Origin of the sequence: Pseudoalteromonas carrageenovora IAM 12662 (genome assembly GCF_900239935.1) — a bacterium.
Taxonomy (GTDB): Bacteria; Pseudomonadota; Gammaproteobacteria; order Enterobacterales; family Alteromonadaceae; genus Pseudoalteromonas; species Pseudoalteromonas carrageenovora.
Window position 1 is genome coordinate 3,275,219 of record NZ_LT965928.1, and the last position, 230,686, is coordinate 3,505,904.

Below are 230,686 nucleotides of genomic sequence, written 5' to 3' on the forward strand. Positions count from 1 at the left end.
TATTCAATTTACAGGTAATAAAGCGCTTATAGTTGATGATAACCCTCTCAATATTGAGGTAACAACTAGAATGTTAGAGAAGTTAGATATAGAAGTGATTAGTGCACTCAACGGGCAACAAGCAATTGAAGAAGTGGCAAAACACGTCTTTGATATTATTTTTATGGATATACAAATGCCTGTCATGGATGGCATAACAGCAACACAAATCCTTAGGAAAAATCAGGAGCTGTTTCCTATTGTGGCATTAACAGCTGCAGTACTTCCGGAAGATAAAAAAGCAGCGATAAATGCAGGGATGAATGATTTTTTAACTAAACCTCTTGTTTTTGATTCGCTATATGAGTGTATAAAAAAGCATTTAACCACCGATAAAAATAGAATGTTATTGAACATCCCCATAGCTTTAGACAATCTTGAACAAAATAGACGACTCGTTAATAAGCTCTTAGAGCAATTTTCAATTGATTACGAAAACTTTAGTCTCAAATTCAGAAAGCTCCTAGATACTAACAGTAGTGCCGAACTTGCTAGAAACACACACGCACTTAAAGGATTAGCAGGCACTTTAGGGCTTGAAAAATTAGAGCTAATTAGTAAAGAAGTTGAGGCGCAAATAAATAATAAAGAACCAATTTTATTTATACAGTTAAATGAACAACTTACACTTACATTTCGTGCAATTAAACAATATTTACTTACTCAACAGTTTAGCGAAAGTGAGCACGTAACCGATGTGGATAATATTGATGAATCTATAGATACCATTTATGAATTAGCAATAAATGCCAAGCCAATTCCGAATGATTTACTAAAGAGCTTGAATACTTCAGCTTTTAAAGCACCGCATCCATTATTGCAACTTAAAGCGGCTATAAATCAATTTAACTATCAACTTGTTATCGAACTTATAACTCAATACCGTAATGATAATTAAATTAGCCAATTTAAAAAAACTAAGCTAAGTTATATTAGTCAATATCACCAAAAGGATTGAATGTGCATTCGATGTACCCGGCTGAAAAAAATAGCGATTATCTAAATAAAAAACATAAACCATTGGTTTTAATTGTTGATGATGAGCCTAATAATTTGCATGTTTTAGTTGAAGGATTACTTACCGATTATGATGTAAGGATTTCGACTAGCGGTGAACAAGCCCTCGTATTTATAGAGTCAACAAGACCCGATTTAATACTACTAGATATTATGATGCCTGGTATGGACGGTTACGAGGTGTGTAAAACATTAAAGTCACGACAAAATACTAAAGGTATTCCGATTGTTTTTGTTACTGCAATGACTAATGAAGACTCAGAGGAGCATGGTTTTACATTAGGGGCTATTGACTACATTCACAAACCTTACAAGCTTGCGCTTGTAAGGGCACGAATCCGCACACACATTACCTCCCAAGGTATGCTCGATAGACTAATTGAAAAAAACTTTGACCTGCACGACAAGCTCTTAGAAATAGAAGCACTAGCTCAAGAGCTAAGTGAAAGAGAAGAAGAGTTAAAACAGCTATCGTCTAAACAAAAGCTCTTTTATCAAGCGCTAACGAGCACAGCAGATGGCGTTGTTATAACAGACTCTAAAGGTGAAATAATTGCTGTTAACCCATCGTTTTGCCGAATTACAGGATTTAGTGAATCAGAGGCGCTTGGCACTCAACTTCATAAATTAAAGCAAAATAATCAACCAGGTATTAGTTTTAATAACGTATGGCAGCATGCAAATAAGGCCGGATATTGGAGTGGAGAGCTTGTTACAAGGCGTAAAAACGGTGAACTATACCCCGAGCTTTTAACGTTAAGCATGGTCAAAGGCGAACAAGACACTAATATACATTTTATTGGTGTATTTAGTGATATTTCGAGCCTTAAGGTTACCCAAGAAAGAATTGACTATTTAACATGGCACGATGAACTTACGGCCCTGCCTAACAGAAATGGTTTTTTAAAGCAGCTAGAACAACAGTTACAAAGCTGCTCTCAAGAAAACAATTACGCCTATATTTTCATTATTGATATTGACAGTTTTCACTCTATAAATGATGGCCTAGGTTTATTAGCCGGAGATAAAGTATTAAAAGAGCTGACCAACCGCATCCATGCAAAACTTGATAAGAAAGATGTTATAGCTCGCCTAGGTAGTGATGAATTTGCAGCGTTAAGTAGTGTTGATAAAGGAATAGGAAGACTTAGAACACAAGAAATAGCAGAGCGAAAAGCCCAAGAGCTATTAAGGGTTATTAATGCCCCTTTTATAATTGATGGGCAAGAAATTAGCATTACTATTAGCATAGGAACTTATATATTCCCGCGTGAAGATCAGTGGGAAAATGCAATCGAAACAATAAGAAACTGCGAAGCAGCCTGTTATAAAGCAAAAGAAAAAGGTGGTAACAGAGTTACTTTTTTTGATAATTCATTTGGAGAACAAGCAAGGCGACGCTTTGAAATAGAGCAGGACTTACGCAAAGCTATTTCTCAAAATGAGCTAACTCTTTATGTGCAATCTCAGTTTAATAGCAAACAACAAATAAAAGGCGCCGAAATCCTGTTAAGGTGGATACATCCGCAAAAAGGCTTTATTAGCCCTGCTGAATTTATTCCGATAGCTGAAGAATCTGACATCATTTATGAGCTAGATTGTTGGGTACTCTCTAATGGACTTAAACTTATTGAGAGCTTAGATGAGCGTCACCGTGACTTAAGCCTTTCTATAAATATAAGTGGCAGACACTTCCACGAGCCACGCTTTTTATCTCAAATAAAAACCGAAATTGAGAAACATAATATACAGCCAAATCAGCTAACAATAGAAATTATTGAAGGCACATTACTTAATCATATGGAATCAGCTGTTGAGGCGGTACATTTGCTTAAAAATTTAGGTGTGCGCGTATCAATTGATGATTTTGGTACTGGGTATTCAAGCTTAACCTACTTAAAGCAGTTACCGATCCAGGAGCTAAAAATTGATCGCTCGTTCGTTTTTGATGCACCGACAGATAATAACGATAAATTAATAATTGATATGATAGTAAACTTAGGTCGAGTATTTGAGTTAGAAGTGGTGGCTGAGGGGGTAGAAAACCAATCTCATTTTGATTTATTAAAAGAGTACCCTGAAGTAATTTTACAAGGCTATTATTTACATAAGCCAGAGCCTGCAAGTGACTGGTTAGAAAAACTAGAGTAAAACTAAAAAGCCGAGCAGTTAAACTGCTCGGCTTTTTTTGACTAATCCGCAGCTATTATTCGCGAACTTGCCCTACACCATTAACTAAGTATTTTTCAGTTGTTAGTGATTCTAAGCCCATAGGACCATATGCATGCAGCTTGGTCGTAGCAATACCAATTTCTGCGCCTAGGCCAAGTTGAGAGCCATCTGAGAAGCGAGATGATGCATTTACCATAACTACCGAGGCATCAACACTACGTTGAAACAGCTCTGCAGTCGTGTCGTTTTTAGTACATATTACTTCGGTATGGTTAGAACCAAACTGAGCGATGTGATCAACCGCAGCGCTGAAAGTTGGCACTACGCGAATAGCAATTTCAAGGTCTAAGTATTCTTCACCAAATTCGTTATCTGCTAGCACGGTTGCATCATCAAAATATTTTGCTGCAGTGCTGTCGGCATTAATCTTTACACCTTCTTGGCGTAATACTACAGCACATAAATTTAAAAACTCATCAGCAACATCTTGATGAACAACTAAACCCTCAAGTGCATTACATACACCTGTACGCTGTGTTTTACCATTAAGTAGTAAGTTAAGCGCAATCTCTAGATCAGCATCTTTATCTACGTATAAATGACACACACCTTTGAAGTGCTGAATAACAGGGATTGTGCTGTTTTCGGTTACAAAATTAATTAAGCCTTCACCACCGCGAGGAATAATTAAATCAATGCTTTCGCGTTGCTGCATTAATTCCATCAATAAAGCACGGTCAGGATCAGGAATAACAGAAATAAGCGAAGTAGGTAAATTGTGTTTTTCAAGCACACTGTGCATTACGCTTGCAATAGCTTGTGAGCTTTTAAGTGCTTCTTTACCACCACGTAAAATAACGCCATTGCCTGATTTAAAGCAAAGAGCACCCGCATCCGCTGTTACATTTGGGCGTGCTTCATAAATCATACACACAACGCCTAGAGGTACGCGCATTTTACGAATTTTAATGCCATTTGGACGCTCAGTAATATCACGTAGCTGACCAACAGGATCATCTAAACTTACAATTACCTCAATACCTTCAGCCATGGCTTCGATACGTTCGTCATTTAAAGTTAAGCGATCGATCATAGACGCTGCTAAGTTATTATCGCGAGCAGCACTTAAATCACTTTCGTTTTCTTTAATAATAAACGCTTTTTGTGCGCGTAACGCTTGAGCCATTTCTGTTAACACTTGGTTTTTGGTCTCGGTGTCGAGTAAAGCAAGTGTTGTCGCAGCTTTTGCTGCTTGGCGTGATATATCCGTAATTAAACTCATGACTTCTCCAATAATGCGATATCTTTTTCAGAAATTACAGGACCAATTGAATCCTGCATTTTTTCACTAAATTCACTCTGCTCGTTATCTGCAATAAAGTTTAACAAGCAGCTACTATAATTTGCGGTCGCTTTGGCTAAACGCGTACCATCTTCACTTCGTACTAAAATGGTGTCGCCAACGGCAAACTCACCATGTACTTCCATAATCTCATCACCGCGAATACAGCCGCTTTCACCTTCTAGAGACTCATCAAATGAGCCATCTACTACTACTTCACCTTGCTCATTTGCAGTATGCGTCATCCAATGCACAGAATCTTGCATTGGTTTTTCATATGGTGAGAATACTGTACCAGGGTTATCACCGGCCAATAAGCGAGTAAATGTCTCTTCTTTAAAACCGTTAATGATATAAGTAGCAATACCGTGTGACGTTGCTTTTTCCGCGGCTTCAATTTTTGTTTTCATGCCACCAGTGCCTACAGAGCTTGTTGCACATCCTGCCATAGCATAAATAGACTCATCAATTGATTTAATTTCAGGTAATAAAATAGCATCATCATGCAAATTAGGGTTTTTATCATACAACCCATCCACGTCTGAAAATATCAATAATGCATCTGCATCTGCGGCGGCTGCCACCATTGCTGATAAGTTATCGTTATCACCCACTTTTAGATCATCAGTTGTTACTGCATCATTTTCGTTAATAATTGGCAGTACACCGTGTTCAAGCAAAGTAAATACGGTTTCTCGAATACTTTGATAGCGTTCGCGATCGCGCAAATCACCATGTGTTAATAATAATTGTGCTGAAGGAAAATCGAAAAAACGGTCCCACATAGCAATCATTTCCGTTTGACCTGCTGCTGCCATTGCCTTTTTCATAACGACTGTACGAGGCTTATCTGAAGGAAATAAGTGCGACCCAGCAGCAACTGAGCCCGATGAAACTAAAATAACTTCAATGCCACGGGCACGACAACGAACAATAAACTGTGCGATGGTTAATATGTAGCGCGAACGACAGCCATCTTGATCTGGTGCTATTAATGCACTACCTACTTTAAGTACGATACGTCGCCAATTTAACTTTTGCATAAATGTTCAACTTTCCATTTTATTTGTGCTCAGCTTGCGCGAGCTAAAACTTAGTAGCCACGTTTAAAAACATAGCTGCGAATTTATTTAATCATTTAAAACACTTTTTTACGCACACACAAAAACCATATCTAAAGCCATGGCTTTAAATTTAAGGTCATATAAAAAATAGCAACAACTCAGGTTTTGAGTAGCACTAATTAAAAAATTTAAAAGTGTTGTTTATGCATCGCTGTAAAAAGCTGTGTGTGGCTTTTTTATTAACAACATGCATAGAGCCTCTAAAGTCTGATACACCAACAGATAGGGTGAAGACCAAAGGACCGAGATTTAACCGCCACGATGGGGGTAAAATATTGAAAGTAATAGTTCAACTCAAACCTTTATTTATTTAAAAAGTTAAATAAACTTGTTCAGTAAAACCATACCAATAGTTCAGTAAATGATATTTTTTAGTGCTCTAATGTCTATTTAGTCACTAACACCTGATTATAAAGATTAAAAATGACGTTAGTATTAACAACGCCGCTTTTTCTTAAATAAACATAATTAGATAACTAATTATTAGAACACGAAGTATAATACGCTACTTTATGCTTTAAAATCAAGGTTAAAATTCGTGCTAAATAAATATGTGGCGATTAGTAGCTATGATTTTTTATTAAAATTCAATAAATTAAACTAATAACTCTCTCGCAAAAACCTTAATGCCTACTAATATTTCCTAAGTAGCTAAAATTAAATTAGTAAAACTAAACTTTCACGTGTATACCCCTGTATTAATAATTAACAAAAGTTATACTTTTAAATATCGTCATCAATAAGGAATTTTTATTCTATGTCAGCAATTTATATAGCCGGTATCGCACTTTGCTCTGTGCTTGCCCAGTGGGTAGCATGGGCTTTTAAAGTGCCCGCTATTCTGTTTTTATTGCTTACTGGTCTTTTACTCGGACCATTTAGTGGTGTTTTAGACCCTGATGCGCTTTTAGGCGACTTGCTTTTTCCTGTTGTATCACTAAGTGTGGCAGTTATTTTATTTGAGGGGTCACTTACCTTACATTTCAGGGAACTTAAGGGCATTAGCAAGGTGGTGCGCAACTTATGCTCCATAGGAATGCTCACAACCTGTATTATTATTAGCCTAAGTGCTTATTGGTTATTAGAACTTAATTGGCGAGTTGCCGCGGTGCTTGGCGCAGTACTCGTTGTAACAGGCCCTACAGTAATAGCCCCTTTATTAAACTCCATGCGCCCTACTCAAGACATAGACCGTATTTTACGCTGGGAAGGGATTGTTATTGACCCTATCGGTGCATTATTTGCGGTACTGGTTTTTGAAGCCGTAATGCTTGTAGGCCAGGGCGAAGTGCTTAGTCACACCATTATTGCTTTAGTTAAAACGCTCGGTGTTGGTTTAAGTATAGGCGTAGTAGCAGGCTGGGTTACAACACAGCTTATGCGCCGTGAATGGCTGCCATTTGAACTTCATAAGTTTGGCATTTTAGCGCTCGTACTAATTAGTTTTTCTGTTTCAAATTACTTAAGTCATGAGTCTGGCTTATTAGCCGTTACCGTATTTGGAATTTGGTTAGCAAATCAAGACGATTTAGAAATAGACTCTGTATTAGAATTTAAAGAAGACTTGTCGATGATTTTAATATCGACACTGTTTATTTTACTTGCTGCACGATTACAACTCTCTGATTTAATGATGCTCGATAGCGACGTATTTATATTTTTAGCTGTTGTTTTATTTATTGCTCGCCCAATGTGTATTGCAATATCAACTTTTGGTACCGACTTACCAATGAAGTCTCGCCTTGTACTTTCTTGGATAGCACCTAGGGGGATTGTTGCAGCGGCTGTAGGCTCTGTATTTGCGCTAAGTATGATGGAAGCTGGTGTTGCAGATGCTGAAAAAATGGTGCCACTGATATTTACTGTGATTATTATCACCGTTGTATTACAAAGCTTAACAGCAATACCTGTGGCTAAGTTGTTAGGTGTGCGCCAACCGTCGCCTAATACTATTTTAATTATTGGGGCTAACCATGTTTCACGTGCTATTGGTCGGGGCTTAAAAGAGCAAAATATACCTGTTTACCTGTCAGATCCGGCATGGGAAAACTGTAAAATGGCGCGTATGGACGGATTGCCTTGTTATTATGGTAACCCACAGTCTGAGCATGCAGAACGTTATTTACCATTAACCACTATTCGCAGTGTATTAGCGTTGTCGCCAAACAGACATCATAATGCGCTGGGTGTGCAGTATTTCTCTCATTTATTAAATGAGAAAAATGTATTTTCTTTGCGCTCATCAACTTCTCACGCCAAGGCGAACAAAGACAGTGCCACATTTTTATCAAGACAAATACTATTTGGTGATGATGGCTCTTACGCACGCTTAAGTAGCATTATAGCTAAAGGCGGTAAAGTAAGCGCAACGCGCATTTCAGAAGAATTTGATTGGGAGAAATACCAAGAAATGAACCCTGAAGCTATACCGCTATTCATATTGAAAGGCGACAAGGACAGCGATGAAGATACACCTGTTAAACTAAGACCATTTACAATAAATATGGAAAAGCCGCCTCAAGAGGGCGAGCGTATTGTTGCATTACAGCCTCCTAAAATGTCGGTTTTAAAAGATCCACAAAATAAGGCTAAAGAAGAAAGTTAAACCTTTTCACTCACTGTAAAAACACAAAAACCCTAACTTATTAAGTTAGGGTTTTGTTTTTTAGAGCCCATTAAATTGGAAGACGGGCTCGAGCAACGACGCTATCTGGCATTTTTTGCGCTAACTTGCTCAGTGCTCGCTCAATTTTTTTATGTGTCGCTTTATCAGCCACCATTGAATTAAACAGCCACCTATAGGCATCCTCAAAGTCACGCGGGCTGCCATAACCATTGTTAAACAACTTCACTAAACGTAGCTGCGCCTTTAAATTTCCTTGCGATGATGCCTCTCGTAAATACGTAATGGCCATCGCTTTATCTTGCTGAACTAATCGGCCAGTGTCGTAGTAGCGCCCTAATTGCTCTAAGGCTGCCGCTAAGCCTTGCTCAGCCGCTTTTCGCATGTAATACACGCCTAACTCTACATTTCGTTCAACACATACGTTATAAGCTAGCATATCGCCATATAAAAATTGATAAGAGGGCAATGCCATTTTATTGGCTCGCGCTTCAATATCTTGTACTAACTGGCAATCATCTGCCTTTACTCGCTGCAAATGTGTATTTTTATTTATAAGCGCAATAAGTTCTGACTCAGTATATAAAGGTACCGCCGCAGGAGATTCATCTGCTAACGCATTGGTATTTATAAATAAAGATAACGACACTAACGGTACAGCCAATACTGAGCTTTTTAAAAATAGGCGCATGTTCACCACGTACAAAAATAGACTTACCAAATAATATACAAAGATCGTTCCAAGGTGAATTTTAGATACAAAAAAAGCTGCATAAAGCAGCTTTTTTTCATCTTTGGTAATTATGCAAACGGGTTGCGAAGTACCATTGTTTCTACACGGTCAGGGCCTGTAGAAATAATATCAACAGGAACACCTGTGATTTCTTCAATACGCTTGATGTAGTCAATCGCAGCTTTTGGTAAGCCTTCAAGGCTAGTTACACCCACTGTGTTTTCAGACCAACCTGGCATTTCTTCGTATACCGGTGTTACTTTCTCGTAACCTTCAGCAGCTAATGGCGTTACGTTTGTAACTGTGCCATCTTCAAGTTGGTAGCCAGTACAGATTTTAAGTGTTTCTAAGCCATCTAAAACGTCAAGCTTAGTTAAACAAAAACCTGAAATACTGTTGATTTGAACTGCACGGCGCATTGCCACTGCATCTAACCAACCAGTACGACGAAGACGACCTGTAGTAGCACCAAACTCATGGCCTTTGTCACCTAAGTGCTTGCCCACTGGATCTTGCTTATCAAGACCATCGTAAAGCTCTGTAGGGAAAGGACCAGAACCAACACGAGTTGTGTACGCTTTAATAATACCTAAAACGTAGTCAAGGTTTAATGGACCAAAACCTGCACCTGTAGCAACGCCACCAGCAGTTGTATTTGAAGACGTTACATAAGGGTAAGTACCGTGATCGATATCAAGTAATGTACCTTGTGCACCTTCAAATAAAATGTGCTCGCCTGCTAAACGTGTTTGATCTAAAAGCTCAGTTACATCAACAACCATTGCTTTTAAGATATCAGCAACAGCCATTGCATCATCAAACGTTTTTTGAAAATCTACAGCGTCTACTTTGTAGTAATTAACTAATGTGAAGTTATGGTACTCAAGAACTTCTTTTAGTTTAGCTGCAAATAACTCAGGATTAAATAAATCGCCTACACGTAAACCACGACGTGCCACTTTATCTTCGTACGCTGGACCAATACCACGGCCTGTAGTACCAATTGGCTTATCGCCACGTGCAGTTTCACGGGCTACATCTAATGCAACATGGAAAGGCAGGATTAATGGACATGCTTCGCTTATTAAAAGACGGTCGCGTACTGGTACGCCACGTTCTTCAAGCATGCCAATCTCTCTCATTAGCGCTTCTGGTGATAAAACAACACCATTACCAATCACACATTTAACATTGTCACGTAATACACCCGATGGAATAAGGTGTAGAACTGTCTTTTCACCGTCGATAACTAAAGTATGACCAGCATTGTGGCCACCTTGATAACGAACTACTAAAGATGCTTTGTCTGTAAGGAGATCAACAACCTTACCCTTACCTTCGTCACCCCATTGAGTGCCTAATACAACAACGTTTTTACCCATCGTAAATTCACTTAGAGAAAATTAGGACGAGATTTTATCAGAAAACTAAAGTAAAGATCACCCCTGTTCAGCTTATTTTTTCTGCGGGTAATATTTTGAAGTGAAACTATTGCTAATAACCACATAAATAACAGTGGTTTAAACTACTAAAATTCATTAAACAAAAAGCCCCGCAATTGCGAGGCTTTATAACTTTTTAAATAATCGGGGCTAAGCTTATTGCGCTTTAGCACCTTTCATATATTTAAAGAAGTCACTATCTGGTGAAAGTACCATAACATCTTGCTTATCTTTAAAGGTCTTTTTATAAGCCTCTAAAGAACGAACAAAGCCAAAGAACTCAGGATCTTTGTTGTACGCTTTTGCATATATTGCAGCAGCGTCAGCATCACCTTGACCACGAACAGAACGCGCATTACGTTCTGCATCAGCAAGCATTACCGTTACACGACGATCAACACCCGCACGAATAGTCTCGGCTTTTTCTTGGCCCTCAGAACGATGCTCTTTTGCAACTGCAGTACGCTCAGCGCGCATACGTTGATAAATAGAGCTACTAACTTCTTGCGGTAAGTTAATTTGCTTAACACGTACATCAAGTACTTCAATACCAAGCTCACGCGCACTTTCAGAAGCTTGCACTAATGCTTCTTCCATTAACTCGCTACGCTCACCCGATACAATTTCGCGAATTGTACGTGTACCAAAGTTTGTACGAAGACCATTGTTTACTTTTTGCTTAAGTAACGTTTCAGCATATTGCTTGTCGCCACGAGCACGTAAGTAAAAAGCGCTAAAGTCGTTAACACGCCATTTAACAAACGAATCAACAATTAAGTCTTTTTTCTCGCTTGTAACAAAACGATCTGGCGTACCATCTAGCGTTTGAATACGTGCATCAATACGGCGTACTTGGCTAAAAAACGGCACTTTAAATTGTAGGCCTGGGCCATATACAATCGCTTTATCTTCACTGTCTTTTTGCACTTTGCTGAACAACATTACAATCGCTTTTTGTCCTTCAGGTACTACAAATACCGATGAAAAAGACATAACAATGGCAGCTAATAGTATAACTAAACTAAAGTTTTTCATTATGATTATCTCCCATCATTAAAGCGGTCGTTGTTAAAGCGGTCGTTACCACTGTTAACAGAGCTATTGCGTGACGTATTTACTTTGTTGCGTAAATCTTGAATATCACTTGAGCTTGGAAGCGCAACGCGTGTTGCAGTACCCTGCTTGTCCATGATTTTATCAAGAGGTAAATACATCATGTTGTTGCCGCCTTTAACATCAACTAGCACTTTAGAGCTACTACCTAGCACCTCTTCCATCGCGTCAATGTATAAACGTTCACGAGTAACTTCCTTAGCTGCTTGATATTCAGGTAATAGCTTTTCAAAGCGAGCCACTTCACCTTGCGCTTCTAACGTAATTCGTTCTTGGTAACCTTCAGCTTCTTGCGTCATACGTGTTACTTGACCGCGAGCACGCGGCTCAATTTCACGGGCATACGCTTCGGCTTCACGGATGAAACGCTCTTCATCTTCTTGTGCTGCAATTGCATCATCAAAAGCATCTTTAACTTCGGTTGGCGGACGAGAATCTTTAAAGTTAACGTCTGTCACTATTAAACCTAAGTTATATGGTTCGATAATTTTATTAAGCTCATCCCACGTATTTTGGCGAACAACTTCACGGCCATTCGTTAATACTTGATCCATTTTTGCATGGCCCACAACATAACGTAATGCACTATCAAGTGCTTCTTCTAAGCTACTATCAGCATTAGTCACGCTAAATTCGTAAAGGTACGGGTCAATAACACGGTATTGCACCTGAAACTCAACGCTTACCACGTTTTCGTCTTCAGTTAGCATAAAGCCCGAGGCCGATAATGAGCGCACAGCTTCAATATCAACAGGAATAACGGTTTCAATAAACGTCATTTTCCAACGCAAACCTGGATCTGCAATTCGGTCGTATTTACCAAATTGAAGTACCACACCGCGCTCAGCTTCTTTTACCGTATAAATACCACTTAACGCCCATACAATAACGGCGATAATAAGGATAAATGAAATACCGGCTCCGCCAAGTCCACCGCCGCTACCATTGCCGGATTTTTTTCCGCCAAATAAGCCGCCTAACTTGTTACTAAACTTACGGAACACCTCGTCTAAATCAGGTGGGCCTTGATCACGTCCGCCTTTATTATTCCACGGATCTTTGTCATTGCCATTATTACCCGGTTCATTCCAGGCCATAGCTATACTCCATTGTTATCTAAATAAATTAGGAAATTGTGTTAAATCTAACAAATCTACCGCGTTTCTCATACTAAAACCGACGTTTATACGTCAATTTTTAATTACGGTTGATAAAACCAGCAATTTCAGGACCAAATTCTTTGATTAAACGATTCCACTCAACCATTGGCATTCTGACATCTAAAAGCCAATTACCCTGCTCATCAAAACGCTCTTCATGCACCGCATTTAGCGTAAATAATGAAGCTCTTAAGCGTCCGTACATAGGGGCTAGCAATAACGTTTCACTAAACATTTGCTTAGCTAATAAGTCGCTAATCGCCTCACTTAGTAACTCACATCCTTCACCTGTTTGTGCAGACAACCATACTCTTATAGGCTGCCCTTCGTCATCCCGATCAATTCTCGGACTAACATCATCAAGTGCGTCAATTTTATTGTAAATAAGTAATTGAGGAACTTCATCGGCTTCAATTTCTTTAAGCACCGACTGAACTTGTTCAATATTTTCTTTACGACGGGGGTCTGCCACATCAATAACATGTAACTGTAAGTCGGCCTCTCGCGTTTCGGTAAGTGTTGCTTTAAAGGCAGCGACTAAATCATGTGGTAAATGGCGTATAAATCCCACTGTATCAGCTAAAATTACTGAGCCTACATCGCCTATATCCAGCTTACGTAGTGTTGGGTCCAGTGTTGCAAACAATTGATCGGCTGCATACACGTCAGAATCGGTGATTCGATTAAATAGCGTTGATTTACCCGCATTAGTGTAACCAACCAACGACACAGTCGGAATTTCATTGCGCGTACGCGCACGTCTGCCCTGCTCACGTTGTACAGCTACTTTTGCCAATCGAGCGCGAATGTTTTTAATTCTCGCACGTAATAAGCGTCTATCTGTTTCTAACTGAGTTTCACCTGGTCCGCGTAAACCTATACCACCTTTTTGTCTTTCAAGGTGAGTCCAACCACGAATAAGTCGGGTTGACATATGGCGTAATTGAGCAAGCTCAACTTGAAGCTTACCTTCGTGAGTACGGGCTCTTTGGGCAAAAATATCAAGAATAAGTGTCGTTCTATCAAGTACACGGCATTGGCAAACGCGCTCTAAATTGCGTTCCTGAGACGGACTTAATTGATGATTAAATATGACGACATCTGCATTGTGGATTTTGACAATTTCAGCTATTTCTTCTGCTTTACCGGTACCGACGAATAGTTTCGGATGTGGTGCTTGACGGCTGCCTTGCACAACCGCCAAACTACTAACACCAGCAGAAGATACCAACATTTCCAATTCATGAAGATCTTCACGATCGCCATCTTTAGGTAAGTCGATATGTACTAAAATTGCCTGTTCGCCGGATTCATAGCGGTCAAACAAGCATTACGCTCCTAATTAAAAGTTTCCAGCTTCTGGTTCTTCAGTGCTCTCATCCCCTTGAACACCTTGGAAGTTGACTGCGCGAGCAGGTACAACTGTTGAAATTGCATGCTTATACACCATTTGGTTTACGGTGTTTTCAAGTAAAATAACAAATTGGTCAAATGACTGAATTTTACCTTGTAATTTTATGCCATTTACCAAAAAGATTGATACTGGAATGCGCTCACGACGTAGTGCATTCAAAAATGGGTCTTGTAACGATTGGCCTTTTGCCATGTTATTGTTCCTTCGTTCTAGGTGTTATTATAATTAAGTGGCTGAACTTATTTGATTAAACTAAATAATCTTCAACTACTACTAGCTTAGCGAACTTACTACACGATGCAAGTTTTCTTCATCACCTGTTGTTAACCAAGTAACATCAGGCCAACTGCGTAGCCACGTTAACTGACGCTTTGCCAATTGACGCGTTGCTGCGATGCCGCGAAAAACCATTTCATCATGGTTTGTTTCACCCGCAAGGTAATCCCACATTTGTCTATAACCTACACAACGAATAGAAGGCATATTGGGGTGTAAATCCTTACGTAGATATAGGGTCGAAACTTCATTTTCAAACCCCTGATCAATCATTATTTTAAACCTTTCTTCAATTCTGCTATGTAATTCGCAGCGCTGCTGTGGCGCAATAGCAAATTGATGAAAAGTATAAGGTAAAGCTGGCTGCTTTTGCTTTTGCAACTCAGTCATTGTTTTACCTGTTATACGGTAAACCTCTAGAGCCCGATTAATTCTTTGTGAATCATTCTCACTTATTTTTTCGGCTGCTTGCGGGTCAACTTTAACTAATTCTTTATATAAATGAGGCCAGCCATGTTCATTAGCTTGCGCTTCAAGTTCTGCTCGAATAGTTGCATCAGCTTCTGGTAATGGCGATAAACCATCAATTAGCGCCTTAAAGTACATCATTGTACCGCCTACAAGTACAGGTACTTTACCTTGTTGATGAAATTCATCAATTTTTTGTACTGCATCTCGTCTAAAATCAGCCACCGAGTAGGTTTCGCTCGGATCAAGCAAATCAATTAAATGATGCGGAGCACGAGCGAGTTCTTCAGCGTCCGGTTTTGCGGTGCCAATATCCATACCTTTATACACTAACGCTGAATCGACGCTGATAATTTCAGTATTTAAATGCTCACACAACGAAATTGCCAATGCTGTTTTTCCAGCAGCGGTTGGGCCCATTAAAAATATGACCGGTAAATTACTCAACACGAACACCTTAGTCTAATTGCGTTAAATAGCTATTTAGCTCTATTTTAACTGCTTTTTCTTGTAAACGTTCAATTGTTTGCGGATTATTTTGTAAGCGAATTTGTTGTTCTAAAAATACATTGCTTGAATAAAAGCGAGCAGGTACGCTCTTTAATTGCCATGCAAGCCAGCTTTCAATATTTTCAAACTGTGACTTACATGCACTCAGTAAGTGCTCAATTGCATTTGATACATCAAGCAAATACAAACAAGCAGGCAATTTTTTTACCATAACAAATTGTTTTTCTATAACAAGTTCAAAGCCAAGTAAGGTAAACCACGATTGTTGCGCTGCTATTATCACACAATCTTCTTTTGATAAATTAACCCTTACAGGTAATAAAAGAGCTTTACCTTCAAGGCTACCAAGCTCTCTTATTTGATTATGCCAATCATCAGGTAGTGCATATTTAAAATGCGAGCAATAAAGTTGCTGCTGTAAACTAAACACGCATACACCTTCGGTTACACTTATTATTGCAACTTCGTTTAGCTTTGCCGCTTGTTCACTATTTAAAGCATGGCTTGAGGAACTTGTCACATTATCAAAATGTGCAGCATGTTGCTCACTTACACCTTGGTAAAACGCATTTACGTCGTGATGATTAGCAGTCTCATTGCTACGATAAGCATTACCACTCCCACCGCTTGAAGAACGTGAAGCAGAAACGCCACCAAAGCCGGAGTTAGATGGCTGTAATTGCGATTTTGGGTAATCAAAAGCACCTGTAAATTGCGCTGCTTCATTACCCTTATACAAAGGCTCAGCACCAGCTGTCATAGCTTGCTGCGAATTGTCTATTGCTTCACTAACAAACTCACCTTGTAGAGGCACTACAACTTGTTTAATTGCTTGTAAAATAAAGTCGTGTACTAAGCACCCCTGATGAAAACGCACTTCGTGCTTTGCAGGATGTACATTTACATCGACTTGCCTAGGGTCTATATCAATATAAATAACAAAACCAGGTAGCTCTTGTGCACCGCTCACTTCTTCAAATGCTTGGCGTATAGCATGCAATATAAGCTTATCGCGCATCATTCGATTATTTACATATGTGTACTGCGTTGTATTAGCTGACCCGACAGGTAATACCCAGCCATGCAATTGCAAGCCGCCCTCACCCGATTGAATATGCAAACCATGCTCTGCAAATGCTTTGCCAGCTACTTGCGCAACACGAGTAATAGCCTGAGCTGGGTCTGTTTTAGCACGATATTGCCTCACTACTTTTTGATTATGAGTTAGCGTTATAGATACATCAAAGCGACTCAGCGCAATACGTTTTATAAGCTCATCAATGTGGCTAAATTCGGTTTTTTCAGTGCGCAAAAATTTACGACGAGCAGGAGTATTAAAAAATAAATCTTTAACCTCAATTGTTGTTCCATCGGGGTGGGCAACAGGCTTAACTTGCACCGCCATATCGCGGCCTTCTGCAAACGCTTGCCACGCTGCTTCTTGCTCTTTAGGTTTGGAGCTAAGAGTTAATCGCGATACAGAGCTAATTGATGCAAGCGCTTCGCCTCTAAATCCCAATGAGCATATGTTTTCTAAATCATCGAGTGACTTTAATTTACTGGTTGCGTGGCGAGAAAGCGCAAGTGTTAATTCATCTTTACCTATACCCGAGCCGTTATCACGAATACGAATAAGCTTGTGGCCGCCGCGATCAATATCTATTTGAATACGCGTTGCACCAGCATCTAAGCTGTTTTCTACTAATTCTTTTACTACCGACGCAGGGCGCTCTACCACTTCGCCAGCGGCAATCTGGTTCGCTAAACGCGCGGGTAATATTTCAATACTCATGAACGTCCTAACAAAATTTTTCTAAAGGTTTAACTTTGAGGTATATCAAGCTCTTGACCAATAAACAGCGTATTTGAGCTAAGTTTATTAGCTTGCTTTAATTTACTTACAGTTACGCCATACCGACTTGCAAGCACACTTAAAGATTCACCTGGGCGTACTTTGTGCTTAGTAGGGTATTGCGATTTAAGCTTTGCAAATAACGAATCATCAGGCGGGTTTTTTAAATAATAATTTTTAATAGACGTAAATATCGCCTTTGCTAAACGCTCTTGATGATTAGCGCTTTTAAGCATACGTTCTTCTCTTGGATTAGATATAAACCCGGTCTCAACTAAAATAGAAGGAATGTCAGGCGACTTTAAAACAGCGAGACTGGCATGTTGAGGGTCTTTTTTATGTAGTTTAGCTACCTTTTTAAGCTCTTTAACTACTTCATCGGCAACGCTTAAACCGGTCTTCATTGAGTGATCCATCGACATATCAAGCAATGCTTGCGCTAAGTACTTTTCGTTGGCAGCATCTTTAATTACATCTGCAGCCCCCCCTAAAAGTTCAGAGTGCTTTTCTTTATCTTCTATCCATTTACCTATTTCAGAATTAGCTCTACGTAACGATAAAACCCATACAGAAGCGCCATTAGGCCCGGGGCTGGTAAATGCATCAGCATGAATAGAAACAAAAAAGTCAGCCTTTTTTTCGCGCGCACGATTAGTACGTGTATTTAGTTTTACAAAGTAGTCACCACTTCGCACCATGCGCGAAATCATTCCCCGCTCGCCATCTATCATGCGCTCTAAACGCTTGGCAATTTGCAAAGTAACTGTTTTTTCATATGTACCCGAAGGACCAATAGATCCTGGGTCTTCACCGCCATGGCCTGCATCAATAGCAATAACGATATCGCGTTCTTGGCTTAGCTGACGATTTTTAGCCGCTGTTTGCGCAGGTGACGCAACGGCTTGCTTTTGAGCCTTATTATATAAATCTACAACTAACCTATTTTTATAAGGGCCAGCGGGGGCTAGTGCAAAAATAACCGGTTTGACCGCAGAGCTTAGCTCGAACACTAACCGAACGCTTTTTTTGTTTTTAGGTTTGGAATAGCGCAGCTTACTAACAATTTGATGCTTTGGCGGAACGCCTGGCAGTATTTTTAGCTCTTTTGTATTTTCTAAGTCAACGACTAAACGGCTCGGATTTTTAAGCATAAAGTAGCTAAAATCTGGCTTTTCATCTAGATCAAATACAACGCGAGTGCTATCTGGTGATGGCCACACTCGCGCACTATTAATAGTATTTTGCGCCCACAGCGGCAAACTCACAACTAATACCATGAGAGTAAGAAATAATTTAGTTATACCTCGAGTCATTTTAATAACCACTGCCTTAACTATTTTTATTATAAGAGCTAGCTTTTGTATGTTAGCTATTTAGTTTTTCGACAATTGCTACACCGCGCTCACTTGCACTATTAATAACAATTTTTCGCTCATCGCCTACATAGCTTAGAGTAATATCTAAATCAGGCACAGGAATAAATTCTCCACCTTTTTCAGGCCATTCAACTACACATATTGCATCAGCTGAAAAGTAATCTCGTATTCCCATATATTCAAGTTCTTCAGGGTCACCTAAACGATATAAATCAAAGTGATAAACATTGGCTCGCTCAAGCTCGTATGGTTCTACTAGTGTATATGTTGGGCTTTTAACCTTACCTGTATGGCCAAAACCTTGTACCACACCTCGCGTAAATGTTGTTTTACCAGCACCTAAATCACCATGTAAATATATAACCGCACCTTGCTCTATAATAGCAGCAAGCTGATTACCCATTGCTACTGTGGCTATTTCATCATTTAAGTGAGATTGGAAACTACGCGTCATTACTACCTCAAAAATTTACTTAAAAGCGCATGTTTGCTAATCATACCAGAATATTTATTTAAGGCGATAAATTGCAGTTTTAGACATAAAAAAACCGGCCTAAGCCGGTTTTTTAAAAACAGAGGAATTATAATCCTAATTTCTTCTCAAGGTAGTGGATATTAGTTCCACCATTTTGGAAGTTCTCATCTGCAAGAATGCGTTTATGCAAAGGAGTATTAGTTTTAATTCCGTCAATCACTAGCTCGTTAAGTGCATTACGTGCACGTGCTATAGCAACATCACGGTTTTCGCCGTAAGTGATTAACTTACCAACCATTGAATCGTAATGTGGTGGTACTGTGTAGTCAGCGTAAATATGGCTGTCCCAACGAATACCTAAACCACCCGCCGGGTGAAAACGTGTAATTTTACCCGGTGAAGGAATAAACGTTTCAGGATCCTCAGCATTAATACGACACTCAACAGCATGTCCGCGAATAACCACGTCATCTTGAGTGAAAGATAATGGCTGACCCGCAGCAATTTTTAACTGCTCTTTAACCAAGTCGATACCAGTAACCATCTCAGTTACAGGGTGCTCTACTTGAATACGAGTATTCATTTCGATGAAGTAAAACTCGCCGTTTTCGTATAAAAACTCAAACGTACCTGCACCACGGTATCCAATTTCGATACATGCTCGAGTACAGCGTTCACCAATAAATTTACGCGTTTCAGCAGTAATGCCTGGCGCAGGAGCTTCTTCAACTACTTTTTGGTGACGACGTTGCATAGAGCAATCGCGCTCACCCAAATGCACGGCATTACCTTGACCATCTGCAAGTACTTGAACTTCGATATGACGTGGATTTTCAAGGAATTTTTCCATGTAAACCATACCATTACCAAAGAACTGCTTAGCTTCTTGTTGAGTCAATGAAATTGAATCAATTAGTTCAGCTTCGCTGCGTACTACACGCATACCACGGCCACCACCGCCACCAGCGGCTTTAATAATTACCGGGTAACCGATACGCTTAGCAATTTGCATGTTGCGTTCTTTATCATCCGATACAGGGCCATCAGAGCCTGGTACACACGGAACACCCGCTTTTCGCATTGCAGCAATAGCAGAAACTTTATCGCCCATTAAGCGAATCGTATCGCCTTTAGGACCAATAAATACAAAGCCACTTTGCTCAACTTGGTCGGCAAAATCAGCATTTTCAGCAAGGAAACCATAACCTGGGTGAATCGCTACTGCGTCTGTTATTTCTGCCGCAGCAATAATGCGCGGAATATCTAAATAACTTTCAGTTGCTGATGGTTTACCAATACAGATGGTTTCATCTGCAAGCAATACATGCTTAAGATCGCGATCTGCCGTTGAATGCACAGCAACCGTTTTGATCCCAAGCTCTTTGCAGGCGCGCAATATACGAAGTGCAATTTCACCTCGGTTTGCTATGACTACTTTATCTAACATTAGAGTTGGCCTTTTAGGTTGCGCTATTATTCAATGATGAATAGAGGTTGATCAAATTCTATTGGCTCGCCATTTTCAGCTAGGATAGCTTTAACAGTACCTGCTTTATCTGCTTCAATTTGGTTCATCATTTTCATAGCTTCAATAATACAAAGCGTGTCACCCACTTTAACTTGTGAGCCCACTTCTACATATGCTGGCGCTTCTGGAGATGCAGCAGAGTAAAAAGAACCAACCATAGGTGATTTAACTTGGTGACCCGTAGGGGCTGCTGGAGCTGCATCAGCCTCAACTGCTACAGGAGCCGCTGCGGCAACAGGTGCTGCTGGCGCTGGTGCATATTGCTGTGGAGCAAATTGTGCGTAACCTGGGCCTGCGCTCATGTTATTGCGATTAATACGTACTGATTCTTCACCTTCAGTGATTTCTAGCTCAGCAATACCTGATTCTTCTACTAATTCGATAAGTTTTTTTATCTTGCGAATATCCATTATACGACCCGCCTGTTACTTTGTGTGTTAATTTAAATTAAATCGAGTTTTGCAACCGGCTCACTGCACAATTTAATGCTGCGTGGTAACCCATTGCGCCTAATCCACATATCACGCCTTGCGCCACATCAGAAAAATAAGAATGATGACGAAATGCTTCACGTGCGTGCACATTACTTAAGTGCACTTCAAAAAACGGAATATCCACACTTAGCAATGCATCACGTAATGCGACGCTTGTATGCGTAAATGCAGCTGGGTTAATTATTATGTAATCAACCGCTTGCCAAGCACCGTGTATTCGTTCAATGAGCGCTTGCTCACTATTACTTTGAATATGCGTTAACTCAACATCTAGACTATCAGCGGCACTTGATAGTTCGCTCATAATTTCACTTAGCGTTTGAAAACCGTATTTATCCGGTTCACGTTTGCCCAGCATGTTTAAATTTGGACCATTTATAACCAAAAGGTTAAATTTTGCAGCCATAATACGCGATATATCCTATAAGTAATGAGTTAAGCGGTTACTAACGATTTTTCACTATAACATCTGTGTAAAAAACCAAGATAGCAACAATTTCTCACGTTAACCAACTATTATAGTGAGTTCGATGTAAATAGCAGCAAAATACTGGTCTAATCTCTATGATGGGAACAAACATTCAGAAAGGATATCGTAAGCCGCTTAGATTATATAAGCGGCTTAATTGCACTATTATTGTGCGCTGGCGCGCACTGCAGCTAAGTGAGTGGCAAAAACATCAGCATTTAAAAAGCCAGTTACACGTTGTGTACTTAGCTCTTCGCCTTGGGTATTAAAAAACAAAATACTGGGTAAACCAAACACAGTGTACTCTTCCATCAACTCAATTGTGCTGTTATCGCTGCTTGTTAGATCAACCTGAATGAGCTGAAAGTGATTAAACTCACTTTGTACTTTTGCGTCGGGAAAAGTGTAATGCTCAAACTCTTTACATGCCACGCACCAGTCTGCATATAAGTCGACCATAACCATTCGGCCTTCATCACTAGCTTGCGCTACAGCTTCTTTTAGCTCAGCTAAATCAGCTACCTTTTTAAACTCATTAGTTTGAGTGTTGAAATGAGTAGTTTGATTTTGCTGCGGCCAGATATAGTTTTTAGTAAGTGTAAACCCGGTTAAAGCAAGCAAAATGGCACTAAACCATAATACTGTTTTTAACTTACTTTGTGCCTGAGCGCTTTGCCAATAATGTAAATACAACGCAGTTGCTAAAGCAAGTAGCCCTGCCATGAGTAAAATAATATCAGCATCTACTATGCGCTCTAATAAAATAAGTGGCACTACAAGCATTATAAAACCAAACAAAGTTTTAACTTGCTCCATCCAACCGCCGGCTTTTGGAAGTAACTTGCCACCAGATGTACCTAATAATAATAACGGTAAACCCATTCCAAGGCTTAATACATAAAGCGTTAAACCACCAACTAGGTAATCACCGCTTTGCGCTACAAATAATAGAGCTGCCGACAATGGTGCTGTAGTACATGGAGATGCTATTAATCCCGACAAAACCCCCATTAAAAATACGCCAACGTAATTGCCGCCTTTTTGGTTGTTACTTACTTGGGTTAACTTGCTCATCATGCTGCTTGGTAGTTTTATTTCGTACCAGCCAAACATCGACATCGCTAATAATACAAACAATAAACTAAAGCTAATAAGTACAAACGGATGTTGTAAGTAACCTTGAACTTGCCCACCTAAAGCCGCAACAACAAGCCCAAGCGCCGCATAAGTTACTGCCATACCTTGTATATACACAAACGATAAAGCAAACGCTTTTTTAGTGGAAAGATTTTGTTGCCCTGCAATTAAACTCGACAAAATAGGAAACATAGGGAAAACGCACGGTGTAAATGCTAGCCCCACACCCACTACAAAAAATATCAATAAATTAGTAATTAGGCTCTGACTTGCTAATTGATCAGTAAACGAAAGCTCTTTTTCTGGCTCATTAGAATTTACTTTTACAAGCTCAGTAGGCTTTTCATTAAGTGCTGCAAATGTACTTTGTGCTGTAGCTACATCATTCGAATTAGTTTGATTAATATTTTTAGGCTCTTCTGTATTAATCACACTAAGCGGAATACTTATTACTTCTGGCGGGTAACAAAGCCCTGCTTTAGCACAGCCTTGGTAACGTACCTTAACTATAGCCCCTTCAGTAATATCACTCAGTTTGCTTACAACACTTACAGCATTAAAAAATACTTCAGTTTTACCAAAAAACTCATCTTCAATAATTTCGCCACTGCCAGAGTCGCCTACTTGAATGTTGGCTCCCTTGGCGATAATTTCTATTTTCTTTTTATATAGGTAGTAGTCTGGCGCAATATCCCAACCAACAAACAATGTGCTTCCTTGCTGGTCAAAGTCAAATACAAATGCTTGTTCTACAGGTAAAAATGTTTGCTGAGGCGGCCCAAGTAAATCACCGAGTAGATTATTATTTTCCGCTTTTACAGGAAGCGTTAATAACGTTACCAGCAATAAAAAGAAAAAACGCATTAATTCAGTACCTCATCCATCCAATTAAAATACGCCAAATTACCTGTTGAGACTTCTACAACCTGAATCTCTGGCACTTCATAGCTATGAAGTTCTTTTATAGTTAAAAAAACATCGTTCATTTTATCTAACTTGGTTTTGATCAGTAACTTTGTTTCTGTCGCTTCGGCGATTTCGCCTTCCCACATGTATATTGAACCTATATTTGGTAAAACATTTACACATGCAGCTAGCTTTTTCTCTACCAACGCTCTTGCCAGTGCGCGAGCTTCTGGCTCATCTTTGCAGGTTGTAAAAATCAGTTTAAATTGCGTATTCATAATGAACCTTTACTTATTTGACGTTGTTTAGCCTCATAGTATCCGATAGCAAGTTCAATGTGTAGGCGCTAAAACAACTACAAAGTTACGATACATAACCAATAACCTTGAAAATAGACCTCCTCACCCTCACTTATATTTCATCAACTCTTTTGAGTGTCATTATTTAGAGAGCCTTATGTTTAGATTTTTATTTGTGTTGTTTATCATCATCCCTATTATTGAAATTGCTTTGCTTATTCAAGTAAGCGATGTAATAGGTGGGTTTGCAACCATCGCACTGGTTGTTATAACCGCGATTTTAGGTGCTAAAATGGTGAAACAACAAGGTATGGGCGCACTACAAAATGTGCAAACACAAATGGCGCAAGGCCAAATGCCAGCCAAAGAATTATTTACAGGAATTTGCGTGGTTATTGCAGGTGTATTGCTATTAACGCCTGGCATTATGACAGACGTATTTGGCTTACTATTATTAACCCCTGCGATTCGTAATAAATTAGCTGCAGGCCTTGCTAGCCAAGCAACGGTTAGAATGAGTGCGGGTATGCAGCAAGGTTCCTCACCATTTGCAGGACAGCAACATACAAAGCAAGAGCAACCTCAAATGGAACAACCAACAACTATTGATGGGGAATATGAAAGAAAAGATTAAAAATTTATCGTTTTTTCTCTTGGAATTTTTCACTCCACCCCCATTATTGAATGCAAATTAGAAAAGCTTTTTTCTGTACTGTTCAGAAACTGTTAGGAGAACTAAAAACATGAACATTCGTCCTTTACAAGATCGCGTAATCGTTAAACGTCTAGAAGAAGAAACAAAATCTGCTGGCGGTATTGTATTAACTGGCTCTGCAGCTGAAAAATCAACTCGCGGAGAAGTTGTTGCCGTTGGTAATGGTCGCGTTTTAGAAAACGGTGACGTGCGCGCTTTAGAAGTTAAAGCCGGTGACACTGTGTTATTTGGCTCATATGTTGAAAAAGTAGAAAAGATCGAAGGTCAAGAGTACCTGATCATGCGTGAAGATAATATTTTAGGCATTGTAGGCTAAACCTACTTTTCGTTTAACAAACATTTAAGAATTTAGAGGAATTTAAAACATGGCAGCAAAAGAAGTACTTTTTGCAGGTGACGCACGCGCTAAAATGCTAACTGGCGTAAACATCCTGGCAAATGCAGTAAAAGTTACATTAGGTCCTAAAGGCCGTAACGTTGTACTAGACAAATCATTTGGCTCTCCAGTGATCACTAAAGATGGTGTATCTGTAGCAAAAGAAATCGAACTTGAAGACAAGTTTGAAAACATGGGCGCACAAATGGTTAAAGAAGTTGCATCTAAAGCAAATGATGCAGCCGGCGATGGTACAACTACCGCTACAGTACTTGCACAGTCTATTGTTAATGAAGGCCTTAAAGCTGTTGCAGCAGGCATGAATCCAATGGATCTTAAGCGCGGTATCGACAAAGCAGTTATTGCTGCTGTTGCAGAGCTTAAAGAACTTTCAGTTCCTTGTGCTGACGCTAAAGCTATCGCACAGGTAGGTACTATTTCAGCTAACTCTGATAAAGAAATTGGCGACATCATTGCAGAAGCAATGGAAAAAGTAGGCCGTAACAGTGGTGTTATTACTGTTGAAGAAGGTCAATCACTTGAAAACGAACTAGATGTTGTTGAAGGCATGCAGTTTGATCGTGGTTACTTATCTCCTTACTTTATCAACAACGCTGAAAAAGGCGCAGTTGAATTAGATAACCCATTTATTCTACTTGTAGATAAAAAAATATCGAATATCCGCGAGCTATTACCAACGCTTGAAGCCGTTGCTAAAGCAAGTAAGCCACTACTTATTATTGCAGAAGACCTTGAAGGTGAAGCTCTTGCTACTTTAGTAGTTAACAACATGCGCGGTATTGTTAAAGTATCAGCTGTTAAAGCACCTGGCTTTGGCGATCGTCGTAAAGCAATGCTACAAGATATCGCAGTGTTAACTGGCGGTACTGTTATTTCTGAAGAAATCGGCTTAGAGCTTGAAAAAGCAACAGTTGAAGACTTAGGTACAGCTAAGCGTGTTGTTATCACTAAAGATGATACAACAATCATCGATGGTGCTGGCGAAGAAGAAGGCATTAGCGGTCGTGTTTCTCAAATTAAAGCACAAATTGAAGAAGCAACGTCAGACTACGACAAAGAGAAACTACAAGAGCGTATGGCTAAACTTGCCGGCGGTGTTGCAGTAATCAAAGTAGGCGCAGCAACTGAAATTGAAATGAAAGAGAAAAAAGACCGTGTGGAAGATGCATTGCATGCAACTCGCGCAGCGGTTGAAGAAGGCGTAGTACCTGGCGGCGGTGTTGCACTTGTACGCGCAGCAAGCAAGTTACTTGCTCTTGTTGGCGACAACGAAGATCAAAACCACGGTATTAAAGTTGCACTTCGTGCGATGGAAGCACCTCTTCGTCAAATCGTAACTAACGCAGGTGATGAAGCTTCTGTTGTTATTAACGCAGTTAAAGGCGGCGAAGGTAACTACGGTTACAACGCAGCAACTGGCGAATACAACGACATGATTGAAATGGGTATCCTAGATCCAACTAAAGTAACACGTTCTGCACTACAATTTGCAGGGTCTATTGCGGGTCTAATGATCACTACTGAAGCAATGGTAGCTGAAATCCCTAAAGATGAATCTGCTGGTGCACCTGATATGGGTGGCATGGGCGGAATGGGTGGCATGGGCGGCATGATGTAAATAAGCATCACCGTTTAAGCACCTTGCTTATATAAAAAACCAGCTTCGGCTGGTTTTTTGCTTTTTAGTACACTTGTTATTGATATTGTCTAATTTACAACCATGTAGTAATAACGTGTAAGCAAAAAAAACATCACCATGGACATACTTAATAGTAATGGAATTACTTTCTTTGCGGTGCTTGTAACCATAGTATCGGCATTGCTGCTTTTAATTATTTGGCTTTTGTTAAAAATGATAGTGTGGGGAAAAAGCATGCCTAAAGGCGCTTATTTATTCTTAGCGTTTTTCCCGCTTATTTCACTGATGCCTATTCCGCCACCTACCTACGAAAATGTACAAAAGGCGAAGCAAGAGCAAAGAAAACGTAAAGAAGACTCAGGCGATGCACCGGATGAAGAAATATAATCTCCAAATACATTACAGCCCTACACAAAGCACACAATGATATGTAAAAATGCGCAGCAACACAGTCAGGGAGTTATTTATGTCAGGTATAAAACAGCATATTGGTAGTATTGCTTTAGTCGTAAAAGATTATGATGAAGCTATTGAATTTTACACTAAGAAATTAAGCTTTGAATTAGTCGAAGACACTGATTTAGGTGAAGGTAAACGTTGGGTGCTAATTACACCGCCGCAGTCAAATGGTACGCATATACTACTTGCTCAAGCCACTGAACAAGATCAAGTAAGTGCCATTGGCAACCAAGCTGGTGGTCGTGTTTGGCTATTTTTACATACTAACGATTTTTGGCGTGATTATGAAAACATGTTAGCAAACGGGGTTGTCTTTAATGAACAACCCCGTAATGAACCTTACGGGACGGTTGCTGTTTTTGAAGATTTATACGGTAATAAGTGGGATTTAATTCAACAGAAATAGAAAGCTTAATTTATTAACGCTCTAACTATTTTAAATAAATCGGAGGGTAGCATACCTCGCTGCCCTTCTCGCTCACTGGCGATATCACCGGCTTTAGCGTGCAGTGTTACGCCATAGCGCGCTGCTTCATCAACATTTAAACCTTGAGCCAGTAAGGCACCAATAATACCAGTTAGTACATCGCCACTACCACCCACGGCCAGTGCCGGATTGCCGTCCTCACACACCCATGCGTGCTCAGCATTATCAATTAAGGTACCTGCGCCTTTTAATACGCACGTAGCGTTATAGCGCTTTGCACATAGGCGAGCATTTTCAAACCTATTAGACTCAATTTCTTGTGTCGTTGTACTTAATAGCCTTGATGCTTCTCCAGGGTGTGGCGTAAGTATACATCGCTCTAACATGTATGATGAAGCTTGCTTAGCCAGTAAGTTAAGGGCATCTGCATCTATAACTAATGGCATTTTATTATTTTGGCAATATTGCATTACTTCATCGAACGTTTGTTGTGCCCATTCGTCCTGCCCAAGCCCTGGCCCTATTACCACACTGCTAGCCCATTCAAGCGCTTCTTGTAAATAGGCACTGCTTACCATTAATTCTGGCCTACCAATGCTTACAGGCGCTATAGAGCTTGAATGTGTATATACTCTTACCATACCAGCACCTGCTCTAAGTGCAGCTTCGCTGGTTAATCTAATTGCTCCGGCAGTACCTTCATTTCCGCCTACACAGAGTAGTTTGCCATGAGTTCCTTTATGACTATTTTGGCTTCGCGCACCAAGCTTTTTAAAACTATTAATATTTATAAGTGTACCGCTTGAAGCTGCGAGCTCAAAAAATGCAGTTCCAATATTTAGATCGTCAAATATTAACTGCCCGCAATGTTGTTTACCTATAGCCGTTGTCAGCCCCTGCTTAATACCAACAAAGGTCATTGTTTTACTTGCTTGTATAGCAATATCTAAAGGTTGGCCAGTATCAGCGCTGATACCTGAAGGCACATCTATACTCAATACAGGTTTATTACAGGCATTAATTTCATTAATAATTTTAGCAAAATTATCGCGTACTGAGCTTGTAATCCCAGTACCTAACATTGCATCTATAATTAAATCACTACGGTTTAATAACTCACTCGTATAAGCATTAACTTCACCGCCTTCATCACGCCACAAGTTAGACGCTTTTGCTGCATCTCCTGTTAGTGCTTGCTCAGGGTTAACGGCACACAAAGTCACCAGCTTACCCGCTTGCTTAATTAGGCTCGCGGTAATATAACCATCTCCAGCGTTATTACCTTGTCCCACAATCACCAAGGTATGCTCAGCATTAAACTCTTTCCAGACATTGAATACAGCCTCCCCTGCGCGCTGCATGAGAGTAAATAACTCACAATGACTATTTTTAGCAGCAAGAGCCTCGTTATCCCTAACTTCTTTTGCGGTAAATATTCGTTTATTTAGCATGAGGACACCGGACTCCTTTAATAAGTGACACTTTACCTTATCAAATACACATATCTAGGGGCTAGCTTTGTGAGCTTTTTTAATCGGGATTAATTCGTTTATTAAAGTGCACTACAGGTAGAGTAATTATCGGGGTCAGATCATTTTACTAATAACTGATAGTTGAAAACTAAACGCTTTTCTTCAGACATTAAAAAACCCGAGGCTAAGCTCGGGTTTTTTTAGTATTAATTAACTTAAAAGTTAACTATTACTCTACGATAGTTGCTACAAAGCACCTACATCTAAGGTAAGAGCGCCACCTTCATGTAAGCTAAATTTCAGGCATTAAAAAACCCGAGACTAAGCTCAGTTTTTTTTTTAGTATTAATTAACTTAAAAGTTAACTATTACTCGTTGAGCGTTGCTAAAAAGCACCTACATCTAAGGTAAGAGCGCCACCTTCATGTAAGCTAAATTTTAGGCATTAAAAAACCCGAGACTAAGCTCGGGTTTTTTTAGTATTAATTAACTTAAAAGTTAACTATTACTCTACGATAGTTGCTACAACACCAGCACCTACAGTACGGCCACCTTCACGGATAGCGAAACGAAGACCTTCATCCATCGCGATTGGCGCGATTAGAGTTACTGTCATCTTAACGTTATCACCAGGCATTACCATTTCTACGCCATCTGGTAACTGTACGTCACCTGTTACGTCAGTTGTACGGAAGTAGAACTGTGGACGGTAACCTTTGAAGAATGGAGTATGACGACCACCTTCATCTTTAGAAAGTACGTATACTTCTGAAGTGAATGTAGTGTGTGGCTTGATTGAACCAGGCTTAGCTAGTACTTGACCACGTTCAACGTCTTCACGCTTAGTACCACGTAGAAGTGCACCAATGTTCTCACCAGCACGACCTTCGTCAAGAAGCTTACGGAACATTTCAACACCAGTACAAGTAGACTTAGTAGTCTCTTTGATACCAACGATTTCAACTTCGTCATTCACGTTGATGATACCCGCTTCAACACGGCCAGTTACAACTGTACCACGACCTTGAATTGAGAAAACATCTTCGATAGGCATGATGAATGGCTTATCGATGTCACGCTCTGGCTCTGGAATGTAAGAATCTAGTGCTTCTGCAAGCTCTACGATTTTAGCTTCCCATTGCTCTTCGCCTTCAAGTGCTTTAAGTGCAGAACCTTGAATTAGTGGTAAATCATCACCTGGGAAGTCGTACTCAGAAAGAAGTTCACGAACTTCCATTTCTACTAGCTCAAGTAGCTCTTCGTCATCAACCATGTCACATTTGTTCATGAATACGATGATGTAAGGTACGCCAACTTGGCGAGAAAGTAGGATGTGCTCACGAGTTTGTGGCATAGGGCCGTCAGTCGCAGCTACTACTAAGATAGCGCCGTCCATTTGAGCAGCACCAGTGATCATGTTTTTAACATAATCGGCGTGACCAGGACAATCTACGTGTGCGTAGTGACGAGTTGGCGTATCGTACTCAACGTGAGAAGTTGAGATTGTGATACCACGCTCGCGCTCTTCTGGAGCGTTATCGATTGATGCGAAATCTTTAGCAACACCGCCGTATACTTTTGCAAGTACGTTAGTGATTGCTGCAGTTAGTGTAGTTTTACCGTGGTCAACGTGGCCGATTGTACCAACGTTTACGTGCGGTTTTACGCGTTCAAACTTTTCTTTTGCCATCTTAAAAAATTCCTAATTAAGAAATTAAAGCCTGACTCACTATTGAGCCAGACAAGCTAAAATCATATTACAGCGCGAGCTGAAATTATTGTATCTGCAACATTTTTAGAGGCTTCAGCGTACTTCAAAAACTCCATAGAGTATGAGGCACGGCCCTGTGTTGCAGATCGTAAAGCAGTTGCATAACCAAACATTTCAGAAAGAGGAACTTGTGCATTAATTTGCTTAAGTCCACCTATAGCATCTTCCATGCCTTCGATCATGCCGCGACGACGATTAAGGTCGCCAACTACATCACCCATGTTTGAGTCAGGAGTGATTACTTCAACCTTCATCATTGGCTCTAATAATACAGGGTCAGCTTCTAGCGCCCCATTTCTCATTGCCATTGAACCTGCTACTTTAAATGCCATTTCATTCGAGTCTACATCATGGAATGAACCATCATATAAAGTCGCTTTAACGCCAAGTAATGGGTAGCCTGCCAGTACACCTTGAGACATTTGCTCTTGGAGACCTTTGTCTACCGCAGGGATAAATTCTTTAGGAACAGAACCACCTACCGTTTCGTTAACGAACTCGTAAATTGGTGCTTCATCATCCGAAATATCCATCGGCTCAAGTTTAACCCAGACGTGACCATATTGACCACGACCACCTGATTGACGTATAAACTTACCTTCAACTTTAACAGTTGAACGAATAGCTTCTCGGTATGCAACCTGCGGCTTACCAACGTTACATTCAACACTGAATTCACGTTTCATACGGTCGACAATGATATCTAGGTGAAGTTCACCCATGCCAGAGATTATAGTCTGGCCTGATTCTTCGTCAGTTTGTACGCGAAAAGAAGGATCTTCTGCCGCTAGTTTACCTAGCGCGATACCCATCTTATCTTGGTCAGCGATTGTGCGAGGCTCAACCGCAACAGAGATAACTGGTTCAGGGAATTCCATACGCTCAAGCGTAATAATAGAATTCGGATCACACAGTGTTTCACCTGTTGTTACGTCTTTAAGACCAATAGCTGCCGCGATGTCGCCTGCGTAAACTTCTTTGATCTCTTCACGTGAGTTTGAATGCATCTGTACGATACGGCCAAGTCGCTCACGCTTACTTTTAACTGGGTTATAAACCGCGTCACCCTGTTTAACAGTACCAGAGTAAACACGGAAAAAGGTTAAAGTGCCAACAAACGGGTCTGTTGCAATCTTAAATGCGAGTGCAGCAAACGGCGCTTTATCATCAGCTGGACGTTCTTCCTCAGTACCATTTTCTAAGATACCTTGGATTTGTTTCACTTGTGTTGGTGCTGGCATGTACTCAACAACGCCATCAAGCACAGCTTGAACGCCTTTGTTTTTAAATGCGCTACCACACGTTATTGGAACAATCTCGTTCGCTAATGTGCGTTGACGTAAAGCAGATTTTATCTCTGCTTCACTTAACTCTTCACCTTCTAAGTACTTATCCATTAGTTCTTCAGAGGCTTCAGCTGCACTTTCAACTAAATGAGAGTGCCATTCTTCAGCTAACTCTTGAAGTTCTGCCGGTATTGCCTCATAAGAGAAGGTCATACCCTGGTCCGCTTCGTTCCAGTTAATGGCTTTCATTTTTATAAGGTCAATTACACCTTTAAAGTCGTCTTCAGCGCCAATTGGCAACTGGATTGGAACAGGCGTTGCTCCAAGACGAGATTTCACCTGGCTAACAACCGTTAAGAAGTCAGCGCCCGTGCGATCCATTTTATTTACGAAGATCATTCTCGGAACTTCGTATTTGTTCGCTTGACGCCAAACTGTCTCAGTTTGCGGCTGTACACCTGATGAAGCACAAAGAACAACTACCGCACCATCTAATACGCGTAAAGAACGCTCTACTTCGATAGTGAAATCTACGTGTCCTGGAGTATCAATAATATTGATACGATGGTCGTCAAATTGAGCGTCCATCCCTTTCCAGAAACACGTTGTTGCAGCAGAAGTGATTGTGATACCACGCTCTTGTTCCTGCTCCATCCAATCCATAGTTGCGGCGCCATCATGTACTTCACCGATCTTATGAGAAAGACCCGTGTAGAACAGAACACGTTCTGTTGTGGTGGTTTTGCCTGCATCTACGTGAGCTACTATGCCGATATTACGGTAGCGCTCAAGTGGAGTTGTACGTGCCATATGATCCTCTTAAAGGTTAAGGACAGATTACCAACGGTAATGTGCGAATGCTTTATTCGCTTCAGCCATACGGTGAACGTCTTCACGTTTCTTAACCGCAGTGCCTTTGTTGTCAGCAGCGTCAACGATTTCTTGAGCTAAACGTAAGCCCATAGATTTTTCGCCACGCTTACGTGCAGCGTCTACTAACCAACGCATACCTAATGCGTTACGACGTACTGGACGTACTTCAACTGGTACTTGATAAGTTGAACCACCAACACGGCGAGATTTAACCTCTACCTGTGGACGGATGTTATCAAGTGCAGTTTCAAAGATTTCTAGGTGCGACTTGCCTGATTTCTCAGCAGCCACGTCTAGCGCACCATAAACAATTTTTTCAGCAGTAGATTTCTTGCCGTCTAACATTACGATGTTAACGAATTTAGCAAGAAGTTCCGATCCGAACTTAGGATCTGGAAGAATTTTACGTTGACCTATTACGCGTCTTCTAGGCATTTTGTATCTCCGGTTTATTCAGGTTTGTCCTTTTGGAACAATCACCCAAAACAATAATTAATAATATTTAGTGCTTGGCCTTACTAACGGAAAACAATTAGCCTTTAGGGCGTTTTGCACCGTATTTAGAACGAGCTTGACGACGGTCGCTAACGCCTGCACAGTCAAGTGCACCACGTACAGTGTGAAAACGCACACCTGGTAAATCTTTAACACGACCACCACGGATTAGGATTACACTATGCTCTTGAAGGTTATGACCTTCACCACCAATGTATGAAGTTACTTCGAAACCGTTAGTTAAACGTACACGAGCTACTTTACGTAACGCCGAGTTTGGTTTCTTAGGTGTAGTTGTATATACGCGAGTACATACACCACGCTTTTGCGGACACGCTTTAAGCGCAGCTGAGTTACTTTTAGTAACCTTGCTACGACGTGGCTTACGCACTAGCTGGTTAATAGTTGCCATTTAAATAGCTCCTGAAATTAAAATTACTACTGAAAAAAATAAAAAAATCCGCCCTTTTTACAAGCTTGTAACATACATGCAAGTAAATGGGTGGCGGAATTTTAATGAGCAAAGTTTAACCTGTCAACCTAAACTGATAGCAAGACAGAATATATCTGCCTTACTATCACTTAATCTATTGATTAAGAACAGTTTATTGATTTCCAGACAAATCAGCGTTTAAAGCATCAGTTAGTGCTTGAGTTGCCTCTTCTGCACTTACTGTTTGCTCTTCAACAACTAAACTTTGCTTACGACGTGCCATACGATCCTGGTGATACGCAAAACCGGTACCGGCTGGGATCAAACGACCCACTATTACGTTTTCTTTCAGACCGCGAAGCTCATCGCTCTTACCATTCACTGCCGCATCTGTAAGAACACGTGTTGTTTCTTGGAAAGACGCTGCTGAGATGAAAGATTCTGTTGCAAGTGATGCTTTCGTGATACCCATAAGTTGTATTTCAAACTTCGCTGGGATTTTACCTTGTTTTTCAAGGTCACGATTAGCGATATTAACGCGAGCTACTTCAATTTGCTCACCCGCTAAGAACTCAGTATCACCACCGTGTATAATTGTACATTTACGAATCATCTGACGGATAATTGTTTCAATGTACTTGTCATTGATCTTAACGCCTTGCAAACGGTAAACCTCTTGCACTTCGTTAACGATGTAGTTAGCAACATGAGTCACACCACGTAGGCGTAAGATGTCATGTGGTGATTCAGGACCATCGGCGATAACTTCACCTTTAGACACTTGCTCACCTTCAAACACGTTAAGTTGACGCCACTTAGGAATCATTTCTTCGTAATGATCGCCTTCTGATGGAGTAATAACTAAACGCTTCTTACCCTTAGTTTCTTTACCGAAGCTAATAGTACCTGTGATCTCAGCTAAGATAGCTGGCTCTTTAGGTTTACGCGCTTCAAATAAGTCGGCTACGCGTGGTAGACCACCCGTGATATCACGAGTTTTCGAACCTTCTTGTGGAATACGTGCTAGCACGTCACCAGGGTTTGCAGTCGCACCATCTGTCACTTCAATAGTAGTGAATGAAGGTAAACGTGTTTCTTGCAGACCGCGCTCTTCACTTTCGATGATAAGCTTAGGTTCTTTCGCATTGGCTTTAGCAAGGTCTTTAACAACAATACGAGTTAAACCGGTTAGTTCATCGGTTTGTGTCTCTGTATTTGAGTCATCGATATCGCTGAACGATACTTTTGACTTATGCTCAAGAACAATTGGGTGACTATGCGGGTCCCAAGTAGCAACAATGTCGTTACCTTGAACTTCAGCATTGTCTTGCACTGTTAATACCGCACCGTAAGGTACTTTATAACGCTCTTTTTCACGACCATAGCTATCAATGATAGTGATCTCAGTAGAACGTGAGGTAATAACAATCTTACCGTCTGTGTTTAATACATATTTAGCGTTGTGCAGTTTTAATGTACCGTTAGTTTTAACTTGTACATTATTTTCAGCTGACGCTCTTGATGCCGCACCACCGATGTGGAATGTACGCATCGTAAGCTGTGTACCCGGCTCACCGATTGACTGCGCCGCGATAACACCTACAGATTCACCCGCGTTGATGATATGACCACGTGCAAGGTCACGACCATAACACTTAGCACATACACCAAAGTCGTTATCACATGTGATAACTGAGCGTACGCGAACTTCATCTACTGAGTGCTCTTCTAAAAGGTCACACAGTTTTTCATCGAGCATGATATTACGTTCAACAAGTACTGTGTTAGTACCTGGAATAACGATATCTTCAGCAACAACACGACCAAGAACACGTTCACGAAGTGCTTCTACAACATCACCACCTTCAATAAGCGGTTTCATTGTTAAGCCATCTTCTGTGCCACAGTCGTCTTCGTTGATTACCAAATCTTGTGCAACGTCTACTAAACGACGCGTTAAGTAACCCGAGTTCGCTGTTTTCAGTGCTGTATCGGCAAGACCTTTACGCGCACCGTGCGTTGAGATGAAGTACTGAAGTACGTTTAGACCTTCACGGAAGTTAGCCGTGATTGGCGTCTCGATGATTGAACCATCTGGACGTGCCATTAGACCACGCATACCTGCTAGCTGACGGATCTGAGCGGCACTACCACGAGCACCAGAGTCGGCCATCATAAACACTGAGTTAAATGACGGTTGCTCTTCTTCTTCACCTTTAGCATTAATAACCATGTCTTTTGACAAGTTGGCCATCATTTCACGTGATAAGTTTTCGTTTACACGTGACCAGATATCGATAACTTTATTGTACTTTTCACCAGCCGTTACAAGACCTGATTGGAATTGTTGGTTGATTTCAGTTACTTCAGCCTCAGCTGATTCAATGATCTGTGCTTTAACAGGTGGGATAGCTAAGTCATCGATACCAATTGAAACACCTGACTTCATTGCGTAGTGGAAACCGGTGTACATAACTTGGTCAGCAAACACAACAGTGTCTTTTAGACCTAGACGACGGTAACACTCGTTTAATAAGCTAGAAATCTGCTTTTTACCTAATGCTTGGTTGATTGACTCAAACGGCATACCTTTAGGTAAAATTAGAGACAGAATCGCACGACCAACAGTAGTGTCGATGATAGTAATAGTATCTTCTACTACACCGTCTTCGTTCTTAACTGATTGGCTGATACGCACTTTCACGCGAGCGTGAAGTTCTGCATTACCGCTACGGTATGCTTTTTCTGCTTCTTTAGGATCTTTAAATACAATGCCTTCGCCTTTCGCATTAATGCGATCGCGCGTCATGTAGTAAAGACCTAATACAACATCCTGTGAAGGAACGATGATTGGCTCACCATTCGCAGGAGATAAGATGTTGTTTGTAGACATCATTAGTGCACGTGCTTCAAGCTGCGCTTCGATTGTTAACGGTACGTGTACCGCCATTTGGTCACCATCGAAATCGGCGTTGTAAGCCGCACATACTAATGGGTGTAAATGAATCGCTTTACCTTCGATAAGCACAGGTTCAAACGCTTGGATACCCAAACGGTGAAGTGTTGGTGCACGGTTAAGTAATACTGGATGTTCACGAATTACTTCGTCTAATACATCCCATACTTCCGCTACTTCACGTTCAACCATCTTCTTAGCTGCTTTGATTGTCGTAGCCATGCCGCGACGCTCTAGTTTGCCATAGATAAATGGTTTGAATAACTCAAGTGCCATCTTCTTAGGAAGACCACATTGATGAAGCTTAAGTGTAGGACCAACCGTGATTACAGAACGGCCAGAGTAATCTACACGCTTACCAAGTAAGTTCTGACGGAAACGACCTTGCTTACCCTTGATCATATCAGCAAGAGATTTAAGAGGACGTTTGTTAGAACCTGTTATAGCACGGCCACGACGACCGTTATCAAGTAGCGCATCTACCGCTTCTTGTAACATACGTTTTTCGTTGCGTACGATAATATCTGGTGCAGCTAGATCTAATAGACGCTTAAGACGGTTATTACGGTTAATAACACGACGGTAAAGGTCATTTAGATCAGAAGTCGCAAAACGACCACCGTCTAATGGTACTAATGGACGTAGATCAGGTGGCAATACTGGAAGTACTGTCATGATCATCCACTCAGGGTTATTACCTGATTGGTGGAACGATTCCATTAACTTAAGACGTTTAGTGATCTTCTTACGCTTAGTTTCAGAGTTAATTGTTGGTAACTCTTCACGCATTTCTGCAATTAGTTGAGCAAGATCAAGTTCACGAAGCAAGTCTAATACTGCTTCAGCACCCATCTTAGCTTCAAACTCATCACCGTGCTCTTCAAGTGAATCTAGGTATTCTTCTTCACCTAAAAGCTGACCACGCTCAAGCGTTGTCATACCAGGCTCAGTTACTACGAATGATTCGAAGTATAGAACACGTTCAATATCACGAAGCGTCATATCAAGCATTAAGCCAATACGTGACGGTAATGATTTTAAAAACCATATATGCGCTACTGGGCTCGCAAGATCGATATGACCCATACGATCACGACGCACTTTAGTAAGTGTAACTTCAACGCCACACTTCTCACAGATCACACCACGGTGTTTAAGGCGTTTATATTTACCACATAAACACTCATAATCTTTCACTGGGCCGAAAATACGGGCACAGAATAAGCCATCGCGCTCAGGCTTGAAAGTACGGTAGTTAATAGTCTCAGGTTTCTTTACTTCACCGTATGACCATGAACGAACCATGTCTGGTGAAGCAAGACCAATGCGAATTGCATCGAATTCTTCGGTCTTATTTTGTTGCTTCAGAAACTTAAGTAAGTCTTTCACCTTAGCTCTCCTGTCGGAGTTAATCTTGAGGACGGATAATCTCGTCCCTACATTCTATTCAGCCGTAACAGATGCTGCAGCGTTAACTGCAGCATCTAATTGGCTTAATTTTCTTCCAACTCGATGTTGATACCCAGTGAGCGGATTTCTTTCAACAATACGTTGAACGATTCTGGCATACCTGGTTCCATTTTATGGTTACCATCAACGATGTTTTTATACATCTTAGTACGACCGTTCACGTCATCCGATTTCACTGTTAGCATTTCTTGTAGAGTGTAAGCAGCACCGTAAGCTTCAAGTGCCCATACTTCCATCTCACCAAAACGCTGGCCACCGAACTGTGCTTTACCACCCAGCGGCTGCTGAGTAACAAGGCTGTAAGAACCAGTAGAACGTGCGTGCATCTTGTCATCAACCAAGTGGTTAAGTTTAAGCATGTACATGTAACCAACAGTTACTTGACGTTCAAACTGATCGCCAGTACGGCCATCATAGAGTGTAACCTGACCACTTCTTGGGTATCCACCAAGCTCAAGCATGTCTTTGATTTCGTCTTCTTTCGCGCCATCAAATGCAGGAGTAGCTATTGGTAAACCACCTTTTAAGTTTTCAGCTAAACGACGAATTTCATCATCAGAGAAGCTTGCAATATCTACTTCTTGACGAGACTCACCGATTTCGTAAGCTTGCTTGATGAATTCACGTAGCTCATGAAGCTCACGTTGTTCTTTCATCATTTCCTCTAAGCACTCACCAATACCACGTGCAGCTAGACCCATATGTGTTTCAAGGATCTGACCGATGTTCATTCGTGATGGTACACCTAGTGGATTTAGTACGATATCTACCGTACGACCTTTATCATCGTATGGCATATCTTCTACTGGTACGATAGTCGAGATAACACCTTTGTTACCGTGACGACCCGCCATTTTATCACCCGGTTGGATACGACGTTTAACAGCTAGGTATACTTTAACAATCTTAAGTACGCCTGGTGCTAAGTCATCACCTTGGGTAATTTTACGACGTTTGTTTTCAAACTTCTTATCGTATTCAGCTTTAAGCTCATCGTACTGTGCAGCTAGTTGCTCAAGTTCAGCTTGCTTGTCTTCTTCAGCAAGGCTTTGAGTAAGTAGCTTTTCAGCATTTAGTGACGTTAAGTTGCTTTCTTCGAAACCTGAATCCACAAGTAACTTGCGAGCACGTCCTAAAACGCCAGCTTCTAAAATGCGGAACTCTTCGTTGAAGTCTTTCTTCGCTTCGCGAAGCTGCATGTCTTCAACTTCTAACGCACGTTTATCTTTTTCAACACCATCACGGGTGAAAACTTGTACGTCAATTACAGTACCAGTTACAGAGTTTGGTACACGTAAAGAGCTGTCTTTAACGTCAGACGCTTTTTCACCGAAGATAGCACGCAGTAGCTTCTCTTCAGGTGTTAATTGCGTCTCGCCTTTAGGAGTCACTTTACCTACTAAGATATCGCCGCCTTTAACTTCAGCACCGATATAAACAACGCCTGACTCATCAAGCTTGCCTAGTGCAGACTCACCCACATTCGGGATATCTGCAGTGATCTCTTCAGGACCTAATTTAGTATCACGGGCAACACACTGTAGTTCTTGAATGTGGATAGTCGTTAGACGATCTTCTTCAACTACGCGCTCTGATAGTAAGATTGAATCCTCGAAGTTGTAACCATTCCATGGCATGAATGCCACGCGAAGGTTTTGACCAAGGGCTAAATCACCTAAGTCAGTCGAAGGACCATCTGCTAACACGTCACCACGAGTAACCGGTTCGCCAACCATACAAGTTGGTTTTTGGTTAATACATGTATTTTGGTTAGAACGTGTGTATTTGGTTAAGTTGTAGATGTCGATGCCCGCTTCACCAGGAATGCGTTCTTCTTCATGTACGTTTACAACGATGCGACTTGCGTCAGCATACATTACTTCACCACCACGTTTAGCAACAATCGTTACACCAGAATCTTTCGCTAGTGTTAACTCAATACCAGTACCTACTAACGGCTTATCCGCTTTCAATGTTGGTACTGCTTGACGTTGCATGTTTGAACCCATCAATGCACGGTTAGCATCATCGTGTTCTAAGAACGGGATAAGTGCTGCCGCTACAGAGATCACCTGTTGTGGTGATACATCCATATATTGCTGGTCCATGCGACCCATAAAGGTAGATTCACCTTTGTGACGACATGGAATAAGTTCATCAACAAACTCATTGGTTTCAGTTAAGTTTGAGTTCGCCTGTGCGATAACAAACTGACCTTCTTCAATGGCTGATAAGTAATCAACTTCATCAGTTACAACACCGTCTACCACTTTACGGTAAGGTGTTTCTAAGAAACCATAGTCATTTGTACGTGCGTACGTAGACAATGAGTTAATTAGACCGATGTTTGGACCCTCAGGAGTCTCGATTGGACATACGCGACCGTAGTGAGTTACGTGAACGTCACGTACTTCAAAGCCAGCGCGTTCACGAGTTAGACCGCCCGGACCTAATGCAGAAATACGACGCTTATGCGTTACTTCTGATAGCGGGTTATTTTGGTCCATAAACTGTGATAACTGAGACGAGCCGAAGAACTCTTTAACCGCTGCCGAAATAGGCTTAGCGTTAATAAGATCTTGTGGCATTATCGCGTCAAGGTCACCTAAGCTTAAACGCTCACGTACAGCACGTTCTACACGTACTAGACCAACACGGAATTGGTTCTCAGCCATTTCGCCAACACTACGTATACGACGGTTGCCTAAGTGGTCAATATCATCAACATCGCCTTGACCGTTACGAATAGCAATTAATACTTTCATAACAGACACGATGTCTTCTTTATTTAATGTGCCAGGGCCTGTATCGGTATCGTAACCAACACGGCTGTTGAACTTCATACGACCTACAGTAGATAAGTCATAACGTTCTTCAGAGAAGAACAAGTTCTCGAATAAGGCTTCAGCCGCGTCTTTCGTCGGTGGCTCGCCTGGGCGCATCATACGGTAAATTTCTACTAGCGCTTCTAAACGGTTGCTTGAAGAGTCAATGTTCAATGTATTTGACATGTAAGCACCGCTGTCCACTTCATTGATATATAACGTATCAATTTTAGTGTGACCAGCTTTAACCAATTCAGCCATCAATTCTAGAGATAGCTCGTCATTAGCGTTTGCAATAACTTCACCTGTTGACTCATCAACATAGTTTTTAGCTACAATACGGCCAATGATGTACTCATGTGGTACTTCTAATTGATTAATGCCTTTCTTCTCGATGCTCTTGATGTGGCGAGCCGTAATACGACGACCGCTTTCAACAAGTACTTCACCGTCTTCGCCTTTGATATCAAAAGCGGCAGTTTCACCACGTAAACGTGAAGGCACAAGTTCCATAAGAACTTTACCGTCAGTTACTTCAAACGCAGTGTTATCGAAGAACATATCTAGGATTTGTTCGCTAGAATACTCTAGTGCACGTAGGATGATAGACGCCGGTAATTTACGACGACGGTCAATACGTACATATAGGTTATCTTTTGCATCAAATTCGAAGTCTAACCATGAACCACGGTAAGGTATAACGCGAGCGTTATATAATACTTTACCCGATGAATGGGTTTTACCGCGGTCGTTATCAAAGAATACACCAGGGCTACGGTGTAGCTGAGAAACGATAACACGCTCTGTACCATTGATTACAAAAGTACCGGTATCGGTCATGAGCGGAATTTCGCCCATGTAAACTTCTTGCTCTTTAATGTCTTTAACTGTGCCTGGAGCTTCTTTGTCCATAACTACAAGACGCAGTTTCACGCGAAGTGGAGCAGAATAAGTCACACCGCGAATTTGACATTCTTTTACATCGAATACTGGCTCACCAATACGATAACTTACGTATTGAAGCTCAGAATTTCCCGAGTAGCTTTTAATTGGGAACACAGAACGGAAGGCAGCTTCCAAACCATGATCGCCATCAGCGTCCGGGACTAAGAATTTTTTAAACGATTCTAACTGCGTCGACAGTAAGAAAGGTATATCCAAAACTTGTGGACGTTTACCAAAATCCTTACGGATACGTTTCTTTTCAGAATAAGAGTAAGCCATGGGGTTCCTCAGCTTGCTGATCTTTGACCCGACCTGTTCTTGTAAGAACAGACTTAACTGGCATCTAAGCCAAGATTTACAACATTTAATTGTTGTTCTAATAAACTCCCCTCACAACACTAGCAAACTATAAAGCGTTGAAAGTAAAGAGAAAATCAGATTTTATTTGAGCTATAGGAATACATCGCTCTATAGCGCAAAAAGGCCGGTGATTAAATAATCACCAGCCCTTGCCTGATTTCTCAGGCAGCGAACTTAGCAAAAGCTAAATTACTTAACCTCAACTTCAGCACCAGCTTCAGTAAGATCTTTTGCAAGTGCTTCAGCTTCTTCTTTAGATACACCTTCTTTAACAGGTGTAGGAGCAGCTTCAACAAGAGCTTTCGCTTCTTTAAGGCCAAGGCCAGTTGCGCTACGAACAGCTTTGATTGCAGCAACCTTGTTAGCGCCAGCGCCAGTAAGGATTACGTCAAATTCTGTTTTCTCTTCAGCAGCTTCAGCAGCTGGACCAGCTACCATTGCAGCTGCAGCAGTTACGCCGAATTTTTCTTCCATTGCTTCGATAAGAGCAACAACGTCCATTACTGACATTTCAGCAATTGCGTCAAGGATTTGGTCTTTAGTTACAGACATTACAAATTTCCTAATAATTAACGGACTCTAGGTCCAAATAAATTTTACACCGAAAGGGAGGTTAAACAGCTTAAAATTAAGCAGCTTGCTCTTCTTTCTGTACACGTACTGCTTCAATTGTTTTACACAATTTGCCAGCAGACGCTTCTTTCATAGCGCTCATTAAGCGTGCAACAGCTTCGTCGTATGTAGGTAATGTAGCAAGCATTGCTGCGTCTACGATGTTACCTTCAAAAGCGGCCGTTTTAAGCTCAAATTTCTCATTCTTTTTCGCGAAATCTGAAAAGATACGCGCAGCAGCACCTGGGTGCTCTGATGAGAAAGCGATTAAGCTTGGACCAACTAACGAGTCAGATAGACATTCAAATTCAGTACCTTCAACAGCACGTTTTGCTAGAGTGTTACGAACAACTTTCATCCATACACCAGCTTCACGAGCTTCTTTACGAAGGGCTGTAATTGCGCCTACTGCTACACCACGAGAATCTGCAACAACTGCAGAAAGAGCACCATTGGCTGCTTCGTTGACTTCAGCAACAATTGCTTTTTTGCCTTGAAGATTTAAAGCCATGGGTGTTACTCCTGGTTTAATGGGGTCACCGACACTCGGCTTCCCTGTTTTTACTCTTCCCCACCAAAATAACTGATGGAGATGCTTTTTACGGCGAGAGCCAGAAGGATTAGGAAAAATCTATCTGGGGATTCACACCGTCTACGTAGGTAAACATTAAGGCCGAAACCGCCTACGGTCTTGGACGGAAGCCCAATTTATCGCTTTGCCAAAGGCGCACCGAAATTATGGACTTCAACCCGAATTCTTTACTTTGCCAATTAATAAATTAATCAACAAAATGGCGCGAAATTATAGTACAAATTTCACGCCATGTAAACACCAATTAAGCTACAACTGTGCTTAAAGTGTTTTGGTCAACAGAAACACCTGCGCCCATTGTTGTAGAGATAGTTACTTTTTTCAAGTAAACACCTTTAGCTTGAGAAGGTTTAGCCTTCTTAAGTGCAACAATTAGTGACTCAAGGTTTTGTTGAAGTTGCTCAGCAGTGAAATCAACCTTACCGATAGTAGTATGGATGATGCCATTTTTGTCATTACGGTAACGTACTTGACCTGCTTTAGCATTTTTAACTGCTTCTGCAACGTTAGGCGTTACAGTACCAGTTTTAGGGTTTGGCATTAGACCACGTGGGCCTAAGATTTGACCTAGTTGACCAACAACACGCATAGCGTCTGGTGATGCAACAACAACGTCAAAGTTCATCTCGCCTTTTTTAACTAGCTCAGCAAGATCTTCCATGCCTACTAACTCAGCACCGGCTTCTTTTGCAGCTTCTGCATTAGCGCCTTGTGTGAATACAGCAACACGAACGTCACGGCCAGTACCGTTAGGTAGTACAGTTGCACCACGAACGTTTTGGTCAGATTTACGAGCATCGATACCAAGGTTAACGGCAACGTCAACACTTTCTACGAATTTAGCTGTCGCTAACTCTTTTAAAAGAGCAACTGCTTCATTGATTTCGTAATCTTTAGTTACTTCCACTTTTTCGCGGATAGTACGCATACGTTTAGTTAATTTAGCCATTTCTTAGTCCTCTACGTTCAAGCCCATCGCACGCGCAGAACCTGCGATAGTGCGAACCGCTGCGTCCATATCGGCAGCTGTAAGGTCAGTTCGTTTTGTCTCAACAATCTCTTCAAGTTGAGCACGAGTTACTGTGCCTACTTTATCAGTGTTAGGACGGCCTGAGCCTGACTTGATACCAGCAGCTTTCTTAAGTAAGTAAGCAGCAGGTGGCGTTTTCATGTCGAACGTAAATGAACGGTCACCGTAAACAGAGATCACTACAGGAACTGGAGCGCCTTTTTCGATAGACTCTGTACGTGCGTTAAACGCTTTACAGAATTCCATGATGTTTACACCGTGTTGACCTAGTGCAGGACCTACTGGAGGACTAGGATTAGCCATACCAGCGGCAACTTGTAGCTTGATTAGAGCTTCAACTTTTTTAGCCATTATAAATACCTCATTTGGTGGGTCTTAGCCTTGTGCGCGCGAGGACGCGTACTCTAACGGCTTCCCAGTTTAAAAATTGGTTTCGTACTTTTTGTATAGTAAAAATAAATTTTTACCTTAATACAAAAAGGCCGCTGATTATAAGTTAATCAGCGGCCTTTTTCAAGCTTCGTGCCAAAATTTATAAAAACTCTAGCGAAGCTTTTTTAATCAATTACTTATCTTGTTCAACTTGACCAAATTCAAGCTCAACCGGCGTAGAACGACCGAAAATAAGTACAGATACTTTTACGCGGCTCTTTTCGTAGTCAACTTCTTCAACCACACCACTAAAGTCAGCAAATGGGCCATCAGTAACACGAACCACTTCGCCTGGTTCAAATAATGTAGCAGGTTTAGGTGCTTCAGCATTTTCTTGTAGACGGTTAAGAATGCGTTCTGCTTCTTTAGAGCTAATAGGCGCTGGACGGTCAGAAGTACCACCAATAAAGCCCATTACGCGTTCTGTGCTGTTCACTAAGTGCCAGCTAGCATCGTTCATATCCATTTGTACTAATACGTAACCTGGAAAGAATTTACGCTCAGATTTACGCTTTTGACCAGCGCGCATCTCAACAACTTCTTCAGTTGGTACTAATATCTCACCAAAGCTCTCTTCAAGGCCTTCGATTTTAATATGTTCAGTTAACGTTTGTGCCACACGCTTTTCGTAACCCGAAAAAGCTTGTACTACATACCAACGTAACTTAATTTCTTTGTTCTCATCCGACATGGGATCAGATCTCCAATCCAGTTAAAAAGCCTACAGCGCGGAATAAAATGCCGTCTAATCCCCAAAGGATAAGCGCCATAATCACTGTTGCAACCATTACAATTAATGTCGTGTGGGTAGTTTCTTGACGCGTTGGCCAAATTACTTTGCGTACTTCAATGCGTGCTTCTTTAGCAAAAGCAAGGAAAGTACGTCCCTTAAATGTTTGCGAGGCAATACCTAAACCAGCTGCTATTGCAATTACAACGCCAATAGCACGTAGTAATACAGACTGATCTGCAAACATGTGATTACCAACAACTGCGCCTGCAAGTAGCGCGATAGCTACTAACCACTTTACTGACTCCATCGCACTTGATGGTGTTTCTACATTCGTGCTCATAATATTATTACCCTAACTACAGACACAACAACCCTACGCAATGGCAGGGTTAATCCATTAAAATCTAAACTTAAAAACAGACTTATTTAAACCGATTTTTAACCCCAGACTTACTCAACTTACAAGTAAAAATGGCAGGGGCGGAGAGATTCGAACTCCCAACCGTCGGTTTTGGAGACCGCTGTTCTACCAATTGGAACTACGCCCCTGCAAAGTGGATGCCTATTATACTTACGCAAATCATTTACACAAGCCTAAAAGATACCCACATAGGAAAATCTAATTAATTAATTAATTCTATTATTGTTTCACATGCCAATCATTTACTCTCTTATATAGAGGCATAGTACTTAATTTAATGATTATTTTTCTAATACTTTATACACATCACTAAGTAAGCTAGATGCACCAAACCTAAATGTATCAGCCTGTAAGTAGTCATCGCCCATTATTGAACGTGTTAGTGCTAAATAGTCCTTTGCATCGGCTACTGTTTTAACGCCGCCGGCAGCTTTAAAACCAACTACTTCACCCGATTGTTTAATAGCACTAAGCATCACTTTTGTTGCTTCAAGCGTTGCATTGACAGGCACCTTCCCTGTGCTTGTTTTTACAAAATCAGCCCCGCCCTGAATAGCTAAGTTAGTTGCTTTAGTGATTAACTTATCAATTTTTAGCTCGCCGCTTTCTATAATTACTTTTAATTGAGCCCTTGCAGCGCAGGCTTTTTTGCTTTGCTGTATATATTCAAGCACGGTACTTTCATCGCCGGCAATAAGTGCTTTATAAGGTATAACTAAATCGATTTCATCGGCGCCGCGCTCAATAGCAATAAGCGTTTCGTTTATTACGTCGCTAAGCGGTGCATCGCCCGCTGGGAAGTTAGTAACCGTGGCTACTTTAACGTGGTTAAGCTCTCGTGCGGCTAACGCAATTTTTGCATCGTCCACAAAATCGCTGTAAACACATACCGCAGCAGGCGTACCTAACGTGGGATTTATGCTATTTATAAGCAGCTGAATATCGCTCGTAGTATCTGAGCTATTTAAGCTCGTTAAATCCATAAGTGATACAGCTAATTGAGCGTTATCATATTGTTCAGTCATAAGTAATCCATTTATTAAGCAATAAATTAGTGTTACTGCCATAGTAACAAATTAACGTAATCTCGCTATAGCTCATAACCAAACACTATAAGCTTGTTATTTTACTTGTAACTCCCCGCAATCCCTTGTTAACTAAGTCTTAGGACTAAAAAGGCCACCAATTATAACTTTTAGTTATATCAACTTGGTTTTAATTATTTTTTACTTATTGATAGCCGCTATATTCTGCCCATCAGAATAAAGCGTTTTCTTATATTTGAATTTGTTTAGGGGTGTTATAAACGTGCAGTATTTACCTATCTTTACCAAACTCGACAACAAGCCAGTTTTGGTTGTTGGCGGTGGAGAGGTCGCATTACGCAAATGTCGCGCGTTCTTAAAAGCTCGCGCAAACGTAACCTTAGTAGCACCTTGGTTTTGCGACGAACTAAAAGAGCATGCTCATAATAACGAAGTAACGCTTATTGATGCATATTTTGACGAGTCGCACCTTGAAGGCAAAATGCTGGTTATAGCAGCCACTGACCGTGATGACGTAAACAACAATGTATTTGAACTGGCAAACGCACGAAATGTATTTGTGAATGTGGTTGATGACCAACCTAAGTGTACGTTTATATTCCCGTCTATTGTAGACCGCGACCCAATAACTATTGCTATATCAAGCGCAGGTACTGCCCCTGTACTCGCTCGCAGATTACGCGAAAAGTTAGAGACGCTTATCCCACAGCATATTGGCCCATTAGCAACCTTAGTTGGCAGCTTTAGAGATAAAGTAAAACAACGCTTTAAACACTTTGCTGACCGCCGCCAATTTTGGGAAGGCGTGTTCGATTCATCAGTAGTAAGTAAAGTGCAAACTGGCAATACCGAAGCAGCACAAGCCCAGCTAAATCAAATGCTCGATGCAAAAGCAGAGCCAGAAGGCGAAGTATATGTAGTAGGTGCAGGCCCTGGCGACCCTGAGCTTTTAACACTTAAAGCACTGCAACTAATGCAGCAAGCTGACGTTGTTGTATACGACTACTTAGTGTCTGATGAAATTATGGAATTAGTTCGCCGTGATGCCGACCTAGTATGCGTAGGCAAACGTTTAGGCGATCACAGTGTAGCCCAAGAAGATACCAACCAAATGCTGGTTGATTTTGCCAAGCAAGGCAAAAAAGTGTGCCGTATTAAAGGCGGTGACCCATTTATTTACGGCCGTGGCGGTGAAGAAGTACAAGTACTGGCTGCCAACAACGTAAATTATCAAATAGTACCGGGTATTACGGCAGCAGCAGGTTGTAGCGCGTATGCAGGTATTCCACTTACGCATCGTGATCACGCCCAGGCCATTCAATTTGTAACAGGGCATTGTAAAAAAGATGGCCAAGAGCTTGATTGGCAATCGCTTGCTAAAGCGCATCAAACTTTAGCTATTTATATGGGCGTTATTAAATCGCCACATATTCAAGCTGAGCTGTTAAAGCATGGCCGCAGTGCAACTACACCGGTTGCCATTATTGAAAACGGCACACGTAAAAATCAGCGTGTGGTTACGGGGCAATTAGGTGAACTTGCTGATTTAATTGAGCGCAACAGCGTTATTTCACCAGCGTTACTTATTATTGGCGAAGTAGCCGCCCTGCACTCGCAGCTAGCTTGGTTTGGCCAAAACGAGCAAACAAGTAGTTTTGCACAGCCGCTAACCGATGTATCAAATACCTAAATATATTTAAATTTGTAACTTTTAATCATTTTAGTAGGACGACTAACAATGGCTTTAACTCACCTTCAGCAACTTGAAGCTGAAAGTATCAAAATCATGCGCGAAGTCGCCGCTGAGTTTGAGAACCCAGTAATGCTTTACTCTATTGGTAAAGATTCGTCGGTACTTTTGCACTTAGCGCGTAAAGCATTTTACCCTGCAAAAATTCCGTTTCCGTTATTACACGTAGACACCAACTGGAAGTTTCGTGAAATGATTGAGTTTCGTGACCGTATTGCAAAAGAATACGGCTTTGACCTACTGGTACACAAAAACCCAGAAGGCATGGCAATGGGCATAAGCCCATTTGAACACGGCTCAGGTAAACATACCGACATAATGAAAACCCAAGGTTTAAAACAAGCACTTGATAAATACGGCTTTGATGCTGCATTTGGTGGCGCACGTCGCGATGAAGAAAAGTCTCGCGCAAAAGAACGTGTTTACTCGTTCCGCGACAAACACCACCGTTGGGACCCTAAAAACCAGCGCCCGGAGCTTTGGAATACCTACAACAGCCAAGTTAACCCTGGTGAGAGCATTCGTGTATTCCCACTATCTAACTGGACTGAGCTTGATATTTGGCAATACATTTACCAAGAAAACATCGAAATGGTTCCGCTTTATTTAGCTAAAGAGCGCCCAGTAGTAGAGCGCGACGGCACCTTAATTATGGTGGACGACGAGCGCATGCCACTTGCTGATGGTGAAGTACCGCAAATGAAGTCGGTACGTTTTCGTACTTTAGGCTGTTACCCACTTACGGGTGCAGTTGAATCTACTGCTAGCAACCTAACTGAAATTATTGAAGAAATGCTGTTATCTACGTCATCTGAACGTGAAGGCCGTGTAATAGATCACGACTCAGCAGGCTCAATGGAGAAGAAAAAACGTGAGGGGTATTTCTAATGTCTACCAATACTAACGACACAATTAACGAAGTAAAAGAAATTGGCATAGACGCCTACCTAGCACGCCAACAAGATAAAAGCTTATTACGCATGCTTACCTGTGGCAGCGTAGATGACGGTAAATCAACACTGATTGGCCGCCTTTTGCACGACAGCCACCAAATTTATGAAGATCAGCTTGCAGCCCTTCATAAAGATAACGAAAAAGTAGGTAACGCAGGCGAAGAGCTCGACTTAGCCCTACTGGTAGATGGCTTACAAGCTGAGCGCGAGCAAGGCATTACCATTGACGTAGCGTATCGTTATTTTTCAACTGCTAAGCGTAAATTTATTATTGCCGATACCCCAGGGCACGAGCAATACACCCGCAACATGGTAACAGGCGCATCAACAAGTGATGTAGCTATTATTTTGGTTGATGCTCGCTACGGTGTGCAAGTGCAAACTAAACGCCATAGCTTTATTTGTGACTCGCTAGGCATTAAGCAGTTTGTTGTAGCAGTAAATAAAATGGATATCGTTGATTTTGACGAAACCGTTTATGAAAAAATTAAGGCCGACTACCTTAAATTTGCTGAGCAACTTAACGTATCAAACATTAAGTTTGTACCTATGTCGGCGCTTAAAGGCGACAACGTAGTAACGCGCTCTGCACATACGCCTTATTACACAGATAAGCCATTACTTGAGCTTTTAGAAGACTCACCAGCAGCAGAAACCGATACCGGTTTTGAAGCACGCTTACCAGTGCAGTACGTGGTACGCCCTAACTTAAACTTCCGTGGTTTTCAGGGCACGTTGGCATCAGGTAAGTTACATGTTGGCGATGCAGTAAAAGTATTACCGTCGGGTAAAACATCAAGTATTAAAGAAATTGTTACTTTTAATGGCAACTTAGATCACGCAGAGGCTGGCCAAGCAATTACCGTTACCCTTAATAGCGAAATAGATATTAGCCGCGGGGACGTAATAGTACCTGCAAGCTCAACGGCTACGGTAACTAACCTTATTCAAGCAAAACTTGTGTGGATGCACGAAGCGCCGCTTGTACTAGGTAAAAGCTACAACATTAAACTAGGTAGTAAAAATACATCAGCCGTGGTTAAAAAGATTGATCACACCATTGATGTAAATACCCTAGAACACGGCACAGCCGACTCACTTCAGCTAAACGAAATCGCCATTGTAACGCTCGAACTAAGCGAAACAATTTTAGCTGACGAGTATCACAACAACCACGAAACCGGCTCGTTTATCCTGATTGATCGTTTATCTAACTTAACGGTTGCAGCAGGTATGATTGAGCAAGTACTAAAAAGCGAAAAACAACAAAGCGATTTTAGCGACTTTGAAGTTGAATTTAATAGCTTAGTACGCAAGCACTTTCCACACTGGCAAGCGCTTGATATTTCAAAACTGTAAGTAAAAAAATGTCTGTTAGGAATTTAAAAGCATGGTAGAACAGCTCGTTTTAACAGGCATTATGCTTACCTTAGTCGGGTGCCTTTTTGGCACCCGCATTAATCCAGCATGGTTATTTGTAAGTGCCATTGGTACAAGCTATTTAACTGGGTTAATTGATCTTGAAAACATGTTAGTAAATTATGCTAACCCGTCACTTATTACTCTGGTATTACTGGTATTAGTGTCGACCGCTATCGAAAAAACCACCCTAATTCAAAAACTATCGCAATCACTTTCTAAAGGTAGTTTAGTAAAATCGGTAACAAAGCTTGGGCTATCAACCGCTTTTTTATCGTCGTTTACTAATAACACTGCGGTGGTTGCATCGCTTATTACCGCCATAAAAGACAATCCTAATCACTCTCCATCAAAGCTATTATTACCACTGTCGTACACCGCTATTTTAGGCGGCACCATTACACTTATTGGTACATCTACTAACTTGATAGTTAATGGCTTTGCAGTAGATGCAGGCATGGCACCACTTGGCTTTTTTGATTTTACACTTGTAGGCATTGGCGCATTAAGTGTGGGCCTAATTACTATTTTGGTGATGCTTAAATACCTGCCTGACAACGGTAAAAGCGATCAGGAAGTGATTCCTTTTTACCTCGAAGGTAAAGTACAGTCAGGCTCTAAATTAATTGGCCGTACCGTAGAAGAAAACGGCCTACGAGATTTAAAAGACTTATTCCTTGCGGAAATTATCCGTGGTGATGAGCGCATATACGCAGTAACACCTCAACAAATTATTAGGCAAAACGACGTACTGCTATTTGTGGGTGATATAAAATCGGTGCCGCTTTTAACCCGTTTCGACGGCTTAAAAGTAGTTCACGACAATCATCAAAAAGACATAGAGCACTTAGTAGAAGTTGTTGTAAGCCAGTCGTCTAAATTTATAGGTAAAACTGTAAAAGAGGCGCGCTTTAGAGAGCAGTTTCATGCTGCAGTTATTGCTATCCGCCGCGGGCATGACCGCTTACAAGGTGGCCTTGGGCAAGTGCAATTACAAGCAGGCGACTCGCTAATACTCGCACCAGGTAAAAACTTTTACAGCCTACCTAATTTAAAACGCGAATTTGTGTATATATCAGGGCTCGACTTACAAACGCATTTAGCCCCTAAACAATCAAACATTGTATTACTAAGCTTTGCTGCAGTACTGGGTTTAAGTATTTTTTCGGTAGTGCCACTTGTTAAAGGTTTATTAGTCCTTTTAATTGGCCTAATGCTTAGCGGCACAATAAAGCTTAACGAAGTAAAGCGCCGTTTTCCGCTTGAGTTACTGGTTGTAGTAGGCAGCGCTATAGGACTTGCAAAATTAATGATAGGCACCGGGCTTGCCGGTCAAATATCAAGCGCTTTGTTTATGGTATTAGGGGATTTTGGCCCGTATGGCGCGTTTATAGCCATATTTTTAATGACCGTATTATTTACTGAGCTTATAACTAATAACGCCGCAGCTGCCTTGTCGTTCCCAGTGGCTTACTCGCTCGCAGTTGGTTTTAATGTAGACCCGCTACCGTTTATTATGGCAGTTGCCTTTGGCGCATCAGCTAGTTTTATATCGCCATTTGGGTATCAAACTAACTTAATGGTTTATAGTGCAGGTAACTATCGCTTAAAAGATTACATAGTGATGGGCTTGCCCCTTTCTATTATTTATTCAATCACGGTATTAACCCTGATCCCGCTGGTATTTCCTTTTTAATACCTAGGGCATTTAAAAGAGATTACACAATGGACGAAAATATTGTTTGGCATAACTACGCAACCACTAAAGCGCAGCGTAGCGAGCAAAAAAAGCATAAGCCTGCCATTTTATGGTTTACTGGCTTTTCAGGTTCTGGCAAAAGCACAGTAGCAAATGCATTAGAAGCGGCGCTTAACCAGCAAGGTGCGCACACCTACCTGCTCGATGGCGACAACGTACGCCACGGCTTATGTAAAGACCTAGGCTTTAGCGACGAAGACCGCATTGAAAACATACGTCGCGTTGGCGAAACAGCCAAACTAATGACCGATGCAGGCTTATTAGTGCTTACCGCGTTTATCTCACCATTTAGAGCAGAGCGCGACATGGTCCGTAACTTAGTAGACGACGGCGAATTTATTGAGGTATTTATAGATACTCCTCTGGATGTATGTGAAAGCCGCGACCCTAAAGGCTTATACAAAAAAGCCCGCACAGGAGAGATAAAACACTTCACCGGAATCGACTCAAGCTACGAAATACCTAGCAACCCAGAAATAATTTTAGATACCAGTAAAAACACCCTAGACCAATCGGTTACTCAACTGATAACGTATCTAAAACAAAAGCATATTATAGGTTAACCCCAATGAACCAAACCGAGCTACTAGAAGAAACCCTTATCCTTGCCCGCAAAGCAGGCAACGCCATAATGGGGATTTACGAAAAGGACTTTAACGTTGAATACAAAGCCGATGAAAGCCCAGTAACCGACGCCGACTTAGCAGCTCATAAAGTCATTGTGGCAGGACTTAAACAGCTCACTCCCGACACACCTATACTCAGTGAAGAAAGCGCCGATATAACATGGGATATTCGCCAAACCTGGAAAAGCTACTGGTTAGTAGACCCCATCGACGGCACTAAAGAGTTTATTAAAAAGAACGGCGAGTTTACCGTAAACATTGCTCTAATCGAAAACGGTAAACCTGTACTAGCAGTAGTTGATGCCCCAGCACTTGGCGTATCGTACCTTGCCGCAGAGGCCATTGGCGCCTTTAAAGACAAAGGCGATGAGCGCATAGAGCTTAAAGTAACTACCAAGCCTAATAAAGGCCTAATACGTGTTGTAGGTAGCCGCTCGCACCCATCACCCGATTTAGCCGAATTTGTAAAACGCTTTGATGACGTTGAAATGGTCTCAAAAGGCAGCTCACTAAAACTGTGTTTAGTGGCTGAGGGCAGCGCCGATATTTACCCGCGCTTAGGCCCAACCTGTGAATGGGATACAGGTGCAGGCCACGCCATCGCTGAAATAGCCGGTGCTAAAGTGACCCAACTTGATGGCAGCCCGCTTATTTATAACACCAAAAATGAATACTTAAATCCGTATTTTATTGTTTCGGCTTTAGAGGGATAAGAGCAGTTTTGAGTGGTTAGCTATCAGTTGTCAGCAAGATAAGTGATAGCTTAACTACAGTAGTAATTTATATTAACTATTAAATTTGAAGCTTTCTAGCATTTCTATCCTCTGCTTTAAACTCTCTAGATCAATCGAATTTCGAAACCCGTCAAAACTTTTTGTTAATTGTACTACATCATATGAATAGCTCTGTTCTTCTGTACTAGCACTTTCATCAGAACTTATATCTTCATGGTACTTTAGCGCTTCTCCAATATTACCGTGGTATCTATCGTTTTTTGCTCCAATTAAAGAGCTTTCAATTACTGCGCATGCTCTAGAATCTATTGATTTCATATTAGGGGTTATTGTATGAAGAACTTTAATCAGCTTTTCTGGTGTATCTTCACCATTAATATATCCACTATAACTTCCATAATAGTACTCTTTAGCAACAATCAAGAATGCTAGTAGGTCAGGGTATAGATACACATTTTCAGCTGTAGATTTAACTACTAAATTTACTTTCGCAAATAACTGCCCCACTTCCCTCAAAGACAGCTTTTTTGCTTTTGCCAATAGTTTAAAGGTATTCTTTAAGTGATCTTTTTCATACCTAAATGCTTGGTATTGAGTTCTTTTCTGAAAGAAAATATCAAACTCAAATATTTTATAAAGCTGTTCTATAAATGCGTCTAAATCACTCTCAGGTAAAATATACTCAATATCAATAAACCGCCTAAGATAACCCATTGCTTCAAACCCTGCACCATAAACCCCTTTTACGCTATGAGACAGCTGAAGTTTGTCCATTGCAATTACAAAAACAAGACCTTCAATATCTAAAAGATGTTTTATTCTCTCTAGTAACTCAATTGCGTAAGTAGGTCTGCATCGATCCAATTCATCAATAATAATAAATAATTGGCTTGTAGCTCCATCTTCATTTTTTAAAGCTTTTGATACATTCTCTTTAAAAGAAGTAATAGCCTCTTTACTCTTTGTATAATCATCCAGAAAATCTTTAGATAATCCCTCCGTGAATTTGGCTGCTTCAGCTTCAATTATTTTTTCAGCATCAATTATTCCAGCAGTAGCAAGCTTTACTAACACAGGTAAACCTTTTTTTAAAATTTGCGCACCTGCACTTTTAGCTTTAACCCATGCCTTACTTTTCTCTTTATCCCCTTCAACAAGAGACTCTATTTTTTTATTAACCTCGCCAAGGAATGCTTGCAGTGGATCATTAACGAAATCAGTTTCCCAAGCACTAAAGTAAATTGCCGAACAATCATTTATTTGTAGGTTAGCTTCTAACATCTCTAAGAATGTAGTTTTACCTTGTCCCCAAGGAGCATTCACAGATAAAACTATCGGTGAGCTAATGTTTTTAAGGAGTGTAGTAAAGTTTTCGACATGAGGTTTTCGTCCAAGCTTATCATTTTTAAAAGGATCGTTTGGATCAATAATTATTTTATGTGATTTAAATTCCATTTATGTATTCTTCTCCGGTTCCAATATTAAAAGGGCAACTCAAAAAACTAATCTTATATTCACATCAGAAAGCTCTAATGTAAACATTGCTTCTCAATAGGGATGTGCAAGCAAGAAAACATGCGTTTTTATAACCTTCTCGATTACTACATACCACGCTCAGAATAGTCCCTTTAGATCAGGTCTTATTTTTAGTTTAGGGGGAAAGTCAAAAAGAAGGAGCAGGCTATTACTTCTAAAACCTTAACGATTTTGCTGGGCGATAAATGCAAGCGAGTGCTGATTGAATAAGTCAGGGCGTTCTACATTACAAACATGGCCGCAATGGTGAATAGTTTGCAGTACGCTATTTTTATGGCGCTTTACCATTTCTTTAACAGGGCCAAGGAACATATGATCTTCTTTACCCATAATGTAAAGGATGGGTATATCGATATCTTTTTCTTTGAAGTACTGCATTAAGGGGTTTACGTCCATGGCTAATTTAAACCATTTTATAAACTCTTTTTGGCACAAGCGCTTTGCTTCGCGAACAAACAAAAGTCGAGATTCTTTATGGCGCTTTTTTGGCATCATAATAAAAGCAAATAAGCGATACAGCCACATATAAGGCAAGAAGTGTTTAAACGTATTACCTAAATAAACCAGTGTATTACTGCGAGTATTAAAGCGAGTCACTGCACCACCTAGCACCATGCTAGAAACATATTGCGGCGCAATTTCAGCAATATTGCGAATAAGAATAGTACCCAATGAAATACCAACAAAGTGTGCGCTAGGGATATTGTTATGATCTAACACATCGATAATGTCTTTAGAGACCTTATTAAACGAGTAATTATTATCTACAAAGTTTTACACTAAGTTATTCGATTTACCGTGACCACGAAGATCGAGCAACAACACATTATATTCTTTTTTATAGGCTTTAAGCTGACGAAACCAGATTGCCGAACTACCACCTGCACCATGGACAAATACGACCCATGTTTTACTGGTTTCGTGTGGGAAAATAGTATGAAAAAGAATGTCTTTGCTCATTGCAGTTAGCAGCCTGTTTACTTCGTTTGGCATATCAAATTACAGGAAGTATAACGGAGTTTAGAATAAATCTCTTATGAAGTTCTAAGCAATGGCTTCTACTTAACAGATTTTGTGAACAAACTTTGATTTTTAGTTGGAACCAATAAAAATGGCCTCCCCTATTTTACCGTTATTACAACCGCCTATTTTGGCTTTGCTGCAGTATGACGCTATGGCGTGCTGGGTTTCGCTACGCTCTAGCCAGTCTATTTAAATTGTAATGGGGTACAGCTACTGATGGAGGTTGCTCACTTTTACAGCGCTGTTTCGTATTCATGACACTTTTGCTGCAACGGTGTCTAATTAATTAGTCTACAAACACCCTCAAAACATGAAAGTTTTAGCTAAAAACTATATTCTTGCGCGCGATTATTATTTAAATAATGGATGAGCACACACATGACACCATCACAAGATGCAACGCTTTCAAATGCATCAACAGCAGGTGCACACACACCTTCAAACACACACTCTTCTAAATGGAATCTGCACGATACGCAGTGGACATTAAGCCTTTTTGGTACCGCAGTAGGCGCGGGTATTTTATTTTTACCTATTAACATTGGTATTGGCGGTTTTTGGCCGTTGATTATATTGGCGTGTTTAGCGTTTCCAATGACCTTTTTAGCACACCGTGGGTTAGCGCGCTTCGTACTTTCGTCAAAAAATAAAGATGCCGATTTTACCGATGTAGTTGAGGAGCACTTTGGTGTGACTGCTGGCAGGTTAATCTCTTTATTATACTTTTTATCTATATTTCCTATTTTGCTTATTTACGGCGTAGGCTTAACCAATACCGTTGATAGCTTTATGGTTAACCAAATGGGGCTTGAGTCACCATCTCGCGTGCTGCTTTCGGGCGTATTGGTTGCAGGCATGATAAGCCTAATGATGGGCGGTGAGCGAATAATGCTTCGCGCATTTGCAATTTTGGTGTATCCGCTTGTGGGTATATTATTCTTTTTATCGCTTTATTTAATACCTAGCTGGCAAATGCCTGATATGAGCTTACCTGAAGCGGGCAACTTTACTAAAACGCTGTGGCTGTCGGTGCCTATTATTGTATTTTCGTTTAGCCATGCGGCGGCTATTTCAAGCTTTGTTAATGTGCAGCGTGGTCATTATGGCAATCAAGCAACTAACAAAGCAGAGGCTATTTTAAAGCGTACTAGCTTACTGCTTATTACCTTTGTACTGTTATTTGTGTTCTCTTGTGTGCTGTCGCTTACAGGCGAGCAAATGGCTGCTGCTAAAGCCGCTAACGTATCTATTTTATCGTACCTAGCTAACATCACGAGTAATTCGTTTATTGCCACTCTTGGGCCGCTTGTTGCGTTTATTGCTATTACCTCGTCATTTTTAGGTCACTTTTTAGGTGCACGCGAAAGCTTTACCGGTTTAGTAACTAAACAAACAAGCTTGAGTGCAAAAGTAGCCGATAAAATTGGCGTACTCATTATGTTTTTTGCTATTTGGTTTTGTGCGGTTAAAAACCCGAGCATTTTAGACATGATGGATCAGCTATCTGGCCCAATCATTGCGATGATTTTATTTATTATGCCTATGATTGCCGTGTACAAAGTACCTGCGCTGAGCAAGTATCGAAATCGCTTAAGCACACTGTTTATATTAGCGGTTGGGTCGCTTGCTGTATTTGCACTTATTTACAGTATGCTTAATTAATAGCAAAACATTACCCCATAAAAAATGGCGCTCACTGAGCGCCATTTTTAATTTAAATCGTTGTGCTTATTCTGTGTCTGGCAGGTTACGGCCATAGAATATTTCTTGCATCTCGCGAGTCAGTTTAGAGCGAATCTCTTCTTCTTCTTCATCCGATAACTCATCAGTAGAAAGGCCGAATAAATAGGTATTTAAGTCGGTTTCTTTTAACATCATTTTGGTATGGAACAGGTTTTCTTGATACACGTTCACGTCCATCATTTGGTACGCTTCTTTGGTATCTTCTGTCATGAAGTTTTGAATTGAGTTAATAGCGTGGTCTATGTAGTGTTTAACACCGTTAATGTCGCGGGTAAAACCACGTACACGGTAGTCAATTGTTACTACGTCTGACTCAAGACTATGAATTAAGAAGTTTAACGCCTTAAGTGGCGAAATAATGCCACACGTAGATACTTCAATATCAGCGCGGAATGTACAAATACCATCATCAGGGTGAGCTTCTGGGTATGTGTGTACACAAATGTGGCTTTTATCTAGGTGCGCAACAACTGAATCAGGTAATGGGCCTGGTGCTTCGTCAGCATCGTAATTTTGCTGCTCTTCTACTGGTTCTTCCGAAACCAAAATAGTTACACTTGCGCCTTGCGGTTCATAATCTTGGCGAGCTACATTTAAAATGTTGGCACCAATAATATCAACAACTTCACCTAAAATGTCGGTTAGTCTATCTGCACTGTACTGCTCATCGATATATTCAATATATTCTTTACGTTGCTGCTCGGTCTTTGCGTAGCAAATGTCGTAAATACTAAAGCTCAAACTTTTAGTTAAATTATTAAAACCATGAAGTTTAAGTTTATCGAAGGGTTTGTTCATAATAAACCAACCTATAAATTAGTGAAATCTGCACCTGCAGAATGAAAAGTTCGCGGATTTTATACGAATTTTCCTCATGGAAAAAGCGTTATTTTACCTGATCTTGCACAACTTCGTGGCTATGGGTAATTTCTACTGTTTTATCAAGCATTAAAGCCACCGAACAATACTTTTCCGCAGAGAGCGAAACTGCACGAGCAAGGTGTTTTTCCGACACATTATTGCCTTTAACAACAAAGTGTAAGTTGATTTTAGTAAATACGCGTGGGGCTGTTTCTGCGCGCTCAGCACTTAATTGTACTTGAACGTCTGAAAAGTCTTGTTTTGATTTTTTTAAAATGCTAACCACGTCAACTGATGAACAACACCCAACTGACATTAAAACCATTTCCATTGGGCTTGGTGCTGCGCTATCGCTACCACCATCAAAAACAACATTGTGGTTAGAATTAGAACGACCAATAAATGTATCGCCTTCAACCCATTTTACATTTGCTTGCATGTGTATATCTCAAAAAATATTTTCTTGATTGTATACCAATCTGCATTAATAGGTATATAACAGGCGCGCAGTTAGTAAAAGGCACTAACTAAAAATTAAGACTCTTGAGTTACAGCGCTATCGAACAAGTTTTTAATTAAGCTTGCAAACTCGTCTATAAAGGCATGCTGTTCAACCGTAACAGGCTGTGAGGTAATGCTACTAAGGACTTCTTGTAAATCGTAAACTATCCCGTCAACTTCACGCACAATTTGACTGCGTTGTTCGGTATTAAGGTTTGTGTGTTGCTCACAAATAAGCATAACGTTATGGGCTATTACGTCTTCAATTAGTTCCATAACCGTAGGTGCACCTGGTTTAATTTCGCCTGGCTTCTCAAATAAAGCTAAATTTTGAGTTAGATACATGATCAAATCATCGTACCCTTGCCTGTCTAAAACCATTACTGTCACCTTAAAAACGTTAATTGATTAGATTTAAGCAGAAAGTGCTGCTAATTACTAGCTTTGCGCGATAGCAATACAAAAAAAGCAGCCGAAGCTGCTTTTGTAGTAATTAAGTAGTAATTAATCTATTTTTAAGCCTGGGCTTAATGTTGCCGGCATCGCTACTTTTTCAAGCTCTACAGAAGCAACTGGGTATGCACAGTAATCGGCTGCGTAATACGCACTTGCTCTGTGATTACCCGACGCGCCAATACCACCAAATGGTGCTGCGCTTGATGCGCCAGTAATTGGGCGGTTCCAGTTAACAATACCCGCGCGAATACGACGTAAAAAGTGGTCATAGTCGGCTTCGCTGTCACTTAGTAAGCCAGCTGATAAACCAAACGTTGTGTCGTTTGCTTTATCAATTGCTTGGTCAAAGCTCTCAAAACGGAATACTTTTAAAAGTGGTCCAAAATGTTCTTCATCTGGGAAATCACTAATAGCTGAACACTCAATAATACCCGGCGTTACAAAGCCCGTATTTGCTGTGTGCTCAAGCTCTACTAATACTTGAGCGCCAAGTTCAACAAGCTCGCTTTGTGCTTTAACCATGCCTGCTGCTGCCGCTGATGAGATCATAGAGCCCATAAACGGCTGATCTGCATCATCGTAGTTACCTACTTTAATGGCTTTAGTTGCAGTGATAAGGCGCTCTAAAATTGCATCGCCTTTGCTACCTTTAGGTAAAAACAATTTACGTGCACACGTACAACGCTGGCCGCTTGATATAAACGCCGATTGAATAATATCGTGTACAACTGCTTTAGTATCTTCAACGTCGGTAATAATAAGTGGGTTATTGCCACCCATTTCAAGCGCTAAAATTTTACCCGGCTGACCTGCAAACTGCTCATGTAAAATATGACCCGTGCGTGAAGAACCGGTAAAGAACAAGCCATCAATACCTTTGTGAGCAGCAAGGGCTTTACCCGTTTCTACTTCACCTTGAACAAGGTTAATGACGCCTGCTGGCAAACCTGCTTTTTCCCATAGTTTAAGCGTAAGCTCGGCAACTTTTGGTGTTAGCTCTGATGGTTTAAACACAACCGTGTTACCCGCTAAAAGCGCAGGAACAATGTGCCCGTTAGGTAAATGCCCTGGGAAGTTATACGGGCCAAATACCGCTACCACGCCATGTGGCTTATGACGGATCATGGCACGCCCTAATGGCATTGCGTTTTCTACGTCGCCAGTGCGCTCTAAAAATGCTTTTTCAGAAATGGCAATTTTACCAACCATAGCGCCCGCTTCAGTACGCGTTTCCCACAGTGGCTTACCAGTTTCTTGAGCAATAGTAATTGCAAGCTCTTCGCTGTTTTCTTTTAATTGTGCTGCGAATGCTTTAACTATTTCTAAACGCTCAGCAAAGCTTTTATCAGCCCATGCGTAAAATGCTTCACGCGCTGAATTTACAGCGGCATCAACTTGATCAGCAGTTGCTGATGATGCTTGCCAAATAACGTCGTTATTTGCAGGGTTTACTGAGTTAAATTCTGTGCCTTGGCCTTGTGACCATTGACCATTAATAAATTGTGCAGGATGAGTCATATACTTTCTCCTAAATTAAACTGGGGTTGCGCTAACAATATCGCCAGATTGTAGTTGCAATGCATCGGCTAACTCTTGCGATAAAACAAGGCTGTCTGCTCTGTTGTCATACGACATTGGCGCTACAGTTGCTCTAAAACTTTCAAGCTTTTCGTTGGCTAAAAGCACCATGGTGTCGCCTGATGCTTCGCCTATTTCAACTTTAAAGTTATGTGCATTACGAATAGTGGCAATGTTATCTACTTTTGCTTCAACCGTTGGGCCGGCGTCAAAAATGTCTACGTAGCCGTTAAACGTAAAACCTTCGCTTTTTAAAAGCTCAATAGCTGGGCGTGTGTTGTCGTGCACTTTACCAATGACCGCTTGCGCATCTTTGCTTAGCAAGTTTACGTAAATTGGGTACTTTGGCATTAGCTCTGCAATAAATACCTTTTGGCCAATACCTGTTAGGTAGTCGGCTGTAGGAAAGTCCATTGAGAAAAAGTGCTCTTCTAACCACTGCCAAAAAGGGCTACTGCCGCTTTCGTCAGACACACCGCGCATTTCTGCGATTACGGTTTGTGCAAAACGCGCCTGATGTTGCTTAATAAACATAAAGCGCGCTTTTGAAAGAAGTTTACCGTTACAGTTTTTACGATATCCATCTTTTAAAAATAGCGTACATAATTCTGTTGCACCGGTGTAGTCGTTACATAGCGTTAAAATATCAACCGCTTTGTATACGTCTAATGTGCGTGATGAATGAATCACTTTACTTAAGTGGTAATGATAAAATGCATCATCAAGGCCAACAGCTGCTTCTATTGCAGATGTGCCAACTACTTCACCGGTTTCGCTATCTTCAAGAACAAACAAGTAGCCTTCGTCACCGGGTTGTGACGTTTGTTTAGCAAATGAGCTTACTGAATGGTCAATCTTCTTTTGTAATAGCTCTTCATTTAAAGGCAAAGACGTAAAACCATGCCCTGATTCGTGGGCAATTTTCAGTAATGCTGAGTAATCATTTTGCTGGATTGGGCGAAGGATCATCATGAGTCCGCTTGCTCCCTTATAAATAACGGTAAATAGGATTTACAGGGCAAACAGGGTTTGCCCTTAATTACTTGGCTAGAGTAGTTTATGCGTTTACTACGCTTGCTACTGCTTTTTCAAAGCGTGCCATACCTTCGCGAATGTCTGCTTCGGTAATGACTAGTGAAGGAGTAAAACGAACTACGTCAGCGCCTGCCACTAATGACATTAAGCCTTGCTCAGTACCCGCTACTAAAAACTCTTTAGCACGGCCTTTATATTGCTCGTTTACTACTGCACCAATTAATAAACCTTGGCCACGAATTTCGCTAAATACGTTGTATTTTTCGTTTACCGCTGCAAGTAGCTCGTTAAATAACGCTGCTTTTTCTTTTACGCCAGCAAGTACTTCAGGTGTATTTACGGTATCGAATGCAGCTTCTGCAACAGCGCACGCTAGTGGGTTACCACCGTATGTAGAACCGTGAGTACCTACTTTAAGATGCTGTGCAATCTCAGTAGTTGTGATCATAGCGCCAATAGGAAAACCGCCGCCAAGTGCTTTAGCTGAAGTTAAAATATCAGGTACTACGTTTAAGCCTTGGTATGCGTATAAATCGCCAGTACGGCCAACACCTGTTTGTACCTCATCAAAAATAAGCAGTGCGTTGTGTTTAGTACATAAATCGCGAACACCTTGAGCAAACTCATCAGTTGGCGAAACAATACCGCCCTCACCTTGAAGTGGCTCCATCATTACGGCACATGTTTTGTCGCTAATTAGTTTTTCAAAAGCAGCTAGGTCGTTGTAATCACAATGAACAATGTCGCCAGGCTTAGGGCCAAAACCATCTGAGTATGCCGCTTGGCCGCCAACAGTTACGGTAAAGAATGTACGACCGTGGAAACCTTTGTTGAATGCGATGATTTGTGATTTTTCTGCGCCAAATTTATCAAGTGCAAAACGACGCGCTAGCTTAAGTGCGGCTTCGTTTGCTTCTGCACCAGAGTTGGCAAAATAAACTTTGTCGGCAAAGGTAGCATCAACCATTTTTTTAGCTAGGCGAAGTGCTGGCTCGTTGGTCATTACATTTGAAAGATGCCAAATTTTTTCGCCTTGCTCTTTTAATGCGCCTACTAATGCAGGGTGGCAATGGCCTAGACAGTTAACTGCAATACCACCAGCAAAATCGATAAATTCTCGACCTTGTTGATCCCATACGCGAGAGCCTTCGCCTCGAACAGGAATTACGCTTGAAGGTGCGTAGTTAGGAACCATTACTTGATCAAATAATTCGCGATTGACTGTCATTTTATTTCCTCTTAATTGTGAGCAACACAAAACATCAAAATAGGTGTTTGGTTAATATTTGTAACCAACTTTATAGGCAAAATCAGACTCTGATAATTGCGCGAAATTGCTTTGTGGTTCAATTTTCAGACGCACATTATTTCAGAATTAATGAGTACTGTCTCGTTAAAAACTTTCATCTACCCCTTGAAAATAAAGGGCTTGGGATATTATTTCATAGATAGTGAATAACTATTAGCAAAGTGAATAAACATCTTTTTTTAGGCTCTTTGCGGCTGCGCATTGAACTGCGGCTAGCTTTGAGCGCTAATAAGTTACTATAGGAAAGCGTGTAGGATGAATGATTAGTCGCAAAAAAATTAACAAAAAATTCAGATTTTTAGTCAATTTGGATAGCTAAATTGGTAAAATTACTTGTTTGAAGGGTTTTTAGTTCCGTTTTAGTGAACTTAAAATACGAAAACCACGACAGTGTTTCGTCGGGCTCAATAAGTTGGTGCTCTTTTAAATTGAGATATTGAGAGTAACAACGTGCTTTTAGCATAATGTTGGTTAAAGGTAGCATTTCGTCATTTTTATCTACACCATGAACAAGCTGCTGCATTACTCCTTTAAACGGTAAATACTTAAACGCCATTTGCTCAATAACTTGAGCGCTTATCGCTAAAGACTTATTACTAAGTAACGTAGTTAAAAATAGCGGGTCGGGTTTTAGCTCTAATAAAGCAGTGTGTAAGTCTTTTTGTTGCTCTTGTCGTGCAATTTGTACTTTGCGCTGCCATACCTGCTCAAACGTTTTTAAATATAAACGTACTAATGCAATTCGCCCTACATCTAATAACATACCCAAAGTAAAAGCATGTATAGGGTTTACCTCGTTAAGCTCTGCTATTTTTTGTGCTGCAATAGCATTGGCCATCGCGCTGTCGCGTAGCCTGCGCTTTAAAAGTGAAAATGGATCAGTACTGTGTGGCATCCAATGACGTACTGCAAATGTAGGAATGACTAGCTGTAAGTTATCAAGCCCAATATAACGAAGCGCCAATGAGGGGCTGTCTACTTTAACTGAAGTGTTTTTACTGCGTTGATTACGGTAATAAGGCAAATTAACCAAGGTTACAAGCTCGCGACCTAGCCAGCTTAAATCGTTAACTAAGGGCTCAAGGCGCCCAACAGATGCCGATTTTACTGCAAGTATGTCGAGTATACTGGCAATGCCGTCTTCAATACCTATGGTGCTGTGTATAACACCGTCCATATCTTCGAGCTGTTTAAAAATTGCGGTTTCGATTACTTTATGCAGCTGTTCACTCGCTTGTGCACGATATTTATGATGTGCTGTACTGCTTTGCTGGCGCTTTTGTTGCGCGGCCACTTCAACCTGCAACAAGGTGCGCTGCTTCATCGGTTCGCCGTAATCTATATCAAGGGTATGAATGAAACCAATTTGCTGATGTGCAAAGCTGTGCCCAAGCAATAAATCATGTGCTCGTTGGTCTAATACTTTGGCAATACGCTGCTGGGTTACAAGTTCAGTCATGGCATCCATTCAATTAATATAAAATGCGTTTTGTATTATAACATTAGAAGCGAGTTAAAAAGTTATCAAGCAATTGCAGACCATGCTCAGTTAAAATTGCTTCAGGGTGAAACTGCACACCTTCTATTGCAAGCTCGGTATGAAGTAAGCCCATAATCTCGTCAAACTCACCTTGCTCGGTTTGGCTCCATGCTGTTATTTCTAATTCACTCGGTAGGCTTTGATGCTTAACCACCAGCGAATGATAACGACATACCGTTAATGGATTTACCAAACCTTTAAATACACCTTTATTAGTATGCACTATGGGCGATGTTTTCCCGTGCATTACTTTTTTGGCTCTAATTACGTCACCGCCTAATGCTTGCGCAATAGTTTGATGCCCTAGGCAAATGCCTAAAATAGGAAACTGCCCTTTTAGCTGCTCAACAACACTCAGTGATACGCCCGCCTCATTAGGCGTACATGGCCCAGGTGAAATAACAATATGCTGCGGGTTTAGTTGCTTTATTTGTGCAACAGATATTTCGTCATTACGCTTTACCAAAACGTCTTGGTCTAAGCGCTGAAAATATTGTACTAGGTTATACGTAAACGAATCGTAGTTATCGATCATTAACAGCATTACACAACAAACCTTATTAAATTATCGACCACTCATGTTACGTAGGTGGCGCCAAGCGTTGCATTCTATCACTATTAATTCGTCAATATAAATGAGGTTTGTTTTTCTTGCGTTAGGGCTAAATTTTGAAGGGCTATGAGGATTATAAAGAAGCCGGCTAAAAAGCCGGCCTTAATACATTATTGTACATTTATAACCACTTTACCTATTGCTTGGCCGCTAGCTAAACGGTCGTGTGCTTTAGCAGTATCGGCAAGTGTAAAGTCTTGCTCATCAAGTACTGGGCGCATGCCGCCTGCTTCAACAATTTGTGCAAGCTTTGCTAGTTTGTCGCCATGATCTTGACGGTTAAAGTCGTGGATCATGGGTATAAGCATAAAGATTACATTTAACGATAAGCCTTTAAAGTGCACAGGGCTTAAATCAAGCTCTAATAAAGAAAGCGTTGTAGATACCTGAGCATTTAATTTTGCCGCTGCAAAAGAGTTAGTCAGGTTACCGCCACCTACAGTGTCAAACACCATATCAAAACCAACGTTGCTTGTGTGTTTTTCAACGTATTGCTCTACAGTTTCGTCTTTAAAGTTAATGCCTGTTGCGCCAAAGCTTTCAATAAGGGCTAATTGCTCAGCGTTACCGCCTGTTGAGTAAACATCTGCGCCAAAATGCTTAGCAAGTTGTACCGCTAAATGGCCTACACCACCCGCTCCGCCGTGCACTAATACTTTTTCGCCTGCGCTTACATTTGCACGTGTTAAACCTTCAAGTGCTGTAATACCTACAAGTGGAATAGCTGCTGCTTCTTTCATTGTTAGGTTTTTAGGTTTGTGAGCAATTAAACGCTTATCTGCAAGCATAAACTCTGCAAGCGCACCTGGTAAGTCGCCTAGTCCACCCGCACAACCGTAAATTTCGTCGCCTACTGCAAATTCTGTTACGCCTTCACCAACTGCTTCAATGGTACCCGCAAAGTCCATCCCTAAAATACCAGGTAACTTTGGAGCAAATGGTAAGTCAGCACCCATTTGACGAATCATCATATCAATTGTATTTACGCTTGTTGCGGCAATACGAACTAACACATTACCTGCTGTTACTTGTGGTTTTGCAACCTCAGCTGCTACAAACTCTTCAGTGCCACCAAAATTATTAATTGTCATTGCTTTCATGGGTATTGCCTCTGTTATTTGTTGATGTGTAATCTTGTAATGAGGCTTCATTGTAGTTTTACTTGATATAAATGATAATAAAGCTAAATGTACAATCTGTTTCAAAATAATATTTATAATAGAGTATGAAAATTCTCGCACCACTTTTTTAAAAGTGTAGGCATTAAACAAAATTCTACCCAATTTTTGCGCTATATCAATTTAAGCGCGTTATGGTTGATTTATGATTGTGTAAACCCCAGAGTAATAGATGAAAAGGTAGTAATTCACTTAAGTAACTCATTTTTCCTACTAAGGAGCGAATATGTTAGGCGAAGACCACTCACTCACCAATGACTTCCCGCAATATCTAAATACCATTGCAGAGCTAAATAAAAGCGATACCGAGTTTGCAAAAAAAGCAGATAAGTACGACAAGCTAGACAAAGAAATAAGAGTATTAGAACTTAAAGATGCCCCGATCAGCGATGAACAAATGCACCAGCTAAAGCATGACCGTTCTGAGTTAAAAGATTGGCTCTACGAACGTTTACAACAAGAATAGTATTGTATAAACGAAAAAAGAGCTCACTGATGAGGTGAGCTCTTTAGATCAACAAAGGGTAAAACGTTTATTACTTTCTAATTTACAAACCCACCTATAGGCTTCATAAATACAGTGCTTGGACCTGCAAAGGCTTTGGCAAATTCTTCACTAAGCTGGCTATAAACAGTCACTCGCTGCATATCAACCACACTTAAAAATAACGGGCCGCTTTCGCCCCACCCTTGCAGGTGTAACTTTGCTGCGGCTTCATTTTAGTAACGCTCATAAATATGTACGCTGCGGCTATTCTCGCTAATCGTCCACTCATACATCACCGTACCTGCTTCACTTTTAGCTGAGGTAATAAGTTGCTGCATTACCTCTAAAAATTGATCGTACTTGCCATCTTTAATTTGGCCCTCTACGGTCCAGGTAATTTGCTCACTCACTATGCATTACCTAATTTAAGCTGCGCTAATACAGAATCTAAGGTATCTACAAGCTGCTGGTTTTTAGCGTTGTTAAGTGCATCAGGGTGTGGAGGAGCAAAGCGCTCTGCATCGTTATCAAAGTAAAGGCCTGTAGCCTCTTTAAATTCATCACTTAAAGCCGCACGACAAAAAATATCAGCGCCTAATTTTAGGTCGCCGCCATCAAGTCCGTATGCATCTTTTACCATTTTACTACCTAGTAACGATTTAGGGTTTACCGATACAACTAGTGGCCCTGTGCTTTTGAGCGCAAGCCCTAAATGACGTGACCACATAGTAATAGCCAACTTACTTTGTGCATAGGCTGCGCTATCTGAAAGTGGCTTATTACCTACTAAGGACTCAAAGTTAACGCTTGATTGCGCAGCAGATGATACGTTTATAACACGCGATTGCGCATTCATAGCAGGCAATAGCAATTTAGTAAGTAAATAAGGGGCAATAGTATTTACCGCAAAACGAGCATCTAGCCCTTCTTTTGTCGTTATATCAGCAAGCTTGTACACACCTGCATTATTAATAAGTACATCAAGTATTTTATCTGCTTGTTGTAAATCGCTCAGAACGCTTTGCGCTAATGTTTGTACTTGCGCCATATCGCTTAAATCAGCAACGTAGGTTGCAGTGCTTGCCTGCGGGTATTGCTCATTTAAGGCACTTTGTACGTTATTTAATTTATCTTGGTTACGGCCATGCAATAATACTGTGTGACCTTGGGCTAGTAACATTTTTGCTGTTTCTAGGCCTATGCCATCAGTAGCACCTGTTAATAAAATTGTTTTATTCATGTTGATCGTTCCTAATTTATTAAATGTTTTTTAACGCACAGTGCACTTTACGGGCAAACGTTTAAACGTATTGCGATGACTGCTGTTTATCAATTTATATTAGCACTGCTTATCTGTGGTGATAATTAGGTCGATAAGAGAATCAGTTTATAGAATTAATTGATAAACCTAAGTATTTGTAAGCGTTTATAAAACAATGTATTTGTATGCTTTACCCTCTGTAAGGTATGTACGTTTTTTAAGCTTTTATTTGTAATAATGCGCAATCATAACTATTGTTTTTAAACCACCTTAATAGTAGTATTTATCATATAAATACACTTTTCGAGAAAACACATGAAAGTTTTAGTTACTGGCGGTATGGGTTACATAGGTAGCCACACATGTATTGCATTACATGAGGCGGGTATTACGCCTGTTATTTACGATAATTTATCTAATGCTAGCCCTCGCGTACTTGACCAGCTCGAAAAGATTACAGGCACTCGCTTTGAGTTTATCCTAGGTGATATTCAAGACGAGCAGCAATTTAAACTTGCGCTTAAACACACCCAAGCTGAGGCTGTATTTCACTTTGCAGCACTAAAAGCGGTTGGTGAATCAACCGAGCAACCACTGCGTTATTACCAAAACAATGTGTCGGGCACATTAAGCATGCTACAAAACATGCAAGATGAAGGCGTTAACCACATTATATTTAGCTCATCGGCCACTGTGTACGGCGAGCCAGACTACCTCCCTATTGATGAAAAACACCCTATACGCGCTACTAACCCATATGGTTGGACTAAAGTGATGGTTGAGCAAGCCATGCAAGACGTATGCAATGCTAACAGCAAATTTATGGGTATAGCGCTTCGTTACTTTAACCCAGTAGGCGCACACCCAAGCGGTTTATTAGGCGAAAGCCCAAATGGTATTCCAAATAATTTAATGCCCTTTATTGCCCAAACTGCGGTAGGTAAACGCGAGGTGGTTAATATTTTTGGTGATGACTACGACACCGAAGATGGCACTGGCGTGCGCGACTATATTCATGTTTTAGATTTAGCTAAAGGCCATGTAGCGGCCTTTATGCAGCACAAAACAGATACCGCCTTTCATGCTTATAACCTAGGCACAGGCCAAGGTTATTCAGTGCTTGATATGATCAAAGCATTTAGTGCATCAGCCAATAAAGATATTCCTTATAAAAGTGCACCGCGCCGAGCAGGCGATATTGCCTGTAATTACGCCGATGCCACAAAAGCGCAAAACACCCTTAACTGGCACGCAGAACTAACACTTAGCGACATGACCAACGATACATGGCGCTGGCAAACTAATTACCCAAGTGGGTTGGAGAGTTAACATGGCTTTATTAGAAAGTACTCACAGACGTAAAAACCCGCTAACGGGGCGTTGGGTATTAGTTTCACCCCATCGTAATAACCGCCCATGGTTAGGCGCAACAGAAGCAGTAAACGAAAGCGTACTGCCAAAACATGATGAAAGCTGCCCACTTTGCCCGGGTAACACCCGTGCAAATGGCGATAGCAACCCAGATTACAAATACACACATGTATTTAGAAATGACTTTGGTGCACTGACGCCTAATGAGAGCGAGCAATCGCAAAGCTTAGAGTCAGACAACGATCTATTTATTGCCGACGAAGCAAGCGGCGAATGCCGTGTGATTTGTTTTTCGCCAAAGCATAACAAAACACTACCTGAGCTTGAGCACGATGCCCTGCACGAAGTAGTAAAAACCTGGAAAGACAACTACACAGAACTTGCACAGCACTATGAGTGTGTTCAGGTATTTGAAAATAAAGGCGAGATAATGGGTTGCTCGCAACCTCATCCGCATGGCCAAGTATGGGCACATTCGCACTTATCAACTGAAATAGAAGCCGAAGATACGCAGCAGCTTACCTATTTTAAAAAGCATGGCAGCGCAATGCTTGCCGATTACGTGCAAAAAGAGCAAGCAGATAAAACCCGCGTCGTATTTGAAAACGAACATTGGCTTGTTGTGGTGCCATTTTGGGCAGCGTGGCCGTTTGAAACAATGATCGTAACTAAAGATAACATTCAAAACTTTAGCCAGCTAAACGATGCGCAAACAGACTCTTTAGCACAGGCACTTAAAGTATTAACCACTAAATACGACAACGTATTTAATTGTAGCTTCCCGTATTCTATGGGGTGGCACAATGCACCGGCTAATCGTAGCTCAGATGAGCAACATTGGCGCTTACATGCTCATTTTTACCCGCCGCTACTTCGCTCTGCTACCGTAAAAAAACATATGGTTGGCTACGAAATGCTAGGCGAAAGCCAGCGCGATTTAAGCGCCGAAACAGCTGCCTCTATTTTACAAGCAGCCAGTACTACACACTATAAAAAAACAGCAGGACACACAGATGACGCTTAACGATTTTCAACAACACTTTTTATCACTGTATGGTGCGCCTGCTCAAGGTATTGCTGCTGCACCTGGGCGTGTAAACCTAATTGGCGAATTTACCGATTACAACGACGGCTTTGTGTTTCCGTGCTCGTTAGAGTTTCGTACTCAAGTTATGTTTAAAGAGCGCGACGACAACATTATTACCGTGCATTCATTAAATTACCCAGGCGAAAAAGACAGCTTTAGTGTTGATGAAGACATCAGCGAAGGGCAATCGCAATGGGGTAACTATATTCGTGCCGTGTCATTTGTATTAAAACGTGCGGGCCATACTTTACGCGGCGCCGATTTACTGATTGATAGTAACTTACCGCAAGGCAGTGGCTTGTCGTCATCGGCTGCGCTAGAAGTTGCTGTTGGTGGTATGTTTAACCATATTGCACAACTTGGTTTAAGTGAAGAAAAAATTGCATTACTAGGCCAAGAAGCCGAAAACGACTTTATGCATTGCCAATCGGGCATTATGGATCAGCTTATTTCGGCAAAAGGCGAAAACGGCCATGCTCTTTTAATTGACTGTGAAAACCTAGCAACTGAGTCTGTAAAAGTACCAGATGACTTAAACATTGTTATTGTGAACTCTAACTACCCACGTAAATTAGTAGATAGCGAATACAACCAACGTCGTGTTGACTGTGAGCAAGCAGCTGCAAAAATGAATGTAGCCACACTTCGTAAAGCAACCATGGCTTTGCTTGAAGCAACAAAAGGCGCATTGAGCGAGAACGAATACAAACGTGCACACCATGTAATTAGCGAAAACGACCGTGTAATTGCAGCAACTAAAGCGCTGCAAAATAATGACATTGACGCGCTACGTGAGCTAATGGCTGCATCGCACCAGTCGCTTAAACATTATTTTGAAGTAACCGTACCTGCGACCGATGGCCTAGTAGAAATTTGTAAAGAAGCCATGGGCGAACGCGGTGCAGTACGTATGACCGGTGGTGGCTTTGGTGGTGCTATTGTATGTTTATGTCGTGATGCAGAAGTGCCACTAATTAAAGCAGCAGTAGAGCAGCACTACTTTGAACGCTTTAACTTAAATGCCGACATTTACGTATGTTCAGCAGGTTCAGGATTACAAATTACGTCTTTTTAAATTAAATTAAGGAATAAGCATGGCAAAGGTTAATTGGGGAATTATTGGGTGTGGCAATATTGCTCACACCTTTGCTAAGAGCATTGCGCATTGCGCTGATGCTCAGCTTATTGGCGCTGCATCGACGAGTATGCAGCGCGCAAATGAGTTTGCTACACACTATTCAATTAAAGGCTATGAGAGCTACCAAGCCCTTATGCAATGCCCAAATATTGATGCCATTTATATTGCCAATACCCACGAGCAACACTTTAAAAGTGTTGCACAATGCTTAACACACAATAAGCATGTACTAAGCGAAAAACCCATTACTGTTAATGCTCAGCAACTCATTACACTTAAAGAACTAGCGCAGCAGCAAAACCGCTTTTTAATGGAAGGTGTTTGGATGCGCTTTTTACCAGCCATAGTAAAACTGCAGCAGCTATTAAGCGAAGGCGTAATAGGCAAAGTACACAGTGTTAATGCCAACTTTAGTCTAGCGGGTGAGTTTGAATCATCACACCGATTAATGAACCCTGCAACCGCTGGCGGCGCATTGCTCGATTTAGGTATTTACCCTATATCGATTGCCGATGTGGTATTTAATAAAACCCCTGAGCAAATTAAATCATTAGTACATAAAAGCACGACCGGCGTAGATGAGCGAAGCGTAACCCTTATAAATTACGGCCAAGGCCAATTTGCACAGCTAAGTAGTGCTTTACAACAAAATGGCCCTACTCAAGCCTGTATTTTAGGCGAGTATGGATATATTCGTATTGATGAATTTGTGGGGGCTCAGTCACTAGAGCTACATTTAAACGCACAACAAATGCAGCGCTTTGATTTTAGCTTTAATGACGATGAAAACTTTAAGTTTGAAATTGATCACGTTAGCGAGTGTATTTTACAGCAGCAAACACAAAGCAGTGTATTACCGCTCAGTACTAGCCTAAGAGTTATGAATATAATGGATGAGCTACGGGCGCAGTGGCAGCTCAAATACAGTGATAGCGTTGAGTCTAACAATCTAAATTAATAATAAAAAATACACACAACAAGGATACACAATGACAACCACACACACATTTAAGGCGCTTTCAAAAGCCTTAGTATTAGCAACGAGCTGCTTATCGGCAAGTGCCGTTTTTGCTGCTCAAAACACGCCAGAGCAACTCTACCCGCCAATAACCAGCGAAGTACTTCCAGAGCTTGCTGCCAAAGGAAGTTACAGCGTTGGCGTAAAAACGCTTGATTTAGTAAACCCAGCGCAGTTTGACCCAGCAACACAAACTCAAAAAGATCGTCCTTTAAAAGTAGAAGTGTGGTATCCCGCAGCGAACACGGCAAAGGCAGCACTAACTAGTTACAGTGATGTAACACGCACAGGTAAAGCATTTACCCTACAAGCCGATGCAATGCGCGATGTAGCCGTTAATAATAAAGAGCACTACCCTGTTATTGTGCTTTCGCACGGTTATACAGGCTATCGCACCATTATGTACTACCTTGGTGAGCACTTAGCGTCGCATGGGTACATAGTTGCTGCCCTTGATCATACCGACTCAACCAATGCTGATGTTGATTTTAAAAATGCACCGTTTTCGGGCTTTTTTAGCACGCTTATTAACCGCTCTCGCGATCAGCAATTTGTTATTAATTACTTTAATGAGCAAAACAACTTTGCCAGCAAGCAAGTAGATAACAACAGCGCAGGTATTATTGGCTATTCTATGGGTGGCTATGGCGCGGTAAATACAATTGGCGGTTGTTATGACTTTAATGAGCAAACAACAGCAATGTTTACGGGCATGAAAGACCCAGCACAAATTAAACAAGTTCAGCAATTACTAAATAGCTGTGCTGGTGGGCAGTATAAAAACCCACAAGTAGATACACGCATAAAAGCCATGGTGGCCTTTGCACCGTGGGGCGGGCAGCATAACTTATTTAAAGCCGGTGCTATGCAAAACATTAAAGTACCTTCGCTTTATGTAGCGGGCAGCTTAGATGATATATCGGGTTATGAAGGTATTAAAAACCTTTACAATCAAACAGGCAGCTCAGATAAGTACATGCTTACTTACAAAAATGCTCGCCATAATATTGCACCGCACCCTGCGCCTGCTATTGCACAAAGTAGTAGTGAACTAGATATTGGCCATTACTACGAGCCATCGTGGTCTATGCGCACTCTAAACGAGACCAACAAACACTTTGTACTTGCCATGATGGATTGCCATGTAAAAGGCATTACCAGTCAATGTAAATACCTAGATTTACCACAAAACGGCGACCAGGCGGTTGTTGATGGTAAACCATTGCCACAATGGCACGGGTTTGATAATCGCTTTTCAACGGGTATGGATTGGCAACAAGCTAAACCACACACCAAATAATATTAAGTTTTAAGCGGCTATTTTTATATATAGCCGCGTTCGCGCTTAAAATAATCACAAAATAAAACGCCTGTTATTTAAAAGAGTTAGCAAATAAAACCTGCGTGTTTATTTTTTAATCGGCTATTTTAAGAAAAAACCATTGCCATTAACCTTAGTTAAAGGCAATCTAGTCATATATAAGATAAGATAAATAACACAAATATCATGTCCAAATACATACTCTCAATTGATCAAGGAACCACAAGCTCTCGGGCCATCTTGTTTACAAAAGATGCAGACGTCTTTGGTACAGCACAACAAGAATTTTTGCAGCATTTTCCGCAAAATGGCTGGGTAGAGCACGATCCCAACGATATTTGGCAAACTGTGCTAAGTACAAGCCGCGAAGTGCTGGCTAAAAAAGACGTAAAGCCTGAAGAAATTATTGCTATTGGTATCACCAACCAACGCGAAACCACACTGGTATGGAACAAAAAAACAGGCAAACCAATTTATAACGCTATTGTTTGGCAAGACCGCCGCACCAGCGCTTATTGCGAAAGTCTAAGTACTGACGAGCTTTGCCAAACGATTAGCGATAAAACAGGCCTACTACTAGACCCTTATTTTTCAGCCACTAAAGTGCGCTGGATTTTAGACAACGTAGAAGGCGCACGCGAGCAAGCCCTTGCTGGCGAACTGGCTTTTGGTACTGTTGATACTTACTTGCTTTGGCAACTAACGGGTGGCAAAGAGCACCGTACCGATGCAACTAACGCATCTCGCACTATGTTATTTAATATCCATACTCAGCAATGGGATCAAGAGTTACTCGACTTATTCGAAATTCCTGAATCTATGCTGCCACAAGTCATGGACTCAGCAGACGAGTTTGGCTCAACCAGCGAAGATATTTTTGGCGCGCCTATTCGGGTTTGTGGTATTGCCGGCGATCAGCAAGCAGCCCTTGTTGGCCATGCATGTTTTGAACAAGGTATGGCTAAAAGCACCTACGGTACGGGCTGTTTTTTAATGCTTAATACCGGCGAAAAAGCGCTCACATCTGAAAACCGCTTACTGACAACCGTTGCATACAGGTTAAATGGTAAGCCAACTTACGCCATTGAAGGCAGTATTTTTATGGCAGGCGCCACTATGCAGTGGATTGTTGAAGGCTTAAAACTACTAAGCCATGCCGGCGAGAGCGAGTCATTAGTAAAAGATGTACCGCTTGATCATGGGGTATTTTTAGTGCCTTCGTTTACAGGTTTAGGCGCACCGTATTGGGACCCTAACGCACGTGGTGCCATTTTAGGTTTAACGCGCGACTCAGGCATTAGCACCATTGTTGCTGCTGCGTTGCAATCGGTGGGTTATCAAACCAAAGATTTACAAAAAGCAATGGAACGTGATGGCCTTCGCCCAAGCGTGTTGCGTGTAGATGGCGGTATGGTTAAAAATAACTGGGTGCTTACCTTTTTATCTAACATTTTAGGTGCAACCGTAGAGCGCCCAACAGTGACCGAAACCACCTCTTTAGGCGTAGCATACTTAGCAGGCTTACAAACAGGTATTTACGAGTCGACTGAGCAGTTGGCAAAAATGTGGACCTGTGACCGTCGTTTTGAGCCAACAATGAGCGCCGATGAGCGTAACGATTTATACGCAAAATGGCAGCACTGTGTAGCGCAAGTTCGTTTATCTAGTGACGATTGCCAACAACAGTAAAAACCAGCCGCTAATTAAGTTAGCGGCTTATAGAACACCTTTAAGGCTAGTCAAATAGCGCATTGTACACAGGGTGTTTTTAAAAAGATCAGGATTAAAAATTAACAAGCAAAAAGCGCGGTTATCTATTGTCAAATAAGAGCCACCGCTTTATGATGCTATATGTCTTATTTATATTACAAATAAAAAGGTTAGCTCGGTGGAATTAGCAGATAACGAATATGACTTACTAGTCATCGGTGGCGGAGTAAACGGCACCGGAATAGCAGCTGATGCAGCAGGCAGAGGATTAAAAGTACTTTTGTGCGAACAATCAGATTTAGCCTGCGCAACGTCTTCAAACAGTTCAAAGCTGATCCACGGTGGTTTGCGCTACCTCGAGCATTACGAGTTTAGATTAGTAAAAGAAGCGCTAGCTGAACGTGAAGTGCTACTTAAAAATGCACCTCACATTATGTGGCCGCTAACCTTTAGACTTCCACATCAAAAACACCTGCGCCCTGCGTGGATGATTCGCATTGGCCTATTTATGTACGACAACCTAGCTAAGCGCGAGACGCTTGCAGGCTCTCGTGGTATTAAGTTTGGTGAAAACAGCGTGTTAGAGCCTTCAATTACCAAAGGTTTTGAATACTCTGATGGTTGGGTTGATGACTCTCGTTTAGTTGTTTTAAACGCGCTGGCGGCTCAAAACAAAGGCGCTACCATTGCTACGCAAACTAAGTGTGTAAACGCTAAACGCGAGCAAGACAAATGGCAAGTGACGCTAGAGCAACAAAATAGTAAGGCTAAATATACTATTTCGGCTAAAGGTATAGTTAATGCTGCAGGCCCTTGGGTTGCTAAGTTATTTGACGAAGCACTTATTGAAAAGTCACCACAAAATATTCGACTTGTTAAAGGCAGCCACATTGTGGTGCCTCGCATTCATGATGAAAAACAAGCGTACATTTTACAAAATAAAGATCAGCGTATTGTGTTTGTTATTCCGTTTGAGGATGACTACTCACTGGTAGGCACCACCGATGTTGAACATAAAGGCGCAGCACAAGACGTTAAAATTAGTGATGAAGAAATCGATTACTTAATCGATATTACTAACAGCTACTTTAAAAACCACATTAAACGCGAAGACATAGTACATACCTTCTCAGGTGTGCGCCCATTGCTTGATGACGAGTCAGTTAATGCGCAAGCCGTAACACGCGATTATAAATTAGAGCTTTCAAGCGAAGGTAAGCAAACACCATTACTGAGTGTATTTGGCGGGAAAATTACCACTTACCGTAAACTTGCCGAGGCCGCTGTAAACAAGCTCGAAGAGTTTTACCCGCAAATGAGTGAAGCGTGGACTAAGCACTGTGCGCTTCCTGGCGGCGATTTCAGCTCGGTAGAAGCGCTTAAATCTGAACTTAGCGCTGCTTACAGTTGGTTACCAGAAGTGACTCTTAAACGCTTTGTACGTACCTACGGTACTCGTGCAAAACTAATTTTAGGTAGTGCAACACAGCTAAGCGATTTAGGCCAAGACTTTGGCCATGGTTTATTTGCAGCAGAAGTAGATTACTTACTAAATGAAGAATGGGCAGAAAACGCTTACAACATTTTGTGGCGCCGTAGCAAATTAGGGCTACGCTTTAATGACGCGCAAGTAGCGACGCTTAAGCAATACATTGATAACAAACAAGCAGCTATAAGCGCTTAATGACATTGCTGCTATAACAGCTTCCCGTTAACCCCTTTATAATTTAATCGTTATAAAGGGGTTTATTTTTTTGACTCTAAATTAAACAGGTAATTAAAACCACTCAAAGTGGCTGTTTTAATATCAAACTCAACGCACTTAACGCCTATTTGTTTAAGCGCGGTGGTAAAACATTTATTAAGCTGCTTTGTGCCAATAACTACGACTTGTGTATCGCTTAGTAATTGCCATTCGCTAGCATGGCGTGCTGCACGTACATCGCTGCCGATTAACACTCCCGATAAGTATGCTTTAGCTTGCACTGGCGTTAACTCTTTTGAAAGCTGGCGAGTTCTTACACTAAAAATGCCATGCGCTAAGTTACCGCTATCGCTGCCTAGGGTCAGCTCACAACCTTGCTCAAATGCCTTAAAGTCAAACTCACCCTCTGCACAGTCATTAGGTATTAATACGCTTTGATGGCAAAGTAAGTCATATAACTCGCCGGTCATCGCCGTTTTAAAATAGGTTATTTGCCCGTCATTTAGTAGCACCCACTTTGTGTGAGTACCCGGTAAACAAAGTAATATTTTGCCTTGCTGATACTCGGGGTTTTGCTTTAAAAAACCGAGTATTTGCAGCTCTTCCCCGCGCATAACGTCAAATAAACCATTTTGCAGCGTGCACTTTGTGCCAGGCAATGCCTTTATGGTGTGCCTGTTGCATTCAAAAGTAACAGCCGCACTAAGCAAACCTTCTGGGTTAATTGGGCATTCTAAATAAGGGGTTTCGTGCCAGCCAATACTTGAGGTTATTTGCCCGGCTATATAAATAGGCAAATTTCCATACTGCTGCATCCATACAGCAACAGTATCAATTAGGGTTTGCTCAAAGTTTTGATTAGCTTTAACAACACCTAACCCATCTCTTTGCGCTAATAGTTTAAGTGTTGATTGCGCGTTTACTTCGCACAAATAAGCCCTTAAATGGCTTGTGCCCCAATCAACAGCAATAAAAAAGGTTGAAGTAGCCAAGCTTTAAAGCCTCCCACCGTCAATTTTAATACTTTGACCGGTGATCATACTGCTTTCGTCAGCGGCTAAAAAGAGTGCTAAGTTAGCAACATCATTAGGAGTTACGAGCTTTTTAAGTGCCATGGCTTCCATCCACTTTACTTGCTCTTCTTGTGTAAACCAGCTTGCAAGCTGACGGTCGGTGGCAACCCAGCCGGGTAGTATTGCGTTTACGCGAATACCATGTTCGCCATAATCGCGAGCCAGTGCTTTAGTCATGCCTATTAAACCCGCTTTAGCTGTTACATAACCGGCCATTTGAGGTTGTCCCATAATGGCATTAATAGAACTAAAGTTAATAATACTGCCCGCGCCCTCGCCTTTCATAAAAGACATCGCAACTTGAGAGGCAAAAAAAGCTGGGTTTAAATTTATTTGTAAGCATTGATCCCAATCTTGTACGGTAACGTCTTCACTTGCTTGACGACGATCATTTGCTACATTATTGACCAAAATATTAATAGTACCTAAGGCTGCGCACGCATCGACCAATGATTGCTGGAGTGTGTGTGAGTCGGTTACATCAACCTGCCTGTACCATAAATTTGCATCAGGTAATTCGCTAATTAGCGATTGTGCTGCAGCATCGTCAATATCTATAAATGCCACTTTTGCATTTTGCTTTACAAAGGATTTAACCATTGCTCTGCCAATGCCTGATGCGCCACCCGTTATAAAAACAACTTTGCCAGAAATACTATGATATTGAGCTAGGGTGTCCAAATTAAACTCTCCAAACAACAACTTGCATCAATGTTTTGCTTATTAAAAACGCCAATAGTCGTTATAACGCACTAAAACACTGTGTTAAAATATTTAACTGATTAAAAGTTTATATCATATCCTTGAGTACATTAATATGATATATGATATATAATAAAGTAATGTTTCAATACGGAATCCTACGCAATGAAAAGCCAACCCCGTCAAAATTTAACACAACAATTAACCCATGATCTGGGCTTTGCTATTGTGCGTGGTATTTACCCTGTTAGTGAAGGACTACCGTCTGAAGCTGATTTATGTATAAAGTACGATGTGAGCCGCAGTGCAACGCGTGAAGCGGTTAAAATGCTCTCAGCTAAAGGGCTTATTTCTTCTCGTCCTAAACAAGGTATTCGTGTTTTACCAGAAAGTAGCTGGAATATGTTTGACACCGACGTACTACGTTGGATTTTAAGCAGCAAACCATCACTCTCTTTATTAAAAGAATTTACTCAAGTACGTGTAGCACTTGAACCACAAGCAGCCGCTTTAGCCGCTGTAAATGCCACAGCTGAGCAACTTGCTGAAATAGATAACGCACTTGCTCGAATGGCCGATGCAGATGAAGGCTTGGACGATCCGCTAGAGGCAGACATTGCCTTTCATACCAGTATATTAGTGGCCAGTAATAATCGCTTTTTTGTGCAGTTAACGGAATTTATTAGCACTGCGCTGCGTGTAAGTATTCGTTACACAAACCATATTAAAGGTGTGCCAGGTGCCGATGTAGCAAAACATGCTGATATTTTAGATACGATTAAATCACGTAATCCAGAACGCGCTAAAAAAGCAGTAGAAACTATCTTAGAAGAAGCCTTAGAGCTTATTGAATCTAAACTCGACTAATGGCTTAAAAAAACATCATTAAAAAAGGGAGCTAATTAGCTCCCTTTTTACTGCTTATTATATTTTAAGCTTTGTTAAGCTCAAAAATAAGTGATGTTTGCGGGAATGAAATTGGCATTTGCAGGCCAAATTCCATTAGTGCTTCACCGGTAAATGTTTGCCCGTTAACAGCCGCAATAGATGAAGGACGATACTCTTCAAATTTAACAGGCCATACTAAATTAAGTGTGTACTGTGTATCAGCATCTAAACCAACAAAACGAAGCTTATTAGGCGCTGTGCGCGGTGTTTCGCGCACGCTGTTATAAGCAAACAACGCTTTTGATTTTTGCTCGTCGATTAAACCAAAATTAATTGATAAATCGTCACTATCTAGGCGGTATAAATCGGCAGCATGAATAAATTCACGGTGTTCTTTATGCAGTGCAATAGCCGCTTTAAGGGTATTGTATTCGTGTTCGGTCAGTTCACGTGGGTCCATTTCGATTCCCATGTGGCCAAACATTGATACCGCAGCACGCATTTCAATACTTACATTACGACCAGTAATATGACAATCACGTGGACCTACGTGTGCCCCCATAACCGACGATGGGAAGAAGAACGAACAACCACGTTGAATTTCAAGGCGATCGAGCGCATCGTTAGAATCCGACGTCCAAACACGGTCTGTATGTGCTAGTACGCCGTAATCTACACGTGCACCACCTGATGAACAGCTTTCTATTTCAAGGCCTGGGTGCGCCGCTTTAATACGATCAATTAAACGATACAGTGCCAGTGTTTGTTGATGCACGGCCGGCTTACCATCAAAGTTACCTGCATGGTTAATATCGCGGTTCATATCCCACTTAATGTACTTAATAGTTGGGTATTCAACTAAAATGTCGTCAATGGCTTTGTATAAGTATTCAACAACCTCAGTGCGCGTTAAATCAAGCACCAGCTGGTTTCTAAAGCTTAATTGCTCGTTATTTTCTGAGCCTAATACCCAATCCGGGTGAGCACGGTATAAATCGCTATCTGGGTTTACCATTTCTGGTTCAAACCAAATACCAAACTCCATGCCTAAGCTATTTACATGATCAATTACTGGCGATAATCCATCTGGGTATATTTCGTAATCTACAGTCCAATCGCCTAAGCCTGCGTTGTCACCTCGGCGACCTTTAAACCAGCCGTCATCAAGTACAAAACGATCAATACCTAGTGGGGCTACTTTATCGGCTAACTGCTTTAACGTGTCTACATCGTGGTCAAAGTATATACCTTCCCACGTGTTGTAATGTACAGGTCGAGATTTTTCACGCTGTGCTTGAGTAAGTAAATTTGCTTTAACAAAACGGTGGAAATTGCGTGAAAGCGCACTAAACCCGTCGCTTGAAAACGAGCCGTAAATACTAGGGCTTTGATACGTTTGACCTTTAGCAAGCGTAAGCTCACCAGGTAATAATAACTCGCCCATTTGCACGTATCGACGACCTTCAGGTAGTAGCTCTGCACGTAGTTTGTTGTTACCACTCCAACCTAAATGAAAGCCGTAACATTCGCCGTGTTGCTCACCTGCACCTTCGTTATGTACTAATAAACCAGGGAATACATCATGTGACGTTTTACCTTTACGGTTTTCGCGTACAAAACTGCCAAGCACTAAATCAACAGATTGACGTTGGAATTCGTTTGACCAGCGCCCTTCAAAACTTACAATTTTGCTTACGCTATCTGGCAGCTGGAACGTTGGCGCTGCACAAAAGTTAACGCTTAGTGGTGAGTCACCTAAATTAGTTAATACAGTATGTGCACTTAAAACATTTGTGTTGTTATCAAGCGTGATGCTGTGAACGACTTCAATACCACGAAGCTCATCTACGCTTACAAACTCAAGCGTTGCTGATGATGGCTGACGAACCTCTTTTAGCTTTGGCCCTACAGACCAAGCAATAGAGTCGTTTACAAGCTCAAGGCCTGGCGCACCAGTAAAGCCTTCACCTAAAAGAGGAGAAAGAGAAATAGGTGCTTCTTCAACCACGGCACATTTTACTTCTTGACGAGTTGCAAGCTGAGTAAGCATTGTTTCAGTTGTTTGCACAGATAGACGCTTACCAAAGTACAGTAATGCCGGTGTTTTGCTCTGGCAGTCGAAAATAACGGTGCTGTTTACACTGTCCAATCGATAAAATGATTTAGTGTCGGCCATGATTTTCCTATCCTCTTCTTCATTGTGTGAGTTATAAATGTTACGAAAGTTGCCTAGCTATATTACTTTCGATGCTTGAGACACAATCTAGCAGATGGTGACATTCAATAATAATAGTATATATCATATAAATTAGATTTTGATAGTCTTTACAGCTTAAATTCCCAGATAAACTCACTGGAAGTACCACTACGACCTAAAGGTTAAGACTAACTTTAGCTTTAATACCAATCTGCTTATATATGAGGTCTATTTAATGTGAAGAAAATTACGCTAGAACCAGGCAAAAACCTTTGTATCTAGTTGTTCTAAATAAAAAATTTTTAACAACGTTATAGGGCAACTTAATTCCTTAAATTGATCAAAGATTTATGCCGGTTGGTATAAAGCCCTGCTACTGCTTTTAATAGATATAAAAAAATCGGCCAGAGTTGCCCCATGACCGATTTTGTCAGCTTAAACTTTTTATATATTATTTTTGTACTTGCGCTTGACCTGAATCATCTAAAGCAGGTGTTTTACCGGCCCATTGCGCGCTCAAACCAAATACTACTTTATTTACAGTTAGTGCAAAGGCTACACACACTATCAGTGTAATTGGCATTAAGTGAATGTAGTGCAAATCAGTATGCAGTGGTGAATTTTCAAAGGTTAGCATGCCATACATAACCACACCTAAAATCACGGCGGCGATACCCGCACGTGCATCAACATTTTTAAATAACAAGCCTACAACAAAGATTGAGAATATAGGCATACTTAGTAAGCCATTTAACTGCTGTAGTAAATTAATAATGCTATCTGCTTGCTGGTAAATTGGCACTAATACTAGCGTTAAGCTTGTAAGTAACAACGTAACGTAGCCGCTTAGCTTTACAACACTTGGCTCTTTATTAAAGTACGCTTCGTGAATGTCACATACATATAATGCAGTTGCCGAGTTTAATAAGCTGTTGTAAGTAGATAACACCGCTGCAGCCATTGCCGCTGCAAATACGCCGGTTAACCATGCTGGCATTACGTCACCTACAATTCGGCCATAAGCTGCATCACCAATGTCGCCATACAGTTTGTACGAAATAATACCTGGCAGTACTACAATTGCAGGGACGATTAAAAAGCGAATACCTGCTGCTGCAAAAATACCTTTTTGCGCTTCTTTAACATTTGGCGCAGCCATTGCTCGCTGTGTAATTGTTTGGTTAGTACCCCAGTAATACATTTGAATAAAGATCATACCGGTTAATAGTGTTGGCCAAGGAATTGGTGAATCAGCATCACCAATTAATGTTAAACGCTCTTGTGGAATACCGCTAAAGTCGTAATCAATTGCATTAAGCGCCAAGAACACAACAAGTATTGCCATACCGAGCACCAGTAGCCCGTTGTAAGTATCTGATACCGCAACAGCGCGTAAGCCACCAAAAAATGCATAAATAGCACCTACAAGAGCAAATGCGGTCGCTATATACATTAGCGGAATATCTACTTTAAACATGGTTTGCATAAATAGCACACCTGAGTAAATTACCGCTGGCATATAAATAAGTGCATTACCTAAAAAAAACAAACCACCAATAACAGCACGAATGTGCTTGTTGTTATAGCGTTTTTCTAGTAGCTCAGTGGTAGTAGTACAATTGTATTTGTAATAAACAGGAATGAAGACTTTAGCTAAAATAATGAGGCCAATAATCGCTGCTAATTCCCACCAAACAAGCAAGGCCATTTGGTTACCATTCATACCTACTAGTTGGTCGGTACTTAAATTAGTTAGTGTGATTGAACCGGCAACAAACATCCAAGTAAGGCCACCGCCCGCTAAAAAATACTCTTTTGTTTCGCTGTTTCCGCTATTTCTATTTTGGCCGCGGCACTTCCAATATGTAAGCCCACCAATTAAGGCGGTCACAAAGAAAAAAACCACCAACTGCAAAATGTTGTCTGACATGTGTGTGTCTCCTGCGCGTTAACGCAATGTCTGTGTAATAAAAAAGTGCACGCTACAGCGCGTGCGCATCTCGACTTAGTTCTAACTTAATTTGCTTTAAAGGCATAAGTTCGGGACGTTGGTTATGCAGCTTTACCAGTGCGTTGAGTTGAAACAATGAAATAAGCATGCTGTTAAGCACACTTAGGTAACCTTGCTTGTGTAAGTTTGCAATGGTATCGCTATCTAAAGTTTGTAGTTTGTCTTCATCAACGGTGCTTAAACCTTGAATAGTTTGCGCTTCGCCTTGCTCAAACTGCAAAACAATATCTATGTTTTTTATAAGCCCTAACCGCGCAGCTTCTTGGGTAAATTGATACGTTTGGTAATCATTTTTTAAATCGCTTTCAAGTAGCTTTTGCTGCGAATTTAAAAATAAACTTGGGTTACCTTTAGCATCAAATAGCGGCTCACCTTGTTCGGTGCTTAGTGCAGAGCTTTGCTCATTAAAGGCAATAAAATAATCGCTGCTATTTGCTTCACGAGTCATTAAATAAAGGGGATGTGTTTGTATACATACAGGCGTGTAAAGTGCCTGCCACTGGCTGTTATTAACCAATAAACTCTGCCCAGCACTAAAACTTGTTAAACCCGATACGGTATAACTGCCGTTTTGCGCATTCCGCGCTAAAAATATAGGTAAGTCGCACGCGGCTTTTGCCACTTCGTTAGCTCTTAGATTAACTAAGTGCTGCGTTTTTGCGTATTCAACACCTGCATTATGTTTAACTTTTAATGCTTGGTGTTGTGTACTAGATAGTTCACTAATAGCCATAGTTACACATCCTTAAACTGGGTTAGCCGCTAACCACTGCTCAATATAAGCGCGGTGTGGCGGCAAAGTTTGCAACATCTGCTGTGTAAGCTGGCTGTTACGTTCAATTATTTGTTTAGCTTGAGCATCTTGTGAGTACAAATATGCTTGCTTAGTAAAGTCTGGTTTAAAGCCCATGCCATACAACACGTACTGGTAGCTGGCAGCTGGGAATAACTCTAAAGCGCCATGAAAGTCTTGTATCAGTGGGCCACGCGTCCCCCAAAGTAGTAAGTCTTCTTGTAAGCTTTGTGGAATAGTTTCTGGCTGAACATGCGCCTGCCAATATGGTTCAGGGCGTTTAGTAAGCATATAGTGCAGCTTTAAAAAGTCGATAATGCGTTGCCAGCGGTAATCCATTTGTTCGTTAAAACGCTTAGCAACAATAGGCATTACTTGAGTATCGGCTGGCATGTGCTCTGCAACAAAGCGAGACGAAATTTCAACAAGCATGATTGCGGTTGCCTCAAGCGGCTCTACAAAACCTGCCGACATCCCTACTGCAACACAGTTTTTATGCCAAAACTTTTCTCGGTAGCCCGACTCAAAGCTAATTTTTCGGGCGGTTAAGCCGTTTGCAGCATCACCTAAATAGTTACGCAGGTTTTGCTCAGCTTCTTCATCTGATAAGAATTTACTTGAATATACATGACCTACACCACGACGATGCGTTAAGCCTATATCCCAGATCCACCCTGCATATTGCGCAGTAGCAATGGTATGGCTGGCCAAGGAGTTGTCGTTTTCATCGTAAGGTACTTGCATAGCAAGGGCGCTGTCGTTAAATAATACGTGATCCATTTTTTTAAATGGCACGTTAAGGGCTTGGCCTAATAACAGCGATGAAAAACCAGTGCAGTCTATGTATAAGTCGGCATTTATGGTGCGGGTTTGCTCTTTTAAAGTCAGCGTATCTATAGCGCCGTTATCATCAAGCTTTACTTGTTCTACTGTGCCAATAACATGCTCAATGCCAAGCTTGCTTTTACAGTGTTGTTTTAATAATTCAGCAAAAGCACCTGCATCTAAATGATAGGCGTAGTTACAATTACCTTGATATTCACCTTGAGCAATACCTCTTGGTGCTAGGCTTGCTTCGCAAATATCATGCTGAAAATTAGTTTGTTGTGCGTAATCTTCAACATTATCTAAATAAGGGGCTAAATCTATACGGCCGTATCCTAGCGGTACAGTAAATGGATGGTAGTAAAAGTCGTTATTGCCGTGTGTCCAATTTACAAATTTACCGCCTTGCTTAAAGGTGGCATTACAGGCTTTAAATACATCAACTTCTCGCAAACCAATTTGCTGAAGCGTATTTTTCATCGTTGGCCAGGTGCCTTCACCTACACCAATTGTTGGGATATCTGACGATTCAACCAACATCACTTTTAAGCCATCACCATTTTTACCTTGGTGATACGAAGCTATAATTGCAGCGCTCAGCCATCCTGCTGTACCACCACCAATTACTGCGACTGTTTTTATTGCTTTATTCATAATGGACTACTCTTTGAGTATTTTTTGATAACGTTTTATACAACAAATGCCCGGTAGGGCATTTGGATATAATGTGGTTTCATTTTAGCCAATTAGGTTAACATTACTGCTAAATTAACCTAATTGGTATTAGCACTAATGTGCTGCAATGAAACAAGAGGCGAGAAGTTCGCCTCAAACATTAATTAAAACGATCCGCGAATACCAAACGCGTAACGTGAGCCATTATCTTCTACTGAATAGATTTGGTTAGCAAAACGACCTGTTTGCACTAATTCTTCTTCAGTGATGTTGATGCCTTCAGCGAAAACAGTGAAGTTTTCGTTAATATCGTAGCTTGCGCTGATATCCCACTGACCGTATGTTTCAACGTTCACTGGTTCACCATTAAAGCCGTTATCAACTAATCGTAAAAAGCCTTCACGGTTGTTAAATGCAACACGTGCTTGCCAGTTTTCTTGCTCATAAAACAATACCAAGTTTTGCGAATCGCCTAGGCCTTCTAGCGCAAATGTTTGTGTCGTATCGTCACCTACACTGATGTCGCTATTCACAACCGTCGCATTAGCAATAAAACCAAAACCATTTTCAAACATGTGAGTAACACCCACTTCGAAGCCGGTTACAGTTGCAGACTCACCATTTTGAGGGCGGCTTACAGTGTAAATTTCTGAGCCACCATTTAGTTCGTCATCAGTTTGAACTGTACATGTAGTACACGCATAATCAGGGCCTGAACGGTCAGACATTTCAAATGTTTCTGCACCTGTTAGGGTAACAATAAAGTCGTCAACTTCTTTACTAAATACTGCAAAGCTAAATAAGTTAGCGTCGTTGTAGTACCACTCGTAAGAGATATCCCAGTTTTCTGATTGGAATGGCTTAAGTGCTGGATTACCACCACTTGCCGTTAAGTTTTGACGACGAGGCTCATTAAAGTTAGTTGCTGGAGATAGCTGAGACATAGTTGGGCGAGTAATACTGTCGTACGCGGCAAAGCGTAAAATCATATTATCTTGTAGCTCAAGCTTAACATTGAAAGACGGTAGTAAATTTGAGTAACTTGTACCTTCTTGGATGTTAGTTGCTGGGCCAAATACATTCTGAAACAGTGTTGCATCAGATGTTGGTACTACATCACTAATGAAGCTTTGTATTGCCTCTACTTCAATATCTGTTTCAGAGTAACGTGCGCCCATATTAACGGTTACTGGCATATCAGCTAGGTCAAAGCCAAGTGTAAAGTCCATGTATAAACTAGTAATGTCTTCGTTAATTGTGTAACGGTTATTTTGTAGTGTAGGTTCTACTGGGAAACCTTGATCGGCTAAGTAATCTAGCATTTTATCACCGTCGTAGGTGTAGAATGTATCGATTAAACCTGGGAAGTAATTGCTTGCTTGGTATGCTTCAAAATCAATCTCATCAAGCGGTGCTTGTGTACCGTAACCACAAAACTGACATTGGCTACCAAAAATTTGGAAGCTAGATTTTTCACGTTCTTGACGATAAGCACCAAAGTTAATGCGATCAACAGGGCCTTTATCTGGCACGTATTCAAAATCAGCTTTTAGCTCAGTGATTTCATCTTCATCAGTAAATTGGTTACCAATTTCGTTGTAATGAAGGCGTGCAAGACTAGGGTCTGGTAATGAACCATTATCAAAACCATCATGCTGAACCGTTGGTACACTGCCTGTGCCATCAAAGCTGTAGCTGTTAATGATACCTACAACGTTAAAGCGGTCATTGCCAGCACGGTCGTTTTCAGCCGTTGAACGAGATACATCAAATTTAGCTTTTAATGACTCATTTACTTGCCAATCAACGTTTATACCAAATGCTTTATTAGTTACATCACGTGAATTACGCGTATGAGATACAAAGTCACTTGCAGGGTCGCCACTTGGTGCGCCTAGGCCTACATCTTGAGAGAAAGTTAAAAGTGTCCCTGTTTCAGCGTCAATTGTTGCGCTGCCTACACGATCTGGTTCAAACCAAGATGCAAGGTCACGTACTGTAGAGTCAACTTCAAATTTTGAAATCATACCATCAACAGTAATTGTAATATCATCAGATGGTGCGTATTGAAGTACTAAGCTTGCGTTTGTACGTTCACGGTCTTGCCCATCAACTACTTGGTCCCAGTTACGTGGAATGTATGCATTTTCAAACAGTACACCATCAGTAGGGTTAGAAATTGTTTGGCTGCCGCGCCAACCTGCCGTTAAAATTTGGTTATTTTGAAGCTTACGTTGCTGATTAGTAATAGCAAAAAGCACACCTAATTTGTCATCATTAAATGTATTACTAATTAAAAATGATGCTGAAGGAGATACTTCTTCAGATAAGCTTTCGTACATGCCTTTCACAGAGCCTAAAACATGTAATCCGCCAAAATCAAAAGGACGAGCTGTAGTTACGTTTACCGTACCACCAATACCGCCTTCTTGAAGCGTTGCTGTATTACTTTTATAAATATCAGCACCGGTGATTTGATCTGCTGCTAATACATCAAAGTTGAATTCACGACCAGCACTGTCTGTCGCAATTTGACGGCCGTTTACAAGTACCGTATTGAACTGTGGGCCAAAGCCACGAATTGTTACCGCTTGGCCTTCACCACCACTACGGTCAATTGCTACACCTGTAATACGTTGCAGAGACTCTGCTACGTTTAAATCAGGGAATTTACCAAGATCTTCTGCTTTAATTCCGTCGGTTACAACGTTAGATGCTTTTTTATCTAACATTGATGAACGCAAGCTGCTGCGGATACCCGTTACTGCGATAACTTCAACATCTTGATTTACTGTAGGTGTGTCGCCTTCAGCGCCTTGAGCTGCAACGTTGCCGCTTGCCAATACACCAGTGATAGCAATACTGAGCGCGGTTTTCTTGTTGAACGATAACTTATTGTTAATTATCATTTTTTAAAAACTCCTGATTGTGTGTAGTCATTGTGTCGTTGTGGTAGTAAATATATTTCAAATACTATTTATATTATAAATACTTTAAACTAAGCAAAAGTGCAACCTTTTCCTTAATTATAGGTATCATTTAATTACTGTATTTTTGCTTTTAATTTTCTTTTAATTAACATTGGCAGGTTGAATTTACTCAGAAAACGCGTAAATAATAACCTGCTCATAATTTTCTTCTGGCAATAAATTTGCTTTGGGGAAGTTTTCACGATTTGGCGCATCAGGCCAATTTTGCGCTTCAAAACACACAGCTTGGCGTGCTTTAAAAGGCGCACCAACAAAGTTTGCGGTATAAAGTTGCATGCCTGGCTGCGTACTTTTAAGGGTTAAACTAACGTTCGTGTGTGGCGAAGTTAATGTAGCCATCGTTTTTAAACTGCCGTCATTATTGAAAATATAGCAGTGATCAAAACCATTACCCGCTTCTAACTGTGGGCTTGCTGCACAAAGTGCATCGCCTAACTGCGTTGCTGTGCAAAAGTCAAAACAAGTACCTGCAACTGTTTGGCCGTTATTAAGTGGAATACTGGTTTTATCTATAGGAAGAAAGTGATTGGTATTTATTTGTACAAAGTGCTCATTAATAGAATCGCTACCATCGAGGTTAAAATAACAATGGTTAGTAAAATTAACGAGAGTTTCTTTATCGGTAGTAGCTTTAAAGCGTAAAGTTAGTTCGCCATTTTTAGCACTAATAGTTTGCCATACCTTTAACTGCCCCGGAAAACCCTGATCGCCATCAGGTGAGCAATAATATAGCTCCACCTCACTTTCGCTTTGCTGAGTAACTTGCCAAAGCACTTTATTAAAGCCTTTAACACCGCCATGCAAGCTATTTGGGCCGTTATTAGTATCTAGCTGATATTCAGTACCCGATAGACTAAAACGTCCACCAGCAATGCGGTTAGCGTATCTACCAACAGTTGCGCCTAAGTAAAATGGGTTTTCAAGATAGTATTGCGAATCGTCAACGCTGAGCGTCATCTCTTGGTTATTAAATTTAATGCTTTTTATAATTGCGCCAAAGGGCAAAATTTCAGCTGTTAAAGATTTACCATCATTAAGTTTAATAACCTCTAAAGGTTTATTAATAGATATAGACGCCACACTCATTCTCCACCAAATTACCGCATTAACAATTCCTGTCATAACGGTGCAACAATATATATTATAAATAGTATATAAGTGAAGCCAGTAACTCAATCTAAATGCGTTAAAATACAGCCATAAAAATTTACAGCTGTCTCGGGCTGTTTACAAAGTGGTTGGTAACCGCTAATTGATAACGTTTAATTTAAGTGCTCATTTAATGCATTTTTTTCTTGGCTTGAAAGTGCTTGCTTAGTTTTAGCCACAAAGTCGTACCTGACCATAACTGCTTTACCTATTGCGCAGCATTTATCGTGCTGAAATGCCTCTTGTTTAAGTACAAAAGAGCTATTGCCTATATGCTCTACAGACGTTTTAATAGTGATCTCGTGGCCATAAAATAGCTCGCCTACAAACGATACTTCTATTTTAGCAATGATTAGTTTCCAGTCATGTGGGTTTAAATCTGGTGTAAAAAATTTAAAAATAGGTACGCGAGCGGCTTCAAACCAAACGGGGAGTACGGTATTGTTAATGTGTCCGAGTGCATCTGTTTCGCTAAATCGCGGCATCACTTTTTCAATAAACATATAAATCCAATAATAATTATATAAAGGTAAACCATGACGGACTTTATTCGCGTATACAACAACGCATTAAGCGATGACTTTTGCGATAGCTTTATTACGACCTTTGCGCAAAGCCCGCATGTAAAACAAGGGGTAACATCTGGCGGTGTCGATTTAAAAAAGAAAGACAGCCACGATCTGCATTTAAATAACCACCCCGAATACGAACAACAATTAAAACATATACAACAAACGACTGCACAGCATGTTTTTAACTATGTTGAAGAGCATATTTTTATGATGATTGGTGCATTTGGCTTAAAGGTTTATCATCCAAAAACTGGGGAAGTAGTAGATTTAACTCAAGAAAATTTTGATGAGGTAGGTAAACCACAGCTCCCTATATTAGTGCAGCAAATATTTAGACTGGGGAACATTCAAGCGCAAAAATACGAGGTAAATAAAGGTGGTTATCCTTACTGGCACAGTGAGGTGTATCCGCAGTTACAACACAATGAAGCGCTGCACCGGGTATTATTGTTTATGTTTTACTTAAACGATGTAGAAGAAGGCGGTGAAACTGAGTTTTATTATCAAAACCGTAAAATAGCTCCTAAAAAAGGCACTATGGTGATAGCTCCTGGCTACTTTACGCATACCCACAGAGGTAATAAACCTGTCTCTAACGATAAGTATATTTTAACCTCGTGGGTGCTATTTAACCGTGCAGAGCAAATATATGGTGCGCCTAAAAGTTAGCGCACCAAAATTAGTATCATTTAACCGAGCAGTTCATCAAATAAATTAAACAACTGATCTAGCTCTTCAATGGTGTTGTAGTGCATACAACCAATACGTACTACACCGCCTTTATCAAGCACACCTAATTGCTTACACAAACCTTGCGCGTAAAAATGTCCATCCCACACACAGATATGTTGCTTACCTAAAAATTCAGACACTTCACGTGGCTCTAAACCTTCAAACGTTAAAGCAAAAGTAGGTGTACGCTCGTTTAAGCGATCAAAATCATCAATACCAAACAATTTAATACGCGGGTAATTAACCAAACGTGTTAAAAAGTGCTCACTAAGCGCCATTTCATGCTGCTTAGTTTTAGCAAAAGCCACGCTTAACTTTTCGCGGCGTGAATGACTACCGTCAAGCTCGCTTATTGCCGCAATGTAATCAACTGCCGCAATAAAACCAGCCATTGCTTCAAAGCTTTGAGTACCGGTTTCCCAGCGACCTGGCGCTACGTCTTTAGCAGGTTCTACTTTATAAGGAGTAAACCCGTCTAAGTGCTCTTTCTTACCGTAAACCATACCTAAGTGTGGGCCAAAAAACTTATACGCCGAGCAGGCTAAAAAGTCGCAATCAAGTGCTTGTACATCAACCAGTTCATGTGGTGCGTAATGTACCGCATCAACATAAACAAGAGCATCTACAGCGTGGGCAAGTTCTATAATACGTTTTATATCGTTTATAGAACCTGTTGTATTTGAAGCGTAAGTTACCGCTACAAGCTTAGTATTACTGTTTAATAAGCTCTCAAATTGCGCCATATCCAAACTACAATCAACTTCGTTAATAACTGCGGTGTTAACTTTAACGCCTTTATCTTCTGCAGCTTGCTGCCAAGACGACACGTTTGAGAAGTGATCAGCGTTGGTTACAATTATTTCATCGCCAGCCTGCCAATTGCGCGAAATAGCTCGGCTAAAACTAAAGGTAAGGCTCGTCATATTTGGGCCAAACACAATATTTTGTGCACTTGGCGCATTAAGTAAATCTGCTGCGGCTTGGCGAGCATTTGCCATTAGTTCTACAGTTTTATCGCTTGAAAAAAACGCGCCACCTAGGTTTGAGTTGTAGTGCCCTAAATAAGCAGACATTGCATTTAGCACTGACTGAGGCACTTGAGAACCACCTGGGCCGTCTAAAAATATCGGCGATTTACCATCAACGCTCTGCATTAATGCCGGAAACTGCTCACGTAATTGCGCTATGTTCATGCTTATTCCTTAAGACGTTAATACAAAACAATCCAGGTAACCTGGTTTGCTAGCATCAATTTTATTCATTGGTGTGGCGTTGTGCCACACTTGACGGTCGTTTATTAGTGCAAACATTCCGTCTTTAATTTCCATTTTAAAACATGGTTCAGCTTGTTTATTTTCGTATACAAGTAGCTCGCCACCTTCTAGGTTTTCGTGCGAAACACCGCATATACATACATGGTCAAAACCATCTTGATGCACACCTTCAGGCGCGGCCGGCGTATCACTATCAATAGCTAACATTCTAAATTGGTGTATTTCAATATCACGGTCTTCATCAATACCGGTAAGCTCAAAAAACTCACTTACAATGCTTTGCATACCTTGAGACTCTAGTAAGCTTTGCTCTAAGTTCTCGTAAGTACGCTCTACGTTACCCTGAAAAGTATTAATTGAATCGTCTTGAACAAATGCTTTGGCAGCTTGTAGTTTTAGCGCACCATTTTGAAATTTAATTACTGAGTAACGACGTTTACGAAATTCGCCATCTGCATAAGGATTTGCAGGTAGGTTATCAAAAGAAGGCTTAACCAAATCAATATTTGCTTGGTTAACAAAACGTAGTTGCAGTAAATTCTGGTTGTTTAATGCAGTCATAAAATCTCGCCTAAAATAATGAGAATATTAAAAGAGATTTTAATGCATATGGGGAGGAATATTTGCTTTATTATTTATCTAAAAAGTTACTGACTGCTATATTTAATCCAATATAACTTTATTAAAACATGAACTATTCAAATTAAATAAACCCAACAAAAAACCCGCCTAAGCGGGTTTTTTTTAAAACAGGTTTAAATTATACAGCTTGCTGAATAATTACGTTGTCTGCTTTTTTAGTGTACTGAGGCATACGGTGGAAGTTCAAGTAACGGTATGTATCTGCAGCCGTTGCATTGATTTTCGCAGCATACTCTTGGTATTCAGCTGGCGTAGGTAATTTACCTAAAATAGCAGCAATTGCTGCAAGCTCTGCTGAAGCTAAGAATACGTTCGCACCATTACCTAAACGGTTAGGGAAGTTACGTGTAGAGGTTGAAACAACCGTTGCTTTATCTGCAACACGTGCTTGGTTACCCATACATAGTGAACAACCTGGAGTTTCGATACGTGCACCAACACGACCAAAGATACCGTAGTAACCTTCGTCAGTAAGCTGATCTTTATCCATCTTAGTTGGTGGAGCAACCCAAAGTTGTGTTGGGATACGACCGGTGAAACCATCTAGTAATTTACCAGCAGCACGGAAGTGACCAATGTTAGTCATACAAGAACCGATGAATACTTCATCAATTTTCTCGCCAGTAACATCAGAAAGTAAACGTGCGTCATCAGGGTCATTTGGAGCACAAAGGATTGGCTCTTTAATCTCTGCTAGGTCGATTTCTACAACGTGTTTGTATTCTGCGTCAGCGTCAGCTTCCATAAGTTCTGGGTTAGCTAACCAATCTTGCATTGCTGTAATACGACGCTCGATTGTACGTACATCGCCGTAACCTTCAGAGATCATCCACTTAAGCATAACAATATTAGACTCAAGGTATTCGCTGATAGACTCTTTAGAAAGCTTAACAGTACAACCTGCTGCTGAACGCTCTGCTGATGCATCTGATAATTCAAACGCTTGCTCAACAGTTAAGTGCTCAACACCTTCGATTTCTAGTACGCGACCAGAGAACTCGTTGATTTTACCTTTTTTCTCTACTGTTAATAAGCCTTGCTTAATACCGTAGTAAGGGATTGCATGTACTAGGTCACGTAAAGTGATACCTGGTTGCATTTCACCTTTAAAGCGAACCAAAATAGACTCAGGCATATCAAGCGGCATAACACCTGTTGCTGCTGCAAATGCTACTGCACCTGAGCCCGCTGGGAACGAAATACCTAATGGGAAACGTGTATGTGAATCACCACCAGTACCTACAGTATCTGGTAATAACATACGGTTTAACCAAGAGTGAATTACACCGTCACCAGGGCGAAGTGAAACGCCGCCACGGTTCATGATGAAATCAGGAAGCGTATGGTGAGTGTTTACGTCAATTGGTTTAGGGTAAGCAGAGGTATGACAGAATGACTGCATTGTTAAATCTGCAGAGAAACCTAAACATGCTAAGTCTTTAAGCTCATCACGTGTCATAGGACCTGTAGTATCTTGCGAACCTACAGTGGTCATTTTAGGCTCACAGTATTGGCCTGGGCGAATACCTTCAACGTTACATGCTTTACCAACCATTTTTTGCGCTAGTGTAAAGCCTTTATCTGAAGCTTCAGTTACCGCTGGTACTTTAAATACGTCAGTTGCACCTAAGCCTAGAGATGTACGTGCTTTGTCTGTTAAACCACGACCAATGATTAGAGGAATACGGCCGCCGGCACGTACTTCATCTAAAATTACGTCTGATTTAAGTTCAAAAGTAGAGATAACGTCATCAGTACCGTGACGCTTAACAACACCTTCGTATGGGTAAATATCAATTTGATCACCCATGTTGAACTCATCAACATTTAATTCGATTGGTAATGCACCAGAATCTTCCATTGTATTGAAGAAGATAGGCGCTATTTTGTTACCTAAACATACACCACCAACGCGCTTATTTGGTACAAATGGGATATCGTCACCCATAAACCAAAGTACAGAGTTAGTAGCAGACTTACGAGAAGAACCAGTACCTACAACGTCACCTACGTAAGCAAGTGGTAAGCCTTGAGTTTTTAACTCTTCTAATTTAGTGATTGGACCTACTTCACCCGCTTTATCAGGAACAATACCATCACGCTCATTTTTTAGCATTGCTAAAGCATGTAGTGGGATATCAGGACGTGACCATGCATCTGGTGCAGGAGATAAATCATCTGTGTTTGTCTCGCCAGTTACTTTAAATACAGTAACTGAGATTTTTTCAGCTACTGCTGGTTTATTAGTAAACCACTCAGCTGCAGCCCAAGACTCGATGATTTGTTTAGCATATGCATTGCCTGCTTTTGCTTTTTCTTCTACATCGTAAAAAGCATCAAACATTAATAATGTGTTTGAAAGGCCTTTTGCTACGATTGGCGCAAGTGCTTCGTCATCAAGAAGTTCAATCATAGGAGCGATATTGTAGCCACCTAACATTGTACCTAATAACTCAGCTGCTTTTTCTTTTGAGATTAGTGGAGACTGCGCTTCACCTTTTGCAACTGCCGCTAAAAAGCCTGCTTTGATATACGCTGCATCATCAACACCTGGCGGTACACGGTTGATTAATAAATCTAGGATGAACTCTTCTTCATCTGCCGGTGGCGTTTTGATTAGTTCAATAAGATCAGCCGTTTGCTGAGCATCTAGTGGCGCTGGTACGATACCTAACGCGGCACGTTCTTCTACGTGTTTACGATATTCTTGTAGCACAATATTGCCCTCTTGGTGACGTGAAAGTATTCGGTAGCGCTTCATGCGCAAATAAGTTACCCAATACTTATAGTATTCTAACGCGTGATTATAAAGCTTTTATGATTAGATGAAAATCCATCCAACTAAGCAACTGATTATACCGACTATAAATATTATGAATAGTGGCTTTAATAAAATCTATTTTCGTGAATGTTTGTTAAGTAATAATCATTACTATTTGATTATTTGTTCACTTTATTCCGCCCATAAAAAAACCCAGCACATGGCTGGGTTTCTAGATTTAGTAAATTACTATTAACGCTTAACTTTTACACGTTCAATAGATTTTACATGCGCTTCTACACGACGGTTTTCTGCGTGAGCTGCTTTAGTATTTGCTGTATTCTTAAGACGCTCTTCACCTAGACCTACTGTAGTGATACGGTCTTCATCGATACCATCTTTAACTAATTCTTTCGCTACGTCATCAGCACGCTTTTTAGAAAGCATTTTGTTGTAGTTTGCATTACCTACAGCCGATGCATGACCTTCAAGAAGAACTGTTGTATCTGTATGCTCTTTTAAGAACTCAGATACTGATGCGATATCAGTGAAGTACTGTGAACCTACTTCTGCAGAGTCATGTGGGAAAGTAACTAATAGGCTAGTTGTTACTTCACGGTCTTCATATAATGTACAACCTGTACCGTCTACAGCATCTTCCATAGGTGTATTTGGGCATTGGTCATCAGCATCTAAAATGTTGTCATTATCGCTATCAGCAGGAACTACTGCAACTTCAACAACTTCAGGCTCTGGAGCTGGTTGAACCGGCTCAGCTGGCGCTGCATTTTGACCAAATAAGTAGTTAATACCAATTTTTGCACCAACATCTGTGTAACCACGGTCAAGGCCTTGGTATACAGCTGTTTCTGCATTAACAAATAAACCATCTGTAATAAAGTGTTGGTAACCAACACCCGCATTTAAGAATGTGTTGTCATCTACAACATCAATTTCTTTAATACCAAATAATCCGTAAAATGGACCACCATCTAAGTGGTATAGTGCATCAATACCATAACGCTCGCCGTCAATATTATTGCGATTGCCAGCTACTTTGTCAAAAGCGTTAAAATCCATGTCTGCATACTCAAGGCGTGCGCTCCAGTAATCGCTGAAACGGTAACCAGCTTCAACACCCCAGCCTGTAGACTCATTTACGTCTAAGCCAGCTTGGTCACGCATGTTTTTCCAAGATGCGTCGTAGTAATCGCCAAATGCGCCAATGTAGAAGCCTTCTTCTTTATCAGCAGCGAAAGTAGATGCGCTAGTTGCAGCCAACGCGATTGCAATTGTAAGTGATTTTAATTTCATTGTTTTCTTCCCATTTTAACAACCAATAAATTGTAGCTAATCAATTCTAGCTCAACCAGTTTTTTACAGACTACCTGAGCTTTTGTTAATCGATACTTAACGAAAAATAAAGTTTATAAATTTTTTCAATGGTCTATGACGACATCCAACCATTTATTGTAGGTGAGATTAAACGCTTTACCTAACCTGCAAACAATAAATATAGTGGTTTTATTATAAATCGCTTACTTGTAAGCTAATACAAGGTAAATTCAACTATATGCACTGTATATACGCAAAAAATTACTTGGCTTTACGGTCGCGGATATTACCACTTGAATATACTTTGCTCAATCAATGAACACTATTTAAAGCCAAATATAGCCGTATATAAGTAAATATGGCCATTTATAATCATGAACTTATGAGTTAACCCAGCACTTAAGTACCGCAAAATGTGCGGTAATCTTTGTCCTCTTTAGGTACTTCCTGATACTGAGCTATGTTTTTGCTAGTAAAGTATGGATCACTAAGCACTTCCATAAACGGTTTTAGTAATTCACTAGTCCCCATGTTTGTATATTCATCTAAAATTGTTTCAATAATATGATTACGAGGGATCACTCGAGGATTAGCAGCTCGCATAATTTCATAAGAACTGTTATCTGTTCGACTTTTCCAAAGCTGTGCCCATTGCGTTAATGGCTCAGGTATTACAGATTCACCTTTTAATGACTCAGTAAGGGCATCAAAGGTGTTGGTGTAATCAAGCTTATGCTCTTGAAATAAGAGTAATAACTTACTTACTAGTTCAACATCATTTTCACTTTGGCCAGCTAAACCTAGTTTTTGTGCCCACATTTGATTGTATCTATCGTTAAATAGCATTGAGAACTGGCTGATTATGGGCGTCATTAAGTTTACGGCTTGCTCGTCATCGTCATTAATAAGCGGTATTAAGCTCTCGGCTAAACGAGCGCAGTTCCAGCTCGCTATATTTGGTTGATTACCAAATGCATAACGCCCTTGCTTATCAATAGAGCTAAATACGGTATCAAAATTAAATACATTCATCATCGCACACGGGCCATAATCTATGGTTTCACCGCTTACTAGCGTGTTGTCGGTATTCATAACGCCATGAATAAACCCGACTCTCATCCAGCTAATTATTAAGTCTAATTGGTTTTTTATCACTGCATCTAAAAAGGCTAAGTAACGCTCTGGCCCGGTTATGTTAATTTCAGGGTAATGGCGCTCAATGGCTGTATCGGCAAGCTTTTTAAGACCCTCAGTATCCCCTTGGGTCGCTAAATATTGAAACGAGCCAACCCGAATATGACTACTTGCTAGACGAGTGACAACTGCGCCAGGTTGCGGCGGATTACGATAAACGACTTGGCCTGTCCCAACCACAGCCAAACAACGCGTGGTTTTAATACCTAAGCCATGCATTGCCTCGCTCATAATATATTCGCGAATAGCAGGACCTAGTGCACACCGGCCATCGCCTCCTCTAGAATAAGGCGTAGCGCCTGAGCCTTTTAATTGAATATCCCACAGCTGATTTTTATCGTCGCTTACAGCACCGAGTAAATGTGCTCGCCCATCACCCAAGCGCGGCGAAAAGTGCCCAAACTGGTGCCCAGAATAACCAAGTGCTACCGCCTTTATTTGCAGTGATTCGTTGCCTGCAAACGTACTAGCACGCAGCTGCGGCTCAATATCTATATTAAACTGCTTAGCTAACGATGCGTTCCACAGCAGCAATTGCGGGGCAGCAACGCTTGAAGGTTGATCCTCTATTGCAAAGTTATCTGCTATGTCTGTATATCTTGGCACTAGTTTCATCATTAATCCTCTGCTTGTTGGCTTATACCTACACGATTGTCGCCCACACCATAGGCCACAATTAAACTCAGCTCTTGCATGCTTAAACCACTTTGCTTTTGCATTTCGTTAAAAAATGCCTGTGCAGCAGTGAGTGATTTTTTAGTTTGCAGGCCGCCATCGATAATTTTGTGCGCTCTTAGGTAACTTTCTACATCTCGCGAAAGTAAAAAAGTATCTTTACCAAGCGCTCTTAAGGCATACGGGCCAGTATTTCCACCCAAACGGGCGCCTTGTTTTTTTAAATGTGCCCACAAGCCAATAATATTATCTGTTGGCCACTCAGCAATAAACTTGCTAAAACTGCCATGTTCCTGTGCTATTTCGTGGATCATGTAGGCATTTTCAGGAATCGTTTTCACTTTTTTATAATTACGAATAATGCGCTCATCCGTTGCCTTTTGCTCTAGCATATCGGGCGGCATCATTAGTAATTTATCAACACTAAACTCCCAAAAAACCTCTCTAAAGCCCGGCCATTTGCTGTTTATTACCGACCAATAAAAGCCACTTTGAAATACTTTTCGAGTAAATTCCTCAAGCCAGTCGTCGTCACTTAATGCGCTTAATGCTTTTTTAGATAAGGGTTTTGCGAGTAATAACTTAAGCATTTTTTCAGAGCCTTTTCGCTCTACTGCTCGCTTATAAATATCGCTAAATTTTTCCATACTTATTAAATACCTCATCACTGCTCATAGGGTTAGTTTACGAGAAAAGCAGCCAATACGTAACCACCCACATTTTCGATGAACTAATCTGTATCCTGCAACTTGACACCTAGACGGCTAAAATGTTTTAATCGTCGCATTACCCTATTTAAATTGTATTTTGTTAAACCTTTTGCGGTTAAACAAAATACAAAGGGCTAGAAGAGGTGCGTTATTCAGGTAGCGTATGTTAGGAGCGCAAACTCCAGTGAGCATATGTGAGGGGAATACCGCCGAGAGGTAAACGCTTTTGCGAAGCAATTACTTCGGGCGACTAGGTTGAATCCTAGCGACTGTCACCAATAGCTGTTTTAAAACAGCTTATTAGTTTGGTGGAGAGCTTCTGGTCTTAAATAATAAGGCCGTGCGCCCTATTATTTTAAGCCCATTCGCTCTTCGAATACTGTTCGAACGACGTTAATGCGGCTAACATCATACAGCCTCCTTAATATCTCGAACACCTTATAGGTTCGTAAGAGATGATTCACAACTTCAATTTAGACGACTACGCACTGTGGACAGCGCTTGTTACGCCGTTTGATCAACAAGGTAATGTTGACTACGACACGCTCACAACACTTGTTAGCGAACAAGAAGCGGCACACAACGGTATTTTACTGCTCGGTAGCACAGGTGAAGGCTTAGCCCTTACGCTTAAAGAGCAGCAAGGCATTGTTGAGCACGTGTGCCAATTAAAACCCAGTGTACCGCTTATGGTTGCTGTTGGTGGTAGTAATTTGGCCCAACAAAAAGAATGGGTTAGCTACTGTAACCAATTACCTATTCACAGCTACTTATTAGGCTCGCCTCTTTATGCAAAACCAGGGGCTGTAGGTCAAACACATTGGTACGAAAGCTTATTAAACGAAAGCGCGCATCCGTGTATGTTGTACAACGTACCTGGGCGCAGCGGTGTAAGCATTCCTATCGAAACCATTGAAAACTTAAAAGCGCACCCAAAACTGTGGGCTTTAAAAGAAGCCAGTGGCAACATCACCCAATTTGAAGCATACCGACAAGCCGCGCCTAATTTAGCGCTATACAGTGGCGACGATGCACTTATGCCCTACTTTGCCCAAGCAGGTGCAAAAGGCTTAGTTTCGGTTGCGGCCAATGCATGGCCTTTGCAAACACACGAATTTGTAAAGCGCAGCCTAAGCGGTCAACACCCCAATTTATTTGCTCAGTGGACTCGCGCTATCAATAGCCTATTTGCTGTAGCAAACCCTATTCCCGTTAAAGTGCTAATGCACCAGCAAGGGCGTTTAAATAGCCCACTGTTGCGTCCACCTTTAACGCATCTTGAGTTAACGCAAACCGATTGCATTACCACTGCAAACGACACCATTTTATCTTGGCATTAAACACAGGTTTTTATAATGAGCTGGTTAGAACTACTAAATAATTTAGAATCGGGCGCAGTACGCGCAGCATCACAAAACGAAAGCGGCCAATGGGAAGCTAACGTAGAAGTAAAACAAGGCATTTTAGAAGCCTTTAAAAATGGCACTAACACAGAGTTTGCAGGCGGTTTTGTAGATAAACACAACCTTGCACCACAAGAATTTAGCACTGAAGATGGCGTGCGTATGGTACCAGGTGGCACCAGTGTTCGCCGCGGTGCCTACGTAGCTAAAGGCACTATTATTATGCCACCAGCGTACGTAAATATTGGCGCATACATCGACGAAGGTACTATGGTTGATAGCCACGCATTAGTGGGTTCGTGTGCACAAGTTGGTAAAAATGTACATTTAAGCGCAGCTGTTCAACTTGGTGGTGTACTTGAGCCAATTGGTGCAAGCCCAGTCGTGGTTGAAGACGATGCGTTTATTGGCGCAGGTTGTGTCATTGTTGAAGGCGTAGTGGTTAAAAAAGGCGCTGTACTTGCACCAGGCGTGCGTTTATCTGCAACTATTCCGGTTTACGACTGTGTTAACGAGCGCCAGCTAGATAAAGGCGAACCAATCCCAGAGTACGCTATTGTAATACCAGGCTCTCGCCCAGCGTCTAACGAATGGGCTCGTGAGCAAGGCTTAAGCATGTCGTGTGCACTCATTGTTAAATACCGCGACGAGCAAAGCGATGCATCGTTATTGCTAGAAGAGGTTTTACGATAATGAGCTTTTTGAGCACGCCTATCAAGGCCGCCGTAAATACACTTACTCAGCAACTTGATACACCTTTTTTTGTTTACGACTTAGACAAACTAAACGCACACCTTACCCGTTTAGTTGCGCAAACCGATGTAAAGCTTTGGTATGCGATAAAAGCCAATCCGCTTTCTAAGGTTATTCAATGCCTAGACAGCGCCGGATTTAACTTTGACGTAGCAAGTAAAGGTGAGCTTGAACAAGTCCTTGCACAAGGTATTAGTTCACAGCGCGTGCTCAACACAGGGCCTGCAAAGAGCCCTAAACAAATTAAACACTTTATTGGGCGCGGCGTGCGTATTTTTGTTGCCGAAAGCCTCAATCAAGTACGTTGGTTAAACCAGCAAGCGCAGCTGCAAAATACGCAGCTGCAAGTATTACTGCGTGTGCAATTACGCTGGCCAGAAGGTGAAAAAAACCCATTAGGGGGTGACAGCCTTACACCGTTTGGGCTTGGTTGCGATGAATGGCAAGCGCTCAATACTGGCGATTACCCAGCACTTAATTTTGATGGCCTACATATTTTTCAGTGGGGCAACATGCTTAGCACGCAAAAGCTAAGTGAGCTGTGGTCGCAAATGATTGCACCGCTTACCACCTTGGCTAATAACTTAAATATAAACCTGAAAATTTTAGACTTAGGCGGCGGTTTAGGTATTCCTTACACACCAAATGATGCAACACTTGAGTGGGATGGATTAATCACCGCGCTGGCAAAAATTAAAAAAGATGCGGGTGTAGACGAGCTTTGGATGGAGCTTGGACGTTACGCTGTAGGCGAATGCGGTCATTACGCGAACCCAGTCGTTGAGTGCAAACAAAACTACGGGCAACAGCAAGTTATTTTAACCGGTGGTATTAACCACTTATTGCGCCCTGCTGTTACAAGCCAAGATTTTCCTGCGGCGTTACTACGCGAGTCAACAGCGCCAGAACAAGCAATGAGCTTATACGGCCCATTATGTACTGCCCTTGATTGCTTAGGCGAGCATACCCTACCAAGCGATTTAAACGAGCAAGACTGGCTGGTGTTTAGCCAATGTGGCGCCTATGGTTTTACCGAAAGCATGCCCTATTTTTTATGCCATGAACTAGCTGCAGAATACGTGTTACAAAATGGCGAGCTCACGTGTGTGCGCCAAGCAGAAGATGCCAGTCACTACTTAAGGTAATAAACATGAGCATAACAACACCCATTAGCCAAGAAAACATTATAGTAGGGGAAGTAGCAAACGGCTTGCCTCTAACTATTCCGGTGTATCGCTTAAAAGGCGATGGCAGCGGGCCAAGCGTGTATATTCAAGCCAATATGCATGGCGCCGAGGTACAAGGTAACGCGGTTATTTTTCAGCTGCTAGAGCAGTTAAAACAGCTCAATTTAAAAGGCGATATTACCTTAGTACCTTATGCTAACCCTATAGGTTGTAATCAAAAATCAGGGGAATTTACCCTTGGCCGATTCGACCCGATTACTGGCACTAACTGGAACCGTATGTATCACTACAATAGTGATTTAGTCACCCAGTTTGCCAAAGATCATAGCCAGTACGACGATGCAGCTTTAAAAAATAACTTTAAACAAGCCCTGATTGATGAAATAGATACCAAACTTAACGGCCCAGCTTATTTACTTAATACGGGTAAACGCATTGCGCTTAATTTGCAAAAGCTTGCGCACCAAGCTGACATAGTCCTTGATTTACACACAGGGCCTATTTCAAGTAAGCACCTATATTGCCCAACATATGCAACCGAGAGCGCCAGTTATTTTAATATTGAACATGTACTGCTGATCCCAAGCGACTTTGATGGCGCCATGGACGAAGCAAGCTTTTGCCCATGGTGGCACCTAAGTGATGCACTTGGCGCACAAGACAGGGACTTTAACGTACAGGTAGAAGCCTTTACGGTTGAGCTAGGTAGCCAAGAAAAAATAGACTTAACAGAAGCACTCAACGATGCAAATAGCATTTTAAGTTACTTAAATCATAAAAATGTATTGGTAGACGCACGACACAAACCGAGCAATATAACCCGCTACGCATGCCATTTAGATGACTACTTTGCTTACTACGCCCCTATTGGCGGCATGGTTGAATATGTAGCCCCACTAGGTGGGCATATTAAAGCAGGCGAGCCCATTGCACATGTTTTACGCATGGAGCGCTACTTGAGTGAGCAGCCACTACAAACGCTCAGCCTCGATTGTGATGCTATTGCAATTTTGCACTTTGCCTCGGCAAGTGTTAACCAAGGCACTGAACTTTATAAGTTTTTTACAAACGTATTTGAGCTATAGCTCACCCTTCTCATTGCGTGAGAGTAAATTAATGATTTAAAAGTTAATTTACATTAGATAAGCGGCTTAGGCCGCTTTTCTTTTGATCTAAACACTACAAGCAAACGTAAATAACATGGTATAAACGTAAATTCAGTAAAAGTTCACCGTTACAAATGTAAAAAGACGTTATAATTTATAAATCTACCCTACTCTCAAAGGAATAAACAATGAGCTGGCGTTATTGGATTGCACTCACGGCTTTACTTAGTACCCCCTCTTTTGCCCAAGAAGAGGTAAAAGAAAACGAACAAGACAACGATATAGAGCTTGTTAAGCAATGTATTTTAAACGAAGTAATTGGTGGCGACGGAAAGCAAACCTTAGACGAACTCCGTCAAAAGTGTTCAGCTCTTGAAGAAAACAAACAACTTACCGCACTTGATAAACGTAAAGCCCGCGAAGAAGTAAGCAAAAAAAATCGTAACGTAATTACACCGCATAAACGTAACTACATTTTGCCACTGTCGTATGTATCGCATCCAAACGATCGCCCGTATGATGGCTTTGACGAGCTAACAGATGAAGAAAATGGCGAACCACTTGATAACTTAGAAGCTAAATACCAGCTGTCTATTAAAGTGCCACTATACGATGATTTTGCTGATGACGACCAAGCTATATTCTTTGGTTTTACACTGCAGTCATATTGGCAGATTTATAACTCAGAGATTTCATCACCGTTTCGTGAAACCAACTACGAGCCAGAAATATTTTGGGTAAATTACCTAGATGAAGAGCATGTGCTTTGGGGCGACGAAATGGCAATTGCACTGGGTATTTCGCACCAGTCTAATGGCCGCAGCCAGCCAAACTCTCGTTCATGGAACCGTATTTACGCCGATTTCATTTGGGAAAACAGAGGTTTTGTTTTTAGCTTTAAGCCTTGGTACCGAATCGCTGAAGATAAAAAAGAAGATCCACTAGAAGCCGATGGCGATGACAACCCAGACATTTACAAATACATGGGTTACTTTGAATTTAGCGGCGCGTACCGTTACCAAGATCATGAGTTTAGCTTTATGACACGTAATAACTTAAATTCAGATAACCGTGGTGCGATTCAATTAGATTGGTCATTTCCTATGTGGGGCCGTTTACGTGGTTACGCACAATACTTTAACGGCTACGGCGAAAGCTTAATTGATTACAACGCCGATATTGAACGTATAGGTGTAGGTATATTATTAACTGATTTGTTATAAAATCAGCGCATAAAAAAGCCAAGCATTAATTACTTAGTGCTTGGCTTTTTTAATGAAGCATTGCCCTTATTTCTTAACGGCAAATACACCTTCAAACTCTGCAACTACGTTGTCACCATCATAAATAGTTACTGGCACTACGTAACTTGTTTTACCATCGGTTTCTAAGTCGCTCAGTTTACCTTTACATGTTTGTAATTCTACACAGCCTTTAGGGTCCGTATTAAGTGGTTTTAAGTACTTAATGCTCGCATCGGCCAGTACAATATTACCTTCAAGCCCCGCTTCTTTAAGCGCTAAATACGTTGCCCCCCAACCAGTAAGCGTTGCTAAACTATAAATAGAACCTGCAAACATGGTGTTATGTAAGTTTAAGTTAGCATCTAAATCTGCACTAGTTGTAAACTGCCAATCTGTGTAGCTTTCTACTTTAATACCCATTGCATCACTAATAGGAATTGATTCGCGCCAAATATTTTGCAGTACTTGAGTCCAATTTGGGTGGCGGAACCAACCCGGCTCACTAGGTTTTTGCTTAATCATTTTAAAATGCTGCACATCGCCATACGCAAGGTGAGCTTTTTCTTTTAGCTCGTAACCATGGCGTTTATAAAACTCAAGTGCACGTTCGCGAGCAAATAGCACCAGTTCACCTGCATTTTGCGTCCACGCTATTTTTTCAAGCTCATGCAATAAACGGCTACCAATATGCTGGTTTCGGTTACCTTCAGCCACAGCCATGTAACGTACTTGCGCTTGTTCATGGTTATTAAAGTGCAAACGTGCAACACCCAATACATCGCCTTCTTTATTTTTTATAAAACGATGCTCAGAATCTTGCTCCATGTCGTCTTGTTCAGAGCCTCGAGGCTCGCCCCAAGGCGCACGTAATACTTCCCATCGTAATTGATAATACGCTTGCCAATCTTCGCTGCTTTGCGGTGTACTTACCTGAAACATACATACTCCTGTTGTTTGGCCGTAAATAAAAAATAAAGGCTACGGCATGTAATCCAACTGAATAACTCTTTAACCCACGCTCTGGTTATTAAAAAATTAAAGATTAAGTTGGTTGGAATTATTATGGCAAATACCATACTCCATCTTTGAAACACTGCCAATACGACTTTGGTAAGCGAGTGAAAAAATAACTAATTTAAAGTGTGAACACTAAATCCACCTTTAACGCTACTTTAAGCGCTAGCTAGATTAAATAATTTGGCTCATAGCTAAAATTTTAGTTAACTATTTTACCCAGTGCACCATGTAGTTTATGCTAAATGTTATGAGCGATTTTATAAACCCTTTAACGGGTGTAGTTAGTAGCCACTTTATTAACCACAGCCAAGATATTGGGCAACTAGTTTACTGGCATAAATATGCAGGCGATCACATACAGGTTCGCCAAGCCGGACAGCTTCGCTGGCTGCTGATTAACGATACTTTGCAATCGGTGATAGAGCTTAACAATCCACAGCGCCTGCTATTTCCACATTTAACCTATTTGGCTAAGCAGTGGCAAACCTTAGCACCACCAAATCGTGTATTAGAGCTTGGCCTTGGCGGCGGCGCTATACGTAATTACTTACAACACACCTACCCGCAGGCACAAGTAACATCAGTTGAAAAAAGTGCTGATATAATTGCCTGTTATACAGATTTTTTTGCGCTTAAAAACCAAAGTGATGTGCAGTGTGATGACGCGCAAAATATACTAAAAAAAGCACATAACAATGACTGGATTATTCTTGATTTATTTAGCCAGATAGACGCGCCACGGTTTTTATTTGAACACGCTTTTTATCAAAAAATATATAACGCCCTCAATGGTGGTGGCACGCTATTTATTAACTTTTTATCGCAGCATGAGTCGCAGTTAATTCAGTTACAGCAATTACTATTTAATGTATTTGGGGTAAAAGTAAGCCCGCATAAAGTAGCGGGCTTTGTGAATCATATTGTTATTGTTACTAAGTCTGATAATTAAACCGATAAGTTAAAGGTGACAGGCCCATCGTTACATAGGCTCACTTGCATATCTGCGCCAAACTCACCGGTTGCCACGTTAATATCGAGTGCTTTAGCTTGAGTTACAAAGTACTCGTAAAGCGCGTTAGCCTGGCTTGGCGTTGCTGCTGATGAAAAGCTTGGGCGCATGCCTTTTTTGGTATTAGCTGCCAATGTAAATTGCGAAACCACTAATAACTCTCCACCTATATCTTTTAGGCTTAAGTTCATTTTGTCGTTTTCGTCAGTAAAAATACGATAATTGCTTACCTTATGCAGTAACTTATCGGCGGCTTGCTCATCATCTGGTTTTTCTACACCTAATAACAATAAAATACCTTGGCTAATCTCACCTATAATTTGGTCATTAACTTCTACTTTGGCATTTTTTACACGCTGTATTAACCCTTGCATTTAGTGCGTACCCTTTAAGTTTGGCTCTTCTTCAAGTTCAATTTCTGGGGTATCTTCGATATCATTTGGGCTAATACACGCTGTAAATTCAGCGCCTAGCAACACCACTACCCAAGACAAATACACCCAAACAAATAAAATAGGTATGGTAGCAACAGCACCATAAATAACTTCGTACGATGGGAAATGGCTAATATAAAGGGCAAACCCTTTTTTAGTTAACTCAAATAGTATAGCCGCAAAAAGTGCGCCGGGTACAGCCGCCCTAATAGAAACAGGCGTATTAGGTACTAAGGTGTATAGCATTAAAAAACCAATCATCGAAAAACCATAAGGCACCAGCTTTAACAAAAAGCCGCTAAACCCAGGTATTCCCTGATCAGCAAACGAGACTAAAGATACAATATATGATGTAACACCAATACTTGCGCCAAGTAGTACGGGGCCTAGGCTTAATACCATCCAATACACTGCAAAAGAGATCATCATTGGGCGTTTTTTCTTAATTCGCCAAATCCGGTTTAGTGTGGCATCAACATTACGGATAAGCAGCAATGCAATAGCTGCTAAAAAGCCAATACCTACTGCGGTCATTTGATTAGCATTGCCTGCAAAGGAGGTTATGTGCTCTTTAATGACATCGGACGAGGTAGGTACAAAGTTAGTAAACAAAAAGCTCTCTATCTCCATACGAGTCGATTCAAACCCCGGAAACGCCGAGAATATAGCTACACCCACTGCTATTAGGGGTATTAATGAAAGCAACGTTACGTAAGCAAGGTAGCCTGCATTAACCGTTATTTGATCGTCTATACATCGATTTATATATTGCATCCACCAGCTAGGCTGCTGGCGCATAAAGGACTTAACTTGCTGTTTGTAATGGGAGAGCTTATCATTCATACAATTGACTTGTGCTTATCGAGTTTTGATTATAATAACAATCAGTACCATAATTTACAGCACTTACACGTAAATAGGGATCCAAATGAAAAAACAAACACTACTTAGCGCCTCTATGCTCGCACTTACGTTAGCATTATCAGGCTGCCAATCAGCTTACTATTCTGCAATGGAAAAAGTAGGTGTTCACAAACGTGATATCCTTATTGACCGTGTAGAAGAAACAAAAGACTCACAAGAAGAGTCACAAGAAGAGTTTAAATCTGCGCTTGAGCGCCTAACTACATTAATAGATTTTAACGGCGGCGAACTGCAAGAGACTTATAATCAGCTAAACGACGATTACGAGTCGAGCTTAAAAGCCGCAAACGAAGTATCTAGCAACATCAATAAAGTAGAAGACGTAGCAGAAGCACTTTTTGATGAATGGAGCGATGAGCTAGAGCAATATAAAAGTGCCTCACTTAAACGTGAAAGCAGTAAAAAGCTAGCCGCTACTCAGCGTCAATTTAGCCAGTTACTTAGCTCAATGCGCAGCGCAGAGAGCAAAATGGAGCCAGTACTAACGTCGCTTCATGATAATGTTTTATATTTAAAGCATAACTTAAACGCACAAGCGGTATCGGCTATTAAAGGTGAGTTCACTAACCTTAAGCGCGATATACAAATATTAATGAACGACATGAACAAATCGATTGCCGATTCAAACAAGTTTATAGAGCAAATGAATAGCGCAGGCTAATCACTTTAAACGCACTTATTAAGCCTGCAAAATTGCAGGCTTTTTTGTTGTTACTTTTTGTTACCTTTGAATTATTCGTTAATCTGCTGTTGTTGTTATACTTTTACAAAATAATAATTAAATTACGACAATGAAACTAACTACTTTTAGCCTCATCACTACCTGTATGCTGCTGAGCGCGTGCCACACACCCAATCAAATTGAAGTTATTGCAGGGGAAGATACCATAACTCCACTGCATCAAGATGGAGAACGAAAAGGACGCTTTCATAATCTCTATCCTGGTAAAAAAACGTACCCGACCACCTGCGAAGCCGACTGCTACCCAACGAGCCCTAAACTACAGTGCGAACAAGACAGCGAGAACTGCCAATATATTGCTGAGCAAGAAACGCCAAAATTAAATACTGGCTACACTGTTCGCTGGCTTGGTCATGCCGGATTTATGATCCGCACGCCTAACGGTCAAAAAATGCTATTTGACCCTGTCAAAGAGCAATTTGATTCACCTGTTGATTTAGCCTTTAGGCTAGCCTCTGGGTTTTACAGGCAGCCGGGCGATTGGCTAACGCAAAGTGAGCTCGAGAACTTAGACGCTGTGATGTATTCGCATATTCATTACGATCACTTTAATAAAGCAGATATAGAAGAGCTCGGTAATAAACCTCGCTACTTAACTCCACTAGGTATGGCCGACAACTTCCCTACTGGCGGATTTAACATTAGCGAAATGGCGTGGTACGCAAAAACAAATATTAGTGATTTAGCTATTCATGCCTTACCTGCCCATCACTTTAGTAGCCGAGTAATGGTACCCTTCATTTATGAAGATAACGATAAAGACCTCTGGAACGGCTGGCTGCTTGAGCAAAACGGTAAAACCCTATTCTTTGCAGGCGATACAGGTTACTCAAAGCATTTTAAGGACATTCAGCAAAAATATGGTGATATAGATATATGCTTAATGCCAATAGCGTCTTATTACAGTGAAGAGAGCCCTAATTGGTATCGTTACGTACACACAACACCAGAGGATGCACTAAACGCCGCAAATGATCTTAATTGTAAAGTAATGATACCTTGGGGATTCGGTAACTCAACGTGGAAAATGGGCGACCGCACTAGTCATTCAGCCTTACTGCGGTTATTGCATATGGTCGATGAAATGAACTCTCAAACGCCACTATATATTCTTAACGAAGGCGAAAGTATTTCACTGTAACTCATTGCTTAACTGTTTTAGGATGGTTGTAATATCAAGATAAATAATAAAATTGAGAAATTAATGAAAAAACAAGCATTAGCTTTAAGCTGTTTATTAAGTGCTCCGGTAATGGCCATTGATGTAGCGCATACCTCAACTCCTATTACCATTGATGGCGTATCTGAAAGCGCCTGGGATAAAGCCACTTGGCACGACATGCCGTATTTGATGGATGGCACGCTGCCCTCATCAGATGCCGATTTTAAAGGCCGCTATCGTTTGCTGTGGGATCAAAATTACTTATATCTACAAGCCGATATTGTGGATGATGTATTAATTGATACACACGCAGATCCAACTGTAAAATACTGGGATGACGACGCGCTTGAAATATTTATAGACAGCGATGCATCAGGCGGTATTCACCAGTTTAACCACTCTGCTTTGGCGTACCACATTGGCCTTGATAACCAAGCCGCCGATTATGGACCTGATAAAAAAGCCCACTTGTATACCGACCACCTAGTTAGTAACTGGAAACGCAACACCAGCGCACCTTTTAACATCACGTGGGAAGTTGCCATAAAACTCTACCCTAATGATTATAAAGAAGGGGCTACTAACACTCCGCTCACCCTAACGCCAAAACAAGTAATAGGCTTTATGTTAGCGTATTGCGATAACGATGGCAGTGACGTGCGCGAGCATTTTATGGGTTCGCACGAAGTACAACCAGTAAATGGCGACAGAAATCGTGGCTTTATAGACGCAGACGTATTTGGCAAAATCACTTTGCTACCAAAAAAGTGATGTAAGTTAGCTGTAGGTTGGTTTAAGCGCAGCGAAACACAACGAAAAAAACCAAAAAAAAAATAAAAATAGGGGCTTTGAACTATCAGTTGTTTTAGCGCTTGCTCTTTTACTCCTCATTCTCTTCTCTTTGTACAAATATTTTTTAAGTGTATTTTTCACAAAGAGGATAAGAGGCACTGCGCTTTTAGAGCTCAATACTGATAACTAAAAACTGAAAGCTTCTCTTGATTTAAAAACAAAAAAGCCGCTGTATTTTGCAATACAGCGGCTTTTAAAATCATTATTCTAAATTAAGAGATTATGACTTAGGAGCACGACCCGCACGTTTACGCTCATTTTCAGTTAAATGACGTTTACGAATACGAATGTTCTCAGGTGTAACTTCTACTAACTCATCATCAGCAATAAACTCAAGCGCTTGCTCAAGTGAATAGTTAAGTGCTGGTGTAAGTGTTTGTGCTTCATCTGTACCAGATGCACGAACGTTAGTAAGTTGCTTACCTTTAAGCGCGTTAACTGTAAGGTCGTTATCACGGCTATGAATACCGATAACCATACCTTCATAAACCTCAACACCGTGACCGATGAATAAACGGCCGCGCTCTTGTAAGTTAAATAATGCGTTAGTAAGTGCCTTACCTGTAGCGTTTGCAATCATTACGCCGTTCTTACGAACACCTAGCTCGCCACCTTTGTGCGGACCGTAGTGATCGAACGTATGGTAAAGTAAGCCAGAACCTGAAGTTAGCGTCATGAACTCAGTTTGGAAACCGATTAAGCCACGGCTTGGGATCATAAAGTCCATACGCATACGGCCTTTACCATCTGGTGCCATGTCAGTAAGCTCACCCTTACGAAGACCAATTTGTTCCATGATAGAACCCTGGTGCTCTTCTTGACAGTCAATTGTTAGTGTTTCATACGGTTCTTCTAACACGCCATCAACAGTACGTAAGATAACTTCTGGACGAGATACAGCTAGCTCGTAACCTTCACGACGCATGTTCTCGATTAGGATACCAAGGTGTAATTCACCACGACCCGATACGCGGAAGCTATCTGGGTTGTCAGTATCTGCAACGCGAAGTGCTACGTTGTGTACTAATTCTTTGTCTAAACGCTCACGGATATTACGTGATGTTACAAACTTACCTTCTTTACCACAGAACGGAGAGTTATTTACAGAGAACGTCATCGTTACTGTAGGCTCATCAACGCTTAGTGGAGGTAGTGCTTCAACATTGTTAGGACAACAAACTGTGTCTGAAATCTTAAGTTCGCCAATACCTGTTACAGTTACGATGTTACCAGCGTAAGCTTTATCAGTTTCGATACGCTCAAGACCTAGGTAGCTTTGTACTGCACCAATTTTACCGTTACGTTTTGAACCATCTGCACCGATGATTGTAACTTGTTGGTTAGGAGCAACAGAACCACGTTTGATACGACCAATACCAACTACACCAACATAAGAGTTGTAATCTAGTTGAGAAATTTGCATTTGGAAGTCACCTTCAGGATCTGCATCCGGTGGTGATACTTCTTCAACGATCATCTTGAACATAGGTTCCATGTTTTCTGATGGCTCGTCTAAATCTAATGTTGCCCAGCCGTTGATAGCTGATGCGTAGATTACTTTAAAGTCTAACTGTTCGTCAGTTGCACCTAGGTTGTCGAATAAATCAAAGATTTGATCCATAACCCAATCAGGACGTGCACCTGGCTTATCAATTTTATTGATAACTACGATTGGCTTTAAGCCTTGCGCGAATGCCTTTTGCGTTACGAAACGCGTTTGTGGCATTGGACCTTCTTGAGCATCAACAAGTAATAATACTGAGTCAGCCATCGAAAGTACGCGTTCAACTTCACCACCGAAATCGGCGTGTCCCGGAGTATCTACGATATTGATATGGTAGTCGTTCCAAGAAATGGCTGTGTTTTTAGCCAAAATGGTAATACCACGTTCTTTCTCAATGTCGTTTGAGTCCATCACGCGCTCTTCGTTACCGCCGCGTGTTTCTAATGTACCTGATTGCTCAAGTAGTTTGTCAACCAGAGTTGTTTTACCGTGGTCAACGTGCGCGATAATCGCTATATTTCTTAACTGTTCGATGCTCATATATTTACTCAGAGAAATTAATTCTCATTGATCCTGCAAGATCTACGCACTCATCTGCGTTTTCACGAGATGTCCAAGCATAGGATTTAAAAGGGCGCATATTATCCCTCATTAATGACATGGATGAAAGTTTATCCAATACAATTTTCAAAACTTTCTCAATACTTTTACTAAGTATCTGTTTTATATATGACAATTATATGAATTAAATTTCAATTAATTTTTGAAAAACAGCCTTTTTTGCTATTTCGGTGATATTTTTGGCACTCTTTTGCATTTAGGTTATGCTAATTTGAAGCGATTAAATTAGCAGCAAATTACACCCTGTAAATTTTGCACCAAAAGGGATTTTTTACGCACCAAATGGGTGCGTTTGTTTATTCCATTTTGATGCAACTATAAAATTTCAAAGTATAAACAGCCAGTTACAATCATGGCACAAAATCAGCTTACTAAATATCAAAGCAATTATGCAGCAATAATAAAACCCAATAGTTGGAGGACACATGTCACAATCGGTTTTAGATTTTATTAAAGAAAATGACGTTAAGTTCATTGATTTACGCTTTACTGACACTAAGGGTAAAGAACAACATGTATCTATTCCTCATCACCAAGTTGATGAAGACTTTTTTGAAGACGGTAAAATGTTCGACGGTTCTTCAATTGCAGGCTGGAAAGGCATTAACGAATCAGACATGGTGCTAATGCCAGTACCTGAGTCTGTTAAATTAGACCCATTTACAGAAGAAACAACGCTAATTGTTCGTTGTGATGTTGTAGAGCCTTCTACACTACAAGGTTACGAGCGTGACCCTCGCTCTGTTGCAAAACGCGCTGAAGATTACATGCGCTCTACTGGTATCGCAGATACTGTATTATTTGGCCCTGAGCCAGAGTTTTTCCTTTTTGATGACGTTAAATACAAATCAGACATGTCTGGTTCAATGTACAAAGTTGACGCTGTAGAAGCAGCATGGAACTCAGATAAAGATTACGAAGGCGGCAATACTGGCCACCGTCCTGGTGTTAAAGGTGGTTACTTCCCTTGTTCACCGGTTGATTCTTCACAAGATTGGCGTTCAGCTACGTGTTTAGTTCTTGAAGAGCTTGGCCAAGTAGTAGAAGCGCATCACCATGAAGTAGCAACAGCAGGTCAAAACGAAATCGCTACTCGCTTTAATACAATGGTATTAAAAGCGGATGAAATTCAAGAAATGAAATATGTTATCCACAACATGGCTCACTTGTACGGTAAAACAGCCACGTTTATGCCTAAGCCAATTGTTGGTGATAACGGTTCTGGCATGCACTGTCACCAGTCTTTAGCTAAAGACGGTGTTAACCTTTTTGCTGGCGATAAGTACGGCGGTCTTTCTGAAGACGCACTGTACTACATTGGCGGTATTATTAAGCATGCTAAAGCAATTAATGCTTTTGCAAACGCATCTACTAACTCGTACAAACGTTTAGTACCAGGCTTTGAAGCACCAGTAATGCTTGCATACTCTGCACGTAACCGTTCTGCTTCAATCCGTATTCCAGTGGTTCCATCTGAAAAAGGACGTCGTATTGAAGTACGCTTCCCAGATCCAACAGCTAACCCATACCTTGCTTTCTCAGCAATGCTTATGGCTGGCCTTGACGGTATCAAAAACAAGATCCACCCTGGCGATGCAATGGATAAAGATTTATACGACCTTCCAGCTGAAGAAGCAGCAGAGATTCCAACTGTTGCAGCGTCACTTGACGAAGCACTATCTGCACTTAGCGCAGACCGTGAATTCTTAACTCAAGGTGGTGTATTCACTGATGACTTAATTGACGCTTACATTGGTCTTAAGTCTCAAGAAGTTGAAAAGCTTAACATGACAACTCACCCAGTTGAGTTTGAAATGTACTACAGCTGTTAATTTAGCTGTTAAAAAATGTGTGTTCTCAAGCCCGCTTTGCGGGCTTTTTTAATGGTAAAGTTAATCAAACTCCACTAGAGTTAAGTTACCGATAAAAATGCAGGGCTGCAGAGTGAATTACAAGATTTTATTACTATTAATTGCTTTAGGATTAAGCAATTATGGTTATGCGGGTGAAAAAAAAATATACGCTTGGAAAGATAAAAATGGCGTATTAGTGTTCTCAGACACACCCCATAAAGGCGCTACCGAGGTAAAACTCACAAGCCAAAGTCTTAATATGCCTGCAACGAATACTGACGTTTTTAACGAGCCAACCCAACCTCAACAAGCGGCGTTTAAAATTGCCATTTCCTCGCCTGAGCATAACCAAACTATACGTGAAAATACCGGTAGTGTTTATGTTACTAGCCGAATAACTCCACGCTTTGAAAGTGGTTTTACTATTCAGCTTTTTATAGATGGTAAAGCTAATGGTCCCGCTAGTGATAGCTCAACCTTTGCAATCAGAGATGTAGAAAGAGGCGAGCACACACTTCAATTAAAACTGTTTAACAGTAAAAACCAAATTATTGCCGTTAGCCAACCTTGCATTTTTTTCATGCACCGAAAAGGGCTAAACTTAGGTAACTAAATAGTGGCTTTACTTATAGGTGCAGTAGGTATTTGATTCAAATAACTTGCTTGCAAATATCAACGCACTAAAGTGGTGCAATCATGATTGATAATAAAAATTTTAGCCCCGAGCTACTCGATGCCATTTGGCAAAACCAAACAACAGCTATCATGCTTCTTGATAAAAAATTTAAGGTTGTTTACGCCAACACAAGCACCAGCGAACTACTTGGACTTGGTAATAAGCGCTTACTAGAGCAACCTTTTGATAGCCTTTTTAATTACCATTCAATTGATTTAAAGCGTATAGAACAATATTCATTAGTTGAAGGTGTAGATTGCCAGCAGCACAGAGCTGACGTGGTTTTTAGCGACTCTCGCCATGCAAAAGTAGCCGTAAGTACAAGGCAAATTAAGTTTAATAATACACTGTATATTTTATTTGAGTGGCGCCAAACAGACGACGAAATTAAACACGACCAAGCATCTAATCAAATGCATCAATATCAAGCAGCCCGAAACTTAATTAGAGGGTTAGCGCATGAAATTAAAAATCCTTTAGGGGGAATTCGCGGAGCGGCGCAGTTATTGCAGTATGAGGTTGATCAACAAGAAAGAGATCAATGTGCCGAGCTCATTATTGAGCAAGCAGACAGATTGCGCGAATTAGTAGATAGGCTCTTAGGGCCAAACCAACTCCCGCAGAAGTCTTATGGCAACATACATCAATCACTTGAGTCGGTAGTAAGACTCAGTACGTTAGACAATTGCTCTAACATTAGTTTGGTAAAAGACTACGACCCAAGCATTCCTGATGTATTCATTGATCAAGGCAAAATACAGCAAGTTGTATTAAACATTGTTCGTAATGCTCAACAGGCACTTGTAGATGGCGGTGAAATAAAAATAAAAACCCGCATTAATCATCAACATCGTCGCCCAGGTAAAGCGCCTAAAAAAGCCTTGATGATCCAAATATCTGATAACGGACCAGGCATTGATCCTAGTGTACGTGAAACGCTCTTCTACCCTATGATCACCAACAAAGAAGGTGGCTCGGGTTTAGGGCTTTCAATAGCGCAAACACTCATAGATCAGCATGATGGCTACATAGAATGTGATAGCTGGCCTGGACATACTGAATTTAATATCTATCTGCCCTTTGCAGATTAATGTTTGGAGTTTTCATGAAAACAGTTTGGCTTGTAGATGATGATGCATCAATTCGATTTGTACTCGAAAAAGCACTTACCCGTTCAGGGTTTACCACGGAAAGCTTTGCTAATGCGCAAGATGTATTAAGCGCATTAAAGTTTAGCCAACCAACTGTTTTGGTATCTGACGTTAGAATGCCAGGCATGGATGGCATGGCATTGCTTGAACTTATTGCAGAGCAAAACCCTGGGTTGCCGGTTATTATAATGACCGCCCATTCAGACTTAGACTCAGCAGTTAATGCGTTTCAAAAAGGCGCATTTGAATACCTAGCAAAACCGTTTGATTTAAACGAAGCCGTAGCTTTGGTTGAAAGTGCATGCAGAGCAAACTCCACTAAAAAAACAAAACGTAAGCAAGCTCCACCTAAAAGCGCGCACATTATTGGTGAAGCACCTGCCATGCAAGAAGTGTTTAGAGCCATAGGTAAGCTTTCGGCCTCTAGTATGAGTGTGCTTATTAATGGTGAATCAGGTACTGGTAAAGAGCTGGTAGCCAGCGCATTGCATAATCACAGTCCGCGTAAAGAAAACCAATTTATTGCTCTTAACATGGCCGCAATTCCAAAAGAACTCGTTGAGTCTGAATTATTTGGCCACGAAAAAGGCGCGTTTACCGGTGCCGATAGCGTTCGTAAAGGCCGCTTTGAACAAGCAAACGGCGGCACACTGTTTTTAGATGAAATTGGCGATATGCCACTTGATGTACAAACTCGTTTATTGCGCGTACTGGCCGATGGGGAGTTTTATCGTGTTGGCGGTCATCAAAGCATAAAAGTAGATGTACGTATTATTGCAGCAACGCATCAAAATTTAGAAGACTTAGTAAAACAAGGTAAATTTAGGGATGATTTATTTCATCGCTTAAATGTAGTGCGCCTACGCTTACCTGCGCTTCGTGAACGTACTGAAGACATTGGGCGCCTTGCACAGCACTTTTTACATAAAAGCGCTAAAGACCTGCAAGTAGACAGCAAAATCTTAAGCCCAAAAGCCACTGATCAATTACGTTTATTTAGCTGGCCAGGTAATGTTCGCCAACTAGAAAACACATGCCGATGGCTTACTGTTATGGCACCGGGGGAGCTTGTAAGTGAGCAAGACTTACCACTTGAAATACTTGATGCTTCACCTACTCAACAAGAAGGTGATTGGCTTGATGCATTTCAACAATGGCTTAATCAAGAGCTTAAACAAGGCAAAGAAAACATATGGCCTGATATTCAAGCCCAGCTTGAAACTCGATTAATAAAAACAGCCCTCGCTAATTGCTCTGGCCATAAACAAGATGCAGCCATAAAAATAGGCTGGGGACGCAACACGTTGACCCGCAAATTAAAAGAGCGCAATATTAACTAACACTCCTTATTAATTTTGGTTATTGATGAAGTTAATTGAACATATTCCTTTGTTTAAACAAATGGAAATTATAAATAGGCTGCACTTTTTTAAAGACTTCACACTTGGTGAGCGCCAAGTGCTTTTAGAATCGTTTGGCCTTTTATATTTAGTTAATCAACATCAGTTTTTATTTAAACAGTTCGATAATGACAAGCGCTTATATATTGTATTAAGCGGCGCATTATTAGTATTTAAGCACAACCACTTATTAGAGCTAGGTACTATTGAGCCTGGTGAGTTTATAGGTGAAGGTGCATTTATTAATAACCGAGAGCGTAGCACCAGCGCTCGTGCTAAAACCGACACCATAGTACTTGCCATTACCCCAGAGGCACTTACTCGCTTGCCTAATGTAATACGCGAAAAAATTAAAGACCGAATTATTGAAGGTATGAGCCTGCGCATTGCTAAGCTTAGCGAGCATATAGAAACGCACGGTTAGCTCAGTCCATATAAACAGTTTGTAATGAGCAATCAAGCCAGCCGGGGTTATTAACGTGCGCAGTAAACGTGTAAGTATCTGAAGGCTTGTCACCAAAGGGGGTATTTACAAGTGGCTGTGAATGGCTATATGTTTGCGAATAGGTTTTATAATAAATAACAACATACCCATACAAATACTCCCAACTGAGCCTCACAACCGCACCACTTGGTAATGTAAATTCAACATGTTCATTTGCAAATTTGACCGCTAAATCATTGTACTTATCGTCGCTGCAATGGGTTGTTCGTAACCGAGAGGGCATAGCGAACGCGTCTTCCCCATCAGTACTCTTTAAATAAAAACCAATATTCCCATCACCATAAAAGTGATTTGATCGTGTGGTGTAGTTAATTTCGGGTTGATAATCTAGGGCGTGTTGACCTTTCGTGGTTGAATTTGCAGCAGACTGTTTGGTATTTAAGCAAGGCAGAGCCTATGTAGTGTGGTTGCTCCCCATAAATAGGCGATAACGCAGCATAAAGACCAAACATGCGCTGCCCAAAGGGTTCTTTCTAGGGACGATTGACTCTTTGTTGCTCGGTTTTTACTTAGCCCACTAGGTTACAAACCTCGCGCCGCAATTAAATCGACCCTAGATTGAACAAATTTCAATCCACAAAGGTCAACACGCCCTGGCTCTTGCATAATAATAGCTAACTGCTCAGTCTCTTTTTGGTAAATTTTATCGCTTGATAAAAGCAATGTGGCTTCACCAAAATTAGATGGAATTGCCAGCGGTACGTATTCATAAGGGAGGTTTTGTGCGCTTAGTGCAGCATCTAGTTGATTGCGTTGCTCATCTTGCAAGTTTTCACTAAATACATACACGGTAGGTTGTTGGCACGCAGCTAATAATAATGCCAACACACATATCAAAATTCCATTTTTCATAGTTCCCCTCCAATGATTACACTTGTAGTCTATTAGAGAACACTATCAATAGCAATTTAATAACAATTCGCTTAATTAATATTATTACTGATTGATATGACTGGTTTGGCTATCTAACCATGCATCAACACTTTGTCGAGTGTATAAAACTTCGTTAAACAAGCGGTGGCGTTCAAATTCAAGCTTTGATTTTCTAAGCGGATCGCCACTAATTAAACGGCTGTGCGTATCATTAAATTTTGAAATAACCGAAAAGCCACTGTCGCTAAGTTGTGTTTGCTCTTTTACCAAACTCGCTAGATGCGATCTTACGTCGTCAGCAGTTAACATATCAGAATTATCTAAACCCATTAGCTCTTTTTTCATTGCTAATCTTACGCCCATTTTCTACTCCGTTTTATATGTATACATTACACATCAGTTAATCCGCCAGAGTTTTAGCAATTAGCGAGCCATCAATGAAAATCATTTGCCGTGAAGCTTAACCTGCAATTGCTTCAGTTTTCTTAAAGATAGAGAAAAAGGCATAAAAGTTTCAATATAATTAGCCAATACCTTCTTAGTTTTATATTTGCTTTGGTGCAAAATGCTCTACAAGCCTTTATACTAGGGGACTATGCGTTACCCCACTGGAGCTAACATGAACGAAGAATACATAGAGATTGAATTAGAAGAAGAGCCAATAGAGCTTTGCAAATTATTAAAAGTACTTGATTTAGTTGAAGGTGGCGGCCAAGCAAAAAACCTAATCGCTGAAGGCTACGTGGGTGTTAACCATGAAATTTGTACAATAAAACGGAAAAAATTATACAGTGGCGACGTATTAGAATTTGATGGTGAGTTTTTTCAATTATCATTAAGTGAAGATGCAATCCCTGCAGAGCGAGTAGTAGTGCAAAGTACACCAGAGCCAAAAACAACGCCTGAAAGCACTTCTAATCAACCTGCTAAAAGTAAGCGTAAGCGCACTAAAAAGCCTAAAAGAGATGAAAATACAGGGCGACGCCCAATTTCATTTGGCTAAAATTTAGGCGTCATTGCAATTTTTAAATATAAAAGCCAGCTTGTAATGCTGGCTTTTTTACTCTTTAATTACCTTGTAAATAACAATAAAAACAAGGTCATAACATGTCTACACCCACTTGGTTGAAACCGCTTGCTTGGGCTGCACTTATTTGGAACTCTCTAGGTGTTATTGCATTTGTGATGCAAATGATGATGACCCCTGAACTGATAAGCAAACTGCCTATAGATCAACAAGCTGCCTACTCTGACATTCCCCTTTGGTCTACCATTGCTTTTGCTATAGCCGTATTTGGAGGCTTGCTAGGGTGTATTTTTTTACTGAAGAAAAAGGCGCTCGCCATACCGACATTTACAGTGTCTTTAGCGGCTATTTTACTGCAGCAATACTATAACTTTGTTGTTATAAATAGTATTGATCTGTTAGGAGCAAGTGCTGTGTTTATGCCTATTTTAGTTATTATTATTGCCATAGGCCTGCTTTATATAAGTATTAAAGGTAAGCAACAAAGCTGGTTAAACTAATTACGTTTAAGGGCTAATATTTTTTGGCCCTTTATCACCCTTGAAAAACCATTCTTCGCCATCACCTCTATACTTATTACTGTACAAATTTCGCACTTTTAACCACGTAGTTTACGCTGGTATATACTTTGCACATAAGAAAATAAAAGAGGTCATCTTTTCAAGGATATTTACCTAATTACCAAAGGGGCAAAAAATGAATAGTTTCGAAACAGAACATCAACTAACTATTAATGGCGAGCAATATCATATTCACTCACTTAAAGGATTAGGCGATAAAGCTAAGCGACTGCCCTTTTCCCTCAAAGTATTACTCGAAAACCTGCTACGCAATGAAGATGGCGTAAATATAAAAGAACAAGACATTCAAGCCCTCCTAAATTGGGATTCTAAAGCTAAACCATCATCTGAGGTCGCTTTCACACCAGCACGTGTCGTTATGCAAGATTTTACAGGTGTTCCTGCAATTGTCGATTTAGCGGCCATGCGTGATGCTATGGAGAAGCTAGGTGGCGATCCTGCAAAAATAAACCCGCTATCTCCTGCTGAACTTGTTATTGACCATTCAGTACAAGTAGATGGTTACGGCAATGATGGCGCATTTGATTTAAATGCAAAGCTAGAATACGAACGTAATAAAGAACGCTATGAGTTTTTACGTTGGGGGCAAACAGCGTTCGATAACTTAAAAGTTGTGCCACCAGCAACCGGGATTGTTCATCAAGTAAATTTAGAATACCTAGCACGTGTTGTATTTAACGAAGACAGTAATGGTAAAAAGTTTGCTTACCCAGATACCTTAGTAGGCACCGACTCCCACACCACTATGATTAATGGCTTAGGTGTTCTTGGTTGGGGCGTAGGCGGCATTGAAGCCGAAGCTGCAATGCTTGGCCAGCCAATTAGCTTACTCATTCCACAGGTGGTTGGCATGAAGCTAAATGGTCGCCTTCCTGAGGGAACAACAGCAACCGATTTGGTATTAACAGTAACCGAAATGCTACGTAACCATGGTGTTGTAGGTAAGTTTGTAGAGTTTTATGGTGACGGCCTGGCTGATCTACCTCTGGCGGATAGAGCAACGATTGCTAATATGGCACCCGAGTACGGCGCTACGTGTGGTATTTTTCCTATTGATGATGAAACCATTAATTATTTACGCCTAACAAACCGCGATGAAAAACACCTTAAAGTAATTGAAGATTACGCCAAACACCAAGGTTTATGGCGCAACGATGGCGACGAAGCAAATTATACCGATACCCTTGAACTTAAACTTGATGATGTCGTGCCAAGCCTTGCTGGGCCTAAACGTCCGCAAGACAGAATCGCATTAGATAAAGCCGGCGAAGTTATTGGCCAGCACTTAAAAGGCTTTCAAGATGAGCGCATGGAGCGCCGTGATAAAAGTGATATAGAGCAAGCTCGCATTGAAAGCGAAGGCCCTACCACTAATCCAGATGAGCCAGTAGACGAAGCGCAGTTTATGGGGGCTGCAAAAGTTAAGTTTAAAGGACAAGAATTTGAACTTAACGATGGCGCCTGTGTTATTGCAGCCATAACTAGCTGTACAAACACCTCAAACCCAAGTGTAATTTTAGCCGCTGGTTTAGTAGCAAGAAAGGCTAAGCAACTCGGCATTGATGTAAAACCATGGGTTAAAACATCACTTGCGCCGGGCTCCCAAGTTGTAACTGACTACCTGGAAAAAGCAGATTTGATGGATGACCTAGAAGCACTAGGCTTTAACTTAGTCGGTTATGGCTGTACAACATGTATTGGTAATTCAGGCCCACTAGCAACAGAGATATCAGATGCCATTCAAAAGCATAAGCTGGTTGTAAGCTCAATTTTATCGGGTAACCGTAACTTTGAAGGGCGAATTCACCAAGATGTCAAAATGAACTTTTTAGCATCACCGCCACTGGTTGTTGCCTATGCAATTGCAGGTCGAACAGATATAGATGTATATAACGAACCCCTTGCGCAAGATAAAAACGGTAACGATATTTACCTTAAGAATATTTGGCCAAGTGTAAGTGAAGTGAATGAGTTAGTACAAAAAACGGTAACTAAAGAAATGTTTGAAAAAAGCTATGCCAATGTATACGAAGGCGATAGCCGCTGGCAAAAAATTCAAATTCCAAATGGTAAACTTTACGATTGGAATGATGAATCAACTTATATCAAAAAAGCCCCATTTTTTGATGGCATGAAGGTAGAACCGCCTGGCGTTCCTACAATTGAAGGCGCACGCTGTTTAGCTAAATTAGGCGACTCAGTAACTACTGATCATATTTCGCCTGCTGGTGCGATAAAAGCAGATGCTCCTGCTGGCCTATACTTGCAAGAAAAAGGCGTAGAAAAAGCGCAGTTTAACTCATATGGTTCACGCCGTGGTAATCACGAAGTAATGATGCGCGGTACATTTGCAAATGTAAGGCTTAAAAACTTGCTCGCACCGGGTACTGAGGGTGGTGTTACTCGCACGCAACCAGAAAACGACCTAGCTAGCATTTACGATGCGGCTATGGAGTATCAAAAAAATGAAACGCCATTAATTATTTTGGCAGGTAAAGAATACGGTACAGGCTCATCGCGTGACTGGGCAGCTAAAGGCTCATTGTTACTTGGTGTAAAAGCAGTAGTAGCGCAAAGCTATGAGCGTATACACCGCTCTAACTTAATTGGTATGGGGGTTTTACCTCTGCAATTTAAAGATGGCGAAAGCTATGAGTCGTTAGGATTAACGGGCCAAGAGCAATTTGATATTGAAGGCCTTTACGATAAAACTGACGAAGTAAGTGTAATAGCCACTAATGCTGAAGGTAAAAAGGTAAGCTTTAGTGCCGATGTACGTATTGATACCCCTAAAGAGTGGGATTACTACAAACACGGCGGTATTTTACAATATGTACTGCGTAATATGCTTGATTAATTTGCGCCGTAATTAATGCATTTAAAAGCCCAGCTTAGTAAATAAGCTGGGCTTTTATATTTGTTAATCAATATTGAGCTGCACTGGCTTCTCTAGAACGCAATAACTAAAGCGCGCTTAAGTTGTTTATTTCTTTATTACGCTTTTCTAGTTTTTCTTTTACGTTTTCCGCATCATCAAATAACTTTTTAACCGAGTCAGGATTAAATATTGATGGGGTTTCTGGGTTTGCTGTCATTTTGTTTGTATTAGGTGCAGCGTTTAAAATAGACGTGTCTTCAGCAGCAATAACAGTAATATCTTTAGGGTCTAACTTTACCTCAATACTTGTTACATCTGGATTTGGCGTATCTGAAAAATGCCACTGGCCGCTTTCATCTTGCCACTTATAAATTTTATTACTTGATGTAGTAGAAGGAATTGGCTCATCAGAAATGCTGCTCGCAATTTTATCGCCAGCTTGCTTTACACCCTGTACTGCTTGGTCGAGTGTATTTGTAGAAAGTGCGAGCATTTTTTCTTTAATTTGCAGGGATTCGTTGCTAATTGAGGATGTAGAAAGCCATGTTTGGCCGTCGGGCTTTTTTAAATAAAACAATGAGATAACAGCAATAACCATGATTGATATTGCTAAATAGGTAAAGTATTTCATAGCGTTCCTGCTTTAGTTAATCCTTTATTGTAATGAGTCTAATAAAAAATTCTTAAACAGGCAATTTTTTTGTAATAAAAACGCAGCTTAAGCTGCGTTTAAAATATACATTTTTTAGTATAAACGATTAAATACCGTCACCATCAATGTGCAAGCCACATTCACGATTTAAACCAAAAAAGCGGGTTTCCTCTTCGCTCATTCCTGGCTCTAGTTTACGCGTAGTATGTACATCACCCATCGACACATAACCTTGCTCCCATAATGGGTGGTAAGGTAAATCGTGTTTAGTAAGGTATTGATATACATCGCGGTTTGACCATTCAATAATTGGGTACACTTTTACCGTACCACGGCTTATTTCTACAAACTGCTTATCAGCACGAGTAGATGATTGATCGCGTCGCAAACCACTAAACCAGGTGCCTGCTTCAATGTCTTTAAGTGCGCGGGTCATCGGCTCAACTTTATTAAGCTGGTTATATTGCTTAATACCCTCTTCGCCTTGTTCCCACAGCTTACCAAATTTGGCTTCTTGCCATGCGGGGCTTAGCTGCGCTTTGTACACTTTTAGATTAAGTGACAGCCGTTCACTCATTTGCTCAATAAACTGATAGGTTTCAGGAAACAAGTAGCCCGTATCGGTTAAGACTACAGGTATATCTGGGCGTTGTGAGGTCATTAAATGCAGCATTACCGCTGCTTGAATACCAAAGCTAGATGATAAGAATGCCGTCTCAGGCAAGTTATCAAGCGCCCATGCAACACGCTCCTCAGCGCTCATATTCGCTAGTAAACCATTAGCATCAGCTAACATAGCCGCTTGGCTTTGTTTATCCTGCTGTAAAATATTTTTAAATTCACTCATGGAAAATTCCAAGCCTCACCAGCGCTAAAACGCTGGTATTTAATTATGCGTGAAAATCGGTTACTGACACTTTAACTTCAGCAACAATGCCTTTGCGAATAACAAAGTCACCAAAACATTCACCGTCGTTGCGCTCACTTGCCCACTGCCCAATTAGCTTATCAAACGCGTCTAGGTAAACATCTTCGCCTACGTTTTCTAGGTACAATTTAGGAATGCGTGTACCTTCAAGGTTACCGCCTAGGTAAACGTTATATTTACCCGGGCCTTTACCTACTAAACCGGCTTCTGCAAGCATTGCGCGGCCACAACCATTAGGACAACCAACAACACGCATAATAATGCTGTCATCCGGAATGCCGTGTTTAGCTAGCAGTGCTTCGGTTTTTTCAATTAAGCTTGGTAAGTAACGCTCAGCCTCAGCCATAGCAAGCGGACATGTTGGTAATGCTACACATGCCATAGAGTTTTTGCGTTGCTCTGTATCTTTGTCATCAATTAGGCCGTGATTACGGGCAATCTCTTCTATCACTGCTTTTTGATCTGCCGGTACACCCGCAATAATTAAATTTTGGTTTGCCGTCATGCGCATGTCACCTTGGTGAACTTCTGCAATTTTACGACACCCTGTTTTAAGTGGCTTACCTGGGTAATCTAAAATACGGCCGCTTTGAATAAATAGTGTTAAGTGGTGCTTACCATCAATGCCTTCAACCCAACCAATACGATCGCCACGATGAGTAAACTCAAACGGACGGCTTGGTGCAAATTTAACGCCTGAACGCGCTTCTACTTCTGCTTTAAATACATCAGTACCCACACGGTCTAGTGTGTATTTAGTTTTTGCATTTTTACGGTTTGACCGGTTACCCCAATCGCGTTGTACAGATACAACATGCTCAGCAATTTTTAAGGTATCTTCTAAGGCAATAAAACCAAAGTCATCTGCTTTACGCGGATACGTTGCGGTATCACCGTGAGTCATGGCAAGGCCACCACCAACAAGGACGTTAAAACCAACAAGCTTGCCGTTATCGGCAATTGCCACAAAGTTTAAATCGTTAGCGTGAACATCAACTTCGTTATTAGGCGGAATAGTTACCGTTGTCTTAAACTTACGAGGTAGATAGTTAGACCCTAAAATTGGCTCTTCTGTAGTTTCTGCTTTTTCGCCATTTAGCCAAATTTCAGCATACGCTTTGGTTTTTGGTAATAAATGCTCAGAAATTTTTGCAGCCCAGTCGTAAGCTTCTTGATGTAGCTCAGACTCAACAGGGTTAGTAGTACACAGTACGTTACGGTTAACATCGCCCGCAGTTGCAATAGAGTCTATGCCTACACTGTTGAGCATTTGGTGCATGCCTTTAATATTTGGCTTTAATACACCATGAAACTGAAACGTTTGACGCGTAGTTAAACGAATGCTGCCGTAGCTTGTTTTGTCATCAGCAAATTTATCGATTGCTAACCACTGCTCCGGCTTAATAATACCGCCAGGCATACGCGCACGTAGCATTACGTTATGAAGCGGTTCTAGCTTTTGCTTTGCACGTTCACCACGAATATCACGGTCATCTTGTTGATACATGCCGTGAAAGCGTATTAATTGAAAGTTATCGGCTGTAAAACCACCGGTAATTTCGTCTTTTAAATCTTGCTCTATGGTGCCACGTAAAAAGTTACTTTCTCTTTTCAAACGTTCATTATCAGAAAGTTTTACGTTTTTATCTTGTTCGCTCATTTTAAATCCTAAATTTGTTACAGTGACGGCTGCTAGCTGTTAATAAAATAAGAAACGTGATTAATACACGTCTTTCTGATAGCGGTTAGCGCTACGTAAGTCTTTTAAATATTGCTCTGCGTCTTCATTGCTCTTGCCTGTGTTTTCTTTAACAATATCAACAAGTGCATTGTGTACATCTTTTGCCATGCGGTTTGCATCGCCACAAATATATAAGTGCGCACCCGCTTCTAGCCATTCAAATACGTCTTTGCTGTTACTGCGTAATTTGTCTTGTACATATACTTTTTCTGCTTGGTCACGGCTAAATGCAACATCTACTTTATTAAGTAAACCTGACTTTAAATAACCTTGAATTTCTACTTGGTATAAAAAGTCTTGAGTAAAGTGTGGGTTACCAAAAAACAGCCAGTTTTTACCTTGTGCTTCACGCGAGTCACGCTCTTGTAAAAATGCGCGGAATGGCGCAATACCGGTGCCAGGGCCAACCATAATCACTGGTGTATTGTCGTCTGTTGGTAAACGGAAGTTATCATTATGTTCGCTAAATACTTTAACTTTACAGCCTTCTTCAGCACGACGAGTTAAGTAACCAGAACAGCCGCCTAAGTGCTCGCTATCAAATGCATCAAACTGCACTAAACCTAGTGTTAAATGTACTTCGTCTTCAACCTCACTTTGACTAGAGGCAATCGAATATAAACGAGCTTGTAATTTACGTAAGCAATCTACTAGCGTTTGCGCATCAAGCTTTGCTGGGTTTTGACGAATGACATCATATATTTGGCGAGGCTCAATGTATGCTCGCATTGCAGCTTTATCTTCAACTAGCTTAAGTAACTCTGGCGTGCCCGTAGCAATTGCGTATTTTTCTACAAATCCTGGGTATGACTGAGTTAGCTCTAGCTTCTCAATTAAGGCGTTACGTACGCTTAGCTCTTCTTCGCCTACTTTTACAATGCTTGTTGCATCTATTTGAGTAAGTGTAAGTACTTCATCAACTAATACATCGTCATTTAAAAAGTACACACCTAATGAATCACCTGGTGTGTAGGTAATATCAGAACCTTCAAGCGAAATTTCAACATGGCGTACGTCTTTAGTAGAATCGCGGCCAGTAATTTTTTGAACTGTTAAAAGCTCTGCTTCAAACGGATTCTGCTTGGTGTATTGGCTTGCTGCAGCCGTTGGCGCACCAAACGGCATTGACACAACTTGGCCGCCCGCCGCATCTTGCTGCGCTTTTAAATCTGGCTCAAAAGCGTCTATTGCGCCTGCAATCCACGCTGCAGCTTCATCATCGTAATCTACGTCTAAATCAGCACGTTGATAGATAGTTTGCGCACCTAGTTTATTTAAGCGTTCTTCAAAATCTTTGGCTGTTTGGCAGAAAAACTCATAGCTAGAATCACCCAAACCTATAACAGCTACTTTTACATCATCTAATTTAGGTGCTTTTTTAGTGGCTAAAAATTCATGTAATGTTTCTGCATCTTCTGGCGGCTCGCCCTCACCGTATGTAGATACAACGATGGTTAAAAACTTTTCTTTTTTCAGGGCTGTTGGTTTGTAATCCGACATACTTACTAACTTAACAGCAAGTCCACGCGACTCGGCTTGCTCTTTTAGCTTAGTTGCTACGCCTTTTGCGTTACCTGTTTGAGAACCATATAAAATAGTTAACGGTGCAGCATCGCCTGCAGCAGGTGTATTTGCAACTGGGCCACCTAATGCAGCCGAGTTAGCATTAGCGGCTAAGTAACCACTTACCCACGCTTGTTGAATTGGATTAAGTTCAGCCACTAAGCCTTGCAGCTTCTGTACTTGCTCTTGCGTTAGCGGGCTTGCCGCAGCGTTTAGTTGACCTAACAACATGAATCTATTCCCCATAACCCTGAAAAATTAAACACAATGCAATTTAAGCATTGTTGAAAATGAGTTTCCCTCTTGCAGAGCGTCTCTGTTGAGGTTTTCTAAGTCTGAAGGATAACGGGCTATGCGTTTATAAAAAAAGAATAGAATCTGCTTTGTTATTCCATTTAGTTATTAATTTATATAAAGACCTTCAAAAACAGCTTAAAGGCTTATTATTGCTATTTCATTAAGTTTAAATTTAACAATTTTGTAACCAAGCGCCGTTAGTGTATGTTATTTATTCAACTATAAAAATAGGAACAACCATGTTACACGGGAAATATAAAACTAAATTATTAGGCAGCGCTATATTATTAGCAGCCCTACCCACTATGGCTAACGTAGCCAATGGTGACTTTGAACAATGGACTGGCAATACACCTAGCTCTTGGACCACCATTGATAGCGGAATCAGCTTAACGCACTCAACCAGTACAGTTAAAAGCGGTAGTAGCGCCGCAGCTATAAATGTAACGACAGCTTCGCAAAGCAATACCGATCTACTACAACAAATAAGCGTTGAAGCAGGTAAAACATATGAATTTTCTGTGGATGTTTACCACACCGAAGGTAAAGTTAAAGCACGCTTGTATATAGATGGTTATCAAGGCTATTCAAACCAAGCACAAACTAATCAATGGCAAACTATAAGCCATAGCTATACGCCAAGCAGTAATAAAATAATTAATGTAGGGCTTCGCTTTTATGATGTAAGCGGCTTTGATGGTAGTGAAACCGTTTATATCGACAACTTTTTACCTAATACCGATGGCGGCTCCGCAACTAGTTGCAACGACAATAGCCTCACTTTAACGTTGAATACAGATAACTACGGTAGCGAAACCAGCTGGGCGGTTAATAATGACCAAGGTAGCAGCGTTGCTAATGGCAGTGGTTATGCATCAAACACCCAATACAATGAACAACTGTGCTTAACTGATGGCGCATATACACTTGTTGTAAGTGACAGCTACGGAGACGGCATGTGTTGTAATGTTGGCAATGGTAGCTATACGCTTACTCAAGGCTCTACAGAGCTTGCAAATGGTGCAAGCTTTAACAGTACCGACAGCACTTCATTTACTTTAGGCGGTGGCTCCGGTGATGGCGATGGAACAAACCCAACGCCTACGGGATACTATGTTACAACTCAAGGGCTATCCGGTTATGCTTTAAAAACTGAGCTTTACAACATTATCAACAACCACAGCTCGCAAGGTTACTCTGCTATTTGGAATTTTTACGATTCATCAGCACGCGATAAATACTTTGAAAACGATAACAGCATTTTAGATATGTACAGTGAAAAGACTAACGGCAGCGATAGTTACACATACACTGCTGTAAGCGATCAGTGTGGTAATTATAGTGGAGAAGGTAATTGCTATAACCGTGAGCATTCGTTCCCTAAAAGCTGGTTTGGCGGCACAAATGAGCCAATGAATTCAGACGTGCACCACATTTACGCAACTGACGGTTATGTAAACTCAAAACGTAGTAACTATCCATTTGGTGAAGTAGCTAGTGCATCATTTACATCAACTAACGGTAGCAAGGTAGGCACAGCAACAAGTTCATTAAACTACTCTGGTACTGTATTTGAGCCAATAGATGAGTTTAAGGGTGACTTTGCGCGTGCTTATTTTTATATGGCTACGCGCTACGAGAACGTAATAGGTTCGTGGCAAAATAACACAACGGCAAGTAATGCAGTACTTAATGGTACAAGCAATCAAGTATTCGAGAGTTGGGTTGTAACCATGCTGCTTAATTGGCATAACGCAGACCCTGTTAGCCAAATGGAGCTTGACCGCAACCAAGCCGTTTATGAGTTTCAAGGGAATCGTAACCCGTATATCGACCACCCTGAATTTGTAGACATGATTTGGTAGTAAATAGTTTATAAGGTTTTAGCCTCAGCACTGACTGGGGCTTTTTAATACCTGTACTTTTTGCTCAGCAATAAGTGACTCCACATACAGCTTTTCTAGATTCCAGGGGTGGCGTTTCCACCCCTTAAAACCAAAGCCGGTAATATACACTTGTGCTTGTTGCTTTAAAAAGTACTCAATAGCTAACACCCCAGAGCTTGGCGCTTTTGGTTTAAAAGCGGGTTTGCCAAAAATATGCAAATGTTTTAAAAAAGCATTTTTTTCGCGCTGAGGAATTCGCTCTACATTTGCATATTCACTATATTTGAGCGTTATTTTATTACCATGATCAATACAGCCCTTACGCTGAATTAGCTTGTAAAAGGTTTGAGTAAATAAATTAGGTTTAGGGTCGGTGATCATGACATTTTGCAGCCGCTTTATATCTATAGCTGGAAATGCCGTGGTAAATTTTAAACCTTGCTTACCCCTACCGACTAACCATAAATCAGTACATTTAAGACCTAAGTGTTCTGGCATGTTTGCACACATATTAAAACGCACCACTCTATCAAAGCTGTTTATCGATTTACTGATATCGTCTTCTACAGGGCCATTACCTATAATTAAAACTAACTGCTTGGTCATGCTACTTTCCATGTATATTTATTGGAGCATACTAGCGCGCATATTTGTATTTTCCAAATAAGTAATATGAAACTTTTATTGTAGCAAACGAGCCTCAAACTCAACGTAAGTATGCTTATCTACCAACTATTATTACTTAGTGCCTGCTGTCCTAACTCTAACGACTCGTAGCGTTTACCTGTAATTTTAATAAGCCAAACCTTATCTGTAAAAGTTCGGCTTAAATAGACTGTTTGACCGTTTGGGATCTGCGGCATAAAAGAAGAGATAGATTGCCACTTCCCATCAACTTGCTCTTTAAGTTTCATACTGGCATTAAAGTAGCTGCCATCTTTATTTGGTTTTACCTCTAGCGCTGTTAGCTTCTTCTCATCACCAATTTCTATCAGCGCACTTTTGTCTAACAAAGTAAGTAACTGGGGTTGATGGATAGGACTCAAGCTTTTTAGGGTTTCTTCAATTTTACTATCAACGGTAACTTGGTTTTTAAGTTTATAAATACTGGCTTTAATTGCAAAAACAGGCTCAGCATAACTAGCATTCGTATAAAAAAATGCTCCTATAAACACTAAAATAGCGCAAGTATATTTGTTTAACATTTTATAGCTCCTTAGTAGCGTTAGGGTTGAGCATAACTGAAATTGCGCTATTTAATATATAAGCTACTAATATTCATAATATTCTTTGTATTAATAGGTATGAATATTAATTATTAGGGTATTTATAAATACAATTTTTAGCGATAATAAAATTGTTTACTAATAATAAGAGCAAGGTTTATGCAAGCGTTGGGAATGGAGTTAAAGCGCCTAAGATCAGATAAAAAATGGACTCAAGCTTTTGCTGCACGCGAAATTGGAATTCAACAATCATATCTATCAAAACTTGAAAATGGGCAGTTCATACCATCTCCCGAAGTACTTGAAAAATTAAGTAGCTGTTATGGCATTAGCTTTAATGAATATTTACCGGCTTCTCCCATAAAGGCAGCACAAACTCCTAAGTTAGCGATAGTGTGTACTTTGATGTTAATTTTGGCTATTACCGTTTGGCTTTGTGCCCACTACGAGATTTTTTATCCAGAAACCTACTTTACCTATCAGGCAAAACTAGATGATTTTTTAGCGTTTAATGTAAGTCAGCAATATCAAGGTGAGCGGTTTATTGAAGGAGATGTTACCTACCAAATTGTAGGCGAAAGGCAAGTAAGTCGAATCGAGAACCGCATCCTAGTTGTAGCCTCTGTAGTGTGCATATTAATATCTATTGTTACCGCCCTATTTACACAAAGGCATAGGTTTATTAATTTATAAACCCCTTATTTTTATTTAATTGTTCTCAGCAATTGATCCTGCATTGCTCTACCTTCAGCATCCACGCAGTCGTATATCAGAAATTTTTAGCGCAGTTAGCGTCAAATTTAATCCCTCAAATAGATTTAGTACTATTGCGGGTTGGTATTACCTACTCTTACATATTCGTGGCGCTCTTTCTCCTCGGGACTTCTAGACTCACCAAGTTACGGCGCTTTATACCAATCTGCTTATATATGAGGTCTATTTAACGTTAAGAAAATTACGCTAGAACTAGGCAAAAATTTTTGTATCTAGTTGTTCTAAATAAAAAATTTTTAACGACGTTATAGTGCAATTTAATTCGTTAAATTGATCAAAGATTTATGCAGGTTGGTATTACTTCACTTAGAACAGCTGACAACTGAAAGCTTCACACCTACAGCTTTTTTAAACGCAAACAAAAAGCCCCAGCTAATGCCGGGGCTTTTTTACAAAACTAACTTAATTAAAAATTAAGCTTGTTTTGGACTAGAAACAACGTCTACTAAAGTCCAAGATTTATTCTTAGAAATTGGTGCACATTCACGGATAGTAACTACGTCACCCGCTTTTGCTGTGTTGTTTTCGTCATGTACGTGTAGCTTAGTTGTACGTTTAATGAATTTCCCATAGATTGGGTGCTTCACGTAACGTGCGATAGCGATAGTGAAAGATTTTTCCATCTTGTCGCTTACTACACGGCCTTGAAGAGTACGAATTTTATCGCTCATTATTGACCTGCCTTCTGGTTAATAATTGTTTTTACACGCGCGATATCGCGACGTACTGTTCTTAGCGTGTGTGTCTGAGCTAACTGACCAGTGCTTGCTTGCATGCGCATATTAAATTGCTCACGAAGAAGTCCTAGAAGTTCAGCATTAAGCTCTTCTACGCTTTTATCTTTTAGTTCGCTTGCTTTCATCACATTACCGTCCGAGTTACGAAAGTTGTTTTGAATGGCAGTTTACGAGCTGCAAGGTCAAACGCTTCACGAGCAAGCTCTTCTGAAACACCTTCCATTTCGTAAAGTACTTTACCAGGCTGAATTTCAGCAACCCAATATTCAACAGAACCTTTACCTTTACCCATACGAACTTCAAGAGGTTTTTCTGTGATCGGCTTGTCAGGGAAGACACGGATCCAGATTTTACCTTGACGTTTCACGTGACGCGTCATAGCACGACGAGCTGCTTCGATTTGACGAGCAGTCATGCGGCCACGACCAGTAGCTTTCAAACCGAAAGTACCGAAGCTTACTTTGTTACCGTTTTGCGCTAAACCGCGGTTGCGGCCTTTGTGCATTTTACGGAATTTTGTACGTTTTGGCTGTAACATTACTCGCTACCTCTACTTAGCACTTTTCTTGGCTTTCTTTGGTGCGCGTTTAGCTGGCTTCTCTTGCTCTTGTACTAGTGGTAAACCACCAATAACTTCGCCTTTGAAGATCCAAACTTTAACACCAATGATACCATAAGTGGTTAAGGCTTCAGAAGTTGCGTAGTCGATATCAGCACGAAGAGTATGTAGAGGTACACGACCTTCACGATACCATTCTGAACGTGCGATTTCTGCGCCGCCAAGACGACCGCTAACTTCAACTTTGATCCCTTTAGAACCGATGCGCATTGCATTTTGTACCGAACGCTTCATAGCGCGACGGAACATAACACGACGCTCTAGTTGAGAGGCAATACCGTCTGCTACTAGTTGTGCATCAAGTTCTGGTTTACGTACTTCAGAAATATTAATCTGAGCAGGTACACCAGCAATCTTAGTTACCGCTTGACGTAATTTTTCTACGTCTTCGCCTTTTTTACCGATAACAACACCCGGACGAGCCGTATGAATTGTTACACGGATAGATTTAGCTGGGCGCTCAATAACGATTTTAGACACAGAAGCCGCTTTTAATTCCTTAGTAAGGAATTTACGTACTTTGTGATCGCCAAAAAGCTGATCAGAGAAATCTTTTGAACTCGCGTACCAGGTAGAAACCCAAGGTTTAGATATACCTAGGCGAATACCAGTAGGATGAACTTTTTGTCCCATTACTTATACTCCTAGCTATCTGAAACCACAACAGTGATGTGGCTTGTACGCTTAAGGATGCGGTCTGCGCGTCCTTTAGCACGTGGCATAATACGTTTCATTGTTGGACCATCGTCCACAAAAATCGTAGTTACACGAAGCTCATCAATGTCAGCACCTTCGTTATGCTCTGCGTTAGCAATAGCAGACTCAAGTACTTTCTTAACTAATACAGCCGCTTTTTTAGGGCTGTACGCCAGGATTTCTAATGCGCGGTCTACAGGTAGTCCGCGAATTTGGTCTGCAACTAGACGAGCTTTTTGCGCCGAACCAGAGGCGAATTTATGTTTAGCTAATGCTTGCATTTATCTTCCCCTCTTATCGTTTCTTCGCTTTCTTATCCGCAGCATGGCCACGGTAAGTGCGAGTTGGTGCAAATTCACCTAGTTTGTGACCAATCATTTCGTCAGAAACGAAAACTGGCACGTGCTGGCGACCATTATGGACAGCAATGGTCAATCCGATCATGTTAGGTATGATCATTGAACGACGGCTCCAAGTTTTAATTGGCTTCTTTTCACCGCTTTCCAAAGCTTTCTCTACCTTCTTCAGCAAGTGTAGGTCTATAAAAGGACCCTTCTTGAGAGAGCGTGGCATGGCTATTCCTCAATATTACTTAGTACGACGACGTACTATAAATTTATCCGTACGCTTGTTCTTACGCGTCTTCGCACCCTTAGTCGGTTTACCCCATGGAGACACAGGATGACGACCACCAGATGTACGACCTTCACCACCACCGTGTGGGTGATCAACCGGGTTCATGGCAACACCACGAACTGTCGGACGAATACCACGCCAGCGATTTGCACCTGCTTTACCAAGTGAACGAAGCATATGCTCAGCATTGCCTACTTCACCTAGAGTCGCACGACAATCAGATTCAACTTTACGAACTTCGCCTGAACGAAGACGTAATGTTACATATTGACCATCACGAGCAAGGATTTGAACGTATGCACCAGCAGAACGTGCGATTTGAGCACCTTTACCTGGTTTTAATTCTACGTTGTGAACAGTCGAACCTACAGGCATATTGCGCATAGGTAATGCATTACCAGGTTTGATTGGTGCATCAACACCAGACTGGATTGCATCACCAGCTTTTAAGCCTTTAGGTGCGATAATGTAACGACGCTCACCGTCTGCATATAATACAAGAGCGATGTTTGCGCTACGATTTGGATCATATTCTAAACGCTCAACAGTGGCTGGAATGCCATCTTTAGTACGTTTAAAATCGATTAAACGGTAATGCTGCTTATGACCACCACCGATATGACGAACCGTAATACGACCATTGTTATTACGACCACCTGATTTAGAGTTTTTCTCTAAAAGTGGTGCGTATGGCTTACCCTTATGTAAATCTGGGTTAACCACTTTAACTAGGTGACGACGGCCCGCAGAAGTAGGCTTACACTTTTGAAGTGCCATAATTCTATCCCCTTATTACTCGGCGCCGCCGACAAAGTCTAGCTCGCTGCCTTCTTTAAGAGTAACGTAAGCTTTTTTCCAGTCGCTACGACGACCGAAACGTGCGCCAGTACGTTTTGTTTTACCCTTAACGTTAAGTGTGCGAACACCCGTTACTTCTACTTCAAAAAGCTTCTCAACTGCCGCTTTAACTTCAGCTTTAGTTGCGTCATTTACTACTTTAAAAACAATCGTGTTGTTTTCTTCAGCAGCAATTGTGCTTTTTTCAGAGATATGTGGAGCAAGGATCACTTTTAAAAGACGTTCTTCACGGATCATGCTAGCGCCTCCTCAAGTTGCTTAACAGCAGCGGCTGTAATAAGTACCTTGTCGAAAGCAATTAAGCTTACAGGGTCGATACCAGCTACATCACGCGTGTCAACCTTATAAAGGTTACGTGCCGATAAGAAAAGATTTTCATCTACTTCTTCAGTCACGATAAGAACATCTTTAAGCTCAAGTTCTTTAAGCTTAGAAACTAATTCTTTTGTCTTTGGTGCTTCTAAACCAAAGCTTTCAACAACGATTAAACGCTCTTGACGAACTAATTCAGATAAGATGCTTTTGATCGCACCGCGGTACATTTTACGGTTTACTTTTTGGCTGTGGTCTTGTGGTTTAGCTGCGAAGCTAACGCCACCTGAACGCCAAATTGGACTACGGATTGTACCAGCACGTGCACGGCCAGTACCTTTTTGAGCCCATGGTTTTTTACCACCACCGCTTACTTCAGAACGTGTCTTCTGAGCACGAGTACCTTGACGAGCACCTGCTGCGTATGCAACAACTACTTGATGTACTAATGCTTCGTTAAACTCACGTCCAAAAGTAGCTTCAGAAACTTCAAGAGCGCCAGAAGCGTCTTTAATTGCTAATTCCATCACTAAATCTCCAGGACTTATGCTTTAACAGCTGGTTTAACGATAACGTCACCGCCGATAGCTCCAGGTACAGCACCTTTAACTAATAGCAAGTTACGCTCAGCGTCAACGCGAACTAGTTCTAAGTTTTGAGTCGTTACACGCTCAGCACCCATATGACCGGCCATTTTCTTACCTTTAAACACCTTACCAGGTGATTGGTTTTGACCGATTGAACCAGGAGCACGGTGAGATAGAGAGTTACCATGTGTAGCGTCTTGCATGCTGAAATTCCAGCGCTTAACACCACCTTGGAAACCTTTACCTTTAGAAGTACCGGTTACGTCAACTTTGTTGATTTCGTTGAATAATTCAACAGTAAGCTCTGCGCCTACTTCAAAATCGCCTTCACCACCATTTAGGCGGAATTCCCACAGACCGCGACCCGCTTCAACACCAGCTTTAGCGAAATGACCCGCTGAAGCTTTGTTTACACGGCTTGCTTTTTTAGTGCCTGCGGTTACTTGAAGCGCGTTATAACCGTCTGTTGCGTCAGATTTGATCTGAGCAATGCGGTTAGGAGTCGCTTCAATAACTGTCACAGGGATAGATACACCATCTTCAGTGAAGATACGTGTCATACCCACTTTACGACCGACTAGACCTAATGCCATTTTCCTATAACCTCTCTAATCTTTCGATTAACCCAGGCTGATTTGAACATCAACACCAGCAGCAAGGTCTAAACGCATTAGAGCGTCTACAGTCTTGTCAGTTGGTTCTACGATGTCGATCAGACGTTTATGGGTGCGGATCTCGTACTGATCACGCGCGTCTTTATTAACGTGCGGTGATGTAAGTACAGTAAAACGTTCAAAGCGTGTAGGTAGTGGAATTGGACCACGTACTTGTGCGCCAGTGCGTTTCGCAGTTTCCACGATTTCCGCCGTTGATTGGTCAATCAAACGGTGGTCAAAAGCTTTTAGGCGAATACGAATGCGTTGATTTGACATTCTTAAACCTCAATATAAAGAGCATTTAAAGAGCATAAAAAAACGACCGAAACAATCTCAATAATTAAGATGCCGGTTGTTAATCTATATCTACGTTGAGTTCCAAATCGGAACTCCTGTTTATTAGCTTGAAATCCAAGCTTAATTTATCCTTTCAAGTTCCCGGGGGAATTTTGAAAGCCTGCGTATTATAGTGATATTGGTGATAAATGCAACAACTAATTAGAAAAGAATTATAACCGAGTATTCGATTAAATAAGCTACAGCCCATTATGTACTAGATAATAAATAACTATACTTGAACCTATACTGTCACTTGCGGTCAATTATTAGCTCATAACCAATTACGCAAAATAACGGATTGAGCAGATATTATGGTATCCTATGGGCTTATTTTGCTTTTAATACTCTCAATATGGTGAGGCGATGCGTATTTTTAATTATTGTTTAAATGTTCTTTCTGCTGGAGTAAGCCGCTTACTAGTTAAAAGCAAAGTGCTTCCTGAGAATCCGATTGAGCAGTATGAGCTAAACCCTCAATATCCTACATTTTATATAGTGCGACTAAATTCACGCTTTGACTTAGCGGCACTTGCTCGTGTGTGTAAAAAGCATGGCTTACCTAGTCCAACTGAAGAACAAGTATTAGGTAATAAACAGCTAGATCGTTTTATTGGCATTAAAAATCCACCGCCACTATTTGGTGACGAAGCTAAACCAACCAATGCGCTTGCACAAGGCAAAGAGATTGTTGAGCACTTATTAAATAGTGGGCAAAAGAATGTGCAGGTAGTGCCTGTTACTATTTTGTGGGGGCGCGATCCTGGTAAAGAAAAGCCAGGGCTACGTACTTTAATAACACACTCTCTTACGCCAAGCTGGTTTAGGAAGTTTTTTGTTGTGTTGTTTTCTGGACGAGATAACTTTATTAGATTTAGCCAACCGCTCGATTTATCATTATTAGTTAATGAAAAAGCTGACGTAAGTGAGCTGCCACATAAACTACTGCGTGTTGCACGTGTACATTTTAAGCGCCAAAAACTTGCGGCAACTGGCCCTAAAATGCCTTCTCGTGAGCAATTGTTTAACTCTCTTCTTGCTTCACCAACAATAAAAAAAGCCATTCAAGATGAAGCTAAATCTAAAAATATAAGCCAAACAGAAGCGCGCCAAAATGCACTTAAGTTACTGGATGAAATAGCCGCAAATTACTCTGAAGCAATGATACGTGTGGCAGAGCGCTTTTTAACATGGTTATGGAACAAGCTATATAACGGTATTGACGTAAAATACACAGAGCAAATCCACGAGCTAACTAATAAAGGCCACGAAATTATTTATATGCCGTGCCACCGAAGCCACATGGATTATCTGCTTCTTACTTATGCGATTTACCATCAAGGTCTAGTGCCACCTCACATTGCAGCGGGTATTAATCTTAACTTTTTCCCTGCAGGGGGGATTTTTCGTCGCTCGGGAGCATTTTTTATTCGCCGTTCGTTTGCTGGTAATAAACTATATTCGGCCGTATTTAAAGAATATTTAAGTCAGCTATTTATTAAAGGCTACTCAGTTAAGTTTTACACTGAGGGTGGACGCAGCCGAACTGGGCGACTACTACCGCCAAAAACAGGCATGCTCGCTATGACTCTACAAGCTATGTTACGTGGCATAGACCGCCCTGTTTCTATTGTACCTGTATACATTGGCTACGAGCACGTAATGGAAATAAATACATACCTTAAAGAGCTGGCCGGTAAAGACAAAAAAGGTGAGTCTATTTTTGGTATATTTAAAGCCATTAAAAATCTTAAAAACTATGGGCGTGGTTATTTAAACTTTGGCGATCCAATTTCTGTAAACCAATATTTAAATGAGAACCAACCAGATTGGCGCGATGCAATCCATCCAACTGATGTACAAAAACCACAATGGTTAGGCCCTCAAGTAGCCGCCCTTGCCGACCAGGTAATGGTTAAAATAAACAATGCAGCTGCACTTAATGCCGTTAACTTACTAGCAATGATATTACTAGTTAACGATAAGCACGCACTGAGTAAACCAAAGCTTTTAGCTCAGCTAGATTTTTATTTACGCCTTCAACGCGATGCCAGCTATAGCGAAAAAGTAACCGCACCAGATGAATCACCTGAGCAGCTATTAACGCATGCTTTAAAGCTTAATAAGTTTGAAGTAATTAGCGATGAATTTGGTGAAATCATTGCGATTAGTGAAAAAGAAAAAATCTTATTCAACTACTATCGTAATAACATTTTACACTTGTTTGCCGTACCAAGCTTACTTGCACTGCATTTATTCAAGCAACACACCACAACCATTGGACAATGTGAGCAATTAGTAAAAGCGTTTTACCCTTTATTCGCTAAAGAGTGGTACTTGCAAGAGCTGGATGAAAACTACATTACACGCATTTTAGCTAACTTTGCAGATCAAAACTTAATAGAAATTGATGGTGATAATATTCACATCACCAACACAAATGACTGTTTAGCTAAACTAGAAATGCTAGGCAGAGCACTTAGCTTTACACTGCAACGCTACGCTATTGTTATTGGCTTTATCCAAACCAGCAATGGTATTGAAAAGGCGGAACTAGAACGTGAAAGCCAAGTACTTGCAGAGCGCTTAGGGACTCTTCATGGTATTAAAACACCTGAGTTTTTTGACAAAAAAGTGTTAGTTGGCTTTATTGATAACTTACGCGGTGAGCTTTTAATAACAGAAGGTGAAAACGGTTTAGTGGGTAGCACACAACTTTGTGAAACTTACATGCACCTTAAAACGTTATTGCCAGCTCGAATTTGGCAATCAATCAGCGATATAGTGCAAGGTCAGTGCAACTAGCACTTTATCGCTGTGTAAGGGTTAGCGCTGGCGCATAACCCCTTCTTGTATTGTTGAAGCGACTAAATTGCCCTGGCGATCAAAAAACTGCCCTCTAACTAATCCTCGGCCTGAGCTAGCGCTTGGGCTGTCGATTGTATATAAAATCCAATCATCTAATCTAAACGAGCGGTGAAACCACATAGCATGGTCAATTGTCGCCACTTGCATATTTGGCTGCATAAACGATACACCGTGCGGCTGAAGCGCAGTTGGCAAAAACTCAAAATCTGAAGCATAAGCAAGTAAGTAATTATGAATGCGCTGATCGTCTGGCATTTCACCATTAGCTTTAAACCAAATGTGCTTTACCGGCTCTATTGCTTCAGGCTTAAATGGGTTATGAAAAGTCACCGGGCGCATTTCAATTGGCATTTCGCGAATAAACTTATTACGAATTACCTCTGGAATATGTGCAGCATTTTCTTGGTAAAACTCAAGTGATGAACGCAGCTCTTCTGGTGGCGGCACATTTGGCATAGTTGCCTGATGCGATAAACCCTCTTCTTCACCTTGAAAAGACGCAGTCATGTAAAAAATAGGCTTACCGTACTGAATAGCTTTTACACGGCGCGTACTAAAGCTTTTTCCATCACGTATGGTTTCTACATCGTAGACAATGGGTTTAGCTGCATCGCCTGGGCGTAAAAAGTAAGAATGTAATGAGTGAACTATTCGCCCTTCAGGTAATGTTTCTTTTGCAGCAGAAAGCGCCTGCCCCATAACCTGACCGCCAAATACAGCACCAAAACCTAAATCTTGGCTTTGTCCGCGATATAAACCTTGCTCAATTTCTTCAAGCGTTAACAACGACAATAAATCATCTAATACTTGGCTCATTATTTCTTCCTCAATCCCCTGATAAGTTAATGATACTATAGACTACAACTATGTAAATCTTTGTTAGGAATGACGCTATGTCTTATTGGTTGTTTAAAACAGAACCCGATGCATTTTCAATTGATGATTTAAAAAACGCACCAAACCAAACGACACTTTGGGAAGGTGTACGTAATTATCAAGCGCGTAATTTTATACGTGATGATATAAAGCTGGGCGACCAAGTAATGATTTACCATTCAAGCTGCAAACTTGTAGGGGTTGTAGGTATAGCCACAGTGACATGTGAGGCCTATCCAGATCCAACACAGTTTGATTTAAGTAGCGATTATTACGATGCAAAGGCCACTAATGATAAACCGCGCTGGTTTGTTGTTGAAGTAACATATAAAAACCATTTAAATAAACGAGCTAGCTTAAAAGATATAAAAGCTAACAATGCTATAACCGAGCTTGCGCTTAAAAAAGCTGGTCGCCTTTCAGTTATGCCAGTTACCAAAAACGATTGGAACGAAATAATTGCCATGAGCAATTAAAAACACTTACCTAGCTTACAACCTGGCTATGTTTGACCTCTTTTAGCCGGGTTTGATACGATCCCCGCCAAGATATAATTGGGGGATTAATGAAATTACTGTATTGGTTAGATGAATGGTTAACACTTTGTCGTGATGAACAACAAACTAAGCTGCCTATAAACGGCGGTGACTTACTCGGTGATGTGTACGTAAAATATGACTTTGTTGATATAAATAAGCCCCTGCTTTTTACATTCTCCCCCGCAGGTACCAACGTACAAGAGCAAGATCTGACCGATAACTTTGCCCCTTGGGGTTTTCATTTAGCACAAAAACAAAACGTTAATGTAATTTCATTTCAGCACTTAGGTACAAGTAATTGGTTTAGAAGCCGTAATTTTATTTTCTTTTTAGAACAACTATCAACCTTACTTAGCCCATTTAAGTGCCGTTTAGGCTATGGCTTAAGCCGTGGTGGTTTTGCTGTGGGCGCATTTGCAAAATTATTAAAACTCGATCACGTGCTATTCTTTCACCCTGTCAGTACCAAAAATACCGAAATAGTCCCTTGGGATAACCGTTCAAGCACTGCGCTTGCACAACAGTTTGATTGGCAAAGTGAGTATAACGACCTCGATTTAGGCCACGCTAAAGGGTATATAATTTATGACCCTACCAATAAAATAGACCGCTTACATGCTAAGCGTTACCCGCAGCTGACTCATTTGCGTGTATTTGGTATGGGGCACGGCACTCATGCTACTTATTTGAGTAAATTTGGTTTTTATAAACAAGTTGCTGTCGATTTTATTCGCCACCAGCAAATTGATATTGCGCAGTTTCGCCTGCAAACCAAAACACTGCGTTTAAAAGAAGAGTATTATCAGAGCCTAAATAAGACTAATGCAAGCTCTCCTCATCGCTTAGCATTGTTAAGTACCGCTCATAAAATTTTAGCCGATGAAAAAGAAGTGCACGTGCAGGAGCATCAGGCCAAAATTGATATTCAACCATTAATTGATGTGGCGCTTAAGCATCAAGATGATCACCCCAACGATGCAATTCAGCTATTGGAGATCGCACAGCAAATTGTGCCTGACGACCCACTAATAGAGCATAAACTTAAGCAATTAGAATAATATTATGACGATTTTTTCTTCTTTCTTTTTTTGCGACCATGCTTTGGCACAATAGCAAAGTACATTACAAGCCCAAGCCACGAAAATATAATAACGCCTATTAGCCAGCCGTTTTTTTCGTGGCCTTGGGTGCGCTTACTATTTACTACTATAACGACAGGTAAAATATAAGCGCTTAAAATAATAATTAAAAATACAACTTCATTCATTATTTTGCCAAGCTCTGCCAATCCACTTCGCTAGTTAAAACGCGCTCCAGCGCGATATAGTGTAATATATCGCCTTCACTTACTTTGTAATCAAGTGGTGGGTTTAAATCCATATTCTGTGCACTTAAGTTATGCGCTACGCCTAATAAAATTGCATCGTAGTCATGCTTAAAATGATGAAATAAAGTGCCAAATTCCATATCACTACAACCCTCGGGGATCGCTAAGCTAAATTGAGTATCGCCATGCAAAGTAGAAAGCAGTTCTTCTTGTACCCGGCTTGAGCCAGGATCTTGCATTGAACGCACTAATATCTCTGCCGATTTAGCACTGCTGCACTCTACATTTTGACAATGTTCAAGCAGCATATCTACTTTGGTTTCATCTAAAAAGTGAGCACTTATATGGCACTCTTTTTTGACTAAACGACTAATACGCAGCGCCGTTGTAAATGTTTGGTCGTCGTCTTGGCCATCAATAATTACTTTATCAGCGCGGTTTATTGCAACACGCTCTAACTCTTCTAAATCAGTAAAGCTAGTAAGACGGGCAAAGTCGACGTTTTCGTTGGTTAAAAATGGGTGATCCATTTGCTCAGTAACCGCCAATAAAATACGGCGGTCAGTGCGCTTGGTATCGGCAAGAATATAATCAATCATCTTTTTTGTACGAGTATCGTGCCAACCAAAAATAATGATGTGGTTGTTACTGTGAGCAAAGTTTTTATCACCAGTCATAGCGCGCCTAATTAAGTAAGTTACTGTTTGCCCTGTTTTTCCTAACAGAACGCCAAATAAAGCTAAACCAAACGGAATTTGTATTAATGCTACAACCCAGCGGCCGAGCTCGCTAGTTGGGCTAAAATCACCATAACCCACCGTTGAGGTTGTAACTGTGTAGTAGTAAAAAAAGGTAGTAAACGATGTAAGCGCTTGCTCATTAGCTACATACAATAGCCCCCACGTTATTAACATGTGAGTTAATATTGCAAGTGCTACTGCCTGCCAACTCAACTGATCAATATGAGCACGAACAAGTAGCGCTAGCCTCTTAAATATTACCGGCATAATACAAAATCTTTGTTAGTAAATTATCTATAAACAGTACGTTACTGTAAGCCATGCTTTTAAGCAATGTTTAAGCTTTTAAGTAAGAGCTGTTGGCCTTCTAGGATTAAAATTCGCTCAACTTTTATAGGTAAACCACCCCGACCAATATAAGACTAAATGCGGGTTTGCTAATCAGCTAAGAGCATGATTAATTATATTAAGAATAAAAAACACACAGACACACTATGCTAAATAAAATTGCCACATCATTTACTAAATTAGTAGAGCGCTACTTACCCGATCCCTTTATATTTGTAATATTGCTAAGCATTATTACCTTACTAGGCGCTAGCCTATTTACCCCCTCAACCAGTATTGAAGTTATTAACGCATGGGGGAGTGGTTTTTGGAACCTACTGAGCTTTGCCATGCAAATGCTGTTAGTGCTTATTACCGGCTATATACTCGCAAGTACACCGCCTATAAATAAACTATTAGAAAAACTAGCTACGCTTGCCAGTACGGCGCCAAAAGCCATTATTTTAGTCACACTTATCTCGCTCTTAGCAAGCTGGTTAAATTGGGGGTTTGGCTTAGTGGTTGGCGCTTTATTTGCTAAAGCCATTGCTAAAAAAACAAAAGTTGATTACAGGTTGTTAGTAGCCAGTGCCTACTCGGGCTTTGTAGTATGGCATGGCGGTTTAGCAGGCTCTATCCCGCTCACCATTGCTACCGAGGGGCACTTTTCACAAAGTAGCATTGGTATAATTAGTACTGAACAAACACTGTTTGCTGGTTTTAACATAGCAATATTAATTGGCTTATTTATTATTATGCCGCTGGTTAACCGCTACATGCTACCCAGTGATAAAAACAGCGTATATGTAGACCCAGCGCTAATAAAAGAATCCCCCGCTCATAATGAAAACATAACCCGCCCGGCTCAACATTTAGAACACAGTAAACTGCTTGGCATAGCAATTGGCTTGCTCGGCCTGTGTTATTTGGCGTATTACTTTATATTTGTAGGCGGTAGCTTAAATCTTAATAGCGTTATTGCGGTGTTCTTGTTTTTAGCCATTACATTACACCAAACACCGCATAACTTACTTAATAGCTTACAACAAGCAATTCCTAGCGGCGCAGGCATTGTTATTCAATTTCCGTTTTATGCAGGGATTATGGCCGTTATGGTCGATAGCGGTTTAGCGCAGCAAATATCGCGTGGTTTTATTGCCGTAGCAGATGCCGATAGCTTGCCATTTTTTAGCTTTATAAGTGCAGGACTCGTTAATATGTTTGTACCTTCTGGCGGCGGCCAATGGGCAGTACAAGCACCTATTGTTATACCCGCAGCGCAAGAGCTGGGCGCCGATATATCACGCGTTGCTATGGCTGTTGCGTGGGGCGATGCGTGGACCAATTTAATTCAACCCTTTTGGGCATTACCCGTATTGGCAATAGCAGGCTTAAAAGCAAAAGATATCATGGGTTTTTGTGTGGTGCAGCTATTTGTAACGGGGGTATTTATATCGCTAGTATTGAGCTTTTATTAATGAAGCTTTGCGCGCAGTTAAAAGTTAACTGCGCGCACAATCATTAGCTCGATAAAATCGTCATAGGTAAACTAAGTATTGGATTTTCAGAGTCTGCAAAATGCATCATCACTGCCACATGGCCTGCAACTACAATAGCGTACATAGCGGCTGAAAAGCCTTGGCCGTATTTATCAAGCGGCAATAAATGCGAGTAATGTCGGCCTCGCCATTCAAATACAATTTCCAGTGCGCCTACAAACAAAAAGAATACCAGTAACATTAAACCAAATGTATAACTAAGCCATAAGCCAAATAACACACCGAGTAAACACACACTTAAACCAACCCAAGAGCGCATAGAAAAGCTGATACTTTTTAATACATGTCCGCCATCAAGGGGTAAAATGGGTAGTAGGTTAAATAAGTTAAGTAGTGCGCTTAATACCGCAACACCTGCAAATATGTCCATCTCCGTGGCGTAATACAAAACAACGCCCAGTACAGAGGTGAATAAGCCAAATGCAGGACCCATTAGTGATATAACCACATCTTGCCAGCGAGTTGTTATTTTATCGTCGCTTACAGCAAGCCCGCCTACAAAGGGAATAAGGTAAATACCTTTGGTTTTTATGCCAAAGTATTTCATGGCTCTTACGTGCCCATATTCATGTACTACTAAACACGCAATAAGCATCAGCGCAAATTCGATGCTAAATAGCCACGCATAGCCAGCAACTGATGCCCCCGCTAGCGCCACCTTAATTACTTTTGCACTTTTAAATAACTTAAAGCCTAGTGCCGCCAGTCCTAAAAAGCCTGTTTTAGGTGTGTTATTTACCGGTGCAGGTAATGCAAGTTGAGTAGCAAATACATCATCAACAAATAACGACATTGATTGATTATTTACCTCTGTACTGTCGATCCCTATAAGCTTGTTATCTAAATTAAATTGATAATAATTCCCTCGAGGGTTGTCAAAAGAGATTGCTTGTTGATTATGAAATATTTGTACTATTTGTTGCCCCGAAAACATTATTGTAAAAGGCTGTTCGGCTAGCATTAAGTCTATTTTTATCATCTTTATGGCCGTTTAAAACAATACCGCTAGTATACCTGTTCAACTTAAAAACACGAGAGGGCTAGGTTATAGGTTATTTAATTACTCTAGGGCGTGTTGAACTTTGCGGATTGAAATTTGTTCAATCTAGGGGCGATTAAATCGCGGCGCGAGGTTTGTAACCTAGTGGGCTAAGTAAAAACCGAGTAACAAAGAGTTTATCGCCCCTAGGCAGAACCCGAAGGGCAGCGCATGTTTGGCATTTATGCTGCGTTATCGCCTATTTATGGGGAGTAACCACACTTCATAGGCTCCGCCTTGCCTAAAAACCAAACACACTGCTGCAAATTCAACCATCAAAGATCAACACGCCCTAAATAAAAATAAGATTATAAATACTGACAAATGCAGCTCTCAGTACTACTTTTATAGTAACCAAATTTTTAGATTCACTATTGGAAAGGATAACAATGAAAAAAATAGTGCCGAATATTTTAGTAGTTGATGATTCAATGGCTATTTTAATTGTTATGGAAGCCATTCTCAAAGAATTAGGGCTATCTGAAACTATCACTACTTGCCTAAGTGCTAAAGACGCTTTAGCAAAAGTACAGGCTGAACCAAGCTATTATGACGCCATTTTTACTGATCTAAATATGCCTGAGATGGACGGCATGGAATTAATACGCCACTTAGGAGAGTTAAATTACCAAGGCGGAATTATTATTGTTTCAGAGATGGATCATAAAGTAATTAGCTTAGCTGCAAACCTTGCTAAACAGCACAACGCCCACCTAATCGGTAATATTCCTAAACCGGTGCAACTAAGCCAAGTAGGTAATTTGCTGCATAAAATTGCACACCTTAATAGCCACACTTTAACTAAAGAACCTGCTATCACAAAAATTGAGCTAATTAAAGCATTAGAAAACGATGAAATCACACCTTACTATCAACCCAAGGTAAACGCTGAAACCAATATTATAGAAAGTATTGAAGTACTAGCCCGTATTGTTTCAAAAGAAGATGGCAGTGTAATAATGCCTAACCGATTCATTAGCCTTGCTGAGGAGCAGGATTTAATAAATCAAATTACATTCTCATTATTTGAAAAAGCCACCAGCGACTTTGAAAATATAAAAAATCAGCTTGGACACAGCTTAAAGCTAGCATTTAACTTATCTCCAACTCAGCTTGACGACTTAAATTGCCCTAATAAGTTGCTTCTTATTTTGCAGTTAAACCAGCTCACACCTAGCAATGTCATTATTGAAATAACAGAGCAACATGCCCTATCAAGCCTTGCCCAATTAGAAACATTAAACAGATTGCGTATGCATGGCTTTGGTATTTCACTTGATGATTTTGGTGTAGGTTTTACCAATATGAATCAGTTAAGAAGCTTACCATTTACAGAAATAAAAATAGACCGCTCACTTATTAGTAATATAGAAACTGACCTTTTTTCTCAGGTAGTCGTTAGCTCTTTAATTAATATAACAAGCGGTGAGCATTTAGATTTAGTTGCCGAAGGTGTTGAGCGCCCTGAAGAGCTAGCCTATTTGAAGCACTACCGCAGAAACTTAGCTATTCAAGGCTTTTTATTTAGCCGCCCCAAACCTAAAGAAGAGTTTGTATCGTGGGCTAAAGAATGGACTGAAACGCCCCACTCATAACATTAAAGTTAAACACGCTCGAGCAGTTAATTATCGCCTCGGGTGTGTTTATCTTCATCACTGACTATATGGCCGCTGTTTGCCAAGCGTTGTCGCCAACGCTGCTTTGCAACCATACGCATATTAGTAGATTGGTCTCGCTCATCAACAATTTCGAGCCCCATTAATGCTTCTATCATATCCTCTAGCGTAACAATGCCTTGTACATCACCATACTCATCCACAATCAAGCAAATATGTGTGCGCTGTGTAAGTAATGTTTGCAATAAAGACGATACATTATGCCCCTCTGGCACGGTGTGAATTGGCTTAATTAATTTACTTATTTTACAGTCAGTACCTAAACGATGATGCGCAAGCATAATATCGTTTTTATGCACAAAGCCTACAATGTCATCGGCGTCTTTATCAAATACCAATACACGAGAAAAAGATGATGAGCCATGCTCATTTAAATACTGATTTACGGTTAAATCTTTATGGATTTTAAAAAGTACGGTTCGCGGCGTCATTAAATCACACAATTTAGCATGCCTAAAGTGCAGCAAATTACGAATAATTTCAGATTCATCTTCATGAAGCGCCCCCGACTCTGTACCAATATCTGCCATGGCTTCTATTTCTTGGCGAATGTAATAAGCTTCATCGTGCTTAGAGCCCATTAAATTAGTTAATTTTTGGGCACACCATACAAAAGGTTTTAGTAAAATAACTAAAAAGCGCAAAGAGTAAGTAACGCTGGGTGTTAATGCTCGCCAATAATTAGCGCCCAATGTTTTAGGTATAATTTCAGAAAGCACTAACACAAGTAGAGTCATTATGGCTGAGGCAATACCGACTGCGGCATCGGAGAAAACAACTGCCGCTTGTGCCCCCACACCAGCAGCACCAGCAGTATGCGCTACTGTATTAAGCGTTAAAATTGCAGCTAATGGCTGATCTATATTGTTTTTAAGTTTTTCAAGCTGCTTAGCAAGCGCAGGCTGATTTTTACGAAGTAAAGCAACATAGCTTGGCGAAATACTCAGCAGTACAGCTTCCATAACCGAGCACAAAAATGAAATAACTATGGCAACCACCATATAAATAATCAGTAAGGTCACTTTTTCTCCGATGCGTTGAACGTATGAGCATGGTAACAATACATGCTATATTTGGCCAAATTACCAAATAATAGGCACAAACATGAAATTTAGCTCACCTTGGTACAAACAAAATAAATTATTAAAACAAGCTGCTAGCATAATTACGTTGGGTAGTTTGAGCTTTACGGTAAATGCTGCTGCGCTCGATAAATCAAAAATACAATTTATAGGCCCACTTGCCGAAGATATGCAATTAAAGCCTTTTCAAACGCCACACGGCAACGCTATAGTTAATAATTTACTGCCACAATTGCAAGCTAATTCAGCTAGTTTGTCGGTATTTGGTAAAAAGCAGAGTTGGCAGCCATTTAATAAAATAAATGCACTCACTTTAGGTGGCTTACAAGCGCTTAAATTTAATATTGAAACCACCCGCTTTAGCCAAGGTACGCTTACCTTAAAAGGGTTAGAGCAAGGCCAACTATTTATTAATGGTGAACTACAAAAAGGCGATAAAAGCAGCTATAAACTTGCGCTCACCAACGGCTCTCATACTGCTATTTTAGTAGCGCAACAAGTCGCTAATTGGAACGAAGTTAGTCTCGACTTTGTACCAAAAACTGACATTGACAAAATTACGCTTAGTACATCACAGCAAAAGCGCTTATCAGCCAAACAGTTATTCGATGCACCTACTATCAGCAGCCTAACTATTGCGCCCAATGCTAAGCAATATATTACAGTAACACGCACTTACAGTGATAAAACCGCAAATCAAGCAACTACAATTACCGAACTTAAAAACGACAATAACGAAACACTTTATCGATTTGAATCGGGCCAACCCAGTAACATTATTTGGAGCCCAGATAACCAATATTTAGTGTACTTATTAAATGGTGAGCTTAAGCAATTAAACCGTAACAACTTCTCTATAAAAACCCTTGCTGAAGATTTAGAAGGAGCTAGCAATTTTACCTTTTATAACACTAACAGCATTGTTTTTAGCTGGTCTAAATCTGCCGACGAAAACCACAGCTTAACTAAGCATTATAAAGGTCTGCAAGATCGTTGGTCGTACGCACGCACAAAAAGCCATGTTTATATGCTCGATACTAAAAGCAGCTTAATTAAAGCACTAAGCCAAGGGCCTATTTCGTATAGCCTTGAAGATATAAACAGCAACCGCGGCAAAGTTTTAATGAGTCATTCTGTTATGGCCATGCAAGCATCAACACACCCAGAAACAGAGCTTGTGGAGCTTGATATAAAATCAAACAAGTTAAGTTCTCTCGGTAAGTTTAAAACATTTAACCAAGCTAAATATGCAAATAAAGATGTATATGTAGTCGCTGGCCCAGATTTTAAAAATGGCGCTGGCCGTGCTTTACCTAAAAATATGCTTGCCAATAATTACGATGGCCAACTTTATTTACTTACCGATAATGGTAAAAATGTAAAAGCACTCAGCAAACAATTTAATTCTGCCATTGGCCAGCTACATGTACTTGATAACGGCGATGCACTAATAAAAGTCACCGAGCAAGACACTCAGCCTCTTTATTTATTTGATTTAAGCAAACAACGTTTTAAAAAGCTAAATACAGGGCTAGATATAGTTGAGCAATTTAGTTACTCACACGATAGAAATACAGAAGTACTTTTAAGCGGCACAACAGCTTCATCACCACAGCAACTTAAACGTTTAAATATAAGCAAAAACAAATCGGAACTAGTCTGGGATTCAAAGCCGCTTGCATATACAAACACACAAATACCAAGCCTTGAAGAGTTTAACTTTACCAATAAAGATGGCGTAGAAATAACTGGCCGTGTTTATATACCTAGTAATTTAGATAAATCAAAAAAACACCCTGCACTCGTTTATTATTACGGCGGCACATCACCTGTTACTCGTGGTTTTACAGGGCGCTACCCATTTAACTTGTGGGCTGCAAATGGTTACGTTGTGTATGTAGTACAACCTACGGGCGCAACTGGCTTTGGACAAAAGTTTTCAGCCCAACATGTAAATGCATGGGGTGACTATACAGCTAACGATATTATTGAAGGCACGCATGCATTTTTAAATAAATACCCATATGTAGATAGCAATAAAGTTGGTAATTTAGGCGCGTCTTACGGTGGCTTTATGACTATGCTGCTGGCAACTAAAACTGATATATTTAGCGCATCAATTGCTCATGCGGGTATTTCAAACTTAACCTCATATTGGGGCGAAGGTTGGTGGGGATACTTATACTCAGGCGAAGCCTCTAAAAATAGCTTCCCGTGGAATAATACTAAGTTATATAGCGACCACAGCCCAGTATTTCATGCAGATAAAGTAACCACCCCTATGTTACTCCTTCACGGCGACAGCGACACTAACGTACCGGTTGGCGAAAGCTTAACAATGTACACCGCCTTAAAACTTTTAAACAAAGATGTAGAGCTTATTGAGTACAAAGGCGCCAACCATCAAATTTTTGCTCGCGATAAGCGATTTGATTGGTGGAATACTATGCTAGCCTATTTTGATAAAAAGCTAAAAGACGAACCCCAATGGTGGGATTCAATGTATTCAAAAGACTAATTTATAAGTTATTTTAAATATTTAGCACCTTTTAATTAGTTTAAAGGTGCTAATTTAATCCTTACGTAACACCCTACATGCCTTTGACATATTAAGTTACCTAAAACTTACAAACCCCCTTCTCAGCATTTAGTTAATGGTGCTACCATACAGAGCTATAAACACTCAAAATAAAGTACTATGGCTATTAATGTTTTATTGGTTGAAGATGACGAGCTACTCGTTAAACGCATCCAAAATCACTTCGCAGAAACTGAGTTTACAATTGAGGTTGATCCCACTGGTGCCGATGCACTTAGCATTGTTAGGCAACGAGTAAACCTGCGCAGCGCTTTTTCGTTAGCCATAATTGATATTGTTTTACCAAAGCGCGATGGCCTTCAACTTGCTAAAGAGCTGAATACACTCACTGATATAGGCGTTATTGTACTATCAAGTAGAGACTCGCAGGCTGATCGTATTGCTGGTCTTGCCCAAGGTGCCGATGACTACATATGCAAACCCGTCGATTTATTAGAGCTTGAGCTACGTATGCGCGCTTTATATAAACGTGTTGCAGTAACGCAAGAAGACGATGAAAGCGAAGAGTTTATAGAATACGCCGACTTTAAATTACATCCAGATAACCGCACCCTTATTACTGCCGCAGGTGTGGAGTCACGATTAACCGAAGCCGAACACAAAGTGCTTATTTGTTTAATTAGTAATGCAGGTAAAGCCACCTCGCGTGAAAAAATATCTGAAGAAATTGGCCAGCCCGACTGGAGTCCAAACGATCGTACCGTTGATGTTTTAATTGGCCGTTTACGCAAAAAGCTTAACGATGAAAAAGATCAAAAGCGCATTGTTACTGTACGCGGTAAAGGCTACATGCTCTCGCTATAAAGCATTCAATATATAACCTGATTTTGGAATAAATTTATCTTAAACGTAGCTCAGGTTATTTAGCTAACTGCGCTAGAAGTCGTTCAAAAGCGCGATAATTTAATGCTTCTTTTAGCTCATCTAAACTAATGTTTTCAGCCCCTTTTAAATCACTAATAGTACGCGCCACTTTTATTACTCTATGATAAGAACGTGGCGATAACGACAGCTTCTCACTCGCTCTGGCTAAAAATTGCAGCTCTGGGGAGGCAAGCTCACAATGCACATTCATTTCTTTATTATTAAGCCGCGCATTTACTTTGCCTTGTCGCTTTAACTGAATGTAATAAGCCGCCTCAACTCTTGCTCTAACTTGTGCACTGCTTTCTTCTGGTTTGGTGCTTTGCAACTCTATACTTGTTAAGCGCGGCAGCTCAATTTGTAAATCTATACGGTCAATAAAAGGGCCTGATACTCGGGATAAATAACGCATTACCTGATCGGGCGTAGCACGTTTATCTGTATGGCTACCTGTAGGGCTAGGGTTTAATGCGGTAATGAGCTGAAACTGCGCCGGAAACTCCATTTGCCTAGCTGCTCGTGAAATAGTAACCGTACCGGTTTCCATTGGTTCTCGCAGTGAATCCAGAACCTTTCTTTCAAACTCAGGTAACTCATCTAGAAACAAAACGCCGTTATGTGCCAACGAAATTTCACCCGGCTTAGGATTTGAAGATCCCCCCACTAAAGCAACGGCCGAGCACGTATGATGTGGATTACGAAAAGGCCTTTGCCGCCAATTAGTTAAGTCTATGGATTGACCAATAATCGAATAAAGTGCCGCCGTTGATATTGCTTCATCGTCCGACATGGTTGGCATAATTGTAGCCATTCTCTGAGCAAGCATCGACTTACCCGTTCCAGGTGGGCCTAAAAAAAGTAAATTATGCCCGCCAGCAGCTGCAATTTCTAATACCCGCTTAGCGCCGGGCTGACCTTTAACATCACTTAAATCGAGTAAAAAGTCGGGAGCTTGTGTGCAATCGGGATATTCTATATTTAGTGGTAAAGGCTGCTGATTAAGTAAATCTCCCCATACTTCTTGTAAAGAGCTAACAGCTTTGCGTTTAACACCATTAACCAAACTAGCTAAGCTGTCGTTTGCAAAAGGTAAAAAACAGCAGCGGTCTTGCTCTTTTGCAGCAAGTACCGAGGGCAAAATAGCGTTAACCCCACGCACTTCACCATTAAGGGCAAGCTCGCCATAAAATTCATATTTATGAATATCAGGACAAACAATCTGGCCAGAGGCCACTAAAATACCTACTGCAATAGCTAAATCAAATCGGCCGCCATCTTTAGGTAAATCAGCAGGGGCTAAATTTACGGTTATTCGTTGATCGGGGAAACCAAACTGAGAGTTTTCAAGTGCACTGCGTACTCTATCTTTCGACTCTTTAACAGATGCTTCAGGGAGCCCAACAATATGAAAAGCCGGTAAGCCATTTCCTAGGTGAACTTCTACAATAACTTCAGGAGCATTAATGCCTACTTGGGCACGAGAATAGATGCGAGCTAACGACATTCCTTATCCTAGTAAATGGTGTGATTACACCAGTTTAGTCAGGATAATTAAAAACGTGTACTGTGATTTGCCATTTAATCGCGGCAATACGTAGCGATAAAGTGGTTAGCATCGCTAACACCATGGCCAATTCAGTTGCTAATCCAAAATAAATCCCAAGTGTATAAACAATACCGCCCGCTATACAGGTAATAGCGTATAGCTCACCTTTTAACAGCATAGGAATTTCGCGCGCCAGTACATCACGGATCATACCGCCAAAACAGCCCGTAATAACCCCCATAATAATAGCGGTCATATGTGGCATGCCGGCTAGTAATGCTTTTTGAGTGCCCATTACAGCAAAAAAAGCCAAACCAAATGCATCTGCAATTTGTAAAGTATAATGCGGAATCGACTTTTGCTTATTAATAAGTCGAGTAGTGATCAAGACTGCGGCTAAAATGGCATAAAAGTAACTTTGGTCATGAAGCCAAAACACGGGAACATCCAAAATAACATCACGAACTGTCCCACCACCAATCGCTGTGACAGTTGCCAATACCACAACACCAAAGCCATCCATTTTCTTTTCGTGCGCAACTAAAGTGCCCGTAATAGCAAACACTGCAATGCCTATTAAATCAAACCAATGGTAAAGTTCAGTCATGTGTAACAGCCTAAAAATATTTGTGCCGTTTTAACACAAACAATACGAAGTTTTAAGTAATAACTATTTTTTAGAGTATTTTATAACATTTATAAGTTATTGCTTAGGAAGGTATCAATTTATGTTGGCGGTTTATTCAAGGGCAGGAGTTAATTTCAGGCATAAAAAAACACGCTTTAAGCGTGTCGTTTCATTTTTATTTCAGTGGTTGCGGGAGCCGGATTTGAACCGACGACCTTCGGGTTATGAGCCCGACGAGCTACCAGGCTGCTCCATCCCGCGCCTGAAATATGTATACTTATTTAGCGTTGCTTACATTACAACGTGGCTGCCAACTTTCTACAGGAAATTGGTTGCGGGAGCCGGATTTGAACCGACGACCTTCGGGTTATGAGCCCGACGAGCTACCAGGCTGCTCCATCCCGCGCCTGTATATTTTAAGTCTATCGACTACTTAGTTTCATCTCTTAAGTTAGAGCTTTACAGTAACCTCAATCCTATACAGAAAATTGGTTGCGGGAGCCGGATTTGAACCGACGACCTTCGGGTTATGAGCCCGACGAGCTACCAGGCTGCTCCATCCCGCGCCTGTAATTTCTTTTAAGCAGTATCGTGTTAATCACGAGCCAGCTTTGAAGAGAGCGCTACTATATAGGAATAAACTTATAATGCAAGGCTTTAACTACTTAAAACCGTTCAACTGAACAAAAAGCAATCAAAGCGCTATTCTGCGCTCAATCTTTGGTGTGGACTTATCATTTTTTGAAACTCCCAATCGGGGTGTCCCATAACAATAAAATCTGGATTTTCTGTGCTCTCGCGCTGGTTATAAGTAAGTGGATTAAACTCCGCGTCGGTAATACAACCGCCCGCCTCTTCTACAATAACCTGCGATGCACCGGTATCCCACTCACCAGTTGGACCAATTCTTAAAAAGCAATCGGCTTTACCCTCTGCAACAATGCACGCCTTTAATGAACACGAGCCAACGGCGATAGTGGCAAACTGAGTATTTAAGTACTGACTTACTGCCTCAATTTTTTGCCTACGACTAACTGCAAGCGTTAAGTTGTCAGGCGTTGCCACCGACATTTTAGTGTCGTTGCCATTTTCACGCTTAAATGCCCCATTGCTTGCTGAAGCAAAATAAGTAATACCTTTTGCTGGCCAATGAATCACACCTAAAACAGGATGATTATTTTCAATAAGCGCAATATTTACGGCAAAGTCACCACTTTCTAAAATAAATTCACCAGTACCATCCATAGGATCTAGTAACCAATAACGCTGCCAATGCTGTCTGTCTGCTAATGCAGGAATAGGTGTTTCTTCCGACATAATAGGAATATCAGGCGCTAGGGCTTTTAAACCAGCAACCAGTACATCGTTAGCAGCAAGATCTGCCTTGGTTACTGGTGTGTTATCAGACTTTTCTTGTTTGCCAATATCGTCTTTTTTATAAATAGACATAATGGCATCACCAGCACATTGGGCTAATTCAATACATGGCTCTAATAATTTATTCATTGGCAGCTCCAGACGCTAAATACTTATTTAATAATAGCAAAGCTGCAACACTGCGTGCTTCGGTAAAATCTTCTTGCTCTAATAATGACTGCCAATCTGTTAATGGCCACTTAACAACCACCAGTGGCTCTGGTTCATCACCAGGCAATGTTTGCGGGTATAGCTGCTTAGCAAACAAAATATGCATAGTGGCGTTAAAATAACTTGGCGCCATAGACACCACTTTAAGCGGCTCAAAAAACTCAGCGCCAAAGCCAACTTCTTCTTTAAGCTCTCTGTTCGCTGCTTGCTGGGGTGTTTCGCCCGGATCTATCAACCCTTTAGGAAACCCTAACTGATAGTCGTTTGTACCAGCGCAATACTCACGCACCAGTAGCATTTCGTTATCGGCAGTAATAGGCACAATCATCACTGCCCCTCGGCCACCGCCGCGAATACGCTCGTACTGGCGCTCTTCGTTATTAGAAAATTTAAGCTCTAGAGATTCAACAGTGAATAGGCGGCTTTTAGCGACGACATCATTGCTGATAATTTGGGGTGGAGTTGGGTGCTTTTTCTGTGTCATTGGCGTTATTTTGCTATCATGGCAGTTGTGCTTAATCATAAACTTTTCACAAGGAAAAGCCCATGCTAAATTGGTCAAAAATCGATACCGTTTTACTCGATATGGACGGAACATTACTCGATTTACATTTCGATAGTCATTTTTGGCTTAATGTTGTTCCTGAGCAGCTTGCGCTTACTCGTAATATAACCCTTGATGAAGCAAAAGCCGATATGCACAAACGCTATCAGGCGGTAAGCGGCCAAATACAATGGTATTGCTTAGACTACTGGGAAGAGCAACTTAATTTGCCTATTATGGAGTTAAAGCGCCAAACACAGCATCTAATACAAGTGCGTGAAGATGTGCCTCATTTTTTAACAGAGCTAAAAAAAGCAGGTAAAGAGTTAATACTATTAACTAACGCCCACCCAGAAAACGTCATGCTTAAATTTGAGCATACCGCCATAGATAATTATTTAGATGGTGTGGTATCGACTCACCAATACGGAGTGAGTAAAGAGCAGCAAAGTTTGTGGCATCAAGTACAAAAAGACTTAGGGTTTAATAAACACCGTACCCTGTTTGTAGATGACAGCGTGCCGGTGTTAAATGCCGCAAGAGAATACGGCATTGAGCATTTACTTGCGGTTGCTAACCCAGATAGCCAGCAACCACATAATGAAATAGCCGATTACTTAAACGTTACCGACTACCGCACTATTATATAATTAACCTGAACTTTGGATAATTAGCTTTTTGGGTAACGCGCTTCTAGACCTTGGTATACTAACTTTGCAAAATCAGCATGTTCGGTATCAAGGCTTTTAACTACTTCAACTAAATGTTCGTTATCTTCTTGGCCGTTCCACACTTTAATATAGCTACCATCTTTATAACCATGATCTTGGCGGAAGAAGTTTAAGGTATTTTTACCTACGTAGCCACGGTATAAATCGTCTATATTCATACCGATTTGCACCATACAGCCTGCAAATGCAGCGGCGTTAAAGGTTTTATCAGCAACTGCTGATGCTGCTAACATTTCAAGTGTTTGTTTAAAGTCATCAGCTTGCTCAGGCGCATTAAGTTGCTGCTCTAATTGCTTAGCTAACTCTTCATAACTTGTAGTGCCGTCTATTCTTAGCGACAAACCAAAGTGAAAAATATCAACCAATTCTAAAATTACTTGCTCTGTATCGGGCGTTTGTTTTTTCCACCACTTCCAGCCGTAATGATCTAACATTTCTGCACATTCGACCCAAATGGCTCTGTACCATTCAAATCCTTGGCTAAACCATTGATCATGAACCTTAGTATTCATGGCATTTTGCATTTCTAGCATGACTACTAGCTTGTTTAAATTGGCAGACATATTCATTCCTGACGTTTTTGATTAGTGTAATAGTACAGATAAAAAAAGCGTAATGCATCTGCACTATTTTAATAAATTTGGTTTTACTTTGATCCGCTAAATTCAGCCCACGACTCAATTAAATCAATAAAATCCTCAAAGCCACAGCCGCTGCTTAAGCCGTTTTCTTCAAGCATTAAATCATCATCTTGGTAGGCTACCAGATCTTCGCTGTCTTGATGCAGGGCATGCGCTTCGAATAAGGCTTCGTCTTTAGAGAGTATTAAATCGATCTCCTGGCCTTTTAGGGTAACTGGCTCGTAGCTTGTTTTTACCGAAGTAATAAGCGCTTGCACCATGGCTACTTTGTCTTTGCCAATCTCTTCATTTAACCAACGGCCAATTATTGCGTGCTCGCTGCTTATTTTAATGCGTAAGCCACTAATAGGGTCACGTATAAATTGATATTCCATAACTGTTACTTTTTAAACGCTAATAACGCGATTATACCCGTAAATTAGCTTAAACGCCGACTCTAAAAAGCAAAATAGCGCCATTCGGGCGTGTTGAACTTTGCAGATTGAAATTTGTTCAATCTAGGGGCGATTAAATCGCGGCGTAAGGTTTGTAACCTAGTGGGCTAAGTAAAAACCGAGCAACAAAGAGTTTATCGTCCCTAAAAAGAACCCAAAGGGCAGCGCATGTTTGGCATTTATGCTGCGTTATCGCCTATTTATGGGGAATAACCACACTGCATAGGCTCTGCCTTGCCTAAAAACCAAACATACTGCTGCAAATTCAACCATCAAAGAGCAACACGCCCTAAGCGCTATTTTTATAAAACGTTAAATACCTAACTTCGTGAGCGGTAGCGTGCTGCGTCTATAATCGACCATAAGTAAATAATGGGCACAAGTACAAAGCCTACTAATACATATATAAGCGCATAACTAATTATAATCGCTAGCGCAAAAAATATAGCGGATAAAATACGCCCTTGAACTAGTTGCCCTAAACCAGGAAAAAAGATATTACACAACGCTGCAATTACATTACCGCCAGAACCTTGATCAGCCATACTCACCTCTGTAGTTAATTAATTTTAAATTTTAGTTATTTACTTACTATCACACTTTATGCCAATTTATTAAAGCTTAAAAATCAAATAGTTAAATTAATACTAAATAAATACTTTAGTATTTTTTACTAAATATAGGTCAATTTGATTATTTTTATTCTTAAATTTAGTTATTTATACATGCTAAAAACTAGCCAGCTAATTGGTTTTAGACACTATTTTTAGAATAGCTGTTCATAAAAACAGTATTTTATTTAGCCTAACAAAAACACCTGTTATACTGCTCTCATTATTGATTGAAAAGGCGTAACGATGGACGTTTCTGAATTACTCGATGGCTTAAATGACAAACAACGCGATGCCGTTGCAGCCCCACTACAAAACATGCTGGTATTAGCAGGTGCTGGGTCTGGTAAAACACGAGTGCTGGTTCATCGTATTGCGTGGTTAATGCAGGTTGAGCAAGCCTCTGCTTATAGTATTTTTGCGGTTACTTTTACCAATAAAGCCGCTAAAGAAATGCGCTCTCGAGTAGAAGAAACCTTAAAAGCACCTGTCGGTGGCATGTGGATTGGTACTTTCCATGGCTTATCACACCGTATTTTGCGCGCTCATCACCGAGAAGCAAACCTGCCAGAAGCCTTTCAAATATTAGACTCTGACGATCAGCTAAGAATGATCAAGCGCTTATTAAAATCAATGAATATTGATGATAAAAAATGGCCAGCTAAACAATTTGGCTGGTACATAAGCGCTAAAAAAGACGAAGCTCTTCGCCCTAAAGATATTCAAGCTTACGATATAAATGAGCAAATGATGCTGCGTGTATATGCCGCGTATCAAGAAGCGTGTGACCGCGCTGGTTTAGTCGATTTTGCTGAAATACTGCTACGTAGCTATGAGGTGCTTAAAAATAACCCTACACTGCTTCGCCATTACCAACAGCGCTTTGCACACATGCTGGTAGACGAGTTTCAAGATACCAATACCATTCAGTACGCATGGTTAAAGCTACTCGCAGGCGATACACAAAGCATTGGTATGACTCCCACTGTCAAGTTAAACGCACTGATCCCTGCCTAACTTTTTTAAGCCATAATTACTTTAGCTCGAATTAGAGCGAGTTAATACATAAGATGAAGCAAGTAATTTCGTCGGTTATCTTGCTGATATTCGTTGGTTATTACTATTTCTAGCAACAGAGCAGACCTTACTTATTCCGTCGTGGCACCTGTCTTCAGTCTATGTTCGTGGTTCAATGCAGCGTTAGCTGCATTGCCATCCTAATGCCGTCGGTGGTTGTGCCACACCCGATGCTTGATCCCATGCATTAACTCTAATTCGTTTATCATGCGGGTACTCTTGCCAATCTAAGTTTTGCGTTCACTGGCGTAAGTACCACTTCTTTTGCAATGGCCCATATGTACGCAATCATTTCTCGGGCAATTGCGGTGACAACAAGGTTGTAGTGTTTCCCTTTGGCTATCATTTTTTTATAGCGCTTGCAGAGCCTAAGTTGTGCTTTCCACGCAATATCAATAATGTCCTTTGGTAAACCTTCTTGTCGTTTTTGCATATCTGTCGATATATTTGCCGCATACCGATAAGTGTGTGCACCTTCAACGAGAAGGCGTCTTGCTCGGCCGTTTCCGCATTTTGTGATAGCGCCAATATGGCGTTTGCCACCACTCGAGTGTTCACTGGGTACAAGACCGAGATAACTCATTAATTTACGGGGATGGTCGAAGCGCGATAAATCACCAAGCTCAGCCACAACGCCGGTGGCGACCAACAAGCGAACACCTCGCATTGCTTGTATTGCTTTAACAACGGGATAATAACGCCATTGATGGACGTGATGTGTTAGTTCATTGTCTAGTCTTTCAAGTCGGCTTATTCGCTCGGTAATTGTTTGTAAAAACTCTTGTAAGACAATGTGCTGCGCGGGATGTGGCAGCACAAGCTCAGTGAGCCAACGTAAATGTTTTTGTGACCAATTTGCGGTGCCTTTGTAATTAATATTATTGCGAAGCATCAACGCTTTTAATTGATATTTAGCATCTTTTAAATCTTCCATGGCTATTTCGCGTGCGCGAGATAAATCGCGTACGGCTTCATCTTCAGGCTCGGGAACATAGATAGGTGTTAAATCTTCAGATTTAAGTAATTTAGCGAGCTTAAGGGCATCACGTTTATCGGTTTTAATCTTCTCGCCTGGTTTTTTAGGAATAAGAGATGGGGCAACCACATAACAGCAATGGCCAAGGCTTGTGATTAATCTGTAAATCCAATAACCACAAGGGCCTGCTTCATAAACAAAGTGTAGCGTTGCGCCAGGGTATTTAGATTCAAACTGACGAACAAGCTTTTGAACGGCCACTTTGGAAGAAGAAAATCGACCAAGGTGAACAGGTTGAGAGCCTCTATGTTCTTCAATATAGGCGACTTCATTGAATTCTTTATGTGTATCAAGTCCGATAAAAAGTATGCTATGTTTGTTCATGTTAGCCTCTGCTGTTTAGTTAATTGACAAACTAATTATGGCTCTGGCTTTGAATTAAGCTAACCCACGAAAAGCGGAGGCTAACACCGTGTGGGAGTCATTATGTCTATGATTGTGGGCGACGACGACCAAAGTATTTATGGTTGGCGCGGCGCTAAAATAGAAAATATAAAACGTTTTTTAACTGACTTTGACGCCGAGACTATTCGCCTTGAGCAAAACTACCGCTCAACCGCAACCATCCTAAAAGCATCTAATGCGCTTATAAAAAATAACTCAGAACGCATGGGTAAAAGCTTATGGACCGATGGTAACGAAGGCGAGCCTATATCAATTTATGCAGCGTTTAACGAATTAGACGAAGCCCGCTTTGTAAGCAGCAAATTACGTAGCTGGTTAAATGCCGGTAATGCATTGCAAGACGCCGCCATTTTATACCGTAGCAACGCGCAATCTCGTGTACTCGAGGAAGCCATGCTACAAGAAGGCTTAAAGTACCGTATTTACGGTGGTATGCGATTCTTCGAGCGTCAAGAAATTAAAGATGCGCTATCGTACTTACGCTTAGTAGGTAATCGCCAAGACGACGCCGCATTTGAGCGCGTTATTAACACCCCTGCGCGTGGTATTGGCGATAAAACATTAAGTCATATACGTGATTGTGCACGGGCTGAATCACTCCCGCTTTGGTACGCAGCTAAAGCTATTGTTGAACAACAGCATTTATCTGGCCGCGCGGCAGGTGCAGTATCTAAATTTGTAGAGCTGGTTGAGCACATAGAAGACAAAATTAGTGACCTTACACTGCACGAACAAGCTAAATACGCTATTCAAACCTCTGGTCTTATGGCTATGTACCAAGCTGAAAAAGGCGAAAAAGGCCGTGCTCGCGTAGAGAACTTAGAAGAGCTTATTAGTGCCTGCGATCAGTACGAACTCCCTGAAGAAGAAGAGTTTAGTTCGCCACTTCAAGGGTTTTTAGCTTATACATCGCTTGAATCTGGTGAAGGCCAAGCTGATGAGCACGAAGACGCGGTACAAATGATGACCCTTCACTCAGCTAAAGGCTTAGAGTTTCCGCTTGTGTTTATGGTGGGTGTTGAAGAAGGCATGTTCCCTTCACAGCAAAGTAATGAAGAAACAGGACGCTTAGAAGAAGAGCGACGTCTTTGTTACGTAGGTATGACCCGCGCAATGGAAAAACTATACATAAGCCACGCCGAAAGTCGCCGTTTATACGGTCAAGAAAAATACCACAGTCCTTCACGCTTTTTACGTGAAATACCAGAAGACTGCGTAGAAGAAATTCGTATTAAAACGCAAGTGTCGCGCCCGCCAGCTGCGGGGCGTTTTAGTGCCTCAGTAAGCCATGCTGTATTTGAAGAAAGCGGGTTTAACTTAGGCCAGCGCGTACTACACGCTAAGTTTGGTATAGGGACTGTGCTTAATTACGAAGGTAGCGGCGCGCAATCGCGTGTGCAAGTAAACTTTGACGACCTTGGCAGTAAATGGCTAGTAACCGCATATGCACGACTTCAAGCTGTATAAAGAGTTAGTTACAAAACTAACTCAGCAACTAGCTGGTGCAAACCATCGCCAGCTAGTGCTTATTACAGGCAACTCTGCTTGGTGCTATAGCTTAGTTAACTCTTTTATAAATAACGACAATACAGCTGCGTTATCTAAATCAGAGACTTTAAAAAATGCCATTTGGCCCTCTCATAATCATCAAATATTGGGTAAAGAGTTTAACGATGCTGTTTACGATGGTTTTAGTGGCCTATATCCAGATAAATTAGCAGCGCTCGCAGGTACTGTTAAAGCTGGCGGAATTTTATTTTTAATGCTGCCAACGCTTAATTCGCTCGATACTTGGCCCGACCCTGCTTTAGCTAGCATTGAGTCTTTCGGGCATAACACTTCACAAAGCTTATTTAATAAACGTTTTAGCTCTATTATTCATTCTCTGCCCGCTTTACATTTTAGTGAGCTAAACGGGGTAACAAGTAATATTAAGCCTTCACCGAGCAATACTATTAATTATCAGCCACAGCAAAACTGTGTTGAGCAAATAGTAAAAGTAGCGAATGGAAGAGCAAATAGACCTCTATTGATAAATGCAGATCGCGGGCGAGGTAAATCAGCAGCGCTTGGGCTTAGTGCAGCACAACTTAGCGATAAAAAAATAATTCTTTGCGCCACTCAATTCAGTGCAACACATTCAAGTTTTAAACATTTAGCAAATGCACTAAATGTAAATTACGACCCCACACAAAAGCAGTTGGCTAACTTATCTTATATGCCGCCAGATGCCTTACTCAATAGTTTACCCGAATGTGATTTATTACTTGTTGACGAAGCTGCAGCAATACCAGTGCCTCTATTATTAAAAATATTAACGCATTACCCAAAAGTTGTATTTGCAAGCACACTTGTAGGCTACGAGGGCAATGGACGAGGTTATACAATTCGCTTTAGCAAGTACGTTAAAGCACATTATAAAGCAGCAAAAGTAGTTACGCTTGACGAGCCACTGCGATTTGCCAAACACGATCCTCTTGAGCAGCATATACGCACACTATTGGCATTAGACGCTCAATTTAGCGAAACCAATTGTGCTGATATATCTGCTTTAACACACCGTGAAATTAGCCAACAAACATTAATTAATGATGAGCTGCTACTTAGACAGGTTATTGCATTACTTGCCCAAGCACACTATCAAAGTAGTGTTAACGATTTACGACACCTGCTTGATGCACCAGCACAACGAATATTTATTAGTGAAGAGAACAACCGCTTAGTAGCCGTTTGCTTAATTGCTATTGAAGGTGATATCGATACTGATTTAGCAGAGCTAGTTATTTCAGGAAAGCGTCGACCACAAGGTCATTTAATGGCGCAAACGCTTGCACAACTTAGCTTCAGCGCTGACTGTTTAACCCAGCTAAGTGCCCGCGTAGTGCGTATAGCCGTTGACCCTAGCGCTCACAATTTAGGGCTCGGAAAAGCACTAATTGGCTATTGCGAATTAAAACTTAAACCACAGTGCAAATTTTTTGGCGCAAGCTTTGGAGCTACGGCGCCCTTACTCAATTTTTGGCAAAGCCAGGGTTTTGTACCTGTAAAACTAGGATTTAAACAAGATAAAAGCACTGCTGAGCATTCAGTGTTAGTGATCAAATCGTTACATGATGGCTGTAATAAATTAGGCGATCTAAGCAAACAATTTCAAAATGAATTTATGTACGGACTATTAACTCACTTTAAAACCATTCATTGGCAGCTTGTCAGTATATTACTCAATAGTTTTTCTGATGAGCCACTTACACCACATGCGCTTTTTCAACTAACGCAATTTAGAGATAAAAGCTTAAATAGGTTTTCGGTATCAGCTGTAGTTTGGCATGCCATAAATAAAGCGCCTTCAAATGTAAGAAAGTTAAACACTCCTCATAAACAGCTTATTATTCAAAGTGTGCTGCAAAATTACAGCGATGAGCAATTATTAAAGCAGTTTTCTTTAACGGGTAAAAAACAGTTAGATAATAGCCTCTCTAGTGCTTTTAAATCACTGATTGCACAATTTAAGTAATCCTACTTTTAAAAATCGTAACTCTATAAGCTATTTATTTATTTTGTTCTATCCTTTAAGCATTAATAGGTAAATAAAGTTAAAGGCATGGAATTAATAAACTTTAAAGTTGGCTGCAAAACAATTTCACTTAAAATTCTCGATATATTACTCACAGAGCGTTTTAACAACGACCTCACTACTCTGCCAAATAATAATAAAAGCTTTATTGGCGTTAAAGACTATATGGAAACGCCTACTCCGGTATTTGATTTAGGGATTATTCTAAACGGTAATTCTACAGAGCAAAGTAATAAGCACGCCTTAGAGCAACTTCGCAAGTGGCAAGAGTCACTTGAGGTTTGGTTTACTCATCTTGAAAAAAGCCTGACAAAAAACAATACAGCCATCTCAACAAACAGTACTCAATTACATAACTTTGAAGTGTTTTATCAAGAGTTCCAAACAGATAATGAAGACTTGCAAGCCATAATGGAAAAATTTGACCAGCCATTCAAGTCACTGCTACAGACCATGGATAAAGCAGCTGAAGCTAGTAGCGATGACAATAAAAAACAGGTCAGTAAATATATAATCAATATTAAGCAAAATAGCTTAATGCAACTAAATCGATTATTTGAGGCTGCAAAAGAGCAAATTACACTCGACTATAAACCTATCATAGTCTTTACCACTAAAGATGGCTCAACTCCACATGTAGGGCTGTTAGTAGATAAAGTAGAGGATAACGTAGATTACAAAAAAGAAGATATTAAGCCTTTGGATAAGCTAACAGAGGTTGGTTTTGATATAGACCCGCAAACTAAAAATATGATGCGCGGTTTAATAAAGCTAGCCGAAAAGCACAGTGTTTTAATTGATCCAAGCGCCATTTTTAGCCCTGTACGCGCAGCGCAAGAAGACGTTCAAGAAAATGCAGCATATGGCTTATTTTAAAAACAAAGAAGCCGAGAATATTCTCGGCTAATTATTTATAACAGTAAGTTATACCGTAGTAATAATATCTCCTACAGCTAAACGAGCCTTAGGTAAGCCATGGTTCCAGTCTTCCTCTTCAAGCGGGTAACCCATAGCAAGCGCAACTTCACAAATGTGTCCATCAAGCTCAGCGCTAAACTTTTCACCAATTAAGTCTGGGTCTACACCCTCCATAGGTGTAGAAGCTATGTTTAAACGCGCTAGAGTATGCATTATATTACCTAGCGCTAAATAAACTTGCGCTTTAGTCCAACTACCGTTGTAGCCATTTTCATCTGTGTTCATTTCAGCAAATGCATATGCACCCATAAAGTTATCACGCATATCTGCTGGTAGGTGGCCTGAGCTTACCTCTACGTCAACACGCTTCGAAAACTTCTCTTTAGTGAACTCAGGGTCATAAGCAAGTAAAAGCGTGTGAGATGCCTCTTTAGCATGGTGTTGATTAAACTGGTGCTTATTAGCAAATGTATCGTGTAAACGGTTCTTACCTTCTTCACTTTCTACTAGAACAAATTTCCAAGGTTGAGAGTTAATTGAAGAAGCAGACAGACGAATAGCTTCTTTTATTACTTCCAAATCATCTGCTGAAATACGCTTAGCAGAATCATATTTCTTCGCAGTATAGCGATTATGTAAGTCTTTAATGATTTGATGAGACATGCTCTTCCCCGTCGTGATGTAAGTATGTAAATACAAGATGGAGCTAGTGTAATTGCAAAAAGAAGGTTTGATAATTAGCAATAAAGTTAAAAGACTTTATAAAATAAATTGATAATAGATGAACCATATCTCTCGACTAATTGACCTGACTTTAGCTTTTAGCGTTGGGAGTCGCTGCGCTTGCCCAACACTGGTTGAATGTGTATTAATTATGCATATTTTACTTTTCTGCAGACGTAAAAAAGCCCGACTATTTCTAGTCGGGCTTTATACAATTTGAAGTCGGTGCGCTACGCAGTAGAATGTCGTGGTGTCCACAGCGCTCGAGAGTCACAGTGAAATGCTACACTATCTTTGTGTCGGGGCGGCCTTGTGCGGGGCTCGCCTTCGAGCTGTTTTGTTTGACTACTGAGTTTGGCATGGGCTCTTGGCTATTTACTAAATCCCAGATAGCAAAAAACCCGTCACATTGCTGTAACGGGTTTCTCTTATTTGAAGCCTGGTAATGTCCTACTTTCACATAGCAAATGCTACACTATCATCGGCGCTGTTTCGTTTCACTACTGAGTTCGGCATGGAGTCAGGTGGGTCCAAAACGCTATTGTCACCAAGCAAATTTGGGGGTCAGTTCGTATCTCTACGCACTAACTGAATTTGGAAAATATCTGATAATATTTTTTAAGTCTTTCAGTAACTATCTACTCTAGTTATTAACTTCTGTCGCTTCACTGTCACAAAACGCGTTTGGCGTTGTATGGTTAAGCCTCACGGGTAATTAGTACAAGTTAGCTTAATGGCTCACACCACTTCCACATCTTGCCTATCAACGTTGTAGTCTTCAACGGCCCTTCAGAGACTTTAAAAGTCTAGTGAGAAATCATCTCGAGGCCTGCTTCGCGCTTAGATGCTTTCAGCGCTTATCAGTTCCGAACGTAGCTACCGGGCAATGCCATTGGCATGACAACCCGAACACCAGCGGTTCGTTCACTCCGGTCCTCTCGTACTAGGAGCAACCCCTCTCAATTCTCAAACGCCCACGGCAGATAGGGACCGAACTGTCTCACGACGTTCTAAACCCAGCTCGCGTACCACTTTAAATGGCGAACAGCCATACCCTTGGGACCGACTTCAGCCCCAGGATGTGATGAGCCGACATCGAGGTGCCAAACACCGCCGTCGATATGAACTCTTGGGCGGTATCAGCCTGTTATCCCCGGAGTACCTTTTATCCGTTGAGCGATGGCCCTTCCATTCAGAACCACCGGATCACTATGACCTACTTTCGTACCTGCTCGACGTGTCTGTCTCGCAGTTAAGCTGGCTTCTACCATTACACTAACCGTACGATGTCCGACCGTACTTAGCCAACCTTCGTGCTCCTCCGTTACTCTTTGGGAGGAGACCGCCCCAGTCAAACTACCCACCAGGCACTGTCCGTAACCCCGATTCAGGGGCCAACGTTAGAACATCAAAACTACAAGGGTGGTATTTCAAGGACGACTCCAACAAAACTAGCGTCTCATCTTCAAAGTCTCCCACCTATCCTACACATGTAGGTTCAATGTTCAGTGCCAAGCTGTAGTAAAGGTTCACGGGGTCTTTCCGTCTAGCCGCGGGTACACAGCATCTTCACTGCGATTTCAATTTCACTGAGTCTCGGGTGGAGACAGCGTGGCCATGGTTACACCATTCGTGCAGGTCGGAACTTACCCGACAAGGAATTTCGCTACCTTAGGACCGTTATAGTTACGGCCGCCGTTTACCGGGGCTTCGATCAAGAGCTTCTCCCTAAGGATAACCCCATCAATTAACCTTCCGGCACCGGGCAGGTGTCACACCGTATACGTCATCTTGCGATTTTGCACAGTGCTGTGTTTTTAATAAACAGTCCCAGCCACCTGGTCACTGCGGCTCCCGTCCGCTTAGAGAGCAAGTCTCATCACAGATAGGAGCGTACCTTCTCCCGAAGTTACGGTACGATTTTGCCTAGTTCCTTCACCCGAGTTCTCTCAAGCGCCTTAGTATTCTCTACCTGACCACCTGTGTCGGTTTGGGGTACGATTCGGTATAATCTGAAGCTTAGAGGCTTTTCCTGGAAGTATGGCATCAACAACTTCATCACCTTGGTGACTCGTCTCGTGTCTCAGGTTTAATGTTCGTCCGGATTTACCTAAACAAACGCCCTACTCACTTTCACATGGACAACCATCGCCATGCTTGCTTAGCCTTCTCCGTCCCCCCATCGCAATTATACCAAGTACGGAAATATTAATCCGTTTCCCATCGACTACGCCTTTCGGCCTCGCCTTAGGGGTCGACTTACCCTACCCTGATTAACATGGGATAGGAACCCTTGGTCTTCCGGCGTGCGGGTTTTTCACCCGCATTATCGTTACTCATGTCAGCATTCGCACTTCTGATACCTCCAGCATGCCTCCCGGCACACCTTCAACGGCTTACAGAACGCTCCCCTACCACTCAACGTAAACGTTGAATCCGCAGCTTCGGTGCATAGTTTAGCCCCGTTACATCTTCCGCGCAGACCGACTCGACCAGTGAGCTATTACGCTTTCTTTAAAGGATGGCTGCTTCTAAGCCAACCTCCTGGCTGTCTGGGCCTTTCCACATCGTTTCCCACTTAACTATGACTTTGGGACCTTAGCTGGCGGTCTGGGTTGTTTCCCTCTTCACGACGGACGTTAGCACCCGCCGTGTGTCTCCCGGATATTACTTTACGGTATTCGGAGTTTGCAAAGGGTTGGTAAGTCGGGATGACCCCCTAGCCTTAACAGTGCTCTACCCCCGTAAGTATTCGTCCGAGGCTCTACCTAAATAGATTTCGGGGAGAACCAGCTATCTCCCGGTTTGATTAGCCTTTCACTCCTAGCCACAAGTCATCCCCTAACTTTTCAACGTTAGTGGGTTCGGTCCTCCAGTTGATGTTACTCAACCTTCAACCTGCTCATGGCTAGATCACCGGGTTTCGGGTCTATACCTTGCAACTAATCGCCCAGTTAAGACTCGGTTTCCCTACGGCTACCCTATACGGTTAACCTCGCTACAAAATATAAGTCGCTGACCCATTATACAAAAGGTACGCAGTCACCTAACAAGTAGGCTCCTACTGCTTGTACGTACACGGTTTCAGGTTCTATTTCACTCCCCTCACAGGGGTTCTTTTCGCCTTTCCCTCACGGTACTGGTTCACTATCGGTCAGTTGGGAGTATTTAGCCTTAGATGATGGTCCACCTATATTCAGTCAAAGTTTCACGTGCTCCGACCTACTCGATTTCACTTAAAATGTCTTTTCATGTACGGGACTATCACCCTGTATCGTGGCACTTTCCAGAGCCTTCCATTAACACATAATAAGCTTAAGGGCTGTTCCGATTTCGCTCGCCGCTACTTTCGGAATCTCGGTTGATTTCTTTTCCTACGGGTACTTAGATGTTTCAGTTCTCCGCGTTCGCCTCGTTAACCTATGTATTCAGTTAACGATACCTGCAAGCAGGTGGGTTTCCCCATTCGGAAATCCTAGTCTCAAGCGCTTTTTACTAGCTTGACTAGGCTTATCGCAAGTTAATACGTCCTTCATCGCCTCCAACTGCCAAGGCATCCACCGTGTACGCTTAGTCACTTAACCATACAACCCAAACGGGTCTTTGTTCGTGACAGTTTAACTTCGCCAGAAGTTAATATTGAATACTAAAGTAGATACCAATCAATCAACTCAAAGAGTGATTAAATGGCACTGAATGATACTGCTATCATTCTTTTTTACTTTTGAAAACTCTTGATAAATACGAATATTTATCAGAATTTTATTATCAGCTTTTCCAAATTTTTAAAGAGCATATTAATTAGTAAACCCAAAGGGCACTACTAACTAACAATCATCTGTGTGGACACTACGAACAAATAAGTTCTAAATCGTATAAGGAGGTGATCCAGCCCCAGGTTCCCCTAGGGCTACCTTGTTACGACTTCACCCCAGTCATGAATCACTCCGTGGTAAACGTCCTCCCGAGGGTTAGACTATCTACTTCTGGAGCAACCCACTCCCATGGTGTGACGGGCGGTGTGTACAAGGCCCGGGAACGTATTCACCGCGTCATTCTGATACGCGATTACTAGCGATTCCGACTTCATGGAGTCGAGTTGCAGACTCCAATCCGGACTACGACGCACTTTAAGTGATTCGCTTACTCTCGCGAGTTCGCAGCACTCTGTATGCGCCATTGTAGCACGTGTGTAGCCCTACACGTAAGGGCCATGATGACTTGACGTCGTCCCCACCTTCCTCCGGTTTATCACCGGCAGTCTCCTTAGAGTTCTCAGCATTACCTGCTAGCAACTAAGGATAGGGGTTGCGCTCGTTGCGGGACTTAACCCAACATCTCACAACACGAGCTGACGACAGCCATGCAGCACCTGTATCAGAGTTCCCGAAGGCACCAAACCATCTCTGGTAAGTTCTCTGTATGTCAAGTGTAGGTAAGGTTCTTCGCGTTGCATCGAATTAAACCACATGCTCCACCGCTTGTGCGGGCCCCCGTCAATTCATTTGAGTTTTAACCTTGCGGCCGTACTCCCCAGGCGGTCTACTTAATGCGTTAGCTTTGAAAAACAGAACCGAGGTTCCGAGCTTCTAGTAGACATCGTTTACGGCGTGGACTACCAGGGTATCTAATCCTGTTTGCTCCCCACGCTTTCGTACATGAGCGTCAGTGTTGACCCAGGTGGCTGCCTTCGCCATCGGTATTCCTTCAGATCTCTACGCATTTCACCGCTACACCTGAAATTCTACCACCCTCTATCACACTCTAGTTTGCCAGTTCGAAATGCAGTTCCCAGGTTGAGCCCGGGGCTTTCACATCTCGCTTAACAAACCGCCTGCGTACGCTTTACGCCCAGTAATTCCGATTAACGCTCGCACCCTCCGTATTACCGCGGCTGCTGGCACGGAGTTAGCCGGTGCTTCTTCTGTCAGTAACGTCACAGCTAGCAGGTATTAACTACTAACCTTTCCTCCTGACTGAAAGTGCTTTACAACCCGAAGGCCTTCTTCACACACGCGGCATGGCTGCATCAGGCTTGCGCCCATTGTGCAATATTCCCCACTGCTGCCTCCCGTAGGAGTCTGGACCGTGTCTCAGTTCCAGTGTGGCTGATCATCCTCTCAAACCAGCTAGGGATCGTTGCCTTGGTGAGCCATTACCTCACCAACTAGCTAATCCCACTTGGGCCAATCTAAAGGCGAGAGCCGAAGCCCCCTTTGGTCCGTAGACATTATGCGGTATTAGCAGTCGTTTCCAACTGTTGTCCCCCACCTCAAGGCATGTTCCCAAGCATTACTCACCCGTCCGCCGCTCGTCAGCAAAGTAGCAAGCTACTTTCTGTTACCGCTCGACTTGCATGTGTTAGGCCTGCCGCCAGCGTTCAATCTGAGCCATGATCAAACTCTTCAATTAAAAAGTTTTATGTCTTTCGACAGCTCAATGAATTCTGAATTTATTTAATATCTTTCGATATTGAATTGACTGTGCTGAATAACTACCTAAGTAATTACTCTGTTGGTCACTCAGTTTCAATTGAGACTCTAATTTGTTTGCCTCGCTACCGAAGTAGGTTGGCTGTTAGAACTCAATCTGTACGAGTGCCCACACAGATGATTGCTTTATATTGTTAAAGAACGTTGCGATTAAAGCGTTAAACTTTATCTCGCTAGGGCTGCGCATATTACGCTTTCCTATTTTTTTGTCAACACTTAATTTTGTTAAACTTGAAAGTTTTCAGAGCTAAGTTTTACTCGACTCACTAAGTGGTTTGCTTGCCTCGCTAAGCGTTGCCTGCTCTGCCGTCTCAGTGGGGTCGCATTATAGGGAGATCCGAAAACAGATCAACCCTTTTTTGAAGAAAACGTGAAATAAATGACTGTTCGCGCAATTTTACATCGAAGTGATTACTTTAAACACTAAAAAGGCCCTTTCGGGCCTTTTATTCTAGTTAACTATGAGTTTCCAACCGAGCTTACTTTGTTGTTTAGACTCTTGTTGTAGCTCACTTGCCATTAATGGGTGATCTTTTAACCAATTAGTTTCAAACTTAAGGTCTAAGACTTCATTTTCAGCAATTAACTCTATTTTAGGTAGCACGTCGTCTTGGCGACGCATTGATAGGATTACAGCAATACGGAGTAATCGCACCAAATACTGCGCAAGTATGCTGTTAGCTCCTAGCGAATCAAAGCACCCTTTTTGGATATCTGAACGATGCGCATTAGCTACTGCTGCAATAACTTTATGCTCTGATTGTGAAAAGCCAGGCATATCTGTGTTTTCTAAAATATAGGCTGTGTGTTTATGGTACTGCTTATACTCTATTAGCAATCCAATTTCGTGAAGTTCAGCCACCGCTTTTAACAAGGGCAATCCATTTAAGCTTTCTATGGGCCAGCTTTGGTTAATTTTACCCGCTAACTGCATTGCAAGACTCGAAACACGATATGCTTGCTTTTGATCAACATGGTAACGATCCATAAAGCCATCGATAGTGCGTTTGCGAATATCGTTATTGTGAAGCTCTGGCACCATACTGTACAAAACACCTTCTCGAAGTGCTCCGCCTGCAAGGCCCATTTTTTCTATTTCAAGTGATTCAAATAACGCAATTAGAATGGCAAGCCCAGATACAAACACAAGCCTACGCTCTTCACTTAAACCTGGTAGGTCTAGTGCTGCAATAGTGCTAAACGCAATAGATTGCTCTTTAATAGTGTAAAGCTTTTCGAGAGTAAGGAGATCATCAAGATTTTGAGCGACCATAATCTCTTGGATAGCTTGCACAGTACCCGAAGCACCAGAAGCAACTTGCCATCCCGTTGCTTTATATTCATCGGCAATATCATCTATTACATCTCGCGCCGCTTTGATTGCTGCATCAAAGTTGCTAGTACTTAGCTTGCAGTCTTTAAAATAGCGCTCTAAATAAGTAACACATCCCATATTTAAGCTTTTATAGTGCAGTGCTTCAAAGCCCTTTCCTATAACCACTTCCGTACTTGCACCACCGATATCTATAACCAGCTGCTTACCATTACATGATGATGTATGGGCTACGCCCTTATAAATAGTTCTCGCCTCTAGCTCACCACTAATAACATTAATAGTGTGGCCTAGTATTTTTTCGGCTTGAGTTTTAAATACATCGGCATTAGTTGCCAAACGCAGTGTAGCGGTTGCCACTATGGTGATATTTTGCTTTGGAATGTCTTGCAGACGCTCAGCAAAAAGAGCAAGGCATTCCCAGCCTCGCTGCATTGCTTCAGTGCTTAATACGTTATCTTTATCAAGCCCTGCTGCTAATCTTACTTTGCGTTTTACGCGACCTATTGTTTGTAGGCCGCCAGCAATTGATTTGGCAATAAGCATATGAAAGCTGTTTGAGCCCAAATCAATAACTGCATACACATTTTTTTGCGGTATAAGTTGCCCCACCGTTCAAAAACCTCTAGTTACTACTACTTATAGTAACGGCCGAATTACGACCGTCCTTTTTGGTAACTATTATTTGGGCGACGTCCGTTGTTATTACTACGATTACGTGGGCCTGAAGAATAGTTGCGCTTTCTTTGAATAGTAGGCTTTGTTAAATCATCTAGCAATGCTGTTTTATCATAATGTGATAAAGGAATGCTGTGCTCTATATATTCTTCAATTTCATGCAAGTTATAAGCATATTGCTCACAAGCAAAACTAATTGCATGGCCAGAGGCACCTGCGCGACCGGTACGGCCAATTCGATGAACGTAATCTTCACAATCATCAGGTAGATCAAAGTTAAACACATGACTTACTTCAGGAATATGCAAACCACGTGCTGCAACATCAGTTGCTACTAAAAAGTCTAATTCACCTTTAGTGAATTGAGCTAAAATAGACTGACGTTTTTTCTGATTAACATCGCCAGTTAGCATACCTACGCGGTGCCCGTCAGCTTTTAGCCACGCATAAACTGTTTCACAGCTGTGCTTTGTATTAGCAAATACAATGGCTTTATCTGGCCATTCTTCCTCAATTAAGGTTAATAACAGCTTAATTTTGTCTTCTTGCGAAGGATGGAATAGCTCTTCTTTAATACGCTTGCCTGTTTTTACGTCTGGTTCAATTTGCACGTGTTCAGGGTTAGTCATATGTTCAAACGCAAGCTCTTGTACACGGTACGAAAGCGTTGCAGAGAATAATAAGTTTAAACGCTGCGATGTATCTGGCATGCGGCGGAACATATAACGAATATCTTTTATAAAGCCTAAATCGAACATACGATCGGCTTCATCTAGCACGACTACCTCAATTTCATTAAGGGTGTAACAGCCTTGCTTGTACAGATCGATAAGGCGACCTGTAGTACCAATTAAAATATCAACGCCTTTTTCTAATTGTGCACGTTGTTTTTCGTAATCTTCGCCACCATATACTAAACCTAAGTTAAGATTACAGTGCGGCGCTAAAATTTTTGCATCTTTGTGTATCTGAATCGCAAGCTCCCGAGTTGGGGCCATGATCAGGGCTCTTGGATGTTTACTAGGTGCTTTGCTAGATTGTAATAACCGATGGCACGTAGCTGTTAAAAAAGCTAACGTTTTGCCTGTACCAGTTTGAGCTTGGCCCGCAATATCGCGGCCATCACAAATATAAGGTAGGCATTTTGCTTGAATAGGTGTGCAATATTCAAACCCATTCTCGGTTAAACCGGCAACCACTTCCGGTGCGATAGCAAAGTCTGAAAACTTTTTATCGGTTAAATGTGTCTTAGTCATAGCGTTTAAGCATAACGTTTAAACTTGCAATAAGAAACAAGAGTGTTTAAATACGCACTAAATATTTCGCCTAACTAAATCGGAGAGCGCAATGAGCGAGAAAATTATCCAAATTACTGACGATAGCTTTGAAGCTGACGTATTACAATCAGACAAACCAGTACTAGTAGATTTCTGGGCTGAATGGTGTGGACCTTGTAAAATGATCGCCCCTATTCTTCATGAAGTTGCTGATGAATACGACAGCCGAGTGACTGTTGCTAAACTAAATATTGACCAAAATGCTGGTACACCACCAAAATTTGGTATTCGTGGTATCCCAACATTGCTTCTTTTTAAAGATGGCCAAGTTGCTGCAACGAAAGTTGGTGCACTTTCTAAAACTCAACTAATTGAGTTTTTAGAAAACAATATCTAGGTTAAAACCATAAAAAAGGGCTTTTTGCCCTTTTTTTGTGTTTATTTTGTATAAAGACTGGACGCTATGCCAGTGAACTGCTAGTTTATAAAGCCAACTAATCCTTAGTTATATTCAACAAACCTCACTCAACTATCAAAGCGATTTTGAGTATGACAATTGTAATAAAGAACCCACCAATATGCATTTACGCGAATTAAAAGACAAGTCTATAAAAGAACTTGTAAACTTAGCTGAGTCCATGGGGCTCGAAAACGTAGCCCGCTTAAGAAAGCAAGATATTATTTTTGCCATTCTTAAAGCCCACGCCAAAGGCGGAGAGAATATCTTCGGCGGCGGTGTATTAGAGATTTTACAAGATGGCTTTGGCTTTTTGAGATCATCAGAAGCCTCTTACTTAGCTGGCCCAGATGACATTTATGTTTCACCTAGCCAAATTCGCCGTTTCAGCATGCGTACTGGCGATTCTATCTCAGGCCTTATCCGCCCACCTAAAGACGGCGAACGTTACTTTGCTTTATTAAAAGTAAACGAAGTTAACTTTGATAAACCTGAAAACTCTCGCACTAAAATTCTTTTTGAAAACCTTACCCCACTACATGCAAACGAACGTTTTCGTATGGAACGTGGTAACGGCAGTAAAGAAGATATTACCGCCCGTGTACTTGATTTAGCATCTCCAATTGGCCGCGGCCAACGTGGTTTGTTAGTAGCACCGCCTAAAGCGGGTAAAACAATGCTACTGCAAAACATTGCACAATCAATCACTCATAATCACCCTGATGTTACATTAATGGTTTTACTTATTGATGAACGTCCGGAAGAAGTTACTGAGATGCAACGCCTAGTTAAAGGTGAAGTAATTGCATCAACATTTGATGAACCAGCTTCTCGCCACGTGCAAGTTGCCGAAATGGTTATCGAAAAAGCAAAACGTTTAGTTGAGCACAAAAAAGATGTCGTTATCTTATTGGATTCAATTACACGTTTAGCACGTGCTTATAACACAGTTATTCCTTCATCAGGTAAAGTACTTACAGGTGGTGTTGATGCTAATGCACTTCACAAACCTAAGCGCTTCTTTGGTGCTGCACGTAACGTTGAGGAAGGCGGTAGTTTAACTATTATCGCAACAGCGCTTATCGATACTGGCTCTAAAATGGATGAAGTTATCTACGAAGAGTTTAAAGGTACTGGTAATATGGAACTACACTTAAATCGTAAGATTGCTGAAAAACGTGTATTCCCTGCTATCGACTTTAACCGCTCAGGTACTCGTCGTGAAGAATTACTTACTAAACCAGATGAGCTACAAAAGCTTTGGATTTTACGTAAGATTGTTCATGAAATGTCAGAGATTGATGCGATGGAATTTTTAATCGATAAACTATCGATGAGTAAAACCAACGATGAATTCTTTGATTCAATGAGACGCCAATAAGCGTGTTTTAGTTGAATAAAAAAAGCGCCTAGGGCGCTTTTTTTATGTGTAAATTATACCGCTTATGTTTACCAGCAAGCTTATTTAAATCAGCAAAGCATTTAACTTTCATTATATTTTTTAAGCACACTTTGTAGTGCATCAACCAGTATTTTAAAGTCGTTTGCGGTGTTGCTTTTCACTTTATTTAATAATGCTCTATCTAGATCTTTAGCCGCTTGGGCAATTTCATCTAAGCCAAACATTTGTGCAGCCCCTAAAATACGGTGGCTATCTTTTTGTAATGCCTCTAAGTCTTCACTAATAAAGTGCTGAGTAATTGTTTCGCTCTCTAAAGCAAAGCTTTGTTTAAAGCTAATAACCAAATCACTCATATCAACTTCACTGTGTTTAAGTGAAGGTTGATTATTACTGTCTAAATGTGCACTTAGCGCTTTATAGAATAAGTCTTTATCAATAGGCTTGCCTAAGTAACCAGTAAAGCCTAGTGCTAGGTACTCATCTATTTCGTGACTCATCGCATTAGCGGTTAATGCAAATATAGGCTGCTCAAAACCGCACTTCTTAAGGAGCTGAAAAGCAGCTCGCCCATCCATTACTGGCATTTGAATATCTAACAATACTAAGTCAGGATACTCTTGTAAGCACTGCTCTACTGCTTGCTCACCATTTTCAACCGCAATCACCTGAAGCCCTAAAGAGCGTAGGTAACGACTTATAAGTCGTCTATTATCAGGATGATCTTCAGCTAGGACAATGCGACCAGATAATTGTTTTTTAACTTTAGCAGATGTGTTTGTTTCGACCATGCTTTGTGATTTATCAACTTCGGCGCACGGTAAAAAGAACGAGAACTGGCTCCCTTTTTTGTATTCGCTTTGCACACTTATATAGCCGCCCATCATTGACGCAAGTTGTTGCGATAAGCTCAAACCTAAACCCGTGCCTCCAAACCGGCGGCTAATGCTGTTATCGGCTTGACTAAAGCATTCAAAAATAAGTTTTAACTGCTTTGAACTCATACCAATACCAGTATCTTTTATAATTATAACCAGCCCTTGCTCTGTTTTATTTAAGGCGATGATAATTTGCCCAGAGTGAGTAAACTTAATAGCGTTAGCACATAAATTTATAAGAATTTGCTTAACACGAATAAGATCAAGCTTAGTGTAAAACTCATTACCCACTTGGTTATCTAAAATAAGCTGTAAGTTTTTAGCTTTGGCCTGAGTGTAAAACATAGCGTGTACATCGTTTACAAGCTCGACAATATCAAAACACGAAATATTTAACTCTAAACGGTTGGCTTCTATTTTACTTAAATCAAGTACATCGTTAATTAAACTTTTTAAATGATCGCTATGACGCTGGATTACCCTAAGCTCATCTTTAAGTGATTCTGGCTCGTACAACTCATTAATTAAGGCATCGGTTTGCCCTAAAATAGCAGTTAAAGGAGTACGGATTTCGTGGCTAATATTAGCTAAAAACTGGCTTTTAACATCATTAGCTTCTCTCAGCTCTTGCGCCGTGGCTTGTAGCTCAGCAGTTCGCTGTGCTACTTGCTCCGTTAAGTGTTGCTTAGCTCGTTTTTCAGCCCCACGTCGTGAAAGAGCAATACCTGTAACAACAGCTAAAAATAATACTAAAAATATAAATAAAGTAAGTTGAGAACGCTGCGACATTTTAAGCTCTTGCACTTTACGATCTTGCTTGAGCTTTTCTATTTCTTGATTTAATTGAGTCGCTTTAAACTGATGCTGTAAAACAGCTAGCGCATTAATAATAGAGGTGCTTCTGAGCTTGCGCTGTTCACTAATATATTTTTGCTGCTGAGCCATTGCGCTTGAATAATCACCTTTACTCGCATCTAGCAGGGCTTTTGTGCCATAGCTGTCTCTAATAATTCGATCACTGCCATATTCTTGAGCGAGTAAAATAGCTCTTTCTAAGCTTACCTGCGCTTGCTCTAAATCACCTTTTACAAATTGTATTTTGGCTAGTGCATGTAGCGCATTCAATTCTAAATTATGGTTATCTATTTTAAGCGCATAAAATTCACCTAGCTTAGCTTGCTCGTATGCCTCATCTGCTTTTTCTAAAATTAGATTAGCATTTGCTAAATTAGTGTATTGTGTAGACAACTTATTGTAATCATTGGCTGAAATATAATAACTCAACGCTAATTGATAGTAGTGAAGCGCTAAGTCAAATTGATTACTCTCTCTATAAGCAACGCCCATATTATTATAAACTTGCGCTATTCCACTTTTATCACCAAGGCGCTGATAAACTTTAAGCACTTCTTGATACAAACTAAACGCACTGTCATAACGAGATAAACGTATATAAACACCCGCTATATTTAGCAAAATATCCGTTTGGTCTTGCTCGCTGCCATGCTCTTCATAAATTGCTTTGGCTTTTAAGTAAAACTCTAGTGTTTCACCTAGTTTATTCATATTAAAATAAGCTAAACCAATGTTATTAAATAGATTAGCTTGCTCTAATAGTTGTTCGTTTTTTTCAGCTAAGGCAAGAGTGCGAGTATATTCAATAATCGCTTTTTGAAATAATCCTTGATAAAAAAGCACAACGCCTTGCATTTTAATGGCGCGAAAATGCTCTTCAGGAAAAAAAGTATCTGACGTGTACTGCTCAAGTAATTTAAAGTAACGTAAAGAGTCTTTAAAATTGTCGTTCGATAACGCAGTATTACCTAACGCAGAGTAAACAGCTACACGCTGTTTTTTAGATAGGCTTTGATCAGCAAGTAAGGTATTAGCTAGTTGTAATTTTGGCTCCCACTGCTCTTCGCTTTTGAATTGTTCAAATAGTGAGTCGGCATTTTGGGCATAGCTTGAAGCCATTAGTACACAGCATATAGTAAATAAGAGGCACTTAAACTTGCCCAGCATAATTTTAATCCTTCAAACCGTTACTTATATCAGTGTAATCTTTATTGAAGATACACCAATTACTAGGCCCTAAACAATGCTTAACCCACTGATTGATGAGATTTTTGAGCTAATATTAACAAAGCAAGTTTGGCAAGTTCATACTTTAGCCGCGCAGTTGTCCCATCAAGGAGCCATAGCAACGCTTGATCAAAGCCCTGAGCGCGATTTATTTAAGCGTAACTTTTTAATTATGAACGCACTGTACCAACTGCAGGCACAACTAAAGCCGCAAAACCTAATTATTTCAACTTTACATATCGAGCTATTAGAAAAAGAGATTAAGCACTTACTCGTAACTAGCAATAATTTACGAGATTACTATTTAGATTGGAATAATTACGATACGAGTGAGCAGCAAGTAGAAGAGTTATTAAATAGTTTTTGGCGTCGTTTTAAAGTAACACCTAAGCAGCATGCATTAACAAATAAAAAATACAACGAGCTGATTTTAAAGTGGGATTTACCTGAGGATTTTACACTTAAGGCCTTGCAAAAGCGCTGGCGACAACTTGCGCTGCAAAACCACCCCGACAAACTAAATGGCTGTGCGGAAAAGTTTAAAAAAATAAAGTTGCAATACGAGCAGCTTAAAACAGCTGCTCGTTAATCTGTTAATTTAGTCGTTTAAATTAACGCGTAAGACGACGAGCGCGAATTTTACGGCCCTTAATGTTGCCTTCGGTTAGCTTACGAAGTGCTGGCTTTGATGAATTACGCTCAACAGCAACAAATGCAACGTTATCAAGCACATTAATTTTACCTACTTGGCGACCTGCAATACCATCTTTACCCGTTAAAGCACCTAAAATATCACCCGCGCGCACTTTTTGTTTTTTGCCTGAATCAATCATTAGCGTAACCATTTCAGGGCGGTAAGGTGGTTTATCTAATAAATTAAACGGTGGCATTTGTTCAGGCGTGATATCACGTTCGTAATGATCGCCAATTTGCGCAATTTTAAACGCTTCAGCTTCACCATAAATAGAGCATGCTATGCCCTTTTTACCGGCGCGGCCAGTACGCCCAACTCGGTGAACGTGCGTTTGCGTGTCGTGTGCTAAATGGTAGTTAATTACCATATCCATATCATCAATATCTAAACCACGGGCAGCTACATCCGTTGCCACTAATATAGATGCACTTTTATTAGCAAAGTGAATAAGTGTACGCTCACGATCGCGCTGCTCTAAATCACCATGAAGCGCAACTGCACTAAAGCCTTCGTCGGCTAAATCGTCACATACTTGTTGAGTTTCTACCTTGGTATTACAAAACACAACACAGCTTTGCGGTGTAAATTTAAGTAATAATAATTTAAGGGTTGGGTAACGCTGTTTATTGTTATCCATTTTGTAGAAGTATTGTTTGATAGTACTTTTTGCTTGCTCTTCTTCTACTTTAATCATTTCTGGATTTTTTAGTACACGCTTTGCTATAGCTTCTATTGCGCGCGGGAACGTAGCGCTAAATAGTAAGGTTTGACGATTTTGCGGAATACGTTCAATAATGGCATCAAGGGTATCTTGAAAACCCATGTCTAACATTTGATCGGCTTCGTCAAGTACTAGCGTTTCAACATCATCTAAACGTAACGTGCCTTTTCTAATGTGGTCATCAACACGCCCTGGCGTACCAACAATAATGTGTGCGCCATGCTCAAGCGAGCCAATTTGTGGACCAATTGATACACCACCACATAACGTTAATATTTTAATGTTATGAATACCGCGCGCAAGTTTACGCATTTCTACTGCAACTTGCTCAGCAAGCTCACGGGTTGGACACAAAACTAACGACTGAATACGAAAACGTTTAACGTTTAATTTAGCCAATACACCCAAGCTAAACGCAGCAGTTTTACCTGAACCGGTTTTTGCCTGAGCAATGATGTCTTTACCTTCAAGTACAGGAGGCAAACTTTGCGCCTGTACAGGTGTCATTTGCGAATAGCCGAGTGTTGATAAGTTATCAACTAAACCAGCAGGTAAAGCCAAAGATGAAAATGCAGTAGAAGTCACAGTTAGTTCCAAAATAATAAAAACAACACAGGGCATAGCCCACAAATATGGTCCATATAATAGCAGAATTCATATTGGGCAACCATTAATACCCAATTTTCAGATAGCTTGTTAAATCTTGTTAATAAAGATGTTGAAAATGATACTAATTTTCATTAAGATCCATGAAAAATTAACACAATGACATTGGATGTAACGAATGAAACTGAACTCTTTATACCTAGCACTTGTAGCTGCAAGCTCAAGCGTTTTTGCTGCCCCCGCCGATATAGAGCGAATTCAAGTTAAAGGTAGCTACTTCAACGACTACAAAGTCGATAACGCTAATGGTGCTATGAGAACATCAGCTTCATTATTAGAAACAGCCCAATCAGTAACTGTTATTAGCGATACAATAATTAGCGAGCAATTAGCAACCACGCTTGGCGAAGTGCTTACCAACGATGCAAGTTTAACGGCAGGATCACAGCAACGTAACCGTGAAGTATTTAACCTTCGGGGTTTTGAGTTAAGCTCAGGTACCGGCTATCTACGTGATGGACACCAGCATTGGTCGCACTATCAACAACCAATCGAAATCCTTCAACAAGTTGAAGTTATTAAAGGTCCTTCAAGCATTTTATATGGTCAATCAGGTCCTGGTGGCTTGGTAAATATGGTAACAAAAAAACCAACGGCGAAAACGTTACTAAACGCCTCAGCTGATGTTGACCAGCATGGTTCAACTCGCTTTATGGTTGATGCTGGCGGCGCACTAACAGAAGCTGAAGATTTACGTGCACGCGGCATATTAGTAAAGCAAGATGTAGACTACTGGCGTGAATATCAAAATGGTGAAAACCGTGAGCGAGACCGCTTTTTAGGTGCTGTAGTCGTTGATTATGATATTAGCGATAATGCACTTGTACGTGTTCATTATGACCGTACAGATGACAAAGCAGGCCTAGATACGGGTGCATGGATTGATGATAACGCCAATGTTATTGGCGACGATAAAACTATTCGTGATATGTCATGGGCATTTACTGATATCACTGTAGAAAACGTAGGTATCGATTTTAACGTATTCTTATCTGACAACTGGAAAGTAAAGCTAGGTTATAATGAGCAGACTTTTGAGCGCCAACGCTTTGAGTCATCTCCTAGTCGCAACTCTTACGACACTCAAACTAACACATACACTTCGAACCCATACGATCGTTTTGATGATTGGCAATTCACCACTGCATTTATTGATTTTATTGGTGAATTTGAAACGGCTAGCATACAACACCAATTTCTAATTGGTGCTAATTCGCTTGACTACTATTATGGTCAACTACGCACATCTGCTGATTCATTTAGTTTTACAGCAGGCCAAAATGAACCTGCGCGCCCAGATGTCAGCTATAAAACTGATCTCACTAAAAGCGAAACTGAATATGACTACTACGGTGTATACGCCCAAGATTTAATTACTTTTTCACCACAATGGCAAGTGTCTGTTGGCGGCCGCTTTGATAAGCAAACACGTGAAGGACAAAATAACGAGTCGTTTTTGCCTAAATTCGGCGTACTTTATCACCCGAATGCATCTGCAACTATTTATGCCAGTTATACAGAAGGTTTTGAGCCACAAAACGAAACCATTACTGACGAAGAAGATATCAACTTTGGTATGAAAATAGATGCTGTCACCTCTGAACAAAGAGAGCTTGGTATTAAATGGCAGCTATTTGATGAGCGTTTAATGCTTAGCGGTGCTATTTTCGATATAAGTAAAAATGGAACCTTAGTTACAGAGCAACTTGAAACACCTATCGGTTCAATTACCTCTGAAACAAACCAAGTTGGTGAACAGCGCCATAAAGGTTTTGAAATGGCAGCACAAGGTGCAGCAACTGACCGCTTATTTGTTATGGCATCAACTATGTATTTAGATGCTAACTATGAAAGAGCGAACGAAAACCTACAAGGTAAACGCCCTGTAGATGCCCCTAAATGGTCAGCATCTCTGTGGACTCGTTATGAGTTAAATGATGCAATTGCTTTTAATGCGGGTGCCTTTTATGAAGGTGAACGCTTTGCTGATAGCGATAACTCTATTACCAAAGATGCCTATACACGTGTAGATGTAGGTGCAACTTATAAATTTATTATGAGTAATACTGATATAAATCTTCGCCTTAACGTTGAAAACCTATTTGATACTGATTACTTAGGTGGCGGCGGCAATGGTAATGTAACTATTGGCGAAGGCACTAACTTACGCCTAGCGGCACAATTTAATTTTTAAGATTAAATACGTTAAAAAAGCCCGCACTTTGTAAAAAAGTGTGGGCTTTTTGTATTTTGTCTCATTGTATTTTTTAGCCAAGGTATTTAATGGTTTAATAGCTATTTAGTTTCTTACAAGCCAAGGTTAACAATGAATAAAATAATTACAACAATACTGCTCGCCAGCAGTTTTTTAGCCAGTGCCGCTGAGCCCGAATTTAGCACTGAGCAATTAAAACAAGTGACGCAGGTTCGAACAACTGCTCTTAATAGCAGTTTGAGCTATGAACTGCTTGAGTCTTTGACTACTGAAGTTGGCCCGCGCTTACCCGGTACAGACAACGATAAAAAAGCAGTGGCATGGGCCAAAGCAAAATTTAACCAACTTGGTTTTGATAAAGTATGGCTTGAAGAAGCAACCTTTCCTGAGTGGCGTCGATACAGCGAAAGCGGAAAAATACTAACCCCAAGCGAGCAGCCGCTTCATTTAACTGCACTTGGTAACAGTATTAGCACACCAAAAGAGGGAATTACAGCCACCGTAGTGTTGTTCGAAACGCTTGATGAGCTAATCGCAGCCCCAGCAAATAGCTTAAAAGGTAAAATAGCCTATATTAATTACCGTATGAACCGCCATATAGACGGTAATGGTTACGGCCCTGCGGTAAAGGCACGCGGTACAGGTGCTATAGAGGCGTCTAAAAAAGGCGCTGTTGCCTACATGATGCGCTCAGTAAGTACCGGCCATCATCGTTTTGCTCACACTGGCGGTAGTTACTATAAAGAAGGCGTTAAAAAAATACCTAACGTGACAATTGCCAATCCCGATGCAGATCAAATTGCACGCTTAGTGGCTTTAAACAAAAATGTATCGGTAAATATAAATGTGCAAACCGAAAATCTAGGTGAAGGCACAGGCTATAACGTAATAGGCCAGTTTAACGGTACTGAAAACCCTGAACAATATGTATTAATTGGCGGCCATTTAGATTCTTGGGATTTAGGCACAGGTGCATTAGATGATGGCGCAGGCGTTGCCCTTACTATGGCAGCTGCTAAACATATTAGCGATGTAAAACGCCCTAAGCGCAGTATTCGCGTTGTGCTTTTTGCAGCAGAAGAACTTGGCCTTTGGGGAGCAAAAGCTTATTTTGCAAAACATAAAAACGATTTACACAACATAGTTGCAGCTGCTGAGTCTGATTTTGGCGCTGATGTAGTATACGGGTTTGAATCGAATGTAGATGCGGCATCACTCCCTGTTGTACGTGCTATAGCAAAAGAACTGGTGCCATTAAATGTTGAGTATATTGGTAAAAATCAAGCCAATGGGGGACCTGATTTGATTCCGCTTAAAAAGGCAACATCGGCACCTATATTTGAACTTGCCCAAGATGGTACCGACTACTTTGATTACCACCACACAGCAGATGATACGCTTGATAAAGTAACACCTGCAAAGCTGCGCCAAAATACAGCTGCTTACGCGGTATTTGCTTTAATGGCAGCAGATGCAAAAACAACAATTAAACCAAAAACTCAAAATAAGTAATAACAGACATACTTGCTTACAGTTTGCAGCTTTAATTAACACGCCCCTTGATTTACCTTTATATAAATTAATTAGGTAAAACAAGGAGTGTGTTTGTATGTTGCTTTTCAATACGAGTCAATCTTTCCCTCACTTTACACAAACACAGTGCTGCCCTAGCTGTAATAGCGATGCATATCACTTGGTAAATCAAAGCCGCTTTTTACGCTTTACTATTATACCTGTCATTCCTTTAAAGCTAAGCTATAAACATGAATGCTATCAATGTGGATACAGTGAGCCGACTCAAGTAAAACAACTTCCCTTAATTGAAAAACTCAGTTTACCTAAATACTTTATTGGGATTTTTTTAATAGTTTTAGTTATTTGTTTTTTTTATCAACAGTATTTAGATGCACAAACGCAAAAACTAGAGTATTTAAATAACCCTAAAGCCTACGATACCTACTTGGTTCAAGCAGACAAATTCACACACGAACCCTTAACGCTAACCAACTTAAAAGTGGCGCAAGTTTTAAGTTTTGACGAGCAGTTTATTACTTTTCAGATAAGTAACTACAGCTATAAACGTAATAACGGCATTACTACAGCACTGCGTACCAGCTTATTAGTACAAAGGGGTTACTTCTCGAAAGACAAAATTACGTTGCCTCGTAGCGAAGTAAAAAGGCTTTATAACGACGATGTGATTTACGACGTGCTACGCCCATCAGCAAATAGTTTATATGGTGGGTTTGTTATGTTTCCGCCTAAACCAAAGCCCCTATATAAAGGTTTAAAGCTCGACAAAAATAACCAACAAGGCATTACGTATTTTAAAAACGCACAATATAAAGAGGCACTTGAAAGCTTTTCGTTAGCCGCAAATGCAGGCTCGCAATGGGGGCAATTAAATCTTGCACAAATGTACCGAGATGGGCAAGGCGTAACTAAAAATGTGCAAACAGCAAAGCATTGGTATGAGCAGGCAATAGCACAAGGTAATAGCAAAGCTAAATATGAGCTAGAACAGCTTTGTGAAATGGTAAAATGCTAAAAATACAGCCAGCCAATAGCTGGCTGTAAAAACTTTAAAATTTCATATGTTTTTCTAAAAAACTAACCAATTTATTATAATACTTCAATTGATGTTCAGGCTTGTAAAAACCATGCCCTTCATCTTCTAACAACTCCAACTCATAAGGGTGATTTGCTTTTTTTAAGGCTGCGATTAATGATTCTGCTTGCTCAATAGGAGCTCGCTTGTCTTCACCACCGTGCACTATAAGTACTGCGGCTTTAAGCTTATCTATATTATAACTAGGCGAATAGCTTTTAAGTTGTACTTCATTACTACCGATCACACTTTTTAAGTAACGTTGACCGCTATTGCGCTCAGAAATATCACCCTCTTCAAACATTAGTGGTAAATCATAAATTCCAACAACGCCTACCGCACATTTAAACATATCAGGCTCTAAAATAGCGCTTTGTAAAGCGGAGTAACCTCCAAAACTTGCTCCCACAATACAAATATTATTTTTGTCAGCGATCCCTTTTGCGATTAAATGTTTAACGCCATCTATAATATCGAACTGTATTTCAGCTCCCCACTTTTTGTGTCCAGCATGCTCAAAGTTACGTCCGAACCCACCCGAACCCCTAAAGTTAACTTTAAGTACAGCAATACCGCGACTTGCAAGTAATTGCGAGTCAGGATCAAACCCCCACCAATCTCTAGGTCCATGAGGCCCCCCATGAGGCATTACAACCAAAGGTAAGTTTTTCTCGTCTGTATCATTAGGTATGGTTAAATATCCGTATATTGTTAAGCCACCTCGAGTTTTATAATGGATAGGTTTCGTAATTGCCATTTCTTCAGGCTTCAACCAACCTCTTGAGGCAAACAAGTATTTAAGCTCATTTTTAGATGCATCATATAAGTAATAACGTCCAGGATTAATATCGCTGGAGGCATATATAATATTTGCATTGCCGTCTGCTGTGCTACTAATTAGCTGAACTTGATCACCTTTCAACGCCTCAATTAAAGCCTTTAAACGCTCACTTTTTTTAGAACCTGTATCAATAAATGAATAATTCGGGTATTGCAGTTCTGTCTCTATAGCAAAAAGCTCTTTTGATGCTTCATCAACCCAAACCCGCTTTGGAGAAACAAACTCATCTTGAAATATTAACTTAACTTCTTTTTTCGCTATATTTAATTTATATAACCCTTCGGCTTCGCCTGATTTAGAAGCGGTCATATAGATATTATTACCGTGCTTATCAAATGCTTTTAAACTAATATCCGAATAATTCTCGTTGCCTAAAGAAAGTTCTTCCCAATCATCACCGGACTTATTTTTAATGTGTATTTCGGCGTTAATATAATTATCAGTAGATACAGCAACGCGAACATTACCCTCATGATCAGTTAGAAACTGTGCCATACGCGAAGGTGATAAAGTGACCCTTTTTCTTTTTCCTGTATAAACATCAACTTCATAAACCACTGTATGCGGCTCATTGCTAGAAGTCCAAGGAATGGTCATCACCAGCATTTTTCGTTTATTTTTAATTAGGGGATCGAGTATGAAAGAAGTCCCGTAAAGAGGTGTTTGTTTTTTTATTCTGCTTCCTATCTGTTGCTCACCTAAGTAACCAATCAAGTATTTACTTTTTTTTCCATCGACGTTTACACCATAAATTTCACCATAATATTCAGGGTGATCTTTCCAACCTCTCAAGTACTCTTTGGCAATAGCGACTCTTTCATTATTAACCCAGTGGTAATCGCCTACCTGGGCATCTCCTCTGAATGATACAGCATGAAGTGTCTTAAATGTTTGAGCATCAAGTATCACTAAAACATTTTTACCTTTTACTTTATTAACTACAGCCAAATACTCACCACTTGGTGAAATAGTAACTTGGCTGTACTCGGTGTCTTTACTAAAACTCTCTATAGGTATTCGGGCACTATTTGCATGAGTATAAGAGCTAAAAAGACTAAGCAGTAAAAGTGAAAATATAGCCAAGGGCTTGTTCATTTAAATTTCTTTTATTTATTATCAATGACTTTTAGCTTACATAGCTTTAACGTTAATAAACATCATCTTTTTTATATTTTATGTAAACAAGCGTAAACTCAAGCCCTATAATCTAATGCCTACTTTTAGTAATCTTACTCCATATAATGTGTAGTACAACAACACATAAACCAGCTATCACACCTAGCAAACCATCAAAAATTAGGGGAGCTAAAACCTCTCCAGTGCCATTAAATAAAGATTTACCAGTGCTAGTGACTTCTAGCTGCCAATGATGAAGTAACTCAATACCGTGAGATAAAATACCACCGCCCACTAAAAACATAGCAACTGTGCCAGCAAATGCTAAAAACTGCATTAACCTAGGTGCCGCTGCTAGCAAGCCTTTTCCAAGTAGCTCTTTAAACTTATTTGCCGACTCTTTAGATTGGTTAAGTAAATATAATCCCGCATCATCAAGCTTTACAATACCTGCCACTAAACCATAAACGCCTATGGTCATTATAATTGCGATTACGCAAAGTACTAATGCTTGATTAACTAAAGTAGCTCCGGCAACAGTGCCTAAAGTAATGACTATAATTTCGGCTGAAAGAATAAAGTCCGTGCGTATAGCTCCCTTTACTTTTTGTTTTTCATACTCAACTAAATCAAGTTGCTCACCTTCGTTTGTTACTTCTTCATGATGAGGTAAAAACTTAGCAAATACTTTTTCAGCACCTTCAAAACATAAAAATAATCCACCAATCATTAAAAGTGGTGTTATTAGCCAAGGCAGCCACACGCTAATTAATAGTGCAGCGGGTACTAAAATAGCTTTATTTAAAAATGAGCCTTTAGCTACTGCCCACACAACGGGCAATTCTCGCTCTGCAGCCACACCTGTTACCTGTTGTGCATTAAGTGCTAAATCATCTCCTAATACGCCAGCGGTTTTTTTAGTCGCGACTTTACTCATTGTTGCTATGTCATCAAGTAGCGTTGTTATGTCATCTAATAAAGTTAAAAGGTTAGTACCTGCCATAGGGCTTCCTAGCTCAAAAATAATACCCTCAACATATCTTAAACCACGATTTTCACCAACGGTTAATTTTGCTTTGTTACTCTTACGCTGTTTAGGGGATTACTTGATAGCTTTATCAAGATTTACTGCAAGAAGGGAGGAATAATGAAAGTACACATAGCAATAATTGCAGGCTTACTAAGCTTAACCGCATGTAGTGAGCAACAAAACAGCGCTACTTATAATTGTGGCAAACAAAATGCTGTACTTAATATAATTAATAGCTCACAAGCCAAGCTGGTCTTTAACAAAAAGACTCACCTACTTAGCCACGAAGAAAGCGCATCTGGTAATAAATATATAAATGAAAAAGTGCTTTTTTGGGGCAAAGGCAAAGAAGCGATGTTAATTATTGAGGGTAATAAATTACAGTGCAATATAGTATAAACCAGTTAATAAATAAGCCGAGTAGTAAAGCTAAAATATACTCCACCTTATTAAAAGCATAAAAGCTTCCTCGCATCAGTATAAGTAAACTGAACTAACTCATGCCGTTAAGCGTATTAAAGCCACATTACTGTTGGGGAATACATAGCTAACATCAGGCCAGCTCCAACATTAAAAATCAGTCACTCGAGGGCGGGGTAAGTTTTAAGTGCAAATAATGACTTGCCTTGCACGAACTGGGTATAATACTTTAACTTTTTGCATAATAGCGGCCCACAATGAAATACAAAGATTTACGTGATTTTATCGATTTGCTTGAAAAAAAAGGCGAGCTTAAACGTATCACCCAAGAAATCGACCCGTATCTTGAAATGACCGAAATAGCCGACCGTACTTTACGCGCTAAAGGCCCGGCTTTACTGTTCGAAAATCCTAAAGGGCACAGTATTCCGGTACTTGCTAATTTATTTGGTACCCCGCAACGCGTTGCTATGGGAATGGGCCAAAAAGATGTGAGCGAATTACGTGAAGTGGGTAAGCTTTTAGCTTTTTTAAAAGAGCCTGAGCCACCAAAAGGTATTAAAGAAGCACTAGGGCAATTACCAGTATTTAAGCAAGTACTTAATATGCCAGCTAAAGAAGTTAAAAAAGCGCCTTGTCAGCAAGTGATTTTAGAGGGCGACGAGGTTGATTTAACTAAACTGCCTATTCAGCACTGTTGGCCAGGGGATGCTGCTCCACTTATTACATGGGGCCTAACCGTTACTAAAGGGCCTTATAAAAAACGCCAAAACCTAGGTATTTATCGTCAGCAGCTATTAGGTAAAAACAAAATTATTATGCGCTGGTTGTCACACCGTGGTGGCGCGCTTGATTTTCAAGAATGGTGTAAAGAACATCCAGGCGAGCCGTATCCGGTATCGGTTGCATTAGGCGCTGATCCTGCCACTATTTTAGGTGCAGTTACACCCGTGCCAGACACATTAAGCGAATATGCGTTTGCAGGCTTATTACGTGGTAGTAAAACAGAAGTAGTAAAGTCTATATCTAACGATTTACAAGTGCCCGCCAGTGCTGAAATAGTACTTGAAGGCTACATAATGCCTGGTGAAATGGCACCAGAAGGACCGTACGGCGATCACACTGGTTACTACAACGAAGTTGATGACTTTCCTGTAATGACGGTAACTCACTTAACTCACCGTAAAGATCCCATTTATCATAGTACTTTTACTGGCCGTCCGCCTGATGAACCTGCAATTTTAGGCGTGGCACTAAACGAAGTGTTCGTGCCTATATTACAAAAACAGTTCCCTGAAATAGTCGACTTTTACTTACCGCCGGAAGGATGTTCGTACCGTATGGCTGTTGTAACTATGAAAAAACAATACCCAGGCCACGCCAAACGCGTAATGATGGGTGTTTGGTCTTTCTTACGTCAATTCATGTATACAAAGTTTGTTATTGTTTGTGATGACGACGTAAATGCACGTGATTGGGAAGATGTTATTTGGGCTATTACTACTCGTATGGACCCTGCACGTGACACCACATTAATAGAAAACACCCCTATTGATTACCTCGACTTTGCATCACCGGTATCAGGGCTCGGTTCAAAAATGGGGATGGATGCTACCAATAAATGGCCTGGCGAGACCACTCGAGAATGGGGTGAGCCGATTGTTATGGATAAAGCCACTAAAGATCGTGTAGATGATATTTGGCAAAGCTTGAATATTCTGTAAACGTTTATATGTAAGTACATAACAGGCTATAAAGTAACCCTGCAGATATGCTAGAATCGATGCATTCTATTGCGTATCTGCTGTTAAAAGCGCTGCTAAAAGGTAAAAAATGCAAACATTAAAAGCTGAAGTTGTAGCTATCAGCCCACTTACAGAATTTGTACATAAAGTAATTTTAAAGCCTCAACAACCTGTTACGTTTGAAGCAGGCCAATACATGCAATTAGTATTAGGCGAAAAAGACAAACGTGCGTTTTCTATTGCTAGCCGCCCTTCACAATGTGACGAAATTGAATTACACATTGGTGCCTCAGGTGCAGACTCATATGCTATGCAATCGCTTGAACATCTTCGTAGTGCCTATACTAATAATACCCCGGTAGATATTGAAGCAGGCCTTGGTGTATCGCAATTACGCCTTCAGTGCGAACGCCCTATTATTTTACTAGCCGGTGGTACTGGTTTCTCTTACGCAAAATCAATGGCTGATCATTTAGCTGAAATTAATTGCGATCGCCCGGTATTATTCTACTGGGGTGTAAAAGAAGAATCGGCTTTATATGCACACACTGAAATGCAAACCTGGGCAGACAGTAACGAAAACTTTAAGTTTATTCCTGTTGTAGAAAACCCATCAGCTAATTGGCAAGGCCATACTGGCTACGTACATAAAGCAGTAATGCAAGATATTGTGTCGCTTGAACCTTACGATATTTACATGGCGGGTCGCTTTGACATGATAGGTATTGTTCGTGATGACTTTATTACTCATGGTGCAGTACGCGAAAACATGTTTGCTGATGCATTTGCTTTTATAAAGTAAGTAAAGCACAACACATTAAAAAACAGGCACCTAGAAGGTGCCTTTTTTATTTGTAAATTTTAGATAGTTAATTGGTTAAATCTATCAACCTTATCAATATAAACAATTTCCTAAAAACAAATCTATAAACCATACTTTGTATAGAACATCAGCGGGAGAGACCCAAATGCTAAATACAAAAGTAAAAGACTTTATGCAACGCAAGTTGCCAAACATAACACCCGATACAGAAATGACGAGTGCCATTGCAGAGCTACAAAAATTTAAATTACTTGGCGCCCCTGCATTTGACGAGCACAAATCACTGGTAGGATTTATATCTGAGCAAGAACTACTTAAACCGCTTACGCAAAGCAGCTATTTTTGTGATGGCGTAGTTAAGGTATCTCAGCTTATGCAAACTAATGTGGTCACCGTTAGTGGTGATACAAATATTATTGAACTAGCAGAGCAAATGAAAACAGGTAAACCTAAAAATTACCCTGTGGTCGACGGCTTTAAAGTGATAGGCATGATCAGCCGAGCTGATGTACTTAAAGCACTTTACGATAACTACATTAGCTGCCAAACACACTAAATAACAGTTACAAAAATGCCGCTTTAAAGCGGCATTTTTAATATTCTTAAATTAACGTGCACAAACGAGTGCTGAGAGTGCTTTTTTATCACCGTCACTTAAAAAGGCGATTTCTAGCGCGTTTGCTTGGGCTTTTTCCATATCGGCTTGCGATAGGCCTGCTTTTGGGGCTGCTTCTAAGTACTCATGCTCAATTTCAATTCCTTCAACCGCAGGATCATCGGTGTTGATACACGCTAAAATCCCATGATCTAAAAATTGTTTAAGCGGATGCTTAGTTAAATCGTCTACCGTACTTGTTTGAATATTACTTGTTAAGCACGACTCAATACCAATTCGGTTATCGCGTAAATAATCCATTAATTTAGGATCTTCGATTGCTTTAACGCCGTGGCCTATTCTGCTTGCACCTAGCTCATTAATTGCTTGCCAAATACTTGGCGCACCTAGCGCTTCACCCGCGTGTATAGTGGAAGCTAAATAAGCATCGCGAACTTGCTTAAAGTGTTCAATAAATAGCTCCCCCGGAAAACCAATTTCGTCACCCGCTAAATCGACTGCAACTAAATCGTTTTTAAACGCTAAGAGGGCATCAAGTTCATACTGGCATGTTTTTACGCCATAAGTACGCGATAAAATGCCAATTAAATTAGCTTTAATATTCTTACCATGTGTTGCTGATTTAATACCGTCAACAACAGCCTCTACAACGCCCTGAGGGTGCAGACCTTGGCTTTGTGCCATGTAGTAAGGGCTAAAGCGAAGCTCAACATAATCTAAGCCCTGTGCCTGAGCATCTTCAATGTTTTCAATTGCTATGCGTCTACATGCATCGTAATCACCTAAAACCGTAACGCCCCAATCTAGTTTTTGTAAGAAAGCCATTAAGTTTGGTTCAGGATCAATTACTTGTACGTGAGGAATAAGCGCCTCTACGTTATCGGCTGGTAACTCTATATTAAACTGGCGACCAAGCTCTAATATCGTTTGCGCACGGACATTACCATCTAAGTGGCGATGAATATCTAGCAAAGGTAGTTTTCTATTAATCATAGTAGCAACTCGGTTAGGTTAAATTTGCGCGCATGATACGCAGATACAGTTATTTTTCAAGTTTATACGATTTGCTTTAAGTTTAAGCGGTCATATGTCTGCTTTTTGTGCAAAAATCACTTAATGAGGTAAGTAATGCCAAAGTGTTTTAAAAAGTGTATTTGCATCAATAGGTTTCGTGATGTAACTATTCATTCCACAAGCTAAAGCCTTTTTAACATCATCATCGTGTGCATTTGCAGAAAGGCCAATTATGGGTAAATCAATCAACCCTAGATCATTACGTATTACTGTTGTTGCTTGTAGGCCATCCATTTTAGGCATTTGAATATCCATAATTACTATATCGTAAGTGTTAGCGGTGAGCTTTTCTATGGCTTCAAATCCATCATTAGCAATATCGGCGTTACACCCTTTTGTTTTTAAAATCGCACTGGCAACATGCTGGTTTAGCGGGTTATCTTCAACTAAAAGTAATTTATAATGTGCAAACGATAGCGTACTTACATCAATGTCATTGTACTGCTGCAAAACCTGCTCTGCTTTTGGTAAAGGCGAGCAAAGTGGCAAGCTAAACGTAAACGTTGATCCCTTTCCTTCAAAGCTTACTAAATCAATTTCACCACCCATTAAATGCACCAGTTTACGGCATATACTCAACCCTAAACCCGTACCACCGTATTGACGAGAGGTTGAGCTATCGGCTTGTGCAAACGGCTTAAATAATTGCTTTTGCGCTTCGCTACTAATACCAATACCCGTATCGTTAATACTAAAGTAAGTCATTTTTTTAGATTGCCAAATTTTTAACGTGATCTCTCCCTTAGCCGTAAACTTAACTGCGTTATTTAATAAGTTTAACAGCACTTGTTTTAAGCGAATAGGATCTGTATTAATCACTAAATTTGTCGATTGATCAAAATCGAGATTTAATTGTATTGATTTAGCATCAGCTTCAAATTGAAGTAAATTAAGCATTTCGTCAGCCAAACTGACTACATTAATTGGCTCTTGCATTAAATCGAGCTTACCTGCTTCCATTTTCGAAAAATCGAGCACGTCGTTTAAAACCCGTAATAAAACCCCTAATGCGCCATCAGCTTGTTCGATATAGCTCCTTGCTTGTGGCCAGTCATTTTGCTGTAGCGCTAAATAATGTAGCCCTTTAATACCATTAATAGGCGTTCGTACTTCATGGCTCATATTTGCTAAAAAGTGACTTTTAATTTGGCTCGCTTCGTCTGCCTTTTGCTTTTCTAGACGAAGGCTGCGCGTTTGTTTGGCTACTTGCTCACGTATTTGTATATTGGTACCTGTAACTGAGATTAAAAAAGTAATCAGCAACCAAACAAATAACATCCCCACTATTTGGGCCAGCCAGTATGCAAACCAAGACGTTCTTACTATTGGCTCATGTAGCTCTACTTGCCACATACGCTTACCAATCAGTAATTGATATTGCTTAAACAAAGTATAAGAGGCATCTATATCAGCAGTATAAATAGGCAACTTTTTACCCGCTACCGTTGTATCAAAAAAGCTCGCTGCAATTGAGTTATTATGATCAAACAATAGCGCTTGAGAAAGCCGTTTAAGGCTAACAACGGCAGCTACAAACCCTTTAAAGTCACCCTCAGTGGATGAATCACCAAATACAGGGTATAAAAATAAGACACCTTTTTCTGATGTGTTTTGTACTAAGTTGATAGGCTCACTTAACACAAGTTCATTAAGCACTTTAGCTTTAGCAAGTGCTGCGCTGCGTACTTTATTTGACGCTAAATCAAACCCAATAACATCTTCGTTGCCCTCTAAAGGGTATGCATATTTTACCGGAAAGTAATGACTACGAATGCCAACCTCTTGCCATCCACCACCTAAGGCCTTTTCTTTTACATAAATGGGTGCGCCTGATGCTAGATTTTGATTCGCTTTAAACTCGGCTAATTGGCTAGACGATACAAATGGCACCCATTCAAATGCTAATATTTCTTGGCTGTAAGTTAGTTGCTTTGAAGTAAACTGCTTAAACTCTTTAAAATTTACGTCGTCGCTACTAGCAAAATAAGTCGCTAATAACCCTAAATGAGAAGTCACTCCATCTAACTTTTGGCTAATTGCATTTTGTACTGCAAGTATTTTAGTTTCTTGTTTTTGAATGTCTTTTTCTTTTTTTACACTTGCTGCGCCATAAAAACTAACGCTAATAAGCGTATATATTAATAGTGAAGGCAAAATCACCTGTAAACGGTGGCGGACCTGCGTGTAATTAAACGCAGCGAGCATTAAAGGGGTAAATATTAAAACGCCAATACTGTCGCCAATCCACCACGCTATAAAATTATCAAAAATAGCATCTGTTGGTATCACGTTATTTAGTGCTAGTAAACTTGTACCAACACCTGCTGCAATAATGCAGCACAATGGCCCGGCTACTACTAAGCTTTGAACACTGCGTTTTAATGAAGATAGATCCAAGGGGGCTTTTATTACATTAACAATAATTTTGCAGCCAATCCAAGCCTGCAAAACAGAAGCTAAAGTGATACAAAGAGCCTGTAAAAAAACGCTAGAATTGAGAATATCTACAGCGTTATCAAGATGAATTAAGTTAGTACAAAAAGCCCCTATAATAAGGCCAATAAAAGACTTTCGGCCCCAAATTAAAAAGCTAGCTAATGCAATACCTGAAGGCGGCCAAGAGGCGACCGCATAACCATCAACAGAAAGAAGTGAGTTACTAAAATACCCAGTGAAAAAATAAGCACAGGCCAAGCTTAGGGTTAATATTAAAAGTTTTCTCAATACTTGGCTCCAATATCATAAAAATCAATTGCTAATAGTGTAGACCTTTATTGATATAAAACGAGCGCCTTTTCTGCTTGTGCACTATTTTTATAACTTAAAGCAGCCTGTTCAAAAAACTGTTTTTTATTATCGCTATTCAGGGCTTTATCAAATATTCGCGCGGCTAAATCATAATCACCTTGGGCGTTAGCAAGGCATGCCAATGCTAATAATAAAGCGTTGTTCGAGTCGTCCTTTTTAAGGCGTTCTTGAATAGTTGTTTGTAACTTAACAGCATCGGCGGCAGTGGTTTTGCTTAATATATTAGCGAGCAATAAGTGCTGTTCATTATGTTTAACCATTTTAATTAAGTCGCTTTCAATCACGCTTAATTGACCAGCTTGTGCCATTTGCATTAAATATGCATTGTGGGCATGAGCCTGTAGCTTCTTAGGTAACTGTTTATACTTTCCGGTAAGTTTGTCATCATCGAGCGCACTAAAATAAGCATTAAATAATTGTGTCCATTGCGTCTCATTAAGTGCTTTTTTACGAAGTAAACGCGGTAAAAACTCTTCAAGGGCAGTAAAATGCTGTTGCTGGACAAGTACTTCGGCATAAAGTTTAAGCTCCAGAGGTGTTGCTTTTTTAGCTTCTGCACTGGTTCGCATTTGCGATTCAATCGCGCTACTATCACCGCTTGCAAGCCACAGCTTTGCAACTTTCAGCTGGTTTTCTGGGCTTATTTCAAATAATCGCTCTAGTGCTTTATCTGCTTGGTTGTTAGTGAGCGCTGCTTTTGCAAGTAATGCTAAGCGAATATCCTCAAATTTACTTGGCACGCTATTACCAGACAATGCCTGCTCCATATGTTCGTAATCATCGTTAATAGCACTCCAAAGGGCTTGCTCTATGGCAGCGTGCTTGCGCTCTTGGCTACGCGCAAAAAAACCATGTTTAGTATTATGATAAATCGATAATAAATAGCGTACTAACTTATAAGTTAAGTACAACACAGCTGCTGTAATCGCCGCCATAATACAAAACGACACTATAGTGCCTTCAATCGTTGTATTGTTAAACGAAATCAGTACATAACCTTTTTCATCTAATACAAACGGAGTTACCGCCAGTACCACAACAATAGCTACAATTAATATAATTATCCCTATCATTGCGCCCACTCCTTAACCTTTTGTGTACTTTTTAACGTTACTTTAGGGCTAAAGTTTAATTGCTCTTTTTCAAGATTTGCTAGTGCCTTAAGTACCGCTTTAGTAGCGTCATCATCTTGCTTAAAGTACTCAGTGACCAAACGCTTAGCTTCACTTAGAGCATTAAAATAAATACTCGCTTGCTTACTCATAAGCGCATCTTGTGCTTGAGATAAATTAAGTTTAATACGCTGGTTAATTAAATGACGCTCTTGATCTGTTAGTAGTGGTTCAATTGCTGCGCCTTCGTGATGGCGAATAGTAATAAAACTATCAACTATTTTATTCCAGCTATTGCTTAAGTTTTGTTGCCAATCGCTTATATCTTCACTTAATACATTTTCGTCAACTTCAGTTGTGTCTGAAGGCACATTAACTGCGTTAAAAGCTAGATCATCAACACTCGTTAACACACTGCTTAGCTGCAGATAAATAGCTTCTGTTGCTATTGGCTTTAAGCTGTCGAGCATTTGTATGTCTTGCATAATGGCTTGGCGAACTTCAACAGTACCTGCATGCTCACTTAGTAACGCATCTAAACGCTTAAGTACAGCACGTGTACCTTGGTAGTCTTTTTCAGCCCACAACTTAAACTCAGCCATGCGTTGTAAGCTGGTTACTTCTTGCGGATTAAGCGAGGCTCCTTGTTGTTGAGCTTGCTGAAGGGCTGCTTTTAATTGCTGCTGATTGTTTGCAGCACTTTCGCTTAGTGCTGTTGTTACCTTTTGCTCACTATTAAACAGCGCTTGCTGCAAGTTAGATTGTGCAGATTTAAGCGCTTGTAACTCTTGAGCAAGTAGCTTATTTTGCTCATTAAGCTCGTTAACCGCTATATTTTGGGCCTTACCTGCATTTAGCTTTTGGTAAAACTCATAACCCACACCACTTGCTACAATAAGAGAAATAATAAGTGCGAGAACCGCTACTTTACTAATTTTTTGCTTAGTATTATTTGGCTTATTAGCTGTATTTACAGGATCTTTTTTACTTGAAGGCACAGCTGCTTTAGCTGGATTTTTATTATCTGCCGTTACAGGCTTTGACTGTTCGCTCATGTTGCTACCTTGCTGTTTAATACAGGAAAACATAGCGTCATCGCTTGCCCCTGCTGCAATGTGTATATTAGCCGAACTTACCTGTTGCTGCTTTAAATAAGCGGCAATGCGCTCGCTAGCAACATAAAATCGGCACTGTTGTAACCACTGTAATTGTTCTTGAATTAGGTTATTAAATATTGCATCTACTGCTGCATTACTTGTAATGACTATACCTTGTACTTTCAGGCTTTGCCAGTGGTCTGTCCAGTTGATTTTTTCAGCGGCTATTGCCTCACGCTTATACACCACACAATTATTTAAAAAAGCGCCGCGCTCTTTAAGTGTTTTTGCAATATCGGGGCGTCCTGCTTGGCCTTTTACTAACACAATATTACTGCCATCAACTTCCGCTAACGATTTAAGTGCTAATAGACCTTCTGAATCATATTGTTTAGGTACGGCAGCCCTAACACCAAACTGCTCATAAATAGTATCGGCAGTTTGTTGGCCAATGGCATAAAACTGCGCTTTAGTATTAATATTTGGTTTTAACTGGGCGAGTGCTGTTACTGCATCTTGAGATATAAATATTATTTTATCTGCATTTAACAGAGGGCTCAGCTCGGTACTTGAGGGCGTTAAATGGGTAATTTTTAAAACAGGAAATAGCGACGCCTGATAACCCGCTTCCTCAAGTTGCTGAGCAAGGGCTGCGCCTTTTCCTTCGGGCCGAGTTATCAGGATATGTGTCATTTATGCGTCTCTATAAACTTCAGCTAATATTTTATCTGCACCTTGAGCTAGTAGCTTTTTAGCAAGCTCAACACCAATTTTCTCTGCATCATTAATATGACCAGTAACTTCATCGTTTAAAATTTCACTACCATCAACGGCACCAACTAAACCACGTAAATGCACTTGTTCGCCATCAACTAATGCATAAGCGCCTATTGGCACTTGACATCCGCCTTCTAAGTGACGGTTCATGGCACGTTCTGCATTTACACGTATACGTGTTTGCGTATGCTCAAGCGGTGCAAGCAACGCTTTTGTTACTTCATCATCAATACGACATTCAATACCTACAGCACCTTGGCCATTTGCAGGTAATGATACTTCTGGCTCAATATAATCGGCAATACGCTCGCCCATTTCTAAACGAATAAGCCCTGCTGCTGCTAAAATAATAGCATCGTATTGGCCGTCATCTAATTTAGCCAAACGTGTATTGACGTTTCCGCGCAAGTCACGAATTTCTAAATCCGGGCGTAGTGCTCTAATTTGACACTGACGACGTAAACTCGAAGTCCCTACAATCGCACCCTTTGGTAACTCGCTTATGTTAGCAAAGTTATTTGAAACAAATGCATCGCGCGGATCTTCTCGCTCACAAATGGTGTGCAGCGCTAAGCCTTCAGGAAAATCAACAGGTACATCTTTCATAGAATGTACGGCAATATCGGCACGTCCATCTAACATAGCTTGTTCAAGCTCTTTAACAAATAAGCCTTTACCGCCAATTTTAGCAAGTGGGGTATCTAAAATAATATCCCCTTGAGTCGACATAGGGACTAATTCTACGCGCACATCACTATGAAAATGCTCAAGCTGTGCTTTAACAAATTCAGCCTGCCAAAGCGCTAAAGCGCTTTTACGAGTGGCTATGCGTACTAGTTTTGTTTTTTCTGTCATAGGGGTATCCAATTAGTTACTGCTGAATAGCTAAGCTTAGTCAGCTAAAATTCTAAATTCTTTTTGAGCAATTAAATTACTTTTCTCATCAACAACATCAACACGCCAGTGGCCTGTTTGTGTGTCCATAATATTTTTTGTAGAGTACGTTCTGTAACGAGGCGAAGTAACATTAAGCGTAATTTCAGCCATGGTTTCACCCTCATAAGACCAAACATGCTTAACTTGTTGGCCTTGTAAGTTTTTAAGCTCACTAAAAAACGATAAACCTTCATCAAACTGGCTTAACCTTATGTCGGCAGCAAATACATTTGTAGGCTCACGTTTACTTACTTTACGAGTCAGTACTGCACGGCTAATTTTACCTGTATCAATTTGCGCCCCTAAGGCTACACTCGCTACATGTGCATCAGCAGAAAACCCTTCAGTACCTGTTAAAGCACCATCATCACTGTCTAATTCTACCAGTAAATCGCCAGCACTTGCTGCTTGCACCGTACTTTGCAGCTCTTCATTTTCAGGTTCTTGTTGTACTTCATTATCAAGTTCAGAGTTTAACGCTGTATTAATGCTAGCGTTTTGCTGTGCATTATTATTTACCGCTAACGTATTCTTATCATCTATAAAATCGGTACCCTCAGAAGCCGCAAGTTGAGGCGCTTCATTTTGCAAACTCTGTGAGGCTAACAGCGGATCAATACTCGCTTGGGTAATGTCATTAGGCTCATCAAGTAAATCACTTTGTTGTGCTTCACTATTTATGTTTGCCTCATCATCGCTTTCGCTATTTTGCGGACTGTTATCAAAGCTTAAAAATTGCTCTTGCTCGTTAGCATGCTCACCTTGCTCGGCATTTACCGATGCAGTTAGCCCATACACCACAGCGGCAGAGGTCATTGCTACCAACATAGAAATACTCACAATACGACGCCAGTGCCACTCATAACTAACTGTAGGTACAGTATTTTGTGGTTCACGTTTAACATTTGCTTTAATTACTATTTTTTGACTCATATTGACCTCAGCGGCTCCAAAATTAGCTTAAACGGGCAATTAACCATTGACGAATAGCTTGCAGTTCTTCTGCGCAAACCTGATGAGCCATTGGGTAATCTTGCCAGCTTACATCCATGTTATGTGCTGTTAATACTTCATACGCACTTCTTCCCGCACTATGCGGCACTACGTTATCTTGGCTACCATGCGCCATAAAAACATTTAAATCAGCATGTTTTGCTTCGTCTGTAAATTTTTGTGGCACACACATATAAGTAGAAAGCGCCATAACGCCACCAAGCTTATGCTCAAAACGTGGCGCTAAATGCAGTGAAACAACGCCACCTTGTGAAAAACCAGCCAAAATAATTTTATTAGCAGGTATACCACTTTCAATTTCTTGATTAATAAGAACTTGAACTTTGTCAGCTGAATCTCTTACGCCTTGTTCATCGGCACGCTTATCTAATTCTATAGATTTAATATCGTACCAAGAGCGCATTTCCATACCACCATTTATGGTGACCGGTTGCACTGGCGCATGCGGAAATACAAATCGTATCCCTAGCTCACTGGGTAAATTAAGCTGCGGTGCTACAGGTGCAAAACCATCACCTGAATCACCTAGGCCATGTAACCAAATTACCGTTGCTTTGTGTTCTGATTGTGCCGGGTATTCTACAAATTCTAAACTCATAGTGATGATTGCCACTTAATTTCTTGGCCTGCTTGGCGAGTAGATGCTTGGTTCATAAATTCCCAAAATTCAGCGCCAGAACGATTATCAATCCATTGACCGTCACGCATTTCAAAGTGGTGGCCATTAAATTTAGTTGCCACCCATACTTGATGCAAAGGTGCTTGTTTATTAATTACAATTTTACTTTTATCAGCAAATATAATTTCTAAAATACCTTGTGCCGACTCATAATCTAAATCAGCTTCGCAATCATCAACTTGCTCTTCAATTGTGAACATAAGAGCTTCGGCTAATTGGTGATATTCGTGTTCAGTCATTGTAATTTTCCTTTGCAGGCGAGCCGCCTAATATTGGGTACATTTTAGCTTAAAATTAGCTTTAAAAGTGTGCAGCTAGTGTAACAGGAATAAAATCATCCGCGAATAGCTGCATTTTTTAGATATTCTGTTACTCTGCGATTATAAAGCCAGCAACCATATTAATCTAATGAAAGCGACACATACCTTACAATTAAAAAAACTATTAATAAGCACTGTACTGCTAAGCGCATTAGCTGGTTGCGGACAAAGTGGCCCTCTTTATTTACCAGAGCAAGAAGTTGATCAAAATCAACCTCAAGAAACAGTAACTGCTTCAGAGCAAAACAACACGCAACAAAGTCAGGAGCAATAAATGGATTATTTTAACTACCAAAACAACCAATTATTTGCCGAAGACGTAAGTGTGGCCGCTATTGCTCAGCAATATGGTACGCCTTGTTATGTGTATTCGCGCGCGACCTTTGAACGTCATTATTTAGCCTTTGCTAATGCCACTAAAAACCATAAAAGCTTGGTTTGCTATGCCGTTAAAGCAAATTCTAACATTGCAGTATTAAATATTTTAGCGCGCCTTGGCTCAGGTTTCGATATTGTATCGAAGGGTGAACTTGCACGTGTAATAAAAGCCGGTGGCGACGCCTCTAAAGTCGTTTTTTCGGGCGTGGCTAAAACAGCAGACGAAATAGCTTATGCGCTAAAACTAGGCATTAAATGCTTTAATGTTGAGTCGGCCTCTGAGCTTGAGCGTATTTCTGAGGTTGCTTGCGAGTTAAATTTAGAAGCGCCTATTTCTATACGTGTTAACCCTGATATAGACGCAAAAACGCATCCGTATATTTCTACCGGTTTAAAAGAAAATAAATTTGGCATTGATATTCAAACAGCTGTGAGTGTTTATCAACATGCAGCGTCTTTACCGGGTTTAAAAATTACCGGTGTTGACTGCCATATAGGTTCGCAACTAACAGAAGTAAGACCCTTTTTAGAAGCGTTAGATAAATTAATGGCGCTAATTGATGAGCTAAAAACATGCGGTATTGAGCTTACGCATTTAGATATTGGTGGTGGTTTAGGTGTGCCGTATAACAACGAGCAACCGCCACATCCAAGTGAATATGCAGCGCAAGTAACTGAGCGTTTAGCTAATTACAAACATCTTGAGCTTATTTTTGAGCCTGGCCGCGCTATTGCAGCCAATGCCGGCATTTTAGTAACCCAAGTTGAATTTATTAAGCAAAACCAAGATAAGTTTTTTGCCATTGTAGATGCGGGTATGAACGACATGCTGCGCCCTTCGCTTTATCAAGCATGGCAAAAAATTATTCCGATATCGGTGCGAAACGACGACACCCCAACACATAATTTCGATATTGTTGGCCCAGTATGTGAAACCGGTGACTTTTTAGGTAAAGACCGCGAACTTGCACTTAAGCAAGGCGATTTACTAGCTCAGCGTAGTGCAGGCGCATATGGCTTTACTATGAGCTCAAATTATAACTCTCGCCCACGTGTTGCAGAAATAATGGTAGATGGCGAGCAGCACCACCTTATTCGCCAACGCGAAACGATAGAAAGCCTTTATCAGGGTGAGAAAATTTTACCATAAACGTTTTTGCCAACTCGCTGCTCTGTGGCATGATTGGCACAGAGCAAAACCGAATTAGAGCGCTATGTTAGTTAATTTTTCCAAAATGCACGGCTTAGGCAACGACTTTGTTGTAATTGATAACATTACACAAAATGTGTTTTTGTCACGAGATCAAATAAAAAAACTGGCTGATCGCCACTTTGGCATTGGTTTTGACCAACTGCTAATGGTAGAAGCGCCATACTCACCCGATCTCGACTTTCATTATCGTATATTTAATGCCGATGGCACCGAAGTAGAACAATGCGGAAATGGCGCACGCTGTTTTGCCCGTTTTGTGCGAATGAAAGGCTTAACCAACAAGCATAAAATTAGCGTATCGACTAAATCGGGCAACTTAACGCTATACATAGAAAAAGATGGCCAAGTTACCGTAAACATGGGCCATCCTAATTTTGAGCCGGCCAAAATACCGCTCAAAGCCAGCAAGCGTGAACTTACCTATATTATAAGAGCACAAGAGCACACAGTATTTAGTGGCGCGGTGTCTATGGGTAACCCGCACTGCGTGTTAGAAGTTGACGATATAACGACCGCACAAGTTGATGTACTTGGCCCACTGCTGGAAAACCACGAACGGTTTCCAAATCGTGCCAACATCGGCTTTATGCAAGTAGTATCGCAAGATCATATAAAGCTAAGAGTATGGGAGCGCGGCGTTAGCGAAACCCTTGCTTGTGGTACTGGCGCATGTGCAGCTATGGTTATTGGCCATATTCAAAGCAAACTTAACACCACGGTACAAGTTGATTTACCAGGCGGTACATTGCAAGTGCGCTGGAGCGGCGAAGGCCACCCTGTACGCATGACTGGCCCAGCCGAGCATGTATTTGATGGACAAGTAGCATTATGAGCGAGCTAACTAAAGAGCAAGTTGCTGAGTATTTAACTCATCATCCTGATTTTTTAATAGATCAACCACACTTACTTGCAAAGCTTGAGCTTCAACAAAAAGAGCAAGGTGCTACTTCACTGGTGCATATACAGCAGCGCCAGCTACGTGAACACAATACACTGTTAAAAAATCAAATAGAGAGCATGAGTAAACATGCAAAACAAAACGAGCTTGTATATAGATTATTTAGCCAGTGCCATAGCCAGCTTTGGAGCAATTACGACTTCAATACACTTGCCAGTAACTTAACCAATATAATTTGTACAAGTCCAAATATAAGCGACTGTAAGTTAATTAAATACACAGCGCAGTATAACGACCTTATTGAACATCGTCTTACACATTCTACGCATTATTTAGGGCGTATTAATCAACAAGAATGCGAGCTATTATTTAGCGATAAAACCCAATCGGCAGCTATCTATTTAATTGGTGATAGCAAAAAGCCAGTGGCTATTTTAGCCTTTGGTAGTAACGATGCTAACCACTTTGAACCCGCACAAGACAACCTCTTTGTACTGGACTTTGTACGTGCCCTACAGCTAAGGCTGTTGGAACTTGCATGAACGAAAACCCCACGCCAAATATTAGCGATTTAAGCGGTAACTGGCGTACGCCTATAACTTTATTTAGCGAATATTTAAAATACGAAAAGCAATATTCCGCGCACACTGTAAATCAGTATGTAAGCCAACTTGGCTTTGCAGCGCTTTATTTTAGTAAATTATGTGATGACTGGTTTGGCGTGCAAGGCGAGCATATTCGTCGCTACAGTATGGCGCTTCGTTCAAAGCAATTAAGCGGGCGAACAATTAGTTTAAAATTAAGCTGTATTCGTAGTTTGTATAAATTTTTGAAAGCCAAAAATATTGCACAGCAATCGCATTACCATAACCCTGCACAAGGGATTAAAGGGCCTAAGTTTTCAAAGCCACTTCCAAAAAACCTCGATGTAGATCAAATGGCAAGCCTGCTAGAAATAAACGACGACGACCCATTAGCTATAAGAGATAAAGCCATGATGGAACTAATGTATTCATCTGGGCTGCGCATTAGTGAGTTAGTTGGCGCTAATATGCAAGATATAAATACTAAAAACGGAGAGATTTTAGTACGTGGTAAAGGCAACAAAGAGCGCTTAATTCCGGTTGGTAAAAAAGCATTAAGTGCACTTCAAAGTTGGCTTACTATACGCTGCCAATTTGCAAAACCTGACGAAATAGCCGTGTTTTTAAGTAGTAAAAAAAACCGTATCTCGGTGCGTCAGGTTCGCCTTCGTATGCAAGAGTGGGGAATAAAACAAGGTATTAGCTCGCAGGTTCATCCGCATAAATTACGCCATTCATTCGCTTCTCATATTTTAGAGTCCTCTGGCGATTTACGCGCCGTACAAGAACTACTAGGGCACAGTAGTTTGTCGGCTACACAAGTGTATACGCATTTAGATTTTCAGCATTTAGCCAAGGTGTACGACAACACACATCCTCGCGCTAAAAAACAAACCGATTAGGAAAATAACTATGATCCGATTTAATCGTGCTCTTCGCCCTTTTTCTGTTATGAGCTTTGACTTAGACGACACTTTGTACAACAACCACCCAATAATAAAAGCGGCGGTTAAAGCGCAGCAAGATTACTTAAGCGCACTGCCGAGCTACCTAGAGCAAGGCCCCAAATATTGGCAGCAATGTCGTAACGAAGCAGTATTACAATCACCTGAGCTTGCCGATAACGTGACCAAATGGCGCCAACATACACTGCGTTTAGCGCTTTCTAAATTAAATTTAAACGCCGATGATATAGAGCACCATGCAAATGCAGCATATAACGCTTTTGCTGACGCCCGTAGCAAAATAGTCGTCAGTGACGACGTACTAAAACTACTTGATAATTTAGCTCAGCATTTTACGCTTGTTGCCATCACGAATGGTAATGTGGAAATAGAACGCTTTAATTTACACAATAAATTTTCGCTCGTGTTACAAGCGGGCATGCACGGTAAAGCAAAGCCTCATAAAACATTATTTGATAAAGCCGCGGCGTATTTCGATATCCCTAAAAGTGAAATTTTACACATTGGCGATAGCCTAGATACCGACGTACAAGGTGCTAATAATGCTGGCTGCCAATCGGTATGGCTAAACGATCAAGGCGCTACCTATGCCTATAAAGGACTTGCCGATGTTGAAATTGCGAATATTCATACCTTAGCACATTTTATTAAATAACCTAAAATACAACGACGAGATTGCAATGAGCCATTATACCAAGCTAATAACCTTACTATTAATTGGCTCACTTAGCCTCAATGCTTACCTGTTATGGCCAAAACAAGTAGCGGTTGTTGGCAAACAAGAAATCCAAAAAACCTCTACTAAACCAATTAAAGCGCCTAATAATGAGCTGCTTACTAAGGCTAAACAACAATTTGAGCAACACCAATTTGACGAGGCGTTTAATACTTACCAGCAACTAAAGCAACGCTCCCCAGCCCTTGCTCGCACACTTTACTCTTCGTGGATTTTGCAATTAAAAACATGGCTAAATACGAACTTATTTCTTAGCGAGCCATTGTTAAACACACTATTAGATCAAGACCCTTACAATACAGAGCTACTTACATTGCAGGTCGATTACTTAATAAATAGTGGGCAAATACAAAATGCAATTATTGCTTTATTTGAACTATACCCGTTGTTAAATGAGCAACAGCAAAGCACTGCAAATGTGCGGTTGGAAAATTTGACTAAAAACGAGCTTCACAGTTTAAGTGAGCAGCAAAATTGGCAAGCAATTATCGAACAAACCCAAATTTGGCTCGATTATCAAAACGACAATAGTCATTTTTTATACGCACTTGCTTATGCCTATTACCAGCAAAATGACTTTATAAGCGCATTAACCACTCTTGAGCGTATGCCACGTAATAACCCTCTTAAAACAGACATAAATACACTAAAAACACTAATTAATAAGGCTCAATCGCAAGATGACTTTATTGCGCTTACCCCCTACGGCGCACATTACTTAATTAGCACCGAGCTAAATAGCTCAACCCAAACAGAGCTAATGATAGATACCGGCGCAAGTATTACTTCTCTTTCGAGTGACGTGCTTAGCCAACTTTCACCAAGACCACTTTATTTAGGCGATGTAATCGTAAACACTGCAAATGGGCAAATTAAAGTAAAACGCTACCAAATTGAGTCGTTTAAAGTGGGGATGCAAATTATTTACGGCTTTGAAGTGCTCAGTATCGAAAATACCCGCGGCCAAGGTTTGTTAGGAATGAACTTTTTATCGCGATTTAAATTTAATATAAATCAGCAAACAGATGAGTTAGAGTTGAGTGCTAAATAAACAAAAAATAATACAAGGAAGTTTATGCGTACTCTACTATTTACACTACTTTGTTTTTGGCAATGTAGTGCTCAGGCAGCAAATTATTTTGTAAAAGACAAAAGTTGTGAGGCTATTTCAGAGCAACTTACAATTAAGACTCAAATGTCATTATTTCAGTCAGATAGTGAAGTTAAAGCACAGCAAGACTTAAGAACCGAAGCTTTATTTGAGTACAAAAAAATTAAAAATTCATTAGCTGCTAACTCTCAAATCTACGTTAAAGAAAGGTTCGTAATGAATAGGGACGTTAACCAAGAATCGACCTCTTCTAACTCAATTAAAAAACGTTTATTTTATACCGCTCACTTCACACCTTCCAAACATTGCAATGAAAACCAAGCAATGTCTGAAGCTACTTTTATTGCAGGAGAACATACCTTCAGAATTTTGAAATCAAAAGAAAAAAAGATAACAATTCTTTCAAATAGTGATGACCGACCTGCATTCAAAAAATTTGATAGTAAGTTAATTACATCAAAGCACTTTTTTGACACCAAATTTGGGCAAAGCACACAAGAAGTAACTCAGCTGCTGGGGTTACACAGCCTTGAACTAAAAAATGAAAGTAAAAGAATACGTGTATATGGTAGGCACCATGCTTTTCACTTTGTTAATAATCAATTAGTAGGCTATCAGTTCCATTTAAACTTATTACCCATGCAAATTAATAATGTGCTCACGTTGGAAAATAAAGAGCTTAAAATCAAGCTTAGTAATGATGAGATTGTAGAAGCGGCCACTCCTATAGCGCCTTTACAAATAACGGCATTAAAGAAAGAGTTTGCAGATGTTGAAACCGCATATTATAAGTCATCAGACACAGAAGTTGATCAAAGGCTAATAGGGCTTTCTCAAGGGCAGCTAATAGGAGAAATCGCATTCAATAAGCACTGCATTAAAAGCTTTATCGCCAAAAACGATGGTAATATCGATAAAAATATAAACACATCATTAAAGCTAACCAGTTCATCTGAAGACAATATCAGTGTTACTCCATGCAGCGAGTTCTTATATAAAAAGGCTGACTTTATTGCCAAATTAAAACTTTTTGAACCTATCTCTACTAACAATATAAAGCTCTCGGCATTAGCTAATTACTTTAAACAAGGACACAGTTGGGAGTTTTCAGGTGTAAAATACAACGACCCTATTGCAAGCCTTGCTAAGTTAGGAAATTACGATGAGTTTTTTGATTCAGTAGAATTTACATCACAATACTGGAATGGTTATTTTTATATTTATGACGGAAAGCTTTTAAGTGCAGAGCTTACAAGCAACGACTATTAATTTTTCTCTTTGAATCTTCTGTTAGAAAAGGACAAACATGTTATTAAACGATTTTTTACAGCAACTTGCAGACAACCCTAAAAGCATACAATTTAGCGATACCATGGCGGTAATAGAAGCTAATTACGAGTTTACCGCGTGTGAATTTAATAACCACGGCTTACTTAGCTCTGCAAGCGAGAACAACGGCTCATGTAAAATTTTTGCGTTTGCTAAATTAAACGATTTAAGCAAGCAAAATACATTGGATTGCTTTGGTAAGTTTTACCGCGAAGACGTACTACAAAACCCTAAAGGCGATGATCACATGAACATTCGCACATTTATGTTAGCGCCAGAGGCAACGCCATTTTTGGGTGTTACCTTTGAAGGCGAGCCGCTAAAAGCAAAATAGTAGCAAAAATTAAAGCGACTTTTCCATAAAGTAGCGCGTCCCAGAGCGCGGATAATTATTAAGTTGATACTTAACCACATATCCGCGTTTTTCGTAAAAAGGCTTGGCCTGAAAATCAAGCGTATCGAGCTGTGCGGTATTAGCGCCCCGCTCAATAGCAGCAAGCTCAAGCGCATTTAAAAGCTTACCTGCTAACCCCTTGCCCCGAGCGGTATCGCTACACCAAAGCCAATTAATCATTAGCCAATTACCAAACACGTAACCACTAACACCCGCAATTAGGTTGCCTTTTTCATCTACAAATTTATAGCCTAGCGGCACTTTAGGGGCATCAAAATGTTGCCCGTTAAACTCAACTATTTTACTACGCAGTGCTGAGTTTAATGCATCGCTGTGATCGGCTTGTAATTGGTACATGCAATGCCCTTAAAGGAGCAGATATTAGCAAATTAGCTCTATCAAAACAGGTTATTTTTACCATAAGGAACTTCTAGTAAATTACTGCTTGTTTTTTCGGGTTGGCCACACATTTCATCGTAGGCACTAGTGTGTCGTAGCACCATTTCGGCGTAGGCTATTTTTTCAAAACGTTTTTGAATATGCAGCGGGCTGAGCGCTTTTACAAATTCGCCATTTTCTTCAGTAATGTAATACTCTACGTTATTTATAATAACAGACACCTGATAGAGCGCCATTTCAAGGGAGTGCGCCACCACTTTTTGTAATGGTTCGTGTTTTTTTAGCTCAGAAAATTTCATACCCATAACAATCGCCTTTTTATAAAAAGTAACTTTATAGATACGCACCTTTGCTATAATCGCGATCAAATTATTACATCACTGCCTTTTTAAGCTTATGAGCAACAAAATTCGACTCGCTAAATATATTGCTCACGCCGGTGTGTGCTCAAGAAAACAGGCATCGCGCTTAATAGATGAAGGGGTAGTAACGGTAAATAATCGCCCTGCTAATCATATTGATCACGTTGATGAGCAAGACGTAGTAATAGTTAATGACCAAGCAGTTAAAGGCGCAGCCGAGCTAGTTTATTTTGCGTACCACAAACCTGTAGGTATTGACTGCAAATTAAATAAAAATGACCCTACAAGCCTTATTCACCATTTGCCTACACTTACCCGTGTTTATCCCATTGGCCGATTAGATAAAGACTCTCGAGGCTTGCTTATTTTGACCAACGATGGGGATTTTTGTAATCAACTTATTCACCCTGACTTCCACCAGCCTAAACGTTATTTAGTCACGGTAGATAAACCTATTAATAACGCGTTTTGTGAAAAAATGGCTGCAGGTATCCCCGTTAATAAACAAATAACCTTACCGTGTGAAGTAACAAAAATAGCTGACAACCAGTTTAGTATTATTTTAAAGCAAGGGCTTAACAGGCAAATACGTAAAATGGCGCATTACTGCGGCTTTAAAGTAATTGATTTATATCGGGCACAATTTAGCGAACTTGCTCTTTCAAAACTAAACCTCCCTGAAAACCACTGCATACAAATTAATAAAGCTGATATTTCGAAAATCTAATACCAAATCGCTTAATTACACCGCAAAAAGTTAAAAAATAACCTTGCAAAAATAGATTACAGGTGTAGTCTTAAATTAAAGATTACATTTGTAGGCAATAAAATGATTGAGTTATCAAAAGCAGAGTTCGACGTGCTTGATGCGCTTTGGATTAATTACCCAGCAACCGCCAGCCAAATTATTGAGCGCTTAAGCGATGATAAGCAATGGCACGAAAAAACCATTAAAACCCTACTGGGTCGATTAGTTAAAAAAGGCGCACTGACCTTTGAAAAAGACGGCCGCCAATATATTTATACTCCCTGTATGGATCGCGCCGACTACACATTAAAAGAAAGCAAAAATTTTATTGAGCGCTTTTTTAGTGGCCGTATAGCGCCGCTGGTAAGCGGGTTTGCTAAATCAGAGCAGCTTTCACAGCAAGATATAAATGAGCTTAAAAAAGTCATTGATGACTGGGAAAAAAACCAAAAGTAAGGGATTAACATGGTTATTCAAACTGGGTTTAATTGGTTAATTGAGCAACAACTACTATTAAGCATTTTGTTTTGTGGATTTATTTTTCTCGAGCGATTTGGTTTAAAAATCCTTGGCGCGCGGTTTGTATACAAGTTAGCGTGGTTACTGCCTTCGGCATTAGTTATCGCTAATTTACCCAATGCGATTAAACCACTGCAAAATAGCAATTTTAGCCATTACTTAATTACCCCTAACCAGCCTTATACACATGAAATGGGTATTAGCTGGGCACTTATGTATGTACTTATTACCGCGGGGTTATTAATAGCCAGCTTTATTACACATACTCGTTTTGTTAAAAGCCTGCAGCTAACTGAGCTAACACACTTTAACCATACACTTACTGCTAAAACTTATATCAGCCAACATGTAGCCACGCCAATGGTGGTGGGTATTTTAAACAGTAAACTAGTGTTACCGAGCAACTATAATACCCAGTTTGATAGAGCCACATTGGCGCTTATTTTAGAGCACGAAAACGTACACATTAAACGCAAAGACAACTTAACAAACGCATTCATGCTGCTACCCACTATTTTACTTTGGTTTAACCCATTTGCTTGGTTTTGTTACGCAAGCATGCGCCGATTACAAGAGCTGACTTGTGATGAACGGGTACTTGCCAATAAAACCACACACCAACACATTTTATACAGCAAAGCCTTAGTTAACTGCGCGGCAACAACGCCCGCAGGCCTAATGGCTTATTCACACTACGGAGATAAAAAAACCATGTTACAACGACTTACCAATATAAAGCACAGTGGCAGTAGCTCTCGCTTTGCCAAAAGTGGCTTACTGCTAATAGCAGCAAGCATGCTTAGCGGTTTAGCCATTGCAAAACAGCCCCAAGCTGAAATAACGAAAGAGGATCATATTTCACCAACAATACGCATTGAACCTGTCTACCCTGCCCAAGCAGCTAAGCAAGGCATTAGCGGCTCAGTTGTATTAAAATACGATATTGCCGCCAATGGCAGAACAAAAAACATTAGCGTAATTCAATCTAAGCCGTCAGACGTTTTTGATAAATCAGCGAAGGAAGCCTTGGCAAAGTGGGAATATAAAATGTCTGAGGAAGGCTTTAATGATGTACTCGTACAGTTAGATTTTGCCATAAACAGTGAGGTTGCTAATACCGATTTAATCGAGCGAATTAAAGTATCGCATTAATACTATTTAGTTATGCAAGAGCACAAAGCAAGCGCCCTTTTAGGCCGCTTGCTTTGTGGTTTTAACAATAAAATTAGATACTCACTACAATCATAGAAATGGCAGTGCCTAAGCCTATAAACCATACAAGCGAACGTATAATATCTAGGTTCATATAATAAAAAACACAGTATAAAATTCGCGAGATTATATGAGTAACCGCCAAGGTCTCAGTTACTGCATTTACCGAGTTAGTACCGAGTACAACAGCAATAGCAACGGCAAAAACAGTAAGTGATTCAAAACAATTTTGATGGGCAGCGAGCGCCCGAGCACCAAAGCCAGTTAGTTTTGCTTGTTGGGAACGTGGGTGTTTATTGTCGTATCGGCCGAGCTTTGCCATCGCAACTGCCACAGGTACTTTTGCAAAATAAGGCATTAATACAGCTAATAATGCACACACCACTAATGTTGTCATAGTTTATTCTCTTATTATAAATCCTGATTATTTGAGCAATACATATAACATACACACATAAAAAAAGCCGCCCAAACGTTTTATGACATACGTTGGCGGCTAAACAATAACATCACACTTACTATAGCTCAGTTTACTTACAAAGCAGTGCGGCATAATGTCGCAGGTGATGAATATTCACTATCACCCTTAATGCATCGCATTAATCACTAAAGCTTGTTAACTTTATTGCCTTACATTTTAACGATGACAATCATGACTTGGATATTTTTCACTTTTTTAGCTGCCTTTATGCAAGCCTGGCGAAATGCCCTGCAAAGTAAATTAAGTAACAATGTGAGTGTAGCTGGCGTAACCCTTTCACGTTTTATTTTAGCAGGCCCTATTGCTGCAGTGTATTTGTATGGCTTGTATCAATATAAAGACACAGCAATGCCTACCTTTAATAATGCCTTTTGGGGGTTTGTTATTGGCGCAAGTGTTATGCAAATACTCGCCACCGGCTTAATGGTAAAACTGTTTAAAATGAATAATTACGCCGTAGGTGCAGGGCTTGCTAAAAGTGAGGCGTTAGTAGCGGCTATTTTAGGCGTATTATTTTTTGGCTCTGCGCTTAGTGTATTTGGCTGGTTGGGGGTGTTTTTAGGGGCCATAGCAGTACTTTTACTTAGCGGTATAACCAGCGTAAAACACTTTGATGCTAAAACAGCGTTACTTGGCCTTGCCTGCGGCACAAGCTTTGCCCTTACATCCCTTTGGGTACGTGAAGCGAGTTTAAATTCAGGGTTGTTATTTCCGCACTCGGCTGCATGGGTTTTACTGTTTGTAATAAGCCTACAAACACTTATATTACTTGGCTATTTATTACTAAAAGAGCCGCATACTCTTAGTAAACTTTGGCAATATAAAGGCATTACAACAGCAATTAGTGTTTTTAGTTGTGTAGGCTCTATTGGCTGGTTTAGTGCAATGAGTTTACAGCACGTGGCGTATGTTAAAACGCTTGGGCAGGTTGAAGTATTTTTTACGATGCTAATTGCTGTACTTTGGCTAAAGCAACCACTTAAAAAACAAGACACCGCTGGCCTAATACTTATAGCCATTGCCGCTATTTTGGTGATGCTGCCAAATTGAGAACACAAAAAAGCGCAGGCTTTTAACCCTGCGCGACTATAAAGCTGCTTATAAATTTTAAAGCGAGTTTTAAGCGCTCTTTTTAAGAGCTAATTTTTAGCGTTATCACACCGCAAATAATCATGAGTACACCCGCAATACGGCCAAACGTGGCTGCATCACCGTAAAATAATATACCCACTAAAAACGTTCCTGCAGCGCCAATACCGGTCCATACTGCGTAGGAAGTGCCCATTGATATTTGCTTTTGTGCAAGCCACAACATAAAGCCACTGGCTGTTAAAAATGCCACAGCCATTGCAATACCCTGCCAGCGAGTGTCGGGTTGTTGTGAAATTTTTAAGCCAATTGGCCAACCTATCTCAAGCAGGCCTGCAATGACTAAATAAACCCATGCCATTAAACATCTCTCTTTTTCAAAATTACGTCGTATAAATCTTCGCGGCGATCTTTTAAATTGCGCACCGTACCTTCGCTATGAAGAATTTTTAGTTTATCCATATCAAGGTCGCTAAATAATAACATTTCGGTATTAGGTGTGGCTTCATTTAATGTTGCATCATGCGGAAAAGAAAAGTCAGACGGGGTCAATACTGCCGATTGCGAGTACTGTACGTCTAGGCTTTCTACCTCAGGTAAGTTACCCACTGAGCCTGCAATAACTACATAACATTCGTTTTCGATTGCGCGCGCCTGCGCACAATGGCGAACCCGTAAATAACTATTTTTAGTGTCTGTCCAAAACGGCACAAAGAGTATATCAAGCCCTTGCTTAGCTAGTATGCGCGAAAGCTCTGGGAACTCTACATCGTAACAAATTTGAATACCTACACGCCCAGCATCGGTATCAAACACGGCAATTTTGTCGCCGCCTTGAATAACCCAATCATTTTGCTCATGCGGGGTTATGTGTATTTTGCGCTGCTCGTCTATTTTACCGCTACGGTGGCATAAGTAACTTACGTTATAAATTTTATCGTCTTCGGCAAGCGGCATAGAGCCAGTAATAATATTGGCGTTGTATTCTATTGCCATACGCGACATCGCGTTTTTAAACGTTTCGGTATATTCGGCTAAATAGCGGATTGCTTCGGTTTGATTATTTTGATCGCCTAAGCCCATAAGTGGCGCGTTAAAAAACTCAGGAAATAATATAAAATCGCTTTTGTAGTCAGATACCGTATCTACAAAGTATTCAACCTGCTTTAGCATTTCTTCAACCGACTCGACACAACGCATTTGCCACTGCACCGCACCTATACGCACTATCGATTTAGTTGATTCGAGCACGGTGTCGGTTGGCTCATACATTATGTTATTCCACTCTAGTAACGTGGCGTAACCTACAGACTCTTGATCCTCCGGCAGATACTTTTTTAGTAACCGCTTTACCTGAAAGTCGTTAGAAAGCTGAAAGCTTAAAATTGGGTCGTAAAGCTCTTTTTGGTCAACCTTTTCAATGTACTCCATTGGCGTCATTTCACTGCTGTGATTGTAATAACGTGGAATACGGCCACCGGCTAAAATAGCGCGTAAGTTATATTGGCGGCACAATTCTTTACGGGCATCATAAAGACGGCGCCCTAAACGCATGCCTCGGTGAGTTTCGCTAATAGCAACATCTAAGCCATATAAAGCATCGCCATCGGTATCGCTAAATACGCGATCATGGCCATCGGCTATGTCTTCGTAGGTATGTGGGTTTGAAAAACGCGTGTAGTCTACTTGCACGCTCAGCGCTAAGCCCACCAGCACGCCATCATCCACTATGCCTATTTGCCCTTCAGGGAACTGATCTATCAATCTAAAAATAGTATGGCTTGGCCATGCGCCACCTAAATCGGGATAAGCCTGGTCCATCAAGGTTTTAATTTGCGGATACTGCTCTTTTGTTAAGTTACAAATTTCTAGGTGGGTTTTTTCTGCCGACATACACAACTCCTTTGGGCATAATAAAATAAAAGCCGAATGTACGCTAAAGTACACTCAGCTTTGTATCATGTTTTTTACGTTACGCGTACTACTTTAAGCTGCGATAAAAAAGTGTAGTCACTTTCTCTTTTGGCAACCAGCCTGCGTATTCAAGGCCAAGTTCTGCCAATGGATCGGCTTTGATTACTTGCTCTAGGCTTGCGTTATTTTGCATTGCATTTAGCATTAAATCTTTGGCTTTTTTAACTAGTTTAGCATACGTTTCCAGCCCTGAACGGTCACTTACCGGCCCATGCCCGGGTATCACTATGGTGCGCTCGTCTATTTGCTTAATAACATCATTTACGGCTGCTAGTATTCCGTCAACACTGCCGCCGCTATCTACGTCAACAAATGGCAAGCTGCCAAAATTAAAATAAATATCGCCCATGTGCACTATGTTATCGTTATTAAAAAATATAACCGAGTCACCGTCGGTATGTGCATGCGCGTAATGCACTACATGCGCGTGTTCGTTATTAAAATGCAGTTTTAAATCGTGGCCAAAACTAATGCGTGGCAGGTAATCTGAGTTTGCACCGTGTTTTTCTTCTAATCGCTTATGTACGTTGTCGTGCGCAATGACATGCGCACCGGCCTTAGCAAAGTTTTCGTTACCGCCGGTGTGGTCGCCATGATGATGCGTATTAATTACAAATTCCGCGCTACCGGGTTTTAAATCACTAATGGTTTTTTTAATGTCGTCTGAGAGCTTAGCAAATTGGTCGTCAATAATATAAATACCATCGTCCCCAACACTTGCAGCAATGTTGCCGCCTTGCCCAAATAATACGTATACGTGGTCACTTAACTTTTCAGCGGTTACTGGGCTTTCATCTGCATGCGCTGCACTGCTGAGTAATAAGCCTGTGATTAATGCGGGTAGTATTTTTTTCATTATTTTTTACCTGTTATATGAATTAATAAATATAGAACGTGTTTAGTTATATTTTAGTTCATTGAGCGGGCTCTATTATTATTTGATGTATAAGCGTTTGTGGCAATAAAGGCGTGTGTTTACCTTCTATGTAATCACTAAAGCCTGCACGGTAAAACTCAGATAGCGGATGCCCCGATTGCCCACCAGGCACTGCCATTATGGCATTTTCTAAATGCCCAGGCTGGGCAATAAAGCGCTGCGATGCACCAAAGCTTTTACCTTGCACTGCGGGCATGTAGCTATCGCCAAATCCAGGCGCAATTGGCATATTTAAAAATTTAGCTAGTATTGGCATTTGTTTAGCAAACGGGTGCTCAATGTTAAGCGCATTTACTTTGCCCCACTGCCAATTTTGTAAGTTATCCCCATACTCAGCCCTAAGCGCTGTCACTGTTTGGTTAAATGCACCTGATAACTGCTCATCCCAATTTTTATACTCAGGGTTTACCCACGAATCGGGCCGTGTATTAATAAACTGCCATATTGCCGGCTCAAGATCGCGTTTTACGTATTTAAGTGTACCGCTTTGCTCATTGAGCTTATTCTCCATGCTTGCAAAAACAGTATTTATTAATGCACTTCTATAGCGCTTAACTAAGGTATAACCTACAGAGCTTGCACATGCGCACTGCTGCCAGTTTTCAAGCTCGCTAATGTATTGCTTGTTTTTGCTTTTATCTTTTTTAAGCTGATTAAGTAGTAATGTATGCCAAGGCATTAGAAAGCGGGCTTGATTATCAAGCTGTAGCGCGTAAAAGTCGCTCTCAGCAAAGGTTTGCTTTTCAAATAATCTATCGCGTATTTGGCTTGAACGTGCTCCTAGTGCATAACCACCGTTACCAAATCGGCTGTTATCTATGGCCGATACAACACGTGAGTTACCCGTCCATAATCGCCCACTTTGCGGGTTTTTAACAAACGGGCGTTCATTTTCATTTTGCTCAAAAAGCGCAGAATATTCGTTTGTGTTTATACTTAACTCGCTTGGCATTTTACGCGCTGGTATGCCGCCCATATGCTTCCACGCTGCACTGCCTTTATTATCAACCACCATTAAGTTTTGCACCGGAATACCCACATTGCTCGCTATTGCTAATGCATCATCAACCGTATTTGCTTGTTCAAGTTTTACTAATTCCATATTAACCGCGTAAGGCTTATGTGCAGCCCAGCTAAGTGCGTAGGGTTTTTTATTAATGTATTTTACTGGGCCATATTCGCTTAACGTTAATGGGTAGTTTTCAACTTCATTATTTGGTAGCGCTATTGTTTCATTTACTTGCCATGTTTTACTGTCATCATTTAGCGCTATCCAATCAGCGGTATCTATGTAGCCATTAGTAAAGCCCCACGCAATTTTATTATTGGTACCCACCACAATAGCGGGTGCGCCAGGCAGCGATACGCCTGTTATTTGAAATTGCTTAGCATTTTGCGTGTAATTAAGCTGCGCTCTGTACCAAATAACCGGCACCGCCATCGATAAATGCATATCGTCAGAGAGCATTGCTGCGCCCGTTTGAGTATGCGCACCGGTTACGGCCCAGTTATTACTGCCACGCTCTTGGTTAGCTTGAATATTTTTAACCATGTGTTGTTCTTGCGCTGGAAGTGTAGGTATATCGCCTGTAAAAGGCATAAGTTTACTGCCATCAAGCGCCGCTTGGTATTGGCTTGGTTGCGTTAAAAACTCAACCATTTTTTGCCCGTAAGCTTGCTCAATCTGTATTAGCGTTTGGTCACGCTCAAACGTTGCACTTTGTAAATCAAGATACATACTAAATATAATCAATAAGCTGTCTTCACTTTGCCATGGTTTTTGCGCCCCGCCTGTTAGTAGGTACTCAAAGCTTGCATACCCTACTTGTGCTAATCCTTCGTTAACGCCTTGTGCGTAGCTTTTTAATAATTGCTTATCGGCTTTTGGGAGGGTTTTTAAAATAGCGCGGCTGCGTTTACGTAATTGATGAAAGCGCATTTTTTTATCAAGCCCAATGGCCGCTTTGCCAAATAACTCACTTAGCTCACCTGCGGCGTTGCGCCTTAATAAATCCATTTGAAAAAATCGGTCTTGTCCGTGCGCATAACCTAATCCATAAGCGGCATCGTTTCTATTATTGGCATTAATAACAGCCTGCCCTTGTAAGTCGCGCGATATTTTAACGTTATTACTTAGGTGACTACTTTGACCTTTGCCATCAAGTGCAGGCAGGCTCAAAGTCAACACACCATATACCACCGCTGTGCCTGCAAGCGCTAAGATCACAGTTAATAACAATAACCGTTTGATTACTTTAAACATCAACCTTCCCTATAAAAATTTATACTACGCAGTATGAGCATATAATAACCACAGTTTTATTAAATAATAATGTTCTTGCTCACAAAGGGTGAAATAAACATCAAAATCCACGATAATGTCGCTTCCACATCATGTGCAGAACTAGTTGAGATTAATATGACTGAAAAAACATTTATCAAAGGTAAAGACCGCGACCTAGAATCGTCAATCTCTACCATGCAAAACAAGCTTAAAGCCCTTAACATTAACGTTGAGGAAGCGCTTTGGCTTAACCCTGTAGCTAACTGTTATTCGGTTCATATTAAAGACAGCGACTGCGGTGTTATGTTTACCAATGGTAAAGGCGCAACCGATAAAGCATCTATTGCCTCTGCGCTAGGTGAATACTTTGAGCGTTTGAGCTGTAACTACTTTTTTGCTGACTTTTACTTAGGTGAAGAATTTGCCAACGGCGAGTTTACTCATTACCCAAGCGAAAAATGGTTTAAAGTTGAAGGTGAAGAAGTACCTAAGGGCATAATGGACGAAAGCCTGTGGGATTACTTTGACCCAGAGCGCGAACTTAACGCATCACACCTTTTTGATTTTAACTCGGGTAATAACGAGCGCGGCATTTGTACATTGCCATACACGCGCCAACGCGATAACCAAGACGTGTACATTCCAGTAAACGTGATTGGTAATATTTTTGTATCTAACGGTATGAGCGCAGGTAACACCAAGTTTGAAGCGCGTGTACAAGGTTTATCAGAAGTATTTGAACGCGCTATAAAAAACCGCATCATCGCTGAAGGTATTTGTTTACCAATCGTGCCTGAAGACGTTGTTAAACAGTACCCACAAATTCACGAAGCATGTGAAGAACTACGCAGCCATGGTTTTCATTTACGCATTGCCGATGCATCACTAGGCGGTAAATACCCAGTAATGAGCGTAACGCTGATTAACCCAACAGATGGCTCTGTATTTGCCTCGTTTGGTGCTCACCCTTCATTTGAAGTAGCCCTTGAGCGTACGGTTACAGAACTTTTACAAGGTCGTCGCCTTGATCAGCTTGATGTGTTCCAACCAGCCACGTTTGATAACGACGAAGTGGCAACGCCTGAAAACATTGAACTGCACTTTATTGATTCTAGCGGTTTGATTTCGCATGATTTCTTCCGTGCCAAAGCAGATTTTGACTTTGTACACTGGGACTTCAGCGGCACAACAGAGCAAGAATACAATTTCTGTACTGACCTAATTCACAGCATGAACCACGACATTTATATTATGGATTACACGCACCTAAACGTGTATGCATGTCGTATTTTAGTACCGGGCATGTCAGACATTTACCCAGTAGATGAGCTTATTTGGCGTAACAACAACGAAGGCGCTAAATTCCGTGAAGCATTCCTATCGCTTGATCAGTACGATGCTGAGCAATGGATGGACATTTACGACAGCTTAGAAGAAGCCGGCCACAGCGATATTATTCGCGCAGCAGAGTTTATTGGCCTTGCAACCGATGCCGATACACCTTGGCATACGCTACGTATTGGTGAGCTTAAAGCGCACCTATGTTTAGCCGCAGGCAGCGAAGAAGCAATTGATTGGGTTGATTGGATACTCCATACAGGCCAAGTAAACGAAGAGGCAATGCGCCATTTCCGCTGCTTAAAAGCCATTCTTGAAATTAAATACGATGACGAGCGTGAATACGCCGACTACCAAGATGCACTTGGTTTAATGTTTGGCAGCGATAACGTAAAGCTTGCAATTGAAATTGCAGAAGGCCGTAAATTATTTAATGGTTTAACCTTCCCTGGTTTATCGCTTGAAGGCTTTAAAAAGCACGCAGCTTTACTTGATGGCTACCGTAAGTTACATGTAGCAAAACAAAACTATTGGGCACGTGAAGTTACCGATAGCTAATACTAATTGTTGAGCTAATATAGCTAAACTACTAATTACAAAAATAAAAATGGCGCTAATTTATTAGCGCCATTTTTATTTACGCAATAAATTAGCTATAGTTAAATTGCCTAAAATAAAAGCACGATGTAATTAATGTCGCCACCAAGAAATAATAAAAACAAAGTTCATAACTTTAAACGAACATTTTGGTTATCACTTACTCTTATAGTATTAGTGAGTTTTATACTTGATCGTATTAATTACAATCGCGTAAAGGACGCGCATAGGTTACAAACACTTTCTGAAGTAAGCACCTACCGCGCACAACTCGAGTCTATTTTAGTTTCTAATATTCAACTAGTTCGAGGTTTAGGGGTTGCAGTTGCTGCAGAGCCTGATTTACAACAAGCTCGATTTGAACAAATTGCTGGGCCACTATTTAAAACCTCTAATGAACTTCGTAATATCGGTGGCGCTCCCGATATGATCATTCAAATGACCTACCCCTTAAAAGGTAATGAAAAAGCACTCGGCTTAAATTTTTTAGAAGCAAAAAACCAACGCGCTGATGCAATTAGAGCACGTGATACCAATACGATTGTCATGGCGGGTCCACTTAAATTAATTCAAGGCGACATTGCGCTTATCGCACGTGTACCTGTGTATATACCACCGGAAAACCGCTTTTGGGGGTTACTTTCTGTTGTTTTAGATATTAACAAAGTGTATAAAAACTCAGGAATTAACGAGCTCGAAAGCGAGTATAACGTAGCGTTACAAGGTCGACATGGGCTTGGTAAGAAAGGCGAATTTTTCTATGGTGATAAAAGCATTATTGAGCAAAACCCTCTTGAATTTACTTTAAATTTTCAAGGTGGTAATTGGCAACTTTATGTTGCACCAAAAGTAGGTTGGAACCCACCAAACTCAGCAATTTGGCCACTGCGCTCTGCTATTATAATAATTTGTGGGTTGTTGATTTGGGCTTTTTTCTTTTTTTTAAAAATGCTAAATCGCCAGCAGCAAAACGAAAAAATGCTTGAGGCAATGAGCGATCTTGCACAAATAGGTGCATGGTCATTTAATTTAGATACTAAGCAAGTTTACTGGTCAGATATGACCAAGAAAATTTTTAAATACTCGCTTGATACACAACCGGAGTGGCCTAGTGATCTGGGCTATTTTAAGCCGGGTGAAAGCCGTGAGAAAATAGCTAAATTAATTGAGCGTGCCATAAAACTTGGTGAAAGCTACGAAGTTGAACTTGAAGTGATAAACGCAGAAGGTAAAACAATATGGGTGCTTGCACACGGTGAAGTTGAGCGTAGAAATAGTCGCAGCATTCGTATTTTTGGCTCAATTCAAAATATAGATACCCGTAAAAAAATCGAACTCGAAAATAACCAAATTGCATTACATAATGAAATTTTAGCCTCACTAACTGTAAATAAACTCATATTAAGCGGGCAATTAAGCCAAGCAAAAGACGTAATTACGCAGGCAATTTGCCAGGCATTTGATGTAAAACGTGCCAGTATTTGGTTTTTTAATGACGATAAAAGCCAATTAAATCCTTTTGCGATACACAGCACTCTATCCTCGAGTGATAACAGCGACCCTATTTGGCTAAGAAAAAACACTAAAGACTTTTTTAACGCTATAGATCATCAAGCTGTATTTAGTGCACCCGATGCACTTAACCACCCTATTTTAAAACCCTTAAAAGCCCATTATTTAGACCCTTTACACATTCAGTCTATGTTATGTGTGATTATTCCTGGAGGCTCGGGGGCACTTGGTATTGTATGCGCCGAGCAATGCCAAAGCACTAAACTATGGTCTCGTAATGAGGAGAGCTTTTTAATAGCTGTTGCGGCACTTATTGGTAGCCTACATTCAAGCCAAAAACGTATTGAGACAGAAGAGCAACTCGTTACAGCTAAGGATGCTGCAGTACAGGCTGTAGAAGCTAAAAGTGAATTTTTAGCGAGTATGAGTCACGAAATTCGTACTCCCATGAATGGGGTACTGGGTATGCTTAATATTATAAAGCAAACCCAACTTAACCAGCAGCAAGAGCATCATATAGAGCTGGCTCAGTCATCAGCTCAATCACTTTTAAATATAATTAATGATATTTTAGACTTTTCTAAAATTGAAGCCGGTAAGCTCGATATTGAAAACGTGCAATTTAACCTCCCCAGACTACTAGGCGAAGTTGTTGAATCGTTTGCGTTAAAAGTTGAGCAAAACCAAAGTAAGCTTATTTTAGACGCAACCCAAATTACGGTAAGTGAAATAATTAGTGACCCTAATAGGTTACGCCAAATATTAAATAATCTACTCGGTAATGCTGTTAAGTTTACTTTAAATGGCGAAATTATTGTGACGGCCCGCGTTGAGGAAACAACAGATGGTTCGTTTTTGCAGTGTTCTGTAATTGATACCGGTATTGGTATAAAACCTGAAAAACAAAACTCTTTGTTCGATTCATTTACTCAAGCCGATGCTTCAACCACTCGCCAATTCGGCGGCACTGGGCTTGGCCTTGCTATTGTTAAGCAGCTTTGTGAACTCATGAATGGTGAAGTAAGCGTAACAAGTATGGTTGATGAGGGCAGTACATTTTCGTTCAGCATACAAATACAACCTCGCTTGAGTA

General features: G+C 40.8%; 195 protein-coding genes, 4 tRNA genes, 3 rRNA genes, 4 pseudogenes and 1 riboswitch (2 of these 207 cut by a window edge). Of the genes and pseudogenes, 81 read left to right on the plus strand and 125 right to left on the minus strand.

Features of this window, described 5'->3' with window-relative positions; translation table 11 throughout:
* Together ALFOR1_RS14890 and ALFOR1_RS14895 are read left to right on the plus strand one after the other, a co-directional pair.
* On the plus strand, nt 1-937 hold the 3' portion of the coding sequence (locus ALFOR1_RS14890) for a hybrid sensor histidine kinase/response regulator (RefSeq protein WP_232007040.1). Its footprint begins 2,222 nt before the window's first position; 937 of the gene's 3,159 nt are visible here — the last part of the coding sequence; its start codon lies off the left edge, out of view; it ends in the stop codon at nt 935-937.
* A 71-nt stretch (nt 938-1,008) separates the two neighbouring features.
* Complete coding sequence (locus ALFOR1_RS14895) at nt 1,009-3,207, plus strand: two-component system response regulator (protein ID WP_104643422.1); 2,199 nt, start codon at nt 1,009-1,011, stop codon at nt 3,205-3,207.
* 55 nt (nt 3,208-3,262) lie between these two features.
* Here ALFOR1_RS14895 and ALFOR1_RS14900 read toward each other — a convergent pair whose 3' ends face one another.
* Nucleotides 3,263-4,510, minus strand: coding sequence for a glutamate-5-semialdehyde dehydrogenase (locus ALFOR1_RS14900; protein WP_058549308.1), 1,248 nt, complete (start codon nt 4,508-4,510; stop codon nt 3,263-3,265).
* Nucleotides 4,507-5,613: a glutamate 5-kinase gene (gene proB / locus ALFOR1_RS14905; protein ID WP_058549307.1), complete on the minus strand. Its 1,107-nt coding sequence runs from the start codon at nt 5,611-5,613 to the stop codon at nt 4,507-4,509. The genes ALFOR1_RS14900 and proB overlap by 4 nt, the downstream gene beginning before the upstream one ends.
* Before the next feature lie 838 nt (nt 5,614-6,451).
* Between proB and ALFOR1_RS14910 the strand changes: the two genes are divergently transcribed.
* On the plus strand, nt 6,452-8,299 hold the full coding sequence (locus ALFOR1_RS14910; protein WP_104643423.1) for a cation:proton antiporter: 1,848 nt from the start codon (nt 6,452-6,454) through the stop codon (nt 8,297-8,299).
* Nucleotides 8,300-8,369: 70 nt separating this feature from the next.
* Here the strand turns inward: ALFOR1_RS14910 and ALFOR1_RS14915 are convergent, their stop codons facing one another.
* From ALFOR1_RS14915 to cutA, 15 genes are all read right to left on the minus strand, one after another.
* Nucleotides 8,370-9,008 (minus strand): tetratricopeptide repeat protein, encoded by a 639-nt coding sequence (locus ALFOR1_RS14915; protein WP_104643424.1) that lies wholly within the window; start codon nt 9,006-9,008, stop codon nt 8,370-8,372.
* Between the two features lie 110 nt (nt 9,009-9,118).
* Nucleotides 9,119-10,432: an adenylosuccinate synthase gene (locus tag ALFOR1_RS14920; protein ID WP_058549304.1), complete on the minus strand. Its 1,314-nt coding sequence runs from the start codon at nt 10,430-10,432 to the stop codon at nt 9,119-9,121.
* A gap of 216 nt (nt 10,433-10,648) precedes the next feature.
* Nucleotides 10,649-11,527 carry a protease modulator HflC gene (hflC, locus tag ALFOR1_RS14925; protein ID WP_058549303.1) on the minus strand — a complete coding sequence of 293 codons (879 nt, stop codon included), beginning with the start codon at nt 11,525-11,527 and terminating at the stop codon, nt 10,649-10,651.
* A 5-nt stretch (nt 11,528-11,532) separates the two neighbouring features.
* Entirely contained in the window at nt 11,533-12,702 is a 1,170-nt protein-coding gene (gene hflK, locus ALFOR1_RS14930; RefSeq protein ID WP_104643425.1) for an FtsH protease activity modulator HflK, read from the minus strand.
* Nucleotides 12,703-12,802: 100 nt separating this feature from the next.
* On the minus strand, nt 12,803-14,092 hold the full coding sequence (gene hflX, locus ALFOR1_RS14935) for a ribosome rescue GTPase HflX (protein WP_058549301.1): 1,290 nt from the start codon (nt 14,090-14,092) through the stop codon (nt 12,803-12,805).
* Between the two features lie 15 nt (nt 14,093-14,107).
* Nucleotides 14,108-14,371: an RNA chaperone Hfq gene (gene hfq, locus ALFOR1_RS14940; protein WP_007375939.1), complete on the minus strand. Its 264-nt coding sequence runs from the start codon at nt 14,369-14,371 to the stop codon at nt 14,108-14,110.
* A gap of 81 nt (nt 14,372-14,452) precedes the next feature.
* Complete coding sequence (gene miaA / locus ALFOR1_RS14945; protein ID WP_082660595.1) at nt 14,453-15,370, minus strand: tRNA (adenosine(37)-N6)-dimethylallyltransferase MiaA; 918 nt, start codon at nt 15,368-15,370, stop codon at nt 14,453-14,455.
* A gap of 10 nt (nt 15,371-15,380) precedes the next feature.
* The gene (gene mutL, locus ALFOR1_RS14950; protein WP_104643426.1) at nt 15,381-17,225 is read right to left on the minus strand and encodes a DNA mismatch repair endonuclease MutL; all 1,845 of its coding nucleotides are present in this window, start codon (nt 17,223-17,225) and stop codon (nt 15,381-15,383) included.
* Nucleotides 17,226-17,254: 29 nt separating this feature from the next.
* Entirely contained in the window at nt 17,255-18,598 is a 1,344-nt protein-coding gene (locus ALFOR1_RS14955; RefSeq protein WP_104643427.1) for an N-acetylmuramoyl-L-alanine amidase, read from the minus strand.
* Between the two features lie 52 nt (nt 18,599-18,650).
* Complete coding sequence (gene tsaE, locus ALFOR1_RS14960; protein WP_104643428.1) at nt 18,651-19,115, minus strand: tRNA (adenosine(37)-N6)-threonylcarbamoyltransferase complex ATPase subunit type 1 TsaE; 465 nt, start codon at nt 19,113-19,115, stop codon at nt 18,651-18,653.
* A gap of 127 nt (nt 19,116-19,242) precedes the next feature.
* Entirely contained in the window at nt 19,243-20,583 is a 1,341-nt protein-coding gene (accC, locus tag ALFOR1_RS14965) for an acetyl-CoA carboxylase biotin carboxylase subunit (protein ID WP_058549296.1), read from the minus strand.
* Nucleotides 20,584-20,609: 26 nt separating this feature from the next.
* Nucleotides 20,610-21,074 carry an acetyl-CoA carboxylase biotin carboxyl carrier protein gene (gene accB / locus ALFOR1_RS14970; RefSeq protein ID WP_104643429.1) on the minus strand — a complete coding sequence of 155 codons (465 nt, stop codon included), beginning with the start codon at nt 21,072-21,074 and terminating at the stop codon, nt 20,610-20,612.
* Nucleotides 21,075-21,111: 37 nt separating this feature from the next.
* Nucleotides 21,112-21,564: a type II 3-dehydroquinate dehydratase gene (gene aroQ / locus ALFOR1_RS14975; protein ID WP_104643430.1), complete on the minus strand. Its 453-nt coding sequence runs from the start codon at nt 21,562-21,564 to the stop codon at nt 21,112-21,114.
* A 228-nt stretch (nt 21,565-21,792) separates the two neighbouring features.
* Nucleotides 21,793-23,628, minus strand: a complete 1,836-nt coding sequence (locus ALFOR1_RS14980) for a protein-disulfide reductase DsbD (RefSeq protein WP_104643431.1) — start codon at nt 23,626-23,628, stop codon at nt 21,793-21,795.
* Entirely contained in the window at nt 23,628-23,948 is a 321-nt protein-coding gene (gene cutA / locus ALFOR1_RS14985; RefSeq protein WP_058549292.1) for a divalent-cation tolerance protein CutA, read from the minus strand. Before cutA ends, ALFOR1_RS14980 begins: the two co-directional genes overlap by 1 nt.
* A 178-nt stretch (nt 23,949-24,126) precedes the next feature.
* Here cutA and ALFOR1_RS14990 point away from each other — a divergent pair, with 178 nt between their 5' ends.
* From ALFOR1_RS14990 to ALFOR1_RS15010, 5 genes are all read left to right on the plus strand, one after another.
* Complete coding sequence (locus ALFOR1_RS14990; protein WP_104643432.1) at nt 24,127-24,603, plus strand: FxsA family protein; 477 nt, start codon at nt 24,127-24,129, stop codon at nt 24,601-24,603.
* Nucleotides 24,604-24,712: 109 nt separating this feature from the next.
* On the plus strand, nt 24,713-25,000 hold the full coding sequence (locus tag ALFOR1_RS14995) for a co-chaperone GroES (RefSeq protein ID WP_007580032.1): 288 nt from the start codon (nt 24,713-24,715) through the stop codon (nt 24,998-25,000).
* Between the two features lie 49 nt (nt 25,001-25,049).
* Nucleotides 25,050-26,699 (plus strand): chaperonin GroEL, encoded by a 1,650-nt coding sequence (gene groL / locus ALFOR1_RS15000; protein ID WP_058549290.1) that lies wholly within the window; start codon nt 25,050-25,052, stop codon nt 26,697-26,699.
* A gap of 138 nt (nt 26,700-26,837) precedes the next feature.
* Nucleotides 26,838-27,107 (plus strand): hypothetical protein, encoded by a 270-nt coding sequence (locus ALFOR1_RS15005; protein WP_104643433.1) that lies wholly within the window; start codon nt 26,838-26,840, stop codon nt 27,105-27,107.
* 79 nt (nt 27,108-27,186) lie between these two features.
* Nucleotides 27,187-27,585, plus strand: a complete 399-nt coding sequence (locus ALFOR1_RS15010) for a VOC family protein (RefSeq protein WP_058549288.1) — start codon at nt 27,187-27,189, stop codon at nt 27,583-27,585.
* A 5-nt stretch (nt 27,586-27,590) separates the two neighbouring features.
* Here the strand turns inward: ALFOR1_RS15010 and ALFOR1_RS15015 are convergent, their stop codons facing one another.
* The 15 genes from ALFOR1_RS15015 to deoC form a co-directional block, all read right to left on the minus strand.
* Nucleotides 27,591-29,057, minus strand: coding sequence for an NAD(P)H-hydrate dehydratase (locus ALFOR1_RS15015; protein WP_104643434.1), 1,467 nt, complete (start codon nt 29,055-29,057; stop codon nt 27,591-27,593).
* Nucleotides 29,058-29,583: 526 nt separating this feature from the next.
* Nucleotides 29,584-30,768, minus strand: coding sequence for an elongation factor Tu (tuf, locus tag ALFOR1_RS15020; RefSeq protein WP_058548756.1), 1,185 nt, complete (start codon nt 30,766-30,768; stop codon nt 29,584-29,586).
* A gap of 62 nt (nt 30,769-30,830) precedes the next feature.
* Nucleotides 30,831-32,945, minus strand: a complete 2,115-nt coding sequence (gene fusA / locus ALFOR1_RS15025; protein WP_104643435.1) for an elongation factor G — start codon at nt 32,943-32,945, stop codon at nt 30,831-30,833.
* A 27-nt stretch (nt 32,946-32,972) separates the two neighbouring features.
* The gene (gene rpsG / locus ALFOR1_RS15030; RefSeq protein WP_010392135.1) at nt 32,973-33,443 is read right to left on the minus strand and encodes a 30S ribosomal protein S7; all 471 of its coding nucleotides are present in this window, start codon (nt 33,441-33,443) and stop codon (nt 32,973-32,975) included.
* A gap of 97 nt (nt 33,444-33,540) precedes the next feature.
* Entirely contained in the window at nt 33,541-33,915 is a 375-nt protein-coding gene (gene rpsL, locus ALFOR1_RS15035) for a 30S ribosomal protein S12 (protein ID WP_002958885.1), read from the minus strand.
* 193 nt (nt 33,916-34,108) lie between these two features.
* Nucleotides 34,109-38,281 (minus strand): DNA-directed RNA polymerase subunit beta', encoded by a 4,173-nt coding sequence (rpoC, locus tag ALFOR1_RS15040; protein WP_104643436.1) that lies wholly within the window; start codon nt 38,279-38,281, stop codon nt 34,109-34,111.
* Between the two features lie 104 nt (nt 38,282-38,385).
* A complete protein-coding gene (gene rpoB, locus ALFOR1_RS15045; RefSeq protein WP_104643437.1) occupies nt 38,386-42,411 on the minus strand; it encodes a DNA-directed RNA polymerase subunit beta in 4,026 nt (1,341 codons plus the stop codon).
* A gap of 270 nt (nt 42,412-42,681) precedes the next feature.
* Nucleotides 42,682-43,044 carry a 50S ribosomal protein L7/L12 gene (gene rplL, locus ALFOR1_RS15050; RefSeq protein ID WP_058549283.1) on the minus strand — a complete coding sequence of 121 codons (363 nt, stop codon included), beginning with the start codon at nt 43,042-43,044 and terminating at the stop codon, nt 42,682-42,684.
* 76 nt (nt 43,045-43,120) lie between these two features.
* Nucleotides 43,121-43,615 (minus strand): 50S ribosomal protein L10, encoded by a 495-nt coding sequence (rplJ, locus tag ALFOR1_RS15055; RefSeq protein WP_004588207.1) that lies wholly within the window; start codon nt 43,613-43,615, stop codon nt 43,121-43,123.
* Nucleotides 43,616-43,940: 325 nt separating this feature from the next.
* On the minus strand, nt 43,941-44,645 hold the full coding sequence (rplA, locus tag ALFOR1_RS15060; protein WP_024600086.1) for a 50S ribosomal protein L1: 705 nt from the start codon (nt 44,643-44,645) through the stop codon (nt 43,941-43,943).
* A 3-nt stretch (nt 44,646-44,648) separates the two neighbouring features.
* Complete coding sequence (gene rplK, locus ALFOR1_RS15065; protein WP_002958879.1) at nt 44,649-45,077, minus strand: 50S ribosomal protein L11; 429 nt, start codon at nt 45,075-45,077, stop codon at nt 44,649-44,651.
* A 214-nt stretch (nt 45,078-45,291) separates the two neighbouring features.
* Nucleotides 45,292-45,849 (minus strand): transcription termination/antitermination protein NusG, encoded by a 558-nt coding sequence (gene nusG, locus ALFOR1_RS15070; protein ID WP_058549281.1) that lies wholly within the window; start codon nt 45,847-45,849, stop codon nt 45,292-45,294.
* A gap of 4 nt (nt 45,850-45,853) precedes the next feature.
* On the minus strand, nt 45,854-46,231 hold the full coding sequence (secE, locus tag ALFOR1_RS15075) for a preprotein translocase subunit SecE (RefSeq protein WP_058549280.1): 378 nt from the start codon (nt 46,229-46,231) through the stop codon (nt 45,854-45,856).
* 132 nt (nt 46,232-46,363) lie between these two features.
* Nucleotides 46,364-46,440 (minus strand) — tRNA-Trp (locus ALFOR1_RS15080).
* Nucleotides 46,441-46,593: 153 nt separating this feature from the next.
* A complete protein-coding gene (gene deoC / locus ALFOR1_RS15085) occupies nt 46,594-47,337 on the minus strand; it encodes a deoxyribose-phosphate aldolase (RefSeq protein WP_104643438.1) in 744 nt (247 codons plus the stop codon).
* 283 nt (nt 47,338-47,620) lie between these two features.
* Between deoC and cysG the strand changes: the two genes are divergently transcribed.
* From cysG to cysQ (ALFOR1_RS15115), 6 genes are read left to right on the plus strand one after another with little or no spacing between them, the layout of a single operon-like run.
* Entirely contained in the window at nt 47,621-49,048 is a 1,428-nt protein-coding gene (gene cysG / locus ALFOR1_RS15090; protein WP_104643439.1) for a siroheme synthase CysG, read from the plus strand.
* Between the two features lie 48 nt (nt 49,049-49,096).
* A complete protein-coding gene (gene cysD / locus ALFOR1_RS15095; protein WP_104643440.1) occupies nt 49,097-49,996 on the plus strand; it encodes a sulfate adenylyltransferase subunit CysD in 900 nt (299 codons plus the stop codon).
* Nucleotides 49,996-51,420 carry a sulfate adenylyltransferase subunit CysN gene (gene cysN, locus ALFOR1_RS15100; RefSeq protein WP_104643441.1) on the plus strand — a complete coding sequence of 475 codons (1,425 nt, stop codon included), beginning with the start codon at nt 49,996-49,998 and terminating at the stop codon, nt 51,418-51,420. The genes cysD and cysN overlap by 1 nt, the downstream gene beginning before the upstream one ends.
* Before the next feature lie 31 nt (nt 51,421-51,451).
* On the plus strand, nt 51,452-53,176 hold the full coding sequence (locus ALFOR1_RS15105; protein ID WP_104643442.1) for an SLC13 family permease: 1,725 nt from the start codon (nt 51,452-51,454) through the stop codon (nt 53,174-53,176).
* 29 nt (nt 53,177-53,205) lie between these two features.
* Nucleotides 53,206-53,802 carry an adenylyl-sulfate kinase gene (cysC, locus tag ALFOR1_RS15110; protein ID WP_104643443.1) on the plus strand — a complete coding sequence of 199 codons (597 nt, stop codon included), beginning with the start codon at nt 53,206-53,208 and terminating at the stop codon, nt 53,800-53,802.
* A gap of 5 nt (nt 53,803-53,807) precedes the next feature.
* A complete protein-coding gene (gene cysQ, locus ALFOR1_RS15115; RefSeq protein ID WP_104643444.1) occupies nt 53,808-54,578 on the plus strand; it encodes a 3'(2'),5'-bisphosphate nucleotidase CysQ in 771 nt (256 codons plus the stop codon).
* A gap of 72 nt (nt 54,579-54,650) precedes the next feature.
* On the opposite strand, the gene ALFOR1_RS15120 is transcribed toward cysQ (ALFOR1_RS15115), so the two are convergent.
* Together ALFOR1_RS15120 and ALFOR1_RS15125 are read right to left on the minus strand one after the other, a co-directional pair.
* Nucleotides 54,651-56,054, minus strand: coding sequence for a KAP family P-loop NTPase fold protein (locus tag ALFOR1_RS15120; protein ID WP_104643445.1), 1,404 nt, complete (start codon nt 56,052-56,054; stop codon nt 54,651-54,653).
* 243 nt (nt 56,055-56,297) lie between these two features.
* Nucleotides 56,298-57,095 (minus strand): annotated as a pseudogene (locus ALFOR1_RS15125) (alpha/beta fold hydrolase).
* A gap of 441 nt (nt 57,096-57,536) precedes the next feature.
* Between ALFOR1_RS15125 and ALFOR1_RS15130 the strand changes: the two are divergent.
* A complete protein-coding gene (locus ALFOR1_RS15130) occupies nt 57,537-58,820 on the plus strand; it encodes an aromatic amino acid transport family protein (protein ID WP_104643446.1) in 1,284 nt (427 codons plus the stop codon).
* A gap of 66 nt (nt 58,821-58,886) precedes the next feature.
* Here the strand turns inward: ALFOR1_RS15130 and speD are convergent, their stop codons facing one another.
* The 9 genes from speD to ALFOR1_RS15175 form a co-directional block, all read right to left on the minus strand.
* Complete coding sequence (gene speD, locus ALFOR1_RS15135; RefSeq protein ID WP_058549267.1) at nt 58,887-59,699, minus strand: adenosylmethionine decarboxylase; 813 nt, start codon at nt 59,697-59,699, stop codon at nt 58,887-58,889.
* A gap of 88 nt (nt 59,700-59,787) precedes the next feature.
* Nucleotides 59,788-60,201, minus strand: coding sequence for an OsmC family protein (locus tag ALFOR1_RS15140; RefSeq protein WP_104643447.1), 414 nt, complete (start codon nt 60,199-60,201; stop codon nt 59,788-59,790).
* Nucleotides 60,202-60,296: 95 nt separating this feature from the next.
* A complete protein-coding gene (locus ALFOR1_RS15145; RefSeq protein ID WP_058549265.1) occupies nt 60,297-60,644 on the minus strand; it encodes a DUF3802 family protein in 348 nt (115 codons plus the stop codon).
* A 123-nt stretch (nt 60,645-60,767) separates the two neighbouring features.
* Complete coding sequence (gene astD / locus ALFOR1_RS15150) at nt 60,768-62,237, minus strand: succinylglutamate-semialdehyde dehydrogenase (RefSeq protein WP_058549264.1); 1,470 nt, start codon at nt 62,235-62,237, stop codon at nt 60,768-60,770.
* Between the two features lie 15 nt (nt 62,238-62,252).
* A complete protein-coding gene (gene astA, locus ALFOR1_RS15155) occupies nt 62,253-63,269 on the minus strand; it encodes an arginine N-succinyltransferase (protein ID WP_104643448.1) in 1,017 nt (338 codons plus the stop codon).
* Between the two features lie 85 nt (nt 63,270-63,354).
* Nucleotides 63,355-64,560: an aspartate aminotransferase family protein gene (locus ALFOR1_RS15160; RefSeq protein WP_058549262.1), complete on the minus strand. Its 1,206-nt coding sequence runs from the start codon at nt 64,558-64,560 to the stop codon at nt 63,355-63,357.
* Between the two features lie 379 nt (nt 64,561-64,939).
* The gene (locus ALFOR1_RS15165) at nt 64,940-66,100 is read right to left on the minus strand and encodes an HDOD domain-containing protein (protein WP_058549261.1); all 1,161 of its coding nucleotides are present in this window, start codon (nt 66,098-66,100) and stop codon (nt 64,940-64,942) included.
* A 43-nt stretch (nt 66,101-66,143) separates the two neighbouring features.
* Nucleotides 66,144-66,725: an anthranilate synthase component II gene (locus ALFOR1_RS15170; protein ID WP_104643449.1), complete on the minus strand. Its 582-nt coding sequence runs from the start codon at nt 66,723-66,725 to the stop codon at nt 66,144-66,146.
* Between the two features lie 179 nt (nt 66,726-66,904).
* Nucleotides 66,905-67,894, minus strand: a complete 990-nt coding sequence (locus ALFOR1_RS15175) for a zinc-dependent alcohol dehydrogenase family protein (RefSeq protein WP_104643450.1) — start codon at nt 67,892-67,894, stop codon at nt 66,905-66,907.
* A gap of 304 nt (nt 67,895-68,198) precedes the next feature.
* Here ALFOR1_RS15175 and ALFOR1_RS15180 point away from each other — a divergent pair, with 304 nt between their 5' ends.
* The gene (locus ALFOR1_RS15180; protein WP_058549258.1) at nt 68,199-68,438 is read left to right on the plus strand and encodes a YdcH family protein; all 240 of its coding nucleotides are present in this window, start codon (nt 68,199-68,201) and stop codon (nt 68,436-68,438) included.
* Nucleotides 68,439-68,692: 254 nt separating this feature from the next.
* Here ALFOR1_RS15180 and ALFOR1_RS20540 read toward each other — a convergent pair whose 3' ends face one another.
* Both ALFOR1_RS20540 and ALFOR1_RS15190 read right to left on the minus strand, forming a co-directional pair.
* Nucleotides 68,693-68,869 (minus strand): putative quinol monooxygenase, encoded by a 177-nt coding sequence (locus ALFOR1_RS20540; RefSeq protein ID WP_227006897.1) that lies wholly within the window; start codon nt 68,867-68,869, stop codon nt 68,693-68,695.
* Entirely contained in the window at nt 68,869-69,699 is an 831-nt protein-coding gene (locus tag ALFOR1_RS15190) for an SDR family NAD(P)-dependent oxidoreductase (protein WP_104643451.1), read from the minus strand. The genes ALFOR1_RS20540 and ALFOR1_RS15190 overlap by 1 nt, the downstream gene beginning before the upstream one ends.
* Before the next feature lie 336 nt (nt 69,700-70,035).
* On the opposite strand from ALFOR1_RS15190, the gene galE reads away from it, so the two are divergent.
* From galE to glpD, 7 genes are all read left to right on the plus strand, one after another.
* On the plus strand, nt 70,036-71,049 hold the full coding sequence (galE, locus tag ALFOR1_RS15195; RefSeq protein WP_058549255.1) for a UDP-glucose 4-epimerase GalE: 1,014 nt from the start codon (nt 70,036-70,038) through the stop codon (nt 71,047-71,049).
* Nucleotide 71,050: 1 nt separating this feature from the next.
* Nucleotides 71,051-72,115, plus strand: coding sequence for a UDP-glucose--hexose-1-phosphate uridylyltransferase (locus ALFOR1_RS15200; protein ID WP_104643452.1), 1,065 nt, complete (start codon nt 71,051-71,053; stop codon nt 72,113-72,115).
* The gene (gene galK / locus ALFOR1_RS15205) at nt 72,105-73,253 is read left to right on the plus strand and encodes a galactokinase (RefSeq protein ID WP_104643453.1); all 1,149 of its coding nucleotides are present in this window, start codon (nt 72,105-72,107) and stop codon (nt 73,251-73,253) included. Before ALFOR1_RS15200 ends, galK begins: the two co-directional genes overlap by 11 nt.
* Nucleotides 73,254-73,272: 19 nt before the next feature.
* Nucleotides 73,273-74,274 (plus strand): Gfo/Idh/MocA family protein, encoded by a 1,002-nt coding sequence (locus ALFOR1_RS15210; RefSeq protein WP_104643454.1) that lies wholly within the window; start codon nt 73,273-73,275, stop codon nt 74,272-74,274.
* A gap of 31 nt (nt 74,275-74,305) precedes the next feature.
* A complete protein-coding gene (locus ALFOR1_RS15215; RefSeq protein WP_104643455.1) occupies nt 74,306-75,634 on the plus strand; it encodes an alpha/beta hydrolase family protein in 1,329 nt (442 codons plus the stop codon).
* Nucleotides 75,635-75,841: 207 nt separating this feature from the next.
* Nucleotides 75,842-77,344, plus strand: coding sequence for a glycerol kinase GlpK (gene glpK, locus ALFOR1_RS15220; RefSeq protein ID WP_104643456.1), 1,503 nt, complete (start codon nt 75,842-75,844; stop codon nt 77,342-77,344).
* Between the two features lie 199 nt (nt 77,345-77,543).
* Nucleotides 77,544-79,049, plus strand: coding sequence for a glycerol-3-phosphate dehydrogenase (gene glpD, locus ALFOR1_RS15225; RefSeq protein ID WP_104643457.1), 1,506 nt, complete (start codon nt 77,544-77,546; stop codon nt 79,047-79,049).
* Between the two features lie 62 nt (nt 79,050-79,111).
* On the opposite strand, the gene ALFOR1_RS15230 is transcribed toward glpD, so the two are convergent.
* Both ALFOR1_RS15230 and ALFOR1_RS15235 read right to left on the minus strand, forming a co-directional pair.
* Nucleotides 79,112-80,062, minus strand: a complete 951-nt coding sequence (locus tag ALFOR1_RS15230) for a 2-dehydro-3-deoxygalactonokinase (protein ID WP_104643458.1) — start codon at nt 80,060-80,062, stop codon at nt 79,112-79,114.
* 3 nt (nt 80,063-80,065) lie between these two features.
* The gene (locus tag ALFOR1_RS15235) at nt 80,066-80,824 is read right to left on the minus strand and encodes an SDR family NAD(P)-dependent oxidoreductase (protein WP_058549247.1); all 759 of its coding nucleotides are present in this window, start codon (nt 80,822-80,824) and stop codon (nt 80,066-80,068) included.
* A 186-nt stretch (nt 80,825-81,010) separates the two neighbouring features.
* Here ALFOR1_RS15235 and ALFOR1_RS15240 point away from each other — a divergent pair, with 186 nt between their 5' ends.
* Entirely contained in the window at nt 81,011-81,712 is a 702-nt protein-coding gene (locus ALFOR1_RS15240) for a FadR/GntR family transcriptional regulator (RefSeq protein WP_058549246.1), read from the plus strand.
* 64 nt (nt 81,713-81,776) lie between these two features.
* Here the strand turns inward: ALFOR1_RS15240 and ALFOR1_RS15245 are convergent, their stop codons facing one another.
* From ALFOR1_RS15245 to ALFOR1_RS15275, 7 genes are all read right to left on the minus strand, one after another.
* The gene (locus tag ALFOR1_RS15245; protein WP_104643459.1) at nt 81,777-83,909 is read right to left on the minus strand and encodes an alpha-galactosidase; all 2,133 of its coding nucleotides are present in this window, start codon (nt 83,907-83,909) and stop codon (nt 81,777-81,779) included.
* A 472-nt stretch (nt 83,910-84,381) separates the two neighbouring features.
* On the minus strand, nt 84,382-85,860 hold the full coding sequence (locus ALFOR1_RS15250; protein ID WP_104643460.1) for an SLC5 family protein: 1,479 nt from the start codon (nt 85,858-85,860) through the stop codon (nt 84,382-84,384).
* A gap of 52 nt (nt 85,861-85,912) precedes the next feature.
* The gene (locus tag ALFOR1_RS15255) at nt 85,913-86,674 is read right to left on the minus strand and encodes a SapC family protein (RefSeq protein ID WP_104643461.1); all 762 of its coding nucleotides are present in this window, start codon (nt 86,672-86,674) and stop codon (nt 85,913-85,915) included.
* A gap of 12 nt (nt 86,675-86,686) precedes the next feature.
* Complete coding sequence (locus tag ALFOR1_RS15260) at nt 86,687-88,213, minus strand: tryptophan halogenase family protein (protein WP_104643462.1); 1,527 nt, start codon at nt 88,211-88,213, stop codon at nt 86,687-86,689.
* Between the two features lie 185 nt (nt 88,214-88,398).
* The gene (locus tag ALFOR1_RS15265; RefSeq protein ID WP_104643463.1) at nt 88,399-91,143 is read right to left on the minus strand and encodes a TonB-dependent receptor; all 2,745 of its coding nucleotides are present in this window, start codon (nt 91,141-91,143) and stop codon (nt 88,399-88,401) included.
* A gap of 186 nt (nt 91,144-91,329) precedes the next feature.
* The gene (locus ALFOR1_RS15270; protein WP_373864949.1) at nt 91,330-92,310 is read right to left on the minus strand and encodes an aldose epimerase family protein; all 981 of its coding nucleotides are present in this window, start codon (nt 92,308-92,310) and stop codon (nt 91,330-91,332) included.
* A gap of 176 nt (nt 92,311-92,486) precedes the next feature.
* Nucleotides 92,487-92,876: an acyl-CoA thioesterase gene (locus tag ALFOR1_RS15275; RefSeq protein WP_058549240.1), complete on the minus strand. Its 390-nt coding sequence runs from the start codon at nt 92,874-92,876 to the stop codon at nt 92,487-92,489.
* Nucleotides 92,877-92,909: 33 nt separating this feature from the next.
* Here ALFOR1_RS15275 and ALFOR1_RS15280 point away from each other — a divergent pair, with 33 nt between their 5' ends.
* A complete protein-coding gene (locus ALFOR1_RS15280; protein ID WP_058549239.1) occupies nt 92,910-93,614 on the plus strand; it encodes a 2OG-Fe(II) oxygenase in 705 nt (234 codons plus the stop codon).
* A gap of 20 nt (nt 93,615-93,634) precedes the next feature.
* Here the strand turns inward: ALFOR1_RS15280 and ALFOR1_RS15285 are convergent, their stop codons facing one another.
* The 6 genes from ALFOR1_RS15285 to ALFOR1_RS15310 form a co-directional block, all read right to left on the minus strand.
* A complete protein-coding gene (locus ALFOR1_RS15285) occupies nt 93,635-94,870 on the minus strand; it encodes a cysteine desulfurase-like protein (RefSeq protein ID WP_104643464.1) in 1,236 nt (411 codons plus the stop codon).
* 9 nt (nt 94,871-94,879) lie between these two features.
* A complete protein-coding gene (locus ALFOR1_RS15290; protein ID WP_104643465.1) occupies nt 94,880-95,512 on the minus strand; it encodes a 2OG-Fe dioxygenase family protein in 633 nt (210 codons plus the stop codon).
* Between the two features lie 199 nt (nt 95,513-95,711).
* Nucleotides 95,712-98,309 carry a bifunctional aconitate hydratase 2/2-methylisocitrate dehydratase gene (gene acnB, locus ALFOR1_RS15295; protein ID WP_104643682.1) on the minus strand — a complete coding sequence of 866 codons (2,598 nt, stop codon included), beginning with the start codon at nt 98,307-98,309 and terminating at the stop codon, nt 95,712-95,714.
* A 297-nt stretch (nt 98,310-98,606) separates the two neighbouring features.
* Complete coding sequence (locus ALFOR1_RS15300; RefSeq protein ID WP_058549234.1) at nt 98,607-99,668, minus strand: OmpA family protein; 1,062 nt, start codon at nt 99,666-99,668, stop codon at nt 98,607-98,609.
* A 420-nt stretch (nt 99,669-100,088) separates the two neighbouring features.
* Complete coding sequence (locus tag ALFOR1_RS15305; protein WP_104643466.1) at nt 100,089-101,498, minus strand: protein adenylyltransferase SelO; 1,410 nt, start codon at nt 101,496-101,498, stop codon at nt 100,089-100,091.
* 2 nt (nt 101,499-101,500) lie between these two features.
* Nucleotides 101,501-102,205, minus strand: a complete 705-nt coding sequence (locus tag ALFOR1_RS15310) for a DNA-3-methyladenine glycosylase I (RefSeq protein WP_104643467.1) — start codon at nt 102,203-102,205, stop codon at nt 101,501-101,503.
* A gap of 193 nt (nt 102,206-102,398) precedes the next feature.
* Nucleotides 102,399-102,595: riboswitch (Lysine riboswitch) on the plus strand.
* Between the two features lie 128 nt (nt 102,596-102,723).
* On the opposite strand from ALFOR1_RS15310, the gene dapA reads away from it, so the two are divergent.
* The 5 genes from dapA to ALFOR1_RS15335 all read left to right on the plus strand — a co-directional run bounded on the left by dapA (nt 102,724) and on the right by ALFOR1_RS15335 (nt 107,940).
* Complete coding sequence (dapA, locus tag ALFOR1_RS15315) at nt 102,724-103,608, plus strand: 4-hydroxy-tetrahydrodipicolinate synthase (RefSeq protein ID WP_029773500.1); 885 nt, start codon at nt 102,724-102,726, stop codon at nt 103,606-103,608.
* Between the two features lie 15 nt (nt 103,609-103,623).
* The gene (locus tag ALFOR1_RS15320; RefSeq protein WP_054983375.1) at nt 103,624-104,364 is read left to right on the plus strand and encodes a 2,3,4,5-tetrahydropyridine-2,6-dicarboxylate N-succinyltransferase; all 741 of its coding nucleotides are present in this window, start codon (nt 103,624-103,626) and stop codon (nt 104,362-104,364) included.
* Nucleotides 104,364-105,569 (plus strand): PLP-dependent decarboxylase, encoded by a 1,206-nt coding sequence (locus ALFOR1_RS15325; protein ID WP_104643468.1) that lies wholly within the window; start codon nt 104,364-104,366, stop codon nt 105,567-105,569. Before ALFOR1_RS15320 ends, ALFOR1_RS15325 begins: the two co-directional genes overlap by 1 nt.
* Before the next feature lie 5 nt (nt 105,570-105,574).
* Entirely contained in the window at nt 105,575-106,696 is a 1,122-nt protein-coding gene (locus tag ALFOR1_RS15330) for a succinylglutamate desuccinylase/aspartoacylase family protein (protein ID WP_104643469.1), read from the plus strand.
* Nucleotides 106,697-106,905: 209 nt separating this feature from the next.
* Nucleotides 106,906-107,940, plus strand: a complete 1,035-nt coding sequence (locus tag ALFOR1_RS15335) for a phospholipase A (RefSeq protein WP_104643470.1) — start codon at nt 106,906-106,908, stop codon at nt 107,938-107,940.
* A gap of 66 nt (nt 107,941-108,006) precedes the next feature.
* On the opposite strand, the gene ALFOR1_RS15340 is transcribed toward ALFOR1_RS15335, so the two are convergent.
* Nucleotides 108,007-108,900, minus strand: a complete 894-nt coding sequence (locus tag ALFOR1_RS15340) for a bifunctional GNAT family N-acetyltransferase/hotdog fold thioesterase (RefSeq protein WP_104643471.1) — start codon at nt 108,898-108,900, stop codon at nt 108,007-108,009.
* A 313-nt stretch (nt 108,901-109,213) separates the two neighbouring features.
* On the opposite strand from ALFOR1_RS15340, the gene ALFOR1_RS15345 reads away from it, so the two are divergent.
* On the plus strand, nt 109,214-109,927 hold the full coding sequence (locus ALFOR1_RS15345) for a spermidine synthase (protein ID WP_104643472.1): 714 nt from the start codon (nt 109,214-109,216) through the stop codon (nt 109,925-109,927).
* Here the strand turns inward: ALFOR1_RS15345 and dtd are convergent.
* The gene (gene dtd / locus ALFOR1_RS15350; RefSeq protein WP_058549224.1) at nt 109,924-110,361 is read right to left on the minus strand and encodes a D-aminoacyl-tRNA deacylase; all 438 of its coding nucleotides are present in this window, start codon (nt 110,359-110,361) and stop codon (nt 109,924-109,926) included. The genes ALFOR1_RS15345 and dtd overlap by 4 nt on opposite strands.
* The gene (locus ALFOR1_RS15355) at nt 110,362-111,264 is read right to left on the minus strand and encodes a virulence factor BrkB family protein (RefSeq protein WP_104643473.1); all 903 of its coding nucleotides are present in this window, start codon (nt 111,262-111,264) and stop codon (nt 110,362-110,364) included.
* A gap of 85 nt (nt 111,265-111,349) precedes the next feature.
* Between ALFOR1_RS15355 and ALFOR1_RS15360 the strand changes: the two genes are divergently transcribed.
* From ALFOR1_RS15360 to ALFOR1_RS15370, 3 genes are all read left to right on the plus strand, one after another.
* Nucleotides 111,350-112,006 (plus strand): DUF2959 domain-containing protein, encoded by a 657-nt coding sequence (locus tag ALFOR1_RS15360; RefSeq protein WP_104643474.1) that lies wholly within the window; start codon nt 111,350-111,352, stop codon nt 112,004-112,006.
* A 130-nt stretch (nt 112,007-112,136) separates the two neighbouring features.
* A complete protein-coding gene (locus ALFOR1_RS15365) occupies nt 112,137-113,228 on the plus strand; it encodes an MBL fold metallo-hydrolase (RefSeq protein WP_104643475.1) in 1,092 nt (363 codons plus the stop codon).
* 63 nt (nt 113,229-113,291) lie between these two features.
* A complete protein-coding gene (locus ALFOR1_RS15370) occupies nt 113,292-114,020 on the plus strand; it encodes a CBM9 family sugar-binding protein (protein WP_104643476.1) in 729 nt (242 codons plus the stop codon).
* A gap of 301 nt (nt 114,021-114,321) precedes the next feature.
* Here ALFOR1_RS15370 and typA read toward each other — a convergent pair whose 3' ends face one another.
* Nucleotides 114,322-116,145 carry a translational GTPase TypA gene (gene typA / locus ALFOR1_RS15375; RefSeq protein ID WP_058549219.1) on the minus strand — a complete coding sequence of 608 codons (1,824 nt, stop codon included), beginning with the start codon at nt 116,143-116,145 and terminating at the stop codon, nt 114,322-114,324.
* Nucleotides 116,146-116,651: 506 nt separating this feature from the next.
* Between typA and glnA the strand changes: the two genes are divergently transcribed.
* The 5 genes from glnA (at nt 116,652) to ALFOR1_RS15400 (ending at nt 121,730) form a co-directional block, all read left to right on the plus strand.
* Nucleotides 116,652-118,058, plus strand: a complete 1,407-nt coding sequence (gene glnA / locus ALFOR1_RS15380; protein ID WP_058549218.1) for a glutamate--ammonia ligase — start codon at nt 116,652-116,654, stop codon at nt 118,056-118,058.
* A 112-nt stretch (nt 118,059-118,170) separates the two neighbouring features.
* The gene (locus ALFOR1_RS15385) at nt 118,171-118,692 is read left to right on the plus strand and encodes a DUF4124 domain-containing protein (protein ID WP_104643477.1); all 522 of its coding nucleotides are present in this window, start codon (nt 118,171-118,173) and stop codon (nt 118,690-118,692) included.
* An 83-nt stretch (nt 118,693-118,775) separates the two neighbouring features.
* On the plus strand, nt 118,776-119,846 hold the full coding sequence (gene glnL, locus ALFOR1_RS15390; RefSeq protein WP_058549216.1) for a nitrogen regulation protein NR(II): 1,071 nt from the start codon (nt 118,776-118,778) through the stop codon (nt 119,844-119,846).
* Nucleotides 119,847-119,860: 14 nt separating this feature from the next.
* On the plus strand, nt 119,861-121,246 hold the full coding sequence (gene glnG / locus ALFOR1_RS15395) for a nitrogen regulation protein NR(I) (RefSeq protein WP_104643478.1): 1,386 nt from the start codon (nt 119,861-119,863) through the stop codon (nt 121,244-121,246).
* Nucleotides 121,247-121,271: 25 nt separating this feature from the next.
* A complete protein-coding gene (locus ALFOR1_RS15400) occupies nt 121,272-121,730 on the plus strand; it encodes a cyclic nucleotide-binding domain-containing protein (RefSeq protein WP_058549214.1) in 459 nt (152 codons plus the stop codon).
* A 1-nt stretch (nt 121,731) separates the two neighbouring features.
* Here ALFOR1_RS15400 and ALFOR1_RS15405 read toward each other — a convergent pair.
* From ALFOR1_RS15405 to ALFOR1_RS15415, 3 genes and pseudogenes are all read right to left on the minus strand, one after another.
* Nucleotides 121,732-122,142: pseudogene (locus tag ALFOR1_RS15405) on the minus strand (hypothetical protein); the annotation flags it as partial.
* Nucleotides 122,143-122,333: 191 nt separating this feature from the next.
* A complete protein-coding gene (locus tag ALFOR1_RS15410; RefSeq protein ID WP_405127308.1) occupies nt 122,334-122,663 on the minus strand; it encodes a hypothetical protein in 330 nt (109 codons plus the stop codon).
* 84 nt (nt 122,664-122,747) lie between these two features.
* On the minus strand, nt 122,748-123,047 hold the full coding sequence (locus ALFOR1_RS15415) for a hypothetical protein (RefSeq protein WP_058549213.1): 300 nt from the start codon (nt 123,045-123,047) through the stop codon (nt 122,748-122,750).
* Nucleotides 123,048-123,303: 256 nt separating this feature from the next.
* Between ALFOR1_RS15415 and ALFOR1_RS15420 the strand changes: the two genes are divergently transcribed.
* The 3 genes from ALFOR1_RS15420 (at nt 123,304) to acnA (ending at nt 127,149) form a co-directional block, all read left to right on the plus strand.
* Nucleotides 123,304-123,687 (plus strand): RNA-binding S4 domain-containing protein, encoded by a 384-nt coding sequence (locus ALFOR1_RS15420; protein WP_058549212.1) that lies wholly within the window; start codon nt 123,304-123,306, stop codon nt 123,685-123,687.
* Nucleotides 123,688-123,791: 104 nt separating this feature from the next.
* Nucleotides 123,792-124,211: a hypothetical protein gene (locus ALFOR1_RS15425; protein WP_058549211.1), complete on the plus strand. Its 420-nt coding sequence runs from the start codon at nt 123,792-123,794 to the stop codon at nt 124,209-124,211.
* Nucleotides 124,212-124,407: 196 nt separating this feature from the next.
* Nucleotides 124,408-127,149, plus strand: coding sequence for an aconitate hydratase AcnA (acnA, locus tag ALFOR1_RS15430; protein ID WP_104643479.1), 2,742 nt, complete (start codon nt 124,408-124,410; stop codon nt 127,147-127,149).
* 106 nt (nt 127,150-127,255) lie between these two features.
* Here the strand turns inward: acnA and ALFOR1_RS15435 are convergent, their stop codons facing one another.
* The 4 genes from ALFOR1_RS15435 to ALFOR1_RS15450 all read right to left on the minus strand — a co-directional run bounded on the left by ALFOR1_RS15435 (nt 127,256) and on the right by ALFOR1_RS15450 (nt 132,285).
* Complete coding sequence (locus ALFOR1_RS15435) at nt 127,256-127,801, minus strand: DUF4124 domain-containing protein (RefSeq protein ID WP_104643480.1); 546 nt, start codon at nt 127,799-127,801, stop codon at nt 127,256-127,258.
* 127 nt (nt 127,802-127,928) lie between these two features.
* Nucleotides 127,929-128,669, minus strand: coding sequence for a phosphoadenylyl-sulfate reductase (locus ALFOR1_RS15440; protein ID WP_058549208.1), 741 nt, complete (start codon nt 128,667-128,669; stop codon nt 127,929-127,931).
* Nucleotides 128,670-128,712: 43 nt separating this feature from the next.
* The gene (cysI, locus tag ALFOR1_RS15445; RefSeq protein WP_104643481.1) at nt 128,713-130,410 is read right to left on the minus strand and encodes an assimilatory sulfite reductase (NADPH) hemoprotein subunit; all 1,698 of its coding nucleotides are present in this window, start codon (nt 130,408-130,410) and stop codon (nt 128,713-128,715) included.
* Nucleotides 130,411-130,470: 60 nt separating this feature from the next.
* Nucleotides 130,471-132,285, minus strand: coding sequence for an assimilatory sulfite reductase (NADPH) flavoprotein subunit (locus tag ALFOR1_RS15450; RefSeq protein ID WP_104643482.1), 1,815 nt, complete (start codon nt 132,283-132,285; stop codon nt 130,471-130,473).
* A 305-nt stretch (nt 132,286-132,590) separates the two neighbouring features.
* Between ALFOR1_RS15450 and ALFOR1_RS15455 the strand changes: the two genes are divergently transcribed.
* Complete coding sequence (locus tag ALFOR1_RS15455) at nt 132,591-134,216, plus strand: endonuclease (RefSeq protein ID WP_104643483.1); 1,626 nt, start codon at nt 132,591-132,593, stop codon at nt 134,214-134,216.
* 24 nt (nt 134,217-134,240) lie between these two features.
* On the opposite strand, the gene ALFOR1_RS15460 is transcribed toward ALFOR1_RS15455, so the two are convergent.
* Nucleotides 134,241-134,843, minus strand: coding sequence for a hypothetical protein (locus tag ALFOR1_RS15460; protein ID WP_104643484.1), 603 nt, complete (start codon nt 134,841-134,843; stop codon nt 134,241-134,243).
* A gap of 119 nt (nt 134,844-134,962) precedes the next feature.
* Nucleotides 134,963-135,442 (minus strand): hypothetical protein, encoded by a 480-nt coding sequence (locus ALFOR1_RS15465; RefSeq protein ID WP_104643485.1) that lies wholly within the window; start codon nt 135,440-135,442, stop codon nt 134,963-134,965.
* Between the two features lie 180 nt (nt 135,443-135,622).
* On the opposite strand from ALFOR1_RS15465, the gene ALFOR1_RS15470 reads away from it, so the two are divergent.
* Nucleotides 135,623-136,156 carry a helix-turn-helix domain-containing protein gene (locus ALFOR1_RS15470; protein WP_104643486.1) on the plus strand — a complete coding sequence of 178 codons (534 nt, stop codon included), beginning with the start codon at nt 135,623-135,625 and terminating at the stop codon, nt 136,154-136,156.
* A gap of 494 nt (nt 136,157-136,650) precedes the next feature.
* Here the strand turns inward: ALFOR1_RS15470 and rpsQ are convergent, their stop codons facing one another.
* From rpsQ to rpsJ, 11 genes are read right to left on the minus strand one after another with little or no spacing between them, the layout of a single operon-like run.
* Nucleotides 136,651-136,908: a 30S ribosomal protein S17 gene (rpsQ, locus tag ALFOR1_RS15475; RefSeq protein WP_006791355.1), complete on the minus strand. Its 258-nt coding sequence runs from the start codon at nt 136,906-136,908 to the stop codon at nt 136,651-136,653.
* Nucleotides 136,908-137,099, minus strand: coding sequence for a 50S ribosomal protein L29 (rpmC, locus tag ALFOR1_RS15480; protein WP_054206130.1), 192 nt, complete (start codon nt 137,097-137,099; stop codon nt 136,908-136,910). Before rpmC ends, rpsQ begins: the two co-directional genes overlap by 1 nt.
* Nucleotides 137,099-137,512, minus strand: a complete 414-nt coding sequence (rplP, locus tag ALFOR1_RS15485) for a 50S ribosomal protein L16 (protein ID WP_002957890.1) — start codon at nt 137,510-137,512, stop codon at nt 137,099-137,101. The genes rpmC and rplP overlap by 1 nt, the downstream gene beginning before the upstream one ends.
* A 12-nt stretch (nt 137,513-137,524) precedes the next feature.
* Nucleotides 137,525-138,226 (minus strand): 30S ribosomal protein S3, encoded by a 702-nt coding sequence (gene rpsC / locus ALFOR1_RS15490; protein ID WP_058549201.1) that lies wholly within the window; start codon nt 138,224-138,226, stop codon nt 137,525-137,527.
* Between the two features lie 11 nt (nt 138,227-138,237).
* Nucleotides 138,238-138,570 (minus strand): 50S ribosomal protein L22, encoded by a 333-nt coding sequence (rplV, locus tag ALFOR1_RS15495; RefSeq protein WP_004588690.1) that lies wholly within the window; start codon nt 138,568-138,570, stop codon nt 138,238-138,240.
* 13 nt (nt 138,571-138,583) lie between these two features.
* A complete protein-coding gene (gene rpsS / locus ALFOR1_RS15500; RefSeq protein WP_004588689.1) occupies nt 138,584-138,862 on the minus strand; it encodes a 30S ribosomal protein S19 in 279 nt (92 codons plus the stop codon).
* A gap of 15 nt (nt 138,863-138,877) precedes the next feature.
* The gene (gene rplB, locus ALFOR1_RS15505; protein WP_007376192.1) at nt 138,878-139,702 is read right to left on the minus strand and encodes a 50S ribosomal protein L2; all 825 of its coding nucleotides are present in this window, start codon (nt 139,700-139,702) and stop codon (nt 138,878-138,880) included.
* Nucleotides 139,703-139,717: 15 nt separating this feature from the next.
* Entirely contained in the window at nt 139,718-140,020 is a 303-nt protein-coding gene (gene rplW, locus ALFOR1_RS15510) for a 50S ribosomal protein L23 (RefSeq protein WP_054206127.1), read from the minus strand.
* Nucleotides 140,017-140,622, minus strand: coding sequence for a 50S ribosomal protein L4 (gene rplD / locus ALFOR1_RS15515; RefSeq protein WP_004588686.1), 606 nt, complete (start codon nt 140,620-140,622; stop codon nt 140,017-140,019). Before rplD ends, rplW begins: the two co-directional genes overlap by 4 nt.
* A 17-nt stretch (nt 140,623-140,639) precedes the next feature.
* On the minus strand, nt 140,640-141,275 hold the full coding sequence (rplC, locus tag ALFOR1_RS15520; protein ID WP_016709048.1) for a 50S ribosomal protein L3: 636 nt from the start codon (nt 141,273-141,275) through the stop codon (nt 140,640-140,642).
* Nucleotides 141,276-141,302: 27 nt separating this feature from the next.
* The gene (rpsJ, locus tag ALFOR1_RS15525; RefSeq protein ID WP_002957900.1) at nt 141,303-141,614 is read right to left on the minus strand and encodes a 30S ribosomal protein S10; all 312 of its coding nucleotides are present in this window, start codon (nt 141,612-141,614) and stop codon (nt 141,303-141,305) included.
* 426 nt (nt 141,615-142,040) lie between these two features.
* Here rpsJ and plsB point away from each other — a divergent pair, with 426 nt between their 5' ends.
* Nucleotides 142,041-144,479, plus strand: a complete 2,439-nt coding sequence (plsB, locus tag ALFOR1_RS15530) for a glycerol-3-phosphate 1-O-acyltransferase PlsB (protein ID WP_104643487.1) — start codon at nt 142,041-142,043, stop codon at nt 144,477-144,479.
* A 21-nt stretch (nt 144,480-144,500) separates the two neighbouring features.
* On the opposite strand, the gene tesB is transcribed toward plsB, so the two are convergent.
* Complete coding sequence (gene tesB / locus ALFOR1_RS15535) at nt 144,501-145,358, minus strand: acyl-CoA thioesterase II (protein ID WP_058549199.1); 858 nt, start codon at nt 145,356-145,358, stop codon at nt 144,501-144,503.
* Nucleotides 145,359-145,435: 77 nt separating this feature from the next.
* Between tesB and ALFOR1_RS15540 the strand changes: the two genes are divergently transcribed.
* The gene (locus tag ALFOR1_RS15540; protein ID WP_104643488.1) at nt 145,436-145,894 is read left to right on the plus strand and encodes an EVE domain-containing protein; all 459 of its coding nucleotides are present in this window, start codon (nt 145,436-145,438) and stop codon (nt 145,892-145,894) included.
* An 89-nt stretch (nt 145,895-145,983) separates the two neighbouring features.
* Nucleotides 145,984-147,015 carry a cytosolic protein gene (locus ALFOR1_RS15545; protein ID WP_104643489.1) on the plus strand — a complete coding sequence of 344 codons (1,032 nt, stop codon included), beginning with the start codon at nt 145,984-145,986 and terminating at the stop codon, nt 147,013-147,015.
* Nucleotides 147,016-147,017: 2 nt separating this feature from the next.
* Here ALFOR1_RS15545 and ALFOR1_RS15550 read toward each other — a convergent pair whose 3' ends face one another.
* Complete coding sequence (locus ALFOR1_RS15550; RefSeq protein WP_058549196.1) at nt 147,018-147,224, minus strand: PLDc N-terminal domain-containing protein; 207 nt, start codon at nt 147,222-147,224, stop codon at nt 147,018-147,020.
* Nucleotides 147,224-148,291: a potassium channel family protein gene (locus tag ALFOR1_RS15555; RefSeq protein WP_104643490.1), complete on the minus strand. Its 1,068-nt coding sequence runs from the start codon at nt 148,289-148,291 to the stop codon at nt 147,224-147,226. Before ALFOR1_RS15555 ends, ALFOR1_RS15550 begins: the two co-directional genes overlap by 1 nt.
* A 227-nt stretch (nt 148,292-148,518) precedes the next feature.
* Here ALFOR1_RS15555 and ALFOR1_RS15560 point away from each other — a divergent pair, with 227 nt between their 5' ends.
* On the plus strand, nt 148,519-149,829 hold the full coding sequence (locus ALFOR1_RS15560; RefSeq protein WP_104643491.1) for a short-chain fatty acid transporter: 1,311 nt from the start codon (nt 148,519-148,521) through the stop codon (nt 149,827-149,829).
* A gap of 43 nt (nt 149,830-149,872) precedes the next feature.
* Here ALFOR1_RS15560 and ALFOR1_RS15565 read toward each other — a convergent pair whose 3' ends face one another.
* Nucleotides 149,873-150,889 carry a metalloprotease gene (locus ALFOR1_RS15565; protein ID WP_104643492.1) on the minus strand — a complete coding sequence of 339 codons (1,017 nt, stop codon included), beginning with the start codon at nt 150,887-150,889 and terminating at the stop codon, nt 149,873-149,875.
* Between the two features lie 449 nt (nt 150,890-151,338).
* Between ALFOR1_RS15565 and ALFOR1_RS15570 the strand changes: the two genes are divergently transcribed.
* Nucleotides 151,339-152,544, plus strand: a complete 1,206-nt coding sequence (locus ALFOR1_RS15570) for an EAL domain-containing response regulator (RefSeq protein ID WP_058549192.1) — start codon at nt 151,339-151,341, stop codon at nt 152,542-152,544.
* A gap of 26 nt (nt 152,545-152,570) precedes the next feature.
* Here the strand turns inward: ALFOR1_RS15570 and ALFOR1_RS15575 are convergent, their stop codons facing one another.
* The gene (locus tag ALFOR1_RS15575; RefSeq protein ID WP_058549191.1) at nt 152,571-153,647 is read right to left on the minus strand and encodes a hemolysin family protein; all 1,077 of its coding nucleotides are present in this window, start codon (nt 153,645-153,647) and stop codon (nt 152,571-152,573) included.
* 82 nt (nt 153,648-153,729) lie between these two features.
* On the opposite strand from ALFOR1_RS15575, the gene ALFOR1_RS15580 reads away from it, so the two are divergent.
* Nucleotides 153,730-156,225 (plus strand): alpha/beta hydrolase family protein, encoded by a 2,496-nt coding sequence (locus ALFOR1_RS15580; RefSeq protein ID WP_104643493.1) that lies wholly within the window; start codon nt 153,730-153,732, stop codon nt 156,223-156,225.
* Nucleotides 156,226-156,405: 180 nt separating this feature from the next.
* Entirely contained in the window at nt 156,406-157,110 is a 705-nt protein-coding gene (locus ALFOR1_RS15585) for a response regulator transcription factor (protein WP_058549189.1), read from the plus strand.
* Between the two features lie 55 nt (nt 157,111-157,165).
* Here the strand turns inward: ALFOR1_RS15585 and ALFOR1_RS15590 are convergent, their stop codons facing one another.
* From ALFOR1_RS15590 to nudE, 7 genes are all read right to left on the minus strand, one after another.
* Nucleotides 157,166-158,674: a YifB family Mg chelatase-like AAA ATPase gene (locus ALFOR1_RS15590; RefSeq protein WP_104643494.1), complete on the minus strand. Its 1,509-nt coding sequence runs from the start codon at nt 158,672-158,674 to the stop codon at nt 157,166-157,168.
* 34 nt (nt 158,675-158,708) lie between these two features.
* Entirely contained in the window at nt 158,709-159,323 is a 615-nt protein-coding gene (locus ALFOR1_RS15595; protein WP_104643495.1) for a trimeric intracellular cation channel family protein, read from the minus strand.
* A gap of 205 nt (nt 159,324-159,528) precedes the next feature.
* Nucleotides 159,529-159,605: transfer RNA gene (locus ALFOR1_RS15600), tRNA-Met, on the minus strand.
* Nucleotides 159,606-159,673: 68 nt separating this feature from the next.
* Nucleotides 159,674-159,750, minus strand: a tRNA-Met gene (locus tag ALFOR1_RS15605).
* A gap of 83 nt (nt 159,751-159,833) precedes the next feature.
* A tRNA-Met gene (locus ALFOR1_RS15610) sits at nt 159,834-159,910 on the minus strand.
* Nucleotides 159,911-160,046: 136 nt separating this feature from the next.
* On the minus strand, nt 160,047-160,850 hold the full coding sequence (gene cysQ / locus ALFOR1_RS15615; RefSeq protein ID WP_058549186.1) for a 3'(2'),5'-bisphosphate nucleotidase CysQ: 804 nt from the start codon (nt 160,848-160,850) through the stop codon (nt 160,047-160,049).
* Nucleotides 160,843-161,415: an ADP compounds hydrolase NudE gene (gene nudE, locus ALFOR1_RS15620; protein ID WP_058549551.1), complete on the minus strand. Its 573-nt coding sequence runs from the start codon at nt 161,413-161,415 to the stop codon at nt 160,843-160,845. The genes cysQ (ALFOR1_RS15615) and nudE overlap by 8 nt, the downstream gene beginning before the upstream one ends.
* A gap of 62 nt (nt 161,416-161,477) precedes the next feature.
* On the opposite strand from nudE, the gene yrfG reads away from it, so the two are divergent.
* Nucleotides 161,478-162,125 (plus strand): GMP/IMP nucleotidase, encoded by a 648-nt coding sequence (yrfG, locus tag ALFOR1_RS15625; RefSeq protein WP_104643496.1) that lies wholly within the window; start codon nt 161,478-161,480, stop codon nt 162,123-162,125.
* A gap of 20 nt (nt 162,126-162,145) precedes the next feature.
* Here yrfG and ALFOR1_RS15630 read toward each other — a convergent pair whose 3' ends face one another.
* The 3 genes from ALFOR1_RS15630 to ALFOR1_RS15640 form a co-directional block, all read right to left on the minus strand.
* On the minus strand, nt 162,146-162,769 hold the full coding sequence (locus tag ALFOR1_RS15630; protein WP_104643497.1) for a dUTP diphosphatase: 624 nt from the start codon (nt 162,767-162,769) through the stop codon (nt 162,146-162,148).
* Between the two features lie 83 nt (nt 162,770-162,852).
* Entirely contained in the window at nt 162,853-163,221 is a 369-nt protein-coding gene (locus ALFOR1_RS15635; RefSeq protein WP_058549183.1) for a YacL family protein, read from the minus strand.
* Between the two features lie 380 nt (nt 163,222-163,601).
* Complete coding sequence (locus ALFOR1_RS15640; RefSeq protein ID WP_058549182.1) at nt 163,602-163,826, minus strand: hypothetical protein; 225 nt, start codon at nt 163,824-163,826, stop codon at nt 163,602-163,604.
* A 312-nt stretch (nt 163,827-164,138) separates the two neighbouring features.
* On the opposite strand from ALFOR1_RS15640, the pseudogene ALFOR1_RS15645 reads away from it, so the two are divergent.
* Nucleotides 164,139-164,864 (plus strand): annotated as a pseudogene (locus tag ALFOR1_RS15645) (UvrD-helicase domain-containing protein); the annotation flags it as partial.
* Between the two features lie 310 nt (nt 164,865-165,174).
* On the opposite strand, the gene ALFOR1_RS15650 reads toward ALFOR1_RS15645, so the two are convergent.
* A complete protein-coding gene (locus ALFOR1_RS15650) occupies nt 165,175-166,329 on the minus strand; it encodes an IS110 family RNA-guided transposase (protein ID WP_104642378.1) in 1,155 nt (384 codons plus the stop codon).
* Between the two features lie 108 nt (nt 166,330-166,437).
* Here ALFOR1_RS15650 and ALFOR1_RS15655 point away from each other — a divergent pair.
* The 3 genes and pseudogenes from ALFOR1_RS15655 to ALFOR1_RS15665 form a co-directional block, all read left to right on the plus strand.
* Nucleotides 166,438-167,877: pseudogene (locus ALFOR1_RS15655) on the plus strand (3'-5' exonuclease); the annotation flags it as partial.
* Nucleotides 167,855-169,924, plus strand: a complete 2,070-nt coding sequence (locus ALFOR1_RS15660; protein WP_104643498.1) for a GNAT family N-acetyltransferase — start codon at nt 167,855-167,857, stop codon at nt 169,922-169,924. The pseudogene ALFOR1_RS15655 and the gene ALFOR1_RS15660, both read left to right, overlap by 23 nt.
* 87 nt (nt 169,925-170,011) lie before the next feature.
* Entirely contained in the window at nt 170,012-170,860 is an 849-nt protein-coding gene (locus ALFOR1_RS15665; protein WP_104643499.1) for a chemotaxis protein, read from the plus strand.
* Nucleotides 170,861-170,908: 48 nt separating this feature from the next.
* Here the strand turns inward: ALFOR1_RS15665 and ALFOR1_RS15670 are convergent, their stop codons facing one another.
* The 6 genes from ALFOR1_RS15670 to rhlB all read right to left on the minus strand — a co-directional run bounded on the left by ALFOR1_RS15670 (nt 170,909) and on the right by rhlB (nt 180,384).
* Complete coding sequence (locus ALFOR1_RS15670; protein ID WP_058549178.1) at nt 170,909-171,565, minus strand: nitroreductase family protein; 657 nt, start codon at nt 171,563-171,565, stop codon at nt 170,909-170,911.
* 497 nt (nt 171,566-172,062) lie between these two features.
* Nucleotides 172,063-172,177: ribosomal RNA gene (gene rrf / locus ALFOR1_RS15675) — 5S ribosomal RNA — on the minus strand.
* Between the two features lie 142 nt (nt 172,178-172,319).
* Nucleotides 172,320-175,209: ribosomal RNA gene (locus ALFOR1_RS15680) — 23S ribosomal RNA — on the minus strand.
* Between the two features lie 292 nt (nt 175,210-175,501).
* Nucleotides 175,502-177,037 (minus strand): 16S ribosomal RNA (locus ALFOR1_RS15685).
* Together the 16S, 23S and 5S rRNA genes form the textbook arrangement of a ribosomal RNA operon.
* A 531-nt stretch (nt 177,038-177,568) precedes the next feature.
* Entirely contained in the window at nt 177,569-179,062 is a 1,494-nt protein-coding gene (gene gppA, locus ALFOR1_RS15690) for a guanosine-5'-triphosphate,3'-diphosphate diphosphatase (protein WP_104643500.1), read from the minus strand.
* Nucleotides 179,063-179,106: 44 nt separating this feature from the next.
* Complete coding sequence (gene rhlB / locus ALFOR1_RS15695; RefSeq protein ID WP_104643501.1) at nt 179,107-180,384, minus strand: ATP-dependent RNA helicase RhlB; 1,278 nt, start codon at nt 180,382-180,384, stop codon at nt 179,107-179,109.
* A 91-nt stretch (nt 180,385-180,475) separates the two neighbouring features.
* Here rhlB and trxA point away from each other — a divergent pair, with 91 nt between their 5' ends.
* Complete coding sequence (gene trxA, locus ALFOR1_RS15700) at nt 180,476-180,802, plus strand: thioredoxin TrxA (protein ID WP_002960942.1); 327 nt, start codon at nt 180,476-180,478, stop codon at nt 180,800-180,802.
* Between the two features lie 181 nt (nt 180,803-180,983).
* A complete protein-coding gene (gene rho, locus ALFOR1_RS15705; protein ID WP_058547681.1) occupies nt 180,984-182,243 on the plus strand; it encodes a transcription termination factor Rho in 1,260 nt (419 codons plus the stop codon).
* A gap of 101 nt (nt 182,244-182,344) precedes the next feature.
* On the opposite strand, the gene ALFOR1_RS15710 is transcribed toward rho, so the two are convergent.
* A complete protein-coding gene (locus tag ALFOR1_RS15710; protein ID WP_104643502.1) occupies nt 182,345-185,161 on the minus strand; it encodes a tetratricopeptide repeat-containing hybrid sensor histidine kinase/response regulator in 2,817 nt (938 codons plus the stop codon).
* A gap of 76 nt (nt 185,162-185,237) precedes the next feature.
* Between ALFOR1_RS15710 and ALFOR1_RS15715 the strand changes: the two genes are divergently transcribed.
* Nucleotides 185,238-185,810 (plus strand): DNA-J related domain-containing protein, encoded by a 573-nt coding sequence (locus ALFOR1_RS15715; protein WP_104643503.1) that lies wholly within the window; start codon nt 185,238-185,240, stop codon nt 185,808-185,810.
* Nucleotides 185,811-185,832: 22 nt separating this feature from the next.
* Here the strand turns inward: ALFOR1_RS15715 and dbpA are convergent, their stop codons facing one another.
* On the minus strand, nt 185,833-187,221 hold the full coding sequence (gene dbpA / locus ALFOR1_RS15720; protein WP_104643504.1) for an ATP-dependent RNA helicase DbpA: 1,389 nt from the start codon (nt 187,219-187,221) through the stop codon (nt 185,833-185,835).
* 199 nt (nt 187,222-187,420) lie between these two features.
* Between dbpA and ALFOR1_RS15725 the strand changes: the two genes are divergently transcribed.
* The 3 genes from ALFOR1_RS15725 to ALFOR1_RS15735 all read left to right on the plus strand — a co-directional run bounded on the left by ALFOR1_RS15725 (nt 187,421) and on the right by ALFOR1_RS15735 (nt 192,065).
* A complete protein-coding gene (locus ALFOR1_RS15725) occupies nt 187,421-189,496 on the plus strand; it encodes a TonB-dependent siderophore receptor (protein WP_104643505.1) in 2,076 nt (691 codons plus the stop codon).
* Nucleotides 189,497-189,628: 132 nt separating this feature from the next.
* Nucleotides 189,629-191,029 (plus strand): M20/M25/M40 family metallo-hydrolase, encoded by a 1,401-nt coding sequence (locus ALFOR1_RS15730; protein WP_104643506.1) that lies wholly within the window; start codon nt 189,629-189,631, stop codon nt 191,027-191,029.
* 97 nt (nt 191,030-191,126) lie between these two features.
* Nucleotides 191,127-192,065, plus strand: coding sequence for a tetratricopeptide repeat protein (locus ALFOR1_RS15735; RefSeq protein WP_104643507.1), 939 nt, complete (start codon nt 191,127-191,129; stop codon nt 192,063-192,065).
* 34 nt (nt 192,066-192,099) lie between these two features.
* Here ALFOR1_RS15735 and ALFOR1_RS15740 read toward each other — a convergent pair whose 3' ends face one another.
* Together ALFOR1_RS15740 and ALFOR1_RS15745 are read right to left on the minus strand one after the other, a co-directional pair.
* Complete coding sequence (locus ALFOR1_RS15740; protein WP_104643508.1) at nt 192,100-194,061, minus strand: S9 family peptidase; 1,962 nt, start codon at nt 194,059-194,061, stop codon at nt 192,100-192,102.
* 112 nt (nt 194,062-194,173) lie between these two features.
* Nucleotides 194,174-195,085 (minus strand): DUF808 domain-containing protein, encoded by a 912-nt coding sequence (locus ALFOR1_RS15745; protein WP_104643509.1) that lies wholly within the window; start codon nt 195,083-195,085, stop codon nt 194,174-194,176.
* 144 nt (nt 195,086-195,229) lie between these two features.
* Here ALFOR1_RS15745 and ALFOR1_RS15750 point away from each other — a divergent pair, with 144 nt between their 5' ends.
* From ALFOR1_RS15750 to ALFOR1_RS15765, 4 genes are all read left to right on the plus strand, one after another.
* Entirely contained in the window at nt 195,230-195,511 is a 282-nt protein-coding gene (locus tag ALFOR1_RS15750) for an MliC family protein (RefSeq protein WP_104643510.1), read from the plus strand.
* A gap of 278 nt (nt 195,512-195,789) precedes the next feature.
* On the plus strand, nt 195,790-197,256 hold the full coding sequence (gene ubiD, locus ALFOR1_RS15755) for a 4-hydroxy-3-polyprenylbenzoate decarboxylase (RefSeq protein ID WP_104643511.1): 1,467 nt from the start codon (nt 195,790-195,792) through the stop codon (nt 197,254-197,256).
* Nucleotides 197,257-197,365: 109 nt separating this feature from the next.
* Nucleotides 197,366-198,079, plus strand: a complete 714-nt coding sequence (fre, locus tag ALFOR1_RS15760; RefSeq protein WP_058547692.1) for an NAD(P)H-flavin reductase — start codon at nt 197,366-197,368, stop codon at nt 198,077-198,079.
* A 166-nt stretch (nt 198,080-198,245) separates the two neighbouring features.
* On the plus strand, nt 198,246-198,656 hold the full coding sequence (locus ALFOR1_RS15765; RefSeq protein ID WP_104643512.1) for a CBS domain-containing protein: 411 nt from the start codon (nt 198,246-198,248) through the stop codon (nt 198,654-198,656).
* Nucleotides 198,657-198,707: 51 nt separating this feature from the next.
* Here the strand turns inward: ALFOR1_RS15765 and add are convergent, their stop codons facing one another.
* From add to cyaY, 8 genes are all read right to left on the minus strand, one after another.
* A complete protein-coding gene (gene add / locus ALFOR1_RS15770; RefSeq protein ID WP_104643513.1) occupies nt 198,708-199,709 on the minus strand; it encodes an adenosine deaminase in 1,002 nt (333 codons plus the stop codon).
* Nucleotides 199,710-199,829: 120 nt separating this feature from the next.
* Nucleotides 199,830-202,514: a CHASE domain-containing protein gene (locus ALFOR1_RS15775; protein WP_104643514.1), complete on the minus strand. Its 2,685-nt coding sequence runs from the start codon at nt 202,512-202,514 to the stop codon at nt 199,830-199,832.
* 47 nt (nt 202,515-202,561) lie between these two features.
* Entirely contained in the window at nt 202,562-203,671 is a 1,110-nt protein-coding gene (locus ALFOR1_RS15780; RefSeq protein WP_104643515.1) for a heme biosynthesis HemY N-terminal domain-containing protein, read from the minus strand.
* Entirely contained in the window at nt 203,668-205,500 is a 1,833-nt protein-coding gene (locus ALFOR1_RS15785; RefSeq protein WP_104643516.1) for a uroporphyrinogen-III synthase, read from the minus strand. The genes ALFOR1_RS15780 and ALFOR1_RS15785 overlap by 4 nt, the downstream gene beginning before the upstream one ends.
* Nucleotides 205,501-206,439, minus strand: a complete 939-nt coding sequence (hemC, locus tag ALFOR1_RS15790) for a hydroxymethylbilane synthase (protein ID WP_104643517.1) — start codon at nt 206,437-206,439, stop codon at nt 205,501-205,503.
* A gap of 36 nt (nt 206,440-206,475) precedes the next feature.
* Entirely contained in the window at nt 206,476-207,453 is a 978-nt protein-coding gene (locus tag ALFOR1_RS15795) for a DUF2914 domain-containing protein (protein WP_104643518.1), read from the minus strand.
* 22 nt (nt 207,454-207,475) lie between these two features.
* Nucleotides 207,476-208,132: an alpha/beta hydrolase gene (locus tag ALFOR1_RS15800; protein WP_104643519.1), complete on the minus strand. Its 657-nt coding sequence runs from the start codon at nt 208,130-208,132 to the stop codon at nt 207,476-207,478.
* Complete coding sequence (cyaY, locus tag ALFOR1_RS15805) at nt 208,129-208,452, minus strand: iron donor protein CyaY (RefSeq protein ID WP_058547701.1); 324 nt, start codon at nt 208,450-208,452, stop codon at nt 208,129-208,131. The genes ALFOR1_RS15800 and cyaY overlap by 4 nt, the downstream gene beginning before the upstream one ends.
* 169 nt (nt 208,453-208,621) lie before the next feature.
* On the opposite strand from cyaY, the gene lptM reads away from it, so the two are divergent.
* The 9 genes from lptM (at nt 208,622) to ALFOR1_RS15850 (ending at nt 216,081) form a co-directional block, all read left to right on the plus strand.
* Nucleotides 208,622-208,807: an LPS translocon maturation chaperone LptM gene (gene lptM, locus ALFOR1_RS15810; protein WP_104643520.1), complete on the plus strand. Its 186-nt coding sequence runs from the start codon at nt 208,622-208,624 to the stop codon at nt 208,805-208,807.
* Entirely contained in the window at nt 208,808-210,061 is a 1,254-nt protein-coding gene (gene lysA / locus ALFOR1_RS15815) for a diaminopimelate decarboxylase (RefSeq protein WP_058547703.1), read from the plus strand.
* Nucleotides 210,062-210,125: 64 nt separating this feature from the next.
* The gene (gene dapF / locus ALFOR1_RS15820; protein ID WP_058547704.1) at nt 210,126-210,956 is read left to right on the plus strand and encodes a diaminopimelate epimerase; all 831 of its coding nucleotides are present in this window, start codon (nt 210,126-210,128) and stop codon (nt 210,954-210,956) included.
* Nucleotides 210,953-211,564 (plus strand): DUF484 family protein, encoded by a 612-nt coding sequence (locus ALFOR1_RS15825; RefSeq protein ID WP_104643521.1) that lies wholly within the window; start codon nt 210,953-210,955, stop codon nt 211,562-211,564. The genes dapF and ALFOR1_RS15825 overlap by 4 nt, the downstream gene beginning before the upstream one ends.
* Complete coding sequence (locus ALFOR1_RS15830; RefSeq protein WP_104643522.1) at nt 211,561-212,508, plus strand: tyrosine recombinase XerC; 948 nt, start codon at nt 211,561-211,563, stop codon at nt 212,506-212,508. The genes ALFOR1_RS15825 and ALFOR1_RS15830 overlap by 4 nt, the downstream gene beginning before the upstream one ends.
* Before the next feature lie 10 nt (nt 212,509-212,518).
* Nucleotides 212,519-213,226: an HAD-IA family hydrolase gene (locus ALFOR1_RS15835; RefSeq protein WP_104643523.1), complete on the plus strand. Its 708-nt coding sequence runs from the start codon at nt 212,519-212,521 to the stop codon at nt 213,224-213,226.
* Between the two features lie 25 nt (nt 213,227-213,251).
* Nucleotides 213,252-214,358, plus strand: a complete 1,107-nt coding sequence (locus ALFOR1_RS15840; protein WP_104643524.1) for a retropepsin-like aspartic protease — start codon at nt 213,252-213,254, stop codon at nt 214,356-214,358.
* Between the two features lie 24 nt (nt 214,359-214,382).
* The gene (locus ALFOR1_RS15845) at nt 214,383-215,687 is read left to right on the plus strand and encodes a hypothetical protein (protein ID WP_104643525.1); all 1,305 of its coding nucleotides are present in this window, start codon (nt 214,383-214,385) and stop codon (nt 215,685-215,687) included.
* A gap of 37 nt (nt 215,688-215,724) precedes the next feature.
* Complete coding sequence (locus ALFOR1_RS15850) at nt 215,725-216,081, plus strand: HopJ type III effector protein (protein ID WP_104643526.1); 357 nt, start codon at nt 215,725-215,727, stop codon at nt 216,079-216,081.
* A 9-nt stretch (nt 216,082-216,090) separates the two neighbouring features.
* On the opposite strand, the gene ALFOR1_RS15855 is transcribed toward ALFOR1_RS15850, so the two are convergent.
* The gene (locus tag ALFOR1_RS15855; protein ID WP_104643527.1) at nt 216,091-216,498 is read right to left on the minus strand and encodes a GNAT family N-acetyltransferase; all 408 of its coding nucleotides are present in this window, start codon (nt 216,496-216,498) and stop codon (nt 216,091-216,093) included.
* 41 nt (nt 216,499-216,539) lie between these two features.
* On the minus strand, nt 216,540-216,845 hold the full coding sequence (locus tag ALFOR1_RS15860; protein ID WP_089346290.1) for a DUF6482 family protein: 306 nt from the start codon (nt 216,843-216,845) through the stop codon (nt 216,540-216,542).
* Between the two features lie 91 nt (nt 216,846-216,936).
* Between ALFOR1_RS15860 and ALFOR1_RS15865 the strand changes: the two genes are divergently transcribed.
* The 3 genes from ALFOR1_RS15865 (at nt 216,937) to ALFOR1_RS15875 (ending at nt 219,321) form a co-directional block, all read left to right on the plus strand.
* Complete coding sequence (locus tag ALFOR1_RS15865; RefSeq protein WP_104643528.1) at nt 216,937-217,629, plus strand: pseudouridine synthase; 693 nt, start codon at nt 216,937-216,939, stop codon at nt 217,627-217,629.
* 102 nt (nt 217,630-217,731) lie between these two features.
* Nucleotides 217,732-218,106, plus strand: a complete 375-nt coding sequence (locus ALFOR1_RS15870) for a BlaI/MecI/CopY family transcriptional regulator (RefSeq protein WP_104643529.1) — start codon at nt 217,732-217,734, stop codon at nt 218,104-218,106.
* A gap of 9 nt (nt 218,107-218,115) precedes the next feature.
* Nucleotides 218,116-219,321, plus strand: a complete 1,206-nt coding sequence (locus tag ALFOR1_RS15875) for a M56 family metallopeptidase (protein WP_104643530.1) — start codon at nt 218,116-218,118, stop codon at nt 219,319-219,321.
* A gap of 73 nt (nt 219,322-219,394) precedes the next feature.
* Here ALFOR1_RS15875 and ALFOR1_RS15880 read toward each other — a convergent pair whose 3' ends face one another.
* Nucleotides 219,395-219,778 (minus strand): MAPEG family protein, encoded by a 384-nt coding sequence (locus tag ALFOR1_RS15880; protein ID WP_104643531.1) that lies wholly within the window; start codon nt 219,776-219,778, stop codon nt 219,395-219,397.
* 255 nt (nt 219,779-220,033) lie between these two features.
* On the opposite strand from ALFOR1_RS15880, the gene ALFOR1_RS15885 reads away from it, so the two are divergent.
* Nucleotides 220,034-220,912 (plus strand): DMT family transporter, encoded by an 879-nt coding sequence (locus tag ALFOR1_RS15885; protein ID WP_227006923.1) that lies wholly within the window; start codon nt 220,034-220,036, stop codon nt 220,910-220,912.
* Between the two features lie 82 nt (nt 220,913-220,994).
* On the opposite strand, the gene ALFOR1_RS15890 is transcribed toward ALFOR1_RS15885, so the two are convergent.
* From ALFOR1_RS15890 to ALFOR1_RS15905, 4 genes are all read right to left on the minus strand, one after another.
* Nucleotides 220,995-221,312, minus strand: a complete 318-nt coding sequence (locus ALFOR1_RS15890; RefSeq protein ID WP_058547718.1) for a DMT family transporter — start codon at nt 221,310-221,312, stop codon at nt 220,995-220,997.
* Nucleotides 221,312-222,844 carry a bifunctional GNAT family N-acetyltransferase/carbon-nitrogen hydrolase family protein gene (locus tag ALFOR1_RS15895; protein WP_058403712.1) on the minus strand — a complete coding sequence of 511 codons (1,533 nt, stop codon included), beginning with the start codon at nt 222,842-222,844 and terminating at the stop codon, nt 221,312-221,314. Before ALFOR1_RS15895 ends, ALFOR1_RS15890 begins: the two co-directional genes overlap by 1 nt.
* Nucleotides 222,845-222,932: 88 nt before the next feature.
* Nucleotides 222,933-223,781: an MBL fold metallo-hydrolase gene (locus tag ALFOR1_RS15900; RefSeq protein ID WP_104643533.1), complete on the minus strand. Its 849-nt coding sequence runs from the start codon at nt 223,779-223,781 to the stop codon at nt 222,933-222,935.
* Between the two features lie 58 nt (nt 223,782-223,839).
* The gene (locus ALFOR1_RS15905; protein ID WP_104643534.1) at nt 223,840-226,125 is read right to left on the minus strand and encodes a penicillin acylase family protein; all 2,286 of its coding nucleotides are present in this window, start codon (nt 226,123-226,125) and stop codon (nt 223,840-223,842) included.
* Nucleotides 226,126-226,281: 156 nt separating this feature from the next.
* Here ALFOR1_RS15905 and ycaO point away from each other — a divergent pair, with 156 nt between their 5' ends.
* The gene (gene ycaO / locus ALFOR1_RS15910; RefSeq protein WP_104643535.1) at nt 226,282-228,042 is read left to right on the plus strand and encodes a 30S ribosomal protein S12 methylthiotransferase accessory factor YcaO; all 1,761 of its coding nucleotides are present in this window, start codon (nt 226,282-226,284) and stop codon (nt 228,040-228,042) included.
* A gap of 135 nt (nt 228,043-228,177) precedes the next feature.
* Nucleotides 228,178-230,686, plus strand: partial view of an ATP-binding protein gene (locus tag ALFOR1_RS15915; RefSeq protein WP_104643536.1) — the 5' portion only. 851 nt of this gene lie beyond the right edge of the window; only the first 2,509 of its 3,360 coding nucleotides appear in the window; its start codon is at nt 228,178-228,180; its stop codon lies beyond the right edge, outside the window.

Bases quoted from the DNA above. Each gene is read 5' to 3' on its own strand.
- rho (WP_058547681.1), top strand. From the start codon at position 180,984: ATGCATTTACGCGAATTAAAAGACAAGTCTATAAAAGAACTTGTAAAC.
- ALFOR1_RS15715 (WP_104643503.1), top strand. From the start codon at position 185,238: ATGCTTAACCCACTGATTGATGAGATTTTTGAGCTAATATTAACAAAG.
- ALFOR1_RS15320 (WP_054983375.1), top strand. From the start codon at position 103,624: ATGAGCTGGTTAGAACTACTAAATAATTTAGAATCGGGCGCAGTACGC.
- dtd (WP_058549224.1), bottom strand. From the start codon at position 110,361: ATGCAAGGGTTAATACAGCGTGTAAAAAATGCCAAAGTAGAAGTTAAT.
- ALFOR1_RS14980 (WP_104643431.1), bottom strand. From the start codon at position 23,628: ATGCGTTTTTTCTTTTTATTGCTGGTAACGTTATTAACGCTTCCTGTA.
- ALFOR1_RS15455 (WP_104643483.1), top strand. From the start codon at position 132,591: ATGTTACACGGGAAATATAAAACTAAATTATTAGGCAGCGCTATATTA.
- galE (WP_058549255.1), top strand. From the start codon at position 70,036: ATGAAAGTTTTAGTTACTGGCGGTATGGGTTACATAGGTAGCCACACA.
- lysA (WP_058547703.1), top strand. From the start codon at position 208,808: ATGGATTATTTTAACTACCAAAACAACCAATTATTTGCCGAAGACGTA.
- ALFOR1_RS15745 (WP_104643509.1), bottom strand. From the start codon at position 195,085: ATGGCAGGTACTAACCTTTTAACTTTATTAGATGACATAACAACGCTA.
- ALFOR1_RS15370 (WP_104643476.1), top strand. From the start codon at position 113,292: ATGAAAAAACAAGCATTAGCTTTAAGCTGTTTATTAAGTGCTCCGGTA.
- ALFOR1_RS15635 (WP_058549183.1), bottom strand. From the start codon at position 163,221: ATGGAATATCAATTTATACGTGACCCTATTAGTGGCTTACGCATTAAA.
- ALFOR1_RS15010 (WP_058549288.1), top strand. From the start codon at position 27,187: ATGTCAGGTATAAAACAGCATATTGGTAGTATTGCTTTAGTCGTAAAA.
- ALFOR1_RS15255 (WP_104643461.1), bottom strand. From the start codon at position 86,674: ATGGCTATTAGTGAACTATCTAGTACACAACACCAAGCATTAAAAGTT.
- nudE (WP_058549551.1), bottom strand. From the start codon at position 161,415: ATGACACAGAAAAAGCACCCAACTCCACCCCAAATTATCAGCAATGAT.
- ALFOR1_RS15460 (WP_104643484.1), bottom strand. From the start codon at position 134,843: ATGACCAAGCAGTTAGTTTTAATTATAGGTAATGGCCCTGTAGAAGAC.
- ALFOR1_RS14990 (WP_104643432.1), top strand. From the start codon at position 24,127: ATGTTTAGATTTTTATTTGTGTTGTTTATCATCATCCCTATTATTGAA.
- ALFOR1_RS15895 (WP_058403712.1), bottom strand. From the start codon at position 222,844: ATGTCGGCAGAAAAAACCCACCTAGAAATTTGTAACTTAACAAAAGAG.
- secE (WP_058549280.1), bottom strand. From the start codon at position 46,231: ATGAGCACGAATGTAGAAACACCATCAAGTGCGATGGAGTCAGTAAAG.
- ALFOR1_RS15105 (WP_104643442.1), top strand. From the start codon at position 51,452: ATGGTAGAACAGCTCGTTTTAACAGGCATTATGCTTACCTTAGTCGGG.
- ALFOR1_RS15585 (WP_058549189.1), top strand. From the start codon at position 156,406: ATGGCTATTAATGTTTTATTGGTTGAAGATGACGAGCTACTCGTTAAA.
- ALFOR1_RS15875 (WP_104643530.1), top strand. From the start codon at position 218,116: ATGGTTATTCAAACTGGGTTTAATTGGTTAATTGAGCAACAACTACTA.
- lptM (WP_104643520.1), top strand. From the start codon at position 208,622: ATGAAAGCGACACATACCTTACAATTAAAAAAACTATTAATAAGCACT.
- ALFOR1_RS15880 (WP_104643531.1), bottom strand. From the start codon at position 219,778: ATGACAACATTAGTGGTGTGTGCATTATTAGCTGTATTAATGCCTTAT.
- rpsJ (WP_002957900.1), bottom strand. From the start codon at position 141,614: ATGTCAAATCAACGCATTCGTATTCGCCTAAAAGCTTTTGACCACCGT.
- ALFOR1_RS15280 (WP_058549239.1), top strand. From the start codon at position 92,910: ATGACGGACTTTATTCGCGTATACAACAACGCATTAAGCGATGACTTT.
- ALFOR1_RS15335 (WP_104643470.1), top strand. From the start codon at position 106,906: ATGAGCTGGCGTTATTGGATTGCACTCACGGCTTTACTTAGTACCCCC.
- ALFOR1_RS14910 (WP_104643423.1), top strand. From the start codon at position 6,452: ATGTCAGCAATTTATATAGCCGGTATCGCACTTTGCTCTGTGCTTGCC.
- ALFOR1_RS15360 (WP_104643474.1), top strand. From the start codon at position 111,350: ATGAAAAAACAAACACTACTTAGCGCCTCTATGCTCGCACTTACGTTA.
- ALFOR1_RS15560 (WP_104643491.1), top strand. From the start codon at position 148,519: ATGCTAAATAAAATTGCCACATCATTTACTAAATTAGTAGAGCGCTAC.
- rplB (WP_007376192.1), bottom strand. From the start codon at position 139,702: ATGGCACTTCAAAAGTGTAAGCCTACTTCTGCGGGCCGTCGTCACCTA.
- ALFOR1_RS15160 (WP_058549262.1), bottom strand. From the start codon at position 64,560: ATGACAGTCAATCGCGAATTATTTGATCAAGTAATGGTTCCTAACTAC.
- ALFOR1_RS15300 (WP_058549234.1), bottom strand. From the start codon at position 99,668: ATGAAATTAAAATCACTTACAATTGCAATCGCGTTGGCTGCAACTAGC.
- ALFOR1_RS14915 (WP_104643424.1), bottom strand. From the start codon at position 9,008: ATGCGCCTATTTTTAAAAAGCTCAGTATTGGCTGTACCGTTAGTGTCG.
- ALFOR1_RS15180 (WP_058549258.1), top strand. From the start codon at position 68,199: ATGTTAGGCGAAGACCACTCACTCACCAATGACTTCCCGCAATATCTA.
- hflC (WP_058549303.1), bottom strand. From the start codon at position 11,527: ATGAAAAACTTTAGTTTAGTTATACTATTAGCTGCCATTGTTATGTCT.
- ALFOR1_RS15470 (WP_104643486.1), top strand. From the start codon at position 135,623: ATGCAAGCGTTGGGAATGGAGTTAAAGCGCCTAAGATCAGATAAAAAA.
- rpsQ (WP_006791355.1), bottom strand. From the start codon at position 136,908: ATGAGCGATAAAATTCGTACTCTTCAAGGCCGTGTAGTAAGCGACAAG.
- ALFOR1_RS15165 (WP_058549261.1), bottom strand. From the start codon at position 66,100: ATGACTGAACTTGTAACCCAGCAGCGTATTGCCAAAGTATTAGACCAA.
- ALFOR1_RS15140 (WP_104643447.1), bottom strand. From the start codon at position 60,201: ATGCAAGCAAATGTAAAATGGGTTGAAGGCGATACATTTATTGGTCGT.
- ALFOR1_RS14955 (WP_104643427.1), bottom strand. From the start codon at position 18,598: ATGACTCGAGGTATAACTAAATTATTTCTTACTCTCATGGTATTAGTT.
- ALFOR1_RS15710 (WP_104643502.1), bottom strand. From the start codon at position 185,161: ATGCTGGGCAAGTTTAAGTGCCTCTTATTTACTATATGCTGTGTACTA.
- cysQ (WP_058549186.1), bottom strand. From the start codon at position 160,850: ATGAATAAATTATTAGAGCCATGTATTGAATTAGCCCAATGTGCTGGT.
- cysC (WP_104643443.1), top strand. From the start codon at position 53,206: ATGGACGAAAATATTGTTTGGCATAACTACGCAACCACTAAAGCGCAG.
- cysD (WP_104643440.1), top strand. From the start codon at position 49,097: ATGGCTTTAACTCACCTTCAGCAACTTGAAGCTGAAAGTATCAAAATC.
- ALFOR1_RS15795 (WP_104643518.1), bottom strand. From the start codon at position 207,453: ATGAGTCAAAAAATAGTAATTAAAGCAAATGTTAAACGTGAACCACAA.
- ALFOR1_RS15555 (WP_104643490.1), bottom strand. From the start codon at position 148,291: ATGCCGGTAATATTTAAGAGGCTAGCGCTACTTGTTCGTGCTCATATT.
- ALFOR1_RS15570 (WP_058549192.1), top strand. From the start codon at position 151,339: ATGAAAAAAATAGTGCCGAATATTTTAGTAGTTGATGATTCAATGGCT.
- ALFOR1_RS15330 (WP_104643469.1), top strand. From the start codon at position 105,575: ATGAGCATAACAACACCCATTAGCCAAGAAAACATTATAGTAGGGGAA.
- ALFOR1_RS15850 (WP_104643526.1), top strand. From the start codon at position 215,725: ATGTTATTAAACGATTTTTTACAGCAACTTGCAGACAACCCTAAAAGC.
- add (WP_104643513.1), bottom strand. From the start codon at position 199,709: ATGATTAATAGAAAACTACCTTTGCTAGATATTCATCGCCACTTAGAT.
- ALFOR1_RS15440 (WP_058549208.1), bottom strand. From the start codon at position 128,669: ATGAGTGAATTTAAAAATATTTTACAGCAGGATAAACAAAGCCAAGCG.
- ALFOR1_RS15400 (WP_058549214.1), top strand. From the start codon at position 121,272: ATGAAGTTAATTGAACATATTCCTTTGTTTAAACAAATGGAAATTATA.
- ALFOR1_RS15565 (WP_104643492.1), bottom strand. From the start codon at position 150,889: ATGATAAAAATAGACTTAATGCTAGCCGAACAGCCTTTTACAATAATG.
- nusG (WP_058549281.1), bottom strand. From the start codon at position 45,849: ATGTCGGATGAGAACAAAGAAATTAAGTTACGTTGGTATGTAGTACAA.
- deoC (WP_104643438.1), bottom strand. From the start codon at position 47,337: ATGACTGAACAATATGATAACGCTCAATTAGCTGTATCACTTATGGAT.
- cyaY (WP_058547701.1), bottom strand. From the start codon at position 208,452: ATGACTGAACACGAATATCACCAATTAGCCGAAGCTCTTATGTTCACA.
- rpsS (WP_004588689.1), bottom strand. From the start codon at position 138,862: ATGCCACGCTCTCTCAAGAAGGGTCCTTTTATAGACCTACACTTGCTG.
- tesB (WP_058549199.1), bottom strand. From the start codon at position 145,358: ATGAGCCAAGTATTAGATGATTTATTGTCGTTGTTAACGCTTGAAGAA.
- ALFOR1_RS15145 (WP_058549265.1), bottom strand. From the start codon at position 60,644: ATGGTTTTAGACAGGCAAGGGTACGATGATTTGATCATGTATCTAACT.
- ALFOR1_RS15860 (WP_089346290.1), bottom strand. From the start codon at position 216,845: ATGGGTATGAAATTTTCTGAGCTAAAAAAACACGAACCATTACAAAAA.
- ALFOR1_RS15435 (WP_104643480.1), bottom strand. From the start codon at position 127,801: ATGAAATACTTTACCTATTTAGCAATATCAATCATGGTTATTGCTGTT.
- ALFOR1_RS15325 (WP_104643468.1), top strand. From the start codon at position 104,364: ATGAGCTTTTTGAGCACGCCTATCAAGGCCGCCGTAAATACACTTACT.
- ALFOR1_RS15015 (WP_104643434.1), bottom strand. From the start codon at position 29,057: ATGCTAAATAAACGAATATTTACCGCAAAAGAAGTTAGGGATAACGAG.
- ALFOR1_RS15175 (WP_104643450.1), bottom strand. From the start codon at position 67,894: ATGAAAGCAATGACAATTAATAATTTTGGTGGCACTGAAGAGTTTGTA.
- ALFOR1_RS15735 (WP_104643507.1), top strand. From the start codon at position 191,127: ATGTTGCTTTTCAATACGAGTCAATCTTTCCCTCACTTTACACAAACA.
- ALFOR1_RS15630 (WP_104643497.1), bottom strand. From the start codon at position 162,769: ATGTCTGCCAATTTAAACAAGCTAGTAGTCATGCTAGAAATGCAAAAT.
- hflK (WP_104643425.1), bottom strand. From the start codon at position 12,702: ATGGCCTGGAATGAACCGGGTAATAATGGCAATGACAAAGATCCGTGG.
- glnL (WP_058549216.1), top strand. From the start codon at position 118,776: ATGATTGATAATAAAAATTTTAGCCCCGAGCTACTCGATGCCATTTGG.
- ALFOR1_RS15885 (WP_227006923.1), top strand. From the start codon at position 220,034: ATGACTTGGATATTTTTCACTTTTTTAGCTGCCTTTATGCAAGCCTGG.
- ALFOR1_RS15550 (WP_058549196.1), bottom strand. From the start codon at position 147,224: ATGAATGAAGTTGTATTTTTAATTATTATTTTAAGCGCTTATATTTTA.
- ALFOR1_RS15345 (WP_104643472.1), top strand. From the start codon at position 109,214: ATGCTAAATGTTATGAGCGATTTTATAAACCCTTTAACGGGTGTAGTT.
- ALFOR1_RS15900 (WP_104643533.1), bottom strand. From the start codon at position 223,781: ATGAAAAAAATACTACCCGCATTAATCACAGGCTTATTACTCAGCAGT.
- ALFOR1_RS14900 (WP_058549308.1), bottom strand. From the start codon at position 4,510: ATGAGTTTAATTACGGATATATCACGCCAAGCAGCAAAAGCTGCGACA.
- ALFOR1_RS15800 (WP_104643519.1), bottom strand. From the start codon at position 208,132: ATGAGTTTAGAATTTGTAGAATACCCGGCACAATCAGAACACAAAGCA.
- ALFOR1_RS15740 (WP_104643508.1), bottom strand. From the start codon at position 194,061: ATGAACAAGCCCTTGGCTATATTTTCACTTTTACTGCTTAGTCTTTTT.
- rplW (WP_054206127.1), bottom strand. From the start codon at position 140,020: ATGATCCGTGAAGAACGTCTTTTAAAAGTGATCCTTGCTCCACATATC.
- ALFOR1_RS15660 (WP_104643498.1), top strand. From the start codon at position 167,855: ATGCACGACTTCAAGCTGTATAAAGAGTTAGTTACAAAACTAACTCAG.
- ALFOR1_RS15410 (WP_405127308.1), bottom strand. From the start codon at position 122,663: ATGAAAAATGGAATTTTGATATGTGTGTTGGCATTATTATTAGCTGCG.
- rplP (WP_002957890.1), bottom strand. From the start codon at position 137,512: ATGTTACAGCCAAAACGTACAAAATTCCGTAAAATGCACAAAGGCCGC.
- ALFOR1_RS15250 (WP_104643460.1), bottom strand. From the start codon at position 85,860: ATGTCAGACAACATTTTGCAGTTGGTGGTTTTTTTCTTTGTGACCGCC.
- tuf (WP_058548756.1), bottom strand. From the start codon at position 30,768: ATGGCAAAAGAAAAGTTTGAACGCGTAAAACCGCACGTAAACGTTGGT.
- ALFOR1_RS15780 (WP_104643515.1), bottom strand. From the start codon at position 203,671: ATGATAGGGATAATTATATTAATTGTAGCTATTGTTGTGGTACTGGCG.
- mutL (WP_104643426.1), bottom strand. From the start codon at position 17,225: ATGAGTATTGAAATATTACCCGCGCGTTTAGCGAACCAGATTGCCGCT.
- ALFOR1_RS15905 (WP_104643534.1), bottom strand. From the start codon at position 226,125: ATGTTTAAAGTAATCAAACGGTTATTGTTATTAACTGTGATCTTAGCG.
- rplL (WP_058549283.1), bottom strand. From the start codon at position 43,044: ATGTCTGTAACTAAAGACCAAATCCTTGACGCAATTGCTGAAATGTCA.
- ALFOR1_RS15750 (WP_104643510.1), top strand. From the start codon at position 195,230: ATGAAAGTACACATAGCAATAATTGCAGGCTTACTAAGCTTAACCGCA.
- cutA (WP_058549292.1), bottom strand. From the start codon at position 23,948: ATGAATACGCAATTTAAACTGATTTTTACAACCTGCAAAGATGAGCCA.
- ALFOR1_RS15830 (WP_104643522.1), top strand. From the start codon at position 211,561: ATGAACGAAAACCCCACGCCAAATATTAGCGATTTAAGCGGTAACTGG.
- ALFOR1_RS15365 (WP_104643475.1), top strand. From the start codon at position 112,137: ATGAAACTAACTACTTTTAGCCTCATCACTACCTGTATGCTGCTGAGC.
- astA (WP_104643448.1), bottom strand. From the start codon at position 63,269: ATGATGATCCTTCGCCCAATCCAGCAAAATGATTACTCAGCATTACTG.
- ALFOR1_RS15855 (WP_104643527.1), bottom strand. From the start codon at position 216,498: ATGTACCAATTACAAGCCGATCACAGCGATGCATTAAACTCAGCACTG.
- ALFOR1_RS15835 (WP_104643523.1), top strand. From the start codon at position 212,519: ATGATCCGATTTAATCGTGCTCTTCGCCCTTTTTCTGTTATGAGCTTT.
- glpK (WP_104643456.1), top strand. From the start codon at position 75,842: ATGTCCAAATACATACTCTCAATTGATCAAGGAACCACAAGCTCTCGG.
- ALFOR1_RS15725 (WP_104643505.1), top strand. From the start codon at position 187,421: ATGAAACTGAACTCTTTATACCTAGCACTTGTAGCTGCAAGCTCAAGC.
- hemC (WP_104643517.1), bottom strand. From the start codon at position 206,439: ATGACAGAAAAAACAAAACTAGTACGCATAGCCACTCGTAAAAGCGCT.
- ALFOR1_RS15285 (WP_104643464.1), bottom strand. From the start codon at position 94,870: ATGAACATAGCGCAATTACGTGAGCAGTTTCCGGCATTAATGCAGAGC.
- ALFOR1_RS15270 (WP_373864949.1), bottom strand. From the start codon at position 92,310: ATGAGTGTGGCGTCTATATCTATTAATAAACCTTTAGAGGTTATTAAA.
- ALFOR1_RS15840 (WP_104643524.1), top strand. From the start codon at position 213,252: ATGAGCCATTATACCAAGCTAATAACCTTACTATTAATTGGCTCACTT.
- ALFOR1_RS15545 (WP_104643489.1), top strand. From the start codon at position 145,984: ATGAAATTACTGTATTGGTTAGATGAATGGTTAACACTTTGTCGTGAT.
- ALFOR1_RS15355 (WP_104643473.1), bottom strand. From the start codon at position 111,264: ATGAATGATAAGCTCTCCCATTACAAACAGCAAGTTAAGTCCTTTATG.
- cysI (WP_104643481.1), bottom strand. From the start codon at position 130,410: ATGAGCGAACAAGATAAAAACGTAAAACTTTCTGATAATGAACGTTTG.
- ubiD (WP_104643511.1), top strand. From the start codon at position 195,790: ATGAAATACAAAGATTTACGTGATTTTATCGATTTGCTTGAAAAAAAA.
- rpmC (WP_054206130.1), bottom strand. From the start codon at position 137,099: ATGAAAGCAAGCGAACTAAAAGATAAAAGCGTAGAAGAGCTTAATGCT.
- typA (WP_058549219.1), bottom strand. From the start codon at position 116,145: ATGAGCATCGAACAGTTAAGAAATATAGCGATTATCGCGCACGTTGAC.
- rpsG (WP_010392135.1), bottom strand. From the start codon at position 33,443: ATGCCTAGAAGACGCGTAATAGGTCAACGTAAAATTCTTCCAGATCCT.
- rplJ (WP_004588207.1), bottom strand. From the start codon at position 43,615: ATGGCTTTAAATCTTCAAGGCAAAAAAGCAATTGTTGCTGAAGTCAAC.
- ALFOR1_RS15215 (WP_104643455.1), top strand. From the start codon at position 74,306: ATGACAACCACACACACATTTAAGGCGCTTTCAAAAGCCTTAGTATTA.
- rplK (WP_002958879.1), bottom strand. From the start codon at position 45,077: ATGGCTAAAAAAGTTGAAGCTCTAATCAAGCTACAAGTTGCCGCTGGT.
- ALFOR1_RS15865 (WP_104643528.1), top strand. From the start codon at position 216,937: ATGAGCAACAAAATTCGACTCGCTAAATATATTGCTCACGCCGGTGTG.
- ALFOR1_RS15845 (WP_104643525.1), top strand. From the start codon at position 214,383: ATGCGTACTCTACTATTTACACTACTTTGTTTTTGGCAATGTAGTGCT.
- ALFOR1_RS15275 (WP_058549240.1), bottom strand. From the start codon at position 92,876: ATGTTTATTGAAAAAGTGATGCCGCGATTTAGCGAAACAGATGCACTC.
- ALFOR1_RS15825 (WP_104643521.1), top strand. From the start codon at position 210,953: ATGAGCGAGCTAACTAAAGAGCAAGTTGCTGAGTATTTAACTCATCAT.
- ALFOR1_RS15890 (WP_058547718.1), bottom strand. From the start codon at position 221,312: ATGGCATGGGTTTATTTAGTCATTGCAGGCCTGCTTGAGATAGGTTGG.
- astD (WP_058549264.1), bottom strand. From the start codon at position 62,237: ATGACTCATCCTGCACAATTTATTAATGGTCAATGGTCACAAGGCCAA.
- ALFOR1_RS15590 (WP_104643494.1), bottom strand. From the start codon at position 158,674: ATGTCGTTAGCTCGCATCTATTCTCGTGCCCAAGTAGGCATTAATGCT.
- ALFOR1_RS15670 (WP_058549178.1), bottom strand. From the start codon at position 171,565: ATGTCTCATCAAATCATTAAAGACTTACATAATCGCTATACTGCGAAG.
- ALFOR1_RS15265 (WP_104643463.1), bottom strand. From the start codon at position 91,143: ATGATAATTAACAATAAGTTATCGTTCAACAAGAAAACCGCGCTCAGT.
- ALFOR1_RS15130 (WP_104643446.1), top strand. From the start codon at position 57,537: ATGACACCATCACAAGATGCAACGCTTTCAAATGCATCAACAGCAGGT.
- cysQ (WP_104643444.1), top strand. From the start codon at position 53,808: ATGAACCAAACCGAGCTACTAGAAGAAACCCTTATCCTTGCCCGCAAA.
- ALFOR1_RS15540 (WP_104643488.1), top strand. From the start codon at position 145,436: ATGTCTTATTGGTTGTTTAAAACAGAACCCGATGCATTTTCAATTGAT.
- cysN (WP_104643441.1), top strand. From the start codon at position 49,996: ATGTCTACCAATACTAACGACACAATTAACGAAGTAAAAGAAATTGGC.
- fre (WP_058547692.1), top strand. From the start codon at position 197,366: ATGCAAACATTAAAAGCTGAAGTTGTAGCTATCAGCCCACTTACAGAA.
- ALFOR1_RS15870 (WP_104643529.1), top strand. From the start codon at position 217,732: ATGATTGAGTTATCAAAAGCAGAGTTCGACGTGCTTGATGCGCTTTGG.
- ALFOR1_RS15580 (WP_104643493.1), top strand. From the start codon at position 153,730: ATGAAATTTAGCTCACCTTGGTACAAACAAAATAAATTATTAAAACAA.
- yrfG (WP_104643496.1), top strand. From the start codon at position 161,478: ATGCTAAATTGGTCAAAAATCGATACCGTTTTACTCGATATGGACGGA.
- ALFOR1_RS15595 (WP_104643495.1), bottom strand. From the start codon at position 159,323: ATGACTGAACTTTACCATTGGTTTGATTTAATAGGCATTGCAGTGTTT.
- rplC (WP_016709048.1), bottom strand. From the start codon at position 141,275: ATGGCATTAGGTCTAGTCGGTCGTAAAGTGGGTATGACACGTATCTTC.
- ALFOR1_RS15200 (WP_104643452.1), top strand. From the start codon at position 71,051: ATGGCTTTATTAGAAAGTACTCACAGACGTAAAAACCCGCTAACGGGG.
- ALFOR1_RS15450 (WP_104643482.1), bottom strand. From the start codon at position 132,285: ATGTTGTTAGGTCAACTAAACGCTGCGGCAAGCCCGCTAACGCAAGAG.
- proB (WP_058549307.1), bottom strand. From the start codon at position 5,613: ATGCAAAAGTTAAATTGGCGACGTATCGTACTTAAAGTAGGTAGTGCA.
- accB (WP_104643429.1), bottom strand. From the start codon at position 21,074: ATGGATATTCGCAAGATAAAAAAACTTATCGAATTAGTAGAAGAATCA.
- ALFOR1_RS15665 (WP_104643499.1), top strand. From the start codon at position 170,012: ATGGAATTAATAAACTTTAAAGTTGGCTGCAAAACAATTTCACTTAAA.
- ALFOR1_RS15730 (WP_104643506.1), top strand. From the start codon at position 189,629: ATGAATAAAATAATTACAACAATACTGCTCGCCAGCAGTTTTTTAGCC.
- ALFOR1_RS15640 (WP_058549182.1), bottom strand. From the start codon at position 163,826: ATGGCTGATCAAGGTTCTGGCGGTAATGTAATTGCAGCGTTGTGTAAT.
- rplD (WP_004588686.1), bottom strand. From the start codon at position 140,622: ATGGAATTAGCAATTAAAGACGCTTCTGGCGCTCTTGAAGTTTCTGAA.
- ALFOR1_RS15650 (WP_104642378.1), bottom strand. From the start codon at position 166,329: ATGAACAAACATAGCATACTTTTTATCGGACTTGATACACATAAAGAA.
- rplA (WP_024600086.1), bottom strand. From the start codon at position 44,645: ATGGCTAAATTAACTAAACGTATGCGTACTATCCGCGAAAAAGTGGAA.
- ALFOR1_RS14895 (WP_104643422.1), top strand. From the start codon at position 1,009: ATGTACCCGGCTGAAAAAAATAGCGATTATCTAAATAAAAAACATAAA.
- ALFOR1_RS14995 (WP_007580032.1), top strand. From the start codon at position 24,713: ATGAACATTCGTCCTTTACAAGATCGCGTAATCGTTAAACGTCTAGAA.
- ALFOR1_RS15260 (WP_104643462.1), bottom strand. From the start codon at position 88,213: ATGAATAAAGCAATAAAAACAGTCGCAGTAATTGGTGGTGGTACAGCA.
- glnA (WP_058549218.1), top strand. From the start codon at position 116,652: ATGTCACAATCGGTTTTAGATTTTATTAAAGAAAATGACGTTAAGTTC.
- rplV (WP_004588690.1), bottom strand. From the start codon at position 138,570: ATGCAAGCATTAGCTAAACATAAATTCGCCTCTGGTTCGGCGCAAAAA.
- plsB (WP_104643487.1), top strand. From the start codon at position 142,041: ATGCGTATTTTTAATTATTGTTTAAATGTTCTTTCTGCTGGAGTAAGC.
- ALFOR1_RS15465 (WP_104643485.1), bottom strand. From the start codon at position 135,442: ATGTTAAACAAATATACTTGCGCTATTTTAGTGTTTATAGGAGCATTT.
- trxA (WP_002960942.1), top strand. From the start codon at position 180,476: ATGAGCGAGAAAATTATCCAAATTACTGACGATAGCTTTGAAGCTGAC.
- dapF (WP_058547704.1), top strand. From the start codon at position 210,126: ATGTTAGTTAATTTTTCCAAAATGCACGGCTTAGGCAACGACTTTGTT.
- ALFOR1_RS15240 (WP_058549246.1), top strand. From the start codon at position 81,011: ATGAAAAGCCAACCCCGTCAAAATTTAACACAACAATTAACCCATGAT.
- ycaO (WP_104643535.1), top strand. From the start codon at position 226,282: ATGACTGAAAAAACATTTATCAAAGGTAAAGACCGCGACCTAGAATCG.
- ALFOR1_RS15245 (WP_104643459.1), bottom strand. From the start codon at position 83,909: ATGGCCGACACTAAATCATTTTATCGATTGGACAGTGTAAACAGCACC.
- rpoB (WP_104643437.1), bottom strand. From the start codon at position 42,411: ATGGCTTACTCTTATTCTGAAAAGAAACGTATCCGTAAGGATTTTGGT.
- ALFOR1_RS15425 (WP_058549211.1), top strand. From the start codon at position 123,792: ATGTCTACACCCACTTGGTTGAAACCGCTTGCTTGGGCTGCACTTATT.
- ALFOR1_RS15765 (WP_104643512.1), top strand. From the start codon at position 198,246: ATGCTAAATACAAAAGTAAAAGACTTTATGCAACGCAAGTTGCCAAAC.
- ALFOR1_RS15190 (WP_104643451.1), bottom strand. From the start codon at position 69,699: ATGAATAAAACAATTTTATTAACAGGTGCTACTGATGGCATAGGCCTA.
- glnG (WP_104643478.1), top strand. From the start codon at position 119,861: ATGAAAACAGTTTGGCTTGTAGATGATGATGCATCAATTCGATTTGTA.
- accC (WP_058549296.1), bottom strand. From the start codon at position 20,583: ATGTTAGATAAAGTAGTCATAGCAAACCGAGGTGAAATTGCACTTCGT.
- fusA (WP_104643435.1), bottom strand. From the start codon at position 32,945: ATGGCACGTACAACTCCACTTGAGCGCTACCGTAATATCGGCATAGTA.
- aroQ (WP_104643430.1), bottom strand. From the start codon at position 21,564: ATGGCTGCAAAATTTAACCTTTTGGTTATAAATGGTCCAAATTTAAAC.
- acnA (WP_104643479.1), top strand. From the start codon at position 124,408: ATGAATAGTTTCGAAACAGAACATCAACTAACTATTAATGGCGAGCAA.
- hfq (WP_007375939.1), bottom strand. From the start codon at position 14,371: ATGGCAAAAGGCCAATCGTTACAAGACCCATTTTTGAATGCACTACGT.
- ALFOR1_RS15005 (WP_104643433.1), top strand. From the start codon at position 26,838: ATGGACATACTTAATAGTAATGGAATTACTTTCTTTGCGGTGCTTGTA.
- rpsC (WP_058549201.1), bottom strand. From the start codon at position 138,226: ATGGGACAAAAAGTTCATCCTACTGGTATTCGCCTAGGTATATCTAAA.
- galK (WP_104643453.1), top strand. From the start codon at position 72,105: ATGACGCTTAACGATTTTCAACAACACTTTTTATCACTGTATGGTGCG.
- rpsL (WP_002958885.1), bottom strand. From the start codon at position 33,915: ATGGCAACTATTAACCAGCTAGTGCGTAAGCCACGTCGTAGCAAGGTT.
- speD (WP_058549267.1), bottom strand. From the start codon at position 59,699: ATGAACAAACCCTTCGATAAACTTAAACTTCATGGTTTTAATAATTTA.
- ALFOR1_RS15415 (WP_058549213.1), bottom strand. From the start codon at position 123,047: ATGGGCGTAAGATTAGCAATGAAAAAAGAGCTAATGGGTTTAGATAAT.
- groL (WP_058549290.1), top strand. From the start codon at position 25,050: ATGGCAGCAAAAGAAGTACTTTTTGCAGGTGACGCACGCGCTAAAATG.
- ALFOR1_RS15170 (WP_104643449.1), bottom strand. From the start codon at position 66,725: ATGCTGTTAATGATCGATAACTACGATTCGTTTACGTATAACCTAGTA.
- ALFOR1_RS15210 (WP_104643454.1), top strand. From the start codon at position 73,273: ATGGCAAAGGTTAATTGGGGAATTATTGGGTGTGGCAATATTGCTCAC.
- dapA (WP_029773500.1), top strand. From the start codon at position 102,724: ATGATTCACAACTTCAATTTAGACGACTACGCACTGTGGACAGCGCTT.
- ALFOR1_RS15120 (WP_104643445.1), bottom strand. From the start codon at position 56,054: ATGGAATTTAAATCACATAAAATAATTATTGATCCAAACGATCCTTTT.
- ALFOR1_RS15340 (WP_104643471.1), bottom strand. From the start codon at position 108,900: ATGTTTCAGGTAAGTACACCGCAAAGCAGCGAAGATTGGCAAGCGTAT.
- ALFOR1_RS15305 (WP_104643466.1), bottom strand. From the start codon at position 101,498: ATGAAACTAGTGCCAAGATATACAGACATAGCAGATAACTTTGCAATA.
- ALFOR1_RS15310 (WP_104643467.1), bottom strand. From the start codon at position 102,205: ATGGAAAAATTTAGCGATATTTATAAGCGAGCAGTAGAGCGAAAAGGC.
- rhlB (WP_104643501.1), bottom strand. From the start codon at position 180,384: ATGACTAAGACACATTTAACCGATAAAAAGTTTTCAGACTTTGCTATC.
- ALFOR1_RS15290 (WP_104643465.1), bottom strand. From the start codon at position 95,512: ATGACTGCATTAAACAACCAGAATTTACTGCAACTACGTTTTGTTAAC.
- ALFOR1_RS15785 (WP_104643516.1), bottom strand. From the start codon at position 205,500: ATGACACATATCCTGATAACTCGGCCCGAAGGAAAAGGCGCAGCCCTT.
- ALFOR1_RS15420 (WP_058549212.1), top strand. From the start codon at position 123,304: ATGAACGAAGAATACATAGAGATTGAATTAGAAGAAGAGCCAATAGAG.
- ALFOR1_RS14920 (WP_058549304.1), bottom strand. From the start codon at position 10,432: ATGGGTAAAAACGTTGTTGTATTAGGCACTCAATGGGGTGACGAAGGT.
- tsaE (WP_104643428.1), bottom strand. From the start codon at position 19,115: ATGACGCGTAGTTTCCAATCTCACTTAAATGATGAAATAGCCACAGTA.